A 230,686-nucleotide genomic window follows, 5' to 3' on the forward strand; every position below is an offset into this window, starting at 1 on the left:
CCCTACCGAACTCGCTTTACAAGAAAAATATAAGGTCAGCCGGCACACGATCCGAAAAGCTATCCTAGACCTTGCAAATGAAGGATTCTTAAGAAGCGAAAAAGGTTCGGGGACCTATGTGAGTCATCAGTATCGCTCCAAAGCAAGCGGATCAGCCAGTCGTAAAATTATTGGCGTGATCACAACCTACATTTCCGATTACATTTTTCCTTCCATTATCCGAGGAATTGAGGGGAGATTGAATGAAGATAATTATTCGTTACTGCTAGCGAGCACCAATAACGATGTAGAGCAGGAAAAAAAGGCTTTGGAAATGATGTTAGCCTTTGGCGTGGATGGTCTGATTATCGAACCGACTAAAAGCAATCTATACAATCCCAACATTGCCTACTATCTGTCGTTTAAGGAGCAAGATGTTCCCTTTATCATGATTAATGCTTATTATGAGGAATTAGATGTTCCTTTCTTTTGTCTCGATGATATCCAATCTAGTTATCTTGCAACAAATGAATTGATTTCAAAGGGCCACACGCAAATTGGCCTTATTTCAAAAATGGATGACTTACAAGGAAAGTACCGAATGAAAGGTTTTATCAAAGCGCTCGGCGAAGCCAAATTACGCTTTCAACCCGATCAAGTGTTTACCTTTGTTACCGAGACAAAGGCTGATCTTAACACGAATTTGAGGAAGTTCTTAAGCGACCATCGAGATGAATTAACCGCGCTCGTTTGCTATAACGATGAGGTGGGACTAGAAGTACTAAATGTATGCAGACAACTTGAGATTTCCGTGCCAGAGGAATTATCGATTGTGGGCCAGGATAATTCTTATATTGCACGAAACGCGAATATCAAACTCACGACATTGACCCACCCGCAAGAGCAGATGGGACGCGATGCCGCTGAATGGGTCATAAAAAAATTACAAGGCAAGAAAGACATCCCAAACGAAAACTATTACCAGCCCACACTAATCGAAGGCGAAACGGTAAAAGCATTAGACGTTTAATAAAAGCCCATGCCAAAGTGGTAAACCCATTATATTCATGAACGTTTAAAGGAGGTAAATCCTAAGTGAGATCTACCTCCTTGTTTGATTTTATTACATTGACAGGGTGTTGATGGAGTAGAGATTTTTATAAAGTCATTTAGAGATATAAGGTTAGAGAGATCTCGTATTTCGTTTACAATTCATAGATCCAGACCCGCATCTCACCCTTTTGTCTATTACACCAAGCATAATAGGGGATGGCCACGATTTTTTGCGGAATTAGCTCCGCTTGCTCAGAACTATAAAGGTTCTCAGAAGGTGCCACTCGAAATCCATCGGCTGTTAGTTTTACAACTCCATTTAGCAAATCAGAAGCAAATTCACTCGTTATTTCACTTTCTTTAGGGAGACGAATGGCTGCGAGATTGTTGCCATTATCCATTTCTTCTATACAATAGACGATCGGTCCGCGCTGTAACGCTATTTGCCCTTGATTCATAGAGACTAATGGATTACTTCTCATTCTATGAACAGACATATCCAATTGAAGCGAAATGGTATCACCTGATTGCCATTCCCGATCTAAGACAAGATACCCCTTTTGCAACTGATCAACCGATACACTTTCGCCGTTCACTTTAACAGAAACCGTCTTACTCCAGCCCGGAATCCTTAGCGCTAATTTGAATGGGACAGGTTCATTCAGATTCAGTGAAAATTGTATATCTCCGTCCCATGGGAAATTATGAGACTGAATGATTTCAACTGCTTTTCCAGATAAAACCGTTGTTAATTGACCGGCAATATATAAATGGGTGTACAAGGTATTTTCCGTTTGGGTATAGATATGATCCTCAACAGAAGCAATCATTCTAGCTAAATTCGGAGGGCAGCAAGCACAGAAAAACCACTTCTGACGCTCTAATTTAACATGTTCTTGATCTTTTCTTACCTTTTGAAAGGGATTAGCTTCTAATGGGTTTACATAGAAAAAGCGTTTACCATCTAAATCCATTCCACTTAAAGTCCCATTATAAATAGCCTTTTCTAACACGTCAGCATATTTACTATTCGGTTCGCCCAAAAAGCTAAACCGACCGAGGCACATGTTTCACAATACATGCTGTCATTTGGTAAATCATGCTTACAAGTAAAGGCTTCCCCGTTAACCGCTGAACCGATTCCCGCCGTAATATACATCTTGTGATTAATCACATCATCCCAAAGAATCTCACAGGTTTGTTTGAGTGATTCATCACCAGTCTTGGCAGCTAAATCAGCCATTGCAATATAGAGATAAACGGCCCTTACAGCATGACCAACTGCTTCTTTCTGTTCTCTTACAGGTTTATGGGCTTGTTGATAGTCATATCCTAAGCCAAAATTCACATTTTTTTCGTCATTCCATGAAGGTTTCGTATCAATCGCTTTTCTCTTTTCACTTTCCTCCACAAAATAAATGGGCTCTTGTCCTCGTTGATCAATAAAATATTGTGCTAATTTTAAGTACTTCTCGTTCCCAGTAACGTTGTAGAGTTTGACTAAGGCCAGTTCAATTTCCTCATGGCCCGGATAGCCCTTTAGTTGTCCTTCTCCATTACCAAAAATTCGACTGATCAAATGCACGAATTTCTCCATAATTTGAAGGAACTCTCTTTTTCCGGTTGTTTCATAATAGGCCACTGCCGCCTCAATAAAATGCCCGGCACAGTACAATTCATGGTTATCCCGTAAATTTGTCCAGCGATTGTCTGGTTCTTTCAATAAGTAATAGGTATTGAGATAGCCATCCTCGGCTTGAGCCCTTCCCAATAAATCAATGACTTCATCGGCTCGTTTCTCTAGTTCCGGGTTTGGGAAATCTCGTAAACTGTAAGCAACCGTCTCTAACCACTTGGCTACATCACTATCTTGGAAGACCGCCCCATAAAATTCACCATCTGATTCGCCGGCGGCAATTCGAAAATTCTCAATCGCATGACTGGGCTCTGTATTTGGCAATTCATCATTTAATGCCTTCCATTGATAAGGAATAACTTCATGGGCCACAATTTCTTTATAATTCTTCCAAAAATGATCTTCAACTAGCACATGTTTAACAGGTCTTGTTACATTCGATAAAGTCTTCACAATCTCACAACCCTTCATTTTTATAGATATTGGCAGAAAAACCCCTTTAGCGAGGGGATTTTCTGTCTTTATAAGGAGAATTAATTAATCTTTAAGACCCGATGTCTTAATCCCCTCACCCAAATATTTTGAGGCAAATAAGTATAGAAGCATAGGCGGAATCGCCATGATCATAGCAAAGGCCATTTGGAGATTCCATGCCGTTAAGTTCGTTGACCCTTTTACAAAGAAAGAAGATAATGCACCCACCGTTAATGGTTTTAAATTATCCGAGTTGATAAAGATTAATGGCGTAAACAATTCATTCCACCAATAGACTGCTGAAAGAACAGCAATTGTAATAAAGATAGGCTTAGAGATGGGGATTAAAATCTTTGTGAAGATTTGCCATCTATTACATCCATCAATCATAGCCGATTCATCAATACTCTTAGGAATGGTTTTAAAAAACTGTCTAAAAAGAAACACGTTATAAGGATAAGCAAAGAAACTTGGAACAATTAAAGGCAAGAAGCTATTTAACCATCCAAACGATCTAAACAAGATAAATTGCGGAATAATGGTTGTAACCGTAGGGACCATCATCGTAGCAAGAATAATCGCAAACATCGTTTTTGAACCTATAAATTTGATTCGAGCTAATGGATAAGCCACTATGGAACTTGAAATTAAGGTCCCTACTGTATTACCGATAATTAATATGATTGTATTTCTTAGATAAATAAGTGTACTTCCTGATTTTAAAACATCGATATAGTTTTGAAATTGAGGATGATCAGGAATCAATTTTGGTGGAAATTGACTTATTCCTGTTAACGTCTTTAATGAATTGGATAGTATCCAAAGTATTGGAAAAATCATAAATACCGCTACTATAATCAAAATGATATATTGAATCATTTTTACTTTTTTACTGTTTTTCAAACGCAGCTTAGCTTGTTGTGCCATAAATAATACCTCCTTCTCAATCGTAGTGAACAAATCGATCAGAAATTTTAAATTGCAGGGCAGTGAACAAAGACACGATGATGAAAAGAACGACAGCGAGTGCAGAGGCATAGCCCATGTTGAAAATTTGGAATGCATATTTGTAAATAGTTAAACTTAGAACCTGTGTTGAATTATTCGGTCCACCATTTGTTAAGGGATAAATAAGCGAGAATGAACTATTAAAGGATCCAATCGTCGCCACAACTGTATTAAATAGGATGATGGGCGAAATCGACGGTAACGTTACATTTAATAATCGCTGCATAAAATTAGCTCCATCCAAATCACAGGCTTCATAAAGTTCAACCGGAACTTCCTTAAGCGCTGAGCTAAAAATGAGCATCATTTGCCCTGTAGAATAGGTAAATATACTGGCAACTCCGATGATTCCCCATATCCAAAAACTGCTATTAAGCCAGTCTGGCGGATTGGCTACACCCAATGCCGATAAGAAATAATCAATAACCCCAATATTTTTGTCAAACATTAACTTAAACACATACGCCATAACAACGCTTGGCATTACTGCAGGTATAAAATAAAAGAATTGGAAGACCGGGATAAACTTCACCTTGAAATTTAATAGGACAGCAAGAAGTAATGAAGCAATAACACTGACTAATACTGATATAATCGTGAATATAAAGGTTACTTTTAAGGAACCAAGAAAATCAGAGTACTTTGAAAAAAGTTGCATATAATTGCTTAATCCAGTGAATTTAATTGCCCCAACTAAATTCCATTTTGTAAAACTCAACAAAAACGAAACAATTATTGGGCCTCCAGTAAACAAAATTAATCCGATAATCCAAGGAGAGAGAAACATATAGGCTGAAAGATTATCTTTGAATTTTGCATGTCCCTTTTTCATAGTTTCAAATCCTTTCATCATTTACAAAATATACTGATCACATCGACTAACTTTTAATTGTTTCACTCTAAAAACTATTAGTAAAATCCAATATAGCTTGTTCCTTAGGAATATCTTCGGTCTGGATATCTTTAATTGTTTTTTGTCCAAGTATGACGGAATCAAAATCACTCGCAAGATCTGTCGTCACTGTTGGATTAGCTAATACATAGCCAAACTGACCCGATTTTGCAGATTCTGTCATGGCATTCCAATCGGAAGGACCGTTTTTCCCCGGCACTTTGTAGGCCCCTTTTGCAGCCACGCTCATCTCTGCTGATGGATTATTCGTAGATTGCTCGATTAAGGTTTGACCTTCTTTACTCATCAAGAATTGAATAAGTTTCCAGTCGGCCTTTTTATATTTACTGCTGCTATTAATCGTAAAGAATCCTGTATGGAGCGAGTTATAAGCTCTTTCCTCTTTAGGCAGTGGAGCAATCCCCCATTTAAAATTATTATTTTGATAGGCAGTAATGTACCAGCTGCCTTGACGAGTCATGGCAGCTTTACCGGCGGCAAATAAGTCGGCTACCTGGCCGCCAGAAGAAGGACGAGGAGAGGCTTTATCGACATTGGTTAGCTGATTCTGAAATTGCAACGCCTTTACTAATCCACTCGATAGACTTAGATTTCCATTTTTATCTACAATCTCATCCCCTGCCTCACCAATTGATGAGTACCAGATATCTCCAGAGAGTGCGTCTGCTCCCCACTGAATCGTTTTGCCATTCTTTACTACCGTTAGCTTTTTGGCGGCCTTTTCAAAATCTTGCCAAGTCCAGTTGGCATTTGGATAAGACAGGTGAGCCTTATCAAACATATCTTTGTTGTAATATAAGATTTCTGTTGCATAGCACCACGGCAATCCATAAATCTTCCCGTTAACTTTAAATTGCTGGGCAGCAGGAATCATGTCACTCATTTTAAAGGCTTTTGTCTTACTGATTTCACTATCCAATGGCTCAATCACGCCATTTTGAGCAAAGCCTTTAACATCTGCTTCCCAGCTTAAAATGACATCAGGAGCATCTTTGGCTGCGATCATTTGATGGATTTTTTGTGAATAGTCAACGGGAATCTCCAAAATATCTACTTTAATATTCGGATATTTTTTTTCAAAGGCTTTAATATACGAAGGTGTAGCCGTGCCTACCGGATCCCACATGCTCATTGTGATGGTGATCTTTTTACTGCTAGTTCCTGAACTACTAGATGAGGAATTCCCACAGCCTGATAGGACAAGTGATAATACCAATCCAACGATAGAGATCATACTCAAAGAAAATTTTCCCCTTTTTCCCAATTTAATCACTCCAGTTTATTTTAAAAAAATTCACTATATAAACGGTTTCATTTTTGGCATTCACATTAAGTTAATCGATTAACCTATTGTGAAAAAATAGAAGTGAGGAGGTCCTCCATCTAATTGGATGGAGGAGGCCCCACCGATTCTCTAACGACAAGTTTACAGCCTAACAAATCAGGTTTCTCTACTTTTTCTCCTTTAACGAGCTTATCTAATATTACCATTGATAATCTGCCCATTTGAGTTAAAGGTATTTTCATAGTGGTCAACGAAGGATTAAGGAAAAAGCTCATTTCCCGATCATCAATTCCCATAACTGAAAGGTCATCTGGAATGGCTAACCCTAACTCTCGGCACCCTTTCATAGCACCTGCTGCCATCAAATCATTCATTCCCAATATCGCCGTCGGAGGCTCTTTGGATTGAAGAAGCAGCTTCCCTTGGGTATAACCCGATTCATATTCCCAGTCTCCTGTTTTAACATACTCTGGATTAAAGACTAAGTTATAGTCTGATAAAGCTTTATAGTAGCCGTCAAACCGCTTACGGGAGGGATAAGAGTTAATTAATCCGCTTATAATGGCGATTTTCTTATGCCCTGATTCAATCAGATATTTTGTTGCGTTATAGGCAGTTTGTTCATCATTATAATTCACATAGCAGCCATTTTCTTCACTGGTATAACAATATGTATAGACAATCGGGATTTTAATCTTTGGCATAATTCCTGACATATCCCTTGCATGAACCCCGATATATAAAATTCCATCTACTTGCTTATTTACCAGCTCTTGTGCCGCCTTAGGAGCATGGATCACGCACATCTCATCCCGCTCTGATTTATTTCCATATAATTGGTTCAATCTCATGTTAGTCATAATAATCGACCAGCCATGTTCATCCGCATACTTATTAATGCCATCTATGATTTCAGGGGCATTAAAAACCGTGATATCCTCAACAATAACGCCAATCGTATTCGTTTTTTTTAGCTTTAAGCTTTTGGCAATCCGATTAGGTTGATAATTGAGCTCCTTAATTACTTTCTGGACCTTTTTTTGCGTTTCCTTGCTGATCTTCCCCGTATTATTTATGACATGAGAAACCGTTGCCGTTGACACATTAGCCTTTTCCGCAACATCCTTTATTCGTACCATAATATCAAACCACCCAGGTTAAACGATTAACCTGATATTATCATATGAAAAGGCTTCCATCAATAGGGTGTTCCGAATTATTTTATATCTACTGAAATTTCAACAATTTATATACCTAGTCGAATCACATTCCAAGATAATTTAGGCAATGTGGCGTATAAAGCTCCATCTTCTATAGCGGCATTTCCTTGATTATGCGGTTTTACCTGATCGTTGTTCTCTTTATTAGTAGCCTTGATATCCTGATTTTCTAGCACAAGGTGTTCCATGACCCTATAGCCCTCAAAGCCTGTTATAACCGTTTCTAATAAAATGGAGTCATCTTGATTTTTATTCACAACAAATAACGTTAATCTCTCCTGATTTTCATCCATAACAACGGCCGCATCCACATAAGGAACATCCGTAAAATCCTTTGAGTCATATTTGGGCGATAAAATAGCAGGACTTAATACTGTGCCTCTCCCATAGAGTGATGCATGAAGATAAGGATAGAAAATTGTTTGTTTCCATGCCTTGCCTCCCTTTTCAGTCATAATGGGAGCAATCACATTTACCAGTTGTGCCAAACAAGCTATTTTTACACGATCTGAATGATTTAATAGGGTAATAAGCATTGAACCAACTAGTAAGGCATCCTCAAATGTATAGATATCCTCTAACAAATGGGGGGCAACTGACCAAGGTTGGACCTTTTTATCTGCATCATTAGAGTGGAACCAAACATTCCATTCATCAAATGAAAGATTCATGATTTTCTTACTTTGTTTTTTCGCTTTAATATAATCACAGGTAGCAATGACCGAGCGAATAAAATCATCCATTTCTAGTGATTGGGCTAAATAATTTCCTAGATCATCATCGTGATTCCCATAATATTGATGAAGTGAAATATATTCAACATGATCGTAGGTATGGTCAAGGACTGTGGCTTCCCACTCTGCAAAGGTAGGCATTTTGCGGAAGGAGCTTCCACAAGCGACCAGCTCAATGCTTGGGTCTACCCACTTCATGACTTTTGCTGCTTCGGTTGCAAGTCTTCCGTATTCCACAGCTGTTTTTTGACCAATTTGCCATGGTCCATCCATTTCGTTTCCTAAGCACCACGTTTTTATATTATGGGGTTCCTTATAACCATGCGAGATTCTAAGATCACTCCAATAGGATCCTGATGGATGATTACAATACTCAACTAGATTTCGGGCAGCATCAATACCCCTTGTCCCTAAGTTAACCGCCATATTAACCTCTGCATTTACCTTCTTTGCCCAATCGACAAATTCATTGGTACCAAGCTGATTCGTTTCTGTTGTTAGCCACGCCAGATCTAAACGACGAGGTCTTTGTTCGAATGGCCCAACACCATCCTCCCAGTTGTAACCTGAAACGAAATTCCCACCTGGATAACGAATAAGCGGAACTTGTAGTTCCTTAACAAGTTCTATAACATCCTGCCGAAATCCCTGATCGTCTGCAGTTGGGTGCTCCGGTTCATAAATCCCTTCGTACACGGCTCTTCCAAGATGTTCAATAAAAGAACCAAAGATCCGCTTATCCACCTCAGATACTTTAAATTCCTTATCGAGTGTTAGTTTAGCTTTAAAATTTCCCATCGCGAGTTCCCCTCTTGAGCATAATTAAAAAATATACGTCATTACCGTGACAACGCTATCACAATATTAATACGTACATAATTTACTAAAACAATCATTAATACGTACATAATAGTTTAATACTCTTATCCAGTCAACGAAAATTTCTAACAAATGTTATAATTATTAATATTATTTATACGGTTAATTGGCTAAATTTGGCTTTGATTACATTGAGTTGGCAAAATTTAAAGGTCTTATTAAATACTGTTATTGATTCACTAGCGTTGCATAAAAAAATTGCCACAAAGTCAACGGTAATCATTGGAATAATATGTAATATTATTCCAATGATTAAAAACCGAAAATTCAGTCTTATATTTTTATGACGAAGGAGCCAAAAAGATAAAGGGGGGTGTTTGAAGGTAATCCTTATCCATTTTTTTCCATTTATAAGATTGGATCATAAGTTAAATCATTTAAATGGTCCACCTCTCCTTCTTCATATTGTGCCAGTGTATCTTGGAAAATTTGTTCGTGTTTAAGCTTTCGCCTACCAAATGAAGAGCGTTCTGGCTTTTTGAATAGCGCTTTTAAGAACGTTATAAAGCAGTTTGACCAATAATCAACTATGTAATCAAGCATATCGAGAAGTGTCCCTTGATAATGCACCTTCTTCTTCATTAATAAGGTTAAACAGAAGGTGATCATGGCGATATAAACTTGATTATATACAGCGTTTTGACTTGTCCCGTACATCTTCTTTAATTTGAGGTGTTGTTTCATCCATTTAAAGAATAATTCAATCTGCCATCGTTTTCGATAGAGGTCACTAATTTCGTCTGCGCTCATTTTTGCGTCATTGATAACGATGGTTAGTTTATTGCCTTGACTATCCAAAGTTTCCACAAGTCGAAGAGGATATTTCATTCTTCCAAGCTTAACGATCGCTTCTCGAAGAACGTTAGACGACGGGTCTACTGGCAATTCTTCAATAACATGGACGATTGTATTATCTTTAATACGCGTGCAAAAACGACTATTTTGTTTACAATACTCATCGAATTTCTCGAAATCAAAATAACCTCGATCAAAGACATGTAAGGCACCTTCTTCAATGACCATTAGCGAATCTAATTGAGTCATATCAGCAGGACGAGCAGGTGTCACGATGATTTTATCTGGTGTTGTTTCTTCACCATACAAAACGACGCGAGTATGGATTTTTATGCCGCCTTTGGTTGTTCGGAACACTGCCCATTTATATTGACTCAGACAAAAGGAAACCGTTGACGAATCAATAAGATGGATTTTTCCGAGCAAACGGTCGCCCTGTTCTTTTCCAAACTCTCGATGTATCTGTTGAACAAGATGTTGGAGAATCGCTTGGAAGATTTCTGATGGGATATCTGATAACTTCCTAGATAATTGGGATTTACTAATGCTTTTTAACCCCAATTCCTTTTGGAGCTTCTTTATACGATTCACCTTATTACTTATTATTTTGAGACTCTCCAATTGGTTGATTTGAGCAAATATAAACAACTTCGCAAAGGTAAGACTATCAAGCTTTTTTACATATTTATCAATCTTCATTATCTCCACCATCTTTGAGATAACTTCTCCATTAAGGGGGTGGAGGTATTCCTTAAAAACTGTATTTATGGTATGCTTGTCCATGAGAACTCCTTATAGTTAGGATTTGGACAGGATTACCTACCTTCCTCCTGATTATAAGGTTTTTTTATGTGTTTTTAAACAAAAATTAACATATATTACAAAATATACAATAATTATTTTTAGCTAAAAACTATTGACAAACTAGTATTATCTTCACGCAACGCTAGTGTTATTGATTAATTAGTTATTAACTAATCAAGGCGGAAAATAGCCTTGGTTTCCGCTGCCGATCTGCAAGTTCACCTACCACTTGGATTTCAGCCGTGATTCATTTGTCTGAATGACTTCGTGCTAATTTGTCCCAATGAAGACTAACAAAAAGGACAGGTGCCCCTGTCCTTTTGTTTATACATCAGAATGGCCGCAACGTTCCTTATCTCTTTCCTTATCCGTTCATGATCATATCGCGAAAGGCAAAATAACGATTGAGTATTAATTTATAGTGGTTCTTGGAATTTGGGTATTCCTCCTCGATAGCAGCTTCTATACTTGGCGTCATGCTATTTTCTCCATTATAAATGCCCTTTTTCAAAATCCCATCAAGCTGCCCAACATAATCTTTTGCGGAACTTTCACCTAATTGATATTCCGTCATTAAAAATTGTTCAAAGTTCATTAGTGTTCACACCCTAACCTTTCTTTAAAAAATCCCTATCTTTCTTTATAACAAGCAAACTTAACTTATTCCTTAAAGATTCCTAGTATTCCTTTCACGAAATTTATAGAAATTATCAATAATTGGACGGGTGTTTTTAAATTCCGAACAACTTGAGAATGGGCCAAGAACTTTTATAAAGCTGTAGAAATTCGACGCTATTTGCTTGGTTAATTTTTTACTAAAGTAGGTGATTGAATAACAGAAATAAGCGGAGGTTTTCCGGTTAAATTGCTGAATAGTGCTTGGGTGCGGGTATATAAGCGGAGGTTTTCCGGTTAAGCAGGGCAAAATGACACCGCTCCACGCTTTCTGGAGTCAATAGCCGGAATTCTTCCGTCTATTTAAGCTATTTTCAGTGCTAATTCCTAATTAAGAGAAATTTCTCCGCTTATTTACCAACTCCGCGGTAGGGGGGAAATCCACACCCCCATTATGTAAAAGGTCTTGGAGAACGATGACAGTTTTCAGGAGATTGTTCCGCAAAACCCTTTTTAGGAACATCAATCCCATACGTCTGCTTGGCCTAAGAGACAACCTCACCATTTAGATCCAAGAGAATCCCCTTCACACTCGATGTTCCTAAATCAATTCCAATTAAATACGTCATTTATTCTCCCACCTTGCTAGCAGAGCTTTGGCTTAACTCTTTCAACTATACCACTACTGCTACATCAAAGATCCTTCATTTGTTTGATTTCCCTTCCATAATACACGCCAAAATCGGGCAAAAGGGTTTAACACCCCCTGCCCGATTTAAGGTCTTATACCAAGTTTCGTTTTTTTGATAGCACATGTCCGCGTTAAGACCCAACGAATTGCCGTCTCTTCGCAGGTTTGACACCGCTGTGTCAATAACCTTGTTCATCCCCTAATGGCACATTAACATAACAAAGCCTTCAGCCGTTTCCTCAAGATTCCCAAAATTTAACAACAAATATAGTCATTGTCGGAGTAGGTGTAGCAGCGTTTCAACAATTCGAAGGTGCTAATGCTATCTTCTATTACATTCCTTTGATTGTACAAAAGGCAACTGGACATTCAGCTAGTTCTGTATCTGCTTGTAGATGCGACTTTGCCACTCGTCAGTGATCCTAATAATCGTTATATGTGTTGTGATGTAATCGTATTTTTTATAATTGGACCAGACTGCGCTTCATGAGCCATTTTAGTTCTAAGCGGTCGTAATACTAGAATGGCTAGTAGGGCGGTTAAGATGTCCGCACCCGCGACTAAATAAAAAACCGGGATCCAACTTCCGGTTATTGATTCCAAATAGGCGGAAGCAGGACCTCCTAGTAAAGAACCAATACCTTGTGAAATATAAAGGAATCCATAGTTCGTAGTGGCATGTTTTGTCCCAAATGTATCGGTAAGAATTGAAGGAAATAAAGAGAAGATTTCCCCCCAACCGAAGAAAACGACACCCGTTAAGATAACAAAGGCGATTGGATCATTCCGCAGACCAAGCAGCGCTAGAATGGAAATAGCTTCTAGTGTAAAAGCAATAACCATCGTCAATTCTCGACCAATTCGATCCGATATCCAGCCAAAAATAGGTCGTGTCAGTCCATTTGTGAATCTGGAAATCGTTAGAGAAAGCGGTAAGGCGGCCATACCGAACACAAGAGCCTGACTTACACCAAAATCATCGGCAAAAGAACTGACTTCAGAAGTGACCATAAGTCCACTTGTTGACATGAGAGCCATCATAATGAAGAGAATCCAGAATATAGGACTTTGAAACATTTCACGCGGGCTAAAATTCATCTTATTAGGCATGGGTGTTGGATGGGTTTGATCCACCACTTTGGGCTTGATCATTTCTTGACTAGGCGGTGTTTTGAGGCCTTGAGCAAAAAGAAAGCCAATGATCCCTTGGATAGCACCGAAAATGAGAAGAGCTGAGACGTATCCGGTTGAATGAATAAGGTTCGAAATAGGAAAGGTTGTAAAAATAGCGCCGAATCCATATCCGGCCGCAGCCAAACCGGCTGTTAGACCGCGATAGTCTGGGAACCATCTCACCATCAACCCGATAACCCCGACATAAATAATACCTGTTCCAAATCCCCCCATTACTCCATAAGTAAGATAAAGCATTCCTAAATTATTAATAAAAGCCGTAAAAATCCAACTTAAACCAATTAGAATACTTCCAATAGATACGAGAAGTCGAGGACCAAATTTTTCAATGAGATACCCCTGGACAGGCGAGAACCAAGTTTGAATGATAATCAATAAAGAGAACGTGAACTGAATGCCCACCAAACCAATACCCAAATGCTGCTGGATGGGTTGAACAAATAACGTCCAAGTATACTGAGGGCTTGAGATGGTCATCATCACGACCACCCCGAAAACCAATTGCCACCACCTATTAATTTTCACGTTTTCTTTAGTCAAATGATCTCCTCCTTTAATTAAGCCAACTTGATCAATACTTACTTAGGCATTTCTTGTATAATGGCGTCACATGTAGCGTCGATGTGTTGTTCCAATAAATCTAATAGTCTACTTTCGTTATTATTTTTTATATATTCCAAAATTTTACAATGTTCCTCTTGTGCAATCGATAGGTAATGTTTTGACGTATACATGTTCATATAGACCTCTACTCGCCCCCATAGTTGAGACAGCAATTCGAGAAGGGGTTGAGAATCGGAGTAGGAATATAGCTTTAAATGAAAGGTTTTATTCAATTTCCGCCATTCAACATGATTATCTATCTGCTGATCCATGTCTTGAAGAAGTTGATCAAAAGAAGCCAAATGGCTGCTACTAATATTGGGGATTAGCCACTCTACAGCTAATTTTTCAAGTCTTTTTCTAATAGAAAAAATTTCCCTAACATCTTTTTCAGAAAGTTTATTGACGACAATACTTCTTCTTGAGATGGTCACGAATCCTTCCGCTTCCAATTTCATCAAAGCTTCCCGAATTGGCATGGTACTAACGCCGTAAGTATCTGCTAATTTTCTTATTGTGATTTTTTCTCCCGGCTTTATTTCCCCAATAAGCAATTGATCACGTAATGATTCAACTATTTTTTGAGAAATCGTTTGAAAGTCTAAAATTTTACTAGAAATGGTTTCTCCCCCCCTTAGATGATATTTGTGATCACATATCGTAAGTCTTGTATTTATAATAGTTAAATAATAAATAGAGAGAAAGTATAGTGTCAGAAAAGCTCACATGGTTTTTCTATAAAAAGACTCCAGATGTGAGGATATGGAAATTTCCATTACACCAAACGAGGCCAGTGCGAAGCCCATTTCCTGAATCACAAAAAAACACCGCAAAATGATTGCAGTGTTTTTTGTGATTCCTATTCAATTAAGTATCCTATTAGTAAACAGTAACCTGGACTTTTTTGACTCCAAATTTAAGGGCCTTTTGTTTAGACGATACAAAGACATCAATTTTATTTCCTTTGATAGCTCCGCCAGTATCTGCTGCAACAGCGTCTCCATAGCCTTCTACATGCACTTTACTTCCAAGCGGAATAACCTTAGGATCCACCGCGATTATTTTAGCATCCGAATGTTTTTTAAGGTTAAATCCCGTTGTGGTGAGTCCTGTGCAACCTGCACATGAAGCTGTATAAGCTGAAGCCTTGACTGTCAGTTTTTTTGAACTAACTTTTGCTGCTTTGCTGCTTTTTTTAGGTTTTGGTGCAGCCTTTTTTGCAGTATGAGTGTCACCCGAAACGTTTAGTTTTAATCCTGGATGGATGATGTTACTTTTTAATTTATTCCACTTTTTAAGCTCTGAAACCGTTACATGATGACCCTTCGCAAGACCCCATAAAGTGTCACCCTTATGTACAGTTACAGTTTTTGTTGCAGCATGAGCTTGAATAAAAGAAGTAACGAAAAGTAGTCCTGAGAGTCCAGCAATAGCAGTCATTTTTTTAAGTTTATTTAGCATTCTTTCCCCTCCATGCTCTTGTTCTATTACTTGTCCTAATCGTAACACGAAAAGTTTCGATAAAAAGAACAGAGGGATGTTAATTCAATTACAAGTATGGCGGATATATTTCTCTAGTATTTCAAAATACTAGAATGCCGTCGAAAGAAAAAGAGAACCCCCTTATTATTACAAGAAGTCCCATCAGTCGGTAAAAATACTCTTATTTTGTTGAATAAGCTCTGTTAATGAATAGTGTTGATTTTAATTGCTAAATAATTAGGCGAAAATAGCGAGTTTCGGAACACATTTAGATATTATGTTCCGTAACGTGAGCTTACACAGGTCATTTATTCTTGATTAATTCGGAACTGGCGGAGTCTGCGAATCGCGATCTTATTTTCAAAAATAGACCATCGACTAGACCATAAAGGCTTTATCGATGGTCTGAAACGCTCTCCAATCTAGAGATCATTATTTTTTAAACAATTACAATTGGTAACCGAAAGAAGCACCAACGATAATTAAAAGAATGATTAAAACCACAATCAACGCAAATCCACCCAACGTACTCCCCTCCTCTGAACATGAAATAATATATACGCCCAATTAAGGTTTGGTACTTAGTCTTATTTATTTTCCTTAAATTTACAGAAGTTTTAGAAGAATGGACCTATATGATGGAGTTTAATTGGGACTCAGATGTCCGTTCGCAAATGGCTTTGTTCACCATTTTCCCCTGGGACGTTGGTGGCCCCATCACACACTTCTGGCTCCACTCATGCCTCGGTTTTGTGTGTTGGAGCCACCATCACACACTTTTGGCTCCACTCACGCCTCGGTTTTGTGTGTTGGAGCCTTCATCACACGCTTTTGGTTCCACTCACCCCATATTTTTGTGTGTTGGAGCCTTCATCACACACTTTTGGCTCCACTCATGCCTTGTTTTTGTGTATTGGAGCCTTCATCTCACACTTCTGGCTCCACTCATGCCTTATTTTTGTGTGTTGGAGCCCTCATCACACATTGGAGGCTCCACTCACGCCTCGGTTTTGTGTATTGGAGCCCTCATCACACACTTCTGGCTCCACTCACCCCTTATTTTTGTGTATTGGAGCCCTCATCACACACTGGAGGCTCCACTCACGCCTTATTTTTGTGTGTTGGAGCCCTCATCACACACTGGAGGCTCCACTCACGCCTTATTTTTGTGTGTTGGAGCCTCCATCACACACTTTTGGCTCCACTCACGCCTCGGTTTTGTGTGTTGGAGCCTTCATCACACACTGAGGGCTCCACTCACGCCTTATTTTTGTGTGTTGGAGCTCTCATCACACACTGAGGGCTCCACTCACCCCTTATTTTTGTGTATTGGAGCCCTCATCACACACTAGGGGCTCCACTCACGCCTTATTTTTGTGTGTTGGAGCCCCTCATCACACACTTAAAATTATGGTGTTCCCCTCCACTCAAAAGTGAAGGAAAACATTGACAATGGTTCATTGGAATAGCAAGTGAGGCGCTAGTTCAAAATAACTTTGAGTTTTTAAATTCGAAAAAGAATTTAGGTGAGGCGATTGGGTGACGATGTAAAAAAACGAATTGGACAACGAAAAAGAAACGATAAAAAACTTAAAAAAGATGACATCACCATTGTCGATGCAGATGCTGCCAAAAAAGCGGTGGTGGCGACAGCCCTTGGCAATGCCATGGAGTGGTTTGATTTTGGCATCTATTCTTATTTGGCCGTGACGATCGGAAAAGTATTTTTTTCAGGCGCACCTGCCCAGCTCCAAATTGTTTTTTCGTTTGCTACTTTTGCGGTAGCTTTTCTCGTTCGTCCTATTGGCGGGATGTTTTTTGGGATGCTCGGCGATAAGTATGGACGAAAAAAGGTATTAACCATCACATTGTCGTTAATGGCTTTTGCTACTTTATGTATGGGTTTAATACCGAGTTACGCATCAATTGGAAATCTGGCGCCTATCCTGCTACTTGTAGCCAGGTTGATTCAAGGATTTTCTACAGGCGGGGAATATTCGGGTGCCATGACGTTCATCGTCGAATCTTCACCCGATAAAAAGAGAGGTTTTCTATCAAGTGGCTTAGAAGTCGGAACATTAGTTGGCTATATTTTTGGCTCGGGGATTGTTACGATTCTAAGTTATATACTTGGCCAGGATCAAATGCTGAATTGGGGATGGCGTATTCCCTTTTTTATTGCGGCTCCGATCGGACTCATTGGTCTCTATTTGAGAAATCACTTAGAGGAGTCCCCTGTTTTTGAGGCCATGAATGAAAAGAAATCAGAAGAACCTGAACAAGGCTTAATAAAAAAAGTGCTGGCTTATCATTGGCCTCAGCTTCTAAAAGGGGCTGTTTTAGTCTTATTTTTTAATGTGGTCGATTATATGTTGCTATCGTATATGCCATCTTATATGAATGTTGTCTTGGGTTATGGACAAACCAAGGGACTTTTATTAATTCTGATTGTCATGTTTATCATGATTCCAATTGTTTTAACGATGGGCTATTTCAGTGATCGGATTGGAAATAAACGAATTATTCTAGGCGGATTGATTGGGTTAATCCTTCTCTCGATCCCTTCATTAAAAATGATCGAGAGCGGCTCAAATTTGATGGTCTTTTTGGGCCTGATGATATTAGCTATTCTTTTGGCTACCTTTGAAGCAACAATGCCGTCTCAGCTGCCTTCCTTGTTTTTTACACAAGTCAGATACGTGGCACTGGCTATTACATTTAATATTTCCGTTTCCTTATTCGGTGGAACAACTCCACTGTTTACGGCGTGGCTAATAAAAGTAACAGGAAACAAGATGATTCCAGCTTATTACATGATGGCTGCTTGTCTCATCGGCTTTGTCACCATGCTGTTTGTAAAAGAAACGACTGGAAAATCACTGCGGGGTTCAGCCCCAGCAGTCGAGGAAAAACACGAGGCAATGGATATTTTAGAGACTCTCGAGGATCCAGACAAGGACTTATGGTGGAAAGAAGAAGGCAAATCAATTGTAGAAAAAATGTCTGACTCCGAAAAAGATAACTAATTTAATTGAAAAAGTCGTGAGTATCCCATTATGCTCACGACTTTTTCTTAAACGGTTTATGAAGCTTTTTTCAGCCTCTCCCTTTCACTTGCAGGTCGAAATTTTTCTAAAATAAGCCCCACAAGTAATCCCACAACTGCAGGAATGACCCAGTCTAGACCAACTGATGCAAGCGGCAGTCTGCCAAGCAGAGCATCAATAGGGCTCCATTTTAGGTCGAATGCTTTCAAACCATCCAGCACACTAACAATACCAGTTAGAAGCATGGCGCAAGCATAGACCTTTTGGGCACCTCCGAAGTAACGATGAAAGATCGACAGGACGACCAGAACAATCGTTAACGGGTAAGCCATATCCAAGAATGGAACAGAAATGGTAATAATTTGATTCAATCCAAGGTTCGCGATTAGCAAACTTCCCAACGTTATAACAGTGACAATCAATCGGTAGCTTAATTTCGGAGCGATTTTCGAAAAATACTCCCCGCAGGCGATCGTTAACCCGACACAGGTAGTAAAACAAGCGAGTGTAAAAATAAAACCTAGCAAGATTTTCCCGGCCGTTCCTAAAAGCAGAGTAGAAGCAGTGGACAAAAGAGCCGTTCCATTGTCGAAGGAACCGTAGCCACCCATTTTGGCTCCAAGAAGTCCGATGATGACATAGACGAGCGCTAACGCAGAACCCGCAACGAGTGCCGCTTTGATCGTAGATGCTATTAATTGTTTTTTCTCACTAACACCCTTTTGCTTAATAGTCGTTAAAATAACAATTCCAAATGCAAGAGCCGCTAACGCATCCATTGTCGAATACCCATCAATAAATCCTTTAAATAATGAAGCGGTATGATAGTTGGCCGTTGGTGCATTAAATGGCTTGTGTAATTTAACAAACCCTGTCACACAAAGAACAACAATCGATAATAATAAGGTTGGCGTAATGAAACGACCCATATAATCCACCATTTTTGTTGGGTTTAAGCTTAACAGATAGACTAATAAAAAGAAAACAACGGTAAAGCCAAATAAAATAAGGGATGAATTCACAGAGGAACCGACAAACGGCTTGATCCCCATCTCAAATGCCACATTCGCATTTCTTGGAATCCCAAAGAATGGTCCAATCGACAAATAAACAATAATAGTAAAAATAGTCCCAAACCACGGATGAACTCTATTTCCAAGGGAATTGGCCCCATCTTTAACAAGTGAAATCGCCACGATCACTAAAAGAGGTAACCCAACACCCGTTATAATAAATCCAATAATAGCTGGCCAAAAAGAGGTTCCTGCTCCTATTCCGAGGAACGGAGGAAAAATTAAATTACCCGCTCCGAAAAACATTGAAAATAACATCAACCCTACAAAAAACGTTTCTTTTCTTTTCATTCTTGAGGTCTCCTTCTTGTTGTTTTAAGACAAAATAAAAAACCCACCCCTGTTATTAGGGACGAGCTTACTCGCGTTACCACCCTACTTCCGCAAATCATGCAAAAAAACTTGCGGCTCTCGATCAACGTACCATCATCATACGCGTCCCATAGTAACGGCGGGCATTCCGGTAGGAGATGATTTTCACTCGCGTCTTGAACACCTGCTTCCACCAATCGCAGGCTCTCTAAAGTCCAAAAATAACCAACTACTCTTCTCATCATCGATTTTGTCTTTTCTAAAAAATTCAATAAAACTATTATATAATTTATAAATCCATTTGCAAGTGTTTTTTCTGAAACGCGGGGACGGTTCTCGCGTTTCAACGGGTTGTACACTCTTATTGCCCTGCCAATACGCTCCCTCTGTTTATCGCACTCTGTATAAATAACTATGCAGATCAGGTTGAGTAATGTGCATAAGCCAATCCGCAGATATCGCAGGCTCATGATTAATTTGGATGACGACTTCCTTCTGGTCCAAAACATCAATAGGCCGCTTTGTGACAAGTTCAATCGTCTTTACCTCTTCCCCTCTAAAATCGTCACAATAAATTTCCTTTTTATACTCAAGAATCTTGACTGAGTGATGATTCACCTTTATCTTAAATTGTTTTCCCTTTTTTCTAAAACTAAACAAACAGATAACCTCCACGAAAACAGCAACTTATCTTATTTACTATTATGAACTTATGGTAAATCAATGCATGCCGATATGCAAAATCCCCCACCATCTTGAAGGATAAAAATTAAAAACAACGTGATGAAAATCCCTCCCATTGTTAGACACCAACTAACAATTAGAGATGCCTTTCATTTTAAAATAACAAAAAACAAAGAGACTGGGACAGAAGTAGTTTACGAATAAAAAAACCGAACTTATTCACACCTTTTAATGTGATGGGTTCGGTTTTTCATTTATAAGTTAAGTCAGTTATGAAAACGCTCCGTCAAAATACGTCGCTTTCTGCAAGCACGGCCTCAGCTCCTCAGCAAGGAATACGCTTGCTTTCGGGGTCTCGGACACGTTCTGTTCCTGCAGGAGTCTCTGCGCTTCCTATTTGTTTCTTTACTTATAAACATTTAGTGTTCGGAATTTAAGCCAGTTATTTTAGCTTTGTCCCAGCCTCCTTGGCCAAACTTTTTAATTTGCTTTTCATGTGATTAGTTGGATTAGTTTCATTAATTATACTATCTCAAGACTAAGTGCTTATTGTTTAACAGCCCCAGCTATTCCTTCAACAAAATAACGTTGCATAAATATGAAAACGAGCATGATCGGAATAAGGGAGATTGTTGCTCCAGCGGTCATCCCCGTATAATCCGTCATATACTCACCAACAAACGAATACATCCCTACAGCTAATGTTCTTAAGTCCGGCCGATTTAAAGTAAATATCAATGGTTCAAGAAAAGCGTTCCATGACCATATAAATTGCATAATTGCAGTTGTTGCAATGACCGGTCCAGATAAAGGAAGCATAACACGCCAAAATGTTCTAAAAAAGCCACAACCATCAATAGCAGCCGCATCTTCTAGTTCATCAGGTAATGATGAAAAAAAGGATGTGAATAATAGGATATATAGAACATGTGCTCCAGCAGATTCAGCAACTATAACACCTAATAAATTATTCATTAAGCCAATGTGGCGAATAATTTCAAATAAAGGAATAATTGTATAACCTTTTGGTATAAACATGGTTGCTGCAATTAATACCATTGCTACTCTTCTTCCAGGAAAACGTACTCTGCCCAAAGCATACCCTGTTAAGGCACACACCACTGTTACAATAATCACAGTAGAAACGGTTACAATAACTGAGTTCAAAAAATATTGAGCAAAATGGGCTGTTTGCCATGCCCTTGTATAATTCTCCCAATGCCATACTTTAGGAATTAAATTTAACCCTGAACCAAAAAAGGATCTATTTGTCTTGAATGAGGCAGAGATCATCCATAAGAACGGATAAATCCATATAACGCCTAAAACGATTAGGAATATGTGTAATAGAACCTTTCGTTTTTTACTTTCAATCATATTATAAAGTTCCTTTCTTTATTTCAGTTTTGTTGGCTCTTCGAATGAACCATCCGATACTAATACTCAATAAAAATACGAAAATGCCAAAGAGAATTCCTGCTGCTGATGCGTATCCCATCTGAGGTATCCCATTCATCGCAAACGCATACTGATAAATATATAGATCAATAGTTTCGGTAGCATGATAAGGTCCGCCATTAGTTAAGGTCTTGACCAAGTCAAAAACATGCAAACCATTTACAACAGTTAAAAGTAATATAACAGCAGAAATAGGTTTTAAAATGGGTAAGGTAATGCGCCAAAGCGTACTAAAAAAATTCGCACCATCAATTTTTGCAGCTTCATAAATATCTGTAGAGATTGATTGCAATCCAGCTAACCAATAGATCATTACGATACCGAAAAATTTCCAAGATCCAACAAGAATCATTACACCCATTGCTAAGTTGGGATTATCCAACCAATCTATTGGTTGCTTAACAATGTGTAAGGCTTCTAATACATTGTTAATTAATGCATCTTTATTACCAAAAATATTTGCCATGACAATCCCTATAATGGCGGTTGATGTAACAACAGGAAGAAAATATATCGTTCTATAAATGATTTTTCCCTTAATTTTAGATTCATTAAATAGTATTGCCATTAAAAGAGCTAACGGCATTACAATTAAGGTTTGCCCAGCCATATAAATAATGGAATGAACAAAATCGTGCCAAAATTGAACATCATGGAAGAGACGAGTATAATTATCTAACTTTATAAATTGATTTAAGGGTCCAATTCCATTCCAATTATAAAATGAATAGGTATAGCTTAGAACAATTGGCAATATGGTTAATCCAACAAATAGAATAAACTGTGGTGTTATGAATAAATATGCCCACAGACTTTTACGTTGCTGGGCTTTTGTAGTTGACCTAGTTTGTTTGGATTTAGAAGAATTAACAAGTTGTGACGACATGGCTTCCCTTCCCTTCTATAGAAATAATAGAGGGAGTACGAAATAAACTCCCTCATATTAATTATGATGGCTAGTGATTATATGGCTGAAAAGGTGTCCAATCCGGGAACTGAAAGTCTGATTGCGAAACTTTCCCATTCGATTGTTTGATTGCATCCGATAAAGCTTTATTATATTTGTCGGTCCTTTGCTTTAATGCAGATTGGATATCCGATATCTGTCCTGATAAATACCCTTGTAAAACAGTTCCAAGGCTATCAGTTGGCTCATTACTTTGAGCGTTTGCTATGACATCCACTGTTGCTAAATTTTTATTATAGGGATTTGGAGCCAATATCTTAATTTTATTTTGCAGATCGGCAACATCTTTAAATTGAGGGTAAGGTAAAGTGATACCTTGCATGGCACTTTTTACAGGAGGTTCTTCCACTCCATTTTTCGCTAAATTCTTATAAAAATGCTCAAACATATAGTCAAGAAATAGTTTAACTTCTTTATAATGTTTTGTATTTTCAGATACAAGTAACCCTGCTGGGGACTCTCCTTGGAAGCCTTCGTAATAGGGATTTCCATCTTTTGTAGGCATAGCTGCTACGCCCCAATCCTTAAAGCCGTCACTATTAAAAACACCTGCAGCCATCGTTCCATCAAATGTAAAAGCAGCTACTCCATTTTCAAACAATCCTTTCGATTGCATATCGTCACTTTGCATGCTATTCGGATGCAAAACATTCTTGTCTTTCATTTCCTTAAAGAAATTCATAGTATCAACAATACCTGACGTATCAAAATCGTATTTTCCAGTCTTATAATCAATACCCGTTACACCTCCAGAATTCCAAAAGACATCTGGAGAAATAGATGCAGCCATGGCCATAATTTCACCGTTTGTTTCAAAATTTGTGGAAGCATTACCACCAACTATTAGCCCGTATGTTTTCCCATTGGATTTTTGATAGATTTGTTCACCATCTTTAATAAATTGGCCCCAAGTTTTGGGAATCTGTGTAATGCCATATTTTTTTAAAATATCTTTGTTGTAAAACATCATATTAGTGTAGTGGTACCCGATCATAAGTGGAAATTGATACACCTTATTTTTTAATGTCGTATAGCCCTCCGCCCAAGTTCCTTGAACAAATTGATCCTTTTTTTTGTTTGTAATGACATCATCTATGTTACGGATGACCCCAAGCTGAGTGAGTTGGGATAATGAAAGTGAGGGAGTATAGCCAAAGATGTCTGGAAGTTGATTTCCTTGAATCGCCGCTTGTAATTGAGCCGTGTATTGAGCTGAGGGGACGTTAGTCAATTTAACGTGAATATTGGGGTTATCTTTTTCGAAATCAGCTATTGTTGTCTTGAACGTCTCATTCAATTCTGGCCAACGATTCCAAACGGCTATAGTCGTAACTCCTTTTGATGAACCGCTGCTGGAAGCATCAGAAGAGCTCGAGGAAGAACACCCCGACAAAACCATTGATAAGAAAAAAACAATCCCGATAATCGGAACAAGAAATTTTTTCATAATGATCCCCCTCTATTAATTATTTTTTACCATTTTCTCCTGGAATACCTCTCAAATTTGGATCATGAGGAACAACATCACAGGTTTCTTGATAAAACGTCAACATTCTTTCTTTTAATTCTGAAAGAATATCTTTCATTTCGGGTTCATCTATGCAATTATTTAATTCGGATGGATCATTTTGTAGATCGTATAATTCATCTTTTTCATATAAACGTCTCACATATTTGTACCGTTTATTACGACACATTACTGCTTTGGTATGTTCAGGCCCATCGTTAATTTGAAAGCTTAACCTTGGCCAGTACAATCCACCTTCTTTACTGGAATTCGATTCCTTTTCTTTGCAATGCTCTTCGTTGGCAAGTCTTCCACCTTCACAAAAGACACTATTGCGATGCTCCTTCACCTTTCCAGATATTAATGGAACTAATGAACGACCAAAGTGTGTATGATGAAGCTTTATATTTGTTAGTTCTTCAATGGTTGCCGATATATCTATTAGTTCTACAAGAGCATCATTTATACCGGGTTTAAGATCAATACCCACTGGCGGCTTAATAATTAATGGGACATTAGTCAGACAATCCTCAAACGTATTCTGCGTTTTTTCAACTAATCCATAATCTCCTGTAAAATCCCCATGGTCTGAAAAGAAAAAGATAGCCGTTTCCTCGTATATGCCCGTTTCTTTCAAAGCTTTTACGATTAATCCAAACTGATGATCAACTCTTGCACACATTCCATAATAGGTAGCACGTAATTCCTTCCAACGATCCTCGGTCCAAGTTTGCATTCCCTGCCGTTCATAAATGCCCTTTAATAAACTTGGCTTCCCTTCCCAATTTTCAGGAGCTTGAATTCTCTCTGGAATTTTTGAACGATCAATAAGGCTAAACCATGGTTCTTCAACCGCATAAGGAGGATGAGGATAACTTAAAGGGAGATACAGACAAAGCGGTTGATCTTCGGGTCGATTTTTAATCTGCTCAACAGCCCCAAGAACGTTTGCCCAATCAGGGTCGTAATATTTCTCATTTGATGCATTATCTAACTTTCCGACATAAAAGGAGTAGAAGGTATCACTTTCTGGATCACCTCTCCACGCCTCTCCATTCCCCCAAAGAGGATTAGGTTTTTGTTTCGGCTCATATTTCACATCACAATAGTCTTCGTAGCCATATTCAGCGGGCACCAAATCGTTCTTCCCTCCCCACCAGACAAAATACCCCGATTCCTTCAATGTTTTTAATAAAACTGGTTCATCCTTTCTAAGCATATGAAACATCGTTCGATGACCACGTACATGTGGATACCATCCCGTCATAAATGAACACCGGCTTGGCGTACAAACAGGATTTTGACAAAAAGTATTTTGAAATGAAACAGCCTCTTCTTGAATGATTTGATCAAGATTTGGCGTTACGGCTGCCTGATTTCCCAAGTGTCCCATTACATCTCCACGCCATTGGTCAGGATTAAAAATGACAATATGTGGTTTTTTCAATGAAAGTCTTCCTTTCTCCATAACAAATTTCTTCCCCTTACTTCCATAATTAACCGGTTGATGTGTCAACAATAGCCTTTGGAAACGCATTCACGGTATAATATACGTAACCGGTTGCGTTATATGTATTACAATTTGCAAATTAAAATTTTATTAATACAAAATCAACAGTTATACGATAAGTTTGAATTGTAAGGAGAATATTCCTGCAGAAAACTGTATACACATGAGATTACAAATCGGAAATTTGAAACTATTACCAAAAAATATAATTTCTCACATATGTTAAAAAATCAAAATTTATATTTATAGGAGATAGGTTATGACGACTATTTATGATATTGCTAAAATTGCGGGTGTTTCACCAGCTAGTGTTTCGAGAGCATTAAATGGATTAAATGGGGTCAGCAAGGAAACAAGAGATCGTATTTTACAGATTAGTAAAGCTCTTGATTATTACCCTGATACGATTGCCCGTGGATTGTCTTTAAAGCGATCGTGGTTAATCGGCGTTTCTTCAGTATCTGAATTTAACAGCCCCTTTTTTTATAATTTACTCACTCACTTCAGTAATGAAGTTTCAAAGGAAACGTATGATTTATTATTTTTCCAAAGTAAAGATAGGAAAAATAGAATTCAAGAAATTATTACTAAAGCTGAAAGACGTAAAATTGACGGACTATTACTTACAAATATAGGAAAGGGAGAGCCTATTCATCTACTAAATGAATGTTCCATCCCAATTGTCGTGATAAATGCTGATATTACCGGTAAAAACATTTGTTGTATCTCGACAGACCACTATGGTGGAGCATTCCAGGCCATGAAATATCTTATAAAATTAGGACATAAAAAGATTGGTTATATAGGAGAAGATCTCGAACGAATTGGGACAAAATCGGGGATAGATAGATTCAGAGGCTACCTTGAATCATTAAAAATCTTTGATTTACCTCACAGGAAGGAATGGGTTCAAGCAGGTGATTATGATCTTCAGACAGGTTATTTATCTGCGAAAGAAATAATAAAATCCTCTGATTGGCCCTCAGCTATTTTTTGTGCTTTTGACACGATTGCGATTGGTGCTATGCGAGCCTTTCAAGAAGAAGGTTTGATAATCGGTAAAGATATCTCAATAATTGGGTTTGATGATATAAATATTGCAAGTGAAATATCGCCGCCGCTCACAACCATTAGGCAGGACTTTGCTAGATTAGGAAGTATTGCGGGCCAACAATTAATTAAATTAATTGTTGGAGATGAACTAACTGGAAATTTAATAGTTCCTTCACAATTGATTGAACGAGAAAGTACATGTACTTATTTAAATTAATTAAAAATTAATTTGTTCCATAACAAGAATTGAACTTCCTAAATGTTTAAACTAAAATCCTATTTCTAAAAATGCTAAAAGTTATAATCCGTCGAAATGACTTGATTATAACTTTTAAATCTAAACAGTTTATTTGATCTTTCCCTATTTCTTATTGATTTATGGATCGCAAAACTAGTAGCAACTCAACTGAATCCTAAACTCCTTTTTTCATTTTTACATCAGAATAGATATTCCGTTCCGATATATCTTCTAATGCTTTTCCTTTTGATTCAACATTAATAACAAAAATAGTTATAAGGAGAATAACAATTCCAGCTCCAATGCCAGATAAGTACAGTAATTTTACAGAGTGAGATAATATGAGGGCGATGATATACGAGGACACAAATCCACTTAATCGGTTGGCAGAACTATTAACTCCCATGGCAAAGCCTCTAACAGCTGTCGGAAATAATTCGGAAGCCCATGTCCATGTAACACTCGCTCCTAGTGATCCGAGAAATTCCATACAAATCCATAAAATAAAAAATGCATCTGCTGGTAGCTTAAAGGCAAGAAGAATAACGAGGATTAAGGTCATCAGTCCGAATGAAAAAATTCCAACTGGTCGTCTGCCTGTCTTGTCTATTAAAAGTCCCCCGACAAGGAATCCGGCAATATTAAACAGCCATACAAATGCCGATCCTAAAAGTGAAATATGAAGATCACCTGTCAATCCAATCGTTTTAAGTACCTGTGGGGTAAATAGATTAATTGGAGCAATTAGAAAGAAAGCAAGAAAGGTTGAGAGGAAAACACCTACTAATAAACGCATTAGTTGTCGGCTAAATAAGGAGGTCCACTTAAAGTCTGAGGTCGTCGAATTCAGAAAAGTAAGCTCTTCAATAGTTACACCCATATCGGAATTTATGATAATATCATTTGCTTCTGAAACTTTACCTTTTGCAGCCAGCCATCTTGGCGATTCAGGGATTGACTTTCTAATCCATAAGACAATTATGGCAGGAATCAAGCCTATTAAAAAAGCTGCACGCCATGCACCGCCATTTCCTAATCCAAGAAATGCATCCAGTACAAGAAAAGATAAAACTGCGCCAATGCCCCACATAATAAATTGGAGGGATAACAAAAATCCTCGACGTTCTTTAGGTGAGAATTCAGCAACAAGTGTCCAGCTGACAGCTAAGTCGACCCCAATGGCTAAACCTGTAAGAAATCTTCCGATGAATAACATAGTAGTGTTAACGGCCAGTCCTGCAATCAATGTTCCTCCAACAAAGAGGAACAGATCAAGGACAAACATCATCTTACGGCCCGAAATATCCACAAGTCTACTTAAAAAAATGGAACCAAAAAAACCTCCTAGAAATGCCGTACCAATAATTAACCCGGTTATCGCTGATGATGTAATAGAAAATGATTTTGAAATTAAAGAAATAGCCCCTGCGACAACTATTAAGTCATATCCGTCAAGAAGACCTCCCATTCCTGCTAAAAGAGCTACCTTTGAAGATAATTTCATCTTGGTTCCTCCTCATATAATTTAAATGCAGATAATCAAAGCGTTTACATTAATAATGGACTTCAATGATAAAGTACTGTACAATGACTTGCAATTTTTGAAAACCTAGAATCATTCACATATACTTCACCGCCGTAAAGAATCTAAACATCCTAAGCATTAAAATTAAGCTGTAACTTATTGAATATAAGACTTATAGCTTTCTTCCTTTTGTTAATTGTTCCTTCAACCAATGGTTATCAACTAGAGTGTCTCCCTCTTCCAACAAAATGCTATAGAGACGAGACCTTAAGTCTTGGACAACCGACTGGTTCGCTTCAACATGTATCACATTGTTTAATTCATGAGGATCCCTAATTAGATTATAAAGTTCATCCACATCCGTTGTGTTCCAAATATATTTCCATTCTGCAGTTCGAATCATCCTCTGAGTATAGAGTCCAAATTGCTGTCCATTATAGGTTGCAACGACCTCGTTTCTCCAATTTAAGGGAGACTTTCCTTCTATAATGGGTACTAGAGAACTTCCCTGATGAATGTCTGGTGGTTTAATCCTACACATTTCCAGAATAGTGGGCGAAATATCTAACAAATTATAGACAAAATGATCACAGTTCAAATGATTTTTGAGCTTATTTGGCCATTTTATAATTAATGGAACCCTAACCACATCTTCGTACAGGACAAAATGCTTATCCATCATTCGATGTCCTCCACACATGTCTCCATGGTCAGTTGTGAAGATGATAATTGTATTTTCTTGAATCTCCATCATCTGGACAGCCTCTAGAACCTGACCAATCGCATCATCAACTTGACTAATCATTGCATAATATCTTGCTACTAGAGGTGCCCAATCCTCCCAAGTAAAATCCTCAATTCCCCAGTTTACCAACTGCTGACGCTGGATATAAGGCTTATTTTCAAAAGAATCTTTAAAATTTCCCCATTCTGGAATAGTTTCTGGTTGATAGAGATCCGCAAACTTTTGATTGGGCTTACAAGGAAGATGCGGGTCCGAAAACTCTAATCTAATGTGCCAAGGATTAGTCGACTCAGAATAATTTCTGATCATATCAATGACTTTATTGGTTAACCAGTGGGTTCGTGTATCCTCCAAAGGAATGGGGTCAATTTCACCAAACCAAGTGGAAAGATCATCTTTTTCATAAAGTTTGATTCCGTCTGTATATTTATACTGTGGATATTTCTCAGTTCGATAGCGTTCATACTCGGCTTCACTAACATACTCATCATAACCGAAATCGGTAGGATCATATGTGGGATGAACATGCCATTTACCAAGGTACGCGGTTTTATAACCTTCCTTCTTAAGTTCTCTCGGCCAAGAATAATCCTTTATGTCAATGGTTGAAACTTTTGGTCCCAAATCATAATTCCACAAAGCCCCCAGCATTTCCGGACGTCTCCCATTTAAAAAAGATTGACGAGCGGGACAGCAGAGAGGAATATGAGTGTAGGCATTGGAAAACCACGCCCCTTCACTTGCTAGGCGATCGATATTTGGGGTAAGTACTGGATATTTTTCACTAAACCCTATACAATCATAACGTTGTTGATCCACCATAATATACAAAATATTCGGTTTTTTATCCATAGACTACCTCCGTTTATTTTTGCTGACATAAAACTGAGGTATACACCTTTGGAACATACTTAATTGCTTATTTCTAATTCTCCTATTGAATCTTTAATCACTAATTGGCATGGAATAAGAACTCGTCCTCGATCCCATTCTTCATTTAAAAGAATAGAAATTGCTAAGCTCCCCAACTGTTTTAGTGGCTGTAAAAGGGTACTTATGGAGACTTTTAACATGGACTCAAATGGGATATTACCTGAAGCGACAAAGGATAGATCTTTAGGAATGTGAATCCCCTTCTCCGCTAAGACTTCAAGCATGACATGAGAAGAAGTATAATCGGCAGTGAAAATTGCGGTACATTTTGGATGACGGTCAATCCAGTCGCCAAATAAGTCCTTTGCATCCAAACGACATTCCGGCCTACCAACAAACCAATCTTCAGAATAAACGATTCCATTTTCTTGAAACCCCTTAATAAAGGCATCTTTTCGATGATCATAATTCGAAAAGCCTTCTCTCAACCCCAATAGCCCAATATTCTGATGTCCATTGTCTATTAAATATTGAATGGTCTCAATTGAAGCTGTATAGATATCGGAGTTAACACAAACAAAGGGACAATCTTTAAAATCCGAATTAAGGACAACAAACCTTTGACCTTCATCCCAAGCATGGATTAAAAACTCCAATTGATTTACCGAGGGAGTTACCACAATAAATCCATTAAGGTCAGGTGGATAACTCTCCTGAAATCCATTGTCGATAAATTGAATAACTCGACCTCTGCGATACACCTCCTCTCTTAACCCATCCATTAATTCTGAAAGAGCAGCGTAAACGCTTGAGAACGGGTGACACACCCAAACTTTTACCGGTAGTTGATCCGCCATATTGTTCGAAGTGATGGTTTGTGCAACGAAAGTTCCCTTTCCTTTTTGAGCTGTTAATACCCCTTCCAAAATCAGTTCATTAATAGCCCTATTCAAAGTACTCCAACTGCAATTATACTCCTGGCACAACGTATTACGGCCAGGAAGGAGATCACCAGCTCTTAAGATTCCATTACCAATTTTATCTTTAATATCTTGCTTGATTTGGAAATAAGCAGGTGTAAATTTTTGTCCCAAACTGTTCCCTCCTTTGTGGATTGAATTATGTTTTGAACCAGATCCATATCTCAAGGTTCATTCATAAAATTCTAATCGATTTAACTCTCTGAACTCCCCACTCTTCAACCCTACTTTGATACATATATATCAATGTCGAGCGTAAAACATGTCAGTCCAAATACTTTAAAATACAATTTCCCGAATTCACTGTTTTACTTTATAAAAATCTCAAACCCTAATCTTTAAAAAATTCATAAAATTGTCATTAGTAAGCCTTTGGGTGATCGAATCTACAGAAAAATCACAACCGCTTACAAAAAAATCAAGTCTCAGTTTGCAAAAAGACAAAAAACTTTTGTAATTTAAATCAAAATCCTCTTGTGTGACCCCATGTAATGTTAGAATAGTTTCATATCAAATAGGCTCAAGCCGCGCACTACTCATAAGCATGCAAAAAGCGTGCTCTTGATATCACTTTAAAATCAGTGACAACAAGAACACGCTATTGAGTCATTGGCTCTGGCTCTACAGATGTGAGCGAACCGTGGTATTTACTAGTCAGGAGTTCATGATCGTTTCCTAGTTTTGACTACCCTTAGAAAACCCTCAACAACTTCTGATCGAACAGAAGAAACCTTAAGCCTTATTTTTTTCTGGAGGGTTTCTTTTTAATGTACCATAATTATTCAAGTACTCATCATACAATTTTTCAACGCGCTCATGAAAGCTGTTGGATTCAAAGTACTCTTGTGATTGCGTGCCTTCTAATGCAAGCAAATACAACTGTTTGACATCTTGACCAACCTGGTCATTTAAAAGAAAATCCTCTAAATTAGCATTACTGTTGCTTCTTTGCAAATTAGGATCAATGAATTCTTCTAGCTGTTGCTTTAACTTGACCTCATCCGCTGGCCAAGGAAGGTCTAATGTGGTAGAAATGCGTCTTAAGGCTTCGATCGGATTTCCAAAAAGCTCTTCGTAGGAAATGATGACGCGTTTGTCCCCAAATGTATCTCTTAAAGAAAAAAGCGTTCTGAGCTGCCACTGACGAAGCGCCCATGTCTCATCGCGGTCCCAAGCCCTTTTGTTAGAAGCCACGACATCAATCGGATTTCGAATAATGATCACATGATGCGGCTCAGCGTTTAGCTCATTTAGAATATCCTTCCATAACTTTAGATAATCATTCGTACGGGGATCCTTCCAGCCCCAAACTGGTTTATCTAAGAAGGTCTCTTTCATATATTCTTTTAGTTCATTTTTTAAAGGACGTATTTTTTTACTTTTTTCATAGCCTTCTGGTGACGGCCGAAATGGCAGTTTTCCTCCAATTTTTTTATGAATGGTAAGAATTGGCTTATTTTCAAAGTACCCTTTCGGATTAGCTTTTTTTGCTTTAATAAACGGGTCATCCCCTAAATCCACACCCATAAAATTCAAAGCTCTCGTTAGAACCGATGTACCCGATCGACCATTTCCTAATACGAGTACCGCCTTCGTTCTAGGCAATTTCTCAGACTTATTTAGAAATTTAGTCAAACCTACCGACTCTAGAAATCCGCTTCCCGTACTTTTAACTGTTTTAGACAACTGTCTTGCCCCTTTCTTTCGTTAAATCAATGACATATGTAAGTATAAAGATAAGTTCTTAATATTTTATTAACACCCCCTAAGATTATTTCTTTTTGATAAAACACTGTGAAATGTTCAAGACGTACATTTTGTAATAGCGCATTGTCCAAAAAAGCATTTTTGTGGTAATGGCTGTAAACAACTTTGGTAATAGGAGAAACATTGAACATCCGTTAAAGGAACTTCCCCTCGCTATATTGAAAATTCTTATTATATTGGTTGAAACTTTCCAGAAAAAGTGGAAGAAGGAAGAGGCAAACCATAGATTTACTCTAGTTCACGTTTACGATAATAGGGGATGTGATCGATTGGCAGCTTCACCGGAAACAATTAGAGATATTGAAAGATACAAGGTTATTAATTAATGATTATATAAGGAGAAACATTTAATTCTAATAGAGCCTAAAAAAATAAAATCCCTCCATTTGTCGTTCTTTCACACCGGGGGGATTTCCACTATTTTGTAAAAAGATTCATTAAAAATTATTTTACTCATTTAATTGGGATACAATTGAACAGGCCATGTCTAAGCCCCTCTGTTTTTAATGCACCAGTAAGAGATTTATTGCTGTTTTATATCGTAACGCTTGGCAGCTTCCTAAGGAGTTCCTTTACATCTTCAAGTTTTGTATGACCCGTGACTGGATCAACAATTGAGGTGTAAACATGAGGGATCACTTCTTTAGCACCATTCTGTAAACAAACCTCCACCACGTCTCCAATCGTATTAGTATCAATTCCACCTGTTGGTTCAAATACATCGAGGCCATATTTAGCACCAGACTGAACCATTGCGGCAACTTCATCCAAGCAATAATTTCCCTTTATAGGAAAAAATTTAATCGATGGAACACCAATATCTGCAAGCATCGCTGCGGCCACATCTGTTGTCACAACCCCATAGTCCTTTTCACTCTTCGCTCCCGTTGAAATAATGACTTTTCCTGCTTCACCGCTTGGTCGAATCAGTGCATTAACCAGTGTATGGGGGCTGTTTGCTTGTTTTAATGCTCCCAACGTATAACCAGCTGCGGGAAAGACCTGATTGACATGGGCAGGTCTTGTTTCAACAGAAACACGAATTACTCTTTCCCATTGACTTGCATCGCCATTCCCCAGTCCTACTGATACCGCAATGCCAGCTTCTTGATAGGTATTTACTATTTCTACCGCTTCTTCATCGGTTGTAAAATCTTTCACCATTACACCAATTAAAACGTTTCCTTCCGTTATATCATTAATTTGTTTGGCATTTTCAAAATTCTTAGCTAAAACATTTAATCGAATCATTTCTGATTACCTCCTAGAATTTCTTTTAACCGATTAACAATGATTACTTCTTGACCTTCCAAAAGCGGTCTTGGGTCAATATTAATGATGTTTAAATTGGCATAATGATTACGAGTGTATATGGCTGGATTCCCAGATTCCAATTCATGAATTAATTGATAAGCCGAATATCCCGTTTGTTTTTCATCAATTGTCAGCTTAGCACGATAGATAGCGCGTCCCGCCTCATCTTGAACAATTGAGGCTGTCATCCCATTGACTTCTTCATTGACTCGTTTGCAGAGGGCCTCCATCCTTGAGAGCTGACTGTCCGCATCTGATTCTTTTTCATGATAATGCTGAATGGCTGCGAGGAGACCCATGATGCCTTCTTTACCAATTTTCATAGGTCGTCCGACACCTTTATATTGCATCCGACAAGCTTTAATTAATTGTTTTTTTCCACAAATGAAACCTGATGTCGGCCCTTCTATTGCCTTGCCACCGCTATAAATAACAAGATCCGCCCCTAATTGAATGTATTTCTTTAAATCCTCTTCAGCTGCCGCATCGACGATAACAGGCAGACCATATTCCCTTCCCACAGCCATCATATTTTCTAATGGCAGCATCCCCTTTTGAACGGCATGATGGGATTTAATATAGAAGAGACCTGCCGTATTTTCATTAATAGCTTGCTTAATATGGTCGATTTCAACTTGGTTGCTTTGGCCCACTTCCACAACCTTTCCCCCGCCAATCGAAATCATTTGGGCGACTGGGGCACCAAAATTAACACTATGCCCTTTTTGGACAATGATCTCAGTAGACACGTTTTTCACATTCGGGACTGTTTCAATTAAATTTAAATTCGTACCCGTTATAACAGCAGCTGTGGCAATTGCAATACCAGCTGCCGCTCCTGTTGTAGGGAGAGCATCCTCTGCTCCTGTGTATGGAGCAATGACTTCGCCTGCTTTTATATAGAGCTCTGAAATATCAACATAATCTTGAGAAGCTGATTGAAGTGCGGCCGCAACCGGGTTCGATACGGCGCTCGCTCCCAAGGCTGTCATTTTCCCACTCGCATTTATAATTTGACGTAATCCAAATTCTGTAAAAATGCTCATTTGTTAATGCCTCCAAATCTCATTTCAATAAAGAAAACTTAGTTAGCACAAGCCATTAGCAGAAGGCAGCCGCCTAATTGCACTTATACTTAGTTTCTAAACCTTTTTCCTGCGTCGAGTATCTGCCTTGCTAGATTTTATCTTTTTTAATGTATAAAATAGGGATGATTGACGTCAGCCCTTTTTTAAACAATTAGTGAGTTACAATCGGAAAGATCACCCCAAGAATCATAGCACCAAGTATGGCCCCTCCTGCGATCGGCTTTTTAAAATAGTAGAAAATAGCCGCTCCTGCAATGGAACCAATACCAACTGGGACTGAAGCCGTTACCGCTGAAATAATAATAAGTGGACCGAGGTAACGTCCAGAAGCATTACCAGCCCCCATCATGACGTCCGCTCCAAATGTTGACGCACGAGCTCCATCAATGGTAATTTTTCGAATTCCAATAATTATAAGACCAATAAGTGCGCCTAATATGGCCCCTGTCAGAATGGCTAAGGGAAATGAAACAATGGGGGCGGTGAAACCTGAACCTAGCATTAAGGCAGGAATACCAATTCCGACTCCCGTTTGTAAGGATCCGCCAATATCTAATATTCCGACTAGTGGACCTTCAAGAATCCTGGCAAATAGAAAACTGGCCCCGAATGCCGCTGCCGCTCCATAACTTCCACCTTTTATACCAGCTTGAAGCATCGCAACTATAGCTATGTCATTGAAAGCGCCAACATGGTAGACATAATAAAGGTGAGTACCGGCAAATATACCTGCTGCAAGAGTCGCAACGAATACAACAAACGCCCATTCAGAATACCAAAAACCTGTTAGTTTTATTTCTTGTTCATCAGGCTGTATCATCTATTTCACCTCAGTTCCAAAGAATTGATGAAGCTGTTTCAGCCAACCTGGTGTGGAAATATGAATGCTATTAAGTAAGGTCACATCAAATGCTCGGAAAAAGCCGCTAAGTACAAATAATAGGATAATAGCAGTCAGAAGTATTTTCGTAATGCGATTCCAGCCGCCATCATCAACCCCTTTACCAATCAATATTCCTAAAACAATACCTGGTACGGCATTTCCCATTATCATTTGAGCTAAGCCACCTAGTACAGTTCCCCAAGTCCCTGTACGTTTTCCGGCATCCATCGCAGCTGTCCAGAATACGATTGGCATTACAGGGTTAATTAGCCAGTTGGCGGCGGGAACTAATACTTGTGTCGCAACGTTTTGCATAGACGGTGGAATGGCCGCTGCTGTTGAGTTCAAAACAGTTACAACTATGATCCCAATAATGGCACCGACTATGGCCATTTTCTTTGGATTGTGCAGGGTTTCTTCTAGTTTTCTATTTTTGACTAACAGGACTCCCGCTGACCAATTTGGGATAATACGATGCTCAACATCCTGTGTAAAGGCTCCAGCTCCGATAACAGACGCCCAAGAATTAAATAAGAAACCTAACCCAAATGAAAAGTGGGCAATAGGGTCTCCCTCACAAGCGTTTAATTCGCCAAATGTTCGAAATGCCCCCATCCCTTGAACTTTAGGGGCATGAAACATCCGCGCAGCTCCTGCGCCTGCTCCAAACCCTACTAAAGCCCCTATGATGATCGATTCAAAAATAATAGACAAATGATTCATAGACACCCTCCTTTATTTTGAAAAAAGCTTTGTTTTTCCAATGAATTGTGCCACACCAAATTCTTCCTTTGTCTCTTTGTGAAATGAGATCTTATCAAGTTCAATAAGATTCAGTCGTACTTTTACTTGAAGCGTGAGTTCATAATGAGTCCGAATCCTTGGAAACAAGATGCCTAAAAACCTTTCTTTATAGGAAACTTCTTTTGCATGGATCACGTCCATATCAAGCGGCTCAATCCGAAAGAGCATACCTTGTGTTTCCTTCTCAACCTCTTTTTTAATGTGGCTCATAGCAACGGCTAGTGCCTTTTCCTTAGTCTCTGCTGACCCCTTTACAGTGACCGTCTTTTCCATTTCTCTTTTCATAGTTTTAACCCCTGTATGTGTTGACATAGGCTTCTGTTAATCTTTTTCCGAGCTCTTCACTATCCATGAATCCAAAACCTACAACTTTTTTGCCATTCTTAATTGCTGTTACGCCGGCATCGATTGAGCGAAGGCCGAATTCAGCTGGATATTTGTATTTGGTTTGAGCCGTTATTGCCCCTGCCCCACCGCTGCCGCAAAATGAAATACCAAAATCTGCCTGCTCTTTGTTCATGACGTCACCAACCTTCATATCCGCACCAACACCAGGAATTAAGATGGGAATGCCTCCTGCCTTTTCAACACCTAAAGCTACTTTCTGCCCTTTACCTAATCGGTCTCCAATCACCACTTTTACAGGTTCCATTTCATTCTCCTCCTTTAACTTTGCTTGCACCTTCTAAGTGAACCGCTAATAAAAACACTTCGGATAAATAGTGTGGGTCTTCAAGCTTTTCCTTCAAGGGTTCTAATAAGCAAAAACTTAATTCGATACTTTGCTGTGATAGTTGGTCCCATAAACTTTGATCAATCCCCGGGACGGTATCAAGATCCTCAATACGACGAATTAAATTAACAAGATGAACACTCAACGCAATCCATTGATTAAAATTCATTTCCAGTCCCAATTGGTTTAGCTCTGTTTCTATTGTTTGCAGAAGCTTGTTCAGCTTTTGTCCTTCCTCTGGAGATAGTGTCAGCTTGCTTTGAACTTCATTCATAACTTTTTCCATTAACGGAGAAAACCTTTCCTGATTTAACTGCGTATTTGGCAATAATTTGTTTGTCACTTGTGATGGCCTCTCCTTCTGAATCAATTAGTTTAATAGGATCCTCTGTTAGTTTTAAAATACTTATATCAGCAACTGTGCCTTCAGCTAGTGTTCCTAGCTCCTCTAATCTTAGAATTTTAGCCGGATTGACAGTTGTCCAGCGGATGATATTTTCCAAAGAACACCCTAAAGCTAGAAACTTTGACATAGTTGTCACAAGGCTGTGGACAGGCCCCTTTATGTTCTTTTCATAGATATCTGTACTTATTGTGTAGGGGGCTACATTAAGCGCCAAAGCCTTTTTCATCGTTTTAAAGCTAAAACTGGACGTTCCGTGTCCCACATCGAATAAGACACCGCGTTCTAAAGCTTTCTTTGCTGAAGGAATTAAATCTCCATGATTATCTATAATCCCGCCTTTTTTTCCATGAAACGCATGTGTAACCACATCGCCTTTTGTCAATCGGTCAAGAATATCCGGGAGCGGAGGAGGCGCATTTCCTATATGAACCATTAGTGGAATATCTAATTGGTTACCTAATGACTTAGCTATTGTAAGAGGTTCGATGCCGCTCTCTTTTACAACGGAAGCACTCATCCTCGCCTTTATTCCTCTTATAATCTCATTCTTTTTGATGACCTTTTTAGTTAAATCAAGGTCAATATCGTTTAAGTCCGCTAATTCTGAAAGACTTTCACAAAGCCCCGAGCCTGCAATATTTATCCAGGCGAGAACTTGAGTCTTGCTTGTTTCGACCTCTTTCGTTTTGAACTCTTGAAAATAGCGAGCACCTGAACTCCCCGCATCGACAACCGTAGTCACGCCTTGCTGGATCCCAACCGAATCAGGAGCAACGCCCATACCTACAGTTCCTTGGAAAACATGAACATGAAGATCTATTAATCCAGGGGTCACCACACATCCTGTTGCATCCAATTCCTCTTTCGTTTTGTAGATTGGTGAACCACTCTTTTCAACTCGGACTATTATTCCATTGTCTATATAGAGGTCGTATTGACCTTGTCTGCCAGTCGCGATATCCATCAGTGTTCCGCCTTTTATCTTAAGATCCCACATTGACATCACTTTCCCCCTTCTCTTCCCATATGAAATAAGCCATAATGGCATCTAATTCTTCTTCCGAAAGGTTAATTTCCCGCTCGGAAAACATTTTTGTAAGCTCTTGACGAATGCCAAATTCGACTTGCCCAACAAGTCTTGTTCTAGTTTCTGCACTATGGTAAGCATTGTTAAAGGCAAGACGGTTAACCATAAAAAGAAGATGTTGGAAAAGCCCCTCTGATCGGTTGGATGGGAGATAACGCTCAAAATGAGTAGTGATGAATTTGGCTATTTCTAACCCTTTCATAATAATGTCTTGGGTCAATGCCTCTAGATTAGATTGAACATGTTCTTCACTGTTTAGCTTGGGCTTGCTCCCTGTTTTTTGGGGGAGTTCTTCTAATAGATGCTTAATATCTTGCAAATCCTTGTCTGTCGGAATGACGTTGACTTGTATAACTGGGATGGTGCACTCAACCGGAAGCATGCTTATCACTATATCAACATCAAGAAATTCCACCGTTTTTTCAATTTCTAGTACAGAACAAGTTCCGGCAACAATTAATTCCTTCATATCTCTTTCAAGCTTATTTTTCAGTAACCTCGCCATCCCCCTCCCTGTGCCGCAGACAACAAGTGCCTTGTATTTTTGGGAATTCTTAAGCCTTTCGATAGAGGCTTGAAAATGAAGCACGAGATACCCTATATCTGATTCAGTAAAAGCAATGCCTTCTGAGTTGATGTATTTTAAATAACTGTTTTCAACCATTTTAAATAGTTGGTTATAGTGGCGTGCAATATCGTTAATAAAGGGATTAGGCTCAACAATACCCTGTTGAATTTTCTTCAATTTATCTGACAAGTGATTGAATAAGAGATTAATTAATTCAGGGTCTTGATGAAAGGGAATTTGACTGGATTCCGTTAAGTCTATAACCAAGTTCTTAGCAAGTTTATAAGGGTCAATGTCCCGATAGCCGTCCAATGCAATTAGTGATTTTCCTATTAAAGGAAGACTTGCATACACAATTTCATGCTCAGGCAAATTCAAGTCAACCGATCGAGATAACTCCTCCATCACTTTTTTAAAAAGAATAAAAATCTTATTACTTTCAATGCTTTTATCTTTATAAGAATCAGATTCAATAATAAAACCCTTTGAAACTCTTTGCAGGGCAATAGGGACACGGATCAGCAAGCCGATAACCACTCTGTCTGATAAACTGATTCCTAATTGCTCGTTTGTTAGTCTGATAAAATGTGCGATGGTTTGATAAATACAAATGAAATCAACATGTAGCCTTAGCAAATGGCCATAGCGGTTTAATAAATTGGTCTCGGTCCGTCCCTGAGAGATCGCTTTCAATAGCTGAAACATTTCATGAGGATCAAAGGCATTTTGAAGAATGTGTTCTAAACCCAGTCTTTTTTGATTTTCCGTTCCCAAAAGGTGAATCCCTTTGCGTCCTCTAGATAGCTTCAGCCCCCATTCTTTTAATAAAGGTTCTACCATCGAAAGATCAGATTGGATCGTTTGCCGACTGACTTTCAACTTATGCTCCCAATAAGAAATATTAATAAATTGTGTTTCTGCCAACAGATCAAGCATTATGATTCTACTACGCTCGTTTTGATCATAAACGCTCGATTCGGGGTTATCGTTTTCTTCTAACAATCTATAAAGCCTATTTCGTTTTGATGGATTGGACTCCAGCCAAACACCTTTCTTAGGGCTGGAATAGAGCACCATTTTTACTTTACTCAACCACTTCCTTATAGCTTCCAAATCATATTTGATCGTTCGAACACTTAAATTGAAAGTGTCAGCCAGGTCTTTAATATGTATGGGCTGATTATTCTCAAGAAAATTTCTAAGAAGGGCCCTTTGTCTAGAAGTTAACACTGGCACCTCACCTCCTATTTATGTTGTTTAATTAAGTATATTGGAAACGCAATAATTAAAATAGTACGAATTTTTTCACCCGTTTATAGTGCAAACTCTTAACAATTGAGTGCGTAAGGAATAAAAAAAGGAGGTTAAGATGTTAATGGCGACTGCCGCATTCCGTATTATTCCAATTAACTCCGCTCCAATTCTATTAACTGCTTTTTCTCCACTTTAAGATAAGAACGTCGCGTTCCTCACATTTGTAAGTTGACCACATCACTTTAAAATGGCTAAACTTTTGACAATAAGAAGCCCCTCGTCGTTTGATAAATTTGGTTGGGAAACCAAAATTTATGACCGATAGAGGGGTTTTTTATGTTTCATTTAAAAGTTTCTCGACTCTTGGCATCTGCCCAAAGTTTTTTTCATCAAAACAACCGACTCCCATCCAGGAAGCCGGCTGCATTTATCGGTTAATTTGATTTTGGCTGAGTCAAGTCGTAAATGGTGACTCCATTCATAGTCTTAGAAGAGAAGTTATTTTCCACCCATGTCGTGATGGATTGGTTGGTGCTAAAACCACCACCCATGGCACTGCCTTGGAAGTTACCCCCAGGCGTATTATGACCATAGGAGCTACCGCTTGTGTTCCCACTGGTGTTGCTATCTGTGGTTGAACCATGGTTGCTTTCAGTGGAATCGCTGGAATTGGCACTCGAATTTTCGTTAGAAGACGCCTTGCTATTAAAAGTTTTCCAATTTCCAAACCCGCCGCTTGCGCCCATTCCGCCACTAATGAAGTAGTGAACCTTTCCTTCACTGACTATTTTTTTAAACTGAGCAAGGGTCGGATCTGGGTCACTGCCTGTAAATCCACCGATGTCCATGATTGGCAGGCCAGAAGCCAACTGATAAGTCGCGGAGGTTTGCGAACCAACTGTTGCGGCTGCCCACGTGTAGCTAGACGCCTTGTTCTTTAACAGGCTGACGATGTCACTGTTTGCCGTGTCTCCACCCATGCCTCCAGATCCTTTCTGGAAGTTTCCAAAGCCGTTTGCAGTTGAGCTTGAACCGGAATGGGATCCCCAATTTCGTGATTCATTCCCATTTGAGCTCGAAGCGGAGCCTGATTGTCCAAATCCTGATGGTGGTTTCGAGCTAGAGCTTGAACCAGAATCTGAACCGCCAAAGTTCGGCATTTGGTTAGAGCTTGAGCTGTTCGAGTTGCCCGAATTAAAGCCTGGAGGTCCTCCTTGCATGCCTCCAAATTGACCGCCCATTCTGCCATTCATACCACCATTTGTCACAGCTGGGCCGGCTGACGGAGTGGATCCGGTTTGCGGCGTGCTGATCGCTTGTATCGAGAACGCCAGAGGGCCTGCCAAGCTTGCGACAAGAGCGCCTACTGTTGCAGTCTTAGCAAGATTTTGGCCTAACCAAGGAGCGGCTAAGATTCCAAGTGCCGATAAACCGCCGACGAGCAGAATAGCAGGACGTAACCAAGGAAGCCAGTTAGGTGAACGATCAAGAAGTTCAAATGCCCAAGCCGCCGTTGCGAACGTTGCAAGGGCTAAGCCGATTCTAGGAACCCACGTATGACGTTTCGGCCAAATCACATCTATACTAATGCCGATCATAGCTGCGAGTGCTGGCGCCAATGCGACGGTATAATACGAGTGAATCGTTCCAGAACCGAAGCTGAACACAATACCCGTCACAAAGAAGGTACCTGCCCAAATAAGTAGCGCAGGCATCGCGCGGTTTTTTCTCCAGTTATTTCGAATCAAGTAGAACGAGAGAACTAAAAGAATTAAGGCTGCTGGGATTAACCAGGAAATCTGACCACCCATTTCACTGTTGAAAAGTCGGCCGATACCTGTGCTGCCGCTGAACATACCTCCACCGCCCATACGGCTGCCATTGCCGCTTTCATTCCCAGTCAACCGGCCTAATCCATTGTAGCCGAAAATGAGATCGAGAATGCTATTTTTCTGAGAGCTGCCGATATAAGGACGATCGGCTGCTGGAGTTAACTGGACAATGGCCACCCACCATCCAGCCGACACGACGACACTTATGGCGCTCATGATGATTTGTGTCAGCCGCTTCTTCACAGACACAGGAGCGAATACAGCGTAGACCACGACAAAAACCGGGATGACAAAAAAGGCTGCAAGCATCTTAGTCAAGAATCCAAATCCGATTAAAATCGATGCCAAGACCAACCATTTCGTTTTGCCATCTTCTAGAGAGCGTGTAAAAAAGTAGGCACTGGCTGTGAGCAGTAAAACTAAAAGCGCATCTGGATTATTAAAACGGAACATCACCGCGGCGACTGGCGTTACGGCGAGAATTAGACCAGCTAATAGGGAGGCACCCGGGCTGAACCAGCGACGTATTGTTAAATAAAGAATCCATACGGTGAAGACTCCTTCTATTGCCTCTGGAACAAGCATGCTCCAAGAATTTAAACCAAAAATCCGAGCTGATATCGCCATGACCCATAATGAAGCGGGCGGCTTATCCACCGTTATAAAATTCGACGCATCGATTGATCCGAAGAAGAACGCCTTCCAACTCTTTGTAGCGGCCTGAACAGCTGCTGCATAAAACGAGTTCGACCAGCCTGATTGGTCGAGACCCCAAATATAGGCGACTGCCGTTAAAATGAGTAAGATAATAAGTGCGGGTTTTTCCCAGGCGGTCGCTCGGACTCTTTCATTCGTTTTTTTGGCTTCAGGTGGATCGGTAGTGTTCATTTCAGCTGATTTCAACATGGTTTCAATCCTTTCATTTAAGCCTTAAATGGCTAATCCTTTGATTGATTAAATCGAGTTCAATTTTATCTAAATTCGCAGGCTTTGATCCTTCTCGTTTATCAAGCACCTTAATGGAATTTCGACTTTCGTTGGCCTTGTCATCAAGCACGCTTTCTACATGATACTTTGGACGCTGCTTGGTCTCCTTATAAATTTTACCAATATATTCTCCGATAAGACCGAGACACATAAGCTGAATCCCGCCGATCAGCCAAATCGACATGATAAGCGATGTCCAGCCGGCGACCGCATATCCCATAAAGTGATGCACGATCGAATAAATGCCCACAATTAAGGAGATCGCGAACATCACAAGCCCAATCCCTGTGACATAACGGATCGGGGTCACACTTAGTGAGGTGATGCCATCAAACGCAAATGCCAGCATCTTTTTCAGCGGATATTTGGATTCCCCGGCAAACCGCTCTGATCGGCTGTAATAAACCTCGGCCGATTTAAACCCGATCATTGGTACGATCCCCCGCAAGAAGAGATTTCGCTCCTGATAACTTGAGAGCTCCTCCAGCACTCGTTTACTCATCAAGCGAAAGTCGGCATGATTGAAAACGATGTTGGCGCCCATTTTTTTCATCATGGTATAGAAGCCCTGTGCAGTGGAGCGTTTGAAAAAAGTGTCAGTCATTCGGCTCTCTCGTACGCCATAAACCACCTCATAGCCCTCGTGGTATTTGGCGACCATCTTCTCAATGGCATTCAGATCATCCTGGAGGTCCGCATCTATGGAAATAACAATATCAGCCTGTTCCTTTGCATGCATAAGACCGGCGTAAAGGGCATTCTGATGTCCAGCATTTCGGGCGAGTTTTAGGCCTCTCACGGTTGGATGAGTTTCAAAAAAGCCTTTGATCATCGGCCATGTCTGATCCTTGCTGCCATCATCAATCAGCAGCATAGCGCTCGTCGGTGCGATCCTTTGTTTTTTGATTAGATCGCTCAGTACATCGGAGAGGCGAGAGACTGTTTCCGGCAGCACCTCTTCCTCGTTGTAGCAAGGAACCGCGATGTACAGCGTGGGTCTTTCCTCAGGCACTTTTTGACTCATGCTCATCCCTCCTTCTGTCGATTGATCGCGATAGGGCGTGAAATGAAAAAAAGTCAAGGGTAGTGGTTCTCACGAAGTTTGACATCTGCCCACCCTTGTCTGGATCGGTTTCAAACTGACGGACGAGTAATAGCTGTAATCGCTCTGAGCGTTTAAGAGGATCGGTTAATTGATCGTCACGGGCGGCACCGGGCAACAGGTCCAACAATGGCTCTTCCATCTTGCCTTCCTCCTTTGTTGCTAAAATCTAGGGCTCTATTTACAAACGTCGACTGTTTCAATCGGGCCAAGTTAGAATTGGTATGTTACTTCAAAAAATTAATTGGTTACGAACATCAACCGTAAACTTAGTCTACTTCACATTCATTAAAATTTGATTAACGCCACTTTTTTTAGTTATGGAAATTATTTTGTATATATCTAAACATATGAATCTAGATGAAATGGCTGCCACTAACGGTTAAATGGAGCAAGAAAATTTTTTTACAGTTAATCTTTCGTCTGGATTTGTCCAACTTTTGATGGATTAAGCACAGTCTAAATTCCTTGGCTTAAAATTTGATTAAATGACAATCGCTTACAAAAAAAGTTACAAAAAAAAGAACCGCTAAGCTAAATAGGCTTAACGGTGATACGGGTTGATTTGCCCTACTAACGGACTCCATGTCTTTAAAAACCCTCAACCACTCTAAGAATGCAAAAAAGAGAACTGCTTAATCGCAATTCTCTTTTATCGGTTGGAAGCTATACTTTTAACGGGTTACTTTGAAGTTTCAAATTGGCTTTAATCCAAAAGGCAGCTAAAGATTAGCAGGCGTACGCTTCTGCCCTCTTCTTTTTAGACGTCCCCGGTTCCTTTTTTCATTCGAATAGCGAGTGAAACGGGATAAGCGTCCCCGCGTTCCACAACGACTGACTGAAACGGGAGATCCGTCCCCGCGTTCCAACGACTGACTGAAACGGGAGATCCGTCCCCGCGTTCCAACGACTGACTGAAACGGGAGATCCGTCCCCGCGTTTCACACCCGCGTTCCAACGAGTCCGCGTTTCAGAGGAAGGAGTCGAGGGAGTAGCCGTTTTGGTGGAAGGCTTGGCGGAGACGGAGGATGGCTTTGGTGTGGATTTGTGAGATTCGGCCTTTGGTTAGGTTGAGTACGTCTGCGATTTCGACTTTGGATAGTCCTTCGTAATAGAATAAGGAGATGACGAGTCGTTCTTTTTCTGGCATTTGGTCAATGACGTCTGCCATTAGTGTTTTGAATTCTTCCATTTGAATGTGTTGTTCTTGTGAAGGATTTTGTTCGTCTACAATGCTTTCGATTCTAGTCTGGTCCTTTCCTTCTCCATTCGTTGTTGGCAAAGTTTCATTTAAGGAGAGAACCGTTGATAGACTAAGAGCGGACATCGTCTCATCTACTTCATCAAGGGACAGATTTAAATAATCGCTAAGCTCCGCATCGGTTGGGGAGCGAAGGAATTGTTGTTCGAGCTCCCGTAACGCACTGTTTAATCTTTTTGCCTTGTCTCGAACGCCTCGTGGGATCCAATCCATCTTTCGGATACCATCGAGCATAGCCCCTTTTATGCGCCATAGTCCAAAGGTTTCAAATTGATAGCCTTTTGTATAATCAAATTTCTCAATCGCTTCAAGCAATCCGATATAGCCTAAACTCATGAGGTCTTCTTTTGAAAAAATTCGCTCAGGGACGCTGACACTCATTCGCCCTGCCATTTGTTCGACTAGATGGACATATTGCTTCACAAGTGTTTCACGCGAAAGGGAATCCTGGTTTTCGCGAAATTTGATCCATAAGTGATGAAGAGAATTAGGTTCTTTCACGGCGTAGTTCAACGATTATCCCTCCTCGCGTTTTTGTAACCAGGCTTCAGTGCTGAAAGACGTCTTTTCAGCGTTTTGTTGGCTATGCAGTTCTTCCAATGACATGGCTTGAAAACTAGCTTCATCCTGTTTCTCCTCATGAAGAGACCGTTCTTGTTTGGACTGAGACTGTTTCGCTTCGGTCGGCATGGAAACTGAACTGCTAGCGGATAAGACCAGACGAGCGATCAACCCGATTACTAAGAAGACAACAAAGCCGATCAGAGCCCTCGTCAAAGCGGTTTTCCAAGTATTCGTTGCCAATGAACAGACAAACGTCAAAAAGAAGGCTGTCAAACCACAAATCAAACTAAATAGCCATTTTCTTGACATACGGTTTCACAACCCTTCTACCGAGTTTGAGCCATCGCTATGACTTTTTCAAAGAATCGCCTAAGGCCTTTGGGAGGTGCTCCTTTGTCACTGTCAGGCAAATAGGCACGAACGATTTCTTTGATATTCCTAGAGGCTTCTGTCTTAGGAAAAGCGATTGAGAAGGCCTGTTGACTGCGTACCGCCTTACTGACATGCGGATCCTCAAGAATAAATCCTAATGTGTTCAAATTCATCTTCAAAAATTTTCTGCACGTATTTTTTAAAGCACGGGATGTTTCGAGCCCATCACGATAAGATTGGGCTTTGTTCACCACTAATCGAATCGACGACGGCGTCTCCTTCGAATGCTTCGCCACAGCCTTCAATACGCCGTATGCATCCGCAACAGAGGTGGGCTCAGGAGTCGTAATTAACATCGTTTCATCGGATGCCAAGATAAAATCGACGAGATGCTTGGAAATTCCAGCACCGGTATCCAGTAAAATAAAATCACAGTAGGTCTGAAGCATCTGAACTTGATCCCAAAAATAGGAAAACGAAGCTGGATTTAACTTTTCTAAGTCCTCCAATTCGAGACCTCCGTATATATATTCAATGCCATTGACCCCTTTTTCGATGGTCTCCCAAATCGTCTTTCGCTGATTCATGATATCCGCAAGCCCGTACCGTGGGAAAACCCCCATCAAAATATTGATATTGGCGGCCGAAAAATCACAATCCAAGATAACGACTTTCTTTCCAGAAGCCTTTAAGCCTAAAGCAAAATTAAGGGTGAAATTCGATTTGCCGACTCCTCCCTTCCCACTGGTAACGGTGATGACCCGTGAGAGCGAGGGATGCTGCTGCTGTTCATTAAATCGAAGCATGTATTCGCGAAGAATGTGTGCTTGGTCCATTCGCTTATCCCTCTCCTAATAAGAAATCGGCTATCCTCTCTGGGTCGATGACCGTAATATCCTTTGGAACGCTTTGTCCATTCGTGATATAGGCTAATTGATAGGGATAGTTAAAGGCAATATTTAATATCGAGCCATAGCTTCCGGTTTCATCAAATTTAGTTAAAATGAGTTTTTTAACAGGACTTTTTAAGAATTCATTTAAGAGCTGCTCCATGTCTTCATATTTGGTCGTTAAGCTTAGTACCAAATAATTGTCACTCAAAATGGGTTGATTTAAAAACTGATCAATGGCTTCGCGATGTTCTGCCTCGCGATAATTTCGGCCTGTCGTATCCATGTAAACTAAATCATAATGCTCAAGCTTTTTCAGAGCGGCTTCTAATTCATCGGCTGAATGAACAATCTCAATCGGGACATTTAAAATACCGGAATAGATCTTCAGCTGTTCAACGGCAGCTATTCGATAGACATCCGTTGTAATCATCGCGACTCTTCTTTTTTGCTTTAACACCTGCTCCGTTGCAAGTTTTGCAATGGACGTTGTTTTTCCCACACCAGTCGGTCCGATCAGATTAATGAGCCGTGTCTTTTCATTGACTTCGAGCGATTCCGGGATCCTCTTTTCAATGATGGATTTGACGATCGCAAAGATTTCTTCTTTGATCGTCTGCTCTTGTAGGTGCGATAAAGTTTCATACTTATTAAGTAATGACGTAACAATATGCTGGATGACCTCTTCATTCACACCTTGTTTTTTCAAATGATCCAACCAATGAATGAGGCTTGGCGGAAGGCCCGTGTTTTTCTTATCGTCCATCATCATCGTCGTCATCAGTTTTCGCATGTTTTGGAGTTCTGTAAGTAGATGATCGTCCTTTTCAACAGGCACTGCGCTTGCAGGCGGCTCTGGCTTTTCAAGTTTTTCAGGCTTTTCAGGTTCTGTCTCTTTTTGAGCATAATAATTGTAGAGCTGCTGCGGTTTCTTGTGAAAGCCTGAAGTTTGGCTTTCTTTCTTCTCCGTCACCGTTTCGTTCGTTTTATTTTTCTCCATCAACTTTTCTTTCTGCCTTCGCAGTTCTGCTTGGAATGAGGATTCTGCTTCTGCCTGGTCCTCGTCATCCATCGAATAAGCCGTAATTTCGAATTTTTGTTTCGTAAAAAGCCCTAAGAGCCCACCTGTCTTAACGGTTCTTGAATTAACGATGATCGCGTTATCCCCAAGCTTTTGCCGGACCATTTTAAGGGCTAGTGGCATCGTATCCGCGATTACTTTTTCGGTCTTCATATATTAACCACTCCTATACTTTGAATCTCGATATCGGGCTCTAATTCCGTGTAAGCAAGAACTGGGACTGTCGGTAGGATTTTATCAACGAACTGTTTGAGATACATCCTTATAGAAGGCGATGTTAGAAAAATCGGCTGGCCTCCTGCATTGACAATGCGATTAATCTCTTTTTGCAGCGCGTCTGTAATTTTCCTTGAGATGGTCGGATCAATCGACAGAAAATAGCCGCCGTTCTCCGTTTGCTGGATGGAATCCGAAATTCCTCTTTCTAACGTTGCACCCGCTGTTAAGACATGAATCACGCCATCTTCAGCATATTGTTCGGTAATTTGTCTCGTTAAGGACTGACGAACGTACTCGGTTAACACCCTCGGATCCTTTGTATAATGAGCATAATCGGCTAATGTTTCAAAAATAGTCGCTAGATCGCGAATCGAGATTTGTTCACGCAGCAGATTCTGAAGCACCTTTTGGACTTCGCCAACAGATAACAGACTCGGCACCAACTCTTCGACGAGATTCGGATGCGATTCCTTCAGATTGTCGATGAGCTCCTTCGTCTCTTCTCTCCGAATAAGCTGGTGGGCATATCTTTTGAGAACCTCTGTCAAATGAGTAGCGATAACAGATGGCGGATCGACAATGATATACCCCATTAATTCAGCCTGCTGTTTCGCTTCCATCCCTACCCAAACAGCCGGCAGTCCAAATGCTGGTTCGATCACCTTAATTCCTTCAATCGTGTCTTGGTCAACCCCTTGACTCATAGCTAGAAAATGATCAAGATAAACCTCTCCGGAAGCAATTTTGCTGCCGCGGAATTTTAAGACATATTGGTTCGGTGACAGTTGTAAATTATCGCGAATACGGATCGTTGGGATCACTAGCCCTAATTCAAGAGCAAACTGTCTTCTAATCATGACCACTCGATCCAAGATGTCTCCGCCTTGCTTTTGGTCAGCTAATGGGATGAGCCCATAGCCGATTTCTAGTTCTAGTGTATCCATTTGAAGAAGACCGATCACTTTTTCCGGATTACGAATATCTTCTTCCTTATCCTCTGTTTCGATTTGTTCTTTTAAAGTATCTTCCTTTTTCACAGCCCTTTGCATGCTAAAAGCACCGAATGCTAAGATCGCGGACACGGGTAACGTCAGGAAAATGCCAATTGGCGTTAAGATACCGAAAACGAAAATCGTCCCTGCGACAATATAAAGGAGTTTCGGATAACTAAAGACTTGGTTCAGAATGTCCGTACCCAAATTCCCCTCTGAGGCCGCACGTGTCACGGTAATACCGGTTGCAGTAGAGATTAACAATGCCGGTACTTGACTGACTAGTCCATCCCCCACTGACAATAAGGTAAAAGTTTGCGCGGATTCCGCAAATCCCATGCCATGGATGACCATCCCGATAATAAAGCCGCCAATGACGTTAATTAATAGAATAATAATCCCGGCAATGGCATCACCTTTAACGAATTTACTGGCACCGTCCATGGCTCCGTAAAAATCGGATTCCTGCTCAATTTTCCGGCGTCGCTCTCGGGCTTCTAGCTCGCTGATTAACCCTGCGTTCATATCGGCATCAATACTCATTTGTTTTCCCGGCATCGCATCCAAAGTGAATCGAGCTGCCACCTCAGCAACACGCTCAGATCCTTTTGTAATAACAATAAATTGAATGACGACGAGGATTAGAAACACTACGAATCCAACGACAGGGCTTCCGCCGATAACGAAGGAACCAAATGTCTCGATGACTTTACCACCATTCGCCTTTGACAGAATCGATCTTGTGGTCGAAACATTGAGCGCGAGACGAAACAATGTCGTCAATAGTAAAGCGGTTGGAAAAATAGAAAAATCGAGCGCTTCTCTCGTATTCATCGCAACTAACAAGATTAGTAGAGAGATACAAATATTACAAATAAGGAGAAAATCTAATAATATTGTTGGTAGTGGAACGATCATCATTGCAACGATTAAAATAACAACGAATAATACTGACAAATCTTTTATCTTCATGCCATCATCTCTTTATGTCTGCCTTCTTGATAGTAAACATAGGCTAATATCTCACCTACTGCATTGAATAACTCTTCAGGAATCGTTTCTCCTATTTCAACAGTTGCAAATAAGGTCCTTGCTAACGGCCGATTTTCGACCGTCATGATTTTATGCTCTTTAGCAATTTCTTTAATTTTAAGTGCCACATGATCTTGCCCTTTAGCAATGACTTTAGGGGCATCCATCGTTTCAATGTCATAATGAATGGCGACCGCAAAGTGAGTCGGATTCGTAATGATCACATCCGCTTTTGGTACATCCTGCATCATTCGGTTCATCGCCATTTGCCGCTGCCTTGCTCGTCTTTTTCCTTTAATGACCGGATCCCCTTCCATCTTCTTATGCTCATCCTTTATATCCTGCTTTGACATCCGTAGCTTCTTCTCATATTCAAACCTCTGATATAAATAGTCCGCCACGGCTAAGACCATCAAAGAGGCTGAAGCCGTCAGACCAATTTCGATTGTCAGAGAACCAATGAGTCGAGACGCATCCCAAATGCTCTTCTGGCCGATCGAAACGATCAAGTCTCTCTTGTTCCAGATCTCCGTGAACACGATAAAGCCCGTGATCGTCATTTTTAAAATCGATTTAATCAACTCCACGAGAGAGCGAAGTGAAAAAAGTCGTTTGAAGCCTTCTAGAGGGTTCATTTTACCTAGGTTCATCTTCAAGGATTCCATATTAAACATAAAGCCTACTTGAACAAAATTGGCAAAGAGCCCCGCTCCTAGTACCACTAATAACAGAGGTCCTACCAGTTTCACTGATTCCAATAATAATTGGCCAAATAATTGCTGAGTGCTCGATATGGTCAAATTCAAAAGCATACTGTCCTGAAACGTATCCCGGTAGATGTTAAAGCAGCCTTCAACAAAAGTTTTTCCGCCAATCATGAAAAAAACAAACGCGAGTAATAAGGTGAAAGCAGAGGAGACTTCCTGGCTTTTGGCCACCTGCCCCTTTTTTCTCGCCTCACGCCTTTTATTGGGTGTTGCTCTTTCTGTTTTTTCTCCGGCAAAGAATTGCAAATCAAGACGAAGCATTTTTTAAGCCCCCATAATCTTCAAGATGGATGACATGGAATCAAACATGTTCTCTAAGAGGATATTGACTAAATAAAAGAAACTCGGTAAGACCAAGATATAGATCACAAAATTGAGTATAATTTTAAGCGGTGGAGCGACGGCAAAGATATTCATTTGCGGCACTGCTCGCGCAATAATGCCAATGGCCAGGTCCACGAGGAATAAAGTACCAATGATAGGGGCCGCCATCATAAACCCAATCATAAACATTTGTGAGAGACATTGAAGGATAAAGGTCGACAGCCTGCCATCGGACCAAGCCGGAACCATGGATGGTAAGGCAATCCAATCAAAGCTCGCTAAAATGCCTTGTATTAATAAATGGTGGGCATCGGTTGCAAAGAAAACGAGCATCGTCAAGATATTCTGCAATCGTCCGGTAAGCTGCGTGTTCGTGTTAAACATGGGGTCAAACAAATTGGCCATCGAAAACCCAATCTGGATATCTAGTAAAGACCCTGCCAGTTCAACGGAATAAAGAAGAATACTTGGAATAAGACCTAATACGATTCCGACCATAAACTCTTTAAGGATCAAGATAACCAGCAAGCCGATTGATAGATTATCAAACGAATCTTTCACGACCCCTGCACAAAGAACACTTAGAATGACACTAAACCCAATCTTAAAGGAGGCAGGGATTTGCCGGCCAGAAAACACGGGAGCACTGATCATAAATGAGCTAATCCGTACAAAAATCAATAAGAAGGGCCACCATAGAGAAGTGTCAATGGTCATCTGTTAGCCCACATACTGCGCCAGATTACCTAACAAATGTTGAGTGAAATCAACGAGATGCTGCAGCATCCAGCCCCCAAAAAAGAGAAGTGAGAGAAAGACGGCAACCAGTTTTGGGACAAAGGAGAGCGTTTGTTCCTGGATTTGGGTCGTCGCTTGAAAAATACTGACGATCAGTCCAACAAGCAAGGCGATCCCCGCAACTGGGGCGATGATAATTAAGATCGTATACACAGAATCTTGGGCAAGTTTCATAATCATTTCAGTAGACATATAGATATCCCCTTCTAGAAGCTCATTAACAGTGACTTAATAATTAGATTCCAGCCATCAACCAATATAAATAGTAGAATCTTAAACGGTAGAGAAATCATCACCGGCGGCAGCATCATCATCCCCATCGACATTAAGACACTGGAGACGATCATATCAATGATCAGAAACGGAATATAAATGATAAATCCCATTTGAAACGCGGTTTTCAACTCACTTATGGAATAGGCTGGAACGAGCGCGCGGAGCGGAATATTATCGATCTTCTTTGGAATCTTCTTCCCCTCATAATCCATAAATAAAGCAAGATCTTTTTCCCGTGTCTGCTTCGCCATGAATTCCTTCATTGGATCTGTCGCTTTCTTGTAGGCCGTTTCTTCAGTGATTTTGCCTGCCATATACGGCTGCAAGGCATCGTGATTCACTTTCTCAAAAGTAGGTCCCATAATAAACAACGTTAAAAATAAGGCTAAACCAACTAATACCTGATTGGGTGGCGTTTGCTGCGTCCCTAAAGCATTTCGAACGAAGCCGAGGACAACGATGACTCTCGTAAAACAAGTCATTAAGACTAAGATCGCCGGCGCAATCGACAAGACCGTTATTAATAGAATGATTTTAAAGGTGTTCGATACATCCACTGGGTCACTCGAGCCTAGATTAATACCGGGCAATAGCGATGTTGTTGAGTCGGCTGCATAAGAAACCGAGAAACCACCAAGCGTCAGCAGTGGAACAAGGAAGAGTATTTTTCTGATCATCGGTTAATCCTCTTTACGGTTTTGATTCAATTTCTGTAACTGTTTACCCAAAACCGACTCCCATAATTGTTTCGGATCCTTGGGTAACCATTTTGGCGGTTCGGCATCTCCTTGACTTTCATAGCTTTCCAAAAGGTTCTGATACTCCTCACCTTGAGAAACGGAACGAATAAGCGTAACCGTATCGCCCACTCCAATAATATAAATGGTTTGGCCGATAAGCAGCACTTGGAGGGAGCGATTATTTCCGAGCGATTGCCCGCCAAGCGATATAATCGGTCCACTGGATTGAAGCGATTTATCCCGTTTCGTTAAATACCGAAGTGCCAAGAATAGCAAGCCAATCACAACAATAAAAGAAACGATAAATTTCAGGAATAATGGGAAAATGGAGGATGATTGATGATCGGCTGTTTGAGTCGATGGCGCTTGAGTCTTCCCGTTATCAGAATGAATCGTCTCATAGACAGAAGGGTCTCCAGAAGCGACTAAGCCGGCTGCATAACTCGTGGAATGAAATGAAAATAAATATAAGAGAATAGCAATAACCACACATGAGCGTTTCATGATTCTTTCCTTCCCTGGAAAAATTTCAAATTATTTTAGTTCAGCCGTAATGACAGCAGCCATTTTTGGATTTGACTTTGTGATTTCAGTCAAAATGCTTGAACGCGTGCTTGTATTCATATCTTTTAAAATCGTCATAGCCGATTGCGAATCGGACCCCATCATGGTCTTAATAATTCCCGCCGATTGAGTGGCTGGCATTTCTGAAAGAGTTTCGACTAAACTATTATTTTGCGTCTCATTTTTTTGAACGATTTGATGCACTTGATCCTTGAGTGAAGTTTGATCACTTGCAGGCTGTTCTGCCAGGTCATTGAGCACTGTCGTAATTTGAGCTGCTTTACTCGGATCCTTCATGCTGCCAAGGATACTGCTTTGGACATCTTGGCTCAGCATCGAAATGGTATAAGCCGCATCTTCTAGTGGCATGGCGTCAAAAATAGCCCCTGCTTTGGATGGTGACATATTGCTATAGATTTGCGACATTTTCTTCATCTGATCTTGATAGTTTTGGGTGTTGGTCGTTTTAATTTGCTTTTGCAAACTCGTCACTTTCGAATTCGCCTTCTGCAAATCTTGTTTACTGGAACTTAATTCTGCTTTCAACTGAGTAATTTCTTGTTTCTGACTCTTTACTTCAGAAGTATTGCTCGCAGTTGCTTGCTTCATAGAGTTCGTACTAGACTGTGCTTCTGAACTTGTCGGCACAGGAGCTGGGATAAAAAGACTCAATCCAGGTATTTTACTTCCCAAAGATTGTAATGGTTTTCCAACAGGCACTTTCATCACATATAAAATAGCCCCCGTGAATACAATCGCTAAGATTATTGGAATCAAGACATAGGATAATAGAAACCCTTTAAATCGGGACTTTTCATTCATTCAATTGACACCTCATGTTCTTCGGGTATATCTTAGTACAGCCATTTCATCAAGAACTGCCTGCTCTTTTTGTTCCATTTGTTTTATAAAAGCAGCCTTCGATTTTTCCTTCCATTGATTCCATGTTTTCGCTTCTTGTGTCTTTCCTATTAGAACGAGTTGCTTTTCTTCCACTTCATGGTCAAGCTTCTTGGATTCCGTTTTCAGTTGATTCATTTGGCGATTGAAATAGTCAATCCCCTCCTGGATTTCCAACAGTTCCATCACCGTTTTTCGATCAACCTGATTGTATTGATGTAAGGCTTCCTCTATATGAACGTCAACCTCTGCCAGTTGCTCGCCGAGTTCCAATTGTTTGCGTTTCACATGTCCTAATTCTTGCTTCGCTGCTTCTTTTTCATTCTCTTTTAAATCAAGGACTTTCTGAAATGTAAAATGATACGTCATCACACACCACCACCAAATTGAGACATTAAAAAGGTTTGGGCATCGGCTAATTGCGAAGGTTCGAAAATCCCTTGTCTTAAGAATTGATCCATTTGCGGCTTCATCCGGATGGCGAGGTCAATCTCTCGGTTTGAGCCTTTCTTATAAGCTCCAATATTGATCAAATCCTCGGTTTCATTGTACGCAGCCATGTATTTCTTAAAAGTTCGGGCGGCTTGTTGATGCTCTTCGGACGTAATGTCGGTCATGACCCTGCTTGTACTATTCAGCACATCAATGGCAGGGAAAATCCCCTTACCGGCAATTGAGCGATTCAGAACAATATGTCCATCCAGAATCCCTCTAACGGCATCGGCAATCGGTTCATTCATGTCATCTCCATCGACTAAAACGGTATAAAGGGCTGAAATCGATCCCTTTGGAGAGGTACCCGCTCGCTCTAATAATTGAGGCAGCATCGCAAATACGGAAGGCGTATAGCCCTTTGTCGTTGGCGGTTCGCCAATGGCTAGCCCAATCTCTCTCTGGGCCATCGCAAATCGGGTGACCGAATCCATGACGAGTAACACGTCTTTGCCACGATCACGAAAATATTCAGCAATCGAGGTTGCGGTAAGGGCTCCCTTAATCCGCATAAGGGCAGGCTGATCAGACGTGGCAACGATGACAACCGATTTTTTTAAACCCTCTTCTCCAAGGTTTTGTTCGATAAAATCAAGGACTTCTCGACCACGTTCACCAATTAAGGCAATGACATTGACTTCTGCTGTGGTATTTCGCGAAATCATCCCTAATAGCGTACTTTTCCCTACACCACTGCCAGCAAAGATCCCCATTCTCTGACCTTTGCCCATCGTTAGAAGGCCGTCAATAGGACGAACACCAACGCTTAGTGGTAAATGAATGCGCGGTCTCATAAGCGGATTGGGCGGCTTGGCATGTGTGGGCACTTCCTCTAAGCCGACCGGTAAGGGAACGCCATCCATGGGGTTGCCTAATGCATCCAAAATCCGCCCAAGTAATTGGTGGCCGGCCTTCACCATCATCGGCTTACCGCTTGCCACCACATCACAGCCTGGCCCAATGGCACGAACCTCTCCAAGGGGCATGAGCAACACTTTATTTTCTTTAATTCCGACGACTTCTGCCGGAATCGGTGTTTGTGAATTAGAAGGATAGATCGAGCATAATTCGCCGATGCGAACATCCGGCCCTTGTGACTCGATTGTCAGGCCGATAATCTGGGTGATTTTCCCATTCACACGAACAGGGTCCATGCTTTCAATGACTTTGATATAGGAATCAGCTGATAACACCACTACTTATCTGCCCCCTTCCTTGCCTCAAGAATCGCTTTCTTAATTTCATCCAATTGCGTGTCAATTCGAGCATCAATACTTCCATATGCGGTTCGAATCACGCAGCCTTTTGGCGTCACAGAATGGTCGGGGATGATTTTAATCTCTGTTTCGCCATTAACCAATGCTATAAAACCCTCTCGCTCTGACTGAATCAGCTCATAATCTTCAGGATGGATACAGACAGAAATCGATTCTTTTTCCTTAAAACGAAGAATATGTTGCTGAATGAGTTCGACATATTTATCAGGATGCTCCGTTAATTCCTGTTTCACAATTTTCCCAGCGATAACGGTACTTAATTCCAGTAGAAAGGTTTCGGCTTCAGAGATGATCGCTTCTTTTTGTTCGAAGGCTTGTTCGAGAACTTGCTGGGCATGGGTGATTTTTCCTTGATACTCCGCCTCGAGGATCCTTCGCGCTTCCGCTTTTCCCTTCTGAAGCCCATCCTCATAGCCTTTTTGCTCGGCTTCAATCGAACGCGTTTCAAGGTTTTGCTGACTCTCTTCCCACCAACGATTCATTTTCTCTTCTGTTTCAGCTTCAATCGCGCTCGCCTGTTGCCGAGCTTGTTCAAGAATGGCATCTGCTTGACTTTTTGCCCCTTCAATCAAGCTTTCGGAATGGCGAGCCGCATGATTAGCCGTCTCATCTTCATTTTCCTCAGTCGTTGGCAGATGAATGGGAGTCAGTTTAATCCGCTTCACTTCATTGTCTATTGAAAGGTTAGAGGCTTTGAATACTTTAGAGTAGAACGTCATCATTTCCACCCCGAGCAATCACCAATTCGCCAATATCTTCTAAATGTCGAATGACAGAAACGATTCTTCCCTGAGCTTCTTCGACGTCCTTCACTCTGACAGGACCAAGATATTGCATTTCTTCCTCGAACGTTTCGACCATCCGTTCCGACATGTTATCGAACAACACTTTCTTGACTTCTGGACTGGCTGCTTTTAAGGAAAGCAAGAGATCATGATTTTCCACTTCTTGAATGATCCTTTGAATGGCACGGCGGTCGAGGGTAATAATGTCCTCAAAGACAAACATCCGTTTCTTAATCTCTTCCACCAAATCCTTATTGTTCGTCCCAAGCTGTTCCAGAATGGTCTTTTCTGTGCCGCGGTCGACCCCATTCAGGATATTAACAATCGATTCAATACCGCCAACGACAGTGAAGTCTTGCTGAATGGTGGAGGCAAGCTTCTGTTCTAAGAGATTTTCCACTTCTTTAATAACGTCTGGTGATGTTTGTTCTAATAAGGCTATCCGTCTTGCCACATCCGATTGCAATTCCTCCGGCAATGAGGAGAGGATCATGGAAGACTGATTGGGCTCGAGATGAGCGAGCACGAGTGCAATCATCTGTGGATGCTCATTTTGCAGAAAATGATAGATTTGCATCGGATCGATACGACGAGCAAATTCAAATGGTTTCACCTGCAGCTGTGTTGTCAACCGCTTAATGATCGCTCGTGCCTTATCGCTTCCAAGAGCCGTCTCTAATATATCCTCTGCATAGCTGATTCCGCCAATCGACAGATAATCAGACGCGATACACATTTCATGAAATTCCTTTAGAACTTCTTCTTTTTCTTTTGGGTCTACTTTATGAATATTAGCAATGGCCAACGTTAGCTGGTCGATCTCTTCCTCAGGCAAATGTTTAAAAATCTTAGAGGAAGCCTCTTTTCCCATTGAAATTAACAAAATCGCTGCTTTTTGTTTGCCCGTCAATCTTAATGCGGTCGCCATAGGAATTAAGTCTCCTCCTCATTTAACCAAGTTCGAATCACCTTCGAAAAATCGTCCGGCCGCTGCGCCAACAATTTCTTAATTTGATTTTCAACACTTAATTCTTCTTCAGCAAAATAATCGGGATCTTGGACCGGGACAGACATGTCTTTTGAAAATTCCATGTCTTCTCTCTCGCTTGCTCGTCTTCTCAAAATGAACCAGATGATCCCACCTAGCAGGAGTAATCCAGCAATGATCGATACCGCTATCCATGGCCAATTTGATTTCTTCGCACTTGTATCTTGGAAGGCAGGCGTTGCAAATTTATGCGGAAAAATTGTAATCCGCTGATTAATTTGCTGCTGACTCAAATTAGGATGCCCGAGAGCCGTCAGGACCACATTGGATGCAATGTTTCGAACACTCGCTTGAATGGCTTTCGATACCTTGTTGGAATTAGCCGCACTTGGCTGGACTCCGACATTGATTGTAATATCCTCGATTTGGTAAGGACTCTTAGTAATTTCATTATTAATTCGATTGACTTCATAATTGATGGTACTTTGCTCTTCATCAGAACTGCTGTTACCAGAATCATCACTTCCTGTATAGCCCGGAACATCTGTACTTCCAGTTCCCGTCACACCGCCAGCGCTTGAGCCTGAACCGCTTGATGATTTCGTATCTTTTTGTGAACTGATAATAATTCCGTCGTTATTGTTATCAGTAGGCTTGACTAATTTTTCTTCCGTTTTCTCTTTATCAAAATTCATTTTCACATAGGTTTGAACGTAGACTTTATCCGTTCCAAGGACCGTTCCCAATAAACTTTGCAGGTTTTGTTGGATGTCCTGCTGAACTTCTTGCTGAACTTTGCGTTGTTCATCATATTTATCAAGTGCTTGATCATCACTCGCATCTTGAAGCGCAAGCGTTTCACTATATTGATTCATAATCGTGATGTTATCCATCGGTAAATTAGGGACACTGTGTGCAACAAGTGTATAAAGGGCTCGAATCTGTGAAGAATCAAGTTTTACCCCTGGTGCGACGTCTACCATAACCGAAGCACTGGCTTTCGGTTGGTCGTCTGTTTTAACAAACACGGAATCCTGAGGCAATGTCAGGATGACTTGGGCATCTTGGATCCCGTCAACATTCTTAATAATATCTGCCACCTGAGTTTGCATCGCCTGTTGTTGAAGGATGTCATATTGACGATCGCTCGCCCCGAATGAAAGATTCGAACCAAATACGTCATAATTGATGCTGTTATCTTTGGGATAGCCCTTTGATGCGAGCGTCACGACTAAATTAGGTGCATCTTTCTTCGGAACCATGATCATCGTTCCAGCATCCGAAAGTTTGTACTTCGAGAATCCTTCTTTGTCCAATTCTGCTTTAATATCGCCAACTTCTTGCTCGGAAAGTTGCCCTGAATACAAAGGAACGTATTGCGGGTGAGACGTAATAATAATAAAAGTAGACAAAGCAGCGACTAGAAATAGAAACGTGCCAATAAAAAGCCCCTTTTGTTTCTTACTCCGGGCACCCCAATATTGACTCATTTGTTCTCTTGTTTTTTTAAGTTGATCCATCCATGATCGATTCATTTAACACCCTGCCTAGCTTTCTATCTTGTTATATTTGCATTTGCATTATATTTTGATAGGCCTCTACCGCTTTATCTCTAACGGTCGTCGTTAATTCCAAGCCGAGTTTTGCCTTTTCGGAGGCGATGCTGACGTCCTCAATATTATCAATATCCCCAGTAGCCACTTGCGCAGATAAATCAGAGGCCTGGTTCACGGATTGCTCAACATTATTTAAATAGCCCTTTAAAACATTGGAAAAGGAATTCTGTGATTTGTCCACCGTCGTATTTTGAAAAGGATTTTGATTAATTTTGATGGCGCTATTTGCAACACTTGATATGTTCATTGTTCAGTTCTCCTATTCACCAATTTGTAAAGCCTTCAAATAAAGGGATTTACCCGTATTAAAGGCTGTTACGTTTGCATCATAAGACCTTGAAGAAGAAAGCAAGTCAACCATTTCCTTAGACAAGTCGACATTCGGCATCTGGACATAACCACTGGCATCCGCATCGGGGTTGCTCGGGTCATAGACTGTATTAAATGGGGTTGGGTCATCCACAATCCCTGTCACTTTTACTCCTTGATCAGATGACTGAACCTGATTTTGCAACTGCCCTTGAAGGACTTGGTTAAACGAGGAAGTCTTGATCGGTTCCATTTCAACCATTTTGCGGCGATAAGGCTCCCATTTACCATTCACATAGGTTCCCCTCGTCGTTTGAGCATTGGCAATATTAGATGACACAACATCCATCCGCAGACGCTGTGCTGTGAGAGCGGAAGCACTTGTATTTAAGGAATCAAACATGACTAGGATCTCCTTCCTGTAATGGCAATTGAAAGTTCTTGAAACTGATTATTAATTTGATTAGTCAAAGAATAATACCAAAGGGAATTCTTACTCATGTTTGTCATTTCTTGATCAATATCCACATTGTTGCCGTTATTTTGAAGCGTCGTATCCGAATTCTCAACGATTTGCGGATTCGGCAAACCCGTCGAATCGCCGATGACAAAATGCTTAGGGTCCGTACGCGTTCCAGACAAGCTGGTTTGACCGGCTAAATGTTGTTTGAGAATATTCTCAAAGGAAACACTTTGCGACTTATAGCCTGGGGTATCGGCGTTTGCAATATTATTCGAAATGACTTGTTGACGTAAGCTTGAGGCATCTAAGGCCTTTTGTAAGACATTAATAGAATTCAAGATCTATAACCTCCTTTAACTTAAAGGATTGCCCCTTTAATAGTTTGATAGTTTTTGGTCACATCTGTTACCCAATAATTGTTCAAGCCAGTTGGATCATTACTCGCACCAACTGGGGCATACTTGGCTCCAATTTGGCCAATACTGGTCAAGCCTTTACCAAGGTAATTACTGCTTAAATTTTGGGCCATATCCATAATGCTATCCGAAACAGACGAGTAGGATTTCAAACCATTACTTCCCATCATGCCTGCCACATTATTTTTTTCCTTCGCGGCATTTGAGGTACCATTTCCTGTTTCATGCTGCGAAATGGCCATAAGTAAAGCCGGATCAACATTATAGGTTTGACCGGCTTGAACAAAGACTGCACCCATTCCTGCCAATTTCCCGTCAAGAAGTTGATTCATCTTCCCTGGATCACTTGGTTGAAAGGCCAATGATTGATTAGAAGTCGACGTGGTCGCCCCATATCCTGGATTCGTTCCCGTGACCGTCTGATTCAGACTCGTCATATAGGGATTAACGGATCCTGTATTGTTTAGACTTTGGGTCATTCCAGAAACCATTTGACTGTAGTTCGTCAAATAGGGGTTAGGCACACTTGAATTGGCAAGACCAAGCGTACTTTCTGGATCCATTTGACTTGCGCTGTCTAGATAATCGTACGATGATCCTGTATTTTGTAAAGATTGCGGAGTAAAGGTTTGCGTGCCTTGACTAGCAAGCATTTCACTTAACAAAAGTGGTAAAATCGTCATCATCGGATTATCGGAACTTTGAGTAAGTAAAGAATTACTTCCACTAATGCTGTCATCGGACAAGTCCAGTGATCCTGTATCTTCAGAAGCGTCTGACGAAGAAACTTGAGTTTCTTGATTAACAAGCATTTCAGTCAACAATGTCGCAAAAAGAGAATTGATCGAACTAGTCGAACTCGCTGGTTGCTGTTGTTGTTGTGTTTGTATACTTTGCGTTCCTCCCAATGTACTGAGTGACGTTGCACTGCCTAACCCATCCCCAACACTCATTTAGTAACACCCTTTCAATTTGCCATTTTAAATCTGTCATTTGGACGAAAAAAGACGCGTGCCTTTTCCTTACAGGTCACGCCACGAAGCTGTCTTGTCTAAGCTGTTTGTCTTCATCAGTAACTGACTAACATTAACCATCACTTCATTTGAGAGTTTAGATATATATTTTAATTGTCCCTCTTCAATATGCGCTTCGACTAGAACAATAGTTTCAGGAGACTGTTCATTTTTTAAAGCGAGGATCTGTTTCTCTTGGAAGACGACATTTTTTACCAAAAGATAAGTATGATTCAATGGGTCTCCAACAGTCATTTTCACGGGTCTCAAAAAGAATGGTTTTTTCTTTTGAAAATCGACAAAATAATAAACTCTCCCATTCTTTTGTTCATTATTCGTTACTTTTTGATGAATCATAACTTATCCCTCGCAATTGACCTTTGATTAAAACAGGATCCAAAATAATAAAACAAGACCTAAGTTAATCTTACACGATTCGACAATTATTTCAATAAATTGTTCGCATCTGACTATTTCTACTTTTTTGGATAACAAAAAAAAGGCGCAAGTACGCGACTTCTCGCCTACCTGCACCTAAAAAATAGTCATTTTTTCCTATCAAAAAATACCCCGTTTGTTTGTTGAATTCTTGGCTGATACCCCTTAGTAAACTTTTTAACTCTTTTTACCTGCTGGATCGACCTCTGATTTTCCTGTATCGATTTCTCTAGGAGGCTTTTCATTTCATGATCAAGGTCTAAGATTTCTTTTAATAAAAGCTTAAGATTTTTGGTGGGTTGGAAGTTGAGCAGTTCCGCTTTTTGCCGGTCCACTTCCTCCATTCTCGCTTGGCGATCTTGTAATAATAAGTGATACCCCTGATAATCTTCCAGCTTGATGGTTTGATTCATTTTTTTTGTAATTTCGTAGATTTCCTCGATTAACCGTTCCATTGCATCACGTGCCTAACCTTTTGTTTTCATTTCTTTTATTGCCGTGGACCAGGTGTCCGCTAAATCAACCGCAAACCCTTCTACTTCTTCCAAAATTTCAACACGCTTCGTCCGATTCGCCTCAACTAATCGACGTTTCATGTAATCATATAAGGCCAAGAGAGAGTCTGAAATGGGATAACCATCTTTTAATGTAATCATAAGCTCGCTTAGAATATCTTGAGCTTTCAAATTGTTATGATGAGCCTCTTCGATCGTCTGTTTTTCCATAGCAAGTTTGGCTAATCGAATGAATTTAACCATTCCTTGATATAACATAAGCGTTAACTCTTCAGGCTTCGATGTCGTAACGGCTTGTCTTTGATAGGTTTGATAAGGATTATTCATGCCCATCCGTCATTTCCCCTTTACTAATATACTACCTTCTAATTATTATCGGACAAAGTTCCGATTAGTAAAGAGATGATCTGATAAAAATTAGCTGCCCATTTGCATATCTTGATCAAACGTGTCAATGAGATAGCTTAAACGTTGATTATACGACTTCAAATTTTTAATTTTCGCCGTATCGCCGAGCTTGTTAAAAGCAGCTATCTCTTTTGCTAATTTCGCTACTTCCTTTTGCAGTTGATCATTTCGTTTCTTCTCTTCGACTAATAAGCGTTCCTTCTGTAGCAAGGTTTGACGAAGTGTCTCTTGTTCTTGCTTGCTCGTTTCCTTAACATGCTCAATCTGTTTGGTTACCTGCTGATTTTGAAGGGCCAGCGTGGTCAACTGATACAGACTGCCTAACAAATCAACAAGGTTAATTCCCGGAAGCTGTTCCACGTTCGAGATTAATCCGGATATGATTTCCAAAAAGTCCACATTGTTAGTATTTGATGGCACAGTCGAAAGCTCCGCTACCGAAAGCACCGGAACGTCCACTTCAGAAATAGTACTAAAGACGGGTTTCTCGAATGAGTCTTTTTCCTTATTCTTAAGTAACGTATAATACTTATAATTAACGGATTGGTAGCCTCGATTAAAGAGATAGGCGACTTCCTCTAATATTTCAGTGATATTCAAAGCCCCTTCTGCCTGGCGCTCAGGAATATAGCGAAACATCAATTCGATTTCATTTTCCGTCCATTTTCGATTCATTTTCTTGGAATGCTCTTGGGCTTCGGCTTGATTTTCCATAAGCGTCTGAAGAAAGACGAAATGATCGTAGTAAAACCGCAACGTTTCAGTTGGAACCTCATATTTATTTTCTAATTCTATAAGAATGTCTTCTTTTGATTGAGCTATATTTTGACTTTGGATTGATTCTTTCATCTCAAAGAGCGCTTTTTTTAAAGACAAGTGAATACCTCCTACTGATAACAAGTTACCACCTTTGACCGGTCAAACAGGATCAAATTCATTAACTTGTTTCCAAAATCTTTTCAAACTGGAAGCTTTGTTAAATATGTTCGATGGTTCTTGTTCTTTTTTGGGGGGAGCTCATAACAATAATAGTTGTACTAATTAACTATTTATTCCTATATTATAGTACTTTAGTCATAAGATTAACAGTTTAATTTATCATATAGTAAGTTGGTCTTAATGTTAAATGATTGAACTTAGATGACATTATTTGATGCTAATATTTTATTAGTTTAACTGATCGTCTTGTCATTTTGTTCTAATGTGTAATTTTTTGGATGATGTAAGTATGTCAACATTTTTTTATTTGGCTGTTTTCGTAAACTTTGTTGTTTTTTTTAGACTCCAATAAGCTCGCTTTCCGCGGGAGTCTCGCCTATTTCCACCTATTTTTATCAACTAGCAACACTCTTTTAGAAAAGAGCCTTTTACTTATATATAAAAACACCTCCCTTTGTCGGTAAGGGAGGTGCTTCTTTATCTGATTTGTTTTTCTTTCAGTCGATTTTGTCTTTGTTTTTCAAAGCAATATTGCATGATCTTTGTTTGATCCCGCTGGCTGATTTTTATAAATTCAATTCCTGCTTGCTTCTTATCTTCGAGTTTCTCTTGGACTGCTATCCGTTTGACTTGTCCGTCAAAGGAAATCTGTTCCGCTTGATTCTTATTAGGCAAAGGAAGCAGGAAAGACCCTGTCACCATTTCGTCTGTTTCGATTGGAAAATCAATAGGAGCTGTTACCAATAAACCGCCGGCACTGATATTCGTAATCGCTACTTCCTGATCCTTTAAGTCTATCGTCAGAGCCGCCGATACACGGAAATTCTCCCTTTGCTGGATTTTAATAATGTCTTTCTCGTGAGGTCGAGTTAATCGTATTAAAGGAATCGGACCGAGCTTTCTACCCAAGATCGTTGACTTAAATTGATATTTATTCGTCTCTAAAATATAGGTAATCGCAAGCTTTTCTCCTTCAGTCAACAGTCCAATCATGTCTCGGTCCAAAAGCATGATCGAGAGCTCATTATCTTCTATTCCACTAATAACCGAACGACAGGAATGATCGGAATCGGTTTCTATTAGGACATTTTGGTTTACTTTGGGATACATATTATCCTCCTGTTATTGACATAATTGCCAGATACCTCTAATTCTATCATAATAGAAAATCACTTAAAAGTGTTGGCTACAAAGAATCCCTTTATGTTTAAATTGCCAACATAAAGGGATTCTATTAAACAACGTTCACCATCTATTTCAAGAAGTCAGCCAAGGTTGGTTGTATAATTCGAGCCCCAATCTCGAGTGCTGCTGACTGAACCGTTTCTTGTGATTTTAAATCGGTGTATACGCTAGCCATGTCGACATCGGAATTTTTGGAAAGCAAATCGGTTGTTGACGTCTCAAGTCCGTCCAATCGGGATTGACTCAACTGCATCCGGTTCATCCGCGCCCCGAGGTCAGAACGCAATTGGAGGACATTATCGATTTGACTATCCAAATCCGCTAAGTGATCACTTGTTGTACTTCCATCTGAAGAGGAGAAATCAGACACAATGTCAGAAAGCACTTGAAACACGCCGCCTTGACCGTTGTTGTTAAACACATCTTTCCCAGATACATTGATTGGAATCGGCGTGTTCTGTCCGACCTGTACTTGAAGTTGCTGTTCATTATCGCTTAAAAACGTTGCTTCTGAATCAGGGTTATTAGGATCCGTCCCATAAGGTGCCGTGCTCGTATCGGTCCCGGCAAAGATATATCTCCCGGCGATTTGCGAATTCGCAATCTCACCCAATTGATCCTTAAGCTGGTCCACTTCTTGGGCAATGGCTTCCTTATCACTTTGAGTATTCGTTCCATTTTGCCCCTGGACGGTGAGTTCCCTAACCCGCTGCAGAACTTGATTGACCTGATCAAGCGCGTCATCCGTCGAGGACATCCAGGAATACCCATCATCCGCATTTTTCTTATATTGATCGATATCTGTTAAGGTCGATTGATAATACATCCCTCTGACAGCGACAACAGGATCATCCGAAGGCCGCGAAATTTTTTCACCAGTAGCCGCCTGCTGTTGTAATTTATTCATTAATGAATTGTTCTGCTGTAAATTATACAGCATCGTTTGACTCATCATGCCTTGAGTAACACGGGTGCTCATGTTAGTCCCTCCTTATGCTCAGACTTGACCCATTCCGTTAATGATTTTATCCAAACAGTCGTTCATGACTGAAACCATTCTGGCGGATGAATTATAGGCCTGTTGGAAACGAATCATATTGGTCATTTCTTCATCCAAAGAGACGCCTGAAACCGATTGTCTGCGATTGTCGACCTGTTGGACAATCGTCTGTGCATTGTCTTCCATGCGCTGGGACTCTTGTGAATCAATCCCCAGTTGTCCAACAATATTTTGGTAATAATCATCCACGTTAGTCGTAGTACCAGGGAAATTTAAATTAGTCGATTTAATATTATAAATATCCATCGCATTTTGCCCATTCCCCGTTGAAGATTGGCCATCTGATTCCACTTTCGCAGCGGCAATCAAGTTTAATGAATTCATAATTTCCGGATTGACCTGCATATCGCCCGCTGACGTTCCAACAAAAAAGTCGACTTTCTCATCGGAAACCCCATTAATATTATCTAAATTTAAGCCATTCTTATGGGCGGTGTTGACCGCATCCGCAAACGTCGTTGCAAGGCTATTTATTTTGGCTTTCATACTTGGTATGATCGATTGATCTTCTTGACCAAGTATTCCATAAGACTCCATGTCTCCTAATAATTCACCAGATTGCAAGGTCACCTTATTTCCGCCAATTTCAATTTGGTCTGGGTCGACGAGTCCACTATCCGAATCAAAACCAACCGAAAGCGTGTTTGAGGTTTTACCAGAAACAAGTGAGCCACTTCCGACTGAAATATTAACCATGCCGCTGTCCCCTGGTGTCACTTGGACGTCCACTAAATTCGATAATTGATCAATTAAGTTATCCCGCTGATCATATAAATCATTCGGTTGATAATCATTCGGAACTAAGCGTGAGATTTGATCATTTAAATTCGCAATTTGAGTCGCTAAGGAATTCACATCATCTGTATTGGTGGTAATTACATTGTGAAGGTCTGATTGCATTTGATCCAATGAACTGGATATCGCATTAAAGGAATCCGTAACCGCGACCGCATCTTGGCGTACAACAGCGCGAGTTGAAGAACTGTCCGGGTCATTAGCGAGTTCCTGCCAGCTTTCGAAAAAAGTGTCCATGGTCGCTGCAAGCCCCTGATCAGAAGGCTCATTTATTGCATCTTCAATTTTGGTGTAGGTATCACTTTTGGCGGTCCAGTAGCCTAGATCTGTATTCTCATTCCGGTATTGGGTATCTAAAAAGCTGTCTCTCAGACGAGTAATTTGGGCAACTTCTACGCCCGTTCCTAATTGCCCCGTCGTCGTATCACTGCTTAATCCCGCTACAGGTATTGCATTCGTCGCTTGAAAGACAGCACTCTGTCTCGTATACCCCGGTGTATTCGCATTAGCAATATTATGACCGGTCGTCGTCAGAGCGGCTTGTTGAGCGGCGAGTCCTCGTTTACCGATCTCTAAACCTAAAAAGGTCGATGTCATCAGATGTCCCCCTTTCTTATAAAAACGACTTAAACCTTGGCATCCAAAAGACTTGAATAACCGTTCGTGCTTTGAGGGCCATACGTAATCGCTGGCTCCCTCCGAGCAAGAATCCCAATCGAATAATGAATATAGGAAAGAGAGGTTTGAAGTAATTGTTGATTACTTTCGTTTAAATGGGTAATTTCCTTAATTAAGTGGCGGAGCTGCTTCGCAAGCGTAACAAAAGTGTCTTTGACATTTTGTTGTTTGAGGTGTTTCAGCAAATCCTCAAGCGTGTAAGTAAGAGAGGACAATCGGTTTTGTTCCATATACTCTTGAACCAATAGTTGTCTTTCCTGCTCTAGATTCTGAATGTCTACAACACAGTTATTTTCTTTAACGATCAAATCTTGAAGATCTTGAATGGGCCCTTGAATAAGAAGCGCTCTTTTTTCTTGAGCTAATTCAAGAACTCGGGTGTGAGCATCGACCATCGCATTTAATGTTAGAAGCAATCTTTTTAAAGTATCCATTTATCTGTCTCCTAGTTGGAAGAACCATTCCAGAAATTAATCATCTTATCCGCGATTTTTCGGCTATCCACCTGATAAGTTCCGTTCGAAATTTGTTGTTTTAATTCATCGACGCGACTTTTCCGTTGGGTTTGCTCGGACAAGGCCGCTTGAGACAATTCCCGGCCGCGTGATGATATTTGAACGTCAGACGCACTGCTCTGAGTCGGTTTCGTTTTATTTGTTGTATTTGACTGTTTTTGTTGATTTTGATAGAAGTAAGCTCCATAATTGCTGTCATTAATACGCATAATCCGTTCCCTCCTAATCCTTCTTTATTTATATCGGCAGCCTTCATCATAAGTTTAGTGATTTCAAAAGAAAAACTCATGATTTAATTCTATCAAACTCAATGAGATATTTCATTAGCCTCTTGAATAGAACAAAATTGCTAAACCCGCGACTCTCTTCTTCCCATGTATAGACTTAGCCCACGAGTTTTTCTTGACACTGTTTTTATGTTTAAACGTTTAACAAAATTGGGTGTTTGTCTAACCAATGTGGAAATTCTCTCGCTTGCCGTGGACGAACGGCCGAGCCTCCTCACTTGTTTTAGGGGTTGCGGGGTCTCTGCCGCCCGTTATTCCGCAGGCGTCTCGAGATTTCCACTCGCTGTTCATTTTAGATTATGAGTTAAAGCTAAAGCACACTATTAATGTGGCAATGATTTAAAATCGTTTGGATGTTTTCTATCATTGTTTGGGACCTATTTCAAAAAAAGGGGTGTTTCGTGAGCGCCTCGTACTCAGAGAAGTATAGACTAAAGTCCGGCGAGAATTGCAAAACGACTACTTGACTCTGCCGCTTGCTACATCACCTTTGATTTACTACACATGGTTTTGCGTAAAATTCTTCTAATTTCAGAATTTTACGCAAGGCAGCACGATGTAAATTCTAGGTAGCGAGTTCATGAAGTTTTCCAAATAGGAACCGTGCCCGCGGAAAGCGAGGTTATTTTCGCATTTTAAAGCGGTATTGTAATGTCGAGTTATCTTCAAGTCGAAATTTTCATGATTTGCTAAGGAATGAGAAAAAAACAGCGGCAGTTTTTGACTGCCGCTGTTTTGATGCGTTAGACGTTGATATTGATCTCGGTGAAATCTGTTTTCAGCTGTGGTTGTTGGCGCAGATAGACTTCTGTTTTTCCCGCTGTATAGTTGATTTTGACGAGATGTGGGGTGACGTTAATTTCTGTTTCACCGAGTTTCCAGTTGATATGAAGTTCGCTTGGGGTATAGTTGATCTTCACTAATTCAGAAGTTGGAATGAAGCCATTTCCGGAGTCTGACGGAGCGGGATTCGCCTTCGATGAGACAATGGCCGCTACCGTGTTCGACTTATTTTCGATGTGCGCCAGTTGATCCCCTTCTTGGGCGATCTCACCTACCGCTTCAACAGCGGCTTGCTTCGCGTCTTCCGCGGCATCCCTCGTTAAGACACTCAATGGCTTAAACCCTAATTGCTCCCAAGCCTCCTCCTGATCAATCTCGAGGTGTGACGGTGTCTTCGTGATGTCCATTTGCGCAGGGGTTTGTTTGATCGACAAATCAGCGGGTTGCTGCTCGATTTCCATTACCGGCTGGGTAATGCGTAAGCCAATTTGTGCGTAAGTTTGCTGCAAGCGAATTTGTGGAATTTGCATAATATGTGACCACCTTATAGTTGTCTCTTATGCCCTTTTATCCATAAGAAGACCTAAATAATCGTTCATAGCTGCATAGATATCTAAAAGTTTCTTAGATGGAATTTCCTTAACGACATCATTTGTTTGGTCATCAACAATTGCGACATAGTACTTTTTCAATTCGTCATGATACTTATATTCCAAGTGGGTATTGGATTCCTTAAAGAACCCATTCATGGTATCAATCACTTTTTCCGTTTTTTCTTTTGTCGAGTTTTCTTGCTGTGTCTGGGGTTGATCGTGTTGGTCTTCCGAATACTTCTTTACTTTCGAAACGCCTTCAACCGGTTTCACTTGACTATCCGTTACAGGACTCTGACCCTTGGAACCAGTAATTTTATTGAACATAACGTTCCCCCCTCTTTTGACAACTTATCACCTTTATCGGAAAAGTTGCGGGAATGTTTAGGGATTTCTAGTTTTATTGATAAGGGACAACTAGTATATAAAAAAGTGCTCTAGAAAACGAACCGGTTCTCTACCAGATGGGGTTACCCCAACTAATATAGAAAGAATCGCTCACCTATTCGCTACTCGGAATGATCTATTTGATTGAAAGAAGCTGTTTCTAAGTTTTTTATAAGAATATAGCGTTGGTAAAAAATAGGAGTAACGGTTTTAGTATAGGTATGAGAATTTAGGCGGAACATTTCCGGTTAATGTCTAAAGAGAACAATTAAGTGACTGATATAAGCGGAGATTTTCCGATTAACCACTCCCAATCAGACTAATTCCAAGGCTTTGGATACCTATAAACGGAAAAACTCCTCTTATTTTTAAGGAAATAAGGCTATTTCCCAATTTAGCCGGAATTTCTCCGTTTATCTTTCAAACTCGGTTAAATCAACATTCAGAACAAGCAAAACCGAGTTTAGACAGATGGAAAAAGACCACCCCTTTTTAAGATTATATTCATTGAATTGCAAAATACCGCAGCTCGAAACTCCCCAGAAAAAGAACTTGTTACTAGAAATCGAGAACCTCTTTCAAATCATTTACAATCAACCACGAAGTAATTGAAGGACTTGTTGCGATTGTTGATTAGCTTGTGCAAGCATGGCTTCTGCTACCTGTGAAAGAATACTATATTTAGATTGATTCATCATTTCGGAAGCCATATCTGCGGCAGAAATACGGGATTCAGATGCGGTGATGTTCGTTTCATAGTTCGAAGCATTGTTCAAGGAATACTCCAATCGGTTTTGCAAAGCACCAAACCTAGACCGTTCACTTGAGACCGTTTCAATGGCCTCATCAATTTGATCGATTGCATTTGCGGCATCTGGTTGAGTCATCACATCGATAGGATTGATAGCTAGCAACTGGAGACTTACTTCCTTTTTAAAAACAAAATCCCCATTAATATTCATGCTCATCTTTCCCTACCCTCTTACTTCGTCTATTTACTTTTACGATCAAAATAAACACAAGAAAAAAGAGGTATATAAAAAGAGACCCCAGACACGCTGAGGTCTCCTGTTAGAGAAATTAACCACGAAGTAATTGAAGAACTTGTTGTGGTTGTTGGTTAGCTTGAGCAAGCATAGCTTGAGCAGCCTGAGAAAGAATAGAATCTTTCGTTTGCTCACTCATTTCACTCGCCATATCTACATCAGTGATACGTGATGAAGCTTCCGTGATGTTTTGGCTAGAAGTGTTCAAGTTGTTAATCGTGTGATCTAAACGGTTCTCGTAAGCACCCAATTTAGAACGCTCAGATGAAACAGTGTTGATCGCATTATCAATTACAGAAATGGCAGCAGATGCTTTATCTGAAGATGATAAGTCTAGAGCATATTCAGTGTTGTCATTGTTAGTTCCATCGGTAACTTGCTGAGTCGCTGTAAAAGATGCCGTAACAGTATTGCCATCACTATCTGTTACATCTTCAGTTCCGCCAGTTGCAGAGGATAAACCAAGAGCTGCAGCACGCATATCACTAATATTAAGTGTCATACTTTGTCCAGTATTAGCACCAATTTGTAGTGTAGCACTGAAGCCTGTTCCACCTTGGGTTTGGTCAAATGTAATATTATTTGTTGTGCCGTCGCCATCAGCGGCAAAATCGAATGTACCAAGATCAGCTGTTACAGATTTGCCATCAGCAGTTGTATAAGTTTGAGAACCAGCACCCGAAGAAACGGTTCCTGTTACAGCACTATCATCAATTGTTGCAGTATAACCAGCAGCAACTTCGGCATTTACATCACCTGTATAAGTAAAAGTATCACCATTAGCTGTATTACTAATATCATCAAAGCTAATAGTTAAACCATTCCAGCTTAAATCATTAGTTGAAGGAGTTACTGTATCACCATTAACAGTCCAATCACCTGTAGTTGAATCCTTTGCTACAGTAATAGATGAAATATCAGATGTACCAGTATATGTTCCGCTAATAGTTCCAGTTGCTGTTCCTGTGCCAGCTTTGGTTAATGAAGTACTTGCTGCTATTGTTGTTGCAGAAGTTCCTGCATTATAAGTAATAGCAATTGTATGATCTGTATCACCAGTCAATCCACTTGCACCTGTTACTGCAGCGTTTGTAAATGCTGAATCTGCTTGCACATTTTGTACAGGACCAGCATTACCACCATTCAACAACTTCTGAGTGTTAAACTCAGTTGTATTACCAATACGGTTTACTTCATCCGTTAATTGGTTCATTTCATCTTGGATCGCGCTACGGTCTTGATCGGTGTTGGTGTCGTTCGCAGATTGTGTAGCTAATTCACGCATACGTTGAAGGATGTCTGTTGTTTCGTTTAAGGCACCTTCAGCTGTTTGCGTCATTGAGATACCGTCTTGAGCGTTACGGCTCGCTTGGTCTAATCCACGGATTTGACCTTTCATTTTTTCAGAGATTGATAGGCCTGCTGCATCATCAGCAGCACTGTTAATACGAAGACCTGAAGATAATTTCGCCATTGATTTGGATTGAGCTTGTGACGCGTTGTTCAATAGACGAAGCGTGTTCATTGCCGTAATGTTAGTGTTAATTTGCATGATTTCGTCCTCCTATGTAGTCATGGGATAGAATGGGTCATCCCATTCTAAATTTTTTATAATACCCGCAATGGGTTATTACCAAAGTTAAGTTTAAGCGAATTTTTCATAGATTTCTTCTCGATAAACACTGATCTCTTTTGGAGCATCGATGGCAAATCGCAACAACCCATTTTTAGTTTTGAGCAGAGTGATTAGAATGTTGTCTCCAATTAAAATCGTGTCACCTATTTTTCGATCGGTTTTCCTAAAAATCCCTTGCTTCATTTCTGTTTCTTTGATTTTAGTAATTCGAGTGTCCTTGGGAGCTTTAATTTCTAGTTTGAGATTAAACTCATCTTTTTGGACGGTTACTTTAATGTCATCGGCTATGATGACGGACTGCCCAACTTCTCTGCCAATGATTAACATATGCCCCCCACCGCCGAAAGAAATTCAGTCACCTAAATTCTTTCTAATTTTATTATCGGACACACTAACTATTAGTTTAGTGTCATCAAAAAGTTAATTTCATTTTGATATTACTATTATCGGTCATCAAAAAGTTTTGTTTAGTGTTATTCCAAATTTTTTTCCAAAAAGAAAAACCACAATCAGAGGATCCGATTGTGGTTGCGATCTTTAAGAAGATGAGCCGCTCAGCATGCTGGTGAGCCATGAGCTTTGGCTATTTAATTGCGATAAAGCTGTCTCCATATTATCGAACTTCGTCCATAGAGAATTTTCATACTGGTCGAGTCGGTCTTGTTCTTGGCTTATTTGATCATTTAGACTTGCGGCCTGTTGCGCCAAATTGCTGCTCGTTGAAACCGTACCTGGTGAGCCCGCAATGAGCGCTAACTGGGATAAAGCATTGTTAATCGAATCATAGACGCGAACACCCAAGCCGCTGTTTTTATAATCTGTAGAATTGGTCAGGGTTGTGTCAGAACTATTCCCTGTGCTGTATCTTGCTGAAAATAAATTCTGTACATCACTCAAGTTCGTATTCAGTACGGATTTTAGCTTTGTTTCATCGAGTACTAACTTTCCATTATCCTTGTAATCCGTACTCGTGGTAATCCCAATTTCGGATAAGGTATCAAAGGAAGTATTAATGCCGCTGCTCTGAACAACATCCGATAAACTCGTCCGCATTTGGGTGAGAAATTGCTGTAAGGTTGAGTCATTACTTAAAATTCCCGTTTTCGCCTTATCAGTCCATTGCGTGATTTCATCGTCGCTCATATCTTTCTTTTGATCATCGGTAAGAGGCGGATAATCACTATCTTTGGTTTCAGAGATCTTGGAATTAATCGTCTGGATTAACGTATTGTAATTGTCCACAAATGATTTAATTTTATCAAAAATCGTATCGGTGTCCGGAGCAACACTCACCCCCACACTGCTACCAGTAGGAATACTATTATTTAACGTGAATTGGACGCCATCGTAATTAAACGTATTACTGGAAATATTGACTTTCAAGCCGTTGATGACCACATAGCCATTAGAACCATCTGCCCCGTCTGTGTACGAAGCATCCGCAAAAAGGGATGACGGCGGTGAACTTGTTTGAGCAGCATCACTCGAGGTATTGGTTGTACCATCTTCAATGTTTAGTAGACTCGTAGCATCCGCATTAGATCCTGTAATGGTGATCGAATTACCCGAACCCATGCCAGTCGTTGTAAACACTAACGATCCACCAACATTCGCTGCTTTTACATGAGTCTGATCGCTGCTTGAATTGATGGTGGCGATCGCTTGGTCGAACGTACTCGTTTTCGGTATGGTAATAGCGACACCATTTAATGTGAAGGTAGCATCACCTGCAGAAGGATCATTTTGGTTGATAACTGTCGACCCACTTGGAAATTGCGTATCAAAGCTTACCGAACCGCTTGTAGCGGGTGTTGCTAAGGTCGCTTCCGAAATCGTATAGTTCATTTGGGAAGCGGTCCCCGACATGGACACACCGACGCTTGACGAATTGGACGTTACTGTTTGTGAATTAAACGTCCCCTGAAGTCGCAAATCTTGCATCGAATCTCTGAAAGCGGCAATTTGTGTATTGAGATCTTGATAGGCTTCCGTCTTCCATTCATTAATGATTTTATCTTGGTTGAGCTTGTCCAATGGACCTTGGCTTGCCTGCATCAAACTATCAACCATGGATTGGGTATCCAAACCAGAGGCCAAGCCGGTGAGATGGGTTGTTAAATTAACATTAGACAAACTAGTACTACTAGTAGCCACTTAAACGCACTCCTTTCAAAACCGTTTAAATCTATTATCGGATAAACTTGATATTAGTTAAATTCTATTATTATGTAAAAAGACCCTTACTAATTAAATAGGGTCTTAAATTTAAGTTTACTTCATAATATCATTCGCGATTCCCATCATCTGATCCGCATAGGAAACCGCTTCGGAATTCAATTGAAAGCTTCTTTGCGACGTCATAAGATCCGTCATTTCTTGGGTGAGATCAACGTTTGAACCTTCTAAGTAGCCTGAAGTGATTTGCGACTCACCAGGCTGCATCGCTCTGACATAATTAGCCGCCGTTGTGCCGTTTGGCAAGGCGGTCGTATCAATCGCATACTCGTTATTCCCTAAACTCTTTAAGAGATGGGGATTTTGAATATCGGCGAGTCCAATTCGCTGTTGGGAATTAAAGGCGGTTCCTTGACCATTTTTATTGGTAAGTTGAATTTGACCCTTTGTTCCGATTTTTACATCATACTGGCTGCCGATCTCTACCGGATTCCCATTTTGATCGAGCACGTACCCGCCGTCTGAGGTCACTAAATGATTACTGCCCGGATTATTAGGATCGGGACTTAAATGGAAGCTGCCATCACGCGTGAATCTGACTTCATTTTGTCCACCGGCAGTGGCAGATGGATAGGAGACTTGAAAAAAACCGTTCCCTTGAATCATGAGATCATAAGGATTATCTGTTTCAAGGGCTTGGCCCTGGTCCATATCAAGCTGGGTCATTCCTGGACGCGCCCCATAGCCAACACGAATGCCAGCTGGTGTGGATCGCCCCACATCATTCCCGTTCGTGCTTTGGTTATTGATTTGATTGGCGAGAATTTCAGAGAAGCTTTGGTCTTTCCGCTTAAATCCCGTTGTATCAACGTTCGCAATATTGTTACCCGTCGTATCAATTTTTTGTTGAAATGCCTGGAGGGCACCTGCCGATATATAGAGAGACGTATTCATTCACTTTTCACCCGTTTCTAGTTTTATCCGTCCAGTTTAGCGACCGTGTAAAGCTGCTGTAAAGAGGAATCATAAGCACTGATGACCTTTTGATTGGCTTCATAGCCGCGAACCGTTGTCATCATATCGGTCATCGTTTGCCCCTCATCGACATTGGATTGTTCCAGATAGCCTTGATTCAGCGTGACTCCTGGATTAGTCCCGCCGCCATCTTGAATAAACGGTTGTGGATTCGTCGCTTGGTAGACATTTCCCCCAAGGCGCTGAAGATCATCTGGGTTTTGAACGAGCGCGATCCCCACTTGGCCAGCGGTTTTCATTTGTGCCGGATCATTCGCATTTAATAGGATCTGCCCATCTTTATTGATTTGCATGTTGGACTTATCAATGCTCCCTGTGATTTGGATCGGTTTATGATCTGCTCCAAGCACTTTATAGCCGTCAGCGGTCACAAGGTTGCCATTTGCATCCAAATCCCATTTCCCGTCTCGTGTGTAACCGACCGTACCATCTGGAAGCTGGACCGCAAAGAAAGCATCCGGCTTGACTTGATTCCCATTAACCGTTTGTGTCGGGATATTCTGATCCTCAATCGCGACGTCTAATGGCTCACCGGTTTGCACCAAATCCCCTTCTGAAAAATTAGGGATCCGTTCCTGCACATACACGCCATTATACATGGAGCCAATTGGTACCTGCTGTCCCGGAAGAGCGGTCGAACTCGTGCCCGATGCTTGATCATTATAATCTTGAATTCTCGACATGAGCAGTTTCGGAAAGGCACGCATGACCGCGTCATCCTTCTTATAGCCGGGTGTCTGAACATTCGCTAGATTATCAGCTAATGTTTCCTGTCTTCGCTCTAATGCAATCATTCCTGAAGAAGCGGTATCTAAACCTCTTAGCATGCTGTATCACCCTTTCTTATCTTATTTTGTTTTGTCCGGAAAGCTAAAAGGAGCAGTTCGATCTCCCCTAGCCATTTCTTTACGTATACAAATTAATGAGTAACCCCTTTATTTCTCCGATCCTGTCCATTAATGAAATCCCCGAACTTTGCTGTTTGAGAACATGATCCGTTAACTCCATTAATTTTTGATCTAGCACTTTCACGGTTTTAAGGGTTTTGCTGCCACCATATAGGTCATAGCTCTGCGATTGCTCTAAACCTACCCCGTTTTTGCTCACCTCTCCCATAAATTGTTTCACTAAGTCCTTATATTTTCGTAACTGGGTAAAGGTCGGGTTTTCATTCAACTGCTTCCCTTGCTGATCGATATCTTGCAGGAGCTTCTGCAGTTTATCTTGGGTTAAATCCTTGGAGTAGGCATTCATAATGTTTTGAAAAGAGGCGTTGTCGGATGAGCCCTTCTCATTCGTGATAGGGCGAGCATCACTTAGATTCACTCTTATTGGGTCGACGATTTTCAAAAGGCTCTCATTCCTTTAATGTATCAAACTAACAATCAAAAAAAGTCGAAATGTCCTATTTATTATATCGCATTGTTTTCATTTTTTATAGAGTTTAATAAAAGGGCTCTCACCTCTAGGCAAGAGCCCCCGTTCTATTATTTTAGTTTGACAATTTGTTGATTAACATCGGTGATCGCTGTAACGACTTCCTCGACTTCTCTTGTTTGCATGTCAATGCTTGAGTTCAGCTCTTCAGTTTGGCGGCGGACCTTGTCAACCTCTTCTGATATATCTTGGCCATATTTGGCTTGATCATTGGTTGCGGTCGTCATTTGCTGAACTTTTTCTCTTATGCTATTAATGTTACGCAAGATTTCTTCAGCCGTCAGTGCTTGTTCCCTTGTTGCGTTCGTGACAGAACCACATTGATTCGATACATTTTCAACGGCGGAAACAATGGCATTCGAGCCTTTCGCTTGCTCGGTTGTTGCAATCGATATTTGTTCAATTTGATCTTTCGTATTTAAGATCCCTTTAACTATGGTATCTGCGGAGATGGTTTGTTCTTTTGTCGAGTTGGTCATTTCTTCTGCTTGCTTCGTGACATTCTCAACGGCTTTCGTAATGAATTCACTGTTTTTCGTTTGTTCCTCAGTTGCTTTCGCGATTTGGTCCATTTCCTCTGTTACTTTAGTAATGCCATCGGTTATCTTCAAGATGGCTTTATTTGTCTTATCAGCCAATTCATTCCCAATCTTGACTTTATTTGCCCCTTCATTAATAGAGGAAATGGCGACCGTTGTTTCTTCTTGGATACCATTAATTAGATGAGTAATTTCTTTTGTTGCATTGGCAGATCGCTCTGCGAGTTTTCGAACTTCATCGGCGACAACGGCAAAGCCTTTACCATGTTCGCCTGCACGTGCTGCCTCAATGGCCGCGTTAAGCGCTAATAGATTCGTTTGGTCCGCAATGTCATCAATCACTTGAATGATGCTGCCAATTTCCTTCGAGCTTTTTCCTAATCTCTCCATGACATCACTTGCTTGGTTAATCACTTGAGAAATTTCATTCATCCCATTTAAGGTTTCTTTTAAAGAATTCGTTCCTTCAAGCGCATCTTCTTTAACTAGCATACTAAGATCATTGACCGTTCTGGCACTTTCTGCGACCTTCGCAATCGATGAGATCATTTCTTCCACGGTATCGGAAGTTTGAGTAGCTGTTACCGTTAATTCCACAGCACTTTCACTAACCGTTTTAATCGACTTACTCATTTCCTCAATGGCTGCGGACACTTCCTCCACGTTAGTGTGAACGTATCCTGTATTCCCTGCTACTTGTTCGATCGAAGCCATCATTTCTTGGATCGCTGAAGACGTATCCTCTGCTGAAGTCGATAATTGGTCAGCGCTGGTTGCAACCATATTGATTGTGGCGCTCATTTCTTCGATCGCTGCTGAGATTTCGTCAACACTTGCGGAAGCGGTGTTCGTGTTCCCCGCCACCCGACTAATCGATTGGACTAATTCTGTGATCGAATGATTGGCTTTGCTCATAGATGAGTCCAGTTGCTGTGCACTGACAGCCGTTTGATCAATCGATTTTTTAATTTCATTAACCGAATTGGTCGTCATGTCTACATTTTTAACGACTCGTGAAACGGAATGATTAATCACTCTTTGGATGATAAACGCAACCAAAATACTAAAGAACATGGCAATAATGGAGGCAATCAAAATTTCAATCTTTGCTCTCGATGAATCATGGTTAGCTTGAATAGTGACCGCCTTAGAATCTTTAGAGATATTTTTGGCTAACGTATCAAGAGACCCATTAGCTTGATCACTCATCTTCTCTAAATCATCCATCCTAATGCTAAGAATATTGGCATTATCTTCTTGGAATAAGGTAGGGATGGTTTTAACATAGAAATTAAAATTATCATTGAAATTCGCTAATAGTTTTTTCTCTTGCTGAGACAAAGGCAGCTTTTTCAACTCTGTAATATTGGTTCTTACACTCGCAATCTCTTTATTTATGTACTGGGATTGATCATCATCTTTTGAGCTCACTTGCTTATATGTATAGAGTTGAATGTGCGTCATTTCTTCCTTTAAATTACCGGTGATTTGAACCATTGACAGCTCGGTTTGGCCTGTATAATTCACATCGTTGCTTAAAACATTTAGATTCATGTAACTATTAATCGAAATAAAGGCTAAGAATAACAAAATAATAATGTATCCGCCCCATAATTTTACCGACATTGACACTTTATTCGATAACTTCATGGTTAACGACATTACATCTGATGGTGTGCGTTTCGCTTTTTTCATGTGTCTTTACACTCCTCATTCAGTCTCAATCGATTCTTGTTCCTCTGTTAAAGCCGCAATCATTGCTTTTAATTCCTCTAAATTAACCGTGTTTTCAAGTAATCGCTCAATATCTAACAAGATAATCAGGCGCTGCTCGAACTTCGTAACCCCTTGTATGTATTGGGCATTCTCTGTTCCCATCACCCTAGGATGCTGAATGCTTTCAGGGGATACATCCAAAAATTCTGACGCTTTTTCAACAGAAAGGCCAATCTCTTTCTCCTGAACCTTAACGATGATGAGCCTAGTGGCTTCTATTGAGTTCTCTGTATCCAAATTAAAGGTTGAACACATATCAACAACCGGAATAATCCGATTTCGGATCGTGGAAAACCCCAAAACATGCGGCTCGCGATTCGGATAGGCCGAAATAGTCAAACCTTGCGTGCGTTCAATTGAAGAAATTTTGTCAATTGGAATCCCATATTCTTCATGACCTGCTTTAAAAATGAGACATTTAATCGGCTCCTGACTCACCAAAACTCCCCTCCCTTCCTTCGTTTCTAGTTAGCCTGCCTGGTTTTCTTCCAAGTTTGCTGTTCGAGTTAACTCTTCCATGTTCAACAGGATGATGAAATGGCCATCCACTTTATAAATGCCTTCAAAATGATCATTCGAAAGTCCCGCGGAGGCAGCTGATTCCACAGCTTCCGGAAAACACTCCATCACATTGGTCGTTTGGTCAACCAATAACCCTAATTCAATCTCATTGAAGGTCGTCATCATGATCTGAGTGGAGCGAGTGACAGGTGTTGTTCCTAATCCAAGTTTTTCTTGAAGGTCGATAACCGGAATGATCGTCCCCCTTAAATTAATAACCCCCTTCACATGAAGTGGAGCATTTGGAACTCTCGTAATTGGTAACTGCCTTTCAACGGACAAGACCTGTTCGATCTTAATCCCATACGCCTCGTCACCTAATTTAAAAGCAATGATTCTAAAAGATCGCAAAGCTTTCACTCCCCCTTTCTAATCAAAAAATGGCTGGGTATCGACGATGAGTGCGACTTCACCGCTTCCAAGAATCGTTGCCCCGGAAATCGCATGTAGACGCGTTAAATAGTGGCCTAATGATTTCAATACGACCTCGTGCTGTCCTAATACAGCATCCACGACTAAGCCTTTTATTTGATTTCCATTACGGATAATGACGATCTGCACCTCATCTAGAAGAACCGACTTCTTGTCCGTCTTGGAAGTCCCAAAGACCTCTTCTAAATAAATTAATGGCACAATCTGATCCCGTAATTGAAAAACTTTTTGTCCATGAAGCGTTATAATGCTCTCTGGTACGATCGACGTAATTTCGGCGATCGAATTAAGCGGGATGAAATAAGATTCTTCTCCTATTTCAATTAACATAGCCATGATGATTGAGAGGGATAAAGGAAGCTGAATTCGAAAGGTAGACCCGCGTCCCGGAGTAGAGTTAATGGTAATCGCTCCGCCGATCGATTCAATTTTCGATTTCACGACATCCAGCCCAACGCCTCTGCCCGAAATATCAGAAATTTTATCCGCCGTGCTGAACCCTGAAGAAAAGAGTAAGGCATAAACTTCTTGGTCACTTAAGGAGGCAGCCTCTTTTCTTCGGACAACCTGTCGTTCAATGGCTTTACTCAAGACTTTATCGCGGTCAATCCCTTTCCCATCATCGGCCACTTCAATAAACACATGGTTGCCGCTATAAAAGGCCTTTAACGCGATCATGCCTTCTTCTTTCTTGTTACTTTCGATTCTCTCTTCCGTTGTTTCAAGACCATGATCCAAAGCATTACGCAAAAGGTGGACTAATGGATCACCAATCTCATCGATCACTGTCCGATCTAATTCGGTCTCTTCCCCTTCAACGATTAATTGGACTTTCTTATTCAATTCTTTAGCAAGATCCCGGATCATCCTAGGAAACCGATTAAAGACCTGCTCGATCGGAACCATCCGCATCTTCAGAATAACCTCTTGTAGATTTTTCGATAGAAGAGACAGATGTTCCGTTGTTTCAGTCAGCTCCATCAGTTGCGAATCTCTCGCAATCTGCTCCAGTCTCCCTCTATCAATAATGAGTTCACTAATAAGATTCATTAAATGATCGAGTTTCTCGGTATCGACACGGATTGACTTCGAACGTGGCTTCTTTTTTGACGAATTCGCCGGTTCCGCTGTCTTCTCTTTTTTGACCTCAGTTTCAGGAATAGCTGGATCTGGCTCTACGGCTTTACTTTGGGAGGGCTCGGAGCTCATTCCTTCAGTGACTTGAACATCCACCACCTCTGCCACATTAAGCAAATGCGATTTTACTTGCTCTGAATCGCGATCCGTTAAAAGGAGAAGTTGAAAGTGATCACCAAATTGGTCGTTTTCAATCTCTTCAACCGTCGGATACGTTTGAATGATCTCACCTAACTCCTCAGCAGTTTGGAAAACCAAATAGGCTCGGATCGACTTCATCACACAGCTTTCCGCAATTCTTACCTTGATTTGATAGACATGCATGCCAGACTTTTCGGCCTCTTGAACCAAGGATAATTGGAACTCATCCATCACGAGTTCAGGTGCGGCGGTTGCGGCCACTTCCTTCGCAGCACCACCTAGAGTAGGATCTGGAGCCGCGGAGGGATCTTGAATCCTATTTAATTGAGCAATCACATCGGAAACATTTTCTTTCCCATCTCCGCCATTTTCGATGGATTGGACCATCTTCTCAATAAGGTCGACGCAGCTAAAGATCACGTCCATGATTTGCGGAGTTACCGCTAACTTCTCATTTCTAAGAAGATCTAACACATTTTCCATTTGATGGGTGAGCGAAGCGAGGTCCTCAAACCCCATTGACGCTGCCATCCCTTTAAGCGTATGGGCTGAACGGAAAATCTCGTTAACGATCACTGTATTTCCCGGTTCAGACTCCAGCTTTAATAACTCTTCATTAATGGAGAGCAAATGTTCCTTTGACTCCTCCAAAAACATATCAATATAATCGTTTAAATCCATTTTGATTCCCCTCGCTAGTAGCATTAGGAAAACTTGGCTTGCCACTATAATGAATGGAGACAACACTTGCAAGCAATTATGCTTTCAACTTGAGGTCTGTCCCCCCAATTTCCACATGGAAAAAGCGAGAGTGATAAGTTCCCGCACGCCCGCTTTTCCGTCATAAATATTTAGTAATATACCCACCATATTTATTATTGCGGTCATCAACCATTTTGTTATCCCGATTCGCATTGGTTTGCTGCGACAAGGAATCCATACAAGTCTTACAAACCTTTCCTGAGCGAATGGATGTGCCACAGATTTGGCACGGGTAAGTAAGATTAGGGAAATGTCCGATTTGCAGCCGGCCAGTAGCAATGAAATGGATGATCTGAGAAACAGACACTCCTGTTGCCTCACTCACTTCTTGGATCGTATCCCCTGGCATTTCCCTTAAATGCATGGCCACTTTATGGAAATCCTCTTCTTGCTTTTGATAGCACTCATCACATATCTCTCTTATTTTCAAATAAAGCTTTCGGCATTTTGGACAATTCCCGAGCTGTGCCATAATTCTTCCCTCTACTTAAAAGATTTGATTTTGGTAGCTTACTTAATGCCCTTAACTTCCCAATACTTTATTGATTGATTCCATTACTCGGTCCGCTTGAAAAGGTTTCACAATAAAATCCTTGGCACCCGCTTGGATGGCCTCAAGTACCATCGGCTGTTGTCCCATTGCCGAGCACATGATCACTTTAGCTTGCGGTTCCATCGCCCGAATTTCTTTCAAGGCACTAATGCCGTCCATCTCAGGCATGGTAATATCCATGGTGACAACATCCGGACGCAATTCCTTAAATTTTTCAACGGCGTCAGCGCCATTAACAGCTTCGCCAACCACTTCCATACCATTTTTTGTCAATATATCGGTAAGCATCATCCGCATAAATGCAGCATCATCAACAATTAAAATCTTTCCCATTCTTAATCGTCTCCTCTATATTAAGTTTATTAATTCGTCATTTTTGTGAGGCGATCGATCGGACTGATAATATCCGTAATTCGTACCCCGAAGTTTTCTTCTATGACGACGACTTCCCCTTTAGCGATTAACTTATGATTCGCTAAAATATCGACGGGTTCACCAGCCAGCTTATCAAGTTCGATGACCGCACCTGGACCTAATTCCAAAATTTTTCGGATAGGCAATTCAGTTCGGCCGAGTTCAACGGTAATCTCTAATGGGATATCGTACAGCAAATCCAAGTTGCCAGAAGCGGCATTCGTTGGTGCTCCTGTATCTGTAAAAGTCGAATACTCAACCTTTTGAACATTAGCTGTTGGTTTGTTGTTAAGATCGACATGGGCTGCTGGTGCTTGTTGGGTCGGCCTCCTCTGTTGTTGAGCTTGAACCGGCTGGACAGGGGGGGCCACCTCTTTTTCAAGAACTTGACTGGTTGCAGCCGCTTCCTCACTGTAAAGGATTTTATGAATCATTTCCTTTCCGAACGCTAAAGGAATGAACTGAATCATATTGGAATCAATCAACTCCCCTACCTTAAGACGGAAAGAAACTTCAATAATAAATTCATCTCCAAGCTGTTCAAGCTTCTTCGGAGGGAACCCAAGGACATCGATCGTCGGCGGTGAGATGTCTACTTTTTGATTAAAAATAGTCGACATCGACGTTGCAGCAGAACCCATCATTTGATTCATGGCCTCTTGGACAGCACTTAAATGGAAGTCGGTTAATTCCGCTTCCAAATTCGTACCATCTCCGCCCATCATGAGATTCGCGATGATTTTCGCATCCTCTTCTTTGATCATCAGAAGGTTCTTCCCGCGAATTCCCTCTGTGTAATCGACATGTACGGCAACGTGGTTTTCACTAATGACTCTCTCTAAATCATCTTGCTCTACGATGGTTAAAATAGGTGTCGTTATTTCCACTCGTTGATTTAAAAGAGTAGAGAGAGCTGTTGTCGAGCTGCCTAATGATATATTGCCTATCTCTCCTAATGCATCTTGTTCCATCGGTGTTAAAAAATCTGTGATTGTATAGGTTTGCTTCTCTTCTGACTGATTGAACAGTGCATTGATCTCATCTTGAGACAGTGAACCATCGCTCATTATAGATCATCTCCTTCCGTGTGGATAACTTCCTCAATTTGAACAGCAAATCGTCCTTTTTTAACTCCTGGATTACCATAAAATCTCGTCAGCTGCCCGACTTTAACATGAAGCTTCACCGTCTCAAGACCAATGACATCCCCAACTTGGAGATGCAGCAATTCAGACACAGGTAATGAGCCTCTTCCTAGTTCGGCTATTAGCGGCATCCGCACATTATCAAGGTTCTGCTTTAATTTGTCTTGCTGCGGAACATTGGCTTTCGTCATAGAGGACAGCCACTGATGGGTAGACAATTTGTGCATCACCGGTTCGACAATGATATGCGGTATGCAGAGTGTCATTCTTCCTTCGACTTCTCCTATTGTTATACGAAGGGAAATGACAATGACCGTATCGTTCTGCGGAGCAATTTGAATGAATTGCGGATTAGACTCAATCGCTTCCCATCGCACCTTTATATCCCCAATATTCTCCCAAGCCTCTTCATACATGACACCTGTACGGAAAAAGATTTTCTGCAAAAGGACGGTTTCAATATCCGTTAAAGTATCCTTGCGATTATTCGAATCCCCTTGTCCACCTAGAAGCCGTTCGATAACGGCATAGGCGATGGATGGATTCAGTTCAATTAACAGCTTGCCATCCATTGGTTTGACATCAAAGACATTCAAAATCGTTTTTGACGGTATAGACGCGAGAAATTCTTGGTAGTTAACTTGATCGACTAAATCAATATCAATATGGACATACGTCCTAAGCTGTGCAGATAAATAGGAAGTCAATAATCTCGTAAAATTCTCATGAATTCTCGTAATGCTTCTTAACTGTTCCTTTGAATACCGCATCGCCCGTTTAAAATCATAGACTCTGACTTTATCATTCTTCTCTGTGACATCGGATGCTTGCAGTTCGCCGTTATTTAACGCCGATAGCAGTGCATCGATTTCTTGTTGCGATAAGACATCTGCCACTCGGCATCCTCCCAACTCTTCCATGAGTTAAAAATGATTTTCAACCTTGATGAAAGATGTTGCCATTCAACTCATTTTTATTCCTCGTTCACATCGCCAAAGCAGCAATTTCTATAGAAAACCAATCCCTATACAGATTCATGCCGCAGCTGATCGAATGAGGAACCGATGAAACAAACTCAATAAGCGATTAATTTCGTTTCAAATCAATCAATTCTTGTAAAATCGTATCAGACGTGGTGATCGTTCTCGCGTTTGCCTGGAACCCGCGCTGAGCCACGATCATTTCAGTGAATTCTTCAGTTAAGTCAACGTTAGACATTTCTAATACGCCAGACTCGATTTGACCAGCGTTATTGTTTTCACTTCGTTCAGCCGTTGCTGCTCCAGAATTGGGTGACGTTTCAAACAAGGTATCTCCAGCCTTTGTTAAACCTTCTGGGTTGTTGACAACAGCCGTTCCTATGGAAATGATGTCATCAGGATTGTTTGTTCCATCATTTGTGCCATCGTTTAAATAGTATTGTTGATTTTGGGAATCATAGGCGAGTTCCCCGCTCGTTCCGTCCTCGCTCACCACATTGATATGCCCATCCGCATCAATGGAAAAGGATGTAAATTTTTGACCCGTCTTGTCATCTTGATTAATCGAAATATTAACTTCTTGTGGATTTGTTGCTGTTCCAGTTACACCGACAACCTTATAACCGTTTGAATTGACTAATGTCCCATTCGCATCCCGATTAAAATTACCGGCTTTTGTTAAATAGTCTTGCGTACCATTGTTCACGACAAAATAACCATCCCCATCAATGGCTAAATCCGTTCCCACGTTGGTAGTCATAGGACTTCCTGGAGTATGAATGGTATCAATAGCCGCTATTTTTGATCCTAAACCGACTTGTTGGGGATTGATCCCGCCTGTCTGGCCATTAGGGGCGGTTGCTCCCGATAGGTTTTGGTTAACTATATCTTGAAACTCTACTCTGCTTTTTTTAAACCCAACGGTATTGACATTGGCAATATTATTACCGATTGTATCGAGTTGTGTTTGGAAACCTTTCATCCCTGAAACTCCGGAATATAATGACTTTAACATGTGTGTTCCCCCTTAATTTTTATCCATTATTTATTGATTAGAATCGCTTGAAACTTGATCGATTTCTGTAACGTTTTCCATAGGGACTTTTTGATTACCTACCAGATAATAATAGCTTCCATCTTGAGTGGCGACTCCTGTCACAACACCTGAAGATGAGCTGTCCCCTCCCTCAGGTGTCCATGTAATCTCCTTACCAATGGCAGAGGAGTACTGGCTCATTTGCAAATTCGCAAATTTATCAAAGGAATCATTCAGGTTCGTCATTTGTTCCAAGGAACTAAAGTTAGCCATTTGGCCGATAAAGTCTTGGTCTTGTAGAGGATTGGACGGGTCTTGATTGGACAATTGCGTGACCAAAATTTTTAAAAAATCATCTTTTCCTAGTACGCTTTGGTCTTCAGAAGAATTTCCACTCATTAAAGTATTACTAGTTGAAACATTATTGGTAATATCAACACTATTTGTCATGACTTTCGCTCCTTATCATGCCGTAAAATCAATGGTTGAAGAAGATGGCGGCATTCCTCCATATGAAGTCGGCAAGGATTCTATAATCGTTTCATTCAGATCAAAGCCCTTTTGTTTCTTCCCTAAGTCTTGATCGCCATCATAGAGCCTCTGTCGTTGTGACCCAGACCCATTTTGGGAAAAGGCGGATTGACTTGCATCCCCCATTGAAATGGCCGGCTGTTGAACAATATCTAGTTTTTGAACAACTATCCCATGCTGCTCAATCGCCTGTTTCAAATGCTGCAGCTGATCATTCAGCGCATCCTTAGCGGCCGAGTTATCAGTCAGGATTTGAGCCGTTATTTGTCCATCTTGTGAAGCTATTTTTATTTCAATGGGACCTAGATGTTCTGGATACAATGAAAATTTTGCTTCGGCATGATTCATAGAGCTATTTGCCATGCGGCTCATCCAGTTCGTGATTTCAGGCACAAAATCTGATACAGGAATCACAGCCGGCTCAGCTGAACTCGATCCCGTTAAGTTAGCGGACTCTTGATTTGAACTAACTAGATTAATAGCCAAATTCACTGGCGACGCGTCCCCTTTTTCTTGTGAAGAAGCCGGCGCTTGCGTAGCCGTATTGTTCACCGCGCGTTGATCTTGATTCTGGATAATGGGTTGATTGATCTGGTGTTTATCCAGACTTAAAGCTTGGATGGAACCCGTCTTCTCAGAATCTAACGGCGAGGTGCTGTTCGCTGAATCCGGTTGGAGCGAATGCTTAATTAAATTCATGTTCGTTGCGTTATTCCCTAAGGCATTGTTAGTGGCAGGAGTCGCCTTCTCAGAACCCAATGGCGAGGTGCTGTTCGCTGAATCCGGTTGGAGCGAATGCTTAATTAAATTCATGTTCGCTGTGTTATTCCCTAAGGCATTGTTAGTGGCAGGAGTCGCCTTCTCAGAACCCAATGGTGAAGCGCTGCTCACTGAATCTGGTTTGATGGCAACCTTTATTAAATGGATACCGTTTCCCACCTTTAAGCCCTTGTTGGAATCCGTCTTATCAGCTGAATCCGGTTTGAAGAGTTCGATTACTTCATTCAATTTATCAATCAGTTCTTTTTGAAGCTTAGGAGATAGGCTTCCTTCCGACAATGGCTGGCTCCCCTTTACTGCTGATGAGTCTACTTGTAGCGCTGCAGTCGATCCGCCTTGTGTTTGCTTCAAGGCCGCTAACAGTTGTTTCATTGCCGCTTGGATCTCTTGCCCGTTATATGTACCATCGCCCGCGCCCAATTTATTAAGAATTAACTGGGAAACGTTGGAGGTCGCGCCATCCATCTTACTAAAAGCCGTTTCAATAGAAGGATTTAAAGTTGTGGACGTTGTGTCTTGATTGACTAAATTTGCTAGCGATGGTGATGATTGAATGCCAGCAAGGATCGACGTTAATAAGGAATCGAGCTCCTGCCAATCATCGGTATCCAGATCATGGGATGAAGGCTCTTTCTCTTTGTCATCATCCATCAGCTTCAAATTCGTTGTTCCAGCATCCTTCTTGTCCATAGCACTTTCTTGCGTCGTTTGCCCTGAAGAGCTAAACATAGATAAGATCTGATCAAAGCTATTCAAAACCGTTTCTGATTTATCTTGCACACTTGAACTGCTTTCTTTCGGCAGTGGTGTTTGATTTATTTTGACACTAATTTGAGTCACATCCATACAAACGGCTTCCTCTCATCCTATCAAAAACATTCTATTATCATCATTATAGCTTATTGACTTACCTTCGTCATGGTATATTCCGACTATTTTCGATTTATTTCCCGCTTTTTCGTCATTGATAGTTTGATTGTTTTTCACAAGGGTTACCCGGTTGAAAATCCTCCTAAGCGTAACCAGGACAGACATTCTCTAAAAATCCCCGTCTTTGTATTGATACCTTTTTAGATCGTCGAAACGATTTCATCATACATCGCGGATAGTTCAAATTGCCCATCCGCATGACCCGCTTTTAGGACGGCTTTAGGCATTCCGTATACAATACAGGATTCTTCCGCTTCGACAAAAACAGTGCCTTGACACTTTTTCACTAAACCTGCGCCCAATTCCCCATCTGTTCCCATCCCTGTCAAAATGACGGCTAACAATTTTTCTTTATAAATAGGAGCAGCGGAACTTAGGGATACATCAACGGAAGGTCTATATAAGGTTTTCTCATGGCCCTTCTCAGTGACTTCAAAGAAGATGTCGCCCGACTCATTCCGAATAAAAGTCGTTTGATAGCCGGATGGCGCGATATAGATGGTGCCTGCTTGAACCCGCTCCCCCGCTTCTGCTTCTTTTACTTTAAGCGGGCACTTCATATCCAGTCTTTCTGCTAGCGGTTGAGTAAATCCAGGCGGCATATGCTGAGCGACCACGATTGGTATGGAAAAATCCTTTGGGAATAAAGGGAGAATTTTTTGTAAGGCGGATGGCCCCCCTGTTGAGCAGCCGATAAAAATCAAGTCCATGTGATGGTTATGCCTCACACTCACACTATGACTGATCTCTTGAATCGGTTTTTTGATTTCTTTTGGCGATCGTTTTGTTTTTTCTAAAATGCCTTTTAGACGCATGAGAAAGTCTTTGCCTTGAGACGCTTCACCAGATTGAGTAAAGAGGTTTTCTTTTTGAAAGAAATCAATGGCACCCAATTCCAGTGCGTCCAACATTTCTCTTGCTTCCGCTTCATTTCGCGAGCTTAATAAGACAACAAGTGGCGCAGTTGTGCCCTCCATTATTTTCTTAAGTGCCTCGAAACCGTTCAATACAGGCATTTCAACATCTAATGTCACCAAATCCGGTTTCAATGTCTCTACTTTTTCAATAGCCTCCATGCCATTTCTCGCAATTCCTACCACTTGAAACTGCGGGTCTGTTTGCAGCAGATGGCGAATAGCTCTTCTTATAAAAGCAGAATCATCAACTACGAGTATTCTGAACTTCTTCATGTTGCGTCGTTTCCTTTCGATAGTAGAAGGTGCGATGGGTGTTCACTTTCTTAAGCCCCAGTCCTGAGTCCTTAATAGATTCAGCATGGCCTAGAAATAAAAAGCCGCCTGGCGTTAACACCCGATATAAACTTTCAATCACCTTGTTGATCATAAGTTGATCAAAATAAATCAAAACATTACGGCAAAGAATGATATCCACTTTTCCTATTTCTTCATCTATTTTCTTATCATCGAGCAGATTTAAATGGCGAAAGGTTACCATTTTTTGTATGTAGGGTTTAATCTGGTAGCCGCCCTCTTCTTCAGTAAAATAATTTTCTAATAGATGTTTGGGTATTCGTCGAAAGGCAAGTGAACCATCTTTATACCAGCCCTTTTTAGCCTTTTCAAGCACTTTTTTATTAATGTCAGTCGCCATAATTTCAACATTTCCTGGGAGGATCTGCCCCGACTCATGAATTAACATAGACAAGGTGTAGGGTTCCTCTCCGGTCGAACAGGCGGCACTCCAAATCCGAATTGGCCGATATTTATTGATCTCTTTCAACTGAGGCAACACAATCGAACAGCACTCATTCAATTGATTTTCTTCACGATAGAAATACGATTCATTTATCGTCAATAATTCAACGAGAACGTCCCATTCAGGAGAATTATGCATTAAAAAATCACCATACTCCCAAGCCGTAAGCTCAAGTTCAATTAATCTCTTCCCAAGTTTATCCCTTAAGGTGTCCAGGCGATCGATGAAAACAAGTCCGCAATAGTCATAAATCATGTCACTTAATTTCTCTAATCCTTCATCTCTCACACCCATCACCTCTTTCCCTTTATTTGTATAATAAGCTCCTATTTTTAAATCCAAAGATAAAAAATTCAACAAAAAGTGATAAATTTCTTCAAACTTCCCATCCTCATGATCAAAATTAAACGAAAATCTGTATTTGGTCAATTGCATTTTGCAATTCATCACTCGGCCATCAACTTAATACTTTGGACTTTTTGACTATTTTCCAGTCTAAATCAAAAAGAATATTGTCGACTCTTGTCAATTGACGTAAAATAGCCTTACAGGAGATAAATTGCAATAAAAGGAGAAATTAATGTCTAGTATACTTGGAATTTTGTTAGCACTATTAGCAGTCGGTTTAGCCATGGTATTAAAAGGGGCCTCCTTATCCGCCTTATACAATCCTGCTGCTTATATTATTATTTTCGGTGGTACTGCTGCCGCTGTCCTGATTGCTTTTCCTTTCAATGAAATCAAAAAGTTTCCGGCATTAATCAAAATTGCCTTATTTCAACCCAAATTACCTTCAAAAGCTAACCAAATTACAAGTTTAGTTCAATGTGCTGAAGTGGCCAAAAAGGAAGGGCTTCTCGCTCTAGAGGAGATCGCCAATACGACGGAAGACCCGTTTTTTAAAAACGGACTTGAACTCATAATTGACGGCAATGATATCGAATTTATTGAAGAAGTTTTGTTGGATGAAGTGGCTGCGATTGACAAGAGACATAAGACAGGAGCACTCATCTTCTCTCAAGCTGGAACTTATGCACCGACCCTCGGTGTTCTAGGTGCCGTTATTGGTCTCATTGCATCGCTTGGAAATTTAAATAATGTGACAAAGCTTGGCCATTCCATTTCAGCTGCCTTTATTGCCACTTTATTAGGGATTTTTTCTGGTTACGTTCTTTGGCATCCGATTGCCAATCGATTAAAGCGGATCTCTAAGCAGGAACAAGAAGCGAAACTCCTTATTATTGAAGGCTTAATCAGCATCTATCAAGGCCTTTCGCCTACTGCTTTGGAGAAAAAATTATCGATTTACATACCGCCGAAGGAAAGATTAAAGAATGAAAAGAAAAATAAGGTAGAGACTCATGATCAGACGGCTTAAGAAATTAGAAGAAGACGAACAGGAAGAGCACATTGATGAATCGTGGCTAATCCCCTATGCGGATATCCTGACACTATTATTAGCCTTGTTTATTGTCTTATTTGCTTCTAGTAGTATTAATATTTCTAAATATAATGCGATAATGAAATCACTGAAATCTGAATTAACAGGAACAAAGGTGGATACCAAAACAGCTGGTCTTACCGTGAAGAACACTCAGAAAAGCCAAAAGCAACCGCCAAAACAACCGGTTACTCATCCGAAATCAGCTCCTCCTAAATCGGCTAATAATGACCAGGATCTTGAAAACTTAAAACAAAAACTTGAAACCTATATAAAGAAAAACCATTTACAGGCCGTGATCACTCTCGGAGATACACAACGAGGGGTTGAAGTCACATTAAAAGACTACATTCTATTCGATTCAGGAAAAGCGAATTTAAAACCTAGTTCCTATAAAACCTTATCTGCCATAGTCGGCCTGCTTAACACCGTTTCCAATCCGATCAGTATTGAAGGACACACCGATAATGTCCCCATTAAAAATTCGGAATTCAAATCCAACTGGGAGTTATCCGCCGCTAGAGCAGCAAGTGTCCTCCACTTCTTTGAATCCAAAAACATTGCCGACCAAAGAATGCAATTTACTGGCTATGGCCAATTCAAACCCTTATACAAAAACGACACAAACAAACACCGCCAAGCCAACCGAAGAGTCAACATCGTCATACTAAGAAACAACTAAGCAGTGAAACGCGGGGACGGTTCTCCCGTTTCACTTTTTTTGTTTGGAACGCGGGGACGGTTCTCTCGTTCCACTTTTCTCAAAAAGTTCTAAAGTTAAATCAACTTAGCATTGAACACGTTTCTTCCCCCCTGCCTCGGTTGTTTCCGAGTCCCTTCACACAGAATCCAACCCGCTCATCACTCTCCTCCTGTCATTGCGCTTGTTGTGATTTTCTTGTAGCATGTCTTATGGAGAATGGATCCGAAGAAATGCAACTATCCGAACTTCTGGCCAACTAACGCTATATTGGCGGGGTTATTGTTGCGGCGATCAGTTTAATCTACCTGACGATTCTTGGTCATGCATTAAACTTTTTATCCATTCACTTCATTCCTACTGTTGTCGGTATAATGTTCATGCTGATTGCCACTTTCTCCCCTCGCCTTCAGCCAAATTGGTGGGTCGGCATCCGCACACCATGGACGATTTCGAGTGAAGAAAGTTGGTTTCGCACCCGTCGTTAAGGCGGATGGTTAGGTATTCCAGTGGGAATGCTTATTAGCATCTTAGCCTGGGCTTTACCTACTGAGTTAACAATGAGAACGGCGATTGTCATCCCGATTCTTTTATGGGCATTCATTTCAATCGTTGCTTCCTACTTCTATGCCAAAAAATAAAAGGGAGATCATGATATGGCCGAACTAATTAGAGAAGACGAAACCCTAGTTCTAAAATTGTCTACATTAGAAAAGGTAGAAGGCGTTCACGGAGATATCCGCGTCCCCTTCACCTCCGTCAAAGATATAACAATTCTTGATGATGTCATCCATGCCGTACACGGGATGAAGTTCCCTGGCAGCCGTTTGCCTGGCGTCTTCGCAATGGGTACTTTTATTTCCCGCGAAGGCAAAACATTTGTGATCGTGCATCACCAAAACAAACGCGGCGTAAAAATCAAGTTGAGCGGTGAAAGCTATAACGCACTCATTGTCGGCTTGGATGATCCTGAAAAAGTAGCACAATCACTTGGGTTATCTAATTCCTAATTTTATATAAAGCAAAAAAGGGACCTGTCCTTGGTGGCAGGTCCTAATTAGTGTCTACTTCTAAATTCCATTTATAGTGGTTACTCATTGTAATTACTTTTACACAATACTATAGGCTTGACTTTTAGTGTAACGACGATTCCTTATTTCCGGAATATAGGCCTGTCCGAATTAAACAGAGAAACCTCGTTACGCCTAACTACTCCAATAACCTATTGGGAGAGGGATAGCCATTCTGGTTACGCCTAATCGTTTTAAGTGTAGCGACAATTCTCTCGCTTGCTGCGGACGAACGGCCGTGCCCACGGAAAGCGAGGTTCTTTTCGCATTAAAGGGCAAGTGATCCACGAGTCCAAATTTCAAGGAATAATTAAATCAATAATACCGTCCCTTTTTTTCTTTCACCCATAGCCCATGCTGATTGCAATAAGTGTACAATGTGCCCCCGGACATTTTCGGAATTCGCAGTTCCGCATTCTGTTCTGGATATAACTTAACGATGAGGACCCGATCGTAAGAAACATAGGCAACAAATGAAATGAAATGGTTTTTCGTCATGTCATGCTGAAAAGTGATGTAATACTCTTGATCAATCGTCTCAATCATTGCTGCATGTTCGTCATCCTCAGGCTTTGCAAGTAATGGCGTTAGCTTTCTTCCACAGCAAGAGATCTCTGCTTCCCCTAAGCTCGTCATAACACTTCCACAATTGGAGCACACAAAAAATTTAATACGTCTCATATTCCCTCCATCAGCATCGTTGGGCTCTAAATCTCCCAATAAAATTTTTTCAATATTAACTCCTAATATGTTAGAAAGATCACCAAGCAATGACACATCAGGACAGCCTAAACCACGTTCCCATTTCGAAATGGTCTTGTCGCTGATTCCCATTGTACTTGCGACCTCTTTTTGCGTCATTTTCTTTTCTTTTCGAAGCGTTAACAGGAGTTTGCCAACTTTACTTGTATCCATCCGCTCACCTCTCTATCCATGATAGCTACCGATCGCCTTCAAATCAATCAACCCTCCGTAGAGTTGCATCCTCTCTCCTTATCACATCTCCCACCCCATCCGCAAAAAAATCAAACGTGAGTCGATAGCATTGCGTGGTCCATTACACAAATTCAAGGCGGGGCAGGACCTCTTTGTGTGCGTTAGGCGCTCCATTACACAATTTCAAGGCATAGGTGGACCTCTTTGTGTGCGTTAGGCGCTCCATTACACAAATTTAAGGCATGCGTGGACCTCTTTGTGTGCGTTGGGCGCTCCATTACACAAATTTAAGGCATGGGTGGCCCCCTCTTTGTGCGTTGGGCGCTCCATTACACAATTTCAAGGCATGCGTGGACCTCTTTGTGTGCATTGGGCGCTCCATTACACAAATTCAAGGCATGGATGGCCCTCTTTGTGTGCGTTGGGCGCTCCATTACACAAATTCAAGGCGGGGCAGGACCTCTTTGTGTGCGTTGGGCGCCCCATTACACAAATTTAAGGCATGCGTGGACCTCTTTGTGTGCGTTGGGCGCTCCATTACACAATTTCAGGGCATGCGTGGCCCTCTTTGTGTGCGTTGGACGCTCCATTACACAATTTCAAGGCGGGGCAGGACCTCTTTGTGTGCGTTGGGCGCTCCATTACACAATTTCAAGGCATGGATGGCCCTCTTTGTGTGCGTTGGGCGCTCCATTACACAATTTCAAGGCATGCGTGGACCTCTTTTTGTGCGTTGGGCGCTCCATTACACAATTTCAAGGCATAGGTGGACCTCTTTTTGTGCGTTGGGCGCTCCATTACACAATTTCAAGGCATGCGTGGACCTCTTTGTGTGCGTTGGGCGCTCCATTACACAAATTCGAGGCGGGGCAGGACCTCTTTGTGTGCGTTGGGCGCTCCATTACACAAATTTAAGGCGGGGCAGACCTCTTTGTGTGCGTTGGGCGCTCCATTACACAATTTCAAGGCATGGGTGGACCTCTTTTTGTGCGTTGGGCGCTCCATTACACAAATTCAAGGCGGGGCAGGACCACTTTGTGTGCGTTGGCGCATCACAAAAGCGCCTCCCAATAAAAGACAGGCGCTCAACGAACTCTTACCTATATAATTACAAGCAGACATTCCGCCACCCAAAATGGCCTTGTGTTACACCGTCACGTCGCTTTTAGCAAACACGACGAGTGAGAGAGCCATAAATACAATGAAATAACCCGCCAGCATCCCAACTGAAAAGAGAGGTGTCATGCCATTAAATACGGCGTGTTCACCACTTAAATATTGCGAGAAATTAGTATTTGAAAAGAGAACATATTTCCCCCAATTTAACTGGCTTTCTCTGAGCAGCTCGACGACCGTTTTGCCTATAATAGTGATCGCAAAAACGGATCCCACGGCAATCGCACTATTTTTAAAGACGGTAGAAAAAGCTATCGCAAGTGTCGAGATCATCAAACAATCCATAAATTCATCGACGTATTTCATCACGGTTTGTATGATCAAGTGCATGTTGTTCTGGTCAAGATGGTGGAAACCAAAGAAAATGACACTAAACAGCATGGATGAAAGAAGAAATGCGATTAGAAAATAAAGATTAACCAATTGAATCCCGAGAAATTTAGCAAGCAGCAATTCCACTCTTGAGGTCGGCCTGATTAATAAAAATTTTATAGTTCCGAGCTCATATTCAGTGGAGAGGATTGCCCCGGCAAATCCGGTAATTACAAAGGAAAGAATCATTAAAAAGCTTGCCGCACTCGCCGTTCCGACTAAGAAATTATCCGTTTCTGAACCAAACAGCCGTTTGATGACGAGCGCGATTAAGAGATTTAAAATCACAATCCCAAGGAATGCTGCCTTAGTAGTTCTTCGATTGAATAACTTTATCTGTTCATTTTTAATCAAACTGATCATAGTGTCCTCCCATTGCCTGTCTACTTTTTAGAACGGTAGCGCTGCCCTGAAGCCATTTGGCTGCGCGTCTTATCGGGCCTTGCCATCGTTACCGCTAAGAAGGCGTCCTCAAGGCTTGACCGATCAACTTTCACTTCAAAAACTGAAATCTCACTGTCAACTAAGCGTTTGAGGATAAGCGGCATCTCGTCTCTCCTTAGCCTGACCCTGATTTTCGTCGCATCCACTCGCTCAACTTCTAAAGTGCCGTCCTCCGCATTCAACACCTGTATGGCTCGATCAAGATCATCCACTTCATAAAAGACATCCTGCTGTTTAGCGTCTGAGAAATGTTCAATTGACTGATTGCCTATAATGGTCCCATCCTTGATAATCGTTGTCCGCTGACAAATCGTTTCAATCTCATGCAACAAATGCGAAGAAATGAGGACAGCGACCCCTTCTTTTTCACTCAGCCTTTTTAGATACGTCCGAAGTTCAATCATTCCAGAAGGGTCTAACCCATTAGTTGGTTCATCTAATAAGAGCAGTTTTGGCTTATGTAAAATAGCTTGAGCAACACCTAAGCGCTGCCTCATCCCCAATGAATACGTGGACACTTTTTCATGAATACTGCCTTGAAGTTGAACAAGCGAGACAACCTCTTCAATTCGCGCTTGTCCAATCCCTTTATACATATTGGCCCACAGTCTGAGATTTTGATAACCCGTCAAATACGGATAGAACTCAGGATTTTCAATAATCGCGCCAATTTCTTTTATCGCTTCTTTAAAATGGGACTGAATGTTTTTTCCACAGATTTCAACTTTTCCACTATTGGCTTTTATCAGTCCGGCAATCGTCCGAATCAGCGTGGTTTTTCCCGACCCATTAGGACCGATTAGACCAAGAATCTCACCCCTTTGAATGGTTAGAGAAATATCTTTAAGAATGTCATGACGACCAATCCGCTTATATAAGTGATGAATCTGCAAAACGGCTGATTCCATATGAACCCTCCTTTTTTTAAATAACTGCTTATGACTTCTTCGTCTGCGCAGCGAGCGGCACCCACCCGGCACCCACCCTTACTCCAATAGTATCATGATGCAAGTCCTAATATCGACTTTTGTCTAAATTTGCAATTAAGCTTCCAACCGTCCAATCAAAAGCGTGCCCTAACTTGACGCCCTCTTGGTTCATCCACGAAAAAATTGAAAACGAGTATTCACAACGACTATGAAATCATTTAAAATGGAATTTACGTCGAATAGTCGAATATAGGAGGAATTTAATATTGGTAACGTCTCACAATAGGTTACGACGCACTCTTGGCGTTGCACCCATTGTCTTTTTGGGCTTGGCTTACATGTCGCCATTTGCTGTTTTTGATACATTTGGGGTCGTATCTCAAGAAACAAATGGCCATGTCCCGGCTTCCTACATATTAATCACAATTGCGATTTTGTTTACCGCTTTAAGCTATGGGAAAATGGTCAAGCTCTTTCCTGATGCAGGATCAGCTTATACATATACAAAGAAAACCATGAGTGCACAACTCGGTTTTCTGGTCGGCTGGTCAGCACTTTTAGATTATCTCTTTTTGCCGATGATTAATGCGGTTCTTGCCGGCATCTATTTATCGGCCAGCTTTCCCGAAATACCAACCTGGGTCTGGGTGGTCGGATTGATTATCGTTATGACACTGATGAATCTTACCGGTATTAAAATTGCCGTCTCCGTTAATGCTCTCTTTGTTCTTTTCCAATTATTAGTGGCGATTATCTTTGTTAGTTTGACGGTTCATTCCATTTTAAGCGGTAATGACAGCAGCGGATTTACTACCTTCCCATTTTTTTCAAAAGATATGAGTACGAGTCTCTTGTTCTCTGGCGCCTCGATTCTCGCTCTTTCCTTTTTAGGTTTTGATGCGGTTACAACCTTAGCCGAAGAGACGATTACCCCTGAAAAAACGATTCCAAAAGGCATCTTCCTGATCGCCTTAATTGGCGGGCTCTTTTTTATTCTTGTCACCTACTTTATGCAAACGCTCTACCCTGATGTTTCCGTTCTGAAAAATATTGACGGAGCCTCGCCGGAGATCGCTAGGCATATTGGCGGAATCTTGTTTCAATCGCTCTTCACAAGCGGTGCATTGATCTCTGTCTTAGCTTCAGGACTTGCCGCTCAGACCAGTGCCTCCCGATTGCTTTTTTCAATGGGGAGAGATGGTGTGATTCCGAAAAGATGGTTCGGTTCGCTGCATCCCAAATTGCTTCAGCCTGTTTTCAATATTGTTTTTATTGGCATCTTGTCGCTTAGTGCCCTATTTCTAGATTTGGTCACAGCTACCTCCATGATCAATTTTGGTGCCTTTACAACCTTCTCCTTCGTTAATCTATCCGTCATCGCGTATTATCTTAAAAACAGACGGACGATCAAGTTAAATGTCTTTGGCTATCTCATTAGTCCTTTAATTGGACTGTCATTTATCATTTACCTTTGGATGAGTTTAGATCTTCTAGCCCTTATTTTTGGATTATCTTGGTTATTCATCGGTTTCGTTTACCTACTCTTGCTGACAAAAGGCTTCAGGATCAAGCCACCAGAATATGACTTTGCTGAAACTACCTGAGCTTTTTGATAAAAAAACAGTTTAGCTCATCGCCAAATCTGGTCTTACTTTAAGAATTAAATGCCAGAAGGTGGGTCAAAACTAGCAAAGAGGATCCAAGTGGCGCCAATTGGGGAAACCGTGATGCACACGTTTCCTCACCGCCAATTATGAGCGGCTTCTAATGGCAAAGCTGTCAAACAATCTTACAAAAAAATTAAATATGGGGGAATCAATGAATGGCTGAATCAGCAGCAATACAAACAACCAATCAAATTACAGGTCAAAGAAAATGGTGGGCCTTCGCGACCGTTCTCTTGACGATGTTCTTCTCTTCTATGGACCAAACCGTTGTCTCAACGGCTATGCCAACCATTATTGGCGATTTAAAAGGATTTAATCTCTATGCTTGGGTCTTCACGGCCTATATGATGGCTTCTTCTGTAACCGTTCCAATTTATGGGAAATTGTCTGATGTATTCGGACGAAAGCCATTTTACTTATTTGGTTTAATCATGTTCGGTATTGGGTCTGCCGTATCCGGCCAGGCGCATTCGATGATTGAACTTGTCTGGGCACGTGCTTTCCAAGGAATTGGTGCCGGAGCAATGATGAGTATGCCGCGCGCCACTGTTGGTGACATTTTCTCGCCAAAGGAACGTGCCAAATGGATGGGCGTTATGATGGCGGTATTTGGTATCTCCAGTATCGTTGGACCCGCGCTTGGCGGTTGGATTACAGATTCTTTCTCTTGGCGCTGGGTTTTCTATATTAACTTACCGTTTGCTGTACTTGCAATTATTGGCGTGACTGTTACGTTACCGAAAGTGCGCGCTGAACACCGTGTGAAAGTCGACTGGTTAGGCTCACTCATTTTAGTAATCGGGTTAGTTCCGATCTTGCTTGGGTTTACATGGGCAGGCTCGAAATACGCTTGGGGATCCCCTATTGAATTGTCACTTTTCATAGGCGGTGTCATCCTGCTGATCCTTTTTGTTCTGTGGGAACGTAAAGCATCGGACCCTGTACTCACACCGAGCTTATTTAAAAATCGAATTTTTACGACCTCTCTTATTTTGGGCATATTAGTTGGGATGACTATGTTTGGCAGTCTGATGTTCTTACCTATCTTTGTTCAAGGAGTCATCGGACTTAACGCCCAAAGCAGCGGTTGGGTCATGACCCCGATGATGATCGGATTTATTGTCGGCAGTATAGTGTCCGGCCAAGTGATGTCTAAGACTGGTCGTTACAGATATCTGGCATGGTTTAGCGGGGCTATTATTGTACTTGGGTCGGTCTTACTGAATCAGATGGATGTCCATACGACCTGGGTGACCGTTGTCATCAATATGGTTGTGATCGGACTCGGTATCGGTTCATTAATGCCGCTTATGAACATGGTCGTGCAAAACGCATTCCCATATAAAATGATGGGGACCGTTAACTCTACACAGCAATTTGTCAGTTCACTCGGTGGTGTCATCGCGTCACCTATATTTGGCTCGATTTTAAATAAATCATTCAGCTATAAACTAAATCATTCACTCCCTGCTTCATTAAAGCAATTTGAAAGCAAGCTTTCGGGAATCAACCCGCAATCGCTTCTAACCGCGCAGGCACAGAAGTCGATCTCATCTGAATTTAGTAAATACGGGGCAGTGGGTCATAAGATGTATCTTCAACTTATGGATGTTGTCAAACTATCCCTTACCTACGGGGTTCAGCACTTATTTAGAGTCGGGTTAGTTTTCGCGATTCTTTGCTTTATCGGGACCTTCTTCTTGCCGGAAGTCAAATTAAAAGGCAAAGAATACTTTGAAGAGAATGGAACCGCTGGTGAACCAAAAGAATAACACGCACACTGACACGTTAGTTAAAAGTGGTTTTTTGCGCAAGCCAACCCGAAAAAACTCTCATACGAAGTCTCAAGCCCATAATGATAGTAAAAAAGCTGACAGACCATTTCGCCTAAGCGGAATGGTCTGTTTTCATTAATTGGAAGCCATTTTGAGGCTCACCATGAATGATCGTCTTGTTGGCTCTGTTGGTGATCGTGTAGGTAAGGTACGCGGGCGGGATTCATAGGCGGAGAAATTCCGCTTAATATCATTTTGGAGCCTTCAGTAACCCTATATAAGCGGAGAATTTCCGCTTAATGTCATTTTGGAGCCTTCAGTAACCCTATATAAGCGGAGAATTTCCGCTTAATGTCATTTTGGAGCCTTCAGTAACCCTATATAAGCGGAGAATTTCCGCTTAATGTCATTTTGGAGCCTTCAGTAACCCTATATAAGCGGAGAATTTCCGCTTAATGTCATTTTGGAGCCTTCAGTAACCCTATATAAGCGGAGAATTTCCGCTTAACGACCCTAAATCAGACCAAATCCAAGGCTTTTGATTCCTCTAAGCGGAAAAACTCCCCTTATTTTTTGGGAAATAGGAGTATTTCCCAATTTAAACGGAATTCCTCCGTTTATTTTTTAAAACGTTAACCGAACCAAGTTTCAATAATGAAAAAGAGCACCCCATTAAATGGATGCCCTTTTCATATTACACGCAACGGCGCTTTTTCCCAAAACTTCTCATCCGGAACGGTGCTTTTTAAGTTCGCGGTCCGTTGCCATTAAACAGCGAATCATCCCTTGGTGAATAAGGAGTCACACTAAGCTTGGAATGTTTGGAACGGTTTGTCTTGCTCCATAGCGGTACTCCATGAGGCTTTTTAGTACTGCGATTTGCTGTAATAGGTGCTCTCCTTCATTGGTTTCTCGAACTTTTTTCCTTTCGAGTTCTTCATCTACCAATCGCTTGACTGATAAGACGTCGGATCCTTTTAAGAGAACATCTTCCATCGAATTAAATTTTTCATGGGCGACTAACTGCATCCCATAGGAATTATATAATAAAGTGTATCCCGCAATTCCGGTTGTGGATTGATACGCCTTGGAAAAGCCGCCATCGATGACGATCATTTTACCATTGGCTTTTATTGGATTTTCCCCTTTAATTTCCTTTACCGGTGTGTGACCGTTGATAATATGTCCTTCATCCGGGTTCAGATCAAATTCTGCTAAAATTTTCCGGCAGACGCTCTCTTCCTCGCGTAAATAATAATAAGGGTTCTTCGTCTCTTCATGCGTTTCTTTGTCCTTAATAAAATACCTTTCAAATGTCGTCATAGCCCTTTTCCCAAAGAGAGATGAGTATTCGCCAGTCCACAAATACCACGCCATATCCGTTGCGAGATCATCATTTTTTTCAGGGTGAAGAAAGGCTTCCCATAAATAGTGTTCAAACACATCCAATAAATCCCGACCAGCATATGACTGATTGCCGATCGTCATTTTTTCCATAGTGCCATCTTCATTTATTGGAATGCAGCCGTGTATTAGCAAATTGCCATTATATTTCAGATAAAGACTACCCTTTTTCATCAGAAAGTTCATATGTCTCGCCAATTTCTCCGAATGTTGGACGGAAAACAACAGCTTGTCCAGTACGTCCTTTTCTTCTTCTAATAATTCAGCCGGATTTTCTGGGTTAATCGTGGAAAAACACGTGTTTTCTAAAGGATAGGTTTTCCCATTGAGAGTGATTTCTTCTGTGTCATAATTAATTTTCTCAAGTAATAGCCGCTCTGACATATTAAAATAAGGGCGCCTCTTGATAATCGGAATTTCAAGTTTGAACTGGATCATGGCAATCGCTTGATGGATTTTCGTGATTTGTAAAATTTCATGCTCAGACAGCTTGTTTTCTGTATTTCCTTTTGGTCTAAAGGCAAGGTTGTCATCATAGTACTTTTCCGCCAAGTTAAGAAGCGGGATCAGGTTAATCCCGTAGACATCTTCTATGATATTCAAATTATTGTATCGGGCACATATCCGAATAATATTAGCGAGACAAACCTTTGAACCGGCAAAAGCTCCGATCCAGAGGACGTCATGATTCCCCCACTGAATATCGACGGAGTGATGATTAATGAGCGTTTCCATAATTTTATCTGGTTCCGGTCCGCGATCATAAATATCGCCGACCACATGAAGATGGTCCACCACTAGACGCTGCGTCGTATAAGCAAGACCTGTAATGAGCTTATCGGCTTGTCCAAGTGAAATTATTTGCTCAACAATCATCGTATAATAAGGTTTCTTATTGGCGGACTCGTCCGTTTTATAGAGAAGTTCTTCGATTATATAAACAAATTGTTCCGGCAGCGCTTTGCGCAATTTCGACCGTGTGTATTTAGAGGAAGCATATGAAATCAGCTTAATCATCCGGTCAATGGTCTCTTCGTACCACTGATGCAATTCATGTTCATTGTCAAACCGATGCCGAATCAGCTTTAATTTTTCTTCAGGATAATAGACCAATGTTGCAAAATCATTCAGCTCTGATACCGTTAATTCATCTCGAAAAAGGTCTTTGATTTTTTCCTTTACTCTTCCTGACCCATTTCTTAACACGTGTTGGAAGGCTTTAAACTCCCCGTGCAAATCGCTGACAAAATGCTCGGTTCCTTTCGGCAAATTGAGGATCGCCTCAAGATTAATCAGCTCTGTCACTACTTTTTCTTCACTATCAAATTTACGTGCAAGTAAATCCAAATATTTTGTATCCAACTTTATGTACTCCCTCATCATTTCTCTGTTTATTTTTCTCTTGATGCTCATGCTTAATACTACTATGATAAAGGAAAATGTTCCACATAAAGAAACGAGATGTTCTATTTATGCCCATTAAATTTTATCTAACTCTTTATTAAAAGGTGAAATTCCTGAATTGGCGGGAAAAGCAAGGCATCCTAAGTGCGATTGGTTAAAGGGTCAACCAGATACATAAAGGCGGCAAACGCGACTAAATTGACAGACTCCCCTTTCTTTTTAACTAAGAGGAGAATGCTTCACTTTGAGATAAGCATGTTGGAGGTTATTATGAGTAAATGGTTTCCTCGTCTTTACGATACACTAATGTCCCCTTTGGAGAAAAAGGTTTCCTTCAAGAACAAAAGGAAACACCTCATCGAACGGGCTTCTGGAAAAGTGCTCGAAATTGGTGCTGGAACGGGCATTAATTTCTCTTCATATACCCATGACACGTCATTAGTGGTGGCGACCGACCCTAACCCGGAAATGGTCAAAAAAGCTCAAGAGAAAGCAAAAATTGCTCTTGTTCCCCTTGAAATTCAGATAGCACGTGCAGAAGAACTGCCTTTTCCGGATCACTCTTTTGATACAGTGGTCGCAACACTCGTGTTTTGTACGATTCCACATCCAGAAAGCGCCCTTAAGGACATTTACCGCGTCCTAAAACCAGGAGGAAAGCTGCTCCTCTTTGAACACGTTCAAATGAAACAGTCTCTATTAAAAGCCTCTCAACAACTCCTCACTCCCATTTGGAAGCCGCTCTGTGACGGCTGTCACCTAAACCGTGACACACTTGGCCTAATCGAAGCAAGCCCCCTCTTCCATGTAAAACACGTAGATTCTATTTATTCAGGGCTCTTTTTGGCAATCGAAGCAGAGAAACATTCTCAAACTTGAGTAGAACCCCCTCTACTTTTCAATATAAACGGGCAATCGTAAGGGCCTCTGCCGGTACCGGTCAAGCATTTAATCTCGGAGGCAATGAGTTACGGACATTAGTGGGGGAAAGGACCGCTTGCACACCATTTTGGCTGCCGTGACGCCCATTTTCGTGGGAAAGGACGGCTTGATGTTTTAATAGAAATTTACCTTAATATCTACAAGTTATTCCCTATATCCCTTTAAGATTTTCTATTAATTTTTTTGTATACTTAGTTGGGCGTAGACGCTGTTATAATATGGAATTCCTACTAATCAACTCCAAATTCTTTAAAACTGTCGCCAAATTGTCTCATATCATGTACTTTATTTGTATACGACTTTTTTAATAATGACATAATACTTGTAAACTACTTTCTAAGGAGTCACCTATGCAAATAAGTGAAAAACGATTACGTCATCTTATTTTAGAGTGTGAACGTCTTAGGGATGAAAATCAAAAATTAAGAGAACTCTTAGGAACTAATAATATTTCTATAACGAATTCTATCCCTGCCTCAACTGTTAGTGAGACTTCAAAACTTAGAGATGAAAAAATTAAAGACGCCATATATCTATTTAAATCACTTTTTCATGGTCGATCGGATACCTACGCAGTTCGCTGGGAAGCCAAAAACGGAAAGTCTGGTTATGCACCAGCATGTCAAAATGAATGGCAAGCTAACCTTTGCAATAAACCAGCAATCAAATGTTCAGAATGTGAAAATCGCCGTCTTCTCCCTTTGACTGATCATGTCATTTTTGAACATTTAAGCGGAAAAAAAACTATCGGACTCTATCCTTTATTAAAGGATGAAACGTGTTGGTTCTTAGCAATCGATTTTGATAAAAAGGATTGGCAAATAGAATCTATAGCTTTTATTAATACTTGTAAAAGATTGGGTGTTCATGCTTATCTAGAGCGCTCCCGTTCTGGCAACGGCGGTCATGTGTGGATTTTCTTTAATCAAGCGGTATCTGCATCTCTAGCAAGAAAATTTGGGCACTATCTAATAACAAAAACTCGATATGAAACTAAACTTCAACTGGCATCATATGATCGTCTGTTTCCGAACCAAGATCTTTTAACTAAAGGGAAGTTCGGAAACTTAATAGCCCTTCCCTTACAAGGGTCTTCGAAAAACCAAAATAATAGTGTGTTTGTTGATGAGCACTTCACTCCGTTCCCTGATCAGTGGCGTTATCTATCTACCATCAAAAGAATGTCAAAAAGCGATCTTGAAAAAATTGTGAGTCAAAAAACCTTTCAAGAACCGATTATATCCTGGATAAAGGAAACGGAAACCCAAGATAAACTAAACAATCATGAACCAGTTGAATCGATTACTACTTTAAAACTCATTCACAAAAACGGGATTTTAATCAAAAAAGATCAATTGCCACTTCCTTTGTTACAGCAAATTAAGGAATTAGCTATATTCAATAATCCAAATTACTTTAAAGCGAAAGCCCAACGATTTTCAACTAACACTATTCCGAGAAAAATTGATTGTTCAGAGGAAGAAAATGACAATCTTATCTTACCGCGCGGTTGTTTAGAAGATATTAAGAACTTGTTAAAAAAACAAGCTATTCAATTGGAGATTGAAGATCAATTATTTAAGGGGCAGCCTTTAACTCTGAATTTTGAGGGCAATCTTCATCCACAGCAAGATGAAGCGCTGAAATCTCTGCTTGCAAATCCCATTGGTATCTTGTCTGCTACAACGGGATTTGGTAAAACCGTCATTGCATCGGCACTTATTGCTCAAAGACAGACCAATACGCTAGTTCTTGTACACCGCAAACCCCTAATTGATCAATGGAAAAAGAGCTTAACACAGTTTTTAAGTATTGATGAAAAGCAAATTGGCCAAATTGGCGGAGGTAAGCAAAAACCAACTGGGATCATAGATGTTGCGACCATTCAAAGTCTCAATCGCCATGATGAAGTTAAAGATTTTGTGAAAAATTATGGTCAGGTCATTGTTGATGAATGCCACCATATTTCGGCCTATAGTTTTGAAAAAGTATTAAAAAAGGTCGAAGCTCAGTTTGTAGTTGGGTTAACCGCAACTCCTACACGAAAAGATGGACTTCATCCCATAATGCAGATGCAACTAGGTTCAATAAGATATAGAGTTAAAGCCAAAAAACAAGCAAAAATTAGACCTTTTGAGCACATCTTAATTCCAAGGTATACACAATTTAAAAGTAAAAATAAAGAATCGAGCATACAAGAGTTGTACAATGAGTTAATTAAAAATAAGAATCGTAATGATTTAATTTTTGATGATGTTCTTAAGGAGTTGGATAATGGTTCTACTCCTTTGATCTTAACGGAAAGAATCGAACATATAGAGGATCTTGTAAAGCGATTTAAAGGATTTGCCAAAAACATTATTGTCTTAAAAGGTGGAATGAAGAAGTCTGAGGAAAAAGAACGATTAAGGCAATTAGCCTCTTTAGATCATGAAGAACATCTCATTATCGCAACCGGCAAATATATCGGAGAAGGCTTTGACCACGCTCGATTGGATTCCTTATTTTTGACCATGCCGTTATCTTGGAAAGGCACTTTGGAGCAATATGTAGGAAGATTACATCGACTTCACGAAAACAAATCCAAAGTAAAGGTTTATGACTACGTCGATCACAAAGAACCTATGCTTCAAAAAATGTTTGAAAAAAGATTAAAAGGTTATCAATCATTAGGTTATCAAATGGCTAATGACAATACCAACACCACAAAAAACCATATTCAAATGGAATTGTTTTAGACGAGTAAAAACTACCTAAGATAGCCTACCCACCATTTTGGCTACCGCGACGCCCATTTTCGTGGGAAAGGCCAGCTTGCTCACCATTTTTGTTGCCACACCCACCGCGTTTTGGTGTATTGGAGGCTTCAACGCTCACTTTTGGCTCTGCACACGCTCTGTTTTGGTGTATTGGGGGCTCCATCGCACACTTTTGGCCCCGCTCCCGCCACATTTTGGTGTATTGGAGCCCCCATCGCACACTTTTGGCCCCGCTCCCGCCACATTTTGGTGTATTGGAGGCTTCAACGCACACTTTGGGCTCTGCACACGCTCTGTTTTGGTGTATTGGGGGCTCCATCGCACACTTTTGGCCCCGCTCCCGCCACATTTTGGTGTATTGGACGCTACCCCCATCGCACACTTTTGGCCCTGCACATGCTCTGTTTTGGTGTATTGGGGGCTCCATCGCACACTTTTGGCCCCGCTCCCGCCACATTTTGGTGTATTGGAGCCGCCATCACACGCTTTTGGCCCTGCACACGCCATGTTTGCCCACCATTTTCATTCCAGCACCGCCAAATTTCGTGGGCAAGGGCGCCTTCCACACCATTGGGCTGTCCTCTAGGCTGTTTTCGTAAACTTTATTGTTTTTTAGGCTCCAATAAGCTCACTTTCCGCGGACAATCCGTGAGCCTCCTCGGCAAAATACGCCTGCGGGGTCTCACCTGGCTTGCTATTCCCGCAGGAGTCTTGCCTATTTCCACCTATTTTTATCAAATAGCAACACTCTTTTAGAAAAGAGTCTTTTTCTAAGAATGCTTAGTCTCCTCTTCTTTTAGGTTCTTTCTTTATTTCCGAATTTGCCATGTTGTTTAACCAAGCATTTACTCGAAATATGAATAAAATAGGTACAAACCTTTTTAAGGAGGATCTTCTATGAATGCCTATACCGTCATGATTGAAACGACCCCTAATAAGGCTAGTGCCAAAAAGCGTTTCGAGCTACTCAAAAGCCGTCATATCCATTCCCGCATCGCGACTTTACATCTAGATAACCAGACCTATTATAGTGTACAAGCAGGGCCATTTACTCAAAGAAAAGAGGCATTGACTCAGCTGGACGCCATCAAAAAACTAGGAATTAGACATGCTTTTATTACACGAAACGCTCAGTAACTCAGCCTCTTTCTTACCCAACTTCATTCGGCTATTTGATCAACAAATGAGGATAACTCTAAAATCGCAAACTAAGTGATTGAAGGTTGCCTCATTTTTTTGAGGCAATAACTCGGTTCTCTTGAGAAGCATCTAAGCATTTGAGTTAGCCTTAATATCCTGGACATCCTGTAAAAATGGACGATACCGAGTTTTAGTACCCTCTGTCCACATTTCTATCAGTTTCATCCCATCAATTAATTCAATCTGAAGCTCTTTTGCATAGCTAACCGCATTCTCAGTAAAACGGCTTGTCGTCACAACAAACCCACCCCCTGCATTTTGCTTAACCATTTGCGAATGAATAATCGCAATCGGTTCATAATTCACTGCCTGATTCGGCGCGTAACATTTAACTTGTCCTAAGTGGAGCCCATCCTGCCTTTCATGTTCTATATCCACTCCATAATCCCCTGAGCTTCGGGTGACATAGGTTTCTCCAGAGTAATAATTCTCTAAAACTCTCGCAACGAAACGCTCGAACATCAAAGGATTTTCCTCTTTCTCTGAATTCACTTCTTTTTTATATCGGTGATACACTCCCAGCAAAAGGGAGAGCTTCATTTCTTCTTCGGTTTCAATTAAACTAGTCGTGACACTTTTTAGATTCTCATTATCAATTCTTAAACGACGATAATAAAAGCCAAATAATCCGCCAAGAATGATTACGGTCAAAACAATTCCCATTTGAAAGTCATCTCCTTTTAATTAGAATAATGACCAAAAATCTATAAATTAATTCAGGCAAACTATAAATTTAAGTTTTTATATCATTACAGAAATCTATCAACTAAAAAAACAACTAATTTTAATATTCTTGATGATACAAGCCTTGCTTCATTACAATTTTTCATCTACGTTACAATCATCTTTCAAACCCATTGATAGGGACAAGTCTTGACGAATAGTATATAGAGCTTTTTATAATTATAGATACATAGTTCGAGACGTGAGATAAAAAGAGATTTAAGGGAGGTTTTATTTTTGTTTGATAATGATATTAATATAGATCAATTTGCTAGGATTAAAGTCATTGGGGTTGGCGGCGGTGGCAATAATGCGGTGAATCGGATGATTGAGGACGGGATTGAGGGGGTTGAATTTATCGCGGTGAACACGGATGGACAAGCCCTCCATCAATCAAAGGCGGAGATTCGGATTCAGATCGGGCAAAAGCTGACGAGGGGACTCGGAGCAGGTGCCAACCCCGAAATTGGGCGAAAAGCCGTTGAAGAAAGTGCCCAAGAGATTCAAGACGTAATCCAAGGTGCGGATATGGTTTTTATTACAGCGGGAATGGGTGGTGGTACAGGAACCGGTGCTGCGCCCGCCATTGCTGAGATCTCTCGCAGGCTTGGAGCTCTGACGATTGGAGTCGTCACGCGCCCTTTCAAATTTGAAGGCTCGAGGCGTGCAGCCAACGCTTCAAAAGGGATCGATCGCATGAAGGAATCGGTGGATACCTTAATTATAATTCCTAACGACCGATTGCTCGAAGTGATTGATAAAAAGACAAACATTCTCGATGCGTTCCGTGAAGCGGACAGCGTTCTCCGCCTTGGTGTTCAAGGCATCTCTGACTTGATCTCTGTTCCGGGGCTCATCAATCTCGATTTCTCCGATGTAAAAACCGTCATGTCTCATAAAGGAACTGCTATTATGGGGATTGGGATCGCGACAGGAGAGAATCGAGCCGCTCAAGCCGCTCAAATGGCGATTAATAGTCCCCTGCTCGAAACGTCTATTAATGGGGCACAAGGAATCATTATGAACATCACAGGCGGAAGCAATCTCAGCCTTTTTGAAGTCCAAGAAGCAGCTGCCCTCGTCTCCGAACACTCTCACGAAGAGTTGAACATGATCTTCGGCGCTGTCATTAATGAGCATTTAAAAGATGAAATTATTGTAACCGTCATTGCGACAGGCTTTACCGGACAAGAAACGCGAGCGGCAAAAGAAATCGAACAGCCGCGCGGCAAAACAAAACCGATTTATCCTCAAGACGACAACTATACGATTAAGCCAAACGATATTTATCAAAGAGAACTCAACTATATCGCTGACCGGGAGCCGGAAAATTCAGGTGATCGATTTGATGGTGAAAACTCTTACTATAACAGACGAATAAGGCGAACTCGATACAATAAGGATTGAAATATATTTAAAAATGGCGGGCAGCCCAAGGCTTTTTCTACAAACGGTGGAGACAGACCTCTTTAAGCAGTCATTTTTCAGCAGAGGTCTGTTCCCCCCCAAAAAAAGAGGCTAACCGAACGAATCGGCCAGCCTCCATTTTAATACGAGTCTTATTGATTTCCTTTTTTCACCCATTCAGCAACTTGAACAGTGCGTTTCGCTTGGTGTTTGACAGCCGCTTGAACGTCTTCAATCATTTTACCGTCTTGGCCTACAGTAACGCTTGTTCCGTATGGGTTTCCGCCTGCTGCAAATAGAACAGGATCGGTATACCCAGGTGTTGCAATGATCGCACCCCAGTGCATCATGGACGTATACAATGAAAGCAAGGTAGCTTCTTGTCCGCCATGAGGATTTTGAGCGGAAGTCATGGCACTTACAACCTTGTTAACGGTTTTACCAGTTGCCCAAAGTCCGCCTTGAATATCAAGGAATTGCTTCACTTGAGATGGCACGCCACCAAAGCGAGTTGGCACACTGAAGATAATAGCATCGGCCCATTCAAGGTCTGCTGAAGTGGCTTCCGGAACATGCTTAGTTGCTTCAACGTGAGCTTTCCAGCCTTCGTTGCTATCAATAACCGATTGAGGAGCTAATTCCTGAACTTTTAATACTTTTACCTCTGCGCCCGCTTCTTTGGCACCTTCTTCAGCCCATTTTGCAAGCTGATAATTTGTTCCTCCCATGCTGTAATAGACGACAGCTACTTTAACATTTGACATCCTTTCAGTCTCCTTTTTTATTGATTTCCCAAATAACCTGGATAAAATACCCATAGTTTTTTCCTCCCACCCTATTTTTCTAATAAAATTAATCCAGTTCTTTTACTTCGATTGGAATTAACGTTTGATTCAGCTGACTTCTGTGCTGTTCGTACTGCTCAGGCAGCATTAATTTTTCTCCCATTGTTTCATGGGATTCATCATAGGCAAAGCCAGGAGGATCCGTCGCAATTTCAAATAGGATCTCCCCATACTCTCTGAAATAAATGGCGTTAAAATATTGACGGTCCCGAACAGGTGTGACCCCATAACCATATTGTTCAAGGTAGCTCTTCCAATCGAGTTGATCTTGGTCGTCAGTGGCGCGCCATGCGATGTGATGGACGGTTCCAACTCCCATTTGTCCGCTGCCCGCAGGTGTTAACTTGATATCAATCACATTGCCGATATCTCCTATAGAACGATAACGAACAAAGTTTCCTTCTTTTCCCACTAAGTCGAGACCCATTAAAGTTCCGAGTAAACCGGCTGTTAATTCAGGTCGAGCCGAATAAAGAGTGGCCCCGCCAAACCCTTTAATGGCAACTTCTTTTGTCACACCGCCAAATTCCCAGGTGTTGAGTTCCCCTTCTTCTCTTTCCACTATTTCCAAGTGAAGCCCATGTGGATCGTCGAAAGCTAAATAGGTCTCACCGAAGCGCTCCGTCTTTGTAAAAGGGATCTGAAATTTTTCAAATCGTTTCTCCCAAAAAGTTAGAGCCCCTGTTGGAACGACATAAGATGTGACGCCGACCTGGCCGTCTCCAATCGTCCCTTTTGCCGAATTTGCCCATGGAAAGAAAGTAATAATGGTGCCTGGATTTCCACCTTCATTACCAAAATAAAAATGATAAGTACCAGGATCATCAAAATTGACCGTTTTCTTCACTAAACGAAGCCCCAGAACACCTGCATAAAAATCAACATTTTCTTGCGGATGGCCCACGATCGCTGTAATGTGGTGAATCCCCATTGTTTGCTTCATGCCTCTATTCACTCCTTTTCCATTTAAACTCACATAAATATTTAAATAAAGAATTCTTAATTCGAGATATTTTTGAAACGAATACATCACTGTTATAACACTAACTGTTGGCCCTGCTCACACTCGGTAACTTCAAGCGTGATACCTAATAAGCCTAAGCCCATTATAATCTCATTTTCAGATATAATCAATTAATATATTACGAATTCGAGATATTTAGGTAAAAAAGATTAGATTTGTTGCGCATACTTACCTAACCTTTTTAATTGGTCAATTATCTGTACTTTCTCCTCGGCATTTAATCCGCCAAAGATCGCTTGAATCGCTTCTTTATGTTTTGGAAAAATCGTACTCATTAGTTCTTGCCCCTCTTCCGTGATAACGGCAAATGTCACGCGGCGGTCATCCGGACAGGGCTTGCGTCTAATGAGTTTTTTCTTCTCTAATTTATCCACCACATAAGTGATACTGCTGCTCGCTAGCAACACCTTTTCACCTATTTTTTGAATCGGCTGATCACCTTTATTATACAAAAGCTCTAACACAGCAAACTCAGTCGTGTTAAGCCCATAGCTTTTGATGTCTTCTTCCACACGCTTAGTAATCGACTCCATCGCTCGCGTCAAAACAATAAATAACTTTAAGGATAACTCCGAATCTTCACGATGTTCCAAAGACATTCACCCTTTCTATTTATCTCGAATTCGAGATAATTATATGATGAATCTTTAAAAATGTCAACACCTGGCTACCCGCTACCATCCTCTGTTCTGGAGAAATCCTAAAAGGTGGACCATTTTTCCAAGAAGGTCGACCATTTATCCTAAAAGGTTTGTGAAAAACCTAAGAAGGTGATTCAAAAATCCGAGAAGCTCATCCTGCACCGTCCCCTGTTCTGGAGAAATCCTAAAAGGTGGACTATTTTTCCAAGAAGGTCGACCATTTATCCTAAAAGGTTTGTTAAAAATCTGAGAAGGTACCTCAAATATCCGAGAAGCTCATCCTGCACCGTCCCCTGTTCTGGAGAAATCCTAAAAGATGGACTATTTTTCCGAGAAAGTCGGCCATTTATCCTAAAAGGTTTGTTAAAAATCTGAGAAGGTGATTCAAAAATCCGAGAAGCTCATCCTGCACCGCCTTCTGTTCTGGAGAAATCCTAGAAGGTGGACTATTTTTCCAAGAAGGTCGACCATTTATCCTAAAAGGTTTGTTAAAAATCTGAGAAGGTACCTCAAATATCCGAGAAGGTCGACCCTCACCGCCCTCTGTTCTGGAGAAATCCTAAAAGGTGGACTATTTTTCCAAGAAAGTCGGTCCAAACTCCCCTGCCACAGCTAGTCCGCTTCAGGATTCGAGAAAGATTGGATCACTAAGGCTGCCGGGAGTATATAGCCGACCATGGCTTCAATCACGGCGACTCCTCTTGAAAGACCGAATGGGGTCAAATCGCCATAACCGACTGATAAGAGCGTTAGTGAGCTCATGTAAAATGCTCTTAATAGACTGTCAAGTAACGTTTCCTGATGAGATGAGGTAGAAAAATGATCGACAATTGTCCCTAGTTTTGTCCAATCGAGTAACCAATAAATGATCGCAAAAAAGATAATGACGTTCATATAAAACAAAAACAATGCCGTTAGCTTTTTAACTTTTTTTTGCTTGAAAAATCCCCTAGACATAAGTTCCTCCATAAGTCTTCTTTATTAAAACTTATGCGAGTCATTGAGCCTTTACTTCTAGGATTTGCGTGAGGAAGCCTCGGCCTATTTATCTCAAGCTTAACGTTTTTCAATATAGGTGACCCACTTAAAGTACCCTAACAAAATCATTAAAAGAATCGGGTCAAGTATCATGGAATAGTAAATTTTCCACCAACCATAATGGAAAAATCCCCACGGTTCAGGCAGTAAGGCAAGATACTCGTATCCTATTACAAAAATCAGCCAACCCAGTAGATAAATGAGTTTTTTTGGAATTCGGGAATAAAAGAGATACCCGTTCAAAATCATAATATTGACCGGTGGGATAAGCAGTGCATAGACGATGATATTAATTCCATCAATCCCCTTGTCAAAATAGCTGTACCCATTTAATTTCTCGTCAATAAATAAATCAAACACCATTTCTAGAATCATGCTAAATTTCCAAACATGAAAGATTTGATTTTTGGTCAACTGTTTTTTCATAACTATAACAATGGAATTAAAAACGATTAAGGACACAATGAAAAGAATCATTTTAATTAGTCGGCACCTTTTAGAATGGTAATTTGAACTTATTTTTCCCCTATGTCCATCACTTGAATTCAACGTTAAATGAAATGGGCTGCCAAGAAGTCATTCGGGATAATCCATCAATCAAAAAGGGATACTAATCTTAAAGCGATTAGTATCCCCTATTTTTATTCTTATTTTATCGTTAAAACTTGGCCGACATGAATTGTCGTTGATTTAAGTCCACTGGCTTTTTCTATAGCTGCAACGGTCGTTTTATATTTCTTCGCGATCTTGGAGAGACAATCTCCCTTGACCACTTTATATGTCACTTTCTTAGCTGCTGGTTTAGCGGCTGCTTGAACTGTTATAGAACTAGAGCTTGCACCCACTGTTACTTTTTGAGTTGTAGTCGTCTTGATTTTTAACTTCTGACCTACTTTGATGGTGTTTGAGTGAAGCTTGTTATCGTTTTTAATCTTAGTTACAGTCGTATGATACTTCTTCGCGATTTTTGAAAGAGAATCGCCTTTCACCACTTTGTAAGTGACCGTTTTAGTGACAGTGACCGTTTTAGTGACTGGCTTTGGTGCAGGAGCCTTTGCTGCAGGAGCAGGTGTTGGTGCGACTGTAGTTGGCGTTGACTGAACCGGTGCAGTTGTAGTCGGTGCTGCTGTTACCTCTGAACTAGATGGGATATTGAGAATCTGACCTATCCTAATCGTGTCTGATGTTAAGTTGTTTGCATCCTTAATTGCTTGAACCGTTGTATTATACTTTAAAGCAATTTTGGTAAGCGTATCGCCTGAAACAACATTATAAGTGATTGGATTAAGTCCAGTTGATTCTGCTTGACTTGAAGAGGTCGCTCCATTTAAGAGGTTTTGGAAATTATCCCAAATGGATGGATCTTCATGTCCTAATGCCCAACTACCTGTTCCTTTAAGATTATATTTATTCACTAAATTAATTTTTTCATCAATGCTCTTCTGATCGTCATACCATAGCGTATAATTCCCCGCTGTTAGCGTAATGCCGCCGACAACTATTGTTGGATCGGTGGATTTAATCGTAAAAGTTGCTTTCTCGCTGCCCTGTGTTGCATCATAAGCAACGGTTCCGTTGTACTTTTGAACAATGGCGTCGATATTTTTTTGAGAAACGGCTACGCCATAAACATTTGTACCATTTGATGTCGTGCCGTCTGTTTTCCAAAGTCGACCGTAAAAAGGCATTCCGAGAACTAAATGATCAGGAGAAACACCTTGATTGAGCGCATACTGTATGGATTTTTCTACCCATGGTAATCCTGCTACTGGCCCAGGAGTCGTTTCACCTGACCAACTTTCATCATACGCCATCAGCATAAGGTAATCACTGTTTTCTGCTAAGGCCTTGTAATCATAGGAGCCTTGCCAGCCCGTCGACCAATTACTTGGATTGGCCGCCACGGCAACGGATATATCTTTATCTGGAATCAGGCTGTTAAGACGTTTAACAAAATCGGTATAATTGGCTCGATCGGCTTCGGTCAAACCTTCGATATCAATATCCACACCGTCTAGATTTAACGCCTTTACTTCATCAGCAACCTCTTGAGCGAGCACCTCTCGATTCTGTAAGCCTGCTCGTCCAATTTTTTGATCCCAGTTATTACTTAAATAAGGCGTTACTTTCATTCCTTCTTGATGCATTTCATCAACAAAGGCCTTGCTATATTTAGATGTCACCTTTAATGTGCCATCACTATTGATTTCAAAGTAATCGGGCGACACTGCATTAAGTGCCCCGTTTGTCTCAGCGACTTCGGTCGAATAATTCCCGAAAAAAAGATAAGACATATTAAACTTGGCAGAGTTGGTGGTTGTTGCAGCTTCAGCATGATGTGACAGACTAGTAAGTGACGTCGCAATAATTGAAGCAGATAAAACTGTACCAGTTAAACAGTTTAATAGTCTCTTATTTATCCTAACCACCACTTTCTTGTAAGTTGGGTTTCTATCGCACATTTAGAATTATAAAGGCGATCATGCTAGTATACTAGTGGGGAGATACTGGTAATTTTATTTAGCGGCTAATAAACCGGCAGACTAATGAGGAATAAAAACGCAGGCTTGTGGATGGCATGATTTCGGGGCATAACGAATCCTTCTTACACCTATTGTTTTTTTCGTGTAACGACGATTCTCTATTACTGATTTTAAAACAAGAATAGAGGTAACGTGGTTTCGCTATAACCTTTCGTTTTTGAGTCATAGCTAGCGTATCCTCGTTACCTTTTCTTCAGATATACCTCGTAATTCCGCGGCTTAACGTATCATTATGCCTATTGTTTTTTCGTGTAACTGGTCGACACGTGTTTGGCCATTATTTCGATCCCATACTTTCTGCTTGCCGGACTTTCCCTTCCTTATAGATTAAGCTTATTAATAACAGGATGCCGGCGACAAAAGAAAGAATGATAAGGACAAACGGCAATTTGGGGTTAATGGTATAGGTCCAGCCACCAATTATCCCTGCTGGAGAAATAAATAATAGAATTAAGACTTGAAGGATCGAAAACATCTTAGCCCTCTGGTCGTCTTCCATCACATTCTGGACAATCGCTTCTAAGTAAGGACTGGCAATAAAACTACCGGCCGCACTCAAGATGGTGCTAAGGATAACGAGCAGGAGTTGACCCGTATTAATGGAAATGAGAATGCCATTAGCAAGGATCGCCAAGGCAAAGCCCCACACGATATATTGATTGGCTTTTGCCTCAACAAACCGCGGAATGACGAAGAAGAGCAGCCCGAGCATCGCGATTGAAGACACCGCTGGAAAAATGGCAATAAGGGCGGCATTAATATGTAGCGCCTCGACCAAGTAGATGGATAGATACGTATTTTGTAAAGTCATTTGGAAATTAAACAAAATATAAATGCCAAATACGATGACTAACAAAGGATTGGACAAAAGAGCTTTCATCACTTGAATATATTCAAGCAATGTACTTTTTAATTTTAGGGATTGGCTTTCATTCCGTTTTCGAATACCGATCTCCGTTTCATGAGTTGCGGCATTTCGCGTGTAGTTCATAATGGTCACACAGACCGCAAAAATGAGGTACATGATCCGCATCGCCGGTACAAGCGAAAAGTGATGAACGAGCAACCCTCCAAGCGGTGCGAACAACCCGCCGATCACACTGATCAGCTGCAGCACTCTAAAAACAATGGAACGGTCCTTTGCATCCGTATCCTCAACCAAGAGACAATACCAAGCGGTGGTTGGAACTCTTTGAAAACTGTTACAGACCGCGGCAATCAAAAAGTACCAGAAGTTTTGGGAAATTGCCCAAATAAGACCGGCTGCGGTCCAAGCAATTAGATCGAAATACAAAAGGGCCCGCTTCCGTCCCATCCTGTCTGTCAAATACCCGCTTATAAAAGAAGTCAGAATCTGAATCACCAGTCCAATTGAGGTAATGTATCCAATCTGCTTTTCATTGGTTCCGAGCTGCAGCATATAAACCGACACATACATCGTGAGCATACTATTAGGCAAAATAAAAAGCGGCTCATAAATTAGACAGCCCCTCGCATTTCCTTGAATTCTGCTAAACAAAAAAACTCCCCCATTATTAATACATGATGACTACATTCGCAACCCGTCTCGCCTCTTTAGTCAATGAATCGAACGATTAACTTTCGCTCGAACCAAAAACTCTAATACCTCAACCTTTTTTCTGAACCTTAAAGGCTCTGTTGATTGGCTAAAATTTCGCAAAACCACTTCAACCCATCTAATGGATTCCTTTATTATCGCTTATTTGTTTAAACATTTCATCTTTTAACAACAAACTTACTGCTTGAAGCACCACCATGAATTGACTATCTCGAATAAGTATCTTGCTTGCTTGCGAAAAATCCCTTTCCTCCATAATCCGTGGGGACAGTTTTTGTCAAGCAGTCAATTTTTCAGCAGAGGTCTTTGCTAGAAAAAGACCTCAACATAACTGTTGAAGTCTATAGTTGATCGTCACCTATTTTTCGATAGAGCCTTCTCGTCTGGATATCTCCATTAATAGTTTACGAGTATACCGCTCTCTTCTTATTGATTGTATTCATCGGGGTATAATTCCTCTGACACTTGTTTACGGTCTAATGTGAAGAAGAAAATCGCCACCCAAATCTGTACAAGAAAGAGTAAGAAATCCATTGAAAGTCCTCTATTGTTCGAAGTGATATCAAGAAAGAGGTCTTCTCCTTTTAAAAACGGGAAATTAATCGCCATAATAGAAGAAATAATCCCCGCCCATATGCCAATGATTCGAATCAGTTTAGTTAATTTGTTTCTGAATAAGGACATGGCGATCACGAAGAAACAAATACCTAAACAAAGTTCGCCAACCTCCAATACCACAGCAAATAAAACGGGATGCGCCATCGTTAGTCTATTTAGAAAATTCGCGACAACCGAACGCGGTAATTTATTAATGCTAACACTCAATCCTCGGTTCAATTCTTGCGGAAATTGGTGATTGAAGAGTTTGTCGATCCCAGAAGCGATCCATTCATAGGCAAGTACTAATAAGATAAATGGTGCAAACAATCGTTTATATAATGTTTCTTCATGCATGATTTCACATCCTATTATCAAGTCTTTAACTAGTGTGGGGGAATGGGCAGATCAATGGTAATCTGCCCCCCTTTTTTATGAGAGCTCTTGAATTTTTTCTAATATCTCTTTTTGCTGCTCTTCCAGTGTATTTTGTGAAATGACTTCATTTGAACCCAAGTAATTGAGTGTTTGATATTGATGGTAATACGCTTTTCGCTTCGCATCCTTTAATTGTTCCTCCCGAATTTCAGGATAGGATTCATAAAGTGATGCTAAAAGCTGATAGTCCTTATTTAACAGCTCATTTTGCTGAGCAACTAATTCGTTGAAATCGCTCTCCATAAGAAGAGCCTTATTTTTCATATCTGTCCAAGCCAAAATTGACGTTTTGCTCCGATTAATCCTTGAAATGACCTCTTCGTATTCCCATATATGGTCTTGATTTTCAATAATTTTCAATTTCGAGATCAGCGGTTTAATCGTCAATCCTTGAACTAATAGAGAAAAGATGACAACGCTGAACGTTAAGACGATAATATCATCTCGTCCAGGGAAAGTTCTTGGCAAACTAAGCGCTAATGCAATGGACAAACTTCCTTTTAGTCCACCGTAATTTAAAATATGTTTCCATCTTGCCGGTATATCTTTTAACCATGATAGAGCTCCATAAACAGCAATACTGCGGCCGACAAGAACAATCACGATTCCAAGAGCGATCATTCCCCAGCGGCCCCCAATATTAATTTGAGAGATTTCCAAACCAATCATAAGGAAGATTACGGCATTGGCAATAAAAGCAATAACATCATAAAAATTGTGGATGTTCAGTTTCGTTACGGGAGACATGCCAATCTTCCCCCCATAATTCCCAAAAAGTAACCCTGCCACCACCACGGCAATCACACCGCTGACGTGAAATTGCTCGCCAGTCAAATAGGAACCAAAAAAGACTATAATCGAAATGGTGATTTCCAGCGGGTAGCTGTCAATCCTTTTAATAGAAATAGAACCTAAATAGCCAAACAGAAGACCTATAAGGGTGCCGCCGATAGCAAACTTCAAAAATAAGATTAAGCCTTGTCCAAAGCCGGCAGCTCCCATTTGCATATAAGCAATCAGATAAATGGAGGATATTTTAAATAAAACGACTCCGACGCCATCATTAAATAAGCTTTCACCTTCAATGATGGCGTTCATCTTCTTGTTAACGCCTAATGGCTTGAAGATTTGCAGGACACTTATAGGGTCGGTTGGACTCATTAGCGCGGCAAATGTAAAAGCGACAATGAGGTTTAATCCAAGTAGATAATGACTGGCAAAGCCCACGATCACATAAGTAACCAGCGTTCCGCCAATTGCCAATGACAAAATAGGTGATTTGTTTTCTCTTAAGTGACTAAACGGTAATTTTAAGGTCGCTTCTCCTAATAATGCTGGTAAGAAAATGGAAATAACAAAGATTTGAAACACTTCTGAGTCTGTTATAAAACGCTTGGATTCATCCACAATTGGGACATTCAACATACCTAATATGAGTCCGACTATGACTAATGGAATGCTATAAGGCGTTTTCTTATAATACGCAAATACCGCCACCCCTACACTAACCGTCAGGAGGATCATTAATTGAATCATCATATCGTTGAACCCGTGCGCAGAAAGGCTGGGTTGAACCGTCATTAGGAAAGCATTCATCTTTTTTTGATTCCTTTCATTAAAATTTCCTTTTATATAGTTTGAACTTGTTTTTGATAAATAGACAAGTCTGCTTTAAAAGGTCATTCCTTTACCTTTTCCAGTTCTCGTGGGTTAAATTTTTAGACAAGTCCACGGTCTCTATCGGTAAAAGATTCACGATGTATAGAAAAAGGAGCCCGCCACCTGGACATAAATGTCCCATGGTGACAGACTCCTCCAAAATGCTTACTTTTATGTATGTATTCAATTAGAATGAAATGAGTCCATCTCATCACGGTCGATTGGCTGACACACAAACTATATTACAAAATCATTACAATACAGTTACTTTAATCATATATCCTCAGACTTAACTTGTAAAGAGTTAAGTTGAAAAGAGAGTCTAAAGAAGTGACACTAAAACCTCCCGTTTACAAGCGAAAAAGGACAATCGCGGGCTCTCCAGCACCTCGCTTTAAGACGAACAGGAGGCTTATTGCTCGCAGCGGACTTCAGTCGGCACACCTCTTTAGGATGGGCAATAGCCTCCTAACACGCCGCGGGGGGGGGACGCCTTCTTGGGGTGATGGAAGCCCCCACTTCTCGCTTCTTGGGTGGGAACAGCCGCCTATCCTATTTAATAAGACCATTGGAGCTTTGAACAGAAAAAAGTGAAACGCGAGAACCGTCCCCGCGTTTCACTTTAATGTACGCCATCTTTGTAGTGTTGGATGTAGCCTGGTTTGCCGTTGTTTTTGATGTCTTCTTTGGTTTTTTCCAGTTCATTGATCATGTCTCGTTTGACTTCATCGATGACTTCTAGGAGCACTTTTTCTTCATGAAAGTCGCTTTTATCATCTTTAAGCACTTTCATTCCGACTTGATAGAGTGTATCTGTTTTTAAATCGTCGAAGCACGCCATTAATTCTTCAACGAATATAGCGAGGCCCCTGTAACTAACTGGAACCGCCTCTTTAAATGCTTGAAGTTCTGGTATTTGCAGATAGTCTTGGTACCGCGCTTCGATTTGTTCGGTGTGCTCACTTGCCCATTTAAGCTCATTGAAAATGATTTCTTGTGATCGATAGACACTTTTAAAGAAGGCTAGATTCAGCAAGCTGTCCTCTTTATCATTTCCAGATGTATAAACCTTCAGTCGATTCTCTTTAAACTGGTTCAGTGAATCGATTAAGTGCTGAGCGAACAGCGCAAGATCCTTATGTTCATTTGGGAAACGCTCATACAGATCTTTTATTTTCTTTTCCATATCTGATTCCCCTCTCTTTATCTGTTATGAACCAAGGTATGACAGTGACTGGTGGATCAACTTGAATATTCGAATTCCATTCATTGTATTTCGTAATACCCTGCATTCAGTGGCCTTATTGAACCACTTTCCTATCTAAGTAAAAACTAAGGCGACACTTATTTTTCTTATTATTGCGACTTGGTTCTATATTAAGTAAAACATAATCTCAGCTTGTCCAAGACCATTGTGTGTTTTTTTCGAAATATCCACGAAACAGAACCTGTTAAATCGATCCATTAATACTTCTGAAAGAAAGGCTCACTAAACAAACGGATGCTAACGTTTTCGAAATTATTCCATTCTCAAGTCCCCTCCTAGCAACAGAGGGATGAGGTTCCGTATTTCTAGAGAGGCCTTTGCTAAACTCAACCTGAATACAAAATAAAGGCATGCTGTTTCCGCTTTTAAATGCAGGTAACCGCATGCCTCTTCGCTCCTCATAAATCTTTATGAAAAATATAGAGCTCCCCTTTTCTTCCTAGAACTCTTTTCCCTTTATCGATAAAACCACTTTTCTTATACACATGCTGGGCAATGACATTGTTATGATTGACGGCTAAGATGATTTCATTTTTATCCGGAAAATGCTGTTTTATAAAGGGGGTTAATAGCTTTAACGACTTAGTTGCAATGCCTTTTCCTTGATAGCTCGGCTTAACCGAGTAACCTCTTATTAGAATAGCTGATTGGTGATCGCAATAAGCCTGAACGCCTTCCCAGCCATGAAGGACAAAAAAGCCGGCTACTGCTCCATTATATAAGATCACAATGGGATATCTGCTGGGATCCTCTTCACAGAGCTTCAAGGCATTTACTGGCAATGAGGTATATTGGCTGTGTTCTTCAGATAAATGATAGTCATACAGGTCTCTTTTGTAGATTTCTTTATAAAAATCAAGGGTGACCCCTGCCTCTTTTTTTACTGGTGTCATCATTTCTCTCGCTTCTCCTTTAATAGCCTTCTCTATTGGCTTAATAACTAAAATCTCCCCTCCCCAATCACGATGGGCTGCTATTTTTCAGGATTTGCTTTCATAATTTTAGTGGGCCTCCTCCTTGAAATTCATCGTGTTAGCCTGTGAAAAATCCACTTCTTTTCTTACCAGTATAAAGAAAAAATTTATTATTTTAAGCCACTCTCGCTAATTTTCGACATACTTGCGAGATTTTTTTACTGTATATTATAAGTAACAAGAATTAAAAAGCAAAACCTTGGACTCTAAGGAGGATTCGGATGATTCAATCGACGATGATGTCTTTTCCATTGACCTTGACACATTTTCTAGACCGGGCAGAGCGCTATTATGCTAAAACAGAGATTGTTTCACGCTTGCCAGATCGCTCAATCCATCGGTATACTTATGCAGCATTCGCCAAGCGTGCGAAACAGCTTGCTGAATCCCTTCTAAGAGCAGGACTGAACCCGGGTGATCGCGTTGCCACCCTGATGTGGAATCATTACGCTCATGCCGAAGCTTATTTTGGTATTCCAGCAACAGGAGGGGTCCTTCATACTTTAAATCTTCGTCTTCCTCCAAATGATATCGCTTACATTATTAATCATGCCGAAGACCGCTTTTTAATTATTGACGACGTCCTGTTACCTCTCCTTGAACAGTTCCGCGATCAAGTCTCGTTTGAACGTATTTTTGTAGTGCCTCTTACCGGCCAGCCCGTTAACCCTACACGCTATGAAAGCTACGAGGATTTTCTTGCGACAGCGACTGGACGCTTCCTTGCTCCTTCAATCGACGAAAATGAAGCCGCTGCTATGTGTTACACATCAGGGACAACCGGTCGTCCAAAAGGTGTTGTCTACTCCCATCGTGCCCTTGTCTTGCACACGCTCATGGAGGTGACGCCGGATGCGCTTAACCTTTCGAACCAAGATGCCATTCTTCCACTAGTCCCTATGTTTCACGTTAATGGATGGGGATTCCCTTATGCCGGAGCCATGGTTGGAGCGAAGCAAGTTTATCCAGGCCCTCATTTGGACCCAGAGAGCCTGCTCGAATTGATAGATCGTGAAGGGGTTACCGTAACAGGCGGTGTGCCAACGATTTGGTTAGGTGTCGCTGAAGCCTTAGAATGTTTTCCTAAAAGATGGAACATAAAGGGCACACGCGTTGTATCAGGAGGCGCCGCCATTCCTGAAGGCACGATTCGTAAGCTCGAAGCAAACGGATGTCACGTTCTGCATGCATGGGGCATGACCGAAACAACGCCACTCGCCAGTACCAATTTTTTAAAGAAGACTATGAACGATCTCACTGAGGATGAGAAAATTAAGCTTAAGACCAAACAAGGAATTGCCGTCCCATTTGTTGAAGCACGTATTATGCGAGAAGAAGGTGAAGCGGCATGGGATGGTAAAGCCATGGGAGAACTTGAAGTTCGCGGCCCATGGATCACCAGCAGCTACTATCGGCAGCCCGAAACTGCTTCGAGTTTTTCTAAGGATGGCTGGCTCCGAACAGGTGATATAGCCACGATTGACGAAGAAGGTTACATTAAAATAACGGACCGGACAAAGGATCTAATCAAGTCAGGCGGCGAATGGATCAGTTCCGTTGACTTAGAGAATGCCATCATGGGCCATCCAGCCGTCGCAGAAGCCGCGGTCATTGCCATTCCCCATCCGAAATGGCAGGAACGGCCATTAGCAGCAGTCGTTCTAAAACCTGGCCAAACCGTTAGCCCAGAAGATCTATTAGCCTTTCTCGCACCACAATTTCCAAAATGGTATCTACCTGACACCATTGTCTTTATAGACGAAATCCCCCGGACCTCAACCGGCAAATTCATGAAAGCCAAACTCCGCGAACAATTTATTGGATGAAACGCTGGGGTGTGGAACGCGGGGACAGTGGGACGTGGGTGGAACGCGGGGACGGTTCTCCCGTTTCAAGTGACTATTGTGACACACCTTCTCGGATTTTCGGTCAACCTTCTAGGATTTTGAGCTAACCTTCTTGGATTTTCCGACCAACCTTCTTGGATTTTTTGTTGACCTTTTAGGATTGCGCACTCTTGTCTGGGCGCAGTCCCACACCTTCTATGATTTTGAGCTAACCTTCTTGGATTTTGGACTAGCCTTCTTGGATTTTGGACTAGCCTTCTTGGATTTTGGACTAGCCTTCTTGGATTTTTTGCCGACCTTTTAGGATTGCGCTCTCTTGTCTAGGCCCAGTCCCACACCTTCTCGGATTTTCGGTCAACCTTCTAGGATTTTAAGCTAATCTTCTTGGATCTTTGACCAACCTTCTTGGATTTTTTGTTGACCTTTTAGGATTGCGCACTCTTGTCTCGGCCCAGTCCCACACCTTCTCGGATTTTTGGTCGGCCTTCTATGATTTTGAGCTAACCTTCTTGGATCTTTTGCCGACCTTTTAAGATTGTGCACTCTTGTCTGGGCCAAGTCCCACACCTTCTCGGATTTTTGGTCGGCCTTCTAGGATTTTGAGCTAACCTTCTTGGATTTTGGACTAACCTTCTTGGATTTTTTGCCGACCTTTTAGGATTGCGCACTCTTGTCTCGGCCCAGTCCCACACCTTCTCGGATTTTTGGTCGACCTTCTAGGATTTTGAGATAACCTTCTTGGATCTTTGACCAACCTTCTTGGATTTTTTGTTGACCTTTTAGGATTGCGCACTCTTGTCTGGGCGCAGTCTCACACCTTCTCGGATTTTTGGTCGACCTTCTAGGATTTTGAGCTAACCTTCTTGGATCTTTTGCCGACCTTTTAAGATTGTGCACTCTTGTCTGGGCCCAGTCCCACACCTTCTCGGATTTTTGGTCGACCTTCTAGGATTTTGGGCTAACCTTCTTGGATTTTGGACTAGCCTTCTTGGATTTTTTGTTGACCTTTTAGGATTGCGCTCTCTTGTTTCGGCCCAGTCCCACACCTTCTCGGATTTTTGGTCGACCTTCTATGATTTTGAGCTAACCTTCTTGGATTTTTTGTCGACCTTTTAGGATTGCGCTCTCTTGTTTCGGCCCAGTCCCACACCTTCTCGGATTTTTGGTCGACCTTCTTGGATTTTGAGCTAACCTTCTTGGATTTTTTGCCGACCTTTTAGGATTGCGCACTCTTGTCTCGGCCCAGTCCCACACCTTCTCGGATTTTTGGTCGACCTTCTATGATTTTGAGCTAACCTTCTTGGATTTTTTGTCGACCTTTTAGGATTGCGCACTCTTGTCTGGGCGCAGTCTCACACCTTCTCGGATTTTTGGTCGACCTTCTATGATTTTGGGCTAACCTTCTTGGATTTTGGACTAGCCTTCTTGGATTTTTTGTTGACCTTTTAGAATTGCGCTCTCTTGTTTCGGCCCAGTCCCACACCTTCTCGGATTTTTGGTCAACCTTCTCGGATTTTGAGCTAATCTTCTTGGATCTTTGACCAACCTTCTTGGATTTTTTGCCGACCTTTTAGGATTGCGCTCTCTTGCCCTGGAAGCGGCGCCACACTTAGACGCGCCACGCGGTTCGCTCAAAAAGCAAGTCTCTTGTTTTACGAAAACCCTTTAAGCAAAAAGACGTTTTGTCCGCTTCTTCATCGAAAGCGAACAAGACGTCTTTTGTATTTTAAAACGTTTTTATCCCTTTAACCATCTTGCTTTGGCAAAGCGGGCAATCCTTATGTTCGAGCTCTGTATCTTCATACGTGATGATTTTTTGCCATATATGACACGAGTCACTGGTGCACAGCCAGGCCAAAAACGTTTTTTTCGGTCGCTCAGTAGAGTCCGGTTTCCCTAATTTAGTCCCTGACGCCTGACTCGTCCTCCGCTCTTTTTCCTTGACTCCCACCGTCTTATCTTGGTTCTCACCGGGGTATGCCTGCAATAAAAAGGTTGAGACGTCCGCTTTTTTCCCTCTATAAACCTTTGGTGAACTAATATAAAGCTCTTCTTGGGCTCTTGTAATCGCTACATAGCACAGTCGCCGTTCTTCTTCAGTGGCTTGATGGACAGTGTTCTTTTTATCATCTCTAACCGCCCGCTCCTCCATCTTGTTTGCTTCAAGGGCTGTACTATGCGGAAGAATCCCGTCGGACGCTCCGATAAGATAAACCACTGGGAATTCCAAGCCTTTCGAACGATGGATCGTCATGAGAGACACGGCATCCGCTTGAACGTCCGACCTCAACTTCACCATTTCCTGATTTTTCCTGATCATATCATCTATCAACTCTACGAAGGTTGAAATTTTCTTAAACCGTTTCGCTGAAGTCTCTAATTCGTCCAAGGCTTCCTTTAGCGTTTCCTTATTAACGGTAGGGGTTTGTCGATCATTTGCTTCTAAGTATTTATCATAAAATTGACTTCTGATCTGCTTAATTGCCGTCACTGGCTCTAAATCTTTCAACCCTTTAATGAGCTTAATTCGATCGCGAATCGCGTCCTTCTGAAAGCCTTTAAGCGTATGAATGGCAGTCAAATGAATCAGAGGGTATTTTTTTGGCTGTATAGCTTCATTCTCACGGATGACCCTCATGCCTTGATCTCGATTGATGAAGAGAGTGGGTAATAGATCTTCCATTGCCTCAAAATGGTGATGATCAACGGCAAGCCTTAAATAGCTGACAACCATTTTAACCGGCCACTGCTCATAAAAGGTTTGATCGGTTGCGCCATAAGAAACGAATGGAATCCCATCAAGAGTCAGTTGCTCAAATATCGCCCGGCTGCTGCTTGCCGTCCGATGAAGAATCGCGATATCCCGATACTGACTCTTCCCTTCTAACACCTTTTCCTTAATAGCCTCAATCACCCACTCCGCCTCTTGGTCTGTATCCACCGGCCGCAAAAATTGCGGTGTGAGTGCCTCTTCCTTTGTTGACTTCAGGGTTTTCAGTTTTCTTTCTTTATTATGTTGAATGACTGTATTTCCCAGCCCGACAATGCCGTTTGGTGAGCGGTAATTAATATCAAGCGTCACTGTTTTGGCTTCAGGAAACGCCTTATCAAAGTTTAAAATAATGCCATTATTAGCTCCATTAAACGAAAAAATGGTTTGATCATCATCGCCAACCACGAAAAGATTATGCCGAGGATAAGCAAGCATTTTGACGAGTTCATACTGCAGTGGATTGGTATCCTGAAATTCATCGACCATAATATAGCGAAACCGGGCCTGCAGCATTTTTAATAAGGAAGGTGTTTCCTTCAAAAGGCGATAAGCCTCTGTTAAAATATCATCAAAATCAATTTGATCGGTCTCTCGCTTCCACGATTCATAAGCGGAGAGAATTCGCTTCACTTCTTTTTCCTCATCAGTCCGACTTGGCAAATCCTCGACGGTCAAGATGTTCATTTTATAAGAAGACAATATCGAAATCAGTGTCTCAGGCTGATAAGTATCCTCAACACCCATTTTTTTCAAAATTTGCTTAATCGTAATCTGCTTAACACGCTCATTGCTTAATATCTTTTGATTAAAGCCTCTGCTTCGAATTATCTTCAAGAAAAAGGAATGGAAGGTTCTTGCCTCAACCTGAGTTGCCTTTTGTCTGGTTAACCCTGGCAGTTTCGCAATCCTCTCCTTCATCTCCCCTGCTGCTTTCGATGTAAAGGTGACAAGCAATATATTCCGCGGGTCCACATTATGGATCGCCATTAAATAGCCTGTCCGACACACCAGTACAGAGGTTTTCCCCGTTCCTGCCCCCGCTAACGTTAACAGCGGTCCCTCATAATGCCGAACCGCTTCAATTTGAGGCTTGTTTAAAAAGATACCTGTCTCCTCAAGAGATCGAAAATAAACAGCATCCCATTCAGACTCACTAACCAACTGCCTGCTCGTCTGACTATCCGCCAACTCCGCGCGCGGAACCACACTCCCGGGCGCCCCCATTGGCCTACAAAAAAATCGCTTCTTCTCCATTGAATCATCACCTGCAGACTATTTTACCACGAAACTTTGAAACACAGGGACGGTTCTTTCGTTTCATTCCTCTGAAACACAGGGACGGTTCTCGCGTTTCACCCTTTATCGGCAAAGTTAAAAAGGATCTTGCCTAATTAGCCATATATATTTCATAAGGGTGAGAACAACCTTGATTCTGGGGAAAAATGAAACAGGAGAACCGTCCCCGCGTTCCCCCCGCGTCCCCCCGCGTTTCACTTGTTCCGTTATTTCGAGGATGGTATAATAATATAAAAATTTGAGTAAATTAAATAAGGCCACAGCGGGAACTGTGGCCTCACTGATAAGCGATTCCCCCAGGGGGTCGGCTATCCGAGAGAATAGACCTCACCCTAATTTACTTGTTGAGGGCAATAGGGGGGTCTATTTTTTATTGATCATGGATGTGATCAACGCGAGCATTGCAATCAGGAGCGTGCCGAAACTAGACAGCAACGTCAAAACCTCATACATACTCAGTGGGCCTCACCCCCTTTCGAAAGAGGGGTTAGCCGACCACCCTATTCAGTTCGCTTATCTATTCTATTATACCCATAAACTTCCACAAAACAAACACACGTTCTCTCACCTTTTTCTATCAAAATCCTACAAATTCATACAATAGCTTTTCACGCCTCTTTTTCAGCGTTAAGCGAATCATGCCTAGCACCATTGTTCTCCATTAACAATAGGAAGATAGCCTCTTCTGACAAATCTCTTACACTGTTCCTTTAGTATAATCACCTGAATGAAATCCACGCAAAAAAAATGACATCATTTTTTGATCTGCTAACCTGCATTAATATTTGGTTGCAACCATGTCGCCTTTCTCATCCACTGACACCACTGTTCGATCCACAAGTTCAACTCGTACAGGATGACTTTCAGCTTTTTTATCAGAAAAGAACCAAACGCGCCCAATTGGTCCAACAAGGAAGTAGACATCAGGACTGCCGATAAAATTTAAGGAGGTCTCGCTTAATGGCCCTTCATCTATGTGGGTAAAACCTAAATTCACGAGTACCCCTCCCGTTCGAACAACCTGATTTACTGTAAGATTGATCTCACTAATTTCAATAATTTCATCAATTGAGAACGCGTCAGCCTCTGCGTGAAAACAATTTCGAGCATAAAACTCCACAATATTACCAGCTGGGTCCTCAAAGTAAATCGATCTTCCTCGGTTAAAAGTAACTTCATCCGCCCCTTTGTCCCGATTCAACTTCACCCTTTTTTCGGCCCATTTTTTGGCAGACAAAAACAATTCAGCCGGAATTGTAAAAGCAAAGTGATAAAAAGGCTTTCTAACTCCTTGTTCGTTTATAAAGGTCAACTCACTCTTTCCTGCCTGAATGGTAAACGCAGAAACGTCATCACTCACTAGCTTAAAGCCTAAGCCATTCAGGTAAAATTCTTTCATTTCTTTGAGTTTATGTGTCATAAGCGTTACTTTTCTTATCTCCATTAAAATCCCTCCAATACTGACCTCTTTGTCATTCATACTGCGAGATCTTTTGTAGATAATAATGTTAAGAAACCAAAAATGATGAGGAGGGTTTGTATGCCGCAAAATAAACAAGCTAAAGGTAATCCCGGTTCTATGATGAATCCTGAATATGCTGGGACGAATGCCCAAAAGGTAAAAAAGCAAATTAAAAAAGATATTAACGAAGGAGAAGGCGCGATGACGTCTCGAGAAGCTGGAGCGATGCGCGATTAAATACATTGCAATACTGGACTTAAGCTTGTCTTACATGAGCTAACGTTTCTACTCCGCCATTCAAATGATGGTTGCTAGTTTTTTGTGGGGATTATAGGTAAGGAAAATGAAGGGAAGCTAGAACAGGAAAATGTCAAAATCGAACAGACAACTCAAATATGTCTGTTCTAAAAGATGGATTCCATTTTGACAACAAATTTTTTTAAATGAAAAGAGGTTAGGATTTAACTGTCTCAAGAATCTTGCCTTGATTAAGGAATGGACCAACTTCATCCACAACCAATTGCTTTTCTTTGTAAAAATTTTAAGCCCCTGAAAGATAAGCTTAATTGGGATGTCTAGGTCATTAAGGTTATCCATTCATTTGGTGATGGCACCCGTAAAATGCGCCATAAGAGACTATTTTGACTAATCCTAACCTCAAAGCACCTCAAATGGATGCTTTAAAATTAAAGTATTAAATGACTTATACGTGGTATCAGCCCCGCCTACGCTAAATACCTTGATGACCACTAGTGTCATCCAACCTAAATTTATTATAATTGAAATCGCTTACAATTTCAATACAAAATTTAAAAATTCCGCTTAAAATTTGTAAAAAACTCTCTGAATCCCGCTATATACAACGACAATAGGCACACCTAAATTGACCATTAATGAAACGTATAATGCAGAAGACGGCCTATTATAAGGCCGTCTTTCAAGGTCAACTGTCGATTTGATTTTTCTTTTTTTTCCCTTCCTCACGATTCAAGCCATTATCGGTCGGAATATTATCACTCGTATTACGCTCCGCATAAGCAATTTGTTCTGTTAATTTTTCATCGTAATTTTTTGCCTCATGATCCATGAAATAGCCCCCTCCTGCTCAGCTAATTAAAGTTCTCTATGTAAAATGCCTAACTTGGCTGCCAAATATTCATCCTATTGGTAATAACCGTTGCCATAAATTTTTCAAAAAGAGGGAAAGCCCCTCCATAAAAATAGCATCCCTAAGGACGCTGACGATTATTGTCCTCATATTCTTCTATACTTGAAATGCTGTCCGGTCTAATCACTAACCCTTTTTCAAGGTCAAGAAAACCATACGCATCTAATCGATTTTTGAGAAAAAAATAAAAATCATCAATTTTGAGGTCATCCAGCTTAAATTCCTTACCACTGTTTAGGGTAATAATTATCACCTGCAATCTCCCCCTTTATTTATATGTATTTGGGGCATTGACAAATGTGTGTGACAAATTGATAACAATTTTTACTCCGCCCATCCACTCACTCATGAGTGGAAATGGTTCACTCGCCGACTTTTCGTGGGCAACCTCTTCTTACCCACCATTTTGGCTCTCATCTCATCCATTTTCGTGGGCAAGCTCTTCTTACCCACCATTTTGGATGTCGCCACGGCTAATTTCGTGTGCCTCTCCAGTTGCGCTCCATTTTGTTTTCTGCCACGACCAATTTCGTGCGCTTGCCCCTCTTGCGCACCCTATGGCATTTTTGGTAGGTTGGCGGCCGCTCGCATTAAAAACCCCTCTAACATCGATTAAAGGGGCGTCTCATTTTATTCTTTTGTTCCGGCCGCGATTTCGTTAATCAGTTGAGGCAGCCAGGATTCGAGCACACTAAACGTAAACCCTGCTTTTGTCGCTTTGGTAACCGCCATATACCAGCTGTCCGGCACACCAAATGGCGACATGTTGGCAGCCTCTTCTGTTTTAGCTTCAATAACAGCAGGCTTCCCTGCTGCTTTTTCAACTAAATCTAGGATGTGAGATAAGGTGAAAGCGCCTGTTGAACTCGCGTTATATGGACCTTCTATGTCCGTTTGCCCAAGCCAGTACAAGAAAGTGGCCGCCTCATCAGATAGAATAAACGACATCTCCGCCGCAGGGTTAGGAAGACCAATCGGTATGCCCTTTTGCACATGTTCAATATGGAAATGAAGACGGTGGGTATAGTCATCATGACCTAGTACGATCGGAAAACGAACGGCAACACTTGGTATCAGACCTTTTTGAAACGTAACGGCTTCAACTAATCGTTTGCCCTCGCCATAATCATAGTCTGTTGGATAGGGATTAGAAACCGGATAACTGTAGGGATTAAATGAGCCTTCATCTTTTGGAGCGCCGCCAACCTCATAAACACTCATGGAAGACGTTACGATGTATTTTTTCACACGGCCCCTTAAGAGTTCTATAATAGCAGCGGCCTCCTGCGGTCCAAAGCAAATATTATCATAGACGAGATCAAAAGAAGCGTCTCCTAACGCTTTCTTGAGCGCTTCCGAATCGGTGCGATCTGCCTTGAGTCGCGAAACGGCATCACCGAAGTCATCGTCAGTCTTTCCTCTTGTCAAAATCGTCACATCCGCACCTTCTTGGATAAATTTCTCAACTAATTTTTTTCCAAAAAAGCGCGTCCCGCCTAATACAAGTACCTTTGTCATGATTGGTTTCCCCCTATCTGCCTTCTAGTCAAGCACTATTAACAACATTCACCACTCTCCTCTCGAAATCCTTTATTTTCATTTCCGCGCATTTACGAAGATGATTTGTTAGTTTATGTCGATTGAAAGTCCTTGCTAGCTATCGTTTTGGTCCGTCAATATATGATACAATTCTATCAAACAAGTTTTTTTCGATATCCGAAATGTTAGGGGGCCTATAGATATGAAAAGTTATCAAACACGAGACGACGTACCTGCACATGAGAAGTGGCGTTTAGAGGACATCTATTCCACAACAGAGGCTTGGGAACAGGACGCAAAGTCTGTTCTGAAATTGGCTGAGGAGTTAAAAGCGTTTGATGGGAATATTCATGACGCTCAAGCGCTTTATAACTTTTTAAAATTAGAAGAAGAGCTCAGCTTTATTTATCGAAAGGTCTATGCTTATGCCATGTTTAAAGTGGATAGTGATACACGAGTATCCGCCTCACAAGCTTTGATGGATCAAGCGAGACAAATTGGTCAAAAAGCAGGCAGTGCGACCGCCTTTTTCAGGCCCTATTTATTAAGCTTGGACGAATCAACTTTAAAAGGGTACATAGAACAACTTCCGGAGCTAACGTATTTCGAAGAGGATCTGTTTGAGGTCTATCGTTATAAAAAACATGTTCTGAGTAAAGAACAAGAGGATGTTCTGTCACAGATGAGCACCGCGCTCAGTGCTCCGCAAAGCATTTTTGGCATGATCAATAACGCTGATATCAAGTTTGGCGACGTTACCAATGAGGACGATGAAAAAGTCGAACTAACCCGCGGGATGTATGCCAAAATCTTAGAGTCAGAGGATCGTGAAAAACGGATTGAAGCGTTTAAAGCCTATTACCAGCCCTATCTCCATCTTAAAAATACGATTGGAACCACCTATGCTTCTGCCGTCAAAAACAATGTAGCGGTATCACGTCTCCGCCACTATCCGTCTGCCCTTGAAAAAGCGCTTTTTGCCGATAATGTACCAAAAGAAGTCTATGATCATCTCATCAAAGCAACGAAAGACAACATTGCCCCTTTGCACCGATATATGTCCATTCGTAAAGAGCAAATGGGCTTGGATGAGCTCCACCAATATGATTTGAGCGTCCCTCTTGTGCAAGGCGCTAAGCAGACTATTTCTTTTGAAGAGGCGTTTGACATCATGCTGAAGGGTCTCGCACCGCTCGGCGAGGAATATATTTCGATTCTTTCAACCTTCAAAGACAAACACTATATTGATGTCCGCGAAACACCAGGAAAACGGTCCGGTGCCTATAATATGGGACTTTACGGTGTTCATCCGTTTATTCTGCTCAATCACCGTGATGATCTGGACAGTCTTTTTACACTAGCCCATGAATGCGGTCACGGAATGCACTCTTATTTCAGTACAACCTACCAGCCGCAAATCACAGCGAGTTATACTATTTTTGTTGCCGAGGTTGCCTCAACAGTAAACGAGGTTTTATTAATCCGCTACTTGCTCAAAACAACCGAAGATAAGCTCCTGAAAAAGCACCTGCTCAATCACTTTATTGACAGTTTTAAAGGGACCTTTTTCACACAAGTCATGTTTGCTGAATTTGAGAAACTGGCCCATGAAAAAGCGGAGAAGGATGAGCCGCTGAACACCGATGTCTTTAATGCTATTTATGAAAAAATATATCATGACTACAACGGCCCGGAAGTCGTATTAGACGACGAAATCAAATACAGTTGGACACGGATTCCGCACTTTTATCGCCCTTTTTATGTATATAAGTACGCAACCGGCTATACGTCCGCCATTCATATCGCTGACAAAATTCTCGAAGGCGATCAAGAAACGCTCAAAAATTACTTGAATTTCTTAAAAAGCGGCAGCTCCGATTATCCGCTTGAACTATTAAAAGCGACCGGCGTTGACCTGACCACACCTGAGCCCATTCAAAATGCCCTTGCCATTTTCAGCGGTTTAGTCGACGAATTCGCCGCATTAGATTAATTAGCCCCAAAAAGAAGACGGACCTCATCCCGTCTTCTTTTTATAAAGCTGTCAAAACCTCCTAAACAACTTCCGAATCAAGCCAACTATAAGAAAAATAAGGATTAATATAAAAATGACAAAAAGCAATACCCATTTAATGACAAGATGGATCACAAATCCTACGATTCCAAATAATAATCCCAAAAGACACCCCATTCACATTCTCCTTTTTGAATTTATAAATAAACAATTTCATTCGCCTCATAATTTTCGATAATAGTATTACCTTATATGCGGCAAAACCATTGGAAAGGTGGGAACATCTCCACCATTTAAATGAACATAAATAGTTGTCGAGTCTAGTAATTTCTCGAAATAGTTGTGGCCTCGTTTATGCCTATAAAATTTAGGCGTAACGCAGATTCGCTTTTTTACACCCTCTGTATCCGGTCTTGGAGGGCGTCGCTATTCCAGCAGAAGAAGAGTCTGGCTGTTTCGACGGTCTCGCCTGTGAGTTCTTCCCAGGCAGACCGGTAGAACTCGACTTGGCTTTTATAGAAATCACGAAGGAGCGGGATTGCCTCGTTTTTGACACGATCGGTTTTGTAATCGACCAGATGCCAGGCATTGTTGATTTTATAAGCGAGATCAATAACCCCTTTGACGATAATAAAGTGGTCTGATTTTTGCCCCTCCTGAATGTGTGCGTAAAGACGGTCGGCAGGGTCGAGCATGAACGTAATAGGGACCTCTGTGAGCACTTTATCTGCAGCTTGGAGCTCTTGCCATATTTCGGACTGCCTAAAGAGGTTAACCATGTCCACGATTTCGTCATATCGCGTTTCTTCAAGTCCGTTTGCTTTTAATAAATTTTTTGCCAACTGAGCAATCGGTTCACCCTTCACCACTTTTTCAAAAATGGCATGAATGATCGTTCCCCATGCGAGGCCTCCTCCTGCTTCTCTATCAAGATCCACTACCTTACTAAAATCCTTATCTTCCGTTGGGCTCCATGTATCATAGGTTTTTTCTCGACTTTCCAGAAGCCAATCCAATCGCTGAGAGAGCTTTGCCTGGTAGTCTGAAAAAGTGAGCAGATAGGGCTGATTTTCCTGAGTGGCGACCTCATCCGGTACACTGATCTCCTCGATTCCTTCAATGGACAAGAGATTATGCCACGGATTGTTATCATTGGATTTAGCGCTTGAACTGATGACCAGTTGCCTTTCTGCACGGGTGGCAGCGACATACACAATCCGCTTTTCTTCCTCTAGCTGGTAGGTTAGCTCTTCTTGTTTTAAGGCTTCCCAATTTGGAGGGCAGGCCAATAATCGGGAAGAGAACGAACTTGTTTTACTGCTAAAAGCAAAATAGCCCGTCGAGGTTTGACCTTCGCGTTTAATATGGTAAGAGACACGATCTTTCATATTGACCTTTTTCTTAGGATGAGCAAGGAATACGACGGGTGCCTCTAATCCTTTAGCCTGATGAACGTTCATCACACGAACGGTATCCTCCTCCCCTTCCAAGTTCGCTACAACCGTTTTTTCATGGATCAAGTTAGTTAAAAAAGTCACGGCGTCCTTGAAAGCGGTGTGGCCATTTTGCTCTTGCCGGCTAAGCTGTTCAATAAGCTGAAGGAGCGCTTTATACGCCCTTTTTCCAAGCTGATGCTTCATCAAAAGCGGGTAAAATCCCACGTCCTCAAAGATTTTTTCAATGGCAACAGTTGGTGAATATTGCCGGGTCCACTTGTCATAAGTTACAAGCTTATCCAAAACACCCTTCCATTTTAATTGGATGACTGTAGTCAACCCATCAGGAACGGCACTATAAAGCGAAAACCTGCCGCCCGCTTCCTTCCAATCATAAAGGTCTTGGTCACTCATACCAAAGAAGGGCCCGCGAACGGTTGCAGTAAAGGCGACTTCATCCGTTGAATCCACAAATGTCGTTAGTAAAAGAAGCATTTCCTGAAATAAACGCATTTCACCGATCACAGCGTTCCCAATGACACTCACAGGGATCCCGAGCTGCTCCAATTTTTCTGCATAGGTCACATTTCCTTCCGTATAACGGGTTAAAATCATGAAGTCATTGGCTCTAGCTCCGTTTTGAATCCGGTCTGTGATATAACGAGCAATCTGCTCAGCATCGGCCTCAAGCACCTGCTCTTTATTCGAATAATCCGCCGGAACCGTCAAACAACCGATCGCTGGCTCCGCTTCATCTTGACTTTCCTTATAAGCAATGAGAGGCCGGTAAGCTGCTTGGAAACTTGATTCTTCGTGCGGAAATTGCTTCTCAAACACACTATTTAACGCCTCTGTCACCATATTTACCGATCGGAAGTTCATAGTGAGATGCAGAATCCACCCGCCATTGGCTTCTATTAACGCTTTTACGCGATTATAAGTATCCATATCTGCCCGGCGAAATCGATAGATCGCTTGCTTCGGATCTCCGACGACAAAAAGCGAGCCTGGTTTTGGGACACATTTTGTCCAATCCTGTTCATTTGCTTGCTGGCTCGTCAAGAAAAACATGATTTCGGCTTGAATCGGGTCTGTATCTTGAAATTCATCGACCAGCAAGCAACTGTATTTTTGCTGGAAATAACGCCGAACTTCTGCATTTTCTTTTAGAAGCTGGGCTGTTTTCATCAATAAATCTTGAAAGTTTAACAGAGAGCGTTCCTTCTTTAATTGCTCATAATAACTCAGGGCGTCCTGAATGACTGCGATAATCTTGGAATGGCAATATTCCTTCCACGAGAGCAGAAGAGGCTGTATTACGGATTCAACTTGAACAGAAATTTTCTCCTTATAATACTTTGCATCCTCTTTGGTTGTCCATTTTTTCTGGGTTATAGACAATTTCTTGTTAAAGCTTTCAAAAATCTCAACCGCTGCCTTGTCTGAGTAGGTTTGCAAATGGCTATTTTTCCGAATGGCATCACGGATAAGCTTCTGAAGAGGATCGTAGCCGCCTTGAGGTTCTTCCTCTGGTATGGATAGGCGCGCTTCCTTTAAAACATTCATCCATTCATGATAGGCGAGCTCAAGATCAGGCTTTTCTACCTCTTCAGTGTAAAAGTTGACATCCGGGTATTGCCTCATTTCTTTGACACTTTCAAATAAAGAGTCAATCGGAACGGCTAATTCACTCATCTCATTCATTCGTTCAGGCTGTTCTTCATGAAGGGTATGAAGAAAGAGTTGCCATCCCTCTTCCAATAGTTCGTTATCCTCTTCCTCCTCAAGTTCTGAAAAGGCAAGATCGAGTCCCGCTTCAATCGGGCGTTCTCTAAGAAGGCGTGAACAAAAAGCATGTATCATCCCTAGGAAGCATTGATCCATATTCTGCATGGCCACACCTAAACGAAGCCGTTCTTCATGTTTTTCAGCGTTCAGCCAATTGGCTTCAAGCCCCGTCTGAAAACGAATTTTTAGCTCATCGGCAGCTTTTTTTGTAAAAGTTATGGCGACCATCTGATCAATTTGACAGGTGCCGGTTCGGATCAAATTCACCATGCGCTCTACTAGACTCGTCGTTTTTCCGGAGCCTGCTCCCGCTTCAACGAGCATGTTCGTATTCAAGCAGCTTTTGATTAAATCCCGTTCTCTTTGATCCACAATTGATTTACTCATAGGCTCTAATCCCCTTAAAAACTTGAACAGTGGCAGCGGATTGCTTATTGTCCAAGATCTCTTTCGTATAAGTATGGCGCCTGCAGACGGCTTTAAACTCACAATACTTACAATCCTTTTCGTCATCCGTCATCGTAAATGTTCCCGTGCTTATGGTCTCAATGAGTCTCTCTAGAATGTCCATCCCATTTGTTCGCGTCGTTTCATTCTGCCATCGGACATAGCGCTCTCCCTTCCCTTTTGTAGAAGGAAAGTAATACGAGCTCGCTTTAACGGCCCCCTCTTCTAGCTGCAGATGCTGTTCAATCGCCAGTGCATAGATAAAATGCTGCAGCTGGCGTCCGCCTCTGAAATAGCCGTTTCCGCTATACATCGTCGTTTTACCCGTTTTGTAATCAATAATGTGATAATGTCCATCTGCGGATTGGTCGACCCGGTCGACAATACCGGACACCCGAATGGAATGACCGGACGGCAATGTGACAACGGCAGGCTCAATGCCATTGATTCCAAATGGGTATTCAAAATGCAGGGCTTCATAGCGCTCACCATGAATCTCTTCCTCTTTCAGGAAAATGAGACAGCAGTGGATGACGTCCTCAACCTCCCGCTCAAACACCCGCTCATTAGGCGGCGGAGCCATCTCTTTTTGCTCTGCAATCTTGTCATGGGCAATTTTTATAATCAGTGCCTCATGTGCCGTAAGCGTCGGTTTTTCATGGCGGTCCTTAATGGTTTTATAAAATGTTTCAAAAATGCTATGGAGAAGACTTCCTCGTGACAAGACATCTAACCAAACATTTGGGTTGTAGGCGATGTCCTCAATCGGTCGAACGTTCAATACCTCTGTCAGAAAGTAAGAATAGGGGCATTGGGCAAGCGTCTGAAGCCGGTTCGCGGACATATGGAGGGCCGCGTTTACGGTTGGATCATAGCGATTCAGATCGACTTCTACCAACCCATCGTAAGCCGTTAGCCCCTCCTCTTGCCTAGCCGCTTCAGCTTCTAATCCATAAACCAAATGACGGTGCTCGGTCAACATGTTATCATCCAGATCACATGGCTCATTTTTGAGTAAAAGTTCATTCCAATAATCCTTGACTTCCAGCGGTTCCCAACCTTCTTGGACGGTTGGGAGTGTTTGAAGGGCCTTATATTCCGCTTGATGGTGACCAGACATTAATCGATAACTTTGTAAAAAAAGATGGGACGGATTGACCTCTCGATTTTCCTGGAGAGAGAAATGGCAGTAGCTCAATGAAACCGGGCCAGCCGTATGAGCGAGCATCTGGACCATTGTATATAAGTTGTCTTTCGCTTTCTCTCCAAGTAGCCTTATTTGGTGCCCCAACTGCACTCTTTCCTGTTCAAGAAGCAGCGGGTCTACAATGGATTGCCCAGGAAATTTTCGTTGATCCAGTCCCACAATGAACACATGACTGCGTGTTTGATACACCCCATTTTTAAAAGACGTCATGTGAAGATGCCCAGGCTTTGGACGTGAACTCTGAATGCGAATCTCAAGCAACAGATCATGTACTTTTTCATAGGCATCAAAAGGCTGTAAAACGTCATTCGCAATGGGCATAACTAATTTGATTTTCTCTAATAGAGCCGATTTGGCCTCCTCATCTGTGGCTGACGCCGTTTTCGCATGATTCTTTAGTAGATATTGAATGCCTTCCAACATGCCTTGATAACGGATGTCTTGATCGGAATCAGGGAGCTGCTTAAAGAGATGTTGAAACCACGTCTTCAGCCATTGTACTTGTCCTAATCTCATTTCAAGGTAGTCACGTTTCTCAACGTTTTGTTCTGTTTCCTCAATGTCTTTAGCTAATCTCTGGGCTAATTTTTCAAGCTGGGCTGCATAGCGCTCCTTTCCCCAGCCAATCCTTGCATCGCGAAGAAGTCTTGAGGTCATCGCCTTTGTTGGCGCGCCTTCGCCAAGCTGCAGCACCCCTTCTCCCAGCAAGTCAATCAAGCGTTGGACGCTGTAATGGTCCTTCACCCATTGGAGAAACCCCATAACGAGTCTTCCTGGCCGGCTAAAGGTAATCGGCAATCCTTCACCAAACGTGATCGGGATCGTTAACTTCTCCGCTAAAAGATGTGCGGTTGTCAGATAAGGATCGGGATTCGTATAGTAGATCACGCAATCATCGAGTCGTGCAGAAGCTGATTTTATCGTGTTTAGAACCTGCTTAAGCTCAGCTTCCTCTGATTGGGCTGTAAACATGGTCAGCTTTGGTTTTTCCGTCACTTGTTCTAATTGATACAAATAACTAAACGGAGTCGGCTCCCCCCATTCCATGTCAGACTGAGGGGCTTGGAGGCCATACACGGGTGCGAGCGGGAGTTTATACACGTTTTTGGGCAGCCATTTGTCTAGAAACTGCTTTTCAAGATTGGTAAAAGAAAGATTGGACAGCAGGATGACAATCGCCCCGGTCTCCCTTGGCCGGGCGGCTTGTATCGCCGCTCTATATAAGTCAGCCTCATCTTTTAATTGATAGGCTGCAAGAAGCTCTTCATAAGCCGAAAGTAGCTGCAGCAGATCTTCTCCTTTTTCCACTGATATAAAAGTTTTTGAATCAAGTGTTTTACTCGTAAATCCAGCTAGCCTTAGAGTCTCCAGAGTTTGATAGATCGCCTGACTGAAGGATGGCGTGACCTTCATCTCGTTAAAGTAGATTAAATCACCTTTTTCCTTTAACGAATTTAAAAGCTGATAGACAAGTTGAATGCCAACGCTTGGCTCAATAGGCTCAACCCACTCAAGAGCCTTTTCCATGATAATGTTGCGCGCCGCCTCATACACGGTCATCGGTTTTAGATGAATGGTATGATAGCCTTCCTCTAAATAAGCCTGCAAAATTTGCTCACCGCTAGCAAAAGCATCCACGATTAGAATTTTTTCTTCTAAAGGATGCGCCTCACAAATGCTTCTTAACCTCTTTACATAAGGTAACACCGTCATACCTCCCCTAACTCATTAATAAAAACCTTTATATGGTCAAAAACTGAGAACCTTAAATACAAAATGCCCCCAATCTCCTGTCTACTAAAACGACCCACCCAAATTATAATCTATTAAATTATAACATTTAGACAATTCATCCGAAATTGCCTCCCCATGTAAAACTAAAACCTATAACAAGTATAGCCAAAAAACGTCAAGACCCTCACAAAAAATGTGAGAGTCCATCTCATAGAAAAATTTTTGGGGGGATTGGGGTGTGGGATGCTTGGCTTTAGCTTCTGGCGTGTTCGGCCTGTGCTGGGAGGTTTGGCCCAGCAGTTCTGGGAGGTTTGGCTGACCTTCTGGGATTTTCGATGGAACTTCTCGGATGTTTGGCTGACCTTCTTGGATTTTTGCTCAACCTTCTCGGATTGGCAACACTTCTGGGGTATGGGGATTGAGCTTCTCGGATTTTTCGATGACCTTCTCGGATTTTGGAATGAGCTTCTCGGATGTTTGGCTAACCTTTTAGGATATTTAGCAAACCTTCTGGGATCTGCTCAACTTTTAGACTGTTGGGGTCGAGCTTCTTCGATTTTTCTCTGACCTTCTTGGATTTTTGAACAAGCTTCTCGGATGTTTGGCTAACCTTCTTGGATTTTTATTAAACCTTATAGGATGGGACTCGTTTCTGGCATGTTTGGCTTAGAGGTTCTGGGATTTTTGGCTGACCTTCTTGGATTTTCGGTGGAACTTCTCGGATGTTTGGCTAACCTTCTTGGATTTTTATTAAACCTTATAGGATGGGACTCGTTTCTGGCATGTTTGGCTTAGAGGTTCTGGGATTTTTGGCTGACCTTCTTGGATTTTCGGTGGAACTTCTCGGATGTTTGGCTGACCTTCTGGGATTTTTATTAAACCTTTTAGGATGGGACTCGTTTCTGACACGTTTGGCTTAGAGGTTCTTGGATTTTTCACTGACCTTCTTGGATTTTAGAGCCGGCTTCTCGCATTTTTCGCTAACCTTCTTGGATTTTTGCTCAACCTTCTCGGATTGGCAACACTTCTGGGGTGTGGGGGTTGGGCTTCTCGCATTTTTCGCTGACCTTCTGGGATTTTGGAATGAGCTTCTCGCATTTTTCGCTAACCTTTTGGGATTTTTGCTCAACCTTCTCGGATTGGCAACACTTCTGGGGTGTGGGGGTTGAGGTTCTTGGATTTTTCACTGACCTTCTTGGATTTTAGAGCCAGCTTCTCGCATTTTTCGCTGACCTTTTGGGATTTTTGCTCAACCTTCTCGGATTGGCAACACTTCTGGGGTGTGGGAGGTTGAGCTTCTTGGATTCCCACCAAACCTTCTGGGATTTTTGCCTCCTCTTTGATAAATTATCTTCCTGCCTTTTTAAATAAATAGAAAGGAGCCCCTCATATTAAGGGACTCCTTGAGATAATATTATCTAAAGTCTTTTAGTCGGACATTTAGGTCTTTTGTTGCGGTATAGACGGATCGATAGATGGCAAATAGTTTTTCATAGGCGGCTGCGTTTTCTGGGTTTGGTTCATAGGTGCCTGCGATTTTGGTGAAGGCTTCGCTGCATGTTTCAAGGTCAGAATACCAACCGCAACCATAGGCCGCAAGCATGGCTGCTCCGAGGCCGGGACCTTGCTCGTTTTCCAGTTTGTAGATAGTCGCGTTGAAGATGTCCGCTTGAAGCTGGAGCCAGAAATCACTTTTGGCACCGCCGCCGATCGAGATAAGGGACGGAATGTCTTTTCCATTTTCTCTAAAAATTTGAACGGATTCCTTTAGTGAAAAAGTAATGCCTTCAAGAACGGCTCTGACAAAATGTTTTTTAGAATGGGACCGGTCAACGCCGATAAAGCTTGCCCGAATATCTGCATCTGCATGCGGTGTTCTCTCCCCTACTAAGTAAGGCGTAAATAAGAGACCGCCGCTTCCGACTCCTGCTTGTTCGGCATCAGCCACGAGTTTTTCAAACGGCTCATCTTTTGCAAACACATTTTTAAACCAGCTAAAGCTGTCACCTGCCGAAAGGGTAACACCCATCGCATAAAAGCTGCCTGGAGCAGCGTGGTTAAAATAATGGACTTTTCCATTAAAGTCCTGTGTTCCGGTTGCTTCATAGGAAAGAACAACGCCGGAAGTTCCAATGCTGCACATGGTTTTCCCTTCAGACAACACGCCAGCACCGAGGGCCCCGCACGCGTTATCAGCTCCACCGCCAAATACTTTTGTATCTGGAGTTAAAGAAGCTTGCTCTGCCATTTCCGGCAATAGGGTTCCCACACATTCATGCGACTCGATCAGCGGTGGGCAAAGCTTGGCACTGACACCAACTTTTTCTAAAACGGTTTGACTCCAGTTTTTTGCTGCTACATCTAACATCAACGTGCCCGCAGCGTCCGAGAGCTCCATATGAAGGGCGCCGGTCAATCGATAGCGGAGATAATCCTTTGGCAAAACAAAGGTTGTTGCTTTTTCATAGTTCTCTGGTTCATGCTTCTTAACCCATAAAATTTTTGGTAGAGTAAAGCCTTCTAATGCCGGATTTTTCGTAATTTGGATCAACTCATCACCCAACTGTTGTTCGATAAAACGGCACTCTTCTGTTGTACGTGTATCATTCCAAAGGATGGCAGGACGAATGACGGCTCCCGCTTCATCAAGGAGAACCAGACCGTGCATTTGTCCTGAAAAACTGATGCCCTCAATATCAGTTGGTGAAACACCAGATGACTTTACTAAGGTTGAGACTGCAGCAAGCGTTTCTGTCACCCAATCTTCAGGGTTTTGTTCACTATAACCTGATTGAGGCTGATTGAGTGGATAGCTTTTTGACGCCTCGTCCACAACATCCCCTGCTTGGGAGACCAAAAGCGCTTTAACTGAGCTTGTACCAAGGTCAATTCCAATCACATAACGCATTATTAACCACATCCTGATCCTTAAAAAATAGTGGGAAAGTTTGGCAACGGTTCCTCGTTAACGTTGATGGAACGAGAGAACCGTCCCTGTGTTTTACAAATGGAACGAGAGAACCGTCCCCGCGTTTCACCCGCGTTTCAGAACAAGTATAGCGGAGACGCGTGCGCCTCCGCTAGTTTTTTTTAGTACTCTTATGCTTCGATTAGGTATTGATTGAGTGTTGCTTTTAAGAGTTCGGTACGGCCAGATTTGTTAGTGATTTGGTCGTTTTCAAGAGCATAGGCTTCGAGAGAATGGAAATCGGCTTTACCAGATACGATGTCAGCGCCAATGCCTTCTTTAAAGCTGCTGTAGCGATCGTCGATAAAGTTTTCAAGGACGCCGTCTTCAAGAAGCTTGTGAGCCACTTGTAAGCCGCGAGCAAAAGCATCCATTCCGGCGATGTGAGCGTAGAACAAATCAGCATCTTCAAATGATGGACGACGAACTTTCGCATCAAAGTTTAATCCGCCTTTTCCTAAACCGCCATTTTTAAGAATTTCATACATAGCAAGTGTTGTGGAATAAAGGTCCGTTGGGAACTCATCAGTATCCCATCCAAGCAATGGATCGCCTTGGTTGGCATCGACGGAACCAAGCATGCCGTTAATACGAGCGGTATGAAGTTCATGCTGGAACGTATGTCCGGCAAGTGTAGCATGGTTTGCTTCAATGTTGAATTTGAAATGTTCAGTAAGTCCGTATTTATGCAAGAAGGCAAGGCCAGTGGCTACATCTGTATCGTATTGGTGAGTCGTTGGTTCTTTTGGCTTAGGCTCGATCAAGAATTGGCCATCAAAACCAATTTCCTTCGCATAATCCACTGCCATGTGCATGAAACGTCCAAGGTTATCAAGTTCAAGACCCATATCCGTATTTAAGAGCGTTTCATAACCTTCACGGCCGCCCCAGAATACATAGTTTTCTGCGCCTAGTTCTTTAGCGACTTCAAGTCCCTTTTTAACCTTTGCTGCTGAATAAGCGAATACATCTGCATTGCTTGAAGTTGCAGCACCATGAAGGAAGCGAGGATGACTGAACATGTTAGCTGTGTTCCAAAGAAGCTTCACTTTGCTTGTTTTCATATATTCTTTTGTTAGACCAATGATTTCATCTAGGTTTTTGTTCGTTTCTCTTAATGTATCTCCTTCTGGGGAAATATCCACATCGTGGAAGCAGAAGTAAGGCACATCAAGCTTTTCAAAGAATTCAAATGCTGCTTCAAGACGAGCTTTAGCAAGATCCATTCCTTTTAATCGATCCCATGAACGGAACATCGTTGGTGTACCAAATGGATCAGTCCCGTTGGCAGTAAACGTATGCCAGTAAGCCACTGCAAAGCGAAGATGCTCTTCCATTGTTTTATCGCCAATTTTTTGAGTTGGATTATAATATTTAAAGGCGAGTGGATTCGTTGAGGCTTTGCCTTCAAAAGTAATTTTGTTAACATCGGAAAAATAAACCATGAGAGTGTCCCCCTAAAAATAATTGAGTTTTCAATAGAAAGCGGTATCAGTAATCGCTTTCCAAACATCTAATTGTTCCCTTTTAATTGATCCTTTATTCTCTTTCCAACATCATCATAACACGGTATACTTAGTTTGTCTATTCAATGTACAAAGATTAATGTAAATTTTTTTATCTCTATATTAATAATAGTTTATAATAGAAAAATAGTTTTATATTCGGGGGACATCATATGAAAACTGGTAATCTACAATTTGTTAAACAAATGAACAAAGCGATCGTTTTTAATCGCATTTCAGAATTAGAGCCTCTTTCAAGAGCAGACATTGCCCAAAACACCGGACTCAATAAGGGAACGGTTTCCTCATTGGTCAGTGAGCTTTTGGAGGATTCCCTCGTTTATGAAAGCGGCCCAGGAGAGTCCAGTGGCGGTAGACGGCCGGTTCTTCTTCATTTTAACCGGCGTGCTGGTTTTTCCATCGGGATTGATATTGGCGTCAACTATTTATTAGGGGTCGTCTCTGATTTAGTCGGAACCATTTATAAAAAAGAAATCATCTCTCACGAACACACTGATTTTGAATCCATTGCGGCACTGCTGCGCGGCATGATTGGTGAACTTATTCAAAGCGCACCTGAAAGCCCTTACGGAATTATTGGCATTGGGATCGGCGTGCCTGGGGTCGTAACGAATAGCAGTGAGGTCCTGATCACGCCTAACCTCGGTTGGGAGCGGATGGACCTGAAAAAGGCGGTTGAACAGTGGTTTAACATTCCTGTCATTATTGAAAACGAAGCGAACGCTGGGGCTTATGGTGAAATGCTTTACGGGGCAGGGAAGAATGTGAATGACCTTATCTATCTCAGTGCTGGGATCGGGATAGGGACAGGCATTATCATCGACGGTAATCTTTACCGCGGGACTTCCGGATTTTCAGGTGAAATGGGCCATATCACGATTGATATGAATGGCAGGAAATGCAGCTGCGGCAATTACGGTTGCCTAGAGCTCTATGCTTCAGAAAATGCCTTATTATCAGAAGCGAAAAACGGATTAAGCACACTCAATGCTTCTGAGTTAAAAGATCTGACGTTTGAAGCCCTCATTGAGCAAGCCGAGCAACATAATCCAGAAGTCCGGTCACTTTTTGACAAAATCGGAACCTTTCTAGGAATTGGTATTGTTAGCATTATTAATAGTTTTAACCCTAGGAAGATCATCATTGGAAACCGGCTAGCTCAAGCAAGTCAATGGCTCGAACCTTCTATCCAAAGACTTGTAAAAGAACGCGCCCTTTCCCACAACGAAGACAATGTGGATATTTGCTTCTCGGAGCTTTCCTCTCTGTCTTCTGCACTCGGAGCTTCCGCCTTTGTGAATGAATCTTTTATTGAGGGTTTGTTTAAGACGGAATAAAAATAGGTGAGGTCACTTACTTTAGGCTTATTCGGTTTCACAACTAAACAAGTATTAGAAAAAGCGTGCGAGGATTCGCACGCTTTTCTTATTGGATTAATAAGTTGAAGTTTTGGTTGCCTGTGAGTTTAATGGGAAGTTTTCTGGATGTTCTTCAAGCCATAGAATGCTTGTGACACCGCGCGGATAATATTTACTTCCTGTAATTTCACCAGAGATAATTTGATCGCTCCAGCTCCAGATCGACAAGGTTGGATGAGTCAGCCATTTGACATGGGCGGCGTCAGCTCTCGCTCCGCTCTCATCCCAAGATAGACCAAGGATTTGCCGAGCAATAAACTGGCATAGATAGATCTTGCTTAACCAGGAATTATTGCTTGTAGACGAAATCTTCCAGCCGCCATCTTCAAACAAACAAACGCCTTCTACTAAGACGGTCTTCAGATGCTGTTTTAAAACTTGAATATAGGAAGCAAAACGACCTTCTGGATCTAAGGCTTCTTTTGTATTTGTAAAATAAGGAAATAGAAGTCCTTCAATCGCTGGGATAATTTTCGAATCATTCCCCTCACCCACAACAGCTGGGATATAGCCTTCAGGTGTTACAAAGCTAGCGATTGTTGCCGCACATTTATCTGCCTGCTCGCCCGCAAGCTTCGATTCCTCTTTATAGCCGAAATCTGCAAACAGCTTTTCTAACGCGACATAAGAAGCCCAAGACTTACCGGCCAGATAAATATTATTCCGGGCCTGTCCCAAAGACACATCTAAGCTGTCATACGTTGTAATTTCAGCACCGCCCATAACACGCGAGGAATCTAGCCCCATAATTCCATTTCGTTTTTCCGGAACAGGATGATCACGGTTGACGAGGCTTTCTAAACATTGAGTAAAGATATCTAGATTTGCTCTGACCCAGTCTTGATCGCCGGTCTGCTCAGCATAAACCGTTGCCGTTAACACCCAGTTAACCAATTGTTCATGCGTCATATGCGAAAAGCAGCCATCAAGCCCATACATCTCATAAGAGGAATACCCGGGACGCGAAATGGTATTTGCCACGCCCATATCATGCGTAAAGCTGATGCCGCCAGGATATTCTGTTGCGTCATTTGGAAAGCGAACCGTATCCTGATAGCTGAAACGCTTAACAAACATATCCAGTTCATTTTTAACTGTCCAAGGATTCATTTTCAATTCAAAGAAGAGCTGATCGACAGTGAGATCGAATGTGTTCATCATCCGATACTCCCCTTCATTGACGTTCCAAAACGGCTCCCCGTCTACGTCCAACAGCTGTGTTGACCCATAATAGCTGCGAATGGCATGGGCCATCATGAAGGTTTGATCCTCTGAAAGATGAGCTGCGTTTAATAGTTCATTGGATTGAAGCGCTCTTCTTTTTATTTCTTCAAAATGAGTCAGCGTAAAGAACGAGACCTCTTCAATATCTTTAAAATAGTTTGTATAGTAATACGACGCATCAAGGCCTGCTGTAACAAGACCATTTCGATAAAAGCTGATCGCAAACTGATAGGTCTTCTTTTCTCCTGCTGGGACGTCCATAATCATCGCCCCGATTGGACCGAGACCGAATGTCCAATTGGCTTCTATCTCATTCGTCAGGATATTCTCAAGACTGAACTGAAGAGCCGATTTCACATCGGGATCCAATGAGGTAATCGCCGTCAACCGACCTTGACCGACTCCCTTGGCACCCGCCATTGTGTCATCCAAACGGCGCATTGAACTGTAGACATCACTGCCTTCATACCCGAAAAAGGCGCGGCGCGGACGTTGCCCCTCTGTATTATCAATGGTTAATTCGGCAATCACAGCCGGTACAATCGCAAGCTTCAACTCATCAGATTGAGCTGATTTCGGCTCTGGTACGGACACGGCTTGAGAATAAATGGTAAATGACAAATCGCCAGCTGCCCATGTGTCTGTCCCTAATTGAAATTTCCGCTCTACGTTTTCTTGATTAAATGGAAAGATGATTTTTGGCTTGTCCGGATTAGGGTCTGGATTCTCAATATCATAACGCTTGCTCTCATCCTCATCACTATAATGAAAGAATGGCAAAGCTTCGAAGCGGCCTGCTTGGTCCTTAGACTCCACACCAATATAGACATTCTTTTTGGGAGAACGGCCAAGTTCCAGATCAAGGCCACCGCCCGCTCCCGGAAACCCTAAAGTAAAGCTTGAAAAGGCACCGATTGGAGAATGATGGGCATTAAAAAATTGATTTCTAGTCATCTTGTTAACCCCTTTAATTAATGACGGCTGTAGCGGTCATCTCCTTAATTTGGAAAGAGTAAAGAGATCAAAAAGGGATTTAATTGTAAGACTGTTAAACGTTTTCTAAAGAAAATTGTAAACGATTTCGCTGTAAAAAGTAAAGCGGGAAAACAAGGTCTTTTTTAAAACAACTGATTCGCACGACGAAAAAACGCCACCCTCAAGTGAAGGCGCCGTTGATCAAAACTTATTTGTTTTTATGGTTAAGAGTCTGTGTCACTGTGTTTGGATGGCTCGAATCCCAATTTCTCACGGGCAATCAGTGCTTTGACCTCATTGTACGATAAACCTGAATGAGCGTTCTTTTCTTTCACCTCATCAATGTCCGTTCCAACGATTGTGTAGCGCTTGTTTTGTTTGTCCGTCATGACTTGTCTCTCCTTTTCACTTTCTAACTTAAAAAGGATGAGTCACTAAGTGTGTCTCATCCTTGGATTGGAATGCTAGAAATTAAAGTTTCGTTACATTTTCGGCTTGCGGGCCACGGTTTCCTTCAACAATGTTGAATTCAACACGCTGACCTTCTTCAAGGGTTTTAAAGCCTTCCCCTTGGATGGCGCTATAATGAACAAAAACGTCGTCGCCGCCTTCAACTTCAATAAATCCAAATCCTTTGTCTGCATTAAACCATTTTACTGTACCTTGACTCATGTATACATACCTCCAACTAATGTTAAACATGTCAATCTTATTTACTCGAGCCGTAAATAATATTCACACATTATAAAGAAGGACCAGATCTTTAGACATGACAACCCTTTATAAGTTGTGAATCCGATTCTTAGTCGTCCTTCCGTTATATTTTGAACAGAAAATTGATTTTTTAATCCTCTTTTCATTTTTATTTTTTTGCAACCACTACATTTGGCTCGTTTTTCTGACCCATTTCGATTCACTTTAATGATGGATCATGAGCCCTTCAAAGTGAGTTTCCCGCTTATCGCGAGCCTTTGATTACCGCCATTTTCCTCTTCCTAACCATCCAAGCAGACCAAACCAGACACCCAATTGAATCCATCCAAGGATGGCACCTGATAAAATCTGCAGAATCGAATCTTCACCCAACAGTAAGAGAGCGAAGCCCTGAAGGATATAAAAAACCAAAAGACCGATACTTGCCCAAATGACTACCATCCAATTTTTATTGATCCATAAAAAATAAACAAGCAACCCCATTAAGAAGCCATAAAAAACAACGGTAATCATCATTTCTTCACTTGGCCAAACGCCAATTGAAACTTGCCCATGAAAGATTGGAACATCCGGTTCGGCAAACAGGTTCCAAAACAAATCATGAATCAATCGGCTGACAATGACCCCTAGAACTAAAAACAAACCCGTTATCCCTCTCTTAAAGAAGGCTAACACGATTCCCATTACACAGGAGATCAGAAGGCTAAACGAGAAATCGCCAATATGATTCAATCCGCTCCATAGAGATTGAAAAGAGGAACTCCCAAGCCGAATAAATAAAGGGGCTCCTTTTTCATTGAACTTCTCTACCCAATTTATGTAAAAAGTCGACAGCCAACAGCCCCCCAGATATAAGCCTAATAAGCCACCGCTTACTAACCAACAAATCCTTTGTTTGGCCATGATTTTCTTGGCCTCCTCCCGAGAGACATCTTCCTATCTCAACGGTATGCCAACTTGTCCTCATATATAACTTTTAAATAAATTAAAACAGGCCCCCATACGAATGTTGGGCCTGTTTCCTGTCTTGCTAGGCGTTCACCTTTATTTTAAAAAATGAGTCCTTGTCCTCAAATAAAAAAAGAAAACTTGATCCCACACCGTTTTCCCTTTCCATCTCTTAACATTTAATAATAAAAAATGAAATAAATTGCAAGACTAAGTCCGATTCCAAAAAGGGCACCGACAAAAACTTCGACAGGACGATGACCTAGAAGCTCCTTTAACACCTTTTTATTTTTAGATGACATCTTTTTCAGCGAAACCATTTCCCGAAAAACTTCATCAAATTCTTCAATTAATCGATTTAAATACATCGCTTGCTCACCCGCATGGCGCCTGACACCCGCTGCATCAAACATGATGATCACACTGAAAATGACACTGACTGCAAAAAGTGTGGAGCCCATGCCTTCTTCAATCCCAATTCCTGTGGATAAAGAAGCCACTGCAGCTGAATGAGAGCTTGGCATGCCTCCCGTGCTGACTGCTAATCGCCATTCTAGGGATTGATTTTTAATCATATTAATTGGAATTTTAATGCCCTGCGCCAACAAAATAGCAGCGAAAGCGGCAATTAAAGGATAATTCAATAATAAAGCCATTAAAAAAACCCTCCATCTTTTGAAAAACCAAACCACACAATAAAGAAATAGTGAAGCCGTTCGTCAATCTAGACTTATATCTCTAGTATGCCTAGAACACATTTGACTTCATTCTCATTTTAAGAAACTCCCCTCAAAAAAGCTAGTGTTAACTTAAAACTAATAAAAATAACTTTTATAGAAAAACTTGACAGGCCCTAATAGGACACCTCATGTGACCTTCTTCATTTAGGAGGCTCCAATACACCAGATTGAGGCGAGCGCGGAGACAAAAGTGTGCGTTGAAGCCTCCAATACACAAAAAGGTGGCCGGTGCGGAGACAAAAGTGTGCGTTGGAGGCTCCAATACACAAAAGTGAGGCGGAGGCGGAGCCGAAAGTGTGCGTTGAAGGCTCCAATACACAAAAATGAGGCCGGTGCGGAGCCAAAAGTGTGCGTTGGAGGCGCCAATACACAAAAAGGTGGCGCGTGCGGAGCCAAAAGTGTGCGTTGAAGGCGCCAATACACCAGATTGAGGCGCGCGCGGGGCCGAAAGTGTGCGTTGGAGGCGCCAATACACAAAAAGGTGGCACGCGCGGAGCCAAAAGTGTGCGTTGAAGGCGCCAATACACAAAAAGGTGGCGCGCGCGGAGACAAAAGTGTGCGTTGGGGGCTTCAATACACCAGATTGAGGCGGGCGCAGAGCCAAAAGTGTGCGTTGGAGGCGCCAATACACAAAAAGGTGGCGCGCGCGGAGCCAAAAGTGTGCGTTGAAGGCTCCAATACACAAAAAGGTGGCGCGCGCGGAGCCAAAAGTGTGCGTTGGAGGCGCCAATACACAAAAGTGAGGCGGGTGCGGAGCCGAAAGTGTGCGATGGAGCCCCCAATACACCAAATCGGGGCCTGAGCGGAGCCAAAAGTGTGCGTTGGAGGCGCCAATACACAAAAAGGTGGCGCGTGCGGAGCCGAAAGTGTGCGTTGGAGCCTCCAATACACAAAAAGGTGGCCGGTGCGGAGCCGAAAGTGTGCGTTGAAGGCGCCAATACACAAAAAGGTGGCGCGCGCGGAGACAAAAGTGTGCGTTGGAGGCGCCAATACACAAAAAGGTGGCGCGTGCGGAGCCGAAAGTGTGCGTTGAAGACTCCAATACACAAAAAGGTGGCGCGCGCGGAGCCAAAAGTGTGTGTTGAAGGCTCCAATACACAAAAAGGTGGCCGGTGCGGAGACAAAAGTGTGCGTTGAAGGCGCCAATACACAAAAAGGTGGCGCGCGCGGAGCCGAAAGTGTGCGTTGAAGGCGCCAATACACAAAAAGGTGGCGCGTGCGGAGCCGAAAGCGTGCGTTGGGGTCACAAACAGCAGTTGCCTACCTCATGTGACTTTTAAGAAAGTCACTATCAGAGAAAGCCGCACCTCCCTTGCGAAAGCGTTAGTTAAAAAGGGACAAACCCCTGCAAAGCCGTGCAGAGGTCTGTCCCTTTCTTTTTTCATTTTTCTTTGCGATGAAAATAGTCGACTAATCCCATGCTGGACACTTGCAGATCGATGGTTATCATCTGTCTTTCAGGATGATCATCGGGCAGCGTATTCGCAGCACTTTTTTCCATAACCTGTCTTTCTAATGAAGCTGCTATTTCTGAATAGTCTCCCCCTCTTTTATAAATAGGTTCGCTAATTTCCAGAAATACATCCAGCCACTCGTTTACTTGTCGATAAACCTCTTCCACGTTTTCAGTGAAGCTGTAATGGCCAAAATAGAGGCGTTCGGGTCGGAAAGCTTGGACGCGTTTGATAGAATTCCGCATGGCGTCCGGGTCAAATTGATTGGGCGAAGTGGTTGGCAAAAAAAGCGGCGTTCCTTTCTCTTCAAGAGATGCATAACGAAGCCCCACCGTATCTCCTACAAACATCCCTTTTGTTAGAGAATCAAAGATACAGTAATGATGTTTTGCGTGTCCCGGCGAATCAATAAAGGTAAGGTGACGGTCAGGGCTAAGCTCAAGCTGCTCACCATCCTCTAGAGATCGCAGTTGTTTTTTAGGGATAGGGAGAATGGGGTTGAACAGCCGATCAAAGTCCTCGCCATAGACCGCTTGTGCCCCCGCGATCAGGCGAGATGGGTCCGCTAAATGCCTAAGCCCTCTTGGATGGACAATGATAGAGGCGTTCGGATAGTCTCTTGCAAACAACCCGGCCCCGCCTGCATGATCCAAATGAATATGGGTTAAAAGAATAGCCTTAACTGCCTCTCGTCCAAAGCCCAGTTCAGATAACCCTTTCTCGATCAACGGTTTGGACGGACTTGCAGAAGTTTCAACTAGATACACCCCATCTTCTCCGAGCAAAACATAACAGCCCGTGCGTCTTGGCAATCCTAAATCATAAGTATCAATTATAAATAATTTTTCTCCCAATTGTTCAGGTTGCGTCATCTCTACCTCTCCTCCCCTAACTTAAAGCGTTTCCATTTATAGTTATACTGTAACTTACCCTCTCTCTTTTTCGCAACCATTTAGAAAAGGCATACGAATCCGTAGAAAAGGGATATAAATAACGAATTTGTCATCTATACCCCCTTCTTCTTAAATGATAGGCCATTTGTAATCATGGCTTTCAGGATCAGAGTAGGTCGGGTCAAGCTGACCTTCCCAAGACACCATCGTTCCCGAATCCAAATCCTCTTCCCGATAGTCCTCTTCATACAGATCTATATAACTCGGCAAATAAAAATGACCGAAATTAAAAACATGGACGTTGTTCGTTGGTCTTGGCACGGGGAAACCTCCTTTCATCTCATCTACTACTCCTTATAATGTCCCCCATTAAACTCAGCATACATAAAAACAAAGATTTCAGGCATTCTAAAAATGGAGGTGTTCTATATGGGTAAACCGTATCTCTGCCCAAATTGCAAAACGAATAAAACCCGATTTAACTTAATTGATCAAGTTCCTCATGCTGTCAAACTAGACCCGCAAACTGGGGATATTGTTGAAGAATATGAGCAGGATACTCTCAGTCCCCTTCATATGTCTTATAAAGGACCTGAAAGAAAGGTCCAATGTGCGGTTTGCGGTCTTGTCGAGGATGAACGCGCGTTTATTAAACGGGCCACTTATATGATGAAAAGTAATGGATTAACACAGTGAATCGGCGTAAATCCCCTATTTTCTTTAAAAAGCTTAGTTTTACCGTGAACTGGAGAAAGACTTTAGGGCTTTCTATTTTACTAAGTATCTGGCTGTGTCAGACTAGCTTCGCCTTCGACCCTAAGAGCGATAGCTTGAACTATCAACCCGCATCTACTGTCAGTGACTTATTGACCCAATCGGATCTTATTGTCGAAGGGAATTTCCATCCTGCACACGAAAAATGGAAATTACATCAGGTAAAAGATGGCTATGAATTCGTTAACACGGTGCAGTTTTTCACCATTAAGCAGGTTTGGAAAGGAAAGAATTTGACAAAGATCCGTATCCTTTTAACGGGTTTAGACCCGCTTCCGCCTGCCAAATCCCCTCTTAATAATGAGTATCCAGGCGAATTTGCAGAAGGTCATTATGTTCTTTTCTTACGTAATATTGATGGGACTCCCTTCTTTCAATTAACAACGGGGATGCAAAGCGTTTATCCTGTCTTCAATAATCGACTGATCTCTCTAAAAGGCGCTGGAGGGTTTGGCGAACTCGACCAGCTCACCTTAAAGCAATTTGGTCAAACCTTGCGCGCTTATCAAAAAAAAGCCTTTAACCCAAAAAGCTACATAGAAAAAGCTGTCACACGGGAAATGAATCCATCCCCTTAAGTGGCAGCTTTTTTTCTTAGTCTCTTCAATCATTAAAAAACTAGTAATAAACTCTATTAACTCTCATATGTTTTACTAATTCTATTTTTTTACTAGGAGGGACTCCAATGACCATCAAATCGTTTTATTCTAAACCATCCACTCGTCAGAAAGCTGCAAAAAAATGGGTGGACAAGCTCCTTCACTTTCAAAGCTTGTCCCCGGAAGAAATGATTCACCTTTTAACGGATCTCATGTACAAGGTTCTATTAATGGCTGGCATCCCTTATTTTTTGTTTGTGCTCATCCAATTCATTATCTCAAAGCATTAATTATTTAAGATAAGACTCCAATTTAGATTTTAAGGATTTGATGTTCGCTGCTTCATTTTTGTAAAGTTCTTTTGCCCCTTGATTATCCGTATCGAGTGCATAGAGGTCCAAATCAGCCGCTACCTTTTTCAATTTCGCCATTACGGCCTGTCTTTCACTTGAAGCTGAGTTGTTCTTTTGGTCATTGACAAAATCGATGTAGAGCTGACCTTTTGAATCAACTTGAGCAGCATAAACATCCTTAAGATCTAAGACGCCTTTCTTACCCAGTTCACCTATGAGCCATTCCTTAGTAAATCCTGTATCATCCAATGCTTTTTGAACGATTTTCCCTTGGCTGATCACCACTTCCGGTTTCTTATCTGCTTCAAGGGTCATATTAAGCTGATTGGGCGTAACAGGGCTCTCCATAGTTTTCTTCATAACGCTAATCGCACCGTTCGTTTCAAAAACAGCGAGCTCGACATCGGAAAGCTTAAAAGCGTTATGCTGTCTAAGCTGAAGCATTAATTCATCCAGGGATATTTTAGATTTGAACAGATTTTTCTCCTGTATTTTACCGTTTTCGATAAGAACCGTTGGCTTTCCTTCAACTAAATAACGTATCGGTCTAAAGAGAAGGGATAGCAAAACTAAAATGAACGGAAGGATACCCCAAGTGGCCAAACCAATGGCTCCATCCAACCAGCTTACCCCTAAATTAACCGATAGATTTGCGGTAATCGAGCCAATAGCAATACCCACTACATAGTCAAAAAAGGTCAGCTGCGATATTTGCCTTTTCCCTAAGATCCTGCAGATCAACAAAAGGAAGAAAAAAGCAAACACGCAGCGCAGGATAATCAAAAGATAGTCAGGCATGTGTGTTCCTCCAACATCTAAATTCAAGTTTTCCAAGGGCCCTGCTCACTCCAAAAGGCCCTGTTGTATCTTTAGTATTTGGACATACTAAAAAAAAGATACAATAATTTAGGAGGAAAACCATGAACCGTTTAGCTTTTGTAAAAATGGGTATCAGTGTTCTCTTAGGTATTTGTTTCTGGCTGCCCCAAACCACGTCCTTTGCAAAAGGTCAAGCTAATGAAATGAAACAACTTCAGCTTATCGAACAGGCGACCCAACAGAAAAACTGGAGTGAAGCAAACTCACGCACTCATGCTTTAAAAAAATATTGTGAGGCCCGCTTATGGAAATATCAGCTTCTCTCTAATCAAAACGAATATAACCCTATGTTGAGTGACCTTTCCAAACTAAATGGCGCTGTCAAGGCCCACGACAAAGCTCAAACGCTTGTTTGGATATCAGCCATAAAGTCACAAGTTAAACTCATTTATTCACCCTAAAAAGTAAAAATGAAGCCCTCCACATTGGACGGCTTCATTTTTGTTTAAAACGTTTTAAATTGAGGTTCTTCTTTTTCCATTTGCATCTGACGAACCTCAAGAGCTTCTACAATCTTGGTGGCTTCGTCATAAGCCTCCTTAAAAATTTGGGCAGCCTGCTTATCTTGTGTTTCCATCGAGAACAACTCTAAGCTTGCCTCAATGCTTTTTAGCTGCCCAATCGTCTGAAGGAGCTGTTGATAAGTCGTCACCCCAAATCACCTCACCGTTTAATATGTCCTTTCGTGACAAAAGTTAATCAAACTCCGGAAGAGGATCCTGTTCTTAGGGCGATTTCAAGACCCGAGTTGGTCAAGCATCGTTGTTAACGTGTGTTCAATCGCACTGATCGTATTTAAAAAACGCTTTTTGCGTGTATCTTTTTGAAAAGCGGTAACCGATACAATGGTCAAATTTTCATCCGCATCTAATAATTGCGGCACAAAGATGTATCGGGGCTTGGCTTCACGGATCCATTGCATAGCAAGAGGCTGCCATTCCTTAAGGAGCTCCGTCACATGTTCGGCATATGGCTTGACCTCTCCAAAAAAATCAACCTTATAATCGGCTGCGCTTGTCCGATTCAAAAACTGATCATGGCAGTCGCGGCCAATCTGCCTCAATTCTTCGGTTATCGCCTTTAAACGAGCGAGCTGTTGATCATTCATAGCGGCACCTCCACTATGAGTGTATCAAATCCTTATTAAAATCTCACTTTTTTTATAACCGCTATCGGTTATTTATTTTTTTACGTTAGGACTGCCTTAACTCGACGGGAACGATGGTTCTTTTGCATCGACTGTTTTTCCGGCATAGCTTGCGTTAATTGGCTTAGTTCTGCATCGATGATCTTAAGATGCCCTTCAATTTTTTCAACTGTTGAGTAGATCTCCTCTAATTCGCGACGATGCTGCAGCAGCTGGATATTGACAACATCGTCTGCCTTATTAGAGAGCTTTCGTTCAACTTGATCCAGTTTTAATTCAAGCAAATCCATTCTATTCATAAACATTTCAATCGACATTCCTGTATTAGAGTCTTGATTCATGAGAAAAGCCTCCTCTAAAAAATAGATTAGTTTTTATAATTCGTTTTAATTTAGAGACATCCTTCACAAGCGACAAAACAAGTTTTGATTCGTCAAAGAAAGTGCTCGTTTTTCTTTTTTTAATAGTTCATTTGACAGAAAAGGCATTTTTTAGGCCTGCCTTTTTCGCTCAAAAGAAATGAAACTTATCTAACCCGAAACCGTCTCTAGAAAAGAGAGTTACTTCTATTAAGCGTATCAATTGTCATCAATTGTTAAGAATTATTTTATTGAAATAAGGTATAATGAGATATCACTGTTAAAGGAGGACACCCGTGGCTATTCGATATCCAAATGGCAAAAAGGTTGACTTCTTGAATCAACTATCCTCTAATGTTAATTACGGAAACCGTGGCATGACTCTAGAGGACGATCTTAACTTAACCAATGCTTTTTATAGGGAACAAGGGATCTGTCTGGTACATAAGAAACCAACCCCCGTCCAAATTGTCAACGTTGACTACCCGAAGCGAAGCGCTGCTAAGATCACGGAGGCCTATTTTAAAAAACCATCAACTACTGATTACAATGGGGTGTATAGAGGACATTACATTGACTTTGAAGCCAAGGAAACGAAAAATAAAACATCATTGCCGTTACAGAATTTTCATGAACATCAAGTGACTCACATGGAACAAGTGAAAGCACACCAAGGTATCTCGTTTATTATTGTCAAATTCGCTGACGATCAATCCCCTTACTTACTTGATGCCGATCTTGTGATTGCATTTTGGAAGGACCAACAAAAAGGTGGCCGAAAATCAATTCCTAAGAAAATGATTGTCACAAATGGACAACCTATTTCTATAGGTCTCAATCCTAGACTTGATTACATAAAAGCCATTGACCGTCTTTATTTTTGACTAGATAACGAATGGTTTAGTGAGTCTGTTTAGAAAGGTAGATGTAAAAATGCCTGATTACAAATCACGGACAGAACGCCGGCGGGCGATGAATAATAACAAAAAACAAGCTTCAAGCAAGTCGAATCAGAAAAAAACCGTTAAACGAATCTTTCTGTCCATCCTTGCTGTTTTCATTTTATGTATTATCTCTGGAATCATCGCTGTCGCTGCCATGATTCACGGTGCCCCGCCACTAAAGGCATCCGAATTAAAAACACCTGTCGCGTCAAAGATCTATTTCAAAGATGGCTCTTTAATGACGACAGTAGGCAGTGATGATCGTGTCTATGCGCCGATCAATCAAATTCCTAACATTGTAAGAGAAGCGTTTATCTCAACCGAGGACACTCGTTTCTACTCTCACTTTGGGATTGACCCCTATCGAATCGGAGGGGCTATCCTCGCCAACTTTAAAGGCGGATTTGGCTCCCAAGGGGGAAGTACCATTACCCAGCAGGTCGTCAAAAATGATATTTTGACCTCCCAAAAAACGTTAACACGTAAAGTTCAAGAAGCCTATTTGGCCATTCGATTAGAACAAAAGTATTCCAAGGATCAAATTCTTGAAATGTACTTAAATACCATTTTCCTTGGAAGTCACTCTTATGGGGTCGGAACGGCTTCAGAAAACTATTACGGGATTTCCGTTAGTAAAATATCGGATAAAACAAGTAAAGGGCTGGCACAAGCGGCCATGCTTGCGGCATTGCCAAAAGCCCCAAGCTATTATGACCCGTCGAGCAACCCAACAGCCGCCAAGCAGCGCCGCGACTTGGTTCTCGATCTTATGGTTAAGAACAAAGTGATTACTCAGGACCAAGCGGATGCGGCTAAGAAAGTCTCAATCAAAGATATGTTAAAGACAAACACGACGACTAAGAAGCAACGCAATTACGATGCCGTGCTGAATTTGATTGAGTCCCAATATGTAGGTAAAGGAAAACAAATCAGCGAAACCGATTTCTATCAAGGCGGTTTAGCCATTCATACGACGATTGACAAAAAAGTTCAAAACACAATTGAGAATGCTTTAAATGATGATAGTAACTTCTCATCTGCTAAGAAAAATATTCAAGCAGGCATCGCATCCATTGACACGAAAACAGGTGCCATTTTAGGTATTGGCGGCGGACGTCACTATACGAACGGCACCAACTGGGCTTTAGCTGGTGACACTTACAATGGAACCGGCAATCAAGTCGGGTCAACCGCCAAGCCTCTTGTGGATTATGGTCCAGCGATTGAATATTTAAAATGGCCGACTACCCATACCCTTCAAGATGAGCCTTATAAATATGCGGGAACCGATCTAACCGTTGGCGAATGGGATGGAACCTATTGGGGTAATTTGACAATGGAACGCGCCTTAGCTTACTCACGGAACGTTCCAGCTGTTAAAACGCTCAATGAGTTAGATAACACAATTGGTAAAAGTAAAATTATTGCCTATGATAAAAAGCTTGGTATTAATTTTAATCCAAAGACTTATGTCGAATCCTATGCGATTGGTTCTTTTACAGCCAACCCATTAGAGATTGCCGGCGCTTATGCGACTTACGGGAATAACGGCGTCTACAATGCCCCCCATGCGATAACATCGATTGATTATCCAGATGGGCGCAAAGTCACATTAGATCACGATGAGCATGTAGCCGTTCACGATTATACAGCCTACATGATTACAGATATGCTAAAAGATGTGACACAAACGCCAACCACTTACTCAGGACCAAGTCTTGCTGGTTATCCGATTGTCGGAAAATCAGGATCAACGAACGTATCCGATGACTTGGCTAAGAAATATCATTTATCTTCCTGGGAGGTCCAACATGGGAACGTGGATGAATGGTTTACCGGGTATTCACCAACTGTCACAACCTCTGTCTGGACGGGGTATGTTAAGCCAAGCAAACCAACATCCAGTGATGGAATTGTTTTAACAGATAATGCGACAAAGATTGCTTCTGTCCTGTTTGGAGATGTCATGAAAGCTGTCACATCCAAAAATACCCCCTACTGGAGTATGCCAAATTCAGTGGTTCGGGCATCCGTTGAAAAGAGCACTGGCCTTCTGGCAAGTGACACAACACCAAAGAGTGATATCATAACAGGCCTTTATGTAAAAGGAACAGAACCATCTAAAGTGTCAACTAAATATCAAAAGCTAAGCCCTGTTTCCAGTTTAAAAGCGAGCTATGATGATAAGTCTAATACGGTTCAGCTTAACTGGGGCTACAATAGTAAACAAGACATCAGCTATGAAATCGATCAAAATACAAGCAGCGGATTCCAACCTATTGGCACATCTGACCAGACGTCCTTTACCGTAAATAATTTGCAACCGGGTACCGACTATGAATTCCAGGTTATCGCTATTTACACGGACCCGTCAGACGCTTCTAAGAACAAGAAGAGTGATCCAGTGAAAGTCACTATTAGCATCCCTGGCGCCACACCTCCAACTCCAGGAAACAATGGAGACAATGGCAACAATGGAAATGGTGATACCGGAAACAACGGGAACGGAAATGGGAACGATGGAAACAATGGGAATGGCAATGACAATAGCAACGGAAATGAAAACAATGGCAATGGAAACGGGAACTCTGGCACGGGAACTGGCGATAGTAACAGTACTGGCACTACAGGAACCGGAACTACAGGAACCGGGACTACAGGAACTTCCAATCAGACTCAAGGAACCTCCACCCAAAGTTCATCCATTGCTAATGATCCAGTCGGAATCAATCACGCCGACCATAGACCATAGTTAACAAAAATAAGTCAAAGAGGCTGTCCCAATAAGGGCAGCCTCTTTTCATGAAGAAATGAGCTCATATGCTAGTGCCTATTATCAAAATGACAATGACTAATCGGCTATTTGAATGGTCTGCAGAATATCCGAGAAGGTCCACTGCCCCACGGCAGATTAGCCAAAATCCCAAGAAGGTCTACCAATTATCCGAGAAGCTTGGCGAAAAATCCGAGAAGGTCTACCAATTAACCCAGAAGGTTGGCGAAAAATCCGAGAAGGTCTGCTAAAAATCCAAGAAGGTGGACCTTTTATCCGAGAAGGTCCACTGACCCACGGCAGATTAGCCAAAATCCCAAGAAGGTCTACCAATTAACCCAGAAGGTTGGCGAAAAATCCGAGAAGGTCTACTAAAAATCCAAGAAGGTGGACCTTTTATCCGAGAAGGTCCACTGATCCCCATTTTCATTCATTTGGTGGTGGCACCGTAAAACGCGCCATGGGAAGCTATTCGCCTTTTGGTTACGATGGGGCTTCACTTAAGATTCTAAGTTATAAAATTCAGCGGTTAATAGTCCAAAATAGGTAGGTGCTTCATAGCAGAGGACTTCTGCCTTCCTTCCTTCTTTCGGAAGAGTGCCTGCTAATATCAATGATTGCCATATTCCATCAGGTTTGGCTTCCTCAATTTCTTTAACAGAGATTGTTGTCAAGGCTTCGAGATCGCCCTGTTTTACCCACTCGACGATTTTCTGATCAACTCGTTTTGCCTCTTCATGGAATCCGTAAGGGCCTGTTGCATCGTGTGTGTGTGACCAATCACAGCTTGCAATTAAAGCGACCCGTTTTCCACTTGAATCTATGGCGCGGCGAATCGCCTTCCCCATTGCAAGGTGTTCTTCATAACCTATTAATCGGGACGGTGTTAGAACAACAACAGGCACATTTGGCATGAATCGTAGCGGCACAATAGCTCCCCAGTCTAATTGAAGAATCGATAAAGGGCCTTCCGATGTTCCATAATTTAGTAAACCAACCGGAAGCTTCTCTGTTTCAGCCGCTTCTTTTATTTGTTGCGCAAGGGAGCGGTCCACTTCTTTTTTCATTTTATATGTGAGACCATTTATAGCTGACACGCCTTCCATTGCTTCACTCCCCGATATCGAGAATTGGCCATCGATTCTCGTACCGTGCGGTGTTATAACAAGAAGGACATCTGGCTGTGATCTGTTCACACGGCTTCCTAATTCGATCATAGCGGTACGCGTCCGTGCCATCCTCTCTTCAAATTGCCCTGCTAGTTCAGGAATAATTTCGTCCCCATGCGGCGTCATACAGGCATAAACAAGTTGTCCCATTCCCCTATCTCCCCTTTCATTAGTCTTATTTACCGAATGAAAAAACGGCCTATTTCCACTATAACAATTTTAGTAGAATTAGGCCGTTTTTAGTTATTAGATTTTGTGAAATAATTAAAAATAATGCCTTTATCAGCAGATGGTTTCTAACCATTTTTTGACTTTCTTTTCAGGTATTAAAAAGGTTTCTTCTGGATTAACAATAAATCCCGTTTTCAGGCTGCTGATCACTAACTCTTCAGGAATATCAACATAATGAAGGGTTAGCTCAACACCAAGTTCATCGGCAAAATGATGGAACTCGTCTTTTTGCTCACAGGTTAAACACTCTAAGTCAATAATGACATCCTTGCCATTCTTTAAAGCACTTGATGCTTTTTCCAGAACAAGAGATTTTAACGTTTCAGGTCTCAGTCCCTGGTTTTCTTCTAATGTTGAAGCGGGATCTCCAAGATCATTTCCCAATAGGCGATTCTGCCAATCTGCTGGATTTAGATGAAGCGCATCGTATCTCGCCTCAAGATCTTGACCAAAGGAAGTCTTACATTTTCCAGGGAGACCGATTAATAAATGAAGGGTGGCCATTCATCTCTCTCCTTTTACTTAAATGAATCCAGCCCGGCACCCAAAAGATATCTTATCCCTTTGTGACAGGCTCCTCCATTTTCTTGCCGCAATTGACTAAAACGAAAAAAACAAACTCAAAATGATGGATTTATAACAAGATCTACAACAACAATTTGGATAGCATTCCTAATCTTAGCTTCTATCTTCTAATTTCATCGACTTCCTTATATCTCTAACTTCTCTAATAACCCGGATTCATTGATAACCCGTGCTAAAGAGATCGTGACTGAATCCTCTTGACTCACTTAAACTATTATAACTCAAATATTACATTTGGGTAACTTTTATTACTGGGGAATTAAGGAAAAGTTTCAAATAAGACAATAAATAGTCAAATATCACTAACTCTTTCCCGATTTTACGTTAGCCCAAACATCTATTTCAGGATTTCAAAAAAATTTTGGGATGTAAAAAGACCGTCAAGGAATCCTTTAACGGTCTTCTTAAATCCAACAATAGGAGCTATGGACATACATCAATCCCGATTTTTTTGTTTATCTGACTCAATTTCGGAGTGTCTGTTCAACGTTTTCTGACATTAAAATAATCACGAATAAACGGCCAAACTGCCGGGTATTGGAAGGCTAGATTCCAAAAACTAATCCCTGACAAGTTCAGGCGATCGCATAAAGCAAACATCGCTTCCATCATCCGTAAATCTGGAAAATAGACAATGTGCTGCTTCCCATTTTCGTCCGTATATCTGAAATAAGGACTTGCCTCTTTCGGATCAAATGAGATGGCCGTATTATACTTTGCCGCAAGCGCGACGGCTTGGCGCTCCCGGAGTGCCTTAGCAAATTCCCCGCCTTTTTGATAAGGCAATGTCCAATCATAGCCATACAGCGGAACACTCATCACAATGCGTCTTGCGGGCATCACGGAGAGCGCATAATTAAGAACCTTTTCCACCTCAGTTATAGGGCTTACTGGCATCGGCGGTCCGCCGCTCCATCCCCATTCATAAGTCATGAGCACAACGAAATCGCAAACCTTGCCATGAAATTGGTAATCATGGGATTCATACCACGCACCGACTTGCTGGCCGCTTGTCTTTGGTGCTAGTGATGATGAGATAATATAGCCTTCTTGGTGAAGCCGGTCAGCCAATCGTTTGATAAAGCGGTTATAGGCTTCACGAAGATCAGATCCCAAATATTCAAAATCAACATTTACCCCTCTGTAGCCTTTTGAACGAAGCACCGTTAAGACATTTTGAATCAAGGTGTCTTGCACAGATCTTGAGTTCAGGACCTTTGCGCCCACATCTTTGTCGAATTGACTCTCTTTTAAGTTAGTAATCGCCATTAACGGCTGGACGTTCGTTTGTTTAATAGCAGCCAAAAGTGCAGCATCATCCGGTGGCGTTAAAGCCCCTTTTTCATCAACATGGTAACTAAAGACCGTTAGATAGGTGAGTCCTTCTGCCGCTTCTTGGAAATGTTCCACAGCATCAGAAACAAAAGGCTCAATAAATCCATTCGTAATAATGGTTTGTTTTTGTTTTGGCGGTAATTTTACCACATCACCTGGTGATAAGGGGCGGTTGGCTAAGGATGGATTCGCCTGAGATAAGGCTTGAAAGCTCAGATTAAACTTTTTTGCAATGCTATAAAGCGTATCGCCTTCACGCACCGTGTATTGATTTTGGGTCGGGATCAGGAGCGTCTCCCCTAAAACTAACTGATTAGGATTAGCCAATTTATTTGTACTTAGGATCGAGTCTGGTGACACGCCGTATTTCTGGGCAAGGCTATATAGAGAATCCCCGCTTGATACAACATGAACATTCATGTACACATCCTCCTCATGATGTCATCATGTTGATATCCTATGCCTAAACCGGGATCGAGTGATTAGCCTTTTTGTTTTATTTTATAAAGAGCCCTTTTTTTCTTTGCTTCATCAAAAAGAGAAGTGAGTTGGATGTAGGCATGATAATGGTTCGGTGACTCACAGATAAATGAGACCCTTTCCAAAACGTTAACGGGGGCAAGCTTTCGTTCTTTTAGGGCATCTAACCCAATTTGAGAAAAATCGACAGGAATTCCTTCACTCCAATAGAGATAGCAAATAAAGGCTTCCACTGCCTTGACCATGAAAGGAGCCGCTGCTTTTGTCTTTCTTTTATTAAAAAAGCTTTCAATAATGGGGGCTTGTTCGTTCCAATAGGTCAAGCACTGGTCGGCCCCCTTCTCACTTGACCATGGCCATTCTTGCTCTAGCTCTATGTTGAGCGCATAACAAATATCAAAATAAAAAGGAAGCGTCTCTTTTAACGCAACCACATTGTCAACGTCTATTTCTGCACCCGCCTTATAAAACGGCGCGATGAAAAATGCGGATGGAACCTTTAACTTCCCCATCAACATCCCCTCCTCTCAGCAAACCGATCAGGTGCTTATCTGTACACTTGTGTTTGGCAGCACGTCTAGCCTTGCGAGCGTTTGACCGTCACAAGCGCTCCATTACTTAGCGACAGGAATCACGTCACCTTTTTTCAAGCGTTTCTGTCCTTCACGGCAGACACCAAGCAATGGGCATTCTGGACAGTTTGGATTCTTGGCTGTGCAATGATAGCGGCCAAAAAAGATCAAGCGATGATGCGTATCGGTCCATTCCTCGATCGGCACCATTTTCTGTAATGTTTTCTCAACCTCCAAAACGCTGTCCTTTTGGCGGCAAATGCCGAGTCGTTTGCTAACGCGTTCCACGTGGGTATCGACCGCAATAGCCGGAACACCAAAAGCGTTTGAGACGACCACATTGGCTGTTTTTCGTCCTACTCCGGCAAGCTTCACCAATTCTTCATGGCTGCTTGGAAGTTCGCCATGATACTCATCTATAAGGGCTTGGCAAAGTTTTTGAATATTTTTGGCCTTATTTCTGAAGAGACCGATCCGCCGAATATCATTCTCTAATTCCTCGACGGGAACCGACACATAATCCCACGGTGTTTTGTATTTGGCAAACAGCTTTGGCGTAACTGTATTCACTAGTTTATCCGTACATTGAGCGCTCAAAAGCACAGCAATGGTTAATTCAAACGGATTGCTGTGTGTGAGTTCACAATGGGCATCTGGAAACATTTCCTTTAAGGTCTCCAGAATAACATGCATGGTCTTTTTTGTTACCGGCATTTGCTCTCCCTCCTTGCTTTGAAAGGGTTAATCGTTCTCGAGCCAATTGTACATCTTAACCGTTTGGCTTGTGCCCTCTGCTTGAGTTGTTTGGCTTGCAGGACGTCGTTTTTGACCTCTTATCCGTTCTCCATGTGCTTTTGCCTGTTCAAGCGTTTTAATTCCGTTGCGTCCCCAATCGAACAAGATGCGGTCAATATATCGAAAATTAAGTTTGCCGGAAATAACCGCTTCTCTTAAAGCCCCTACTATGAGTTGGGGCGTGTGATGATCCTGGTCGACCCACATTGCTAATGTCTCGCATTCAATCGGTGAAAGGGGTCTGCCAAACTCTTTTTCGAAGATGGTATAGAGTGCTTCTTCATCTTCTTTTTCTGTTTCATCTTTTTCTTTTAGAAGCTGATCGTCCAAAAGGCGCTCCCAAAGAAGTTCTAAAGAATAGTGTTCAGAGTACATCTCATCATTTGCTTTTTGTTCTATTTTTAAGAATCCGCGTTGAACGAGATTCCTTAATTGATTGGCGCATTGAGCAGGGGTTAAGGTCATCCTCTCTGCCAGCTCGTCCGGTGTCGGGAAGGTTTTTCCCTCTTGAAGGAAAGCATGCAAATGGATCAGAATAAAGGTTTCCTCCTCATTCAGTCCAATGCTCGCATAATGCTCTAATAATAATTTTGGGAGTGTAATTGTCCCATTGATTAACCAATTGACTACCATTTTTTTCTCCATAGTTCGACACCTCTAGCTTATTATAGCACACTTAAGTGTCTAACAGGTGCTCCTTAAAATCCCATCCTGTTCTTCAAAGCTTGGACCGGGACCTCTCCCTTTAATCCAGCTTTTTCAGTGAAACGGAAGAACCGTCCCCCCGTTTCAAAAAAACCACCCGTCAGTGTATGAACGGGTGGTTTTGATGGGGGGCAGGATTCGATGGTTATTGGTTTGATCAAGGGTATAGGCGGTTGAGCAGGCGTGGGAATGGGATCGTTTCACGCACGTGCTCGGTGCCGGATATCCAGGCAACGGTTCTTTCAAGACCAAGACCAAATCCGCTGTGAGGGACTGACCCGTAGCGGCGTAGTTCAAGGTACCACTCATAGGCTGGATCCGTCAGATTATGCTCTTTGTAACGCTCTTCAAGAAGAGAAAGATCATCAATCCGCTGACTTCCCCCAATGATTTCGCCATAGCCTTCTGGTGCGATGAGGTCCGCACAGAGAACGACCTCTTCTCGATTTGGATCCGGCTTCATATAGAAAGCTTTAATAGAGGTTGGATAATTGGTTATAAAGACCGGCTTATCGAAGCTTTCGGCAATCGCGGTCTCATGAGGTGCACCAAAATCATCGCCCCAGTCAATATCGTCAAAGCCTTTATCTTTAAGCAATTGGATGGCGTCATCGTAAGAAATCCGCGGGAATGGAGCTTGGATGGCTTCAAGTTTTGAAACATCACGATCAAGTGCCTTAAGCTCCATTTGGCAATTCTTAAGAACCGACTGCACGATATAGCTCACATAATTTTCTTGAATGACTAAGCTTTCTTCATGATCGGTAAAAGCCATCTCTGGTTCAATCATCCAAAATTCAATCAAGTGGCGACGCGTTTTCGATTTTTCCGCTCTGAAAGTCGGCCCGAATGAAAAGACTTTTCCAAATGCCATAGCTGCTGCTTCCATATAAAGCTGACCGCTTTGTGACAAATAAGCATCACGATCAAAATATTTCGTATGGAACAGGTCCGTTGTTCCTTCCGCTGAGCTTCCTGTAAGTATCGGCGGGTCCACCTTTGTAAATCCATTATTGTTAAAGAATTCATAAGTTGCCCGAATGACTTCATTACGAATTTTTAAAATGGCATGTTGACGGCTGGAACGGAGCCATAAATGACGATGGTCCATTAAAAATTCAATACCATGCTCTTTTGGTGTAATGGGATAGTCGTGAGCAAGTTGAATGACTTCAACGTCTTTGACCGTTAATTCATAGCCAGATGGTGAACGATGATCTTCTCTCACTGTTCCTATTATGTATAAAGAGCTTTCTTGAGTTAACGAACTGGCCCTTTCCCATGCTTCTTCAGATACTTCACTTTTCACAACGACACCTTGTATAAAGCCTGTCCCATCGCGAAGTTGTAAAAATTGAATTTTTCCGCTTGAGCGTTTATTAGCAAGCCATGCTCCAATTTTCACATCTTGTTCGACATAATGCTTCACTTCTGCAATTGTTGTTTTTTGCATAACTTTCACTCCTACTCTGACTGTTAAATGTTCAAAAGTCATCTGAATTTATCAATTGTGAAGGATGATGACCATTAAGCTAGATGATTTTCCATAAACCGATGCAGGCGATCTAAGGCTTCCTTCAGTTGATCAATTGAGGTGGCATAAGACAAGCGAATATAATCCGGCGCCCCAAAACCTGATCCAGGAACAAGCCCTATCTTCTCCTAGAAAAGCAATGCTTCCACCCATTCATCAACAGAACCAAATCCAGTCATATGGGCGGCTTTTTTGGCATTCGGGAATAAATCGAAAGCTCCCTTTGGCTTAATACAGGTAAGACCGGGTATATTAATGCGCCGCCCAAAAGCATAATGAAGTCTTGCCTCAAAGGCTTGACGCATCTCCTCAACACATGTATTTGGGCCTCTGTCGGCTTCTAGGGCTCCGTATTGCGCGATTGACGTTGGATTGGGCGTGCTTTGGCTTGCAATGTTGCCATAGCCTTAATAACGTCAAGCGGCCCAGCGGCAAACCCAATCCGCCACCCTGGCATGGCATGGGATTTTGAAAGTCCATTAATACGAGAGTCTGATCCTTAAATTCAGGCGATAGCTCTGCGATGGAAATCGATTGAGCTCCGTCATAAATCAGTTTATTATAAATCTCATCTGACACAATTCAAATCTTATGTTCTACACAAAAGCGTCCAATGTCAAGCAGTTCGTCCCCTTTGTAAATCATTCCCGTCGGATTGCTTGGTGAATTAAAAACTGGTTCACCCGCTCCTAAGCCAATGACGTCACACCCCTCTTGTTTCAATCGAGCCGTCTTTGCTGTGATCCCAAGGTCGATGAAGAGGTGATCGATTGAACACGTGTCGAAAGTTCTCTCACTTGCCTTCTCCTTCAATTGATCATTGAAGATGACTAAAAGCAATAGGGTTTCCCACCGATTTGCCTGAATAATAATCAAAATAGCTAAAAACGTAATCACCGTTCGGCTCTACATACACAAGTTCCCAAACTGGTCTTGAACGATGGATAAGACCTAAATTCGCGGATACAAGTTTTTTATAAGAGACATGTTTCATAAAGGCTTGGAGAATCTCCTTCTTTGAGTAGCCGACTGAAACAGGGACGGACATCGGCACTTTCTTTTTAAAAGGTTCTTGGACGAACACCCAAACTTTGACTTTGTTGGTCAGTTCCGTTTTGACGACCTCATAGGAAGTATCTCCCCGATATTCTGAAACCGACAGAATGGTTTTGACATGGAAGTGCTTTTTCACGATTTGTGTGGCTTTGTTTACCTTTTGCTGCTTAGTGGCTTCGATGTGATGAAAGATCGCCACCAACTGCCAAATAAACAAAATAATAATAAGAAGGACCACTCCATAGACAATTCGTTTCAACTGCAATCACTCACTTACTCACATTAAATGGCTGTATGCCACAGCCTTAAATTTCCAAACCCTGCTTTTTCATACGACTGACGTTACAAGGACGAGAAGGATCGCTTCTTTGACTTCCCTAAAGCATCCCTATGTAAGGCGTTTTATTCATGATTTTGTTGGTCAAAATATGTTAGTCATAGTTTACCGAAAGACGGTGAAACTATAGGTACCCAACCAAGGGATCATTCTCTAACCTACACCTTTTTTATAAAACGAAGCCTTCTAAAGCAGAGGGTTTCGTTTTTTTTTTTCAAAACAAGCTTTATTATAGCACAACTTTTCATTCACAGTAGCGGCACTCGACAAGAAAAATTAAAAACGTTTGTTTGGATAAATTGACTTATTCATTTTCTTCTGCTTCTGTCATCGTCATCATTTCATAATGCTCTCTTGACATTTTAAAGGTGACATTTCCCACCTGGGCAATATTAAAAGTCTCAATCATAGCATTCGACAACTCTTCAACAAGCTCTTCATTCAGTGTCTTATTCTTGCCTTTATATAGGACAGCCACTTCCGGATCCATTTTTTGAAGCGTCAAAGGGGATTTGAACGCTCTTTGGCCGAAGTTTGATAGTTTGACGATTCGTGCAGAAACAGCGCTATGCTTTTTGCTAAGTGATTTTTCAAAGGCTTCTTGATTACTTAAATAGAGTAATCGATTTTGCCCATAACGGATATAAAAATTAAGATCGCCTTCAGGGCTCTCGCTTTGCTTTTGAATATAGACATTTGGCAAAATTTCATGTTCTTTTGTTCCTGTCCAAACATCATATATTGAAAGGGGCAAATCTGGAATTAAAATATCTTTTTTAATTAAACCGCTTGTCATAACGGACGACACTTTAAAATGCCGAGTTAAGGCAAGCACATGACTGCGAAATGCCTTTTGGTGATTGGTTAAAATTAACGTGTGAATATGGGCAACCCTGTAGAGCTTTAGCTGCTCCAGAAGAGCATCAAACGAATGAGGGCCACCTGTATCAATTAACACCGCATCCGTTGGAGATTGAACTAACGCCGCTTCACCCTCAGGAACATTTAAGAAGGTAATGGCAATTTCATCCGGATCTAATTCAAAATCAATGGAATCAATTTTTGCTTTTGCAGAATTAACAGGACTAAGAGGCACGCTAAAAATAAGCAATGCCATCATTAAGACCATCCACTTGATTGTAACAGCCATAAAAAACCCCCAATCTTTGACTAGTTTGCAACGATTGGGGAAAGTTATCCATTAACTTTTCATGACAATGTTTAAACGAGTTAGACCAATACGCCCGCTTTTTCGCTGGCCACTTGGCGTTCTATAATTTTATTGTTTTCATCGACAAAAACAACGGTTGGAGCATGATGGAGCCACTCTTCTTGTGAGAGCATGGCATAGGAAATGATAATAACTTTATCTCCAACTTGACAGCGGCGCGCGGCTGCTCCATTCAAGCAGATCGTACCTGAACCACGCTCGCCTTTAATAATATAGGTCTCAATCCGTTCACCATTATTGTTATTAACAATTTGCACCTTTTCATTCTCAAGCCAGCCTACCGCATCCATTAGGTCCTCATCAATTGTAATACTGCCTACATAATTAAGATTCGCTTCTGTTACCGTTGCTTTGTGCAGCTTTCCTGTCATAAATGTTCGCAGCATGCTTAATCCTCCTGATGTGAAATAATGATATTGTCAATAAGCCGGACATTCTTATAAAAGACGGCTGTCGCCAAAATCTTTTCCCCAGATGTTTCTTTAGGCTCTAATTCGGGATAAGATAAAATCGTTAAATAATCCACTTTTCCAAGCTTAAGACTTGCTTCAAGCTTTTCACGAACTCTTTTTTCCGCCTCACTCATGGATAGGCCTTCTTGCTTCATCAAATCGCGTCCCCATTGAAGCGTTTGATAAATAACAGGCGCCTCTTGACGCTCATCCGTACTTAATCGGACATTCCTTGAGCTCTTCGCTAATCCATCCGACTCTCTAACCGTTTGAACCCGTTGAATGCGAATTGGGAATTTTAAAGTATCAATGAGTCCTTGGACAACGGCAACCTGCTGAGCGTCCTTCATCCCAAAATAAGCGACAGAGGGCTGGACAAGATGAAAGAGCTTCGTTAAGACGGTAACCACTCCGTCAAAATGACCTGGACGGCTCGTTCCGCATAAGACATTCGTTCGCTTGGTTACCGTCATTTGAATGAGGTCTTGATCCGAATAAATCTCCTCAACACTTGGATAAAAAAGGACATCCATCCCGGCAGCCTCGACCAATTGTTTGTCATGTTCAAAATCCCTTGGATACGTTTCAAAATCCTCATTGGGGCCGAATTGGGCTGGATTCACAAAAACACTGACAACATTAATGTCCGTTGTCCGTTTTGCCTCACGCATTAAGCTTAAATGGCCTTCATGCAAGAAGCCCATTGTCGGAACAAATCCAATTTTGTGCCCTTTTGCTTTTTGCTCTAACACGAACCGCTGGATCTCTTGCGCATTCTTTATGACTTTCACGTTATTTTCCTCCGTATAAGGCCTGCAGGGTTTCATCTTTTATATTAAAAGCATGCTCTTCACCTGGAAAAGCCACTGATTTGACATCTTTAATATAGGCTTCAATGCCTTGTTGAATCGTTTCAGTTATATTCGCATATTGCTTGACGAACTTTGGAGCACGGTGACCTCCATAACCAATGACATCATGATAGACAAGCACTTGTCCATCCGTCTCATGACCTGCACCGATCCCGATAACCGGAATGTTAAGCGCTTCAGAAACTTTGGCTGCGAGCTGTTGTGGAACACATTCAAGAACCAGCATGAAGGCTCCGGCTTGCTCTGCGGCTTTCGCATCACTTAACAACTGCTTCGCTTGCTCGATATCTTTTCCTTGAACTTTGAATCCGCCTAGAACGCCGACTGATTGAGGGGTAAGACCTAAATGGGCGACAACCGGAACACCCGCCATTGTTAGACGGTCAATCATCTCAAGAACAATGCCAGCGCCCTCAAGCTTTACCGCATTGGTTCCGCCTTCTTGGATTAGCCTGCTTGCATTGGCTAACGTTTCACTGACGCTCGAGTGATACGTCATAAAAGGCATATCGGTCACGACAAACGTATTGGGTGCTCCTCGACGAACGGCTTTTGAATGGAGCAGCATGTCTTCAAGCGTAACGGGAACTGTGGAATCATAGCCCAATGCCACCATACCAAGAGAATCTCCCACCAAGATCAGATCCACTCCTGCGTCTTGTGCAATCTTCGCAGCGGGATAATCGTAAGCGGTAAGCATTGCAATTTTGTCATTATCCAGCTTCATTTTCTTAAAAGCAGCCGTACTCTTCATCTTTCTTCCTCCTTTTCTTAGAGGAAGTACTTCTCTGCATTAGAAAAACTCCTTACCAAAATGAGTAAGAAGGGCAGCAGAAGACATCCTCTGTCCATGTCCTTCTTAGGATCAAGGCAGACCTTTGTAGACATTTTTTTACTAACAAACAGGTACAGTTCCTTTTACGGATACCGTCCGAACCAAATTATAACACATTTTAACCTTAAATGGCTTGACTTCATTATTTAACTCGGATTTTGGACCGTTCACTCTTCTTTAGACAGGTCAATATCAGCTGAATAAATATGGTGAGTGTTTCCTTCTTCGTCTTCAAGAAGCAGAATCCCATCATCCGTGATGCCTTTGGACATGCCTTTTATGACGGTTCCTTTTACGGTTCGCGCATACATGAGCCGGCCATGGCTAATCGCATAGCTTTCCCAAAGTAATTTAATAACGTGGAAGCCTTCTTCAATATAAACGGTATACAAGCTTTCTAACTCATTTAAAATAGCCGCTACTAATGCTGGACGTGAAACAGAGTGCCCCAGAATTTGCTTAAGAGAAGTGGCAATAGAGGCGATGTCTTCTGGGACTTGGTCGCGGGTGGTATTCACATTCATCCCAATACCAATAATGACCGACTTGACTGTCCCTTCCTCCGCCTGCAGTTCGGTCAGGATTCCGACAAGTTTGCGCTCCTTGTAGAGCAAATCATTAGGCCATTTAATTTCAAGCGTCACCCCTGTTACTTTTTGAACCGCTCTTGCTACACAGACAGCAGCAAGCAAGGTCAATTGAGGCGTTTTGTGGATGGGGAGATCCGGTCGCAAAATGAGGCTCATCCAGATCCCTGTCCCTTTTGGAGAATGCCAAGTACGTCCAAGACGCCCTCTGCCCCCGGTTTGCTCCTCAGCTAATATAACAGTTCCGTGAACCGCTTTATCTTCAGCAAGATAGTGAGCCAGTTTCTGCGTTGAAGGAATGGATTCATGAATATGTAAAGATCTGCCAAGAAATTCAGTCTCTAGCTGGTCTTCAATCTCTGCCTCTGTCAGAACATCAGGTGTCCGGATAAGACGATAGCCTAACTTCTGAACGGATTCGATTTCATACCCTAACTCGATTAATCCTTGAATTTGCTTCCAAACCGCCGTTCGAGAGACGCCCAATTGTTCGGAAATCGCCTGACCGCTTATATGTGTATCTTGATTTTTTAAAAGCATTCTTAATATGTCTTGTTTCTTTTCATCCACTCGAATACCCACTCTCGTATAGCATCATAAGAATGAACCAATGATCCCTTTATTATCTCATCTTCAATCTCGGACAGAAGTTCTCCTACCCAAGGCCCGCCTTTCAGACCCGTCCACTCGAGTAAGTCCCGCCCCGTTATTAGTAAATCATCGCGTGACTGGATAGGCAGTTGTTCTTTTAATGCTTCAATTTGTCCCTTTCTAGTCTCGTTCCCTATGGCTTGTCCAAGTCGATCCGCTGCATAAAGCAATTCTTCCTCGTAGTGATAGAGGGTAAACAAGGTGAGACGAGTCTTTTCATAGATCTTGAAAAAGCGAGACAAATCAAGAATAGACTGAGTTAGGCGCCGAGAAAATTTGAAGGCAAGCAGCAAATCGGCAGTAACCTCTCTATCCAATGCGTAAAACAATAACGTCCAGCGCTCGGCAGCCGATTGCAAACCATGAAAGTTTACCTTTTTAATTCGATCCAGTGCTCCTGAAAGTTGCTCTAGGCCCGGTATATACTGTGATAAATGGGTTTTCTCAACCAGTTCAAAGCCCTTATGAGGCACAAGCCCTTCTAAACACTTGCTTAATTCCTCACGAACCCGTTCGATGGAGATGTTCTGAATCAGCGATGCTTTCTTGATCATCGCGTCCACGAGCTTATTTGATGGTGTCATGTCCAATTGGCTGACAAACCGGCAAGCCCTAAGCATCCTGAGAGGGTCTTCCTCAAACCGTTTAGAGGGCTCTCCGACTGTCACAAGCTGTCTATTTAAAAGGTCCTTACAGCCATTAAAAGGATCGATCAACTTCCCGCTTCTGTCGATCGCCATCGCATTCATCGTAAAATCCCGTCTCGAAAGATCAACCATAATGTCTTTTTCAAACGTCACCTGGTCCGGGTGGCGATAATCCGAATACCCTGCTTCTGAGCGGTAGGTCGTCACTTCATAAGGTTTCCCTCCCCAAATGACAAGAACCGTTCCATGCTTTAACCCCACAGGAACGGTATTTTCAAAAAGAGAGAGGACCTTTTCAGGAAGAGCAGACGTTGCAATGTCAATATCATGAATCGGTCTTTTAAGCAGTGAATCACGAACTGCCCCTCCGACAATATAGGCGGATTCCCCATTTTGAATGAGGCGATCCAATATGGGGGTCGCTTCTTCAAACGGAGAGGTCATCTTATAACCGCCTTTTTATCCTTCAAGACATCTTCATAGACCTTCTCGTATTGCTCGACTATGCGAGAGGAAAGAAACTCATTCCTTGCGACACTTAGAGCGTTATAACCCATCTGTTCATGCAGTTCTGGATGACTCAGCAGATGAATGGCCTTTTGAGAGGCAGCTTCCACATCGCCGATTTCGACAAGATAACCCGTATAGCCGTCCTTCACCACCTCAGGAATCCCCCCTGCATAGGTGCCAATTGCCGGTACCCCGCAGGAAGCAGCTTCTAATAAAATGAGGCCAAAGCTTTCCTTTGATGAAAGCAAGAGGGCCAAATCACTAATCGACAAGATCTCCGCTACATTTTCTTGCCGACCTAAAAACAGAACATCCTGACTGAGTCCCAACTCTTTCACAAGACGTGTGACACGGGGCAATTCAGGACCTTCTCCTATCAACAAGAGCTTCGCAGGCAATTTCTCCCTTACTTTTGCAAAGGTCTTCACAACATCTGGAACCCGCTTCACTTCTCGGAAATTCGAAATATGGGTGAGCACCTTTTCTTCCGGGGAAATGTGATACGCTTCCTTAAGACCGTTATCTTCCCGTTTAAAGTAGATGGATTCATCCACAAAATTATGAATGGGCACAATTTCTCGCTCTGTTTCAAGCAACTCTTTTGTTTGAACAACCAAGTCATGAGAAACAGCGGTCACACAATCCGAATTTTCAATCCCAAAGCGAATCATGGCTTTAAGTGTCGGATCAAAGCCTAATACCGTAATATCCGTTCCATGCAAAGTCGTCACGATTTTCAAATGATCCCCTACCATTTGTTTGGCCAAAAAGGCACAGACCGCATGAGGAACGGCATAATGAACATGCAAAATATCAAGTTTTTCGCGCACGGCAACCTCTGCCATTTTACTCGCTAATGTGAGATCATACGGAGGATAACGAAAGACGGCATACTGATTCACTTCCACCTCGTGAAAAAAGATATTTCTTGAAAACGTATCGAGCCGAAAGGGAATACTCGATGTTATGAAATGTACCTCATGACCTCTGTCCGCTAGTTTTTTTCCAAGCTCTGTGGCGACAACTCCAGAACCCCCGACAGTCGGGTAGCACGTAATACCTATTTTTAAGGTCTTCAAGTTTGACCACCTTCTAACTTGTATTTGGAAAATGAATTCATTATAAGAGTTATGGTTTGACCAGCTTGCCTTATAACAATGATTTTACGACGAGCGGCTTTGAAGTGCGAAATCCTTCAGCAAAAGTCAGACCGCCTTCCTTTCCAAAAAGACGATCACGGCTTTCGACCGTTTCTATATAACCATTGGTTAAAGGGGTCTCAATGCCCCCTTCTTCAATGACAAACTGACTCCTATAAGACTTTAATGCCTTCATTTTCTCTTCTTGTACAGACGTAATATCCACTAAGAAATCGGGCTTATGAAAGCCATTGATAAAATAAAAGTAAAGGTCATCTGCACGATGTCTGGAACACCCTTTATTCCCTTTATATTTCTCAACACCCGCTGAAAAAACCGCTTCTTTAACAAGTGTTCCGCAATGGCCATGGTCGGGATGCCTATCCTGCTCAAACGGAGCAAAGACAAGCTTCGGTTTTGTCGAACGAATAATGTCGACTATGGTATTGATCACCGCTTGCGGATCTTGCATCAGCCCTCTGTCAGGAAAATCGAGACACTCACGGTAGGCAAGGCCTATGGCTTTCGTCGCCTCTCGCGCCTCTTTTTGCCGGCGCTCTACCGTTCCATTAGAAGAGAGCTCTGCTTTCGTTAAGTCAACAATGCCTACTTTATAGCCTTTTCTTGCATAAAGGCAAAGCGTTCCGCCCATTCCAATCTCCACATCATCCGGATGAGCACCAAAAGCCAATAGATCTAGGGAGATAGGCGTTTTATTTACCATCCGTATCGCGATCCTTTACAATATCACGCCAATGAAGCTCTCCACGGGCAAGAGCATGCATGAGAAGTTCAGCACTGGCCATATTCGTTGCAAGTGGTATTTGGTAAACATCACTTAAGCGCATCAAGGCACTGATATCAGGCTCATGCGGCTGTGCTGTCAAAGGATCTCTAAAGAAGATCACCATATCCATCTCATTATCAGCGATCATCGCTCCAATTTGCTGATCCCCGCCAAGCGGTCCTGATTGAAAACGCTGGATGCTAAGCCCTGTCGCCTCCATAATGCGCTGCCCCGTCGTCCCTGTTGCATAGAGATGGTGCTGCTTTAAGATCGGCTCATAAGCAATGGCAAACCGAACAATATCCGGTTTCTTCAAATCATGCGCTATAAGTGCGATATTCATTTCATCCTACCCCTTTTTTTAATTCTGTATTTTTATAATAAGATTAAAACATTATAGTGTCTAATCCATAAACTAAAGTTTCTAATTTCATCACTTCTTCAACGGCTAATTGGACGCCATTCATGAAAGATAAGCGATTCATCGAGTCATGGCGTATCGTTAAAAGTTCCCCTTCTCCGCCAAATAAGACTTGCTGGTGAGCAATCAGCCCCGGAAGTCTGACACTGTGAATGCGAAAGCCATCAACATTCGCACCGCGCGCCCCTGGAATGGTTTCCACTTCATCAGGGTGGCCTTGACGGACAGTTGAACGGTCTTTTTGAATCATTTCCGCCGTTTTAATCGCTGTTCCAGAAGGCGCATCCCGCTTTTGGTCATGATGCTGCTCAATAATCTCTACATTTGGAAAGAAACGAGCGGCCATTTGGCTCCATTTCATCATGAGAACCGCTCCAACAGCGAAGTTAGGCGCGATAATTCCTCCTACTTGAGAAGCATCAGCTTTCACCTTAAATTGCTGAACCTCTTCTTCTGTGAAGCCTGATGTTCCAACCACCGGGCGGACTTTGTAAGCCAAAGCGGTTTGGATATGCTGCTTTCCTGCCTCAGGATGTGTAAAATCTATCAAAACATCCGGAGTCGTATTTGAAAAACAAGCTTCCAAATCGGTATAGATCGGAGCACTTATGTCCGGAAGTCCCTCTAAGTCACGAATTTCAAGCCCTTCGTTTTTCGTATCAACTGCCCCGACCAATTCAAAATGAGGCGTTCTATGTATCATATGTATCGTTTCACTGCCCATTTTTCCTCTTGGTCCTGCCACCACAATTCGAATTGTTTGTTCTGCCATTAATCTTCAGCCTGCCCTTCCGTTTTTAACGTCCAGCGCCCTTTGTCTCTTGTATTAAATTTGTGCATCACATGATCAAATGACGTTGTCAAATCAATATGAAGTGAATTAGCTAAGCAGATCGCTACAAATAACACATCTCCCAGCTCTTCTTCTACTGTGTTTTCTTTTTCTGTTTTTTTCTTCGGTTTCTCACCATAATAATGGTTGATTTCCCGGGCAAGTTCACCGAGTTCCTCTGTCAAACGTGCCATTAATGCCAGCGGTGAAAAATAGCCCTCTTTAAATTGGCCAATATAATTATCAACTTCTTTTTGCATCTCCGCCATTGTTTTTTGACTCAAGTGGATTCACTCCTATATAAGATCAATCATGTAAAATCCTAACCATAAACGTCTTCTTTTATCATCTTAGCGAAAAATCACCTGTTTTGACAAATCTTTGAACTATTTGCAAACAAAGTCGTTTTGTATCTATACTAATCTCGGATGATGCTGTACCATCTTTTGGGAATACTAATTTGCATATTGAATTTAAAAGTTGTTTAAAGGAGTGAGTGTATGCCCTTATCTATAAAAATTAAAAACGTCTTTTTTATGATTCTCGGCTCTGCCATCTTTTCATTTGGTCTCGTCAATTTTAATATTAAAAACCATTTGGCTGAGGGCGGTGTCACTGGGATTACCTTGATTTTATACAACCTATTTCATATTGATCCCGGGATCTCTAACCTTGTTCTGAATATTCCTTTGTTCTTTGTGGGATGGCGCTTGTTAGGAAAAAATGTGTTTGTTTATACGCTCATCAGTACAGCGGCCGTTTCCTTATTTTTGTGGGTGTTTGAGTATTGGTTAACCTTTAATTTTTCTCTAAAAAGCGACATGACCCTTGCCGCTCTATTTGCAGGTGTTTTCATTGGTTCTGGTCTTGGCATCATCTTTCGTTTTGGCGGAACGACAGGCGGAACCGATATTATTGCCCGCTCATTAAATCGCTATTTCGGTTTGACGATTGGGAAAACCATGTTTGCGATGGATGCGTTCGTCATTGTCCTTTCATTAATTTATTTAGATTTCCGACAAGCGATGTATACATTGGTTGCCGTTTTCGTTGCAGCACGTGTCATTGATTTTATTCAGACCGGTGCTTACGCTGCCAATGCCTTAATGATCATTTCTCTCCACACAGAGGAAATAGCCGATCGAATCATTAAAGAACTCGACCGAAGCGCTACATTATTAAGCGGTAAAGGCGGCTATTCCCAAACCCCCCTTGAGGTTCTCTACTGTGTCGTGAGTCGAAGTGAACTGTTCCGACTAAAACAACTTATTCAAAGCGTTGACCCACACGCCTTTGTCACCGTCCACGAAATTCATGACGTTATGGGTGAAGGCTTTACATTGGATGAGAATAAAAAACCGCTTTATGATCATTGAGAAAAAATAAGAACCAGCTCTAATTTCTGCATTAAAAAACCTCGGGAGATCTCCCGAGGTTTAATTGTTATCACGATTATTCATACCGACTAACATGAGAACGAATCTTAAGAGCTCAAGTACGGCTACTAAAGCGGCAGCAACATAGGTTAAAGCGGCTGCGCTTAAGACCGATCTTGCACGGCGTTTCTCACTTTGGTCGATCAGACCGAGTTGCTGCAGTTGTACCATAGCCCGGCGCGAAGCATTAAACTCAACAGGCAATGTCACAATTTGAAACAAGACCGCTGCTCCAAATAAAATAACCCCAATTAAAGCAGCTTGCATAAGGTGCAGAAAAACACCCGCTAAAATAAAAATCCACGAAAGACTTGATCCAATATTAGCGACAGGAACAAGCGCATGCCGCATGCGAAGCGGCGCATAGTTCTTCTTATCTTGAATGGCATGCCCCACTTCATGAGCGGCAACCGCAACTCCAGCTACTGAAGCCCCGTAGTAGCTTTGCTCAGACAGTCTCAATACCTTGCCTCTTGGATCATAATGATCCGTGAGCTCACCTGGTATGAGCTCAATATCAATATGATAGAGCCCATTGGCATCTAAGATCCGTCGTGCCGCCTCATAACCGGTAATTCCTCTATTATTTCTTACTCTCGCGTATTTTGAAAACGTGCCCTTCACTCTCATTTGAGCCCAAAAAGGAATGATCATGATGAGAACAAAATAGATCAGGTAACCCATCATCTCTACCTCCATTGTCCTTTTAACAAGATGCCATTAAGAAATGATTGTGGCGATCTCCTAAGGTCAATTTTAGTCAAACTAAGGTTGTTCTGTCAACTGAAGGCCACGTCTTAAAAAAACCATTTACCGAATGTGACAGACCTTTGACTGAATTAGTTTGTCGGGGTGACGCCGCCTCTATACTTCTTCCAGCTGACATACAGTAATACCAAACCAATTAATCCGCCCATTGCCAACATCATAGAATGAAGCGATTCATCCGGAAGGGCATTAACACTCTGGCTGCGCACTTTAAAGACACTCTTTAAATCGGATTCGAGTGCATGGAGTTGTCCAATATTTTGTGAACGATTTTGGATATAGGTCATCCGATTATTCGTCATAACAAGGACCGTTCCTTCTATGCGGTTCACTTTTTGCGGACTCACATTTATGACCATTGCCGGATAAATCATTTGATAAAGATCGAGAAATTTATTAAGGTCAACCTGAAACGCCTCATCTTTATTGGCTTCTAGGTCTGTCTGAACATTATTTAACGCACTCATCACTTGGTCGCTCATACTGATCCACATAGGGGTGCCGTCTGTAGATAAGGCATCGACCACCAAACTCAACTGCACAACATCCCGTTTCAATTTAACTGGATCCTCTTGGTTGTTTAAGTCCATTTTCAATGTATCTAAACTCGTCGTCATCGTTCGACTATCTGTATCCGTTAAATTGGCAGCATCACTTTTTTGAAGCTTTGTCCACGTTTTCAAGAAATCCTGAACAAAAGTAAGACTCGCCGTTGTATCCTTTTGGTCAACCGCTTGTGACAGATCAGTTGTTAATTCAGTTAAATGCGACCACTGATCACTGGTTGGAGAACTTTTAGCCTGTCCATATCCAGGAAATATAAAAAAGCTTGCCATTAGAATGATTACTAGGAATCTTGGTCTCATCTCCGGAACCCTCCTCGTATACCGAAATTATATGAAAAGGGGACAAGAATTAGACCTACTCTAAAGACAAGCTGATGACGATCATTTTGAACTTTTTTCTTAAAGGTGACATCGTTGCATTTTCTCTTAGCCGACCTAGTAGCGCTTTGGAAAGCGTGGTTTCACACAAGTGAAATAGACCAAACCAATGGTAAAGAGACTCAGCCAAAATGTGATATAGCCAATATAAGGCTCGTACGGCTCAAGCGGCGGATACCATGGCATAACGTGAAACACATAATCAATCATTTCATTATTTATAAGGACAATAGCTGCCATTACAAGGTGCCAAGAACGAATTTTATAAAACGGGATATAGAGCAAGCCTTCAATCGCCATCGAGCCATGAGAAACCACTAGCATCCAATTGCCCAATTGGAGCGGATAACCGATGGCACCGGCAGCCAAGTTCATCCCAACCGCCCATACCCCATATTTAAATAGCGATGTGACAGCCAGTGCCTCCATTAGCGGCCAATTTCGTTTAAAAAGAAAAGCAACGAGTACTAAGCAAAAAAACAAGCTGGCAGTCGGGCTGTCCGGCACAAAAATACTTAACGGAAACGGCGTCGCTTTCAATTGATCACGATACCAATAATACCCATAGATAGTCCCTAAAAAATTGATCACAAGCAGCAACCCAAGCGTCGAGCGCTTACCTAGCGTATATTGTACGAGCGTATTCATAAACGGATTCCTTCTTCATCGTGGTCTGTAAAGTCTTTAATGTTGTGATGGTATCAACGGCAGGAAAGGCTGTGCTGAACAAGCCTAACCTTATTTGTCTAGCAGGCTTGTCTTAAGTCATTCGCGCGGCCTCCGATTAAAAATCCGATTAGACTTTCCTATTATGCCATTATTTGGACCAAATGTTAAGCCGCGATGAACGCCATTCTTGCCTGCCCTCAACCCTTTTTTGGCGTTCATCCCCTTGATGAACGCCTTTCCAGCTCCCTCTTCCACTTATTTTGGCGTTCATCACCTCGATGAACGCCATTTTCGCCTACTCTCAACCCTTTTTTGGCGTTCATCCCCTTGATGAACGCCATTCCAGCTGCCTCTTCCACTTATTTTGGCGTTCATCCCCTCGATGAACGCCTTTCCAGCTGCCTCTTCCACTTATTTTGACGTTCATCCCCTTGATGAACGCCTTTCCAGCTGCTCTTCCACTTATTTTGGCGTTCATCCCCTTGTTGAACGCCTTTCCAGCTGCCTCTTCCACTTATTTTGGCGTTCATCCCCTTGATGAACGCCTTTCCAGCTGCCTCTTCCACTTATTTTGGCGTTCATCCCCTCGATGAACGCCATTTTCGCCTACTCTCAACCTTATTTTGGCGTTCATTCCCTCGATGAACGCCATTTTCGCCTGCCCTCAACCCTTTTTTGGCGTTCTTCCCCTTGATGAACGCTATTCCAGCTGCCTCTTCCACTTATTTTGGCGTTCATCCCCTTGTTGAACGCCTTTCCAGCTGCATCTTCCACTTATTTTGGCGTTCATCCCCTCGATGAACGCCATTTTCGCCTGCCCTCAACCTTTTTTTGGCGTTCACCCCCTTGATGAACGCCATTTTCGCCTGCTCTCAACCCTTTTTTGGCGTTCATCCCCTTGATGAACGCTATTCCAGCTGCCTCTTCCACTTATTTTGGCGTTCATCCCCTTGATGAACGCCTTTCCAGCTGCCTCTTCCACTTATTTTGGCGTTCATCCCCTTGTTGAACGCCTTTCCAGCTGCCTCTTCCACTTATTTTGGCGTTCATCCCCTTGATGAACGCCATTCCAGCTGCCTCTTCCACTTATTTTGGCGTTCATCCCCTCGATGAACGCCATTTTCGCCTGCCCTCAACCTTTTTTTGACGTTCATCCCCTTGATGAACGCCATTCCAGCTGCCTCTTCGACTTATTTTGGCGTTCATTCCCTCGATGAACGCCTTTCCAGCTGCCTCTTCCACTTATTTTGGCGTTCATCCCCTTGATGAACGCCATTTTCGCCTGCTCTCAACCCTTTTTTGGCGTTCATCCCCTTGATGAACGCCATTTTCGCCTGCTCTCAACCCTTTTTTGGCGTTCATCCCCTTGTTGAACGCCTTTCCAGCTGCCTCTTCCACTTATTTTGGCGTTCATCCCCTCGATGAACGCCATTTTCGCCTGCCCTCAACCCTTTTTTGGCGTTCATCCCCTTGTTGAACGCCATTCCAGCTGTCTCTTCCACTTATTTTGACGTTCATCCCCTTGATGAACGCCATTCCAGCTGCCTCTTCCACTTATTTTGGCGTTCATTCCCTCGATGAACGCCTTTCCAGCTGCCTCTTCCACTTATTTTGGCGTTCATCCCCTTGATGAACGCCTTTCCAGCTGCCTCTTCCACTTATTTTGGCGTTCATCCCCTCGATGAACGCCTTTCCAGCTGCCTCTTCCACTTATTTTGGCGTTCATCCCCTCGATGAACGCCATTTTCGCCTGCCCTCAACCTTTTTTTGGCGTTCATCCCCTTGATGAACGCCTTTCCAGCTGCCTCTTCCACTTATTTTGGCGTTCATCCCCTCGATGAACGCCATTTTCGCCTACTCTCAACCCTTTTTTGGCGTTCATCCCCTTGATGAACGCCATTCCAGCTGCCTCTTCCACTTATTTTGGCGTTCATCCCCTCGATGAACGCCATTTTCGCCTGCTCTCAACCCTTTTTTGGCGTTCACCCCCTTGATGAACGCCATTTTCGCCTGCTCTCAACCCTTTTTTGGCGTTCATCCCCTTGATGAACGCCATTCTTAACTGCCCTCACCCCTGCACCGGCTTTTTGGTTTATTGGAGCCCACTTCTCATACTTTGGGCTCCACTCAAGCCTTGTGTTTGGTTTATTGGAGACCACTTCTCATACTTTGGGCTCCACTCAAGCCTTGTGTTTGGTTTATTGGAGACCACTTCTCATACTTTGGGCTCCACTCAAGCCTCGTGTTTGGTTTATTGGAGCCCACTTCTCACACTTTGGGCTCCACTCAAGCCTTGTGTTTGGTTTATTGGAGACCACTTCTCATACTTTGGGCTCCACTCAAGCCTTGTGTTTGGTTTATTGGAGACCACTTCTCATACTTTGGGCTCCACCCAAGCCTCGTGTTTGGTTTATTGGAGACCACTTCTCACACTTTGGGCTCCACTCAAGCCTCGTGTTTGGTTTATTGGAGCCATCTCACACTTTGGGCTCCCGTCACGCCGTGTTTTAGTGTATTGGTATCTTTTTATCTGAAGCTGCTTTTTTGTCGGCTTTCTGTCTCTCATCGCCGTCGGTCCACGCTTCTTCGTTAGTTCCCTCCAATTTCTACACCAAACAAAATAAGCCAGCCCGTGGGCTGACTTATTTCTTGCTGACACTTGAGACGAAGTTAGCAAGTGTTTTGAGTTGTTGTTGACTTCCTTTAAAGACACCAGCCGGCATTTGGCCGCCGCCCTTTGTGGCCATGCTTTCAACAACTGCTGGTGCGAGGTTTTTGCCAACTAATGCTGGCCCTACTCCGCCATCAAGGTTGTTTCCATGACAGCCGGAACAGTTCTGCGCGAACAGTTTATAACCCGCTGAATTTTTGTCAATCGAGACTTGTTTGACAATTTCTCCTTGGGTTTTGGATTGTTCCCAGTTATGTGACATGGATGATTCCCACGTGAGATAAATAATCATCACTAGACTAAGTAGCATAATCAAAGTAGAAATGGGACGTTTTAACGGACGGCGTTCAAAACCGCGGTCCAGCCATGGGGCAACGATGAGGGCAAGAAAGGCAATACCAGGAATAATTACCGTTCCAAGAAGTTTATAATGGCCAGATGCATAAGGGTATTTAAGCAATTGATACAAAAATAGGAAGTACCAGTCAGGTAGCGGAATATAGCCCGAAGCAGCCGGGTCTGCCTCTTTCTCTAAAGGAGACGGATCCGCCATGGTTAAGACCAGAAAACCGATTAAAAAAACAGCTCCAACCATCCACTCTTTTAAAAGAAAGTTTGGCAAAAACGCTTCTGTTTTGCCCGGGTACTCCGAATAATCTTTGGCTGGCACAAATTTAGCATGATCCGGTACGCGAGAATCACCAACAAATTTCATTCCTTTTCCACGATGCATGAATATCCCTCCTTCTCATGTTTTTTAGTCTTATAGAGTTGATCCAGATAAAAAACGTTCTTAAAGCGGACCAGAAATCCCTTGCTTACGAATCATGAGGAAGTGGGCTGCTAACAAGCCAAAGAGTGCTGCTGGTAAGAAAAACACGTGTATCGCAAAGAAGCGAGCGAGTGTCTGTGCGCCAACAATATCACTGCTTCCCTGAAGCAAAATCTTAATCCAATTCCCAATAATCGGGAAGGCTGCCGCAATTTGCAACCCTACTTTTGTTGCAAAGAGCGCTTTCATGTCCCACGGTAACAAATAACCCGTAAAACCTAATCCAAGGATAACGAAAAATAAAAGGACCCCAACAATCCAGTTAAGCTCACGAGGTTTCTTATAAGCACCTGTAAAGAACACGCGCAGGGTATGCAAGAAGACCATTACAATAGTGACACTCGCTCCCCAGTGGTGCATCCCGCGAACGATTTGACCATAAGCCACTTGGTTCTGAAGGTAGTAAACCGAATCCCAAGCGTTGCTGATATCCGGTACATAATACATTGTTAAGAACATACCAGAAAGAATTTGGATCACGATCGTGAAAAAGGTTAATCCACCAAAACAATAAACAAAAGCAGAGAAGTGATAGGCAGGGTTGACATGTTCAGGCACCTCGTGATCAGCGATATCACGCCAAAGCGGGGTGATATCTAACCGTTCATCCACCCAGTCGTAAATTTTCTGAATCATGATTAAGCCCCCTCTCTTTGATGAGCATTTCCAAGATAGACTTTCCCGTCTTTAACTTGTACGTCAAATACTTGGAGCGGCAGCGGCGGGGGTGTTCCTGGAATATTGATACCCATTTTAGTATAACGTCCACCATGACAAGGGCAGTGAAACTGATTTGGAAACGATGGGTCTGAATTCCACCCCACAGTGCAACCTAGGTGGGTACAAATTGGAGATAACGCCACAATGTCGTTACCTTGCTTAAATATGTAAGCGAGATTGATTTCATCAAACTCATGCCAACCATCTACTCTGTGTACGCTGAATTGGAAACGCTGGGGCTCATTTGTTAGTTTACTAACATCAGCCACCTGAACCATCGATCCCTTCGTTTTCGGACGAAGCAAAGGATCAATAGCAAAGCGTGCCATCGGCGCAATCATAGCAGCTCCCATGAAACCGCCTACACCCATAAGCGTGTAGTTGAGAAATTGGCGTCTGGTGACATCTTGCTCTTTGTTGCTCATATTTCCCCCCCTGTTCTATCGGAAATTCGAACACAAATTAAGTTCACACATAATACTAGGACATTCCCATGATAGCGCAATCTTCTGATAACTGTCAATAAATTTTCACAGTTATCGGAAACATCTCTCTCTTTGAATTTGCGAGTTTTTTTGTGGGCATCCATCCTATCCCGCTCGTTTAACGCATTCCTGCCACTTTTGAGTTAAATAGATTTGTTTCACCCACTTAACTTGCTTTACTTTGATTTCATATGGTTTTTTATTACCAGACATTCTTACACTTGAAAATGTTCACAAATTTTTCTTATTTATTAAAAATATTATGTCGGATTAATGCGTATTATAGGTGAAAATGGGGCACGGCGACTCGAACTCTATTTCATCTGCTTGATTGTTTTTGACTCAAGTAACGATAGACTTGCTTTCCAATTACTAGTGAACCTGCGGCGCCCCGAGCCAGGTTACCTCGTGTGACCTTGCAAAATCTAGAGTTGGCAACGCTTTAGAAACACCCGAGCTTCAAGTGTTTCCAGTCTCTCTATTTTCGCGTTAAAAAGGCTAAATTTAAAAGCTTGATCACTTTTGCAGTGACCAAGCCTGAGTAATTTTTTTCATGATTTGAGCAACTTGTTCGTTTAAATAATCTTGCTTATAGGTTGAATCCATGTGTTCAATCGGAATCGCAGGCATCCACACCACTTGAACATGCTCGCCCAGCTCGTCTGTTTGAGTACGGCTAAAATCTGGATCTGACACTAGACAAACGATGTGTTTGAAATCGCTTTCTTTTATTTCTTGAATCCAGGGCTGGAAGAGGTCTTTCTTTTCCGCCTCATCGATCTTCTTTAAATAAGTAAAAGGTGGACTTAAAATGACTCGCCCTTTCAATTGCCGTTCGGTCTCTTCCCCTAGAAGAAGGCTGTAGTGCCCCTCAACAACCGCATTGCCCATTTCATTTCCCCATTCAATCGGAACAAATGGAATAAGTACAGTATCAATATATGCTTTCTCTTTGACAGACACATCCATGTCTTTAACCGTCCACTTCATGAGTCTCCCCCGCTTTCTTCACATTGGATTACTCTCGTCACTGCCATCTTCATCTATTTCTTTTTGTAAGGCTTTCAGTTGGTTCGTTAAGGTTTGAAAGACTTGTTTGTCACGTTTGGCCAGGGCTTCATCAATGGCTTTTGTCAATTTATCCAACGTGAATCTTTTTTCAGAATTCAAAAGGATCCGAGACGCCTCATGCCCATATCGCTCTTCTATATTCATCTCGGCAAAAGGCGGATCCTCTAAAACGGAGAGATAGGGAGCCGCGTGTGACGCCCCTTCAAAATCTAATTGTATATATATAGGATCATCTTGAAAAAGACGGATATCATGAAACGCTTTTTCCGGTTCATTCGTCTCCACTCTCTCTTTTCTATACAAAAAAGCAGGTGATGAGGAGTGCCGATCAGCAATTAACATAGCGCGGGGACATTTCTCTATGGAATCCACAAATCGCAGGAGTCCGATGATATGATCGTCACTTAATATATAATTTAATAACCACATACACTCTTTTGCTTTTAAATCATAACGACCCAGGAACCATTTCAGGAAACTTCTCTTTTCATTAATTGAAATGAGCTGTTCGATGGTCATCTTCCCCTTTACTTTCTTTACTATTTATAGAATCCAATCCCCATTGAAACGGCGTTAAAAGTTATTATCTTCCTGTTCATACAACCGTTCTAAGAATTCAATAAGCTCTTGATCTTGTGTTAAGCTAACAGCCTTTTCCAATGTTGTAATCGCTAATGTACGATTTCCCATTTCCCATGAGATTTCCCCAAATTCCTTCAAAAAATCAGGATCTTCACTAAAATAAGGGCAGACCGATTCATAAATTGGAAAAGCCTCTTCAAGCTGATCATCCTGATAAAGGGCATTGCTATAATACCAGGTCAGAACCGGATCTTCTAAATCCTCCATCGGTTGAAACAACTTAATAATTGCTTCATAGTCATTCTCTTCCCGATAAATTTCGACCAGCAGCTTCAGCGCTTCAACATGCTCCGAATCTTCTTCTAATAGCTCCGTGATCTGCTCGATCGCTTTCTTTGGCTCCCCAGCCTTAATCAGAGCTTTGGCCAGCCTGATCTTCAAGCGTTCATTATGCTCATCCTGCCTGACCCCGATCGTCAACGCTTCAATCGCCTCCGTAACCGCCCCTTCTTCTTCATAGGCATCCGCCAAAATAGGGTAAAGGGATGAGTAGGAAGGATCAAGCTCTTTTAATTTTTCAAGCTGGGTAATGGCCGTCTGGGGCTTTCCTGCTTGCATAGCTGTCACAGCATAACCAAACAGCCCGTCCAAAGTAACTCCTTTTTCAATTCCTTTATTATAATAGATTAATGCCTCTTCAAATTGACCTCGAAGACTTAATACCTCTGCCAATTTCAACGGGATGTTTTCATGTTCTAAAACCTCCGTATGAAGCACTTTTTTATAAAGCTCAATAGCCTCCGATACCCGCCCAATCTGTGCGTAGAATTCAGCGAGGGCGAAGCTTAAGATCGGCTCATCAGGACTTGTTTTGAGGGCCTGCAAAAGCCGCTGTTCGGCCGCTTCTTCTAAACCTTGCGCTTGATAAAGGTCAGCAAGAAGAACCTGTGCACTCAAATAATTAGCATCGAGTGGATGAATATCCGTTAGACTATCGATGGCTTCATCCTCAAGATCAAGATCAATGGCAGCCTCTGAGAGCGATAAAGCATAACTTGAATCACCCGGATGTCGCGAATGAAGGTGTTTAAGAAGCTTATAGGCTTCCTCTGACATTCCCCAATCCAAGTATAATAAAGCGATTTCATAAGTCAATGGATCGTCCGCTTGTTTTAAGACGGTTTTAAGCTTCTCTAATCCCTCTTCATACTGTCCAGATTCAATATATGATATGGCGATTTGTAAGTGTTGTTCTAATGTTTGCATCTCACGACTCCTATACAGCTGCATACTATGTAAATCTATATTTAGTTTTATGATAGACGACTCGCCATTCTCTATCAAGTCTAAGGTTTATTTCTTTGGCTGTTTTCGTAAACTTTGTTGTTTTTTTTAGGCTCCAATAAGCTCGCTTTCCGCGGGCAATCCGTGAGCCTCCTCGGCAAAATACGCCTGCGGGGTCTCACCTGGCTTGCTATTCCCACAGGAGTCTCGCCTATTTCCACCTATTTTTTTATCAACTAGAACACTCTTTTAGAAAAGAGCCATTTCTTTTTATAAAAAATAAAGCACAGCCTTCATAAAACCGATCGCTCGCTTACCCGACTGGAAAACAAGCCTATTTTCGCAACTTTAAGTCTTACTTATCAAGATCGGGGTTGGCAAGGGGCTTTATAAAGAAAAAAAGAACCCGGTTTCTTTTAAACAGGGTTCAAAAAATATGGATGGAGTGGAGAGAAACCATTTGATTACATTATAAAGGACATAAATTAAAAAAACAATCCTATTTTTCAAAATATTTAACTTTATTTATTTTTTGTAAAGAAATCATAAAAGCCTGGGAAAGATACGGCAATGGCTTCCCCTTCTTCTAAGATAAGTGGTTGGTCTGTCAGTACGGCTGCCACTCCGAGCATCATCCCAATTCGATGATCGCCATGGCTTTTCACCCTTCCTCCCTTTAAAGAGGTACGAGGCTGACCCTGAATGATCATGCCGTCTGGTGTCGGCTCAATTTGGACACCGATTTTCGTCAGTTCCTCACAAACCGTTTGAATCCGGTCGGTTTCTTTCACTCTAAGCTCTTCGGCATCCTTAATGACAGTAGTCCCTTCAGCTTGACTGGCAATCAAAGCGAGGATCGGAATTTCATCGATTAAACGTGGGATAACTTCCCCGGACACTGTCGTGGCTTTTAAAGATTGCCCTTTGATATGCAAGTCTGCCACTGGCTCAAAATTCTCTTCTCTCTGATTAAGAAGTTCAATGGAGGCACCCATGTTTTCTAAAACGGTGAGAAGGCCCGTTCGAGTTGGATTAATCCCAACATTTTTAATGATTAGTTCACTGCCTGGTGTGATTAAAGCAGCGGCAATAAAAAAGGCAGCGGACGAGAAATCGCCTGGCACACGGATATGTGTGGCGGTCAGTGTTTGACCGCCTTTTACCCGGTGTGTCGTGCCTTCTGTCTCAATCGTAACACCAAAAGCCCTTAGCATCCGTTCGGTGTGATCTCTTGAAAGATGCGGCTCCTCGATCGTTGTTTCACCAGATGCCTGAAGACCCGCTAGAACAAGTGATGACTTCACTTGAGCACTTGCTACAGGTGACTGGTAATGAATCGCTTTTAACGCGCCGCCAACAATGGAAAGCGGCGCATAGCGACCGTTTTCACGTCCATAAAAGGTACCTCCCATATTTTTCAGAGGTTTTGTAACGCGATCCATTGGACGTTTGTTTAAAGAACGGTCACCGGAAATGACACTATAAAACGGCTGGCCCGAAAGCAACCCAATGATTAAGCGTGCGGTTGTTCCCGAATTGCCAACATCCAAAACCGTTTTCGGTTCGGTTAGTCCCTTTAGTCCATTGCCATGGATCGTCACGTGTTCACCATCGCGTTCAATCGTGACTCCGAGCTCCGACATACACCTAATTGTTGAGAGGCAATCTTCCCCCAACAGGAAGCCTTCAACCGTTGTCGTGCCTTCTGCAATAGAGCCGAGCATAACCGAGCGATGCGAAATCGATTTATCACCCGGAACCGTCATCTCTCCTGTAAATGTTTTACCTTTACTGTCAAATACGTAATCCGTCATTGTTATCACCTAATCATTTAGATATGTGTGGTAGCCATTACTTTCCAAGAGGGGAATGGCAAGATCGCGGTCGCGTTCGGTTTGAAACGAGAGGTGAAGGACACCTGAAATCGTTTCACGCAGCTCAATAATATTTAAGTTCATAAGGTTAAGTCCTGCTTCCCCAACAAGTGTTGCGACCCTTCCTAACTCGCCTGGATGGTCAGCTATATCCAGATAGAGGTCGTTTGAAGAAGGAATTGCACCTTTTTTCTTAACTGGAAACTGGTCACGAAAGGCTTTCGCCACTTCAAAAAAGCTTTTGATCCCTTGATTATCCTCATTTAATAAATCCATCTTAACTTGATTCATGACTTCTTCCCATGATTCAAAAAGGGATAGTAAAACCTCTCGATTATTTAAGGTAATATCCTGCCAAAGAATGGGATCTGAGGAGGCAATCCGCGTGATATCACGAAATCCGCCCGCCGCAAAACTCGGAAGATCAAATCCATCTTCTGGCCTGTTCCTAAGATGATGGACAAGTGCCGCTGCCACAATATGAGGAAAGTGGCTGATGACGCCCACCATTTCGTCATGCTTTTCTGGATCAACCACCAAAAGCTTGGCGCGCGTCGCACTGAGCCAGGCCTTTAACTGTTCAAGGCGTTCTGCAGGCACATGATCCAACGGTGTTAAAAAATAATAGGCGTTTTCAAACAGATCAGGTGTCGCCGCCTCCACACCACTTTTATGAGAACCTGCCATTGGATGGCCACCTATAAAAGCAACATGAGACAAACGCGCTTTGGCTCTTTCAGCAATTTGGGTTTTGGTGCTGCCCACATCTGTGATAATGACATTCGGTTTTAACGAAACATGACTCAAGCGATCGATTGCCTCCAAAATCGCCCCAACAGGTGAGGCAAGAATGATGATATCCGCATCCTTGGCACCGTCCTCAATGGAGCTGCCCTTTTCATGAACTATCCCCAATTCCTTACCTTTTTCAACAGCTAGAGGATTGGCGTCATAAGCGGTGACTCGGAATTGGTCAGATGAGTTTTGCATCGCTTTAATTAACGAGCCCCCGATCAGACCTAACCCGCAGATAAAAACATTAATGCTCATGAACAAATTCCTCTAGCAAGTGTATAATGGCCGCGTTCTGCTCTTTTGTTCCAATCGTGATTCGAACGGAATTAGGGCAGCCTAAAGCTTCACCTGACCGGACGATAAAGCCTCTTCTCAAAAGAAAATCGAATACTTCATCACCTGATGCTTTAAAATAGATAAGAATAAAATTCGATTCAGATGGATAGTACTTTAACCCTTCTTTTTCACAAAAAGCATAGTACTGAGCCAATCCTTCACGATTCTTTTCAACAGACTCTTGGATAAAGGCCTGATCCTTTAGCGCTTCAGTTGTAGCCGCCTGCGCGATTCGAGACACATTAAACGGCTCTCGAGTCGGTTCAATTTGAGCAATAAAATCCGCATCCCCAATGGCATAACCTACTCTTAAACTCGCTAACCCGTAAGCTTTTGAAAAAGTACGCGTGACAACTAGATTAGGGAAACGTTCAATCAACGGAATGGTTTGCGGGTAGTCTGAAGCCGTTACATACTCATAGTAAGCCTCATCACTGACAACAATCACATCTTCAGGAACCCTCTCCAGAAAGGCAACGAACGTTTCTTCAGGAATATAAACTCCAGTTGGGTTATTAGGATTACAAACCCAGACGAGTCGTGTTTGCTCATCAATTTGGGCAAGCATTCCTTCTAAATCCTGCTGTCCGTCGATAAGCGGGACTTGACGTACTTCAGCTCCATCCACAATGGCATTGTGACGGTACTGCGGGAAGGTAGGCCATGGGTAAACCGTGTTTGTCCCTGCTTCCAATAAGGCACGGCTTAACAAATGAATCAATTCATCTGTCCCATTTCCAAAAATAAGTTGATTTTCTGCTACACCTAGATGCTCACTCATAGCTTTTCGTAAATTCGTTGCATAGCCATCCGGATAGAGCTGGAGTTCATGAAGCACTGATTGGATTCCTTCAACCGCTAACGGTGAACAACCAAAAGGATTCTCATTGGAAGCTAGTTTCGTAATCTCCGAAAGGCCCAGCTCCCTTTTGACTTCATCCGTTTGTTTTCCGGGCTTATACGCTGTAAGTCCTTTTAATTGTTTTTTCAATGTAGTCACCTCAAAATCAGAGAGTGTGTTCACTCCCCTATATCCCATTTATTTTTTTATTATACATCAATGCTTTAACGCTTTAAATAGACAATTAAAAATTCCCTAGTTCATCTCGCTTCACCGCTAGTCTTTCGCGAAACGCTTGTCCATTTTAATGCGACCATCGCTTGTCAGACCAATTAGGCGTAACCACACAACTCGCTCTCTTCGGACGCGGTAAACCCGCCCTCATAAATCCTTATGTATCTCATAAAAGTCAAAAGGGAAGCGGATCGCCCCATTGCCCTTAGCAACGGGTCTACCCCTCCCTTTTGATTTTACCATTAAAGGTCATGAAAAACTCAGAAAAACTTTTGTTTCAGTACTTGTTTTATTTCTTGGACCGATTCAGCACGGGTCGCTTCATCTTGCAGCGGTTCAACTCGAGATTCGATTTCACGGACGATGGCACTTCCAACAATAAAGGCATCACAGTAGTTATTAAATTCTGCAACATGTTCTTTGGAAGAAATCCCAAAGCCAACCGCAATGGGGCTGCGGGATGCCGCACGGACGCGTTCTAGAAAGTTAAAGACATCCTTGCGAAAAGTTTGGCGGACACCCGTTACCCCGAGAGACGACACGCAGTAAAGAAAACCGTCCGCTTCCGCTCCAATTTTAGCAAGGCGAGCATCTGAAGTGGTGGGGGCAACGAGTGAGATTAAGGCGAGTCCATGAGCCCGACATTTGGCACGCAAAGCGTCACTTTCTTCAAACGGCAGGTCTGGAACAAGAACACCATCGAGTTCATTTTCAACTGCAAGTTCGATGAAACGATCCTCTCCTAATTGCATCAGTAAGTTGTAATAAGTGAAACAAATGACTGGAATCGTTAATCCCTTCTCACGCATAACAGGGACAAGTTCCATAGCCTTAAGAAGGGTCATGCCGCCATCAAGAGCTCGAATGGAAGCCCTTTGGATAACAGGTCCATCTGCCAGCGGATCCGAATAAGGAATGCCCAGTTCTAAGACGCGTGCGCCTATTTCCTGCAAGGCAAGTGCGAGTTCAACAGTCGTTTTCATATCCGGGTCTCCAGCTGTTATAAAGGGAATAAAATCAGGCGATTCACTTTTGGTAAAAGCATTAGCTAGTCGACTCATGCTTGCCCCTCCGCTTCCATCCGTCGTTTAATTTGTTCGACGTCTTTATCACCGCGCCCTGACAAGTTCACGACAATGGCTTGATCTTTGCCCATTGTTTTTGCCTTTTTGAAAGCAAGAGCAAGAGCATGAGCGCTTTCAAGTGCCGGGATAATCCCTTCAAGACGCGAGAGCAGCTTTAAGGCATCCATCGCTTCTTCATCCGTGATTGGTTCATAAACGGCACGACCTGAATCGGATAAATAAGCATGCTCAGGCCCGATACCTGGATAATCCAAACCAGCAGAAATCGAGTAAGGTTCAATTATTTGCCCATCCTCATCCTGAATCAAATAGGTTAAGGAACCATGAATGACACCTTTTCTTCCCTTAGACAGGGTTGCCGCATGTTCGGAAGTCTCAACGCCTAAACCTGCTCCTTCAGCTCCAAACAGCTTCACATCATCTTCCAAGAAAGGATAGAACATGCCGATCGCATTGCTTCCGCCTCCTACACAGGCTACGACTGCATCTGGCAGCTTCCCTTTTAGTTCAAGAAATTGTGCCCTTGTTTCATCGCCAATAACGCGTTGGAAATCGCGAACCATCATTGGATAAGGATGGGGGCCGACAACTGAACCGATTAAATAAAAAGTGTCTTCCACGTGCTCAACCCAATAGCGAAGCGCTTCGTTAGTGGCATCCTTGAGCGTATGGGAGCCGCTTGTAGCGGGCACAACTTCAGCCCCTAACAATTCCATTCGAAAGACATTAAGCTTTTGTCTTTCAATGTCTTTTGCCCCCATGAACACTTTGCATTCAAGTCCAAGATAAGCGGCAATGGTCGCGGAGGCAACACCATGCTGGCCGGCACCTGTTTCAGCCACAATTTTTTGCTTGCCCATTCGTTTGGCCAAGAGACCTTGCCCGATAGCGTTATTAATTTTATGAGCACCCGTATGGTTCAAATCTTCTCTTTTCAAATAAATTTCGGCGCCGCCAATGTGTTCAGTGAGGCGCGGAGCAAACGTGAGCGGTGTTGGACGTCCTGAATAGTCTTTTAATGTCCGGCGATAAGCTTCAATAAAAGCATCATCCTGCATCGCCTCTTTTAAGGCCGCCTCTAGCTCTTGTACAGCGAACATTAAGGTTTCAGGCACAAATTGACCGCCGAATTCCCCAAAACGCCCTCGTTCATCTGGATAAACTGTCATGTTGACACAACCTTTCTCTCTAATGCTTCGATTCGTGATCGTGATTTTTTCTCGGACGCTTCAATGCCAGAGGCCAAATCTATGCCATCTGGTTTATACTCTAAAAGGGCTGCCACATTTTCAGGCGTCACACCACCGGCAATCATGCAAGGCATGCCAAGCTGATGCGCCACCTCTAGATAATCAGGGACATAAGACCAATCGAACGCTTGCCCTGTTCCTCCTAAAGCGCCTGCCACCTTAGAATCCACAAGAAAGGCGTCTACGCATCCCGCGTAATCTTTCATCTTTTCCAAAGCACCCTCTTCGTGATGGATCACTTTCCACACCTCGCCATTGTACAGGCCGCGCAATTCTTTTATAAAGCAAGGGGTTTCTGTGCCGTGAAGCTGTATCACATCGAGGTGGATCGCCCTAAGGTGCTCGTTCAACTCTTCTAAACTAGGATTGACAAAAACACCGACCATTTTCTGATTGGTTGAGGAGGCTTGCGCAAGCCATTCCCCTACCCGCTCAGGGCTTACATATCGCTTGCTAGTTGGGACAAAAATAAATCCAAGATGGGTCGCTCGGCTTTGGCTTACAAGCTTATAATCCTCATAAGACCGATTTCCACAGTACTTTAAGTAAAGCGTCATGAGACCGTAACTTCTCCAAAGAGCTGCTCAATCCCGAGTTCTGGCGTTTCTGCACGCATGAGAGCTTCCCCGACTAAAGCTCCGTTTACGTGTTTACTGATTAGAAATTGAACATCATCCGGCGTTAAGACACCTGATTCACTGATGACTAGTGAAGAATCAGGCACCATCGGTAAAACCCGTTCTGTCACCTTCAAGCTCGTTTCAAAGGTTTTGAGATTGCGATTATTAATCCCTATTATTTTTGGCGAAAAGACAGTTAAGACGGATTCAAGCTCCTCTTCGTTATGCACTTCAACTAAAGAATCCATGCCTCTTTCCACCGCTTCTTGATAAAATTCATGAAGCTGGTTAGGCTCAAGGGCGGCAGCAATTAATAAAATCGCGTCTGCCCCAATCCGATCACTCTCTTCAATCTGTCTTTGATCAATAATAAAATCTTTTCGCAGGACAGGTCGTTTAACCGTTTTTTTGACACGGATTAAATTCTCATGTGACCCTTGGAAATAAGAACGATCGGTTAACACCGAAATGGCATCCGCCCCGCCTCGTTCATAGTGTCCCCCTACCTCTTCAGGGTCTAACGTTTCTTTAAAAACCCCTTTAGATGGAGATGCCTTTTTCACTTCCGCGATCAATCCCAGTTGGCGACGCGGCCGTGAAAGAGCTTCATAGAAGGAGACCCGCGTTAATCCTTCCACCCGCTCAGGCATTTGAAAATTTGCCAGCTCTTCTATTTTGGTTAACAAAATTTTTTCAAGCATGAATCGGACCTCCTTAAAATCTTAAAAACCATTTATTTTTATTGACTGCAGAGATTCTTGGCACAAGCTTTTATAATACTCAGCGGTAACCTTCGATAAAATGGCTTGTTTCGCCTCTTGGATACCATCAGTGATGGATGCCGATCTGCCCGCCGCATATAAAGCAGCTCCAGCATTTAAATAGACGATGTTCATCGCTGACGAATTAGCCGTCCCATCAAAAATTTGTTGGATGAGACAGGCGCTTTCTTCAACGCTTGAAACTTGGATATCTGAAAGGCTTCCCCTCTCCAATCCGACTTCTTCTGGTGTCAGCGTTCTCTCTTCAATCGATTGGCGATCAACGATTAAATACTGAGACGGCCCGGTTATCGAAAATTCATCAAGGCCCCCTTCTCCCGTAACGAGGATGGTGCGCGTGACGCCTAATTCTCTCAGGGCACTTGCCATTTTACGCGCCTGATTAAAATCATAGACGCCAATCAGTTGCCGCTTCGTATTAGCTGGGTTCGCAAGCGGCCCGAGCAAATTAAAGACAGTTCGAAAGCCAAGTTCCTTTCTTGGTCCAACCGCATGCTTCATGGATGCATGATAGAGCGGAGCAAATAAGAAACATAGATTAGTAGATTGTAAAGCATGAAGCGCTTCTTCCGGGCTATTCTGGACAGGCAAACCAAGCGCCTCCAAGACATCGGCACTACCGCTTTTTGAAGACATGGCCCGATTGCCGTGTTTCGCGACCTTGACGCCGATCGACGCGAGAAGGATCGCCACCGTTGTTGATATATTAAACGTACTTGAACCGTCACCACCTGTTCCACAAGTATCCAAGGCATCTTCTGAATGCTCTAAAGTGGTCACATGGCTTCTCATGGATTCAACAAAGCCCGTCAGTTCCTCAACAGTTTCTCCCCGGAAACGCAGGACAGATAGAAAACTCGATATTTGGCTTGGTGTTGCCTTGCCCGTCATGATCGTATCCATCATTGATCGGGCTTCACTCCGAGAAAGGGTTTTCCCTTCAATTAGTTCAGACAATAAGGACTTAAACATGGTTTTCAACCTCCTTTTTCTCAAAGAGCCGTTCTGCTAAATAAAGAGCTTGAAACAAGGCACGTGCTTTATTCCGCGTTTCGTCCCACTCATTTTCCGGAATGGAATCCGCTACAATCCCTGCTCCTGCTTGCACATACGCCTGACCTTTGTGGCAGACAAAGGTTCGAATGGTGATGCAAGTATCCATCGTCCCATCATAACCAATGTAGCCAACCGCCCCGCCATAAAAGCCTCTTGCAACTGGCTCAAGCTCTGCAATGATTTCCATCGCTCTAATTTTTGGCGCTCCTGACAACGTTCCAGCGGGGAAAGCTGATGTTAGAGCATCGATTGGCTCTGCGTCTTTTTTTAACGTTCCTCTTACTTTCGAGACGAGATGGATGACTTGGGCAAAAGGAATAGCCTTCATAAGAACCGGAACGTGAACGGAGCCATATTCCGCCACCCGACCAACATCGTTTCGAGCAAGGTCAACGAGCATCATATGTTCTGCCCGTTCTTTCTCATCTGCCAAAAGCTCCTCCATTAAAGCTTGATCTTCTTCAGCACAACTTCCCCGTTTTCGTGTTCCGGCAATTGGATGTATTTCAACTTCTTGGTTCTCAATATTCACCAATCGTTCAGGTGAAGAGCCGACAAGTTCAAATTCTCCTAATTTCATGTAAAAAAGATAAGGCGATGGATTCATAATTCGTAAAGCCCGGTAGAGCTGCCATGGGGTCACCTTCAATGGGATATGGTAGCGATTGGATAATACCGCTTGAAAAATATCGCCCGCCTTAATGTAATCTTTTATTTTCTCTACAGCGGCAACATAGGCTGCTTTGGACATGGAAGACTTCGCCTGATTGAAATCGGCCACTTTCTCTATTAATGCAGGCCGAGCAAGTTCAACGGTCCCATTTACTTGAAAAAAGAGATTGGCAAGCCGAGTCTGCTCCTCCAGTAAGCCATCGATTTTTTTCTGCAAGTCATCCGCACATTCTCCTTCTTGATGTCTTGCAAACGATATAAAGGTCATCGTCTGTTCATAATGATCAAACGCAATGATGGTTTCACAGAAAACAAAAGCGTACGGAGGTGTACCGAGATCATTGTCTTGATGTGGCGGAATGTGATCAAAATCAGAAACCGCATCATAAGCAATGGCTCCAACTGCTCCTCCAGGAAACCCATGACTTGTAGGAGCGGGTGCCGGACGCAAGTGTTTATTTACCTTCGCTAGCAATTCCTTTAAAGAATCAGCCTTTAGTTGGACATTTGATTGGTCTTCAGTAAAAATAAAACTTTCCTGTTCTTTAAATAATTTGGCGAAGGCTTGAATGCCAATAAAAGAATGGCGTGACCAGGAATGACTCGGTTCACGGCTTTCAAGCAAAAAAACGAGCTCGTTGCCTAATTTCTCAGCTATATCAATAGGGGTTAAGCGATCTGAAAAAAACGTTTGACTGACCGGGAAGGTTTTGAAGCCTTTCTCAATAGCTTCACTTGGGGTTAATAGTGTCATCGTCTCATTCCTCCTGTTGGATCATTGGATCAATCTGGAGCAATGAGTGATTATGAGGAACATAGAGGCCTATAAATTAGAAAAACCCATAGGCTAATCAGCCTATGGGTGGATTTATAATATCCCCTCAGCTCGCCTCAGCTTCACTCACTCTCAACTCTTCTCAAAAGACTCATTTCAAAATAGTGGGTCTATGAACGCTCTCGTTCATTTCTAACCCAGTTTCAATTAACAAATAAATGCGACTCTCTTTACTTATCTTATCGAATGATAGCGTGTGTGTCAAAGAGAAGTTATGAGCTTTTCATAAATTTCGACAATTGTTCTAAAATATCAGCTTCCGGAATCTCAACAAGCGCCGGCTTACCGATCTCTTCTAAAAGCACGAACCTCACCTGATTACCCAGCCGCTTCTTATCCCGTTTCATTGCTTCAAAAATGACCGGTACTTCTAGATCAGCTGGCACACGAACTGGCAAATCAAGGGCATTCAGCCACTCCCGCAGCGTTTCTGTCGGCAGCTGATTTCCATACCAAGCTTCACTTAACTGCAGGGCAAAGAGAAGTCCAATTGCCACACCTTCCCCGTGTGTTAACACCCCGTAGCCCGAAACCTTTTCCAAAGCATGTCCAAGCGTATGTCCAAGATTCAAAAAGGCACGCTGCCCCTGTTCTAACTCATCAGCGTCCACGACAGCGGCTTTGACCCGAATACCGCGCCCAATAAACGGCGTTACAGCGGAGACGCTCAGATGCGACTTATCAGGGATCGCTGCTCTTAGTTCTTCAAAAAATGCCGAGGACTCCAAAAGACTATGCTTAATTAATTCGCTAAAACCCGACCGCCACTCGCGAGGAGGCAAAGACTCAAGGAAAGTTGTATTGTAAATAACCGCATCAGGGTGATAAAATGCCCCAATTAAATTCTTACCTTTCGCGTGATTAATTCCGACCTTCCCACCGACACTGCTGTCATGGGCAAGAAGGGTTGTTGGGAGCTGAATCCAGCTGACACCGCGCAAATACGTTGCTGCGACAAAGCCGGCCAAATCACCGACTACTCCGCCTCCTAATGCAAGAATACAAGCCTTGCGATCAAGGTTTAGCTCAAGCAGTTGGTCAAGCAGTTTTGAGTAAACAGCAAACGATTTGGAAGGCTCCCCTGATGGAACGACCGCATGATGGACAGGACCATAAGAGGAAAAAGCTTCTGTAACTTGATCTAAATATAAAGGAGCGACCGCATCATCAGTAATAATAAAATAAGAGCTGTATGTTTTTAATGCCATGTCCTGAAGCTGATTCAGAAGGTTTTCACCTAAGTAAATGGGATATGTTTTACTAGCCGCCCGAATCCACAGTGTTTCCATTAAAACTCACGCGCCCAATCACGGCGCTCCTGAACCCGCTGGACTAATTCTTCCAGTCGGTCTCCACCGAACGTCTCCATTAATTCCCGGGCAACCTCCCAGGCAACCACACTCTCACAGACAACACTCGCTGCGGGAACCGCACAATTATCCGTCCGTTCAATACTTGCTGCAAACGTTTCTTTTGTATCAATGTCGACACTTTGAAGCGGCTTGTACAGAGTTGGAATAGGCTTCATGACACCGCGTACCACGATCGGCATGCCATTGGTCATACCGCCTTCAAATCCGCCTAAACGGTTCGTTTTACGAGAGAAACCCTCTTCTTTAGACCAAATGATTTCATCATGCACCTGACTTCCTGGCAGATTAGCCATCTCGAAGCCTTCCCCAAACTCGACTCCTTTAAAAGCATTAATGCTCATAACAGCAAGGGCCATTCGTGCATCCAGTTTGCGATCATAATGAACATGGCTGCCCAATCCAATTGGTGCGCCTTTCACAATCACTTCGACAATTCCACCTACCGAATCTCCATTGTCTTTCGCTTGATCGATCGCCTGCTTCATTTTTTCTTCTACCTCTGGGTCCAGACAGCGAACCTCTGAGGCTTCTGTTTTTTCTCTAAGAACAGCTAGATCCTCAGGAACCTCTGTTTGGTCCCAAACGCCGCCAATATTCACCACACGGCCGCCCACTTCGATTCCAACTGCCTTTAATAGTTCTTTCGCAACCGCTCCCACCGCAACACGAGCCGCTGTTTCACGAGCTGAAGAACGTTCAAGAACATTTCGCATATCGCGGTGTCCGTATTTAATCGCGCCGTTTAAGTCGGCATGACCAGGACGAGGCCGCGTCACTTGTTTCTTAATAGCCGTTGGGTCATCTACGGGATCTGGACCCATAATATCCACCCAATTTTTCCAGTCTTTATTTTCAACAACAAGGGTGATCGGAGCACCCGTTGTCTTTCCGTGGCGAACCCCGTTTAGAAATTGAATTTGATCCGTCTCAATCTTCATGCGACGGCCGCGGCCATAACCGCCCTGTCTTCTTCTTAATTCCTCATTAATGACTTCTGCCGTTAAAGTTAAACCAGCCGGAACACCTTCGATAATCGCTGTAACTTGGGGTCCATGTGATTCGCTTGCTGTTAAATAGCGCATTTTATTGCCTCCTAGTTCTAGCCTTTCTTTTCATAGAAAAACGTTTATGAATCCAGAAAATGGCGGCGGCAGTCAATAAAGAGTTGCTAAAGCACGCCTAGCCGTTAACCACCACTTAAGGTCCAATCACTTTTATAGCTTTTAGAGTTGGCCTCTTCTGTCAAATGAATCCTCACGTTTTGTTTTAAGCACATAGTCGGATCGCCCCCCCTGATTCAGAAAGGATTGGATCGCAGATAATGCCGTTTGAAAGTTATAGGCTGCTGATCTTATTCTATTTTACATAAATTCTTTTCCCTTTTAAAGTATCGAAGTATTCGAGATTGTTCAAGTCATTTAATCATTTTTTCTGAAAAAATACCTTCTAAAAAAAACAGCCGCTTATGGCGACTGTTTTAGATAAGGCTTGGATTAAACCCATGCATCCACATTTTTCGTATAAGTTACCAATTCATTTTCGTTAAAAAATAAATTGATTTCGCGAGCCGCACTTTCCGGGGAATCCGAACCATGGATAATATTTTGGCTCATTTGTACCGCGTAATCACCGCGAATTGTTCCAGGAGCGGCTTCTTGCGGATTCGTTGCTCCCATCATTTTGCGAGCCGTTGCAATAACGCCATCGCCTTCCCAGACCATCGCAAATACAGGACCCGATGTAATAAAGTTGACCAGCTCTCCAAAGAACGGGCGCTCTTTGTGCTCACCATAATGCTGTTCAGCTAATTCCCGTGTAATCACCATTAATTTGGCACCTGCTAGCTTATAGCCTTTTTTCTCAAAGCGAGTGACCACTTCACCGATTAAATTGCGCTGTACACCATCTGGTTTAACCATTAAAAACGTTCTTTCCATTCTAAAATCCTCACCTTCAACTATGTAATAACTCGTTTTCAATACTTGGTTACGCTCTCAAAACGGAGCGGCTTGTCTCTAAAAGAAAAGACAAGTCTAGTCTATCAAAAAACCGACCCTTTTTACAAATTTCGATCAAGAAATCGGCTTTCCTTCTGTTGCTTTTAGGTTTGACTGCCGTTTCCCTTAACTAGACAATCGCTCCCTTTTAAAGCCACTATCAGCATGTTTATAGCCGGGATGTTAGAAAAGCAAGCGACAGACCACGCTTTTCAATTCACAAAAAAGCATCGTTTCAAGGCTGCCCATTCTCTATTTAAAGACTAGCAGCCCTTTTTGATAGCCATTGCGGTGTGCCACGATAAATATAAGGGTATCCCGGCTTAATATTTTCGCGTGCCTATGTAATCCGCAATTTCTTTAAGGTGCTCGACCGCTTTTCGGTCCTGCGGCAATTGATCAATCACCTGATAGGCTTTTTTCAGGTAACGATCGCTTAAGGCTTGAGCTTTTTCAATGCCACCAGAACCCCGAATTAGTTGAACCACCTTGTTCCATTCTTCATTGTCAAGCTCGTCACTCCTCAACAAATAGCCGAAAAGCTGTTCTTTCATTTCAGGATCTTCAAAAGCCATAATGGTCGGCAGCGTTAAGTTTCCCTGACGGATATCACTAGCTGCCGGTTTGCCAAGCTGCTTTTCTGTTCCAACGAAATCTAAGATATCATCCGTAATTTGAAACGACATTCCCATAAAATAACCGAAGTAATAAAGGTGACGGCAGATCGTCTCGTCTGCTTCAGCTGCCTTTGCCCCAAGGTAACAGCTGACCGCCATCAAAAGGGCTGTTTTACGTTTGATACGGAGTAAATAACTTCTGAGATTCTGATGCCAATTATATTGATCACGTATCTGGATGATTTCCCCTAATGTCATCTCATGAATCGCATTGGATAAGACTTGATGGGCCGCTTTTACTTCAAGACTTGCCATTTCCTCCTGAGCTCTTGCAAACATAAAATCTCCTGTGTACATAGCAATTCGATTATCCCATTCTGCTTTAACCGTCTTCTTCCCTCGACGAAGATCCGCATCATCAATCACATCATCGTGAACAAGAGAGGCCATATGAATAAGTTCTAATGAAACAGCTACCTTCGTGACCACACCAGGCTTTGCTTGGCCGAACTGTGACGCCAGCAGGACGAATACGGGGCGAATCCGTTTTCCACCTGCTCTTAATAACTGATTCCCTGCCTTCTTTAGGATCGGTTGATCAGCCGACACGATTACCTCGAGTCGTTTCTCGATACGATTTAAATCGGGCTTAAACTGTCGATAGATACCCGCTAAACTCATTGTCTCACCTTTTCATTTCATTAATTCATTTTCTCCCGAGGTTGCTTTACTAGAGCTGTTTTGGTTTAACGCCATGGTGAATCGCTGCAATTCCACCTGTTAACGAGATGAAGGTAACCGATTCAAAGCCAGCTTCTCTAAACAGATCAGCTAACCGTTCTTTCGAAGGGAAGTTTTGAGTGGATTCGTTCAGCCATGCATATTCATCGTATTTATTGGCAAACCATTTGCCAAGTAAAGGCATGATCTTTCTAAAATAAAAGAAATAAATTTGTTTATACCCGATCAATGTCGGCTGTGACGTTTCTAGACAAGTTAAAGTGCCACCAGGCTTCAAGACCCGATGGATTTCTTTAAGCACGGTCAGATAATCCGGTACATTTCGGAGACCGAAGCCAATTGACACTTGATCAAACGTGTTCGCTTCAAAAGGCAAATTCATGGCATCCCCATGAATAAACTCAACGTTAGAAGACTTTTTAATTTCCTTTTTGTGTTCGGCAACTGAGAGCATATTTTGACTAAAATCAAGGCCTTTTACAGTCCCGTTCGGAAGTACTACCTGTGATAATGCCAGCGCCCAATCCCCAGTTCCTGTGCACACATCTAAAATTGACATCCCTGGTCGCGGGTTCATGCGCTTCATTGCCTTCTTGCGCCATACGATATGTTGATTGAAGCTGATCAAGGAGTTCATAAAGTCATATTTTTCATAGATCGTTTCAAATACGTGATGGACTTTTTCGTGCTTGCTTTCTGTCATGTCCTTAGCCTTCTTCCGCTAACAAACTCAAGTCCATTTTCTCAGGCTTAAAAAGCGAAAACTTAGATAATTGCTCGATAAACGGATAGCGTTTGATGTCGATATTAAGAAGACGTTGACTGCCTTCTTTCACTGCTTCATCTATAGTTTGTAAAAAGCCCTTTTTCAAATCTGGTTTTTCTTCAAGAATCGAGTGAAGAAATTTCGTCGATTTGCCATTGAAATAATGATCTTTTTCGTTGATTAAGCGTGCGACATAAAAATAGTCCGTAATCAACGCTTTCCATTTCGGCAAATTTAAATAATTGGCCACATTTAATAAAAGAGTTGACTCAATTTGTTTTATAAGTTCAAACAAGCGGCCATATGGAAGGTCGAGCTTAAAAAAGCTGGTCTTATCTTCGTTTATTTTCTGAATCGCATCCGAAATTTGCTTAATCATGGAAAAATCGGATTGATCTGCTAATAATTGGTAATATTTTGAGCTGTAATAATCCCCTGCTAATGCCGTCAATTGACGGAGCTTCCGTTCTTTATCATTAGTTGAGGGGTGTATGAGAATCCGATCATGCGTTTCTAGGGCGAGATGAACGAGGCTAATTGATGTGATATAGTCTTCAACATTTGAATAGCTCCCGTTTTCCTCAAACATCGCGCAAAGAAACCAAATATGATCATAATCTATTTGAGGACGTTGAATAAAACGATTAAGCGTTGGATGATCAATCGCTTTTTCAATTTTATTGACTATGTAATCATAGTTGTCCAAAATGGTCATAGTTGAGCCCCCAGCACTCGGGTTGGTTTTATGCAGACAGTATTCAAAACCATCCGCTTCAAGAATTCCATCCAAGTTATTTCAGTTATAAGCATTATTTACCATAATAAAAACCTTTATTAATTATAGCATTGAAAGAACCATGATAAAAGTTTATTCCTTTTCTCTTTGTTTCAACCCTATGACAATTAGGCCAAGAGAAAAGAGGCTAAGGCTTGCCTCAACCTCCCCTCATCCAACGGCGGATGTTAGTCGCATTAAGTTGACGGCCAAGGGTTACTCGCCTGATTCGATCGTGCCATGCTTGGTAACGATGGTCGCTTTTCCCCTCACCTTAATCGCAGACGTATGTTCAGTAAATTGGGCAAGCATCACTTCACCCTTGTCCAATTTTTCAGAGTGATGAAATCGAGTATCGGCCCCTCTGGTCAGCCCTATGACATTCACTCCATTTTCTTTGGCCTTAATTACAAAAAAATCATTGATTTCATTTGCCATCTAGTTATCCAACCCCTTTAGAAATCCCCGGTTAAGTCTCAAAATGAATCAGCCTTTAATAAGCATCATGGCTTCGGAACGTGCTGATGAATCTTTCTCAAAAACGCCTCTTACCGCTGAAGTTACCGTCTTAGAGCCCGGTTTCTTAACCCCTCGCATCGTCATGCACATATGTTCTGCTTCAATGACCACAATGACGCCATGCGGAGAGAGTGTTTTGACAATGGAATCAGCAATTGTACTTGTAATGCGTTCCTGAAGCTGAGGACGTCGCGTAACCGCCTCAACAGCTCGGGCCAGCTTACTTAAGCCTGTCACCTTTCCATCTTTCGGAATATAACCAACATGGGCAACACCAAAGAACGGAACAAGATGGTGCTCACACATGGAATAAAAAGGAATATCCTTCACAAGAACGAGTTCTTCGTGATCTTCTCCAAACACAGTCGCAAAATACTCATCCGGATTTTGATTTAAGCCTTGAAAGACTTCTTCATACATCCGTGCCACTCGTTTTGGCGTATCTAACAAGCCTTCACGGCTCGGATCTTCTCCGATAGCTTCTAAAATCATCTTAACTGCTTCTTCTATTTTTGCATGGTCAACACTCATGAAATGGTCCTCCATCTTTCTATTATACAGTGAATGTTAGCATATCACATACCTGCGTGCAAAAATAGTGGATTTCCCCATTCTACTTGTGCTATATCCATCATCATTAACGGAACCTTTTGAATAAATAAGAAAAAGAGCCACTTCAATGTGACCCTTTTGGTGTTTTGCCCTAAAAAGTTATGTATTTAACATTAGTTAACCGCATCTTTAAGGGCTTTACCTGGTTTAAAAGCAGGCACTTTGCTTGCAGCAATACTAATTTCTTCACCGGTTTGTGGATTACGCCCTTTACGCGCGGAACGTTCACGAACTTCGAAGTTACCAAATCCAACTAACTGGACCTTACCGCCTTCTTTTAATGCGTCGGTGATTGCTAAGAATACGGAGTCAACAGCTTTGGTTGCATCTTTTTTAGAAAGTTGAGTCGATTCAGCTACAGCATTTACCAATTCTGTCTTATTCAACGCCTTCACCTCCTCTCGGGGAGCGTTTTGCTAAGTTACCATTTTTCAGGAAAACTACTAGAAAAACGTGGTTCAACGCTATATTAATGTATGCTTTAAAATAATTCAAGCCTCTTTTTAACTAATTCCCGCTAAAATCCAAGCTTTTTCTACATTTTGCTAAAATCCCGGTCACATTTAGTTATTAAGACCCTTATCTCCTTGATCCAACTAGATTCATAATAACCGAAAGTTTTGGATTTTAAACACAAATACTTAAAATAATGTATTTAATTGACAATAAAAAAAAGACTCTCGATGATTGAGAGTCTGGCCAAACTATATGATTAGAGGATAATGGCGATTAGACCGCCGGATCCTTCGTTTATGATGCGCTCAAGGGTTTCTTTTAATTTATAGCGGGCATTTTCAGGCATTAATGAAAGTTTTGCAGAAATACCTTCTCTAACAATGGAATTAAGTGAGCGGCCGAAAATATCGGAATTCCAAATTGAAAGCGGGTCATCTTCAAAGTCCTGCATGAGATAACGGACTAGTTCTTCGCTTTGCTTTTCTGTTCCAATAATTGGGGCAAACTCGGATTCCACATCCACTTTAATCATATGAATGGATGGAGCTACGGCCTTCAACCGGACACCGAAACGCGAGCCTTGGCGGATGATTTCCGGCTCATCTAAACTCATATCCGTAATAGCCGGTGCCGCAATTCCATAACCTGTTTGTTTCACCATCTTAAGCGCTTCAGCCACTTGGTCATATTCGCGCTTAGCTTCAGAAAACTCTTGCATGAGTTGAAGGAGATGATCCTTACCGCGAATCTCCACTCCCACCACTTCTTTTAAAACTTGATCATAAAGATCATCAGGTGCATAAAGATCAATTTCGGCAATGCCCCGACCCATCTCAATGCCGGCAAGTTGGGCGTTTTCAATGAATTCAAACTCATCAAAATGACCGACAACACGGTCGACATCACGCAAGCGGCGAATATCTTTGACTGTATTTTTTACAGCCTCTTCATAGCTTTCACGAAGCCAATGATCTTCCCTTAGAACCATTACCCAGCTTGGAAGATTCACATTCACTTCAAGCACTGGGAATTCGTATAACGCTTCACGTAACACAACATTAATGTCGTGCTCCGTCATATTTTCAACACTCTGTGCGAGAACAGGAATATCATATTTCTCAGTAAGTTCTAAGCGCAACTGCTGAGTATCAGGGTGCTGCGGGTGTGTCGAATTGATGATCATAATAAACGGTTTGCCTACTTCTTTAAGCTCCTCGACAACTCGCTCTTCTGCAACCAAATAATCATGCCGCGTAATATCGCCGATGGACCCGTCAGTCGTAATGACAACCCCTAATGTTGAATGCTCTTGGATAACCTTACGCGTTCCAATTTCAGCGGCTTCTTGAAATGGGATGGGCTCGTCATACCAAGGTGTATGCACCATACGCGGCCCGTTTTCATCTTCAAAGCCCTTTGCTCCTGGTACAGCATAGCCGACACAATCTACTACACGAATGTTCACATCTAAGCCTTCATCAACGCTGACGGACACCGCATTGTTAGGGACAAATTTAGGCTCTGTTGTCATGATTTGGCGCCCTGCCCCACTCTGCGGCAACTCGTCTTGCGCACGTGCGCGTTCGGCTTCGTTTTCAATATTGGGAAGAACGACAAGCTCCATAAATTTCTTAATGAAGGTCGATTTACCTGTTCGAACCGCCCCAACTACGCCTAAATAAATATCACCGCCCGTGCGCTCGGCGATATCTTTAAAAATATCGACTCTTTCCAATGTAAACCCTCCCGATCACATTATCGTAGAACAAACTCGAATACTATATAACTATGACTTTGTCCACTAAATATGCCATTCTTCCCTAACAAAACTTCCTTCTGGAAAAAACTATAAATAAAATAATGGCAAAAGGAATTTGTTCGAAAGAAAACCTCTCCCAATCAATGTATTTTGGAAGAGGTCAAAACATGACTTATAATTTTGTTAAAATTTATTTTGAACGAGTTATTTAGAAGGCGTTTTAAGTAAGAAGTTCACTTCACCTTTATCATTTAAGGCATAGGGGACGGACGCGACTGGGACATAAGGAGATTTTGCGTATAATAAATAGCGCAAGTCTTTTCCTTTTGGCAATTTTTCTTTTGAAGCCTTGACTGCGTTATAAATATCCGGCAAATAATTCACGTAAACTTGAGACTTGCTGTCCATAAACAAACTGAGAGGCTGCCCCGAATAAGGACTCTTCACCTCTGGCGCTGTTTTATAACCAATCGCTTTATAATCAATCGTGTAGCGTCCATCGGCCAAAATTTGACCAACCGGTGAAAATCCTTTGTTTTCACGAAAAACTTGTATCTTATTTTCGATGTCTTGAATGGTACTGATAATGGTTAAATCATAAACCTTAACGGTAGGATCGGTCTCTGCATTGACAATGACGTATTGAAAATATCCCCCCTCTTCATAGGCATTGACAGGCGCTTCTGGAAGATATTCAGGGACAAGCCTTTTAAAATCAATCGCATTTTGTTCAAAAATAGGCGTTTCAGGCGTGCTGTTCTTGATGGGTAATACACCTGTTTTTTTCTTGTAATCATCCACTGCCTGCTGAACTTCCGTGATTTGAGCCTTATAGGCAGTATGGCTAGTCGCTTTCGGGTCACCCGGATAGCCGCAAGCCTGAAGAATTATCGTGGTAAAAATAATGAGTGCAATCGCTGCCGTTCTTCGCTTCATCATATCCGTCATTCCTTTTTCACTTCAAGTTCCGGGTCCAGAAGAAATTACGAGTACCATTAACAGTCCTCCAAAAATAAAAAGGCATGTTGCAATAAATGAAACGATCCCTCTAAAAATGCCTTTTAATTTCGTCCGAGAGAGAAGGATGAGAAGGCTCGCCACAATCATGAACCCCATGGCCACAAAGGACAGCCACATTTTAACGAGTCCGAGTGACATAATGGATGATCTCCTTTTTACTAGTTTAATTGGCTTTTCCTAAAGAACGCCTTATGTGACCTTCCTACACCTTTGGGTCACAAATAGAGGGTGCCTTCAAACCTTTAGGTGAAGGCGGTCACCTGGCTACTTAATTTCTAAAACTTTTCCCTGCTCGTTTTCTGTCTTGCTAAAATATGTATAAAAAAAACGGTTTCAAGGGATCGGCATTAGAAAAGCGCTAGCGCCCTTGATTATCCAACCACACCGCGGCATGTCCCCTTATTTCAGCCATTTTTTGTATAAAGAGGATCTTACAGCCTTTACAGTTAGTTAATTCAAATGATTTCTATTTAACAAACTATAAAGATAAGTATAAAACAAAAAAAAGCCGAAAGAAAGATAAATATCCTTCTTTCGGCAGTGACTAAACCTTTCCAATCAGCCAGCTCTTCTTAAGTTTAATAATATTGTGTATTCAATATAACGTATGCGATCCGTCCCTAATTTGTCGATGATGTTTGCCTAATATGAATTACTTTTGGTTAAACATTTTAGATAGGGAAGAAAAGTTAAGAGGAATATTGTTATTTACAATTGCCTTTACAATTTTGTCCTCTTTATCTTTTGAAACCTCGACATTTGCCATTCTTGCAACGCGATGCACAATTCCGCGAACCGTTTCTTCATCCTGGAAGTTGGCGTTTGCAATTGAATTGGCGAGTGAAAAAATATCCTCTTTTTTCACATTGGTTTTTTTCTCAATATGATCAAAAAACGGATTATTTGGATCCATGAAAGCCCTCCTCTTTAACTTGCTTTCAAAATAGTATATGGGAGGGAACTTGGAAACGTGAAAACCAATTGCCCAAAAGTTTTTTCACGCAAGCGATCGATAAATAATTGAGTTTAAAACTTTCAAAAACGGCTAACGAACCGTTGCGGATCATCAGAAAAACATGAGACGTAACGAGAACACGCTATCTGGCTTAAACCCGCCCAATTGAAGAACAAAGCGCAACCAGAATACACTATTCGCCTCCTATTAGGCCATTTGAGCAATTAGGCGTAACGTGGATTCGCTTATGAATCGTCAATCAGCCCAAAACGGCACTCATTTCAAGAAATAGCGTACCCTCGTTACCGCTATCCTTGAAATCAGCCTCTAAAATAGGAAATAGCGTATCCCCGTTACCACTAAAACATACAAGTGTAACGAGAATACGCTATTTGGCAAAAATTAATCGAATCCAGTAATTCAGTAGTCATGATGAGCCAAATTGATCTTCTATAAGATCATTCAGCTTTCCATGCTCGGTTGTTTTCACTCGTCCCATCAATTGGTCCACCGCATTTTTCGGTGAATTCCCTTGAAATATAACGGAGTAAATGGCGGAGGTAATAGGCATGTCCACCTTTTGCTCCTGGGCGAGGTAATAAGTGGCTTCTGTTGTACGAATCCCTTCAACAACCATTCCCATTGTATCCAGTGTCTCCTGCAAGGAACGACCTTTCCCAAGAAGGTTTCCGGCTTTCCAATTTCGGCTATGAACACTTGTACACGTGACAATGAGGTCTCCCATCCCAGCAAGACCCGTGAAGGTGAGCGGGTGAGCGCCCATTTTAATACCGAGGCGAGATATTTCCGACAATCCTCTCGTAATAAGCGCCGCCTTCGCATTATCCCCATATCCCAAACCATCTGAAATGCCCGCACCTAGCGCGATGACATTCTTTAGAGCACCGCCTAATTCCACACCAATGATGTCGTCATTCGTATAGACTCTAAAGTTCTGATTGATAAACAAATCCTGAGCAAGCGCTGCGGCTTCTGGTTTTTTAGATGAAACGGCCACTGTTGTCGGCTGTCTTAGACAAACCTCTTCTGCATGACTCGGCCCAGATAAGACGACGACCCCTTTAGTCAATTCCGCGGGCACTTCTTCTTCAATCATCTCGGAAATGCGTTTGGACGTCTTAGGCTCAATTCCTTTGCTGGCATGAATAAAGACAGCAGGCCTTGTCATGACTTTAATTAAGTCGGAGAGAACCGACCGGATACTGACAGTGGGGACGACCAAAACGATCGTATCAAGGTCTCGAACCGCCTCCCCCAAGTCCGTATAGCCCATGATTTCAGGTGAAAGCTTCACTTCAGGAAGGTATCGTTTGTTTGTATGGAATTGGTTCAACTCATCGATCTGTTCTTGTCTTCTCGCCCAAAGACGCACTCGATGACCATTGTCAGCCAGAACCATTGACAAAGCTGTCCCCCAGCTGCCTGCACCAATTACCGCTACTTCTGACATATTAGATTCCCCCAAACTCCGACTTTACATGGTGTTATAAAAGTTGCTTATTAATTAAGCTTTTTTGGCCCCTAATTTATTTTCATTCCCGTGAATTAAACGAACGATGTTTTCACGGTGTTTGTATGCCGATAGAAGGAAGAGAATGAGACCCACAATAACAAAAGACACAGATGCCCCAAAAAAGTATGAAAGAAGCGGCGTCACTAAAATTAAAAAGAGTGATCCTAATGAGACGTAACGAGTCACAGCAATAATGATGATGGTGATAATACCCGTAATAACAGTAGGGATGGGTGCCAGTACGAGAAAAATACCAATGGTCGTCGCAACACCCTTTCCCCCTTTAAATCCATGATAAACGGGCCAAACATGACCGACCATGGCGAGCAATCCTGTCACATCGACGGCCCATTCAGGAAGATGAAGCAGTTTGGCAATCAGAATCGCCACGATCCCTTTTATGGCGTCCAAAAGTAAAACTAAAATTGCGGGTCCTTTCCCCAAAACACGCATCGTGTTCGTTGCCCCGGCATTTCCGCTTCCATAATTTCGAATATCCACTTTCTTTATAGCCTTTGTAAAAATAATACTAAAACTGATGGATCCGATGAGATAAGCGACCAAAAAAGCAATGAAGGTCGTCATAGTCTCCCCTCCTAGTTTTCTTGTCTTTTTCTAATATATATTCGAATTGGCGTCCCGATAAAGCCGAATGTTTCTCGTATACGATTTTCTAAAAAGCGCTGATAAGAAAAATGCATCAGCTCAGGATCATTGACAAAAATTACAAAGGTCGGCGGCTTCACACTAACCTGTGTCGCATAGAAAATTTTGAGACGATTTCCTTTATCAGACGGCGGCGGTGTCATCGCGGTAGCATCGGAAATAACATCGTTTAAATGACTCGTCTGAATGCGCATACTGTGATTCTCTGCGACTTGATCGATAACAGGCAGCAATTGGTGAAGCTTTTGCTTCGTTTTAGCCGAAAGAAATACAATCGGGGCATAGCTTAAGAATTGAAACTCATCGCGAATTTTTTCCTTAAACTCGTCCATCGTTTTGTGGTCTTTTTCAACCGCATCCCATTTGTTGACGACAATGATAACCGCTCGGCCTGCTTCATGAGCATAGCCCGCAATTTTCTTATCCTGCTCAATAATCCCTTCTTCACCATCTAAAACAACGAGCACCACATCGGAGCGTTCAATCGCTCTTTGGGCTCTGAGCACACTATATTTCTCAGTCTTTTCATAGACCTTACCGCGTTTACGCATTCCGGCCGTATCAATAATGACATAATCCCGATCATTTCGATGAAAAGGCGTATCAATGGCGTCACGGGTTGTTCCGGCAATATCACTTACAATGACCCGTTCAGTCCCTAAGATCGCATTAACAAGAGACGACTTTCCGACATTTGGCCTTCCGATCAAAGAGAACAGAATGGTGGATTCGTCGTATTCTTCTTCTTCCACCCGTTCAAAATGAGCCACTACATTATCCAGCAGATCACCGAGCCCAATGCCGTGAGCACCAGATATTCCGGTTGGCTCTCCAAAACCGAGCGAATAAAATTCAAAGAGGTTATGTCTTCTTTCGGGGTTATCAATTTTATTAACCCCAAGAACAACAGGCTTCTTTGACCGGTAGAGAATCTGCGCCACTTCTTCATCCGCTCCAGTCACGCCGTCTTCCCCATCACAAATAAATAAAATAACATCGGCTTCTTCAATCGCTAGATGAGCCTGCTCGCGCATTTGAAAAAGAAGCGGTTCATCCCCAAGATCGATCCCACCTGTATCAATAATATGAAAATGCCAGCCTAACCACTCTCCATTTCCATATAAACGATCGCGAGTTACACCTGGTGTATCCTCTACAATCGCCATTCTTTCTCCAACAATTCGATTAAAAATCGTTGACTTACCTACGTTCGGTCTCCCGACAATGGCAACAACTGGCTTTGCCATTCATGCACTTCCTTTCATCACAGTCCATAATCCACTTTGAGCAATTGGTTTTACACTCAACTTATGACTTGTAAGTTCCAATATGTAATAACCCAAGTGAATCTATCTTATCAAATGGTTCGGCTTAGGACAAACACGTTTATTTTTCAATCCGTTTAGTCTGCCTTGTCAAGGTGGCCGTTCTGACTATTAATAAGCCTTGATGCGTCAGTTCCCAGCTCACAAGAAGGATGAGTATAAAGCTCACCATCACTAAATAATCCGTGTCCCCGACAAGCTGGTCATACGGGTAAAAAACAAGAGATTGCAAGCATTCTCCCTGACTCATTCCTATCAATAATATAGCAACGCGATTCCAAAAATCCTGAGTTAAGACCAAAATGAAAAAGCACATGAATAAAATAAAAGTCCACTCCGGCAAAATCATTAAAATAGCAGGATCATAAAGCCAATAAATTTGGGCAAGTACATCTAGCATCATAACAATGAACGAGGCAACTCCCAGTCTAACTACCTTCGTAAATGATAAATTAGATAAGAGACCGCAGCCTGTTAACCCAAAAACGAGAAAAGTTAGATTCACCTTTGTTTGTCCTATCGGAACAGAGAAAGGCGATACGGTAATCATGAGTAAAATTAGACACGACAAGGTTGCCCTTTTCTTCCCATCTCTATAAAAAAATACAACAATGATCCAAAATCCCCAAAGTGCCCAATAAAACCAAAAATTATTCATAAAAAAGGATCCACCTCCCTCTTAATTATGGGTGGATCCCAGTAAAATTAAACCTTGTCGTATAAAAAAAGGCACTCGTGTGGAGAAAATCTAAATCGCCGTATTGAATAAAGCTTGGAGTTTTTCTTTAATAGGTTTTTCAAGCTCATTAAACGCTTTATGAACGCCAAAATGAGCGGATGAGGCTGATGCAATGGCGTTCATCGAGGGAATGTACGCCAAATGAGTGAGTGCGGCTGACGGAGTGGCGTTCATCAAGGGAATGAACGCCAAAATGAGCGAGTGCGGCTAACGCAATGGCGTTCATCAAGGGAATGTACGCCAAAATGAGCGAGTGCGGCAATTGGAATGGCGTTCATCGACGGGATGAACGCCAAAATGAGCGAGTGCGGCTGACGCAATGGCGTTCATCAAGGGAATGAACGCCAAAATGAGCGAGTGTGGCTGACAGAATGGCGTTCATCGACGGGATGTACGCCAAAATGAACCGATGAGGCTAACGCAATGGCGTTCATCAAGGGGATGAACGCCAAAATGAGCGAGTGCGGCTGACGCAATGGCGTTCATCAAGGGGATGAACGCCAAAATGAGCGAGCGCGGCTGACGCAATGGCGTTCATCGACGGGATGTACGCCAAAATGAGCGAGTGCAGCTGACGCAATGGCGTTCATCGACGGGATGAACGCCAAAATGAGCCGATGAGGCTAACGCAATGGCGTTCATCAAGGGGATGAACGCCAAAATGAGCGAGTGCGGCTGACGCAATGGCGTTCATCGACGGGATGAACGCCAAAATGAGCGAGCGCGGCTGACGGAGTGGCGTTCATCGAGGGGATGAACGCCAAAATGAGCCGATGAGACTAACGCAATGGCGTTCATCGACGGGATGAACGCCAAAATGAGCGAGCGCGGCTGACGCAATGGCGTTCATCCAGGGAATGAACGCCAAAATGAGCGAGTGCGGCTGACGCAATGGCGTTCATCCAGGGAATGAACGCCAAAAAGAGCGGATGTGGCTGCCGAAATGGCATTCATCAAGGGGATGTACTCCAAAAAGAGCGGATGAGGATGCCGGAATGGCGTTCATCGAGAGAAAGCGGATTTTATAAATAAGCGGAGAAATTCCTCTTATTTAGGAAATCGCACTGAAAATAACTCAAATAAAAGGAGGAATTCCGGCTATTGACTCCAGAAAGCGTGGATCGGCGTCCTTTTGCCCTGCTTAAGCGGAAAACCTCCGCTTATATACCCGCATCTGAGCTCGATTCTGCTGTTTAGCCGGAAAATCTCCGCTTATTTCCGGCTACCCAAATACCTGCCATTAGTAAAAATTTCAACCTAGTCCTTAGCACAGTGACAACAACAATGGTCAAGATGGTTTATAGGCTGCGATTTTGCTAGTTATATCCGCTGGTTATTTTTGCTGGTTATTTCGCTGGCTATTTTTGCTGGCTATTTTTGCTGGCTATTTTTGCTGGCTATTTTTTCGCTGGCTATTTTCGCTGGCTATTTTTTTCGCTGGCTATTAAAACAAAAAAAGGCGGCCGCGGCCGCCTTTTTTATTGGTCATTATTTATATTTTTTTAATTGATCGCCGATGACGTCTCCAAGTGAAAAACCTGTTCCGGAGGGTTCATCTGATTGATAGGTCTCAATAGGTTCAGGCTGAGCGGGTTCTAGAAGCTCGCGAATGCTTAGTGAGACACGCTTATCTCTTTGATTGACATCTAACACCTTCACTTGAACCTGTTGGCCTTCCTCGAGCACTTCTTGAGGCGTTCCAATATGTTCATGAGAGATTTCTGAGATATGGACAAGTCCTTCAACGCCAGGTAAAATTTCAACAAAGGCACCGAATGGAACTAATCGCTTCACTGTTCCTTCAACCACATCGCCCGCTTTTAATTTCTCAGCGGCCTCTTCCCATGGTCCTGGCTGAGTGGCCTTAATGGATAGAGAGATGCGTTCATTATCGCGGTCAACAGCCAATATTTTCACCTTGACTTGATCCCCTTCTGAAACAATCTCAGATGGTGTTTCAACGCGGTAATGAGCCAATTGTGAAATATGAACAAGACCGTCAACACCGCCAATATCAACAAAAGCACCAAAGCTTGTTAGACGTTGAACGGTACCTTCAACGATATCGCCTTCTTTAAGGTTTTGCAGAACATCTTGCTTAGCAAGCTCTGCCTTTTCGTCAAGAACAGCCCGGTGAGAAAGAATGACCTTGCGCTTTTCGCGATCAAGCTCAATAATTTTCACGTCCATTGTTTGTCCTTTGTAGTCGGAAAAATCCTCTACAAAATGGCGCTCAACCAATGAGGCTGGAATGAATCCGCGAACTCCAAGGTCAACAACTAGACCTCCTTTAACCACATCTGCAATGGTAACCGTTAAAGTATCACCATTTTCATAATTGGCAACCAAATCATCCCATGCTTGGTCAGCCTCGACTTCTTTTTTAGATAAAATGAGTTCATCTTCGTCAAGCTTTGTTACTTTCAGTGTCACCTCGTCATCGACAGATAACACATCCTCGACTTTTTCAACGTGAAGGCTTGATAATTCGCTAATTGGCAAGATTCCATCTACTTTATAACCAACGTCAACCAAAGCGCGTTTGTCCTCAACTTTTGTCACTTTGCCTTTGACGACGTCTCCTAATGAAAGTTCATTAAACGTTGCCATTTCATTATTCATTTCTTCAACCATTGACAGTGACCTCCTCTAATTTTACCTTTGCCTCTTCTTCATTTTAGTTTACGATCATAAACTAAAGCGAGAGCCCCTAATGAGAGAATAGAATGATTTCTCTAGTTAGAGTGAATGTGACCTTTACCTCATTTTATAAGCCAGCCACTTAAATATCTATAATAAACTTCTTACAAACCACATCATTTGTCAAGCCAAGTCACTCAAATAAAATTCTTCGTCAAAAAGTGACAAAAACCATTTTGTAATCCTTAAAAAGCCTGGCAAGTTTTAGGATCAGGAAACGGATTTTTCTTCTAAAAGCTGGCCAATATGGCTCATGATAATGGCTGTTGCTTCCTGAGGTTTTCCCTTGTTAGCCTTTAATTCCGTGAAATCAATGGGTTGGCCAAATATCACCTGTGTGGGACGAAAAAGATGATAGCCTCCTTTGATCGCGACAGGGACAATCGCTGCTTCTGTCCGCAAGGCTAAAAAGCCGACACCAGCAAGCCCCTCTTTAAGCTGGCCGTTTTTGCTGCGATGACCTTCCGGGAACATAATCAGCGTCTTTCCATTGTTTAAAATCTCAATCGCCGTCTTTAAAGCTTGCCGATCACTGCTCCCTCTTTTGACAGGAAAGGCATTGAGCCGTTTGATTAGCGCGCCAAGCACAGGAACTTCAAACAATTCGGATTTTGCCATAAAACTCAGCGTTCTTGTTGTAGCCACCCCAACCAGCGGCGGATCGAAATTACTAATGTGGTTCGAGCAAAGTAAAACGCCTTGATTCTCTGGAATACGATCTAAGTTCTCATGGCCTGTTACTTTAAACCGGTATAATAGTTTAAATACTATAAAGACGATCAAACGCCCTAACTTGTAAAGCATCACCTAATCTTCGCTCCTTCAATCAGGCTTAATATCTTTTCAACCACCTCATTGATGGACAGTGAAGTCGTATCAAGCTCCACAGCATCTTCGGCCTTTACTAGAGGCGATGTTTTTCTTTCGGTATCTCTTCGATCGCGTGTCGCAATTTCTTCCTCCAATGTTTCAATGGAAGAGGGGATTCCCTTTGCGATTTGCTCTTTATAACGTCTTTCAGCCCGTTCCTTTACTGAGGCTTTTAGAAAAATTTTTACATCAGCATTCGGCAAGACGCTCGTCCCTATATCTCGCCCATCCATGACCACATTTTGACTCCTAGCAAGCATTTGTTGCTGCTCAACCATCATTTGGCGAACTTTGGCATGTTGGGCAACCATTGACACATTTTCACTGACCCAAGGTTCCCGGATTTTTTCTGTGACATCTTGATGATTCAAATACACCCGTTGTTGACCGTGATTCTGATCTAATTCAATTGTGGATGCTTCTAAAAGCTTGGCAAGCTTCTCTTCATCATCGAACTCAATTCCTTCTTCTGCCGCTTTCAAAGTAAGCGCACGGTACATCGCTCCCGTATCTATGTACACATATTGCAAACGGTCAGCGATAATTTTCGCCACCGTGCTCTTTCCAGCAGCTGCTGGCCCATCAATTGCTACCTGCATGTCCATACCACCTATCTACTTCTAACAATATCTTAAATAGTTGCCTAAAAATGACCCTCATTGGGCACTTTTGTTTGCCTGTTTATCATACCATACTGCCGGTGACTGTTCCATGGTCTTTACGGTGTCGGAATGGGTGTTTTTTAACACGCCTTCATCCTGAACGGCGCGATTTAAAAAAGGGGTCCAAGTCTGGTGACCTATTAAAATTTGTCCAATTATTAAGACGATGCCTTGAATGACTACTAAACGTAGAAGCCATCTCTCAACGCTTTTAGTCCAGTCTTGTTTCATCTAACCGTCCTCCTAGTGGTTTTTTTCCTAAAACACAACTCTTTAGCTCTAAATCGTTCTTTTGCGTGGATTGATTAGCCACTTTAATCAATCTTGTTTCTCAACATACAAGGATTCCCTGACTGCTGAAATTTCAATCATCCAGCCACTTAATTTCCTGGGAAACCTTAATCGTTAACAGACAAACAGCGGAAATAGGCATGGCTCCTGTAAGAATCGTGATGTTTGCAAGGCCTCAAGGATACTAGACCCAGAGGCTTGCCGATCGCACGAGGAGAGCAAGCTTATTTCCGCTAATTTTGAGTGATTACCCTTTTTTATACCGTCAGCATTCTAATATCTTCTTCAACACCTGTCTTGGCATTGATTAAAATGCGATACGTATCGTTGCTCTTTGTCGCCAAAAATTCATAGCATAACACATCGTTTCCGTTCTCATTTTGATAAACCACTAAGCGGGAGTCCTTAATAGTGACCGACTCACGTATTCCTTGCTTCGCCTGCTTTTCGGAAATAGACGGTTTAAAGCTTGGCAAATCCGTTTTGGAAGCAATAAGATGATCGGTTTGGTCAAAGCCTAAAATCTCACCATTATCAAGGGCCACCTTAAGCTTGAAATTATCTGGATACACCACGACATTCTGATCTTTCTTTGAAAAGGTAATGACTCCGATCGTGTCATATTGATCGGATACGGTTGCTTCATAGCCCTTATAGCCTTGTTTTTTAAGGTACTGATTTGCCTTTAAAACGGCTTGATGCAGGCTCAACTTCTGTTTACCAATCGTTCTGTTCTTCATGAACAAGACCAAGTGGCCGCCTTTTTGTGTCAAGTTGACCGTTACGGTTTCGTTATGTTTGTCATCCTTATAGGAAACATTATAGCCTTTATAAGTAGCACCATTTCCAATCGTCTGAGCTTGAACTTTTGTATCCGCTGGGATGTTAAAGTCATGTTTAACTTTAATCATCGCATCACCCTTATTAATAGAATCGCCGTTCAGCTCATTTAATTTTTTCATATTGTTAAATGAAACATCAATGGTTGGAGGCATTGTTTTTTGGAAGCTCGAAACTTGTTGATTAACCGTCTCAAGGCCATCCACGATTTGATTATCCTGTGGTTGCTTGGAGTTAACCGCCTCTGCTACATCCGTCCATTTTAAATTATTGTTAATAATTGAACTTTGTACCCCTCTTAGACTTTGTTCAATATTTGACGATTCATTATAGAGCGTCTCAAGCTGCTGATAATCAGATCCCGTTAATCCATTTGCGTTTGGATGCTTGATCCCTGTATTGTAGCTGAAATTCCCAAGGTCACCTAAAAAAGAGGAGGTGTCATTAAAAGATGCTAGACCAAGGGGAAGCTTTCCTATATCATTACGAGCCTGATTAGTCAGACGCCAGACCTCAGCTAACTGCGGTGCAGAGGTTGAACGTTTATCGGTGGCAAGCGATGCCCCTAAACTATCATGGATTTTGTCCACGTAATAAGTGAGTTCGTTATAGGCTTGTTGATAGTTATTTTCATTTCGCAGGATTAAAGCATTTTTGGCACGATGTTCTTGATAACCCCAAAGGCCTAGTCCAATGACTCCAATGAACAATACAGCTATCAATAGATTACGTCCCATGTTTCCTCACCTCCACTATTTTGTAAAAATATGTTTACCAATTTTAAGGATTTGCGGTCTTCCCCATATCCAGCTAGATGTAGCGGTATCTGGATTGAAATAATAAAGCGCTCCGAGTGAAGGATCCCATCCGTTGATTGCATCTAGAACCGCTTTGCGTGCTGTATCATTTGGAGTCAACCAGATTTGGCCATCCTGAACGGCCGTAAAAGCACCCGGTTGGAAAATCACCCCTGACACCGTATCTGGGAACTTTGAGCTTTTTACACGGTTCAAAATGACAGCTGCCACAGCTACTTGTCCTTCAAAAGGCTCTCCTCGTGATTCACCATAAACCGCATTTGACAGTAATTTAATATCATTCTCTGAATAACCAGTGGGGAGATTAGAAGATTGGGCAGTGGATGTTGAAGCAGATGAACTTGAGGTTCCACTTGAGCCTTTCACTTGTTGACTGAGAGGCGTCCCACCATAATACGTAAAGGTCAAGCCTTTATTAAGGTTTCCCATTACCCAAGCTTGATTATATGAAGAATGGTCACTCAATACTTGTTTGGTCTTTGGCCCCGCTAACCCATCGATCGGCAAGCCATAAGCACTTTGAAAATTACGAAGAGCCCAATACGTCCCCCATCCGAATTTCCCATCAATTTTTTCTTTATAGTACCCGATCCATTGAAGACGAGCCTGCAGTTCGACGACATCATCCCCTGTTGCACCTTTTCGGATGACTTGACTTGAAAAGGCTTTTGCTGAATGAGCATCAAAAGGATTACCCACCATCGACAGACACAAACAAAAACCAATAACTAAAAGAAGTAATAACCGGTTTTGTTTCATCTTGATCCTCCTTGATTGGACATATAAGCAACTGCCTCTATTTTTTGCCAGAAGACCTATTTTATTCATAAAAAAGGAAAGCCCCACATGAAACGTGAGGCTTTCCTTGTATCTTCTTCTATTCAAACCGGCCATTCCGATTCTCCTCCAAGGAGTGAGCTAACAGCCATTTCTGGTGCTCTATGTGGGATTGCTTGATCTTCCTAAGAGAAACCCACCATAAGAGAATCATAAATGGAATGATAAAAAAGATCCATTTTGTACCTAAATTAAGGAGAAAATCATAGATACCGTGCAAGCCTGCTGCAAGAATAAGGGCAACAGACAGCCATTTCTTTTTGTTGACAGAGAACTTAGCTTGACCTATATAGTAACCCATTATGACGCCAAAAAGTCCATGACTCGAAACCGGCAAAGCTGCCCGCCACAAAGCCTCATGAATCCCATAAGAAAATAGATAAAAAATATTTTCAACAGAAGCAAATCCTAATGAAACGGCGGTTGCATAAACAATGCCATCATAGCGTTCGTTAAATTCGGCGTGATGATAAGCCGTATAAATAACAATAAACCACTTCGCAAATTCTTCAAGGAGACCATTTGCAAGAAAAGCTTTAGAAACAGGGTCCATAAAAAGGTGTTCGTCCTGAAGGGCGTATTCAATAACCATGATTGGAAAGACGAGAAGTCCTCCAAGTATAAAAGACCTTATAACCATTCCAATTGGTTCTGACTCATAACGATCGCGCAAATAAAAATAGGACATTAACGCGACCCCAGGAGCCAAACCTGCTGTTATAATGCCAAACATCAAACGCCCTCATTTCATCATTAAAGACCATAACCTATTGGTTCTTCTCTGCCTAATCGTACCATGCTTCTTAAGAAACGAAAATAAGAAATTCGTATTTTTTTAAGGAAATACTCATCTTTTGATGATGGTCTCGGCAATTCGTTCACCATGAAAACGTCCATTTTCAATAAAGATCTCATTCGCATTATTTCCAGCGGCAATGACACCCGCAATAAAGAGGTGCGGGACATTCGTTTCCATAGTTTCTGGATTAAAAAAGGGCCGTCCCGTTTCAGCGTCGATGTTAATCCCCATCTCTTTCAGCAACGAATGATCCGGGTGGTAGCCTGTCATGGCAAATACAAAATCACACTTTTGATCATAGGTTTGACCCGCCACCTCAAACTTGACGGTCTCCTCAGTGATCTCTTTGATAGAGGCATTAAAGATCATGTTAACCTCACCCGACTTCACAAGTGAGTTGAATTCAGGTAGGATCCATGGCTTGATACTTTCTGAATACTCACTTCCTCTATAAAGAACCGTGACTCGGGCTCCGGCTTTATTTAATTCAAGCGCGGCATCCACCGCTGAATTCTTTCCACCGATAACCGTCACATCACAATCAAAATAGGGATGAGCTTCTTTAAAATAATGAAAAACATGTGGCAGTGCTTCACCGGGAATTCCCATATAATTCGGATGATCATAATATCCCGTTGCCATGACCACATGATCGGCTGTATAGACATTCTTTTGGCCTTGTCTAGTTTCTGTTACGACCTCAAACGTGCCTGTTTCGGTAGCGTGAATTGTTTTAACCTCTTCAAAGGCATGAATTCGTGGAGTCGTTCGGCGCACGACTTCCCTATAGTAAGCAAGGGCTTGACTGCGTTTCGGCTTGCGTTCCTCCGTTACAAAAGGATAGCCGCCGATTTCTAGTTTTTGACTCGTGCTAAAAAACTGTTGGTGAGTAGGGTAATTGGAAATGGCTTGGACAATATTTCCTTTCTCAATAATGAGAGGATCTAAGCCGCGTTTCTTACATTCAATCGCCGCCGATAATCCGCACGGCCCCGCTCCAACAATAATGACTTGTTCTTTTTTATTTTCCACGATGTCATTCACTCCAATATCTATAATAGGCTCTATATAACATATCCGTAACTCTAATTCGTCTATTCAAACGGAAATGAAACGCGAGAAGCGTCCCCTCGTTTCACACGTAACTCTAATTCGTCTATTCAAACGGAAATGAAACGCGAGAAGCGTCCCCTCGTTTCAAAAAATAACTTCCCCTATAAAATCATAGGGGAAGTGACTTTGGGTTTCAACTTATAAGGCTTCTGTTAAATCCAGCCGCGGAAGCGTGAGGCCTCTGCCATCTTTCTAACTCCGACCATGTAAGCTGCTAATCGCATGTTCACTTTGCGGTTAACCGATGTATTATAAACGTTATTAAACGACTTCACTAAGACGTCTTCTAAACGATCCTCAACTTCTTGTTCAGACCAATAATAGCCTTGATTGTTTTGCACCCACTCAAAATAAGAGACCGTAACGCCTCCGGAGCTTGCGAGCACATCCGGAACTAGAAGGATACCGCGCTCTGTTAAAATATTGGTCGCCTTTAATGTCGTTGGACCATTGGCTGCTTCAACGACGATCGCGGCTTTTATCTTATGTGCGTTTTCCTCAGTTATCTGATTCTCAATAGCCGCTGGAACTAAAATATCACAATCTAATTCAAGCAACTCTTTATTTGTAATGGTGTTTTTAAAGAGCTTTGTTACGGTTCCAAAGCTGTCACGGCGATCTAACAAATAATCAATATCTAAACCATCCGGGTCATGAAGCGCTCCATAGGCATCCGAAATTCCAATCACTTTTGCTCCCGCATCATGCATGAATTTAGCTAGGAAGCTTCCGGCATTTCCAAATCCTTGAACGACCACTCTGGCGCCTTCAAGGACAATTCCTTGTTTCTTAGCGGCCTCACGAATACAAATGGTAACCCCTTTTGCCGTCGCGGACTCACGGCCATGCGAGCCGCCTAAAACAAGCGGTTTACCCGTGATGAAACCTGGTGAATCAAACTCACGGATACGACTGTATTCATCCATCATCCACGCCATAATTTGTGAATTCGTAAAGACATCAGGTGCCGGAATATCCTTCGTAGGACCGACAATTTGACTAATCGCACGCACATACCCTCGGCTTAGGCGTTCCAATTCTCTAAATGACATTTCACGGGGATCACACACAATTCCCCCTTTTCCTCCGCCATAAGGGAGATCGACAATGCCGGCTTTTAAACTCATCCAAATAGAAAGAGCCTTCACTTCTTTTTCCGTCACATCCGGATGAAATCTTACCCCGCCTTTAGTCGGTCCAACCGCATCATTATGTTGTGCTCGGTAGCCAGTAAAAATTTTAATCGAACCATTATCCATCCTGATCGGAATGCGAACCGTCATAATTCTGAGCGGCTC

At 42.0% G+C, this 230,686-nt stretch carries 222 protein-coding genes, 4 pseudogenes and 1 other annotated feature (2 of these 227 cut by a window edge); of the genes and pseudogenes, 28 read left to right on the top strand and 198 right to left on the bottom strand.

All coding sequences use genetic code 11. From position 1 onward, the window contains the following. Positions 1-1,009: the 3' portion of a GntR family transcriptional regulator gene (locus PU629_RS13540; RefSeq protein WP_275280598.1), read on the top strand. Its footprint begins 80 nt before the window's first position; only the last 1,009 of its 1,089 coding nucleotides appear in the window; its start codon lies off the left edge, out of view; it ends in the stop codon at positions 1,007-1,009. Positions 1,010-1,184: 175 nt separating this feature from the next. On the opposite strand, the pseudogene PU629_RS13545 reads toward PU629_RS13540, so the two are convergent. From PU629_RS13545 to PU629_RS13580, 8 genes and pseudogenes are all read right to left on the bottom strand, one after another. After that, a pseudogene (locus tag PU629_RS13545) lies at positions 1,185-3,139 on the bottom strand (glycoside hydrolase family 127 protein). A gap of 66 nt (positions 3,140-3,205) precedes the next feature. Then, on the bottom strand, positions 3,206-4,069 hold the full coding sequence (locus PU629_RS13550) for a carbohydrate ABC transporter permease (RefSeq protein WP_275280599.1): 864 nt from the start codon (positions 4,067-4,069) through the stop codon (positions 3,206-3,208). Positions 4,070-4,085: 16 nt separating this feature from the next. Continuing rightward, on the bottom strand, positions 4,086-4,982 hold the full coding sequence (locus tag PU629_RS13555; RefSeq protein ID WP_275280600.1) for a carbohydrate ABC transporter permease: 897 nt from the start codon (positions 4,980-4,982) through the stop codon (positions 4,086-4,088). A gap of 67 nt (positions 4,983-5,049) precedes the next feature. Next, complete coding sequence (locus PU629_RS13560) at positions 5,050-6,297, bottom strand: ABC transporter substrate-binding protein (RefSeq protein WP_275284427.1); 1,248 nt, start codon at positions 6,295-6,297, stop codon at positions 5,050-5,052. A 149-nt stretch (positions 6,298-6,446) separates the two neighbouring features. After that, on the bottom strand, positions 6,447-7,487 hold the full coding sequence (locus PU629_RS13565) for a LacI family DNA-binding transcriptional regulator (RefSeq protein WP_275280601.1): 1,041 nt from the start codon (positions 7,485-7,487) through the stop codon (positions 6,447-6,449). A gap of 107 nt (positions 7,488-7,594) precedes the next feature. Further along, positions 7,595-9,100: an arabinosylfuranosidase ArfA gene (gene arfA / locus PU629_RS13570; RefSeq protein ID WP_275280602.1), complete on the bottom strand. Its 1,506-nt coding sequence runs from the start codon at positions 9,098-9,100 to the stop codon at positions 7,595-7,597. A 429-nt stretch (positions 9,101-9,529) separates the two neighbouring features. Further along, the gene (locus tag PU629_RS13575; RefSeq protein ID WP_275280603.1) at positions 9,530-10,759 is read right to left on the bottom strand and encodes an IS4 family transposase; all 1,230 of its coding nucleotides are present in this window, start codon (positions 10,757-10,759) and stop codon (positions 9,530-9,532) included. A 385-nt stretch (positions 10,760-11,144) separates the two neighbouring features. Continuing rightward, positions 11,145-11,375: a hypothetical protein gene (locus tag PU629_RS13580; RefSeq protein ID WP_275280604.1), complete on the bottom strand. Its 231-nt coding sequence runs from the start codon at positions 11,373-11,375 to the stop codon at positions 11,145-11,147. 978 nt (positions 11,376-12,353) lie between these two features. On the opposite strand from PU629_RS13580, the pseudogene PU629_RS13585 reads away from it, so the two are divergent. Beyond that, a pseudogene (locus PU629_RS13585) lies at positions 12,354-12,467 on the top strand (MFS transporter); the annotation flags it as partial. 51 nt (positions 12,468-12,518) lie between these two features. Here PU629_RS13585 and oxlT read toward each other — a convergent pair. The 5 genes and pseudogenes from oxlT to PU629_RS13605 form a co-directional block, all read right to left on the bottom strand. Further along, on the bottom strand, positions 12,519-13,820 hold the full coding sequence (gene oxlT / locus PU629_RS13590; RefSeq protein WP_275280605.1) for an oxalate/formate MFS antiporter: 1,302 nt from the start codon (positions 13,818-13,820) through the stop codon (positions 12,519-12,521). Positions 13,821-13,858: 38 nt separating this feature from the next. Next, positions 13,859-14,341, bottom strand: a complete 483-nt coding sequence (locus PU629_RS13595) for a GntR family transcriptional regulator (protein ID WP_275280606.1) — start codon at positions 14,339-14,341, stop codon at positions 13,859-13,861. Between the two features lie 15 nt (positions 14,342-14,356). Beyond that, positions 14,357-14,437: pseudogene (locus PU629_RS22620) on the bottom strand (hypothetical protein); the annotation flags it as partial. A 325-nt stretch (positions 14,438-14,762) separates the two neighbouring features. Then, entirely contained in the window at positions 14,763-15,344 is a 582-nt protein-coding gene (locus PU629_RS13600; protein WP_275280607.1) for a 3D domain-containing protein, read from the bottom strand. A 468-nt stretch (positions 15,345-15,812) separates the two neighbouring features. After that, the gene (locus tag PU629_RS13605; RefSeq protein WP_275284428.1) at positions 15,813-15,917 is read right to left on the bottom strand and encodes a YjcZ family sporulation protein; all 105 of its coding nucleotides are present in this window, start codon (positions 15,915-15,917) and stop codon (positions 15,813-15,815) included. A 983-nt stretch (positions 15,918-16,900) separates the two neighbouring features. Here PU629_RS13605 and PU629_RS13610 point away from each other — a divergent pair. After that, positions 16,901-18,391, top strand: coding sequence for an MFS transporter (locus tag PU629_RS13610; protein ID WP_275280608.1), 1,491 nt, complete (start codon positions 16,901-16,903; stop codon positions 18,389-18,391). Between the two features lie 56 nt (positions 18,392-18,447). Here the strand turns inward: PU629_RS13610 and brnQ are convergent, their stop codons facing one another. From brnQ to PU629_RS13640, 6 genes are all read right to left on the bottom strand, one after another. Next, positions 18,448-19,776, bottom strand: a complete 1,329-nt coding sequence (gene brnQ, locus PU629_RS13615) for a branched-chain amino acid transport system II carrier protein (protein ID WP_275280609.1) — start codon at positions 19,774-19,776, stop codon at positions 18,448-18,450. A 54-nt stretch (positions 19,777-19,830) separates the two neighbouring features. After that, positions 19,831-20,051 (bottom strand) — a binding site (T-box leader). 136 nt (positions 20,052-20,187) lie between these two features. Continuing rightward, on the bottom strand, positions 20,188-20,457 hold the full coding sequence (locus PU629_RS13620) for a hypothetical protein (RefSeq protein WP_275280610.1): 270 nt from the start codon (positions 20,455-20,457) through the stop codon (positions 20,188-20,190). 570 nt (positions 20,458-21,027) lie between these two features. After that, positions 21,028-21,858, bottom strand: a complete 831-nt coding sequence (locus PU629_RS13625; RefSeq protein ID WP_275280611.1) for a carbohydrate ABC transporter permease — start codon at positions 21,856-21,858, stop codon at positions 21,028-21,030. A 1-nt stretch (position 21,859) separates the two neighbouring features. Then, positions 21,860-22,825 (bottom strand): carbohydrate ABC transporter permease, encoded by a 966-nt coding sequence (locus PU629_RS13630; RefSeq protein ID WP_275280612.1) that lies wholly within the window; start codon positions 22,823-22,825, stop codon positions 21,860-21,862. A gap of 70 nt (positions 22,826-22,895) precedes the next feature. Next, complete coding sequence (locus PU629_RS13635) at positions 22,896-24,353, bottom strand: ABC transporter substrate-binding protein (protein ID WP_275280613.1); 1,458 nt, start codon at positions 24,351-24,353, stop codon at positions 22,896-22,898. A 19-nt stretch (positions 24,354-24,372) separates the two neighbouring features. Then, positions 24,373-25,860, bottom strand: a complete 1,488-nt coding sequence (locus PU629_RS13640; protein WP_275280614.1) for a sulfatase family protein — start codon at positions 25,858-25,860, stop codon at positions 24,373-24,375. A 322-nt stretch (positions 25,861-26,182) separates the two neighbouring features. Here PU629_RS13640 and PU629_RS13645 point away from each other — a divergent pair, with 322 nt between their 5' ends. Beyond that, on the top strand, positions 26,183-27,193 hold the full coding sequence (locus PU629_RS13645; RefSeq protein WP_275280615.1) for a LacI family DNA-binding transcriptional regulator: 1,011 nt from the start codon (positions 26,183-26,185) through the stop codon (positions 27,191-27,193). A 196-nt stretch (positions 27,194-27,389) separates the two neighbouring features. Here PU629_RS13645 and PU629_RS13650 read toward each other — a convergent pair whose 3' ends face one another. The 67 genes from PU629_RS13650 to PU629_RS13980 all read right to left on the bottom strand — a co-directional run bounded on the left by PU629_RS13650 (position 27,390) and on the right by PU629_RS13980 (position 93,093). Beyond that, positions 27,390-28,718 (bottom strand): MFS transporter, encoded by a 1,329-nt coding sequence (locus PU629_RS13650; RefSeq protein WP_275280616.1) that lies wholly within the window; start codon positions 28,716-28,718, stop codon positions 27,390-27,392. Positions 28,719-28,911: 193 nt separating this feature from the next. Then, a complete protein-coding gene (locus PU629_RS13655; RefSeq protein WP_275280617.1) occupies positions 28,912-30,336 on the bottom strand; it encodes a sulfatase family protein in 1,425 nt (474 codons plus the stop codon). A 59-nt stretch (positions 30,337-30,395) separates the two neighbouring features. Further along, on the bottom strand, positions 30,396-31,451 hold the full coding sequence (locus PU629_RS13660; protein ID WP_275280618.1) for a GntR family transcriptional regulator: 1,056 nt from the start codon (positions 31,449-31,451) through the stop codon (positions 30,396-30,398). 618 nt (positions 31,452-32,069) lie between these two features. Beyond that, a complete protein-coding gene (locus PU629_RS13665; RefSeq protein WP_275280619.1) occupies positions 32,070-33,023 on the bottom strand; it encodes a sulfotransferase family protein in 954 nt (317 codons plus the stop codon). 615 nt (positions 33,024-33,638) lie between these two features. Further along, entirely contained in the window at positions 33,639-34,355 is a 717-nt protein-coding gene (locus tag PU629_RS13670) for a KDGP aldolase (RefSeq protein WP_275280620.1), read from the bottom strand. Further along, a complete protein-coding gene (locus tag PU629_RS13675; RefSeq protein ID WP_275280621.1) occupies positions 34,352-35,464 on the bottom strand; it encodes a DgaE family pyridoxal phosphate-dependent ammonia lyase in 1,113 nt (370 codons plus the stop codon). Before PU629_RS13675 ends, PU629_RS13670 begins: the two co-directional genes overlap by 4 nt. 193 nt (positions 35,465-35,657) lie before the next feature. Further along, on the bottom strand, positions 35,658-36,326 hold the full coding sequence (locus PU629_RS13680) for a DUF4310 family protein (protein WP_275280622.1): 669 nt from the start codon (positions 36,324-36,326) through the stop codon (positions 35,658-35,660). Beyond that, positions 36,327-37,112 carry a DUF4311 domain-containing protein gene (locus PU629_RS13685; RefSeq protein WP_275280623.1) on the bottom strand — a complete coding sequence of 262 codons (786 nt, stop codon included), beginning with the start codon at positions 37,110-37,112 and terminating at the stop codon, positions 36,327-36,329. A gap of 12 nt (positions 37,113-37,124) precedes the next feature. Beyond that, positions 37,125-37,478: a DUF4312 family protein gene (locus tag PU629_RS13690; protein WP_275280624.1), complete on the bottom strand. Its 354-nt coding sequence runs from the start codon at positions 37,476-37,478 to the stop codon at positions 37,125-37,127. Between the two features lie 4 nt (positions 37,479-37,482). After that, the gene (locus tag PU629_RS13695) at positions 37,483-37,845 is read right to left on the bottom strand and encodes an SFCGS family glycine-rich protein (protein WP_275280625.1); all 363 of its coding nucleotides are present in this window, start codon (positions 37,843-37,845) and stop codon (positions 37,483-37,485) included. Position 37,846: 1 nt separating this feature from the next. After that, positions 37,847-38,212: a PRD domain-containing protein gene (locus PU629_RS13700; RefSeq protein WP_275280626.1), complete on the bottom strand. Its 366-nt coding sequence runs from the start codon at positions 38,210-38,212 to the stop codon at positions 37,847-37,849. Further along, positions 38,193-39,335, bottom strand: a complete 1,143-nt coding sequence (locus PU629_RS13705; protein ID WP_343076287.1) for an amidohydrolase/deacetylase family metallohydrolase — start codon at positions 39,333-39,335, stop codon at positions 38,193-38,195. Before PU629_RS13705 ends, PU629_RS13700 begins: the two co-directional genes overlap by 20 nt. Then, a complete protein-coding gene (locus PU629_RS13710) occupies positions 39,316-41,217 on the bottom strand; it encodes a BglG family transcription antiterminator (RefSeq protein ID WP_275280627.1) in 1,902 nt (633 codons plus the stop codon). The genes PU629_RS13705 and PU629_RS13710 overlap by 20 nt, the downstream gene beginning before the upstream one ends. Before the next feature lie 458 nt (positions 41,218-41,675). Next, positions 41,676-43,979, bottom strand: a complete 2,304-nt coding sequence (locus PU629_RS13715) for an ArnT family glycosyltransferase (RefSeq protein ID WP_275280628.1) — start codon at positions 43,977-43,979, stop codon at positions 41,676-41,678. A gap of 13 nt (positions 43,980-43,992) precedes the next feature. Next, positions 43,993-45,090, bottom strand: coding sequence for a glycosyltransferase family 2 protein (locus PU629_RS13720; RefSeq protein ID WP_275280629.1), 1,098 nt, complete (start codon positions 45,088-45,090; stop codon positions 43,993-43,995). Then, positions 45,065-45,304: a hypothetical protein gene (locus PU629_RS13725; protein ID WP_275280630.1), complete on the bottom strand. Its 240-nt coding sequence runs from the start codon at positions 45,302-45,304 to the stop codon at positions 45,065-45,067. The genes PU629_RS13720 and PU629_RS13725 overlap by 26 nt, the downstream gene beginning before the upstream one ends. 828 nt (positions 45,305-46,132) lie before the next feature. Then, on the bottom strand, positions 46,133-46,936 hold the full coding sequence (locus tag PU629_RS13730) for a sigma-70 family RNA polymerase sigma factor (RefSeq protein WP_275280631.1): 804 nt from the start codon (positions 46,934-46,936) through the stop codon (positions 46,133-46,135). Between the two features lie 3 nt (positions 46,937-46,939). Further along, positions 46,940-47,296, bottom strand: a complete 357-nt coding sequence (locus tag PU629_RS13735) for a hypothetical protein (protein WP_275280632.1) — start codon at positions 47,294-47,296, stop codon at positions 46,940-46,942. A 17-nt stretch (positions 47,297-47,313) separates the two neighbouring features. Next, complete coding sequence (locus PU629_RS13740; RefSeq protein ID WP_275280633.1) at positions 47,314-48,195, bottom strand: MinD/ParA family protein; 882 nt, start codon at positions 48,193-48,195, stop codon at positions 47,314-47,316. A gap of 4 nt (positions 48,196-48,199) precedes the next feature. After that, positions 48,200-49,483, bottom strand: a complete 1,284-nt coding sequence (gene flhF, locus PU629_RS13745) for a flagellar biosynthesis GTPase FlhF (RefSeq protein ID WP_275280634.1) — start codon at positions 49,481-49,483, stop codon at positions 48,200-48,202. After that, positions 49,480-51,513 (bottom strand): flagellar biosynthesis protein FlhA, encoded by a 2,034-nt coding sequence (gene flhA, locus PU629_RS13750; RefSeq protein ID WP_275280635.1) that lies wholly within the window; start codon positions 51,511-51,513, stop codon positions 49,480-49,482. The genes flhF and flhA overlap by 4 nt, the downstream gene beginning before the upstream one ends. Further along, positions 51,510-52,601: a flagellar biosynthesis protein FlhB gene (flhB, locus tag PU629_RS13755; RefSeq protein WP_275280636.1), complete on the bottom strand. Its 1,092-nt coding sequence runs from the start codon at positions 52,599-52,601 to the stop codon at positions 51,510-51,512. Before flhB ends, flhA begins: the two co-directional genes overlap by 4 nt. 3 nt (positions 52,602-52,604) lie before the next feature. Further along, positions 52,605-53,381: a flagellar biosynthetic protein FliR gene (fliR, locus tag PU629_RS13760; protein ID WP_275280637.1), complete on the bottom strand. Its 777-nt coding sequence runs from the start codon at positions 53,379-53,381 to the stop codon at positions 52,605-52,607. 3 nt (positions 53,382-53,384) lie between these two features. After that, a complete protein-coding gene (fliQ, locus tag PU629_RS13765) occupies positions 53,385-53,654 on the bottom strand; it encodes a flagellar biosynthesis protein FliQ (protein WP_275280638.1) in 270 nt (89 codons plus the stop codon). 14 nt (positions 53,655-53,668) lie between these two features. After that, on the bottom strand, positions 53,669-54,415 hold the full coding sequence (fliP, locus tag PU629_RS13770; RefSeq protein ID WP_275280639.1) for a flagellar type III secretion system pore protein FliP: 747 nt from the start codon (positions 54,413-54,415) through the stop codon (positions 53,669-53,671). A 3-nt stretch (positions 54,416-54,418) separates the two neighbouring features. Beyond that, positions 54,419-54,982: a flagellar biosynthetic protein FliO gene (locus tag PU629_RS13775; protein ID WP_275280640.1), complete on the bottom strand. Its 564-nt coding sequence runs from the start codon at positions 54,980-54,982 to the stop codon at positions 54,419-54,421. A 30-nt stretch (positions 54,983-55,012) separates the two neighbouring features. Then, positions 55,013-55,864: a MotE family protein gene (locus PU629_RS13780; RefSeq protein WP_275280641.1), complete on the bottom strand. Its 852-nt coding sequence runs from the start codon at positions 55,862-55,864 to the stop codon at positions 55,013-55,015. 12 nt (positions 55,865-55,876) lie between these two features. Further along, a complete protein-coding gene (fliJ, locus tag PU629_RS13785) occupies positions 55,877-56,311 on the bottom strand; it encodes a flagellar export protein FliJ (protein WP_275280642.1) in 435 nt (144 codons plus the stop codon). Further along, a complete protein-coding gene (gene fliI, locus PU629_RS13790; protein ID WP_275284430.1) occupies positions 56,311-57,588 on the bottom strand; it encodes a flagellar protein export ATPase FliI in 1,278 nt (425 codons plus the stop codon). The genes fliJ and fliI overlap by 1 nt, the downstream gene beginning before the upstream one ends. 41 nt (positions 57,589-57,629) lie before the next feature. Continuing rightward, positions 57,630-58,430 carry a flagellar assembly protein FliH gene (gene fliH / locus PU629_RS13795; protein WP_275280643.1) on the bottom strand — a complete coding sequence of 267 codons (801 nt, stop codon included), beginning with the start codon at positions 58,428-58,430 and terminating at the stop codon, positions 57,630-57,632. Further along, on the bottom strand, positions 58,414-59,424 hold the full coding sequence (gene fliG / locus PU629_RS13800; protein WP_275280644.1) for a flagellar motor switch protein FliG: 1,011 nt from the start codon (positions 59,422-59,424) through the stop codon (positions 58,414-58,416). Before fliG ends, fliH begins: the two co-directional genes overlap by 17 nt. A gap of 5 nt (positions 59,425-59,429) precedes the next feature. Further along, positions 59,430-61,019: a flagellar basal-body MS-ring/collar protein FliF gene (gene fliF, locus PU629_RS13805; protein ID WP_275280645.1), complete on the bottom strand. Its 1,590-nt coding sequence runs from the start codon at positions 61,017-61,019 to the stop codon at positions 59,430-59,432. A 28-nt stretch (positions 61,020-61,047) separates the two neighbouring features. Further along, positions 61,048-61,347 (bottom strand): flagellar hook-basal body complex protein FliE, encoded by a 300-nt coding sequence (gene fliE, locus PU629_RS13810; protein WP_275280646.1) that lies wholly within the window; start codon positions 61,345-61,347, stop codon positions 61,048-61,050. Between the two features lie 12 nt (positions 61,348-61,359). Then, on the bottom strand, positions 61,360-61,812 hold the full coding sequence (gene flgC / locus PU629_RS13815; protein ID WP_275280647.1) for a flagellar basal body rod protein FlgC: 453 nt from the start codon (positions 61,810-61,812) through the stop codon (positions 61,360-61,362). Positions 61,813-61,814: 2 nt separating this feature from the next. Beyond that, positions 61,815-62,210, bottom strand: coding sequence for a flagellar basal body rod protein FlgB (flgB, locus tag PU629_RS13820; protein WP_275280648.1), 396 nt, complete (start codon positions 62,208-62,210; stop codon positions 61,815-61,817). A 20-nt stretch (positions 62,211-62,230) separates the two neighbouring features. Beyond that, the gene (locus tag PU629_RS13825) at positions 62,231-63,241 is read right to left on the bottom strand and encodes a glucosaminidase domain-containing protein (RefSeq protein WP_275280649.1); all 1,011 of its coding nucleotides are present in this window, start codon (positions 63,239-63,241) and stop codon (positions 62,231-62,233) included. 69 nt (positions 63,242-63,310) lie between these two features. Then, positions 63,311-63,658, bottom strand: coding sequence for a hypothetical protein (locus PU629_RS13830; RefSeq protein WP_275280650.1), 348 nt, complete (start codon positions 63,656-63,658; stop codon positions 63,311-63,313). 188 nt (positions 63,659-63,846) lie between these two features. Then, positions 63,847-64,194, bottom strand: coding sequence for a flagellar protein FliT (gene fliT / locus PU629_RS13835; protein ID WP_275280651.1), 348 nt, complete (start codon positions 64,192-64,194; stop codon positions 63,847-63,849). Positions 64,195-64,206: 12 nt separating this feature from the next. Further along, a complete protein-coding gene (fliS, locus tag PU629_RS13840; protein WP_275280652.1) occupies positions 64,207-64,587 on the bottom strand; it encodes a flagellar export chaperone FliS in 381 nt (126 codons plus the stop codon). A gap of 84 nt (positions 64,588-64,671) precedes the next feature. Beyond that, positions 64,672-65,538 carry a hypothetical protein gene (locus PU629_RS13845; RefSeq protein ID WP_275280653.1) on the bottom strand — a complete coding sequence of 289 codons (867 nt, stop codon included), beginning with the start codon at positions 65,536-65,538 and terminating at the stop codon, positions 64,672-64,674. 540 nt (positions 65,539-66,078) lie between these two features. Beyond that, positions 66,079-66,711 carry a flagellar brake protein gene (locus PU629_RS13850; protein WP_275280654.1) on the bottom strand — a complete coding sequence of 211 codons (633 nt, stop codon included), beginning with the start codon at positions 66,709-66,711 and terminating at the stop codon, positions 66,079-66,081. Positions 66,712-66,853: 142 nt separating this feature from the next. Further along, complete coding sequence (gene flgL, locus PU629_RS13855; protein ID WP_275280655.1) at positions 66,854-67,765, bottom strand: flagellar hook-associated protein FlgL; 912 nt, start codon at positions 67,763-67,765, stop codon at positions 66,854-66,856. Positions 67,766-67,783: 18 nt separating this feature from the next. Continuing rightward, positions 67,784-69,238 carry a flagellar hook-associated protein FlgK gene (gene flgK / locus PU629_RS13860; RefSeq protein ID WP_275280656.1) on the bottom strand — a complete coding sequence of 485 codons (1,455 nt, stop codon included), beginning with the start codon at positions 69,236-69,238 and terminating at the stop codon, positions 67,784-67,786. Between the two features lie 29 nt (positions 69,239-69,267). After that, on the bottom strand, positions 69,268-69,753 hold the full coding sequence (locus PU629_RS13865) for a flagellar protein FlgN (RefSeq protein ID WP_275280657.1): 486 nt from the start codon (positions 69,751-69,753) through the stop codon (positions 69,268-69,270). A gap of 11 nt (positions 69,754-69,764) precedes the next feature. Next, positions 69,765-70,043, bottom strand: coding sequence for a flagellar biosynthesis anti-sigma factor FlgM (gene flgM, locus PU629_RS13870; protein ID WP_275280658.1), 279 nt, complete (start codon positions 70,041-70,043; stop codon positions 69,765-69,767). Between the two features lie 821 nt (positions 70,044-70,864). Continuing rightward, positions 70,865-71,434, bottom strand: coding sequence for a DUF6470 family protein (locus PU629_RS13875; RefSeq protein WP_275280659.1), 570 nt, complete (start codon positions 71,432-71,434; stop codon positions 70,865-70,867). Positions 71,435-71,461: 27 nt separating this feature from the next. Beyond that, entirely contained in the window at positions 71,462-71,824 is a 363-nt protein-coding gene (gene flaG, locus PU629_RS13880) for a flagellar protein FlaG (RefSeq protein WP_275280660.1), read from the bottom strand. 653 nt (positions 71,825-72,477) lie between these two features. Then, positions 72,478-72,852: a flagellin gene (locus PU629_RS13885; protein WP_275280661.1), complete on the bottom strand. Its 375-nt coding sequence runs from the start codon at positions 72,850-72,852 to the stop codon at positions 72,478-72,480. A 112-nt stretch (positions 72,853-72,964) separates the two neighbouring features. After that, positions 72,965-74,482, bottom strand: coding sequence for a flagellin N-terminal helical domain-containing protein (locus PU629_RS13890; RefSeq protein WP_275280662.1), 1,518 nt, complete (start codon positions 74,480-74,482; stop codon positions 72,965-72,967). A 93-nt stretch (positions 74,483-74,575) separates the two neighbouring features. Continuing rightward, positions 74,576-74,893: a carbon storage regulator gene (locus PU629_RS13895; RefSeq protein WP_275280663.1), complete on the bottom strand. Its 318-nt coding sequence runs from the start codon at positions 74,891-74,893 to the stop codon at positions 74,576-74,578. A 210-nt stretch (positions 74,894-75,103) separates the two neighbouring features. Continuing rightward, on the bottom strand, positions 75,104-76,720 hold the full coding sequence (gene fliD, locus PU629_RS13900) for a flagellar filament capping protein FliD (protein ID WP_275280664.1): 1,617 nt from the start codon (positions 76,718-76,720) through the stop codon (positions 75,104-75,106). Positions 76,721-76,837: 117 nt separating this feature from the next. Beyond that, positions 76,838-77,695, bottom strand: a complete 858-nt coding sequence (locus PU629_RS13905; protein ID WP_275280665.1) for a flagellar hook-basal body protein — start codon at positions 77,693-77,695, stop codon at positions 76,838-76,840. Positions 77,696-77,718: 23 nt separating this feature from the next. Further along, complete coding sequence (locus PU629_RS13910) at positions 77,719-78,603, bottom strand: flagellar hook-basal body protein (protein WP_275280666.1); 885 nt, start codon at positions 78,601-78,603, stop codon at positions 77,719-77,721. Between the two features lie 79 nt (positions 78,604-78,682). After that, positions 78,683-79,126, bottom strand: a complete 444-nt coding sequence (locus PU629_RS13915; RefSeq protein WP_275280667.1) for a YaaR family protein — start codon at positions 79,124-79,126, stop codon at positions 78,683-78,685. 137 nt (positions 79,127-79,263) lie between these two features. After that, entirely contained in the window at positions 79,264-81,447 is a 2,184-nt protein-coding gene (locus PU629_RS13920) for a methyl-accepting chemotaxis protein (RefSeq protein ID WP_275280668.1), read from the bottom strand. 15 nt (positions 81,448-81,462) lie between these two features. Further along, entirely contained in the window at positions 81,463-81,966 is a 504-nt protein-coding gene (locus tag PU629_RS13925) for a chemotaxis protein CheW (protein WP_275284431.1), read from the bottom strand. A gap of 30 nt (positions 81,967-81,996) precedes the next feature. Next, the gene (locus PU629_RS13930; RefSeq protein WP_275280669.1) at positions 81,997-82,440 is read right to left on the bottom strand and encodes a chemotaxis protein CheW; all 444 of its coding nucleotides are present in this window, start codon (positions 82,438-82,440) and stop codon (positions 81,997-81,999) included. An 18-nt stretch (positions 82,441-82,458) separates the two neighbouring features. Then, a complete protein-coding gene (locus tag PU629_RS13935) occupies positions 82,459-84,480 on the bottom strand; it encodes a chemotaxis protein CheA (protein WP_275280670.1) in 2,022 nt (673 codons plus the stop codon). Between the two features lie 160 nt (positions 84,481-84,640). After that, entirely contained in the window at positions 84,641-85,033 is a 393-nt protein-coding gene (locus PU629_RS13940) for a TIGR03826 family flagellar region protein (RefSeq protein ID WP_275280671.1), read from the bottom strand. A 51-nt stretch (positions 85,034-85,084) separates the two neighbouring features. Beyond that, positions 85,085-85,447 (bottom strand): response regulator, encoded by a 363-nt coding sequence (locus PU629_RS13945; RefSeq protein WP_275280672.1) that lies wholly within the window; start codon positions 85,445-85,447, stop codon positions 85,085-85,087. Positions 85,448-85,476: 29 nt separating this feature from the next. Further along, complete coding sequence (fliY, locus tag PU629_RS13950) at positions 85,477-86,598, bottom strand: flagellar motor switch phosphatase FliY (protein WP_275284432.1); 1,122 nt, start codon at positions 86,596-86,598, stop codon at positions 85,477-85,479. Then, a complete protein-coding gene (fliM, locus tag PU629_RS13955) occupies positions 86,595-87,569 on the bottom strand; it encodes a flagellar motor switch protein FliM (RefSeq protein WP_275280673.1) in 975 nt (324 codons plus the stop codon). The genes fliY and fliM overlap by 4 nt, the downstream gene beginning before the upstream one ends. Positions 87,570-87,759: 190 nt before the next feature. After that, the gene (locus PU629_RS13960) at positions 87,760-88,668 is read right to left on the bottom strand and encodes a flagellar hook-basal body complex protein (protein ID WP_275280674.1); all 909 of its coding nucleotides are present in this window, start codon (positions 88,666-88,668) and stop codon (positions 87,760-87,762) included. Between the two features lie 30 nt (positions 88,669-88,698). After that, a complete protein-coding gene (flgD, locus tag PU629_RS13965; RefSeq protein WP_275280675.1) occupies positions 88,699-89,139 on the bottom strand; it encodes a flagellar hook assembly protein FlgD in 441 nt (146 codons plus the stop codon). A 15-nt stretch (positions 89,140-89,154) separates the two neighbouring features. Further along, a complete protein-coding gene (locus PU629_RS13970) occupies positions 89,155-90,846 on the bottom strand; it encodes a flagellar hook-length control protein FliK (protein WP_275280676.1) in 1,692 nt (563 codons plus the stop codon). A 224-nt stretch (positions 90,847-91,070) separates the two neighbouring features. Next, the gene (gene cheB / locus PU629_RS13975; RefSeq protein WP_275280677.1) at positions 91,071-92,120 is read right to left on the bottom strand and encodes a chemotaxis-specific protein-glutamate methyltransferase CheB; all 1,050 of its coding nucleotides are present in this window, start codon (positions 92,118-92,120) and stop codon (positions 91,071-91,073) included. After that, on the bottom strand, positions 92,092-93,093 hold the full coding sequence (locus tag PU629_RS13980) for a CheR family methyltransferase (RefSeq protein WP_275280678.1): 1,002 nt from the start codon (positions 93,091-93,093) through the stop codon (positions 92,092-92,094). The genes cheB and PU629_RS13980 overlap by 29 nt, the downstream gene beginning before the upstream one ends. A gap of 133 nt (positions 93,094-93,226) precedes the next feature. On the opposite strand from PU629_RS13980, the gene motA reads away from it, so the two are divergent. The 4 genes from motA to PU629_RS13995 all read left to right on the top strand — a co-directional run bounded on the left by motA (position 93,227) and on the right by PU629_RS13995 (position 95,797). Further along, on the top strand, positions 93,227-94,024 hold the full coding sequence (motA, locus tag PU629_RS13985; RefSeq protein ID WP_275280679.1) for a flagellar motor stator protein MotA: 798 nt from the start codon (positions 93,227-93,229) through the stop codon (positions 94,022-94,024). Next, on the top strand, positions 94,008-94,769 hold the full coding sequence (locus tag PU629_RS13990) for an OmpA family protein (protein WP_275280680.1): 762 nt from the start codon (positions 94,008-94,010) through the stop codon (positions 94,767-94,769). Before motA ends, PU629_RS13990 begins: the two co-directional genes overlap by 17 nt. Before the next feature lie 398 nt (positions 94,770-95,167). Continuing rightward, complete coding sequence (locus PU629_RS22625) at positions 95,168-95,275, top strand: SdpI family protein (RefSeq protein ID WP_481900516.1); 108 nt, start codon at positions 95,168-95,170, stop codon at positions 95,273-95,275. Between the two features lie 168 nt (positions 95,276-95,443). Next, positions 95,444-95,797 carry a PH domain-containing protein gene (locus tag PU629_RS13995; RefSeq protein ID WP_275280681.1) on the top strand — a complete coding sequence of 118 codons (354 nt, stop codon included), beginning with the start codon at positions 95,444-95,446 and terminating at the stop codon, positions 95,795-95,797. Positions 95,798-96,172: 375 nt separating this feature from the next. On the opposite strand, the gene PU629_RS14000 is transcribed toward PU629_RS13995, so the two are convergent. From PU629_RS14000 to PU629_RS14010, 3 genes are all read right to left on the bottom strand, one after another. Further along, entirely contained in the window at positions 96,173-96,772 is a 600-nt protein-coding gene (locus PU629_RS14000) for a helix-turn-helix domain-containing protein (RefSeq protein ID WP_275280682.1), read from the bottom strand. Positions 96,773-97,939: 1,167 nt separating this feature from the next. Then, the gene (locus PU629_RS14005; protein WP_275280683.1) at positions 97,940-98,704 is read right to left on the bottom strand and encodes a DUF2705 family protein; all 765 of its coding nucleotides are present in this window, start codon (positions 98,702-98,704) and stop codon (positions 97,940-97,942) included. Positions 98,705-98,724: 20 nt separating this feature from the next. Continuing rightward, positions 98,725-99,693: an ABC transporter ATP-binding protein gene (locus PU629_RS14010; protein WP_275280684.1), complete on the bottom strand. Its 969-nt coding sequence runs from the start codon at positions 99,691-99,693 to the stop codon at positions 98,725-98,727. A gap of 287 nt (positions 99,694-99,980) precedes the next feature. Between PU629_RS14010 and PU629_RS14015 the strand changes: the two genes are divergently transcribed. Together PU629_RS14015 and PU629_RS14020 are read left to right on the top strand one after the other, a co-directional pair. Next, positions 99,981-101,318 (top strand): APC family permease, encoded by a 1,338-nt coding sequence (locus PU629_RS14015; protein ID WP_275280685.1) that lies wholly within the window; start codon positions 99,981-99,983, stop codon positions 101,316-101,318. A gap of 218 nt (positions 101,319-101,536) precedes the next feature. Continuing rightward, positions 101,537-103,153: an MDR family MFS transporter gene (locus PU629_RS14020; RefSeq protein ID WP_275280686.1), complete on the top strand. Its 1,617-nt coding sequence runs from the start codon at positions 101,537-101,539 to the stop codon at positions 103,151-103,153. Between the two features lie 804 nt (positions 103,154-103,957). Here PU629_RS14020 and PU629_RS14025 read toward each other — a convergent pair. Beyond that, positions 103,958-105,922 carry a fructose-1,6-bisphosphatase gene (locus PU629_RS14025; protein WP_275280687.1) on the bottom strand — a complete coding sequence of 655 codons (1,965 nt, stop codon included), beginning with the start codon at positions 105,920-105,922 and terminating at the stop codon, positions 103,958-103,960. A 312-nt stretch (positions 105,923-106,234) separates the two neighbouring features. Between PU629_RS14025 and PU629_RS14030 the strand changes: the two genes are divergently transcribed. The 3 genes from PU629_RS14030 (at position 106,235) to PU629_RS14040 (ending at position 110,802) form a co-directional block, all read left to right on the top strand. Next, positions 106,235-106,843: a class I SAM-dependent methyltransferase gene (locus PU629_RS14030; protein ID WP_275280688.1), complete on the top strand. Its 609-nt coding sequence runs from the start codon at positions 106,235-106,237 to the stop codon at positions 106,841-106,843. A gap of 413 nt (positions 106,844-107,256) precedes the next feature. Further along, positions 107,257-109,644 (top strand): TOTE conflict system archaeo-eukaryotic primase domain-containing protein, encoded by a 2,388-nt coding sequence (locus PU629_RS14035; protein ID WP_275280689.1) that lies wholly within the window; start codon positions 107,257-107,259, stop codon positions 109,642-109,644. 918 nt (positions 109,645-110,562) lie between these two features. Further along, positions 110,563-110,802 (top strand): SPOR domain-containing protein, encoded by a 240-nt coding sequence (locus PU629_RS14040; RefSeq protein WP_275280690.1) that lies wholly within the window; start codon positions 110,563-110,565, stop codon positions 110,800-110,802. 132 nt (positions 110,803-110,934) lie between these two features. Here PU629_RS14040 and PU629_RS14045 read toward each other — a convergent pair whose 3' ends face one another. Next, complete coding sequence (locus PU629_RS14045; RefSeq protein ID WP_275280691.1) at positions 110,935-111,528, bottom strand: restriction endonuclease; 594 nt, start codon at positions 111,526-111,528, stop codon at positions 110,935-110,937. Between the two features lie 297 nt (positions 111,529-111,825). Here PU629_RS14045 and ftsZ point away from each other — a divergent pair, with 297 nt between their 5' ends. Next, positions 111,826-112,995, top strand: coding sequence for a cell division protein FtsZ (gene ftsZ, locus PU629_RS14050; protein ID WP_275280692.1), 1,170 nt, complete (start codon positions 111,826-111,828; stop codon positions 112,993-112,995). Between the two features lie 152 nt (positions 112,996-113,147). Here the strand turns inward: ftsZ and wrbA are convergent, their stop codons facing one another. The 11 genes from wrbA to PU629_RS14105 form a co-directional block, all read right to left on the bottom strand. Continuing rightward, the gene (wrbA, locus tag PU629_RS14055; protein ID WP_275280693.1) at positions 113,148-113,759 is read right to left on the bottom strand and encodes an NAD(P)H:quinone oxidoreductase; all 612 of its coding nucleotides are present in this window, start codon (positions 113,757-113,759) and stop codon (positions 113,148-113,150) included. Between the two features lie 88 nt (positions 113,760-113,847). Then, on the bottom strand, positions 113,848-114,783 hold the full coding sequence (locus tag PU629_RS14060) for a ring-cleaving dioxygenase (RefSeq protein WP_275280694.1): 936 nt from the start codon (positions 114,781-114,783) through the stop codon (positions 113,848-113,850). A gap of 230 nt (positions 114,784-115,013) precedes the next feature. Then, positions 115,014-115,397, bottom strand: a complete 384-nt coding sequence (locus tag PU629_RS14065; protein WP_481900517.1) for a MarR family winged helix-turn-helix transcriptional regulator — start codon at positions 115,395-115,397, stop codon at positions 115,014-115,016. Positions 115,398-116,117: 720 nt separating this feature from the next. Continuing rightward, positions 116,118-116,462, bottom strand: coding sequence for an ion channel (locus tag PU629_RS14070; protein ID WP_275280696.1), 345 nt, complete (start codon positions 116,460-116,462; stop codon positions 116,118-116,120). Between the two features lie 99 nt (positions 116,463-116,561). After that, on the bottom strand, positions 116,562-117,020 hold the full coding sequence (locus PU629_RS14075) for a hypothetical protein (RefSeq protein WP_275280697.1): 459 nt from the start codon (positions 117,018-117,020) through the stop codon (positions 116,562-116,564). A gap of 170 nt (positions 117,021-117,190) precedes the next feature. Further along, complete coding sequence (locus PU629_RS14080) at positions 117,191-118,972, bottom strand: LysM peptidoglycan-binding domain-containing protein (RefSeq protein ID WP_275280698.1); 1,782 nt, start codon at positions 118,970-118,972, stop codon at positions 117,191-117,193. 391 nt (positions 118,973-119,363) lie between these two features. Beyond that, on the bottom strand, positions 119,364-120,605 hold the full coding sequence (locus PU629_RS14085; protein ID WP_275280699.1) for an MFS transporter: 1,242 nt from the start codon (positions 120,603-120,605) through the stop codon (positions 119,364-119,366). A gap of 486 nt (positions 120,606-121,091) precedes the next feature. Then, positions 121,092-121,619 (bottom strand): hypothetical protein, encoded by a 528-nt coding sequence (locus PU629_RS14090; RefSeq protein WP_275280700.1) that lies wholly within the window; start codon positions 121,617-121,619, stop codon positions 121,092-121,094. A gap of 75 nt (positions 121,620-121,694) precedes the next feature. Continuing rightward, the gene (locus PU629_RS14095; RefSeq protein WP_275280701.1) at positions 121,695-123,239 is read right to left on the bottom strand and encodes a cation:proton antiporter; all 1,545 of its coding nucleotides are present in this window, start codon (positions 123,237-123,239) and stop codon (positions 121,695-121,697) included. A gap of 742 nt (positions 123,240-123,981) precedes the next feature. Then, positions 123,982-124,545 (bottom strand): hypothetical protein, encoded by a 564-nt coding sequence (locus PU629_RS14100; protein WP_275280702.1) that lies wholly within the window; start codon positions 124,543-124,545, stop codon positions 123,982-123,984. A 479-nt stretch (positions 124,546-125,024) separates the two neighbouring features. Beyond that, positions 125,025-125,522 (bottom strand): GNAT family N-acetyltransferase, encoded by a 498-nt coding sequence (locus PU629_RS14105; protein ID WP_275280703.1) that lies wholly within the window; start codon positions 125,520-125,522, stop codon positions 125,025-125,027. A gap of 314 nt (positions 125,523-125,836) precedes the next feature. Here PU629_RS14105 and PU629_RS14110 point away from each other — a divergent pair, with 314 nt between their 5' ends. Next, positions 125,837-127,426, top strand: coding sequence for a long-chain fatty acid--CoA ligase (locus tag PU629_RS14110; protein WP_275284433.1), 1,590 nt, complete (start codon positions 125,837-125,839; stop codon positions 127,424-127,426). Positions 127,427-129,173: 1,747 nt separating this feature from the next. Here PU629_RS14110 and PU629_RS14115 read toward each other — a convergent pair. From PU629_RS14115 to PU629_RS14125, 3 genes are all read right to left on the bottom strand, one after another. Beyond that, a complete protein-coding gene (locus tag PU629_RS14115) occupies positions 129,174-131,474 on the bottom strand; it encodes a UvrD-helicase domain-containing protein (protein ID WP_275280704.1) in 2,301 nt (766 codons plus the stop codon). Positions 131,475-131,879: 405 nt separating this feature from the next. Further along, positions 131,880-131,969 (bottom strand): putative holin-like toxin, encoded by a 90-nt coding sequence (locus PU629_RS14120; RefSeq protein WP_275280705.1) that lies wholly within the window; start codon positions 131,967-131,969, stop codon positions 131,880-131,882. A 325-nt stretch (positions 131,970-132,294) separates the two neighbouring features. Further along, on the bottom strand, positions 132,295-132,960 hold the full coding sequence (locus tag PU629_RS14125; protein ID WP_275280706.1) for a VOC family protein: 666 nt from the start codon (positions 132,958-132,960) through the stop codon (positions 132,295-132,297). A gap of 96 nt (positions 132,961-133,056) precedes the next feature. Between PU629_RS14125 and PU629_RS14130 the strand changes: the two genes are divergently transcribed. Beyond that, the gene (locus PU629_RS14130; RefSeq protein ID WP_275280707.1) at positions 133,057-133,215 is read left to right on the top strand and encodes a hypothetical protein; all 159 of its coding nucleotides are present in this window, start codon (positions 133,057-133,059) and stop codon (positions 133,213-133,215) included. Between the two features lie 706 nt (positions 133,216-133,921). On the opposite strand, the gene PU629_RS14135 is transcribed toward PU629_RS14130, so the two are convergent. The 3 genes from PU629_RS14135 to PU629_RS14145 form a co-directional block, all read right to left on the bottom strand. Next, complete coding sequence (locus PU629_RS14135; RefSeq protein WP_275280709.1) at positions 133,922-134,065, bottom strand: hypothetical protein; 144 nt, start codon at positions 134,063-134,065, stop codon at positions 133,922-133,924. A 142-nt stretch (positions 134,066-134,207) separates the two neighbouring features. Beyond that, complete coding sequence (locus tag PU629_RS14140) at positions 134,208-134,399, bottom strand: hypothetical protein (protein WP_275280710.1); 192 nt, start codon at positions 134,397-134,399, stop codon at positions 134,208-134,210. Between the two features lie 377 nt (positions 134,400-134,776). After that, a complete protein-coding gene (locus PU629_RS14145) occupies positions 134,777-135,664 on the bottom strand; it encodes an NAD-dependent epimerase/dehydratase family protein (RefSeq protein ID WP_275280711.1) in 888 nt (295 codons plus the stop codon). Between the two features lie 223 nt (positions 135,665-135,887). Here PU629_RS14145 and pepF point away from each other — a divergent pair, with 223 nt between their 5' ends. After that, on the top strand, positions 135,888-137,678 hold the full coding sequence (gene pepF, locus PU629_RS14150; RefSeq protein ID WP_275280712.1) for an oligoendopeptidase F: 1,791 nt from the start codon (positions 135,888-135,890) through the stop codon (positions 137,676-137,678). A 413-nt stretch (positions 137,679-138,091) separates the two neighbouring features. On the opposite strand, the gene PU629_RS14155 is transcribed toward pepF, so the two are convergent. Both PU629_RS14155 and PU629_RS14160 read right to left on the bottom strand, forming a co-directional pair. Further along, a complete protein-coding gene (locus PU629_RS14155) occupies positions 138,092-141,310 on the bottom strand; it encodes a UvrD-helicase domain-containing protein (RefSeq protein ID WP_275280713.1) in 3,219 nt (1,072 codons plus the stop codon). Beyond that, positions 141,303-144,284 carry a PD-(D/E)XK nuclease family protein gene (locus tag PU629_RS14160; protein ID WP_275280714.1) on the bottom strand — a complete coding sequence of 994 codons (2,982 nt, stop codon included), beginning with the start codon at positions 144,282-144,284 and terminating at the stop codon, positions 141,303-141,305. Before PU629_RS14160 ends, PU629_RS14155 begins: the two co-directional genes overlap by 8 nt. A 270-nt stretch (positions 144,285-144,554) precedes the next feature. On the opposite strand from PU629_RS14160, the gene PU629_RS14165 reads away from it, so the two are divergent. Beyond that, positions 144,555-144,878: a hypothetical protein gene (locus PU629_RS14165; protein ID WP_275280715.1), complete on the top strand. Its 324-nt coding sequence runs from the start codon at positions 144,555-144,557 to the stop codon at positions 144,876-144,878. A gap of 847 nt (positions 144,879-145,725) precedes the next feature. On the opposite strand, the gene xylB is transcribed toward PU629_RS14165, so the two are convergent. Beyond that, entirely contained in the window at positions 145,726-147,219 is a 1,494-nt protein-coding gene (gene xylB / locus PU629_RS14170; protein ID WP_275280716.1) for a xylulokinase, read from the bottom strand. A gap of 191 nt (positions 147,220-147,410) precedes the next feature. Further along, positions 147,411-148,724: a xylose isomerase gene (xylA, locus tag PU629_RS14175; protein WP_275280717.1), complete on the bottom strand. Its 1,314-nt coding sequence runs from the start codon at positions 148,722-148,724 to the stop codon at positions 147,411-147,413. 233 nt (positions 148,725-148,957) lie between these two features. Between xylA and PU629_RS14180 the strand changes: the two genes are divergently transcribed. After that, entirely contained in the window at positions 148,958-150,142 is a 1,185-nt protein-coding gene (locus PU629_RS14180; protein WP_275280718.1) for an ROK family transcriptional regulator, read from the top strand. A 96-nt stretch (positions 150,143-150,238) separates the two neighbouring features. On the opposite strand, the gene PU629_RS14185 is transcribed toward PU629_RS14180, so the two are convergent. The 7 genes from PU629_RS14185 to PU629_RS14215 all read right to left on the bottom strand — a co-directional run bounded on the left by PU629_RS14185 (position 150,239) and on the right by PU629_RS14215 (position 157,492). After that, a complete protein-coding gene (locus PU629_RS14185) occupies positions 150,239-152,401 on the bottom strand; it encodes a glycoside hydrolase family 52 protein (RefSeq protein WP_275280719.1) in 2,163 nt (720 codons plus the stop codon). A gap of 245 nt (positions 152,402-152,646) precedes the next feature. After that, positions 152,647-152,811 (bottom strand): gamma-type small acid-soluble spore protein, encoded by a 165-nt coding sequence (locus PU629_RS14190; protein WP_275280720.1) that lies wholly within the window; start codon positions 152,809-152,811, stop codon positions 152,647-152,649. Positions 152,812-152,893: 82 nt separating this feature from the next. Next, positions 152,894-153,094, bottom strand: coding sequence for a cold-shock protein (locus PU629_RS14195; RefSeq protein ID WP_275280721.1), 201 nt, complete (start codon positions 153,092-153,094; stop codon positions 152,894-152,896). Positions 153,095-153,397: 303 nt separating this feature from the next. Then, entirely contained in the window at positions 153,398-154,039 is a 642-nt protein-coding gene (locus PU629_RS14200) for a hypothetical protein (protein ID WP_275280722.1), read from the bottom strand. A 224-nt stretch (positions 154,040-154,263) separates the two neighbouring features. Next, a complete protein-coding gene (locus PU629_RS14205; protein WP_275280723.1) occupies positions 154,264-154,740 on the bottom strand; it encodes a divergent PAP2 family protein in 477 nt (158 codons plus the stop codon). A gap of 1,465 nt (positions 154,741-156,205) precedes the next feature. Further along, a complete protein-coding gene (locus PU629_RS14210; RefSeq protein ID WP_275280724.1) occupies positions 156,206-157,150 on the bottom strand; it encodes an MBL fold metallo-hydrolase in 945 nt (314 codons plus the stop codon). A 150-nt stretch (positions 157,151-157,300) separates the two neighbouring features. Then, positions 157,301-157,492 carry a hypothetical protein gene (locus tag PU629_RS14215; protein WP_275280725.1) on the bottom strand — a complete coding sequence of 64 codons (192 nt, stop codon included), beginning with the start codon at positions 157,490-157,492 and terminating at the stop codon, positions 157,301-157,303. Between the two features lie 108 nt (positions 157,493-157,600). Here PU629_RS14215 and PU629_RS14220 point away from each other — a divergent pair, with 108 nt between their 5' ends. From PU629_RS14220 to PU629_RS14230, 3 genes are all read left to right on the top strand, one after another. Further along, positions 157,601-157,867 carry a DNA alkylation repair protein gene (locus PU629_RS14220; protein ID WP_275280726.1) on the top strand — a complete coding sequence of 89 codons (267 nt, stop codon included), beginning with the start codon at positions 157,601-157,603 and terminating at the stop codon, positions 157,865-157,867. 134 nt (positions 157,868-158,001) lie between these two features. Continuing rightward, positions 158,002-158,523, top strand: coding sequence for a hypothetical protein (locus PU629_RS14225; protein ID WP_275280727.1), 522 nt, complete (start codon positions 158,002-158,004; stop codon positions 158,521-158,523). A 107-nt stretch (positions 158,524-158,630) separates the two neighbouring features. Further along, positions 158,631-158,834, top strand: a complete 204-nt coding sequence (locus PU629_RS14230) for a hypothetical protein (RefSeq protein WP_275280728.1) — start codon at positions 158,631-158,633, stop codon at positions 158,832-158,834. On the opposite strand, the gene PU629_RS14235 is transcribed toward PU629_RS14230, so the two are convergent. Continuing rightward, a complete protein-coding gene (locus PU629_RS14235; RefSeq protein ID WP_275280729.1) occupies positions 158,835-159,695 on the bottom strand; it encodes a DUF421 domain-containing protein in 861 nt (286 codons plus the stop codon). 122 nt (positions 159,696-159,817) lie between these two features. On the opposite strand from PU629_RS14235, the gene PU629_RS14240 reads away from it, so the two are divergent. Beyond that, a complete protein-coding gene (locus PU629_RS14240) occupies positions 159,818-160,177 on the top strand; it encodes a DUF4363 family protein (protein WP_275280730.1) in 360 nt (119 codons plus the stop codon). Positions 160,178-160,221: 44 nt separating this feature from the next. On the opposite strand, the gene PU629_RS14245 is transcribed toward PU629_RS14240, so the two are convergent. The 3 genes from PU629_RS14245 to PU629_RS14255 form a co-directional block, all read right to left on the bottom strand. Next, complete coding sequence (locus tag PU629_RS14245) at positions 160,222-160,428, bottom strand: DUF1657 domain-containing protein (protein ID WP_275280731.1); 207 nt, start codon at positions 160,426-160,428, stop codon at positions 160,222-160,224. An 84-nt stretch (positions 160,429-160,512) separates the two neighbouring features. After that, a complete protein-coding gene (locus PU629_RS14250) occupies positions 160,513-160,884 on the bottom strand; it encodes a YppE family protein (protein WP_275280732.1) in 372 nt (123 codons plus the stop codon). A gap of 80 nt (positions 160,885-160,964) precedes the next feature. Continuing rightward, positions 160,965-161,264, bottom strand: a complete 300-nt coding sequence (locus PU629_RS14255; RefSeq protein ID WP_275280733.1) for a hypothetical protein — start codon at positions 161,262-161,264, stop codon at positions 160,965-160,967. A 314-nt stretch (positions 161,265-161,578) separates the two neighbouring features. Here PU629_RS14255 and recU point away from each other — a divergent pair, with 314 nt between their 5' ends. Continuing rightward, the gene (recU, locus tag PU629_RS14260) at positions 161,579-162,166 is read left to right on the top strand and encodes a Holliday junction resolvase RecU (RefSeq protein WP_275280734.1); all 588 of its coding nucleotides are present in this window, start codon (positions 161,579-161,581) and stop codon (positions 162,164-162,166) included. Positions 162,167-162,215: 49 nt separating this feature from the next. After that, the gene (locus PU629_RS14265) at positions 162,216-164,978 is read left to right on the top strand and encodes a penicillin-binding protein 1A (RefSeq protein WP_275280735.1); all 2,763 of its coding nucleotides are present in this window, start codon (positions 162,216-162,218) and stop codon (positions 164,976-164,978) included. Positions 164,979-165,499: 521 nt separating this feature from the next. Here PU629_RS14265 and amrB read toward each other — a convergent pair. From amrB to PU629_RS14365, 20 genes and pseudogenes are all read right to left on the bottom strand, one after another. Then, positions 165,500-166,318, bottom strand: coding sequence for an AmmeMemoRadiSam system protein B (gene amrB / locus PU629_RS14270; RefSeq protein WP_275280736.1), 819 nt, complete (start codon positions 166,316-166,318; stop codon positions 165,500-165,502). A gap of 132 nt (positions 166,319-166,450) precedes the next feature. Then, entirely contained in the window at positions 166,451-166,903 is a 453-nt protein-coding gene (locus PU629_RS14275) for a P-loop nucleotide/nucleoside kinase family protein (RefSeq protein ID WP_275280737.1), read from the bottom strand. 564 nt (positions 166,904-167,467) lie between these two features. Beyond that, on the bottom strand, positions 167,468-168,739 hold the full coding sequence (locus tag PU629_RS14280) for a glycoside hydrolase family 18 protein (RefSeq protein WP_275280738.1): 1,272 nt from the start codon (positions 168,737-168,739) through the stop codon (positions 167,468-167,470). A 62-nt stretch (positions 168,740-168,801) separates the two neighbouring features. After that, positions 168,802-169,311: a YpoC family protein gene (locus PU629_RS14285; RefSeq protein WP_275280739.1), complete on the bottom strand. Its 510-nt coding sequence runs from the start codon at positions 169,309-169,311 to the stop codon at positions 168,802-168,804. A 102-nt stretch (positions 169,312-169,413) separates the two neighbouring features. Then, positions 169,414-170,085, bottom strand: coding sequence for an endonuclease III (gene nth, locus PU629_RS14290; RefSeq protein ID WP_275280740.1), 672 nt, complete (start codon positions 170,083-170,085; stop codon positions 169,414-169,416). Positions 170,086-170,112: 27 nt separating this feature from the next. Continuing rightward, on the bottom strand, positions 170,113-170,811 hold the full coding sequence (locus PU629_RS14295; RefSeq protein ID WP_275280741.1) for a DnaD domain-containing protein: 699 nt from the start codon (positions 170,809-170,811) through the stop codon (positions 170,113-170,115). 217 nt (positions 170,812-171,028) lie between these two features. Beyond that, positions 171,029-172,324 carry an asparagine--tRNA ligase gene (asnS, locus tag PU629_RS14300; RefSeq protein WP_275280742.1) on the bottom strand — a complete coding sequence of 432 codons (1,296 nt, stop codon included), beginning with the start codon at positions 172,322-172,324 and terminating at the stop codon, positions 171,029-171,031. A gap of 74 nt (positions 172,325-172,398) precedes the next feature. Then, a pseudogene (locus tag PU629_RS14305) lies at positions 172,399-173,080 on the bottom strand (aminotransferase class I/II-fold pyridoxal phosphate-dependent enzyme); the annotation flags it as partial. 142 nt (positions 173,081-173,222) lie between these two features. After that, positions 173,223-173,720, bottom strand: coding sequence for a PepSY domain-containing protein (locus PU629_RS14310; RefSeq protein ID WP_275280743.1), 498 nt, complete (start codon positions 173,718-173,720; stop codon positions 173,223-173,225). A gap of 382 nt (positions 173,721-174,102) precedes the next feature. Further along, a complete protein-coding gene (locus PU629_RS14315; protein ID WP_275280744.1) occupies positions 174,103-174,948 on the bottom strand; it encodes a ComEC/Rec2 family competence protein in 846 nt (281 codons plus the stop codon). 80 nt (positions 174,949-175,028) lie between these two features. Beyond that, on the bottom strand, positions 175,029-175,415 hold the full coding sequence (panD, locus tag PU629_RS14320; RefSeq protein ID WP_275280745.1) for an aspartate 1-decarboxylase: 387 nt from the start codon (positions 175,413-175,415) through the stop codon (positions 175,029-175,031). A gap of 2 nt (positions 175,416-175,417) precedes the next feature. Further along, positions 175,418-176,272 (bottom strand): pantoate--beta-alanine ligase, encoded by an 855-nt coding sequence (gene panC / locus PU629_RS14325; protein ID WP_275280746.1) that lies wholly within the window; start codon positions 176,270-176,272, stop codon positions 175,418-175,420. Between the two features lies 1 nt (position 176,273). Then, positions 176,274-177,107, bottom strand: a complete 834-nt coding sequence (panB, locus tag PU629_RS14330) for a 3-methyl-2-oxobutanoate hydroxymethyltransferase (RefSeq protein WP_275280747.1) — start codon at positions 177,105-177,107, stop codon at positions 176,274-176,276. Positions 177,108-177,355: 248 nt separating this feature from the next. Continuing rightward, on the bottom strand, positions 177,356-178,315 hold the full coding sequence (locus PU629_RS14335) for a biotin--[acetyl-CoA-carboxylase] ligase (protein WP_275284434.1): 960 nt from the start codon (positions 178,313-178,315) through the stop codon (positions 177,356-177,358). A gap of 2 nt (positions 178,316-178,317) precedes the next feature. Beyond that, positions 178,318-179,517: a CCA tRNA nucleotidyltransferase gene (locus PU629_RS14340; protein ID WP_275280748.1), complete on the bottom strand. Its 1,200-nt coding sequence runs from the start codon at positions 179,515-179,517 to the stop codon at positions 178,318-178,320. Next, positions 179,514-180,662 carry an N-acetyl-alpha-D-glucosaminyl L-malate synthase BshA gene (gene bshA / locus PU629_RS14345; protein ID WP_275280749.1) on the bottom strand — a complete coding sequence of 383 codons (1,149 nt, stop codon included), beginning with the start codon at positions 180,660-180,662 and terminating at the stop codon, positions 179,514-179,516. The genes PU629_RS14340 and bshA overlap by 4 nt, the downstream gene beginning before the upstream one ends. A 70-nt stretch (positions 180,663-180,732) precedes the next feature. After that, positions 180,733-181,446: a bacillithiol biosynthesis deacetylase BshB1 gene (bshB1, locus tag PU629_RS14350; protein WP_275280751.1), complete on the bottom strand. Its 714-nt coding sequence runs from the start codon at positions 181,444-181,446 to the stop codon at positions 180,733-180,735. Then, positions 181,436-181,852 carry a methylglyoxal synthase gene (locus PU629_RS14355; protein WP_275280752.1) on the bottom strand — a complete coding sequence of 139 codons (417 nt, stop codon included), beginning with the start codon at positions 181,850-181,852 and terminating at the stop codon, positions 181,436-181,438. Before PU629_RS14355 ends, bshB1 begins: the two co-directional genes overlap by 11 nt. A 43-nt stretch (positions 181,853-181,895) precedes the next feature. Further along, entirely contained in the window at positions 181,896-182,702 is an 807-nt protein-coding gene (gene dapB / locus PU629_RS14360) for a 4-hydroxy-tetrahydrodipicolinate reductase (protein ID WP_275280753.1), read from the bottom strand. Beyond that, a complete protein-coding gene (locus tag PU629_RS14365) occupies positions 182,702-183,031 on the bottom strand; it encodes a nucleotide pyrophosphohydrolase (protein ID WP_275284435.1) in 330 nt (109 codons plus the stop codon). Before PU629_RS14365 ends, dapB begins: the two co-directional genes overlap by 1 nt. Before the next feature lie 231 nt (positions 183,032-183,262). Here PU629_RS14365 and PU629_RS14370 point away from each other — a divergent pair, with 231 nt between their 5' ends. Further along, on the top strand, positions 183,263-184,138 hold the full coding sequence (locus tag PU629_RS14370) for a YitT family protein (RefSeq protein WP_275280754.1): 876 nt from the start codon (positions 183,263-183,265) through the stop codon (positions 184,136-184,138). A gap of 60 nt (positions 184,139-184,198) precedes the next feature. Here the strand turns inward: PU629_RS14370 and PU629_RS14375 are convergent, their stop codons facing one another. The 46 genes from PU629_RS14375 to PU629_RS14600 form a co-directional block, all read right to left on the bottom strand. Then, a complete protein-coding gene (locus PU629_RS14375; protein WP_275284436.1) occupies positions 184,199-184,882 on the bottom strand; it encodes a zinc metallopeptidase in 684 nt (227 codons plus the stop codon). A 155-nt stretch (positions 184,883-185,037) separates the two neighbouring features. Beyond that, positions 185,038-185,832: a sporulation protein YpjB gene (locus tag PU629_RS14380; RefSeq protein ID WP_275280755.1), complete on the bottom strand. Its 795-nt coding sequence runs from the start codon at positions 185,830-185,832 to the stop codon at positions 185,038-185,040. A 135-nt stretch (positions 185,833-185,967) separates the two neighbouring features. Then, positions 185,968-186,558: a lipoprotein heptaprenylglyceryl N-acetyltransferase LhaT gene (lhaT, locus tag PU629_RS14385; protein WP_275280756.1), complete on the bottom strand. Its 591-nt coding sequence runs from the start codon at positions 186,556-186,558 to the stop codon at positions 185,968-185,970. A 236-nt stretch (positions 186,559-186,794) separates the two neighbouring features. Then, the gene (locus tag PU629_RS14390) at positions 186,795-186,920 is read right to left on the bottom strand and encodes a hypothetical protein (protein WP_275280757.1); all 126 of its coding nucleotides are present in this window, start codon (positions 186,918-186,920) and stop codon (positions 186,795-186,797) included. A 30-nt stretch (positions 186,921-186,950) separates the two neighbouring features. Next, positions 186,951-187,109, bottom strand: a complete 159-nt coding sequence (locus tag PU629_RS14395) for a hypothetical protein (RefSeq protein ID WP_275280758.1) — start codon at positions 187,107-187,109, stop codon at positions 186,951-186,953. Next, positions 187,106-187,231 (bottom strand): hypothetical protein, encoded by a 126-nt coding sequence (locus tag PU629_RS14400; protein ID WP_275280759.1) that lies wholly within the window; start codon positions 187,229-187,231, stop codon positions 187,106-187,108. Before PU629_RS14400 ends, PU629_RS14395 begins: the two co-directional genes overlap by 4 nt. 290 nt (positions 187,232-187,521) lie before the next feature. Further along, entirely contained in the window at positions 187,522-187,647 is a 126-nt protein-coding gene (locus PU629_RS14405; RefSeq protein WP_275280760.1) for a hypothetical protein, read from the bottom strand. Beyond that, positions 187,626-187,751 (bottom strand): hypothetical protein, encoded by a 126-nt coding sequence (locus PU629_RS14410; protein WP_275280761.1) that lies wholly within the window; start codon positions 187,749-187,751, stop codon positions 187,626-187,628. Before PU629_RS14410 ends, PU629_RS14405 begins: the two co-directional genes overlap by 22 nt. A 30-nt stretch (positions 187,752-187,781) precedes the next feature. Further along, a complete protein-coding gene (locus tag PU629_RS14415) occupies positions 187,782-187,907 on the bottom strand; it encodes a hypothetical protein (RefSeq protein ID WP_275280762.1) in 126 nt (41 codons plus the stop codon). A gap of 82 nt (positions 187,908-187,989) precedes the next feature. After that, positions 187,990-188,115: a hypothetical protein gene (locus PU629_RS14420; RefSeq protein WP_275280763.1), complete on the bottom strand. Its 126-nt coding sequence runs from the start codon at positions 188,113-188,115 to the stop codon at positions 187,990-187,992. An 82-nt stretch (positions 188,116-188,197) separates the two neighbouring features. Continuing rightward, positions 188,198-188,323, bottom strand: a complete 126-nt coding sequence (locus tag PU629_RS14425) for a hypothetical protein (RefSeq protein WP_275280764.1) — start codon at positions 188,321-188,323, stop codon at positions 188,198-188,200. Between the two features lie 30 nt (positions 188,324-188,353). Further along, entirely contained in the window at positions 188,354-188,479 is a 126-nt protein-coding gene (locus PU629_RS14430; protein ID WP_275280765.1) for a hypothetical protein, read from the bottom strand. After that, complete coding sequence (locus tag PU629_RS14435) at positions 188,458-188,583, bottom strand: hypothetical protein (protein WP_275280766.1); 126 nt, start codon at positions 188,581-188,583, stop codon at positions 188,458-188,460. The genes PU629_RS14430 and PU629_RS14435 overlap by 22 nt, the downstream gene beginning before the upstream one ends. 638 nt (positions 188,584-189,221) lie before the next feature. Beyond that, on the bottom strand, positions 189,222-189,983 hold the full coding sequence (locus tag PU629_RS14440; RefSeq protein WP_275280767.1) for a menaquinol-cytochrome c reductase cytochrome b/c subunit: 762 nt from the start codon (positions 189,981-189,983) through the stop codon (positions 189,222-189,224). A gap of 60 nt (positions 189,984-190,043) precedes the next feature. Further along, positions 190,044-190,718 carry a menaquinol-cytochrome c reductase cytochrome b subunit gene (qcrB, locus tag PU629_RS14445; protein WP_275280768.1) on the bottom strand — a complete coding sequence of 225 codons (675 nt, stop codon included), beginning with the start codon at positions 190,716-190,718 and terminating at the stop codon, positions 190,044-190,046. A gap of 2 nt (positions 190,719-190,720) precedes the next feature. Beyond that, entirely contained in the window at positions 190,721-191,227 is a 507-nt protein-coding gene (locus tag PU629_RS14450; RefSeq protein WP_275280769.1) for a QcrA and Rieske domain-containing protein, read from the bottom strand. 576 nt (positions 191,228-191,803) lie between these two features. After that, positions 191,804-192,277 carry a DUF2487 family protein gene (locus tag PU629_RS14455; protein ID WP_275280770.1) on the bottom strand — a complete coding sequence of 158 codons (474 nt, stop codon included), beginning with the start codon at positions 192,275-192,277 and terminating at the stop codon, positions 191,804-191,806. 18 nt (positions 192,278-192,295) lie between these two features. Then, the gene (locus PU629_RS14460; protein ID WP_275280771.1) at positions 192,296-192,877 is read right to left on the bottom strand and encodes a ReoY family proteolytic degradation factor; all 582 of its coding nucleotides are present in this window, start codon (positions 192,875-192,877) and stop codon (positions 192,296-192,298) included. Positions 192,878-192,931: 54 nt separating this feature from the next. After that, positions 192,932-194,206: a tetratricopeptide repeat protein gene (locus PU629_RS14465; RefSeq protein ID WP_275280772.1), complete on the bottom strand. Its 1,275-nt coding sequence runs from the start codon at positions 194,204-194,206 to the stop codon at positions 192,932-192,934. A 539-nt stretch (positions 194,207-194,745) separates the two neighbouring features. After that, complete coding sequence (aroA, locus tag PU629_RS14470) at positions 194,746-196,038, bottom strand: 3-phosphoshikimate 1-carboxyvinyltransferase (protein WP_275280773.1); 1,293 nt, start codon at positions 196,036-196,038, stop codon at positions 194,746-194,748. 9 nt (positions 196,039-196,047) lie between these two features. Further along, on the bottom strand, positions 196,048-197,148 hold the full coding sequence (locus PU629_RS14475; protein WP_275280774.1) for a prephenate dehydrogenase: 1,101 nt from the start codon (positions 197,146-197,148) through the stop codon (positions 196,048-196,050). Next, positions 197,138-198,220 (bottom strand): histidinol-phosphate transaminase, encoded by a 1,083-nt coding sequence (gene hisC / locus PU629_RS14480; protein ID WP_275280775.1) that lies wholly within the window; start codon positions 198,218-198,220, stop codon positions 197,138-197,140. Before hisC ends, PU629_RS14475 begins: the two co-directional genes overlap by 11 nt. 344 nt (positions 198,221-198,564) lie before the next feature. Further along, positions 198,565-199,365, bottom strand: coding sequence for a tryptophan synthase subunit alpha (gene trpA, locus PU629_RS14485; RefSeq protein ID WP_275280776.1), 801 nt, complete (start codon positions 199,363-199,365; stop codon positions 198,565-198,567). Further along, a complete protein-coding gene (gene trpB, locus PU629_RS14490; protein WP_275280777.1) occupies positions 199,362-200,558 on the bottom strand; it encodes a tryptophan synthase subunit beta in 1,197 nt (398 codons plus the stop codon). Before trpB ends, trpA begins: the two co-directional genes overlap by 4 nt. Continuing rightward, positions 200,555-201,196, bottom strand: coding sequence for a phosphoribosylanthranilate isomerase (locus tag PU629_RS14495; protein ID WP_275280778.1), 642 nt, complete (start codon positions 201,194-201,196; stop codon positions 200,555-200,557). Before PU629_RS14495 ends, trpB begins: the two co-directional genes overlap by 4 nt. Then, positions 201,193-201,960, bottom strand: a complete 768-nt coding sequence (gene trpC / locus PU629_RS14500) for an indole-3-glycerol phosphate synthase TrpC (RefSeq protein WP_275280779.1) — start codon at positions 201,958-201,960, stop codon at positions 201,193-201,195. The genes PU629_RS14495 and trpC overlap by 4 nt, the downstream gene beginning before the upstream one ends. Before the next feature lie 21 nt (positions 201,961-201,981). Then, the gene (gene trpD / locus PU629_RS14505) at positions 201,982-203,013 is read right to left on the bottom strand and encodes an anthranilate phosphoribosyltransferase (protein WP_275280780.1); all 1,032 of its coding nucleotides are present in this window, start codon (positions 203,011-203,013) and stop codon (positions 201,982-201,984) included. Then, positions 203,006-204,523, bottom strand: a complete 1,518-nt coding sequence (gene trpE / locus PU629_RS14510) for an anthranilate synthase component I (RefSeq protein ID WP_275280781.1) — start codon at positions 204,521-204,523, stop codon at positions 203,006-203,008. The genes trpD and trpE overlap by 8 nt, the downstream gene beginning before the upstream one ends. A gap of 293 nt (positions 204,524-204,816) precedes the next feature. Continuing rightward, the gene (gene aroB / locus PU629_RS14515; protein WP_275280782.1) at positions 204,817-205,893 is read right to left on the bottom strand and encodes a 3-dehydroquinate synthase; all 1,077 of its coding nucleotides are present in this window, start codon (positions 205,891-205,893) and stop codon (positions 204,817-204,819) included. Further along, on the bottom strand, positions 205,893-207,059 hold the full coding sequence (gene aroC, locus PU629_RS14520) for a chorismate synthase (protein WP_275280783.1): 1,167 nt from the start codon (positions 207,057-207,059) through the stop codon (positions 205,893-205,895). Before aroC ends, aroB begins: the two co-directional genes overlap by 1 nt. 411 nt (positions 207,060-207,470) lie before the next feature. Continuing rightward, a complete protein-coding gene (ndk, locus tag PU629_RS14525) occupies positions 207,471-207,914 on the bottom strand; it encodes a nucleoside-diphosphate kinase (RefSeq protein WP_275280784.1) in 444 nt (147 codons plus the stop codon). A gap of 383 nt (positions 207,915-208,297) precedes the next feature. Continuing rightward, positions 208,298-209,272, bottom strand: a complete 975-nt coding sequence (gene hepT, locus PU629_RS14530; protein ID WP_275280785.1) for a heptaprenyl diphosphate synthase component II — start codon at positions 209,270-209,272, stop codon at positions 208,298-208,300. Positions 209,273-209,321: 49 nt separating this feature from the next. Continuing rightward, entirely contained in the window at positions 209,322-210,035 is a 714-nt protein-coding gene (locus PU629_RS14535) for a demethylmenaquinone methyltransferase (protein WP_275280786.1), read from the bottom strand. Positions 210,036-210,039: 4 nt separating this feature from the next. Further along, entirely contained in the window at positions 210,040-210,813 is a 774-nt protein-coding gene (locus tag PU629_RS14540) for a heptaprenyl diphosphate synthase component 1 (RefSeq protein ID WP_275280787.1), read from the bottom strand. A gap of 276 nt (positions 210,814-211,089) precedes the next feature. Continuing rightward, on the bottom strand, positions 211,090-211,311 hold the full coding sequence (gene mtrB / locus PU629_RS14545) for a trp RNA-binding attenuation protein MtrB (protein ID WP_275280788.1): 222 nt from the start codon (positions 211,309-211,311) through the stop codon (positions 211,090-211,092). Positions 211,312-211,359: 48 nt separating this feature from the next. Further along, positions 211,360-211,923 carry a GTP cyclohydrolase I FolE gene (gene folE / locus PU629_RS14550; RefSeq protein ID WP_275280789.1) on the bottom strand — a complete coding sequence of 188 codons (564 nt, stop codon included), beginning with the start codon at positions 211,921-211,923 and terminating at the stop codon, positions 211,360-211,362. 194 nt (positions 211,924-212,117) lie between these two features. Beyond that, complete coding sequence (locus PU629_RS14555; RefSeq protein WP_275280790.1) at positions 212,118-212,390, bottom strand: HU family DNA-binding protein; 273 nt, start codon at positions 212,388-212,390, stop codon at positions 212,118-212,120. A gap of 326 nt (positions 212,391-212,716) precedes the next feature. Then, complete coding sequence (gene spoIVA, locus PU629_RS14560; protein ID WP_275280791.1) at positions 212,717-214,195, bottom strand: stage IV sporulation protein A; 1,479 nt, start codon at positions 214,193-214,195, stop codon at positions 212,717-212,719. A gap of 228 nt (positions 214,196-214,423) precedes the next feature. Beyond that, positions 214,424-215,158 carry a hypothetical protein gene (locus tag PU629_RS14565; RefSeq protein ID WP_275280792.1) on the bottom strand — a complete coding sequence of 245 codons (735 nt, stop codon included), beginning with the start codon at positions 215,156-215,158 and terminating at the stop codon, positions 214,424-214,426. A gap of 21 nt (positions 215,159-215,179) precedes the next feature. Then, positions 215,180-215,377, bottom strand: coding sequence for a DUF2768 domain-containing protein (locus tag PU629_RS14570; protein WP_275280793.1), 198 nt, complete (start codon positions 215,375-215,377; stop codon positions 215,180-215,182). A 514-nt stretch (positions 215,378-215,891) separates the two neighbouring features. Continuing rightward, entirely contained in the window at positions 215,892-216,152 is a 261-nt protein-coding gene (locus PU629_RS14575; protein WP_275280794.1) for a stage VI sporulation protein F, read from the bottom strand. 469 nt (positions 216,153-216,621) lie between these two features. Then, a complete protein-coding gene (locus PU629_RS14580) occupies positions 216,622-217,665 on the bottom strand; it encodes an NAD(P)H-dependent glycerol-3-phosphate dehydrogenase (protein WP_275280795.1) in 1,044 nt (347 codons plus the stop codon). A 54-nt stretch (positions 217,666-217,719) separates the two neighbouring features. Beyond that, positions 217,720-218,313 (bottom strand): glycerol-3-phosphate 1-O-acyltransferase PlsY, encoded by a 594-nt coding sequence (gene plsY / locus PU629_RS14585; protein ID WP_275280796.1) that lies wholly within the window; start codon positions 218,311-218,313, stop codon positions 217,720-217,722. An 11-nt stretch (positions 218,314-218,324) separates the two neighbouring features. Continuing rightward, on the bottom strand, positions 218,325-219,641 hold the full coding sequence (gene der / locus PU629_RS14590; RefSeq protein WP_275280797.1) for a ribosome biogenesis GTPase Der: 1,317 nt from the start codon (positions 219,639-219,641) through the stop codon (positions 218,325-218,327). Positions 219,642-219,780: 139 nt separating this feature from the next. Then, on the bottom strand, positions 219,781-220,377 hold the full coding sequence (locus tag PU629_RS14595; RefSeq protein ID WP_275280798.1) for a YphA family membrane protein: 597 nt from the start codon (positions 220,375-220,377) through the stop codon (positions 219,781-219,783). Between the two features lie 90 nt (positions 220,378-220,467). Next, positions 220,468-220,635 (bottom strand): hypothetical protein, encoded by a 168-nt coding sequence (locus PU629_RS14600; protein ID WP_275280799.1) that lies wholly within the window; start codon positions 220,633-220,635, stop codon positions 220,468-220,470. A 38-nt stretch (positions 220,636-220,673) separates the two neighbouring features. Between PU629_RS14600 and PU629_RS14605 the strand changes: the two genes are divergently transcribed. Both PU629_RS14605 and PU629_RS14610 read left to right on the top strand, forming a co-directional pair. Continuing rightward, on the top strand, positions 220,674-220,799 hold the full coding sequence (locus PU629_RS14605; RefSeq protein WP_275280800.1) for a hypothetical protein: 126 nt from the start codon (positions 220,674-220,676) through the stop codon (positions 220,797-220,799). Between the two features lie 550 nt (positions 220,800-221,349). After that, entirely contained in the window at positions 221,350-221,490 is a 141-nt protein-coding gene (locus tag PU629_RS14610) for a hypothetical protein (protein ID WP_275280801.1), read from the top strand. Positions 221,491-221,946: 456 nt separating this feature from the next. On the opposite strand, the gene rpsA is transcribed toward PU629_RS14610, so the two are convergent. The 9 genes from rpsA to PU629_RS14655 all read right to left on the bottom strand — a co-directional run. After that, positions 221,947-223,092, bottom strand: a complete 1,146-nt coding sequence (rpsA, locus tag PU629_RS14615) for a 30S ribosomal protein S1 (protein WP_275280802.1) — start codon at positions 223,090-223,092, stop codon at positions 221,947-221,949. Between the two features lie 276 nt (positions 223,093-223,368). Beyond that, a complete protein-coding gene (locus tag PU629_RS14620) occupies positions 223,369-223,962 on the bottom strand; it encodes a lysophospholipid acyltransferase family protein (RefSeq protein WP_275284437.1) in 594 nt (197 codons plus the stop codon). After that, positions 223,962-224,633 carry a (d)CMP kinase gene (gene cmk, locus PU629_RS14625; protein WP_275280803.1) on the bottom strand — a complete coding sequence of 224 codons (672 nt, stop codon included), beginning with the start codon at positions 224,631-224,633 and terminating at the stop codon, positions 223,962-223,964. Before cmk ends, PU629_RS14620 begins: the two co-directional genes overlap by 1 nt. A gap of 51 nt (positions 224,634-224,684) precedes the next feature. After that, complete coding sequence (locus PU629_RS14630; protein WP_275280804.1) at positions 224,685-224,921, bottom strand: DUF5359 family protein; 237 nt, start codon at positions 224,919-224,921, stop codon at positions 224,685-224,687. 317 nt (positions 224,922-225,238) lie between these two features. Further along, entirely contained in the window at positions 225,239-226,558 is a 1,320-nt protein-coding gene (gene ypeB, locus PU629_RS14635; RefSeq protein ID WP_275280805.1) for a germination protein YpeB, read from the bottom strand. Positions 226,559-226,573: 15 nt separating this feature from the next. Further along, on the bottom strand, positions 226,574-227,398 hold the full coding sequence (gene sleB, locus PU629_RS14640; RefSeq protein ID WP_481900436.1) for a spore cortex-lytic enzyme: 825 nt from the start codon (positions 227,396-227,398) through the stop codon (positions 226,574-226,576). Positions 227,399-227,516: 118 nt separating this feature from the next. Then, the gene (gene prsW / locus PU629_RS14645; protein ID WP_275280806.1) at positions 227,517-228,209 is read right to left on the bottom strand and encodes a glutamic-type intramembrane protease PrsW; all 693 of its coding nucleotides are present in this window, start codon (positions 228,207-228,209) and stop codon (positions 227,517-227,519) included. Between the two features lie 114 nt (positions 228,210-228,323). Then, on the bottom strand, positions 228,324-229,307 hold the full coding sequence (locus PU629_RS14650; protein ID WP_275280807.1) for a YpdA family putative bacillithiol disulfide reductase: 984 nt from the start codon (positions 229,305-229,307) through the stop codon (positions 228,324-228,326). A gap of 233 nt (positions 229,308-229,540) precedes the next feature. Continuing rightward, a protein-coding gene (locus PU629_RS14655; protein ID WP_275280808.1) for a Glu/Leu/Phe/Val family dehydrogenase crosses the window boundary here: on the bottom strand, positions 229,541-230,686 show its 3' portion. Its footprint extends 132 nt past the window's final position; only the last 1,146 of its 1,278 coding nucleotides appear in the window; its start codon lies off the right edge, out of view — the gene reads right to left on this strand; its stop codon occupies positions 229,541-229,543.

The sequence above is a fragment of the Pullulanibacillus sp. KACC 23026 genome (assembly GCF_029094525.1).
In the GTDB taxonomy this organism is placed as follows: domain Bacteria; phylum Bacillota; class Bacilli; order Bacillales; family Sporolactobacillaceae; genus KACC-23026.

What these genes read in the sequence shown, in the direction of transcription:
- nth (WP_275280740.1), bottom strand. Translation starts at nt 170,085, where the DNA reads ATGCCGGTAACAAAAAAGACCATGCATGTTATTCTGGAGACCTTAAAG.
- PU629_RS13970 (WP_275280676.1), bottom strand. Translation starts at nt 90,846, where the DNA reads ATGGATGTGACTCAAATTAGTGTCAAAATAAATCAAACACCACTGCCG.
- PU629_RS14010 (WP_275280684.1), bottom strand. Translation starts at nt 99,693, where the DNA reads ATGGAATCAGCCGTTTTGCAGATTCATCACTTATATAAGCGGATTGGT.
- PU629_RS14020 (WP_275280686.1), top strand. Translation starts at nt 101,537, where the DNA reads ATGGCTGAATCAGCAGCAATACAAACAACCAATCAAATTACAGGTCAA.
- PU629_RS13910 (WP_275280666.1), bottom strand. Translation starts at nt 78,603, where the DNA reads ATGCTAAGAGGTTTAGATACCGCTTCTTCAGGAATGATTGCATTAGAG.
- dapB (WP_275280753.1), bottom strand. Translation starts at nt 182,702, where the DNA reads ATGGCAGAACAAACAATTCGAATTGTGGTGGCAGGACCAAGAGGAAAA.
- ypeB (WP_275280805.1), bottom strand. Translation starts at nt 226,558, where the DNA reads ATGGGACGTAATCTATTGATAGCTGTATTGTTCATTGGAGTCATTGGA.
- PU629_RS14185 (WP_275280719.1), bottom strand. Translation starts at nt 152,401, where the DNA reads ATGACTAGAAATCAATTTTTTAATGCCCATCATTCTCCAATCGGTGCC.
- panD (WP_275280745.1), bottom strand. Translation starts at nt 175,415, where the DNA reads ATGCTGCGAACATTTATGACAGGAAAGCTGCACAAAGCAACGGTAACA.
- PU629_RS14535 (WP_275280786.1), bottom strand. Translation starts at nt 210,035, where the DNA reads ATGACAGAAAGCAAGCACGAAAAAGTCCATCACGTATTTGAAACGATC.
- PU629_RS14435 (WP_275280766.1), bottom strand. Translation starts at nt 188,583, where the DNA reads ATGGCGTTCATCAAGGGGGTGAACGCCAAAAAAGGGTTGAGAGCAGGC.
- PU629_RS13920 (WP_275280668.1), bottom strand. Translation starts at nt 81,447, where the DNA reads ATGAAAAAAGCGAAACGCACACCATCAGATGTAATGTCGTTAACCATG.
- cmk (WP_275280803.1), bottom strand. Translation starts at nt 224,633, where the DNA reads ATGGACATGCAGGTAGCAATTGATGGGCCAGCAGCTGCTGGAAAGAGC.
- PU629_RS14060 (WP_275280694.1), bottom strand. Translation starts at nt 114,783, where the DNA reads ATGAAGCAAACAATGGGGATTCACCACATTACAGCGATCGTGGGCCAT.
- trpD (WP_275280780.1), bottom strand. Translation starts at nt 203,013, where the DNA reads ATGTTTAAGTCCTTATTGTCTGAACTAATTGAAGGGAAAACCCTTTCT.
- PU629_RS14130 (WP_275280707.1), top strand. Translation starts at nt 133,057, where the DNA reads ATGCCGCAAAATAAACAAGCTAAAGGTAATCCCGGTTCTATGATGAAT.
- PU629_RS14110 (WP_275284433.1), top strand. Translation starts at nt 125,837, where the DNA reads ATGATGTCTTTTCCATTGACCTTGACACATTTTCTAGACCGGGCAGAG.
- fliR (WP_275280637.1), bottom strand. Translation starts at nt 53,381, where the DNA reads ATGACCATTGACACTTCTCTATGGTGGCCCTTCTTATTGATTTTTGTA.
- PU629_RS14195 (WP_275280721.1), bottom strand. Translation starts at nt 153,094, where the DNA reads ATGAGTCAAGGTACAGTAAAATGGTTTAATGCAGACAAAGGATTTGGA.
- PU629_RS13550 (WP_275280599.1), bottom strand. Translation starts at nt 4,069, where the DNA reads ATGGCACAACAAGCTAAGCTGCGTTTGAAAAACAGTAAAAAAGTAAAA.
- PU629_RS13555 (WP_275280600.1), bottom strand. Translation starts at nt 4,982, where the DNA reads ATGAAAAAGGGACATGCAAAATTCAAAGATAATCTTTCAGCCTATATG.
- PU629_RS13645 (WP_275280615.1), top strand. Translation starts at nt 26,183, where the DNA reads ATGACGACTATTTATGATATTGCTAAAATTGCGGGTGTTTCACCAGCT.
- fliT (WP_275280651.1), bottom strand. Translation starts at nt 64,194, where the DNA reads ATGGAACGGTTAATCGAGGAAATCTACGAAATTACAAAAAAAATGAAT.
- PU629_RS13945 (WP_275280672.1), bottom strand. Translation starts at nt 85,447, where the DNA reads ATGGGAAAGATTTTAATTGTTGATGATGCTGCATTTATGCGGATGATG.
- xylA (WP_275280717.1), bottom strand. Translation starts at nt 148,724, where the DNA reads ATGGTTTATTTTTCCGATGTTAACAAAATTACTTTTGAAGGCAAAGCC.
- PU629_RS13850 (WP_275280654.1), bottom strand. Translation starts at nt 66,711, where the DNA reads ATGTATCCCAAAGTAAACCAAAATGTCCTAATAGAAACCGATTCCGAT.
- amrB (WP_275280736.1), bottom strand. Translation starts at nt 166,318, where the DNA reads ATGGGACAACTTGTTTATGCCTGTATGACGCCGCATGGGGACGAAATT.
- PU629_RS14340 (WP_275280748.1), bottom strand. Translation starts at nt 179,517, where the DNA reads ATGACCTCTCCGTTTGAAGAAGCGACCCCCATATTGGATCGCCTCATT.
- flgC (WP_275280647.1), bottom strand. Translation starts at nt 61,812, where the DNA reads ATGTTTGATTCCTTAAATACAAGTGCTTCCGCTCTCACAGCACAGCGT.
- mtrB (WP_275280788.1), bottom strand. Translation starts at nt 211,311, where the DNA reads ATGGCAAATGAAATCAATGATTTTTTTGTAATTAAGGCCAAAGAAAAT.
- PU629_RS14250 (WP_275280732.1), bottom strand. Translation starts at nt 160,884, where the DNA reads ATGAATGATCAACAGCTCGCTCGTTTAAAGGCGATAACCGAAGAATTG.
- wrbA (WP_275280693.1), bottom strand. Translation starts at nt 113,759, where the DNA reads ATGTCAAATGTTAAAGTAGCTGTCGTCTATTACAGCATGGGAGGAACA.
- fliI (WP_275284430.1), bottom strand. Translation starts at nt 57,588, where the DNA reads ATGGACCCTGTTCGTGTGAATGGGAAAATCACCCAGATTATCGGCCTG.
- PU629_RS14115 (WP_275280704.1), bottom strand. Translation starts at nt 131,474, where the DNA reads ATGGAGAAGAAGCGATTTTTTTGTAGGCCAATGGGGGCGCCCGGGAGT.
- PU629_RS13705 (WP_343076287.1), bottom strand. Translation starts at nt 39,335, where the DNA reads ATGTCAATGTGGGATCTTAAGATAAAAGGCGGAACACTGATGGATATC.
- PU629_RS14240 (WP_275280730.1), top strand. Translation starts at nt 159,818, where the DNA reads ATGAACCGTTTAGCTTTTGTAAAAATGGGTATCAGTGTTCTCTTAGGT.
- PU629_RS14440 (WP_275280767.1), bottom strand. Translation starts at nt 189,983, where the DNA reads ATGCATCGTGGAAAAGGAATGAAATTTGTTGGTGATTCTCGCGTACCG.
- PU629_RS14565 (WP_275280792.1), bottom strand. Translation starts at nt 215,158, where the DNA reads ATGATGAAGCGAAGAACGGCAGCGATTGCACTCATTATTTTTACCACG.
- trpB (WP_275280777.1), bottom strand. Translation starts at nt 200,558, where the DNA reads ATGACAGTTTATCCAGATGAACGAGGGCGTTTTGGGGAATTCGGCGGT.
- brnQ (WP_275280609.1), bottom strand. Translation starts at nt 19,776, where the DNA reads ATGAAAAGAAAAGAAACGTTTTTTGTAGGGTTGATGTTATTTTCAATG.
- PU629_RS13675 (WP_275280621.1), bottom strand. Translation starts at nt 35,464, where the DNA reads ATGAGCATTTTTACAGAATTTGGATTACGTCAAATTATAAATGCGAGT.
- fliF (WP_275280645.1), bottom strand. Translation starts at nt 61,019, where the DNA reads ATGAATCGATCATGGATGGATCAACTTAAAAAAACAAGAGAACAAATG.
- PU629_RS14365 (WP_275284435.1), bottom strand. Translation starts at nt 183,031, where the DNA reads ATGGCGGAGATGCAAAAAGAAGTTGATAATTATATTGGCCAATTTAAA.
- PU629_RS14465 (WP_275280772.1), bottom strand. Translation starts at nt 194,206, where the DNA reads ATGCAAACATTAGAACAACACTTACAAATCGCCATATCATATATTGAA.
- PU629_RS14460 (WP_275280771.1), bottom strand. Translation starts at nt 192,877, where the DNA reads ATGACCATCGAACAGCTCATTTCAATTAATGAAAAGAGAAGTTTCCTG.
- PU629_RS14105 (WP_275280703.1), bottom strand. Translation starts at nt 125,522, where the DNA reads ATGATGACACCAGTAAAAAAAGAGGCAGGGGTCACCCTTGATTTTTAT.
- PU629_RS14495 (WP_275280778.1), bottom strand. Translation starts at nt 201,196, where the DNA reads ATGACGCTTTACTTAAAGTACTGTGGAAATCGGTCTTATGAGGATTAT.
- flhA (WP_275280635.1), bottom strand. Translation starts at nt 51,513, where the DNA reads ATGAAGATAAAAGATTTGTCAGTATTATTCGTTGTTATTTTAATCGTT.
- trpA (WP_275280776.1), bottom strand. Translation starts at nt 199,365, where the DNA reads ATGAGTCGACTAGCTAATGCTTTTACCAAAAGTGAATCGCCTGATTTT.
- PU629_RS13600 (WP_275280607.1), bottom strand. Translation starts at nt 15,344, where the DNA reads ATGCTAAATAAACTTAAAAAAATGACTGCTATTGCTGGACTCTCAGGA.
- PU629_RS14200 (WP_275280722.1), bottom strand. Translation starts at nt 154,039, where the DNA reads ATGGCCAAACAAAGGATTTGTTGGTTAGTAAGCGGTGGCTTATTAGGC.
- fliJ (WP_275280642.1), bottom strand. Translation starts at nt 56,311, where the DNA reads ATGACGTATCATTTTACATTTCAGAAAGTCCTTGATTTAAAAGAGAAT.
- PU629_RS13680 (WP_275280622.1), bottom strand. Translation starts at nt 36,326, where the DNA reads ATGATACAGCCTGATGAACAAGAAATAAAACTAACAGGTTTTTGGTAT.
- PU629_RS14570 (WP_275280793.1), bottom strand. Translation starts at nt 215,377, where the DNA reads ATGTCACTCGGACTCGTTAAAATGTGGCTGTCCTTTGTGGCCATGGGG.
- rpsA (WP_275280802.1), bottom strand. Translation starts at nt 223,092, where the DNA reads ATGGTTGAAGAAATGAATAATGAAATGGCAACGTTTAATGAACTTTCA.
- PU629_RS13775 (WP_275280640.1), bottom strand. Translation starts at nt 54,982, where the DNA reads ATGAAACGCTCATGTGTGGTTATTGCTATTCTCTTATATTTATTTTCA.
- flhB (WP_275280636.1), bottom strand. Translation starts at nt 52,601, where the DNA reads ATGCTTCGTCTTGATTTGCAATTCTTTGCCGGAGAAAAAACAGAAAGA.
- PU629_RS14605 (WP_275280800.1), top strand. Translation starts at nt 220,674, where the DNA reads ATGGCGTTCATCAAGGGAATGTACGCCAAAATGAGCGAGTGCGGCAAT.
- PU629_RS13695 (WP_275280625.1), bottom strand. Translation starts at nt 37,845, where the DNA reads ATGGAACCTGTAAAAGTGGTGATTGGAGACCGATTAGGTAAAGGGCAG.
- PU629_RS14580 (WP_275280795.1), bottom strand. Translation starts at nt 217,665, where the DNA reads ATGTCAGAAGTAGCGGTAATTGGTGCAGGCAGCTGGGGGACAGCTTTG.
- PU629_RS14620 (WP_275284437.1), bottom strand. Translation starts at nt 223,962, where the DNA reads ATGCTTTACAAGTTAGGGCGTTTGATCGTCTTTATAGTATTTAAACTA.
- flgK (WP_275280656.1), bottom strand. Translation starts at nt 69,238, where the DNA reads ATGACATCGACCTTTTTAGGTTTAGAGATCGGTAAACGAGGACTCGCC.
- fliH (WP_275280643.1), bottom strand. Translation starts at nt 58,430, where the DNA reads ATGACGTTCTACTCTAAAGTATTCAAAGCCTCTAACCTTTCAATAGAC.
- PU629_RS14295 (WP_275280741.1), bottom strand. Translation starts at nt 170,811, where the DNA reads ATGGAGAAAAAAATGGTAGTCAATTGGTTAATCAATGGGACAATTACA.
- PU629_RS14100 (WP_275280702.1), bottom strand. Translation starts at nt 124,545, where the DNA reads ATGGAAAAGAAAATAAAAGATCTGTATGAGCGTTTCCCAAATGAACAT.
- PU629_RS13690 (WP_275280624.1), bottom strand. Translation starts at nt 37,478, where the DNA reads ATGAAAAGAGAAATGGAAAAGACGGTCACTGTAAAGGGGTCAGCAGAG.
- PU629_RS14075 (WP_275280697.1), bottom strand. Translation starts at nt 117,020, where the DNA reads ATGATTCTTTTCATTGTGTCCTTAATCGTTTTTAATTCCATTGTTATA.
- sleB (WP_481900436.1), bottom strand. Translation starts at nt 227,398, where the DNA reads ATGAAACAAAACCGGTTATTACTTCTTTTAGTTATTGGTTTTTGTTTG.
- fliE (WP_275280646.1), bottom strand. Translation starts at nt 61,347, where the DNA reads ATGAACATATCAAGTGTTGCAAATAGCGCCATCAAAATTAATCAAAAT.
- fliS (WP_275280652.1), bottom strand. Translation starts at nt 64,587, where the DNA reads ATGGGCATGAATAATCCTTATCAAACCTATCAAAGACAAGCCGTTACG.
- flgM (WP_275280658.1), bottom strand. Translation starts at nt 70,043, where the DNA reads ATGCGTATTAATGACAGCAATTATGGAGCTTACTTCTATCAAAATCAA.
- PU629_RS13885 (WP_275280661.1), bottom strand. Translation starts at nt 72,852, where the DNA reads ATGAGCATGAATATTAATGGGGATTTTGTTTTTAAAAAGGAAGTAAGT.
- PU629_RS14575 (WP_275280794.1), bottom strand. Translation starts at nt 216,152, where the DNA reads ATGGATCCAAATAATCCGTTTTTTGATCATATTGAGAAAAAAACCAAT.
- trpE (WP_275280781.1), bottom strand. Translation starts at nt 204,523, where the DNA reads ATGACACTATTAACCCCAAGTGAAGCTATTGAGAAAGGCTTCAAAACC.
- PU629_RS13890 (WP_275280662.1), bottom strand. Translation starts at nt 74,482, where the DNA reads ATGCAAATTAACACTAACATTACGGCAATGAACACGCTTCGTCTATTG.
- PU629_RS14035 (WP_275280689.1), top strand. Translation starts at nt 107,257, where the DNA reads ATGCAAATAAGTGAAAAACGATTACGTCATCTTATTTTAGAGTGTGAA.
- PU629_RS14190 (WP_275280720.1), bottom strand. Translation starts at nt 152,811, where the DNA reads ATGACGGACAAACAAAACAAGCGCTACACAATCGTTGGAACGGACATT.
- PU629_RS13940 (WP_275280671.1), bottom strand. Translation starts at nt 85,033, where the DNA reads ATGGCACAGCTCGGGAATTGTCCAAAATGCCGAAAGCTTTATTTGAAA.
- aroB (WP_275280782.1), bottom strand. Translation starts at nt 205,893, where the DNA reads ATGGAAACACTGTGGATTCGGGCGGCTAGTAAAACATATCCCATTTAC.
- asnS (WP_275280742.1), bottom strand. Translation starts at nt 172,324, where the DNA reads ATGCAAAAAACAACAATTGCAGAAGTGAAGCATTATGTCGAACAAGAT.
- PU629_RS14370 (WP_275280754.1), top strand. Translation starts at nt 183,263, where the DNA reads ATGCCCTTATCTATAAAAATTAAAAACGTCTTTTTTATGATTCTCGGC.
- flgL (WP_275280655.1), bottom strand. Translation starts at nt 67,765, where the DNA reads ATGAGCACCCGTGTTACTCAAGGCATGATGAGTCAAACGATGCTGTAT.
- ndk (WP_275280784.1), bottom strand. Translation starts at nt 207,914, where the DNA reads ATGGAAAGAACGTTTTTAATGGTTAAACCAGATGGTGTACAGCGCAAT.
- flhF (WP_275280634.1), bottom strand. Translation starts at nt 49,483, where the DNA reads ATGAAGACCGAAAAAGTAATCGCGGATACGATGCCACTAGCCCTTAAA.
- PU629_RS14070 (WP_275280696.1), bottom strand. Translation starts at nt 116,462, where the DNA reads ATGTCTAGGGGATTTTTCAAGCAAAAAAAAGTTAAAAAGCTAACGGCA.
- PU629_RS13980 (WP_275280678.1), bottom strand. Translation starts at nt 93,093, where the DNA reads ATGAATTGCAAAATGCAATTGACCAAATACAGATTTTCGTTTAATTTT.
- PU629_RS13960 (WP_275280674.1), bottom strand. Translation starts at nt 88,668, where the DNA reads ATGTTAAAGTCATTATATTCCGGAGTTTCAGGGATGAAAGGTTTCCAA.
- PU629_RS13735 (WP_275280632.1), bottom strand. Translation starts at nt 47,296, where the DNA reads ATGTCAAGAAAATGGCTATTTAGTTTGATTTGTGGTTTGACAGCCTTC.
- PU629_RS13700 (WP_275280626.1), bottom strand. Translation starts at nt 38,212, where the DNA reads ATGGAAAAAGTTATGAATGAAGTTCAAAGCAAGCTGACACTATCTCCA.
- lhaT (WP_275280756.1), bottom strand. Translation starts at nt 186,558, where the DNA reads ATGAATACGCTCGTACAATATACGCTAGGTAAGCGCTCGACGCTTGGG.
- PU629_RS13575 (WP_275280603.1), bottom strand. Translation starts at nt 10,759, where the DNA reads ATGGACAAGCATACCATAAATACAGTTTTTAAGGAATACCTCCACCCC.
- PU629_RS13825 (WP_275280649.1), bottom strand. Translation starts at nt 63,241, where the DNA reads ATGAGTGTTGGGGATGGGTTAGGCAGTGCAACGTCACTCAGTACATTG.
- PU629_RS14235 (WP_275280729.1), bottom strand. Translation starts at nt 159,695, where the DNA reads ATGCCTGACTATCTTTTGATTATCCTGCGCTGCGTGTTTGCTTTTTTC.
- PU629_RS13720 (WP_275280629.1), bottom strand. Translation starts at nt 45,090, where the DNA reads ATGAGCATGAGTCAAAAAGTGCCTGAGGAAAGACCCACGCTGTACATC.
- PU629_RS13635 (WP_275280613.1), bottom strand. Translation starts at nt 24,353, where the DNA reads ATGAAAAAATTTCTTGTTCCGATTATCGGGATTGTTTTTTTCTTATCA.
- PU629_RS14420 (WP_275280763.1), bottom strand. Translation starts at nt 188,115, where the DNA reads ATGGCGTTCATCAAGGGGATGAACGTCAAAATAAGTGGAAGAGACAGC.
- PU629_RS14040 (WP_275280690.1), top strand. Translation starts at nt 110,563, where the DNA reads ATGAATGCCTATACCGTCATGATTGAAACGACCCCTAATAAGGCTAGT.
- PU629_RS14000 (WP_275280682.1), bottom strand. Translation starts at nt 96,772, where the DNA reads ATGGATACAAGTAAAGTTGGCAAACTCCTGTTAACGCTTCGAAAAGAA.
- der (WP_275280797.1), bottom strand. Translation starts at nt 219,641, where the DNA reads ATGGCAAAGCCAGTTGTTGCCATTGTCGGGAGACCGAACGTAGGTAAG.
- PU629_RS13725 (WP_275280630.1), bottom strand. Translation starts at nt 45,304, where the DNA reads ATGGAAGAGCCATTGTTGGACCTGTTGCCCGGTGCCGCCCGTGACGAT.
- PU629_RS13995 (WP_275280681.1), top strand. Translation starts at nt 95,444, where the DNA reads ATGGCCGAACTAATTAGAGAAGACGAAACCCTAGTTCTAAAATTGTCT.
- PU629_RS13670 (WP_275280620.1), bottom strand. Translation starts at nt 34,355, where the DNA reads ATGATTCGATTAAATGTTTTAGCTAAGAATTTTGAAAATGCCAAACAA.
- PU629_RS22625 (WP_481900516.1), top strand. Translation starts at nt 95,168, where the DNA reads ATGCTGATTGCCACTTTCTCCCCTCGCCTTCAGCCAAATTGGTGGGTC.
- PU629_RS14375 (WP_275284436.1), bottom strand. Translation starts at nt 184,882, where the DNA reads ATGGGTTACCTGATCTATTTTGTTCTCATCATGATCATTCCTTTTTGG.
- hepT (WP_275280785.1), bottom strand. Translation starts at nt 209,272, where the DNA reads ATGAGTTTAGCGGGTATCTATCGACAGTTTAAGCCCGATTTAAATCGT.
- panB (WP_275280747.1), bottom strand. Translation starts at nt 177,107, where the DNA reads ATGAAGAGTACGGCTGCTTTTAAGAAAATGAAGCTGGATAATGACAAA.
- PU629_RS14610 (WP_275280801.1), top strand. Translation starts at nt 221,350, where the DNA reads ATGGCGTTCATCCAGGGAATGAACGCCAAAAAGAGCGGATGTGGCTGC.
- PU629_RS13935 (WP_275280670.1), bottom strand. Translation starts at nt 84,480, where the DNA reads ATGGATTTAAACGATTATATTGATATGTTTTTGGAGGAGTCAAAGGAA.
- PU629_RS14455 (WP_275280770.1), bottom strand. Translation starts at nt 192,277, where the DNA reads ATGAAGTGGACGGTTAAAGACATGGATGTGTCTGTCAAAGAGAAAGCA.
- PU629_RS13685 (WP_275280623.1), bottom strand. Translation starts at nt 37,112, where the DNA reads ATGAATCATTTGTCTATTATTTTTGAATCGATCATCATAGGGGCTTTA.
- PU629_RS13905 (WP_275280665.1), bottom strand. Translation starts at nt 77,695, where the DNA reads ATGAATACGTCTCTCTATATATCGGCAGGTGCCCTCCAGGCATTTCAA.
- bshB1 (WP_275280751.1), bottom strand. Translation starts at nt 181,446, where the DNA reads ATGGTAAATAAAACGCCTATCTCCCTAGATCTATTGGCTTTTGGTGCT.
- PU629_RS14125 (WP_275280706.1), bottom strand. Translation starts at nt 132,960, where the DNA reads ATGGAGATAAGAAAAGTAACGCTTATGACACATAAACTCAAAGAAATG.
- arfA (WP_275280602.1), bottom strand. Translation starts at nt 9,100, where the DNA reads ATGGGAAATTTTAAAGCTAAACTAACACTCGATAAGGAATTTAAAGTA.
- PU629_RS14400 (WP_275280759.1), bottom strand. Translation starts at nt 187,231, where the DNA reads ATGGCGTTCATCGAGGGAATGAACGCCAAAATAAGGTTGAGAGTAGGC.
- motA (WP_275280679.1), top strand. Translation starts at nt 93,227, where the DNA reads ATGTCTAGTATACTTGGAATTTTGTTAGCACTATTAGCAGTCGGTTTA.
- PU629_RS14095 (WP_275280701.1), bottom strand. Translation starts at nt 123,239, where the DNA reads ATGATGATTCAATTAATGATCCTCCTGACGGTTAGTGTAGGGGTGGCG.
- PU629_RS13565 (WP_275280601.1), bottom strand. Translation starts at nt 7,487, where the DNA reads ATGGTACGAATAAAGGATGTTGCGGAAAAGGCTAATGTGTCAACGGCA.
- PU629_RS14475 (WP_275280774.1), bottom strand. Translation starts at nt 197,148, where the DNA reads ATGAGCATTAATGTTTTTATCTGCGGGTTAGGTCTGATCGGGGGCTCG.
- qcrB (WP_275280768.1), bottom strand. Translation starts at nt 190,718, where the DNA reads ATGATTCAGAAAATTTACGACTGGGTGGATGAACGGTTAGATATCACC.
- PU629_RS14145 (WP_275280711.1), bottom strand. Translation starts at nt 135,664, where the DNA reads ATGACAAAGGTACTTGTATTAGGCGGGACGCGCTTTTTTGGAAAAAAA.
- fliG (WP_275280644.1), bottom strand. Translation starts at nt 59,424, where the DNA reads ATGGCGACCGCATTAAGATTGACGGGCAAACAAAAAGCAGCGATTTTG.
- PU629_RS14120 (WP_275280705.1), bottom strand. Translation starts at nt 131,969, where the DNA reads ATGTATGAGGTTTTGACGTTGCTGTCTAGTTTCGGCACGCTCCTGATT.
- PU629_RS14220 (WP_275280726.1), top strand. Translation starts at nt 157,601, where the DNA reads ATGGGTAAACCGTATCTCTGCCCAAATTGCAAAACGAATAAAACCCGA.
- PU629_RS13740 (WP_275280633.1), bottom strand. Translation starts at nt 48,195, where the DNA reads ATGGACCAAGCACACATTCTTCGCGAATACATGCTTCGATTTAATGAA.
- PU629_RS13895 (WP_275280663.1), bottom strand. Translation starts at nt 74,893, where the DNA reads ATGTTAATCATTGGCAGAGAAGTTGGGCAGTCCGTCATCATAGCCGAT.
- PU629_RS13715 (WP_275280628.1), bottom strand. Translation starts at nt 43,979, where the DNA reads ATGTTGAAATCAGCTGAAATGAACACTACCGATCCACCTGAAGCCAAA.
- folE (WP_275280789.1), bottom strand. Translation starts at nt 211,923, where the DNA reads ATGAGTGTTGACCATGCAAAAATAGAAGAAGCAGTTAAGATGATTTTA.
- PU629_RS14155 (WP_275280713.1), bottom strand. Translation starts at nt 141,310, where the DNA reads ATGAGTAAATCAATTGTGGATCAAAGAGAACGGGATTTAATCAAAAGC.
- PU629_RS14255 (WP_275280733.1), bottom strand. Translation starts at nt 161,264, where the DNA reads ATGAATCAAGACTCTAATACAGGAATGTCGATTGAAATGTTTATGAAT.
- PU629_RS14355 (WP_275280752.1), bottom strand. Translation starts at nt 181,852, where the DNA reads ATGAATATCGCACTTATAGCGCATGATTTGAAGAAACCGGATATTGTT.
- PU629_RS14230 (WP_275280728.1), top strand. Translation starts at nt 158,631, where the DNA reads ATGACCATCAAATCGTTTTATTCTAAACCATCCACTCGTCAGAAAGCT.
- PU629_RS14210 (WP_275280724.1), bottom strand. Translation starts at nt 157,150, where the DNA reads ATGACGCAACCTGAACAATTGGGAGAAAAATTATTTATAATTGATACT.
- PU629_RS13580 (WP_275280604.1), bottom strand. Translation starts at nt 11,375, where the DNA reads ATGAACTTTGAACAATTTTTAATGACGGAATATCAATTAGGTGAAAGT.
- PU629_RS14395 (WP_275280758.1), bottom strand. Translation starts at nt 187,109, where the DNA reads ATGAACGCCAAAATAAGTGGAAGAGGCAGCTGGAAAGGCGTTCAACAA.
- PU629_RS14425 (WP_275280764.1), bottom strand. Translation starts at nt 188,323, where the DNA reads ATGGCGTTCATCGAGGGGATGAACGCCAAAATAAGTGGAAGAGGCAGC.
- aroA (WP_275280773.1), bottom strand. Translation starts at nt 196,038, where the DNA reads ATGACGGATTACGTATTTGACAGTAAAGGTAAAACATTTACAGGAGAG.
- fliP (WP_275280639.1), bottom strand. Translation starts at nt 54,415, where the DNA reads ATGATCAGAAAAATACTCTTCCTTGTTCCACTGCTGACGCTTGGTGGT.
- PU629_RS14405 (WP_275280760.1), bottom strand. Translation starts at nt 187,647, where the DNA reads ATGGCGTTCATCAAGGGGATGAACGCCAAAATAAGTGGAAGAGGCAGC.
- PU629_RS13830 (WP_275280650.1), bottom strand. Translation starts at nt 63,658, where the DNA reads ATGATTCATCAAAAAGTAACGAATAATGAACAAAAGAATGGGAGAGTT.
- aroC (WP_275280783.1), bottom strand. Translation starts at nt 207,059, where the DNA reads ATGCGCTATTTAACAGCAAGCGAATCACATGGACCCCAAGTTACAGCG.
- PU629_RS14045 (WP_275280691.1), bottom strand. Translation starts at nt 111,528, where the DNA reads ATGGGAATTGTTTTGACCGTAATCATTCTTGGCGGATTATTTGGCTTT.
- PU629_RS14265 (WP_275280735.1), top strand. Translation starts at nt 162,216, where the DNA reads ATGCCTGATTACAAATCACGGACAGAACGCCGGCGGGCGATGAATAAT.
- PU629_RS13560 (WP_275284427.1), bottom strand. Translation starts at nt 6,297, where the DNA reads ATGATCTCTATCGTTGGATTGGTATTATCACTTGTCCTATCAGGCTGT.
- PU629_RS14380 (WP_275280755.1), bottom strand. Translation starts at nt 185,832, where the DNA reads ATGAGACCAAGATTCCTAGTAATCATTCTAATGGCAAGCTTTTTTATA.
- PU629_RS14030 (WP_275280688.1), top strand. Translation starts at nt 106,235, where the DNA reads ATGAGTAAATGGTTTCCTCGTCTTTACGATACACTAATGTCCCCTTTG.
- PU629_RS14540 (WP_275280787.1), bottom strand. Translation starts at nt 210,813, where the DNA reads ATGACCATTTTGGACAACTATGATTACATAGTCAATAAAATTGAAAAA.
- PU629_RS14135 (WP_275280709.1), bottom strand. Translation starts at nt 134,065, where the DNA reads ATGGATCATGAGGCAAAAAATTACGATGAAAAATTAACAGAACAAATT.
- PU629_RS14315 (WP_275280744.1), bottom strand. Translation starts at nt 174,948, where the DNA reads ATGGCTGTTACAATCAAGTGGATGGTCTTAATGATGGCATTGCTTATT.
- PU629_RS13625 (WP_275280611.1), bottom strand. Translation starts at nt 21,858, where the DNA reads ATGATTGAAAGTAAAAAACGAAAGGTTCTATTACACATATTCCTAATC.
- PU629_RS14415 (WP_275280762.1), bottom strand. Translation starts at nt 187,907, where the DNA reads ATGGCGTTCATCAAGGGGATGAACGCCAAAAAAGGGTTGAGAGCAGGC.
- PU629_RS14280 (WP_275280738.1), bottom strand. Translation starts at nt 168,739, where the DNA reads ATGAATGTTCATGTTGTATCAAGCGGGGATTCTCTATATAGCCTTGCC.
- PU629_RS14275 (WP_275280737.1), bottom strand. Translation starts at nt 166,903, where the DNA reads ATGGCCACCCTTCATTTATTAATCGGTCTCCCTGGAAAATGTAAGACT.
- PU629_RS14335 (WP_275284434.1), bottom strand. Translation starts at nt 178,315, where the DNA reads ATGCTTTTAAAAAATCAAGATACACATATAAGCGGTCAGGCGATTTCC.
- PU629_RS13990 (WP_275280680.1), top strand. Translation starts at nt 94,008, where the DNA reads ATGATCAGACGGCTTAAGAAATTAGAAGAAGACGAACAGGAAGAGCAC.
- PU629_RS13875 (WP_275280659.1), bottom strand. Translation starts at nt 71,434, where the DNA reads ATGCAAATTCCACAAATTCGCTTGCAGCAAACTTACGCACAAATTGGC.
- PU629_RS14630 (WP_275280804.1), bottom strand. Translation starts at nt 224,921, where the DNA reads ATGAAACAAGACTGGACTAAAAGCGTTGAGAGATGGCTTCTACGTTTA.
- PU629_RS14090 (WP_275280700.1), bottom strand. Translation starts at nt 121,619, where the DNA reads ATGCATGAAGAAACATTATATAAACGATTGTTTGCACCATTTATCTTA.
- prsW (WP_275280806.1), bottom strand. Translation starts at nt 228,209, where the DNA reads ATGTTTGGCATTATAACAGCAGGTTTGGCTCCTGGGGTCGCGTTAATG.
- cheB (WP_275280677.1), bottom strand. Translation starts at nt 92,120, where the DNA reads ATGAAGAAGTTCAGAATACTCGTAGTTGATGATTCTGCTTTTATAAGA.
- flgD (WP_275280675.1), bottom strand. Translation starts at nt 89,139, where the DNA reads ATGACAAATAGTGTTGATATTACCAATAATGTTTCAACTAGTAATACT.
- xylB (WP_275280716.1), bottom strand. Translation starts at nt 147,219, where the DNA reads ATGCGTTATGTGATTGGAATTGACCTTGGTACAAGCTCAGTTAAAGCG.
- plsY (WP_275280796.1), bottom strand. Translation starts at nt 218,313, where the DNA reads ATGACGACCTTCATTGCTTTTTTGGTCGCTTATCTCATCGGATCCATC.
- PU629_RS13595 (WP_275280606.1), bottom strand. Translation starts at nt 14,341, where the DNA reads ATGAAATTGGAAGCGGAAGGATTCGTGACCATCTCAAGAAGAAGTATT.
- PU629_RS14450 (WP_275280769.1), bottom strand. Translation starts at nt 191,227, where the DNA reads ATGAGCAACAAAGAGCAAGATGTCACCAGACGCCAATTTCTCAACTAC.
- pepF (WP_275280712.1), top strand. Translation starts at nt 135,888, where the DNA reads ATGAAAAGTTATCAAACACGAGACGACGTACCTGCACATGAGAAGTGG.
- flaG (WP_275280660.1), bottom strand. Translation starts at nt 71,824, where the DNA reads ATGTTCAATAAAATTACTGGTTCCAAGGGTCAGAGTCCTGTAACGGAT.
- PU629_RS14180 (WP_275280718.1), top strand. Translation starts at nt 148,958, where the DNA reads ATGAAAACTGGTAATCTACAATTTGTTAAACAAATGAACAAAGCGATC.
- PU629_RS14005 (WP_275280683.1), bottom strand. Translation starts at nt 98,704, where the DNA reads ATGATCAGTTTGATTAAAAATGAACAGATAAAGTTATTCAATCGAAGA.
- PU629_RS14410 (WP_275280761.1), bottom strand. Translation starts at nt 187,751, where the DNA reads ATGGCGTTCATCAAGGGGATGAACGTCAAAAAAAGGTTGAGGGCAGGC.
- PU629_RS14285 (WP_275280739.1), bottom strand. Translation starts at nt 169,311, where the DNA reads ATGGGGAAGTTAAAGGTTCCATCCGCATTTTTCATCGCGCCGTTTTAT.
- PU629_RS14065 (WP_481900517.1), bottom strand. Translation starts at nt 115,397, where the DNA reads ATGGAGTCGATTACTAAGCGTGTGGAAGAAGACATCAAAAGCTATGGG.
- PU629_RS13655 (WP_275280617.1), bottom strand. Translation starts at nt 30,336, where the DNA reads ATGGATAAAAAACCGAATATTTTGTATATTATGGTGGATCAACAACGT.
- trpC (WP_275280779.1), bottom strand. Translation starts at nt 201,960, where the DNA reads ATGCTTGAAAAAATTTTGTTAACCAAAATAGAAGAGCTGGCAAATTTT.
- PU629_RS13780 (WP_275280641.1), bottom strand. Translation starts at nt 55,864, where the DNA reads ATGAATGAAAAGTCCCGATTTAAAGGGTTTCTATTATCCTATGTCTTG.
- PU629_RS14390 (WP_275280757.1), bottom strand. Translation starts at nt 186,920, where the DNA reads ATGGCGTTCATCAAGGGGATGAACGCCAAAAAAGGGTTGAGAGTAGGC.
- PU629_RS13630 (WP_275280612.1), bottom strand. Translation starts at nt 22,825, where the DNA reads ATGTCGTCACAACTTGTTAATTCTTCTAAATCCAAACAAACTAGGTCA.
- PU629_RS14430 (WP_275280765.1), bottom strand. Translation starts at nt 188,479, where the DNA reads ATGGCGTTCATCAAGGGGATGAACGCCAAAAAAGGGTTGAGAGTAGGC.
- PU629_RS13865 (WP_275280657.1), bottom strand. Translation starts at nt 69,753, where the DNA reads ATGGATACTTTAAAAAGATTGCTTCTAACATTAAATGCGATGGTCGAT.
- PU629_RS14205 (WP_275280723.1), bottom strand. Translation starts at nt 154,740, where the DNA reads ATGGCTTTATTATTGAATTATCCTTTAATTGCCGCTTTCGCTGCTATT.
- PU629_RS14165 (WP_275280715.1), top strand. Translation starts at nt 144,555, where the DNA reads ATGCTTGGCTTTAGCTTCTGGCGTGTTCGGCCTGTGCTGGGAGGTTTG.
- PU629_RS13650 (WP_275280616.1), bottom strand. Translation starts at nt 28,718, where the DNA reads ATGAAATTATCTTCAAAGGTAGCTCTTTTAGCAGGAATGGGAGGTCTT.
- PU629_RS14595 (WP_275280798.1), bottom strand. Translation starts at nt 220,377, where the DNA reads ATGAATAATTTTTGGTTTTATTGGGCACTTTGGGGATTTTGGATCATT.
- fliQ (WP_275280638.1), bottom strand. Translation starts at nt 53,654, where the DNA reads ATGTCTACTGAAATGATTATGAAACTTGCCCAAGATTCTGTGTATACG.